214 protein-coding genes, 2 tRNA genes, 1 other RNA gene and 3 pseudogenes (2 of these 220 cut by a window edge) are annotated in these 230686 nt (G+C 69.4%); 93 read left to right on the top strand and 127 right to left on the bottom strand.

Annotation, left to right across the window (positions count from 1 at the left end; translation table 11 throughout):
• The 4 genes from rpsA to ACN27E_RS02920 form a co-directional block, all read right to left on the bottom strand.
• Positions 1-1176, bottom strand: partial view of a 30S ribosomal protein S1 gene (rpsA, locus tag ACN27E_RS02935; protein ID WP_422746520.1) — the 5' portion only. Its footprint begins 279 nt before the window's first position; 1176 of the gene's 1455 nt are visible here — the first part of the coding sequence; it begins with the start codon at positions 1174-1176; its stop codon lies off the left edge, out of view.
• Positions 1177-1287: 111 nt separating this feature from the next.
• Positions 1288-1899 (bottom strand): TetR/AcrR family transcriptional regulator, encoded by a 612-nt coding sequence (locus tag ACN27E_RS02930; protein WP_422746519.1) that lies wholly within the window; start codon positions 1897-1899, stop codon positions 1288-1290.
• Complete coding sequence (locus ACN27E_RS02925; protein WP_422746518.1) at positions 1896-2738, bottom strand: ergot alkaloid biosynthesis protein; 843 nt, start codon at positions 2736-2738, stop codon at positions 1896-1898. Before ACN27E_RS02925 ends, ACN27E_RS02930 begins: the two co-directional genes overlap by 4 nt.
• Positions 2735-3190, bottom strand: coding sequence for a nuclear transport factor 2 family protein (locus ACN27E_RS02920; protein WP_422746517.1), 456 nt, complete (start codon positions 3188-3190; stop codon positions 2735-2737). Before ACN27E_RS02920 ends, ACN27E_RS02925 begins: the two co-directional genes overlap by 4 nt.
• Positions 3191-3278: 88 nt before the next feature.
• Here ACN27E_RS02920 and ACN27E_RS02915 point away from each other — a divergent pair, with 88 nt between their 5' ends.
• Positions 3279-4445 (top strand): PrsW family intramembrane metalloprotease, encoded by a 1167-nt coding sequence (locus ACN27E_RS02915; RefSeq protein WP_422746516.1) that lies wholly within the window; start codon positions 3279-3281, stop codon positions 4443-4445.
• On the opposite strand, the gene polA is transcribed toward ACN27E_RS02915, so the two are convergent.
• A complete protein-coding gene (gene polA / locus ACN27E_RS02910) occupies positions 4442-7210 on the bottom strand; it encodes a DNA polymerase I (protein WP_422746515.1) in 2769 nt (922 codons plus the stop codon). The two genes, ACN27E_RS02915 and polA, sit on opposite strands and share 4 nt — an antisense overlap.
• A gap of 21 nt (positions 7211-7231) precedes the next feature.
• Positions 7232-8185, bottom strand: coding sequence for a diguanylate cyclase domain-containing protein (locus tag ACN27E_RS02905; protein WP_422746514.1), 954 nt, complete (start codon positions 8183-8185; stop codon positions 7232-7234).
• A 141-nt stretch (positions 8186-8326) separates the two neighbouring features.
• On the opposite strand from ACN27E_RS02905, the gene ACN27E_RS02900 reads away from it, so the two are divergent.
• From ACN27E_RS02900 to ACN27E_RS02890, 3 genes are all read left to right on the top strand, one after another.
• Positions 8327-8764, top strand: a complete 438-nt coding sequence (locus tag ACN27E_RS02900) for a Zn-ribbon domain-containing OB-fold protein (protein WP_422746513.1) — start codon at positions 8327-8329, stop codon at positions 8762-8764.
• Positions 8761-9969, top strand: coding sequence for a lipid-transfer protein (locus tag ACN27E_RS02895; RefSeq protein WP_422746512.1), 1209 nt, complete (start codon positions 8761-8763; stop codon positions 9967-9969). The genes ACN27E_RS02900 and ACN27E_RS02895 overlap by 4 nt, the downstream gene beginning before the upstream one ends.
• A gap of 96 nt (positions 9970-10065) precedes the next feature.
• A complete protein-coding gene (locus ACN27E_RS02890; RefSeq protein ID WP_422746511.1) occupies positions 10066-11586 on the top strand; it encodes an MFS transporter in 1521 nt (506 codons plus the stop codon).
• A 2-nt stretch (positions 11587-11588) separates the two neighbouring features.
• Here ACN27E_RS02890 and ACN27E_RS02885 read toward each other — a convergent pair whose 3' ends face one another.
• From ACN27E_RS02885 to ACN27E_RS02860, 6 genes are all read right to left on the bottom strand, one after another.
• Positions 11589-12335 carry an ABC transporter ATP-binding protein gene (locus ACN27E_RS02885; RefSeq protein WP_422746510.1) on the bottom strand — a complete coding sequence of 249 codons (747 nt, stop codon included), beginning with the start codon at positions 12333-12335 and terminating at the stop codon, positions 11589-11591.
• Positions 12319-13131 carry an ABC transporter ATP-binding protein gene (locus ACN27E_RS02880; protein ID WP_422749562.1) on the bottom strand — a complete coding sequence of 271 codons (813 nt, stop codon included), beginning with the start codon at positions 13129-13131 and terminating at the stop codon, positions 12319-12321. The genes ACN27E_RS02885 and ACN27E_RS02880 overlap by 17 nt, the downstream gene beginning before the upstream one ends.
• 35 nt (positions 13132-13166) lie before the next feature.
• Positions 13167-14312, bottom strand: coding sequence for a branched-chain amino acid ABC transporter permease (locus ACN27E_RS02875; protein WP_422746509.1), 1146 nt, complete (start codon positions 14310-14312; stop codon positions 13167-13169).
• The gene (locus ACN27E_RS02870) at positions 14309-15319 is read right to left on the bottom strand and encodes a branched-chain amino acid ABC transporter permease (protein ID WP_422746508.1); all 1011 of its coding nucleotides are present in this window, start codon (positions 15317-15319) and stop codon (positions 14309-14311) included. The genes ACN27E_RS02875 and ACN27E_RS02870 overlap by 4 nt, the downstream gene beginning before the upstream one ends.
• Before the next feature lie 97 nt (positions 15320-15416).
• Positions 15417-16628 (bottom strand): branched-chain amino acid ABC transporter substrate-binding protein, encoded by a 1212-nt coding sequence (locus tag ACN27E_RS02865; RefSeq protein ID WP_422746507.1) that lies wholly within the window; start codon positions 16626-16628, stop codon positions 15417-15419.
• Positions 16629-16823: 195 nt separating this feature from the next.
• The gene (locus ACN27E_RS02860) at positions 16824-17450 is read right to left on the bottom strand and encodes an ANTAR domain-containing response regulator (RefSeq protein WP_422746506.1); all 627 of its coding nucleotides are present in this window, start codon (positions 17448-17450) and stop codon (positions 16824-16826) included.
• Between the two features lie 70 nt (positions 17451-17520).
• Between ACN27E_RS02860 and ACN27E_RS02855 the strand changes: the two genes are divergently transcribed.
• Positions 17521-17597 (top strand) — tRNA-Leu (locus ACN27E_RS02855).
• A 443-nt stretch (positions 17598-18040) separates the two neighbouring features.
• On the opposite strand, the gene ACN27E_RS02850 is transcribed toward ACN27E_RS02855, so the two are convergent.
• The 5 genes from ACN27E_RS02850 to speB form a co-directional block, all read right to left on the bottom strand.
• The gene (locus ACN27E_RS02850) at positions 18041-18241 is read right to left on the bottom strand and encodes a hypothetical protein (protein WP_422746505.1); all 201 of its coding nucleotides are present in this window, start codon (positions 18239-18241) and stop codon (positions 18041-18043) included.
• A 14-nt stretch (positions 18242-18255) separates the two neighbouring features.
• On the bottom strand, positions 18256-19572 hold the full coding sequence (locus ACN27E_RS02845) for a PGRS repeat-containing protein (protein WP_422746504.1): 1317 nt from the start codon (positions 19570-19572) through the stop codon (positions 18256-18258).
• Between the two features lie 84 nt (positions 19573-19656).
• Positions 19657-21093, bottom strand: a complete 1437-nt coding sequence (locus tag ACN27E_RS02840; protein ID WP_422746503.1) for a sodium:solute symporter — start codon at positions 21091-21093, stop codon at positions 19657-19659.
• A 9-nt stretch (positions 21094-21102) separates the two neighbouring features.
• On the bottom strand, positions 21103-22692 hold the full coding sequence (locus ACN27E_RS02835) for a thiamine pyrophosphate-dependent enzyme (protein WP_422746502.1): 1590 nt from the start codon (positions 22690-22692) through the stop codon (positions 21103-21105).
• On the bottom strand, positions 22689-23630 hold the full coding sequence (gene speB, locus ACN27E_RS02830; protein WP_422746501.1) for an agmatinase: 942 nt from the start codon (positions 23628-23630) through the stop codon (positions 22689-22691). Before speB ends, ACN27E_RS02835 begins: the two co-directional genes overlap by 4 nt.
• Before the next feature lie 82 nt (positions 23631-23712).
• Here speB and ACN27E_RS02825 point away from each other — a divergent pair, with 82 nt between their 5' ends.
• Together ACN27E_RS02825 and ACN27E_RS02820 are read left to right on the top strand one after the other, a co-directional pair.
• The gene (locus tag ACN27E_RS02825) at positions 23713-25221 is read left to right on the top strand and encodes a PucR family transcriptional regulator ligand-binding domain-containing protein (protein WP_422746500.1); all 1509 of its coding nucleotides are present in this window, start codon (positions 23713-23715) and stop codon (positions 25219-25221) included.
• A gap of 26 nt (positions 25222-25247) precedes the next feature.
• Positions 25248-26567, top strand: coding sequence for an adenylate/guanylate cyclase domain-containing protein (locus ACN27E_RS02820; protein WP_422746499.1), 1320 nt, complete (start codon positions 25248-25250; stop codon positions 26565-26567).
• On the opposite strand, the gene ACN27E_RS02815 is transcribed toward ACN27E_RS02820, so the two are convergent.
• From ACN27E_RS02815 to ACN27E_RS02775, 9 genes and pseudogenes are all read right to left on the bottom strand, one after another.
• On the bottom strand, positions 26533-28125 hold the full coding sequence (locus ACN27E_RS02815) for a phytoene desaturase family protein (protein ID WP_422746498.1): 1593 nt from the start codon (positions 28123-28125) through the stop codon (positions 26533-26535). The two genes, ACN27E_RS02820 and ACN27E_RS02815, sit on opposite strands and share 35 nt — an antisense overlap.
• Positions 28112-28558, bottom strand: a complete 447-nt coding sequence (locus ACN27E_RS02810; protein WP_422746497.1) for an SRPBCC family protein — start codon at positions 28556-28558, stop codon at positions 28112-28114. Before ACN27E_RS02810 ends, ACN27E_RS02815 begins: the two co-directional genes overlap by 14 nt.
• A gap of 28 nt (positions 28559-28586) precedes the next feature.
• Positions 28587-29077: pseudogene (locus tag ACN27E_RS02805) on the bottom strand (Dps family protein).
• 86 nt (positions 29078-29163) lie between these two features.
• Positions 29164-30978 (bottom strand): DUF2339 domain-containing protein, encoded by a 1815-nt coding sequence (locus ACN27E_RS02800; RefSeq protein WP_422746496.1) that lies wholly within the window; start codon positions 30976-30978, stop codon positions 29164-29166.
• Between the two features lie 43 nt (positions 30979-31021).
• Entirely contained in the window at positions 31022-31654 is a 633-nt protein-coding gene (locus tag ACN27E_RS02795; RefSeq protein WP_422749560.1) for a LuxR C-terminal-related transcriptional regulator, read from the bottom strand.
• A gap of 13 nt (positions 31655-31667) precedes the next feature.
• On the bottom strand, positions 31668-32816 hold the full coding sequence (gene macS / locus ACN27E_RS02790) for a MacS family sensor histidine kinase (protein WP_422746495.1): 1149 nt from the start codon (positions 32814-32816) through the stop codon (positions 31668-31670).
• Positions 32817-33569, bottom strand: a complete 753-nt coding sequence (locus ACN27E_RS02785) for an amino acid ABC transporter ATP-binding protein (RefSeq protein WP_422746494.1) — start codon at positions 33567-33569, stop codon at positions 32817-32819.
• A gap of 5 nt (positions 33570-33574) precedes the next feature.
• Positions 33575-34504, bottom strand: a complete 930-nt coding sequence (locus ACN27E_RS02780) for an amino acid ABC transporter permease (RefSeq protein ID WP_422746493.1) — start codon at positions 34502-34504, stop codon at positions 33575-33577.
• A 4-nt stretch (positions 34505-34508) separates the two neighbouring features.
• Positions 34509-35396, bottom strand: coding sequence for an ABC transporter substrate-binding protein (locus ACN27E_RS02775; protein ID WP_422746492.1), 888 nt, complete (start codon positions 35394-35396; stop codon positions 34509-34511).
• A 233-nt stretch (positions 35397-35629) separates the two neighbouring features.
• Between ACN27E_RS02775 and ACN27E_RS02770 the strand changes: the two genes are divergently transcribed.
• The 7 genes from ACN27E_RS02770 (at position 35630) to ACN27E_RS02740 (ending at position 43164) form a co-directional block, all read left to right on the top strand.
• Positions 35630-36196, top strand: coding sequence for an HdeD family acid-resistance protein (locus ACN27E_RS02770; RefSeq protein ID WP_422746491.1), 567 nt, complete (start codon positions 35630-35632; stop codon positions 36194-36196).
• Between the two features lie 97 nt (positions 36197-36293).
• The gene (locus ACN27E_RS02765; RefSeq protein WP_422746490.1) at positions 36294-37748 is read left to right on the top strand and encodes a cytochrome ubiquinol oxidase subunit I; all 1455 of its coding nucleotides are present in this window, start codon (positions 36294-36296) and stop codon (positions 37746-37748) included.
• Positions 37749-37778: 30 nt separating this feature from the next.
• Positions 37779-38828, top strand: a complete 1050-nt coding sequence (gene cydB, locus ACN27E_RS02760) for a cytochrome d ubiquinol oxidase subunit II (protein WP_422746489.1) — start codon at positions 37779-37781, stop codon at positions 38826-38828.
• A 23-nt stretch (positions 38829-38851) separates the two neighbouring features.
• Positions 38852-40417: a thiol reductant ABC exporter subunit CydD gene (cydD, locus tag ACN27E_RS02755; protein ID WP_422749558.1), complete on the top strand. Its 1566-nt coding sequence runs from the start codon at positions 38852-38854 to the stop codon at positions 40415-40417.
• 58 nt (positions 40418-40475) lie between these two features.
• Positions 40476-41912, top strand: coding sequence for an ATP-binding cassette domain-containing protein (locus ACN27E_RS02750; RefSeq protein WP_422749555.1), 1437 nt, complete (start codon positions 40476-40478; stop codon positions 41910-41912).
• An 18-nt stretch (positions 41913-41930) separates the two neighbouring features.
• Positions 41931-42563, top strand: a complete 633-nt coding sequence (locus ACN27E_RS02745; protein WP_422746488.1) for a DUF4190 domain-containing protein — start codon at positions 41931-41933, stop codon at positions 42561-42563.
• Between the two features lie 13 nt (positions 42564-42576).
• Positions 42577-43164: a dihydrofolate reductase family protein gene (locus ACN27E_RS02740; RefSeq protein WP_422746487.1), complete on the top strand. Its 588-nt coding sequence runs from the start codon at positions 42577-42579 to the stop codon at positions 43162-43164.
• Here ACN27E_RS02740 and ACN27E_RS02735 read toward each other — a convergent pair.
• From ACN27E_RS02735 to ACN27E_RS02710, 6 genes are all read right to left on the bottom strand, one after another.
• Positions 43128-43991 (bottom strand): acyl-CoA thioesterase II, encoded by an 864-nt coding sequence (locus ACN27E_RS02735; RefSeq protein WP_422746486.1) that lies wholly within the window; start codon positions 43989-43991, stop codon positions 43128-43130. The two genes, ACN27E_RS02740 and ACN27E_RS02735, sit on opposite strands and share 37 nt — an antisense overlap.
• A gap of 17 nt (positions 43992-44008) precedes the next feature.
• Complete coding sequence (gene pyk, locus ACN27E_RS02730; protein WP_422746485.1) at positions 44009-45427, bottom strand: pyruvate kinase; 1419 nt, start codon at positions 45425-45427, stop codon at positions 44009-44011.
• A gap of 58 nt (positions 45428-45485) precedes the next feature.
• A complete protein-coding gene (locus ACN27E_RS02725) occupies positions 45486-46994 on the bottom strand; it encodes a glutamate synthase subunit beta (protein WP_422746484.1) in 1509 nt (502 codons plus the stop codon).
• Positions 46987-51543 carry a glutamate synthase large subunit gene (gene gltB / locus ACN27E_RS02720; RefSeq protein WP_422746483.1) on the bottom strand — a complete coding sequence of 1519 codons (4557 nt, stop codon included), beginning with the start codon at positions 51541-51543 and terminating at the stop codon, positions 46987-46989. Before gltB ends, ACN27E_RS02725 begins: the two co-directional genes overlap by 8 nt.
• Before the next feature lie 84 nt (positions 51544-51627).
• Complete coding sequence (locus ACN27E_RS02715) at positions 51628-52041, bottom strand: DUF2752 domain-containing protein (RefSeq protein WP_422746482.1); 414 nt, start codon at positions 52039-52041, stop codon at positions 51628-51630.
• Complete coding sequence (locus ACN27E_RS02710; RefSeq protein ID WP_422746481.1) at positions 52031-52486, bottom strand: NINE protein; 456 nt, start codon at positions 52484-52486, stop codon at positions 52031-52033. The genes ACN27E_RS02715 and ACN27E_RS02710 overlap by 11 nt, the downstream gene beginning before the upstream one ends.
• Positions 52487-52556: 70 nt before the next feature.
• On the opposite strand from ACN27E_RS02710, the gene ACN27E_RS02705 reads away from it, so the two are divergent.
• From ACN27E_RS02705 to ACN27E_RS02680, 6 genes are all read left to right on the top strand, one after another.
• Positions 52557-53120 carry a TetR family transcriptional regulator gene (locus tag ACN27E_RS02705; RefSeq protein WP_422746480.1) on the top strand — a complete coding sequence of 188 codons (564 nt, stop codon included), beginning with the start codon at positions 52557-52559 and terminating at the stop codon, positions 53118-53120.
• 124 nt (positions 53121-53244) lie between these two features.
• Entirely contained in the window at positions 53245-55425 is a 2181-nt protein-coding gene (locus ACN27E_RS02700; RefSeq protein ID WP_422746479.1) for an MMPL family transporter, read from the top strand.
• Entirely contained in the window at positions 55422-56474 is a 1053-nt protein-coding gene (locus ACN27E_RS02695) for a type III polyketide synthase (RefSeq protein WP_422746478.1), read from the top strand. Before ACN27E_RS02700 ends, ACN27E_RS02695 begins: the two co-directional genes overlap by 4 nt.
• A gap of 3 nt (positions 56475-56477) precedes the next feature.
• Positions 56478-56987, top strand: coding sequence for an isoprenylcysteine carboxyl methyltransferase family protein (locus tag ACN27E_RS02690; protein WP_422746477.1), 510 nt, complete (start codon positions 56478-56480; stop codon positions 56985-56987).
• On the top strand, positions 56984-58000 hold the full coding sequence (locus ACN27E_RS02685; protein ID WP_422746476.1) for an NAD(P)/FAD-dependent oxidoreductase: 1017 nt from the start codon (positions 56984-56986) through the stop codon (positions 57998-58000). Before ACN27E_RS02690 ends, ACN27E_RS02685 begins: the two co-directional genes overlap by 4 nt.
• Positions 58001-58029: 29 nt before the next feature.
• Positions 58030-59043, top strand: coding sequence for a hypothetical protein (locus tag ACN27E_RS02680; protein WP_422746475.1), 1014 nt, complete (start codon positions 58030-58032; stop codon positions 59041-59043).
• A gap of 60 nt (positions 59044-59103) precedes the next feature.
• Here the strand turns inward: ACN27E_RS02680 and ACN27E_RS02675 are convergent, their stop codons facing one another.
• A complete protein-coding gene (locus tag ACN27E_RS02675) occupies positions 59104-60648 on the bottom strand; it encodes a phospholipase D family protein (RefSeq protein ID WP_422746474.1) in 1545 nt (514 codons plus the stop codon).
• 77 nt (positions 60649-60725) lie between these two features.
• On the opposite strand from ACN27E_RS02675, the gene ACN27E_RS02670 reads away from it, so the two are divergent.
• Positions 60726-61457, top strand: coding sequence for a type 1 glutamine amidotransferase (locus ACN27E_RS02670; RefSeq protein ID WP_422749553.1), 732 nt, complete (start codon positions 60726-60728; stop codon positions 61455-61457).
• On the opposite strand, the gene ACN27E_RS02665 is transcribed toward ACN27E_RS02670, so the two are convergent.
• On the bottom strand, positions 61427-62785 hold the full coding sequence (locus ACN27E_RS02665) for a TIGR01777 family oxidoreductase (RefSeq protein WP_422746473.1): 1359 nt from the start codon (positions 62783-62785) through the stop codon (positions 61427-61429). The two genes, ACN27E_RS02670 and ACN27E_RS02665, sit on opposite strands and share 31 nt — an antisense overlap.
• Before the next feature lie 50 nt (positions 62786-62835).
• On the opposite strand from ACN27E_RS02665, the gene ACN27E_RS02660 reads away from it, so the two are divergent.
• Complete coding sequence (locus ACN27E_RS02660) at positions 62836-63495, top strand: phosphoribosyltransferase (protein ID WP_422746472.1); 660 nt, start codon at positions 62836-62838, stop codon at positions 63493-63495.
• On the opposite strand, the gene ACN27E_RS02655 is transcribed toward ACN27E_RS02660, so the two are convergent.
• Entirely contained in the window at positions 63492-63761 is a 270-nt protein-coding gene (locus ACN27E_RS02655) for a helix-turn-helix domain-containing protein (RefSeq protein WP_422746471.1), read from the bottom strand. The genes ACN27E_RS02660 and ACN27E_RS02655 overlap by 4 nt on opposite strands.
• Before the next feature lie 75 nt (positions 63762-63836).
• On the opposite strand from ACN27E_RS02655, the gene map reads away from it, so the two are divergent.
• On the top strand, positions 63837-64598 hold the full coding sequence (map, locus tag ACN27E_RS02650) for a type I methionyl aminopeptidase (protein ID WP_422746470.1): 762 nt from the start codon (positions 63837-63839) through the stop codon (positions 64596-64598).
• On the opposite strand, the gene ACN27E_RS02645 is transcribed toward map, so the two are convergent.
• The 20 genes from ACN27E_RS02645 to ACN27E_RS02550 all read right to left on the bottom strand — a co-directional run bounded on the left by ACN27E_RS02645 (position 64595) and on the right by ACN27E_RS02550 (position 85961).
• Complete coding sequence (locus ACN27E_RS02645; protein ID WP_422746469.1) at positions 64595-64987, bottom strand: hypothetical protein; 393 nt, start codon at positions 64985-64987, stop codon at positions 64595-64597. The genes map and ACN27E_RS02645 overlap by 4 nt on opposite strands.
• Before the next feature lie 17 nt (positions 64988-65004).
• Positions 65005-65826, bottom strand: coding sequence for a DivIVA domain-containing protein (locus ACN27E_RS02640; protein WP_422746468.1), 822 nt, complete (start codon positions 65824-65826; stop codon positions 65005-65007).
• Between the two features lie 161 nt (positions 65827-65987).
• Positions 65988-66278, bottom strand: a complete 291-nt coding sequence (locus ACN27E_RS02635) for a YggT family protein (protein ID WP_059087277.1) — start codon at positions 66276-66278, stop codon at positions 65988-65990.
• Positions 66279-66376: 98 nt separating this feature from the next.
• A complete protein-coding gene (locus ACN27E_RS02630) occupies positions 66377-67027 on the bottom strand; it encodes a cell division protein SepF (protein ID WP_422746467.1) in 651 nt (216 codons plus the stop codon).
• A 63-nt stretch (positions 67028-67090) separates the two neighbouring features.
• On the bottom strand, positions 67091-67849 hold the full coding sequence (locus tag ACN27E_RS02625; RefSeq protein ID WP_422746466.1) for a YggS family pyridoxal phosphate-dependent enzyme: 759 nt from the start codon (positions 67847-67849) through the stop codon (positions 67091-67093).
• The gene (pgeF, locus tag ACN27E_RS02620; protein ID WP_422746465.1) at positions 67846-68568 is read right to left on the bottom strand and encodes a peptidoglycan editing factor PgeF; all 723 of its coding nucleotides are present in this window, start codon (positions 68566-68568) and stop codon (positions 67846-67848) included. Before pgeF ends, ACN27E_RS02625 begins: the two co-directional genes overlap by 4 nt.
• Before the next feature lie 32 nt (positions 68569-68600).
• Positions 68601-69776: a cell division protein FtsZ gene (gene ftsZ / locus ACN27E_RS02615; RefSeq protein WP_422746464.1), complete on the bottom strand. Its 1176-nt coding sequence runs from the start codon at positions 69774-69776 to the stop codon at positions 68601-68603.
• Positions 69777-69972: 196 nt separating this feature from the next.
• Positions 69973-70923 carry an FtsQ-type POTRA domain-containing protein gene (locus ACN27E_RS02610; protein WP_422746463.1) on the bottom strand — a complete coding sequence of 317 codons (951 nt, stop codon included), beginning with the start codon at positions 70921-70923 and terminating at the stop codon, positions 69973-69975.
• Positions 70920-72329, bottom strand: coding sequence for a UDP-N-acetylmuramate--L-alanine ligase (gene murC / locus ACN27E_RS02605; RefSeq protein ID WP_422749551.1), 1410 nt, complete (start codon positions 72327-72329; stop codon positions 70920-70922). Before murC ends, ACN27E_RS02610 begins: the two co-directional genes overlap by 4 nt.
• Before the next feature lie 38 nt (positions 72330-72367).
• Positions 72368-73519: an undecaprenyldiphospho-muramoylpentapeptide beta-N-acetylglucosaminyltransferase gene (gene murG, locus ACN27E_RS02600; protein ID WP_422746462.1), complete on the bottom strand. Its 1152-nt coding sequence runs from the start codon at positions 73517-73519 to the stop codon at positions 72368-72370.
• Positions 73516-75048, bottom strand: coding sequence for a putative lipid II flippase FtsW (ftsW, locus tag ACN27E_RS02595; RefSeq protein WP_422746461.1), 1533 nt, complete (start codon positions 75046-75048; stop codon positions 73516-73518). Before ftsW ends, murG begins: the two co-directional genes overlap by 4 nt.
• A gap of 6 nt (positions 75049-75054) precedes the next feature.
• Positions 75055-76533: a UDP-N-acetylmuramoyl-L-alanine--D-glutamate ligase gene (murD, locus tag ACN27E_RS02590; RefSeq protein WP_422746460.1), complete on the bottom strand. Its 1479-nt coding sequence runs from the start codon at positions 76531-76533 to the stop codon at positions 75055-75057.
• Between the two features lies 1 nt (position 76534).
• Entirely contained in the window at positions 76535-77614 is a 1080-nt protein-coding gene (gene mraY / locus ACN27E_RS02585; protein ID WP_422746459.1) for a phospho-N-acetylmuramoyl-pentapeptide-transferase, read from the bottom strand.
• Complete coding sequence (locus ACN27E_RS02580) at positions 77614-79119, bottom strand: UDP-N-acetylmuramoyl-tripeptide--D-alanyl-D-alanine ligase (protein ID WP_422746458.1); 1506 nt, start codon at positions 79117-79119, stop codon at positions 77614-77616. The genes mraY and ACN27E_RS02580 overlap by 1 nt, the downstream gene beginning before the upstream one ends.
• Positions 79116-80666 (bottom strand): UDP-N-acetylmuramoyl-L-alanyl-D-glutamate--2,6-diaminopimelate ligase, encoded by a 1551-nt coding sequence (locus ACN27E_RS02575; RefSeq protein WP_422746457.1) that lies wholly within the window; start codon positions 80664-80666, stop codon positions 79116-79118. Before ACN27E_RS02575 ends, ACN27E_RS02580 begins: the two co-directional genes overlap by 4 nt.
• 55 nt (positions 80667-80721) lie before the next feature.
• Entirely contained in the window at positions 80722-82563 is a 1842-nt protein-coding gene (locus ACN27E_RS02570) for a peptidoglycan D,D-transpeptidase FtsI family protein (RefSeq protein ID WP_422749550.1), read from the bottom strand.
• Between the two features lie 98 nt (positions 82564-82661).
• Positions 82662-83732 carry a hypothetical protein gene (locus tag ACN27E_RS02565; RefSeq protein ID WP_422746456.1) on the bottom strand — a complete coding sequence of 357 codons (1071 nt, stop codon included), beginning with the start codon at positions 83730-83732 and terminating at the stop codon, positions 82662-82664.
• Positions 83729-84880 carry a 16S rRNA (cytosine(1402)-N(4))-methyltransferase RsmH gene (gene rsmH, locus ACN27E_RS02560; protein WP_422746455.1) on the bottom strand — a complete coding sequence of 384 codons (1152 nt, stop codon included), beginning with the start codon at positions 84878-84880 and terminating at the stop codon, positions 83729-83731. The genes ACN27E_RS02565 and rsmH overlap by 4 nt, the downstream gene beginning before the upstream one ends.
• A complete protein-coding gene (gene mraZ, locus ACN27E_RS02555; protein WP_207361594.1) occupies positions 84855-85286 on the bottom strand; it encodes a division/cell wall cluster transcriptional repressor MraZ in 432 nt (143 codons plus the stop codon). Before mraZ ends, rsmH begins: the two co-directional genes overlap by 26 nt.
• 267 nt (positions 85287-85553) lie before the next feature.
• On the bottom strand, positions 85554-85961 hold the full coding sequence (locus ACN27E_RS02550) for a DUF3040 domain-containing protein (protein ID WP_422749548.1): 408 nt from the start codon (positions 85959-85961) through the stop codon (positions 85554-85556).
• A gap of 225 nt (positions 85962-86186) precedes the next feature.
• Here ACN27E_RS02550 and ACN27E_RS02545 point away from each other — a divergent pair, with 225 nt between their 5' ends.
• From ACN27E_RS02545 to ACN27E_RS02530, 4 genes are all read left to right on the top strand, one after another.
• Positions 86187-86783 carry a GNAT family N-acetyltransferase gene (locus tag ACN27E_RS02545; RefSeq protein WP_422746454.1) on the top strand — a complete coding sequence of 199 codons (597 nt, stop codon included), beginning with the start codon at positions 86187-86189 and terminating at the stop codon, positions 86781-86783.
• Between the two features lie 103 nt (positions 86784-86886).
• A complete protein-coding gene (locus ACN27E_RS02540) occupies positions 86887-87516 on the top strand; it encodes an LppM family (lipo)protein (RefSeq protein ID WP_422749546.1) in 630 nt (209 codons plus the stop codon).
• An 83-nt stretch (positions 87517-87599) separates the two neighbouring features.
• Complete coding sequence (idsA2, locus tag ACN27E_RS02535) at positions 87600-88682, top strand: bifunctional (2E,6E)-farnesyl/geranyl diphosphate synthase (RefSeq protein WP_422746453.1); 1083 nt, start codon at positions 87600-87602, stop codon at positions 88680-88682.
• A gap of 15 nt (positions 88683-88697) precedes the next feature.
• Positions 88698-90311, top strand: a complete 1614-nt coding sequence (locus ACN27E_RS02530; RefSeq protein WP_422746452.1) for an alpha-(1->6)-mannopyranosyltransferase A — start codon at positions 88698-88700, stop codon at positions 90309-90311.
• Here ACN27E_RS02530 and ACN27E_RS02525 read toward each other — a convergent pair.
• The gene (locus tag ACN27E_RS02525; RefSeq protein ID WP_422746451.1) at positions 90202-90603 is read right to left on the bottom strand and encodes an Rv2175c family DNA-binding protein; all 402 of its coding nucleotides are present in this window, start codon (positions 90601-90603) and stop codon (positions 90202-90204) included. The genes ACN27E_RS02530 and ACN27E_RS02525 overlap by 110 nt on opposite strands.
• A gap of 35 nt (positions 90604-90638) precedes the next feature.
• Here ACN27E_RS02525 and ACN27E_RS02520 point away from each other — a divergent pair, with 35 nt between their 5' ends.
• Positions 90639-91844 (top strand): protein kinase domain-containing protein, encoded by a 1206-nt coding sequence (locus ACN27E_RS02520; RefSeq protein ID WP_422746450.1) that lies wholly within the window; start codon positions 90639-90641, stop codon positions 91842-91844.
• Here the strand turns inward: ACN27E_RS02520 and ACN27E_RS02515 are convergent, their stop codons facing one another.
• From ACN27E_RS02515 to ACN27E_RS02505, 3 genes are read right to left on the bottom strand one after another with little or no spacing between them, the layout of a single operon-like run.
• The gene (locus tag ACN27E_RS02515) at positions 91845-93242 is read right to left on the bottom strand and encodes a class II 3-deoxy-7-phosphoheptulonate synthase (RefSeq protein WP_422746449.1); all 1398 of its coding nucleotides are present in this window, start codon (positions 93240-93242) and stop codon (positions 91845-91847) included.
• A gap of 14 nt (positions 93243-93256) precedes the next feature.
• Positions 93257-93763, bottom strand: a complete 507-nt coding sequence (locus tag ACN27E_RS02510) for a polyadenylate-specific 3'-exoribonuclease AS (protein WP_422746448.1) — start codon at positions 93761-93763, stop codon at positions 93257-93259.
• Positions 93763-94644, bottom strand: a complete 882-nt coding sequence (locus ACN27E_RS02505) for a hypothetical protein (protein ID WP_422746447.1) — start codon at positions 94642-94644, stop codon at positions 93763-93765. Before ACN27E_RS02505 ends, ACN27E_RS02510 begins: the two co-directional genes overlap by 1 nt.
• Before the next feature lie 83 nt (positions 94645-94727).
• Between ACN27E_RS02505 and ACN27E_RS02500 the strand changes: the two genes are divergently transcribed.
• On the top strand, positions 94728-95999 hold the full coding sequence (locus ACN27E_RS02500; RefSeq protein WP_422746446.1) for a glycosyltransferase 87 family protein: 1272 nt from the start codon (positions 94728-94730) through the stop codon (positions 95997-95999).
• Here the strand turns inward: ACN27E_RS02500 and ACN27E_RS02495 are convergent.
• From ACN27E_RS02495 to ACN27E_RS02475, 5 genes are all read right to left on the bottom strand, one after another.
• A complete protein-coding gene (locus ACN27E_RS02495) occupies positions 95996-96721 on the bottom strand; it encodes a lysophospholipid acyltransferase family protein (protein ID WP_422746445.1) in 726 nt (241 codons plus the stop codon). The genes ACN27E_RS02500 and ACN27E_RS02495 overlap by 4 nt on opposite strands.
• 83 nt (positions 96722-96804) lie before the next feature.
• Positions 96805-97212: a hypothetical protein gene (locus ACN27E_RS02490; RefSeq protein ID WP_422746444.1), complete on the bottom strand. Its 408-nt coding sequence runs from the start codon at positions 97210-97212 to the stop codon at positions 96805-96807.
• Positions 97209-98474, bottom strand: coding sequence for an ArsA family ATPase (locus ACN27E_RS02485; RefSeq protein ID WP_422746443.1), 1266 nt, complete (start codon positions 98472-98474; stop codon positions 97209-97211). Before ACN27E_RS02485 ends, ACN27E_RS02490 begins: the two co-directional genes overlap by 4 nt.
• Positions 98471-98908 carry an SRPBCC family protein gene (locus ACN27E_RS02480; RefSeq protein WP_422746442.1) on the bottom strand — a complete coding sequence of 146 codons (438 nt, stop codon included), beginning with the start codon at positions 98906-98908 and terminating at the stop codon, positions 98471-98473. The genes ACN27E_RS02485 and ACN27E_RS02480 overlap by 4 nt, the downstream gene beginning before the upstream one ends.
• Before the next feature lie 56 nt (positions 98909-98964).
• Positions 98965-99354 (bottom strand): polyketide cyclase / dehydrase and lipid transport, encoded by a 390-nt coding sequence (locus ACN27E_RS02475; protein ID WP_422746441.1) that lies wholly within the window; start codon positions 99352-99354, stop codon positions 98965-98967.
• A gap of 94 nt (positions 99355-99448) precedes the next feature.
• Between ACN27E_RS02475 and ACN27E_RS02470 the strand changes: the two genes are divergently transcribed.
• Entirely contained in the window at positions 99449-101248 is a 1800-nt protein-coding gene (locus tag ACN27E_RS02470) for an AMP-dependent synthetase/ligase (protein ID WP_422746440.1), read from the top strand.
• On the opposite strand, the gene ACN27E_RS02465 is transcribed toward ACN27E_RS02470, so the two are convergent.
• The 4 genes from ACN27E_RS02465 to ACN27E_RS02450 all read right to left on the bottom strand — a co-directional run bounded on the left by ACN27E_RS02465 (position 101245) and on the right by ACN27E_RS02450 (position 104751).
• Positions 101245-102372 carry a glycosyltransferase family 4 protein gene (locus ACN27E_RS02465; protein WP_422746439.1) on the bottom strand — a complete coding sequence of 376 codons (1128 nt, stop codon included), beginning with the start codon at positions 102370-102372 and terminating at the stop codon, positions 101245-101247. The genes ACN27E_RS02470 and ACN27E_RS02465 overlap by 4 nt on opposite strands.
• Before the next feature lie 9 nt (positions 102373-102381).
• Positions 102382-103200, bottom strand: a complete 819-nt coding sequence (locus ACN27E_RS02460) for a peptidase (protein WP_422749544.1) — start codon at positions 103198-103200, stop codon at positions 102382-102384.
• Positions 103196-104341 carry a peptidoglycan hydrolase RipC gene (ripC, locus tag ACN27E_RS02455; protein WP_422746438.1) on the bottom strand — a complete coding sequence of 382 codons (1146 nt, stop codon included), beginning with the start codon at positions 104339-104341 and terminating at the stop codon, positions 103196-103198. The genes ACN27E_RS02460 and ripC overlap by 5 nt, the downstream gene beginning before the upstream one ends.
• Before the next feature lie 152 nt (positions 104342-104493).
• Entirely contained in the window at positions 104494-104751 is a 258-nt protein-coding gene (locus ACN27E_RS02450) for a hypothetical protein (protein WP_422746437.1), read from the bottom strand.
• Positions 104752-104865: 114 nt separating this feature from the next.
• On the opposite strand from ACN27E_RS02450, the pseudogene ACN27E_RS02445 reads away from it, so the two are divergent.
• Positions 104866-106665: pseudogene (locus tag ACN27E_RS02445) on the top strand (DEDD exonuclease domain-containing protein); the annotation flags it as partial.
• Here ACN27E_RS02445 and trpD read toward each other — a convergent pair.
• Complete coding sequence (trpD, locus tag ACN27E_RS02440; protein WP_422746436.1) at positions 106603-107697, bottom strand: anthranilate phosphoribosyltransferase; 1095 nt, start codon at positions 107695-107697, stop codon at positions 106603-106605. The pseudogene ACN27E_RS02445 and the gene trpD overlap by 63 nt on opposite strands.
• Positions 107698-107764: 67 nt before the next feature.
• Here trpD and ACN27E_RS02435 point away from each other — a divergent pair, with 67 nt between their 5' ends.
• From ACN27E_RS02435 to ACN27E_RS02420, 4 genes are read left to right on the top strand one after another with little or no spacing between them, the layout of a single operon-like run.
• On the top strand, positions 107765-108376 hold the full coding sequence (locus ACN27E_RS02435; protein ID WP_422746435.1) for a cytochrome c oxidase subunit 3: 612 nt from the start codon (positions 107765-107767) through the stop codon (positions 108374-108376).
• Positions 108373-109200, top strand: a complete 828-nt coding sequence (locus ACN27E_RS02430) for a c-type cytochrome (RefSeq protein WP_422746434.1) — start codon at positions 108373-108375, stop codon at positions 109198-109200. The genes ACN27E_RS02435 and ACN27E_RS02430 overlap by 4 nt, the downstream gene beginning before the upstream one ends.
• On the top strand, positions 109197-110462 hold the full coding sequence (locus ACN27E_RS02425) for a ubiquinol-cytochrome c reductase iron-sulfur subunit (RefSeq protein WP_422746433.1): 1266 nt from the start codon (positions 109197-109199) through the stop codon (positions 110460-110462). Before ACN27E_RS02430 ends, ACN27E_RS02425 begins: the two co-directional genes overlap by 4 nt.
• Positions 110459-112159: a cytochrome b gene (locus ACN27E_RS02420; RefSeq protein ID WP_422746432.1), complete on the top strand. Its 1701-nt coding sequence runs from the start codon at positions 110459-110461 to the stop codon at positions 112157-112159. The genes ACN27E_RS02425 and ACN27E_RS02420 overlap by 4 nt, the downstream gene beginning before the upstream one ends.
• A 161-nt stretch (positions 112160-112320) precedes the next feature.
• Here the strand turns inward: ACN27E_RS02420 and ACN27E_RS02415 are convergent, their stop codons facing one another.
• The 4 genes from ACN27E_RS02415 to ACN27E_RS02400 all read right to left on the bottom strand — a co-directional run bounded on the left by ACN27E_RS02415 (position 112321) and on the right by ACN27E_RS02400 (position 115535).
• Entirely contained in the window at positions 112321-112947 is a 627-nt protein-coding gene (locus ACN27E_RS02415) for a DUF2561 family protein (protein ID WP_422746431.1), read from the bottom strand.
• Entirely contained in the window at positions 112947-113873 is a 927-nt protein-coding gene (locus tag ACN27E_RS02410) for an MmpS family transport accessory protein (protein ID WP_422746430.1), read from the bottom strand. Before ACN27E_RS02410 ends, ACN27E_RS02415 begins: the two co-directional genes overlap by 1 nt.
• A 168-nt stretch (positions 113874-114041) precedes the next feature.
• Entirely contained in the window at positions 114042-114461 is a 420-nt protein-coding gene (locus ACN27E_RS02405) for a cytochrome c oxidase subunit 4 (protein WP_422746429.1), read from the bottom strand.
• Positions 114462-114470: 9 nt separating this feature from the next.
• Positions 114471-115535, bottom strand: a complete 1065-nt coding sequence (locus tag ACN27E_RS02400; RefSeq protein WP_422746428.1) for a cytochrome c oxidase subunit II — start codon at positions 115533-115535, stop codon at positions 114471-114473.
• Between the two features lie 137 nt (positions 115536-115672).
• Between ACN27E_RS02400 and asnB the strand changes: the two genes are divergently transcribed.
• Positions 115673-117622: an asparagine synthase (glutamine-hydrolyzing) gene (asnB, locus tag ACN27E_RS02395; protein ID WP_422746427.1), complete on the top strand. Its 1950-nt coding sequence runs from the start codon at positions 115673-115675 to the stop codon at positions 117620-117622.
• Here the strand turns inward: asnB and ACN27E_RS02390 are convergent.
• Together ACN27E_RS02390 and ACN27E_RS02385 are read right to left on the bottom strand one after the other, a co-directional pair.
• A complete protein-coding gene (locus tag ACN27E_RS02390) occupies positions 117619-118338 on the bottom strand; it encodes a DUF4333 domain-containing protein (RefSeq protein WP_422746426.1) in 720 nt (239 codons plus the stop codon). The two genes, asnB and ACN27E_RS02390, sit on opposite strands and share 4 nt — an antisense overlap.
• A gap of 98 nt (positions 118339-118436) precedes the next feature.
• Positions 118437-119411 carry a carbohydrate kinase family protein gene (locus ACN27E_RS02385; protein WP_422746425.1) on the bottom strand — a complete coding sequence of 325 codons (975 nt, stop codon included), beginning with the start codon at positions 119409-119411 and terminating at the stop codon, positions 118437-118439.
• A gap of 158 nt (positions 119412-119569) precedes the next feature.
• Here ACN27E_RS02385 and ACN27E_RS02380 point away from each other — a divergent pair, with 158 nt between their 5' ends.
• On the top strand, positions 119570-120199 hold the full coding sequence (locus tag ACN27E_RS02380) for a hypothetical protein (RefSeq protein ID WP_422746424.1): 630 nt from the start codon (positions 119570-119572) through the stop codon (positions 120197-120199).
• 23 nt (positions 120200-120222) lie between these two features.
• On the opposite strand, the gene ACN27E_RS02375 is transcribed toward ACN27E_RS02380, so the two are convergent.
• Positions 120223-120585 (bottom strand): HesB/IscA family protein, encoded by a 363-nt coding sequence (locus ACN27E_RS02375; protein ID WP_422746423.1) that lies wholly within the window; start codon positions 120583-120585, stop codon positions 120223-120225.
• 149 nt (positions 120586-120734) lie between these two features.
• Between ACN27E_RS02375 and ACN27E_RS02370 the strand changes: the two genes are divergently transcribed.
• From ACN27E_RS02370 to ACN27E_RS02355, 4 genes are read left to right on the top strand one after another with little or no spacing between them, the layout of a single operon-like run.
• Complete coding sequence (locus ACN27E_RS02370; RefSeq protein ID WP_422746422.1) at positions 120735-121439, top strand: DUF3043 domain-containing protein; 705 nt, start codon at positions 120735-120737, stop codon at positions 121437-121439.
• 10 nt (positions 121440-121449) lie between these two features.
• Positions 121450-121977 carry a bifunctional adenosylcobinamide kinase/adenosylcobinamide-phosphate guanylyltransferase gene (locus ACN27E_RS02365; RefSeq protein WP_422749542.1) on the top strand — a complete coding sequence of 176 codons (528 nt, stop codon included), beginning with the start codon at positions 121450-121452 and terminating at the stop codon, positions 121975-121977.
• A complete protein-coding gene (gene cobT, locus ACN27E_RS02360) occupies positions 121974-123020 on the top strand; it encodes a nicotinate-nucleotide--dimethylbenzimidazole phosphoribosyltransferase (RefSeq protein ID WP_422746421.1) in 1047 nt (348 codons plus the stop codon). The genes ACN27E_RS02365 and cobT overlap by 4 nt, the downstream gene beginning before the upstream one ends.
• Positions 123017-123763, top strand: coding sequence for an adenosylcobinamide-GDP ribazoletransferase (locus tag ACN27E_RS02355; RefSeq protein WP_422746420.1), 747 nt, complete (start codon positions 123017-123019; stop codon positions 123761-123763). The genes cobT and ACN27E_RS02355 overlap by 4 nt, the downstream gene beginning before the upstream one ends.
• On the opposite strand, the gene ACN27E_RS02350 is transcribed toward ACN27E_RS02355, so the two are convergent.
• Complete coding sequence (locus tag ACN27E_RS02350) at positions 123760-124866, bottom strand: branched-chain amino acid aminotransferase (protein WP_422746419.1); 1107 nt, start codon at positions 124864-124866, stop codon at positions 123760-123762. The genes ACN27E_RS02355 and ACN27E_RS02350 overlap by 4 nt on opposite strands.
• Before the next feature lie 22 nt (positions 124867-124888).
• Positions 124889-125983, bottom strand: a complete 1095-nt coding sequence (gene gcvT, locus ACN27E_RS02345) for a glycine cleavage system aminomethyltransferase GcvT (RefSeq protein ID WP_422746418.1) — start codon at positions 125981-125983, stop codon at positions 124889-124891.
• A 25-nt stretch (positions 125984-126008) separates the two neighbouring features.
• Here gcvT and ACN27E_RS02340 point away from each other — a divergent pair, with 25 nt between their 5' ends.
• The gene (locus ACN27E_RS02340) at positions 126009-127523 is read left to right on the top strand and encodes a leucyl aminopeptidase (RefSeq protein ID WP_422746417.1); all 1515 of its coding nucleotides are present in this window, start codon (positions 126009-126011) and stop codon (positions 127521-127523) included.
• 53 nt (positions 127524-127576) lie between these two features.
• Here the strand turns inward: ACN27E_RS02340 and ACN27E_RS02335 are convergent, their stop codons facing one another.
• Together ACN27E_RS02335 and ACN27E_RS02330 are read right to left on the bottom strand one after the other, a co-directional pair.
• Positions 127577-129298: an SDR family oxidoreductase gene (locus ACN27E_RS02335; RefSeq protein WP_422746416.1), complete on the bottom strand. Its 1722-nt coding sequence runs from the start codon at positions 129296-129298 to the stop codon at positions 127577-127579.
• On the bottom strand, positions 129295-129645 hold the full coding sequence (locus ACN27E_RS02330; protein ID WP_422746415.1) for an oxidoreductase: 351 nt from the start codon (positions 129643-129645) through the stop codon (positions 129295-129297). The genes ACN27E_RS02335 and ACN27E_RS02330 overlap by 4 nt, the downstream gene beginning before the upstream one ends.
• Positions 129646-129796: 151 nt before the next feature.
• Between ACN27E_RS02330 and sucB the strand changes: the two genes are divergently transcribed.
• The 7 genes from sucB to ACN27E_RS02295 all read left to right on the top strand — a co-directional run bounded on the left by sucB (position 129797) and on the right by ACN27E_RS02295 (position 137794).
• Positions 129797-131608, top strand: a complete 1812-nt coding sequence (sucB, locus tag ACN27E_RS02325) for a 2-oxoglutarate dehydrogenase, E2 component, dihydrolipoamide succinyltransferase (RefSeq protein ID WP_422746414.1) — start codon at positions 129797-129799, stop codon at positions 131606-131608.
• 5 nt (positions 131609-131613) lie between these two features.
• Positions 131614-132531 (top strand): TIGR01777 family oxidoreductase, encoded by a 918-nt coding sequence (locus ACN27E_RS02320; protein ID WP_422746413.1) that lies wholly within the window; start codon positions 131614-131616, stop codon positions 132529-132531.
• A gap of 17 nt (positions 132532-132548) precedes the next feature.
• On the top strand, positions 132549-133232 hold the full coding sequence (gene lipB / locus ACN27E_RS02315; RefSeq protein ID WP_422746412.1) for a lipoyl(octanoyl) transferase LipB: 684 nt from the start codon (positions 132549-132551) through the stop codon (positions 133230-133232).
• Complete coding sequence (lipA, locus tag ACN27E_RS02310) at positions 133229-134206, top strand: lipoyl synthase (RefSeq protein ID WP_422746411.1); 978 nt, start codon at positions 133229-133231, stop codon at positions 134204-134206. Before lipB ends, lipA begins: the two co-directional genes overlap by 4 nt.
• Before the next feature lie 4 nt (positions 134207-134210).
• Entirely contained in the window at positions 134211-134963 is a 753-nt protein-coding gene (locus ACN27E_RS02305; protein ID WP_422746410.1) for a DUF4191 domain-containing protein, read from the top strand.
• Between the two features lie 48 nt (positions 134964-135011).
• On the top strand, positions 135012-136832 hold the full coding sequence (locus ACN27E_RS02300; RefSeq protein ID WP_422746409.1) for an amidohydrolase: 1821 nt from the start codon (positions 135012-135014) through the stop codon (positions 136830-136832).
• A 110-nt stretch (positions 136833-136942) separates the two neighbouring features.
• On the top strand, positions 136943-137794 hold the full coding sequence (locus ACN27E_RS02295) for an endonuclease domain-containing protein (RefSeq protein WP_422746408.1): 852 nt from the start codon (positions 136943-136945) through the stop codon (positions 137792-137794).
• A 39-nt stretch (positions 137795-137833) separates the two neighbouring features.
• Here ACN27E_RS02295 and ACN27E_RS02290 read toward each other — a convergent pair whose 3' ends face one another.
• A complete protein-coding gene (locus ACN27E_RS02290) occupies positions 137834-138316 on the bottom strand; it encodes an RDD family protein (RefSeq protein WP_422746407.1) in 483 nt (160 codons plus the stop codon).
• A gap of 145 nt (positions 138317-138461) precedes the next feature.
• Between ACN27E_RS02290 and glnA (ACN27E_RS02285) the strand changes: the two genes are divergently transcribed.
• The 3 genes from glnA (ACN27E_RS02285) (at position 138462) to ACN27E_RS02275 (ending at position 140985) form a co-directional block, all read left to right on the top strand.
• A complete protein-coding gene (gene glnA / locus ACN27E_RS02285; protein ID WP_422746406.1) occupies positions 138462-139898 on the top strand; it encodes a type I glutamate--ammonia ligase in 1437 nt (478 codons plus the stop codon).
• Positions 139899-139960: 62 nt separating this feature from the next.
• Entirely contained in the window at positions 139961-140392 is a 432-nt protein-coding gene (dtd, locus tag ACN27E_RS02280; RefSeq protein WP_422746405.1) for a D-aminoacyl-tRNA deacylase, read from the top strand.
• Between the two features lie 32 nt (positions 140393-140424).
• Positions 140425-140985 (top strand): DoxX family protein, encoded by a 561-nt coding sequence (locus tag ACN27E_RS02275; RefSeq protein WP_422746404.1) that lies wholly within the window; start codon positions 140425-140427, stop codon positions 140983-140985.
• On the opposite strand, the gene ACN27E_RS02270 is transcribed toward ACN27E_RS02275, so the two are convergent.
• The 9 genes from ACN27E_RS02270 to ACN27E_RS02230 form a co-directional block, all read right to left on the bottom strand.
• Entirely contained in the window at positions 140982-141449 is a 468-nt protein-coding gene (locus tag ACN27E_RS02270; protein WP_422746403.1) for a DUF1348 family protein, read from the bottom strand. The two genes, ACN27E_RS02275 and ACN27E_RS02270, sit on opposite strands and share 4 nt — an antisense overlap.
• A gap of 1 nt (position 141450) precedes the next feature.
• Positions 141451-142311, bottom strand: coding sequence for a TIGR03619 family F420-dependent LLM class oxidoreductase (locus ACN27E_RS02265; RefSeq protein WP_422746402.1), 861 nt, complete (start codon positions 142309-142311; stop codon positions 141451-141453).
• Between the two features lie 7 nt (positions 142312-142318).
• Complete coding sequence (locus tag ACN27E_RS02260) at positions 142319-142948, bottom strand: PaaI family thioesterase (protein WP_422746401.1); 630 nt, start codon at positions 142946-142948, stop codon at positions 142319-142321.
• Between the two features lie 10 nt (positions 142949-142958).
• Complete coding sequence (locus ACN27E_RS02255) at positions 142959-145922, bottom strand: bifunctional [glutamine synthetase] adenylyltransferase/[glutamine synthetase]-adenylyl-L-tyrosine phosphorylase (protein WP_422746400.1); 2964 nt, start codon at positions 145920-145922, stop codon at positions 142959-142961.
• A gap of 43 nt (positions 145923-145965) precedes the next feature.
• Positions 145966-147306, bottom strand: coding sequence for a type I glutamate--ammonia ligase (gene glnA, locus ACN27E_RS02250; protein WP_422746399.1), 1341 nt, complete (start codon positions 147304-147306; stop codon positions 145966-145968).
• 58 nt (positions 147307-147364) lie between these two features.
• Positions 147365-148894 (bottom strand): alpha/beta hydrolase, encoded by a 1530-nt coding sequence (locus ACN27E_RS02245; RefSeq protein WP_422746398.1) that lies wholly within the window; start codon positions 148892-148894, stop codon positions 147365-147367.
• A 59-nt stretch (positions 148895-148953) separates the two neighbouring features.
• On the bottom strand, positions 148954-149406 hold the full coding sequence (locus tag ACN27E_RS02240; protein WP_422746397.1) for a GNAT family N-acetyltransferase: 453 nt from the start codon (positions 149404-149406) through the stop codon (positions 148954-148956).
• Positions 149394-150938 carry an alpha/beta hydrolase gene (locus ACN27E_RS02235; RefSeq protein ID WP_422746396.1) on the bottom strand — a complete coding sequence of 515 codons (1545 nt, stop codon included), beginning with the start codon at positions 150936-150938 and terminating at the stop codon, positions 149394-149396. The genes ACN27E_RS02240 and ACN27E_RS02235 overlap by 13 nt, the downstream gene beginning before the upstream one ends.
• Before the next feature lie 70 nt (positions 150939-151008).
• Positions 151009-152400, bottom strand: a complete 1392-nt coding sequence (locus ACN27E_RS02230; RefSeq protein ID WP_422746395.1) for a WS/DGAT/MGAT family O-acyltransferase — start codon at positions 152398-152400, stop codon at positions 151009-151011.
• A 158-nt stretch (positions 152401-152558) separates the two neighbouring features.
• Between ACN27E_RS02230 and panB the strand changes: the two genes are divergently transcribed.
• Positions 152559-153407 carry a 3-methyl-2-oxobutanoate hydroxymethyltransferase gene (gene panB, locus ACN27E_RS02225; RefSeq protein ID WP_422746394.1) on the top strand — a complete coding sequence of 283 codons (849 nt, stop codon included), beginning with the start codon at positions 152559-152561 and terminating at the stop codon, positions 153405-153407.
• Positions 153408-153418: 11 nt separating this feature from the next.
• Here panB and ACN27E_RS02220 read toward each other — a convergent pair whose 3' ends face one another.
• Positions 153419-154198, bottom strand: a complete 780-nt coding sequence (locus ACN27E_RS02220) for an enoyl-CoA hydratase/isomerase family protein (RefSeq protein WP_422746393.1) — start codon at positions 154196-154198, stop codon at positions 153419-153421.
• A gap of 62 nt (positions 154199-154260) precedes the next feature.
• Between ACN27E_RS02220 and ACN27E_RS02215 the strand changes: the two genes are divergently transcribed.
• Complete coding sequence (locus tag ACN27E_RS02215; RefSeq protein ID WP_422746392.1) at positions 154261-155754, top strand: CYTH and CHAD domain-containing protein; 1494 nt, start codon at positions 154261-154263, stop codon at positions 155752-155754.
• A gap of 4 nt (positions 155755-155758) precedes the next feature.
• On the opposite strand, the gene rnpB is transcribed toward ACN27E_RS02215, so the two are convergent.
• The 4 genes from rnpB to ACN27E_RS02195 form a co-directional block, all read right to left on the bottom strand.
• An RNA gene (gene rnpB / locus ACN27E_RS02210) (RNase P RNA component class A) lies at positions 155759-156145 on the bottom strand.
• 30 nt (positions 156146-156175) lie between these two features.
• Entirely contained in the window at positions 156176-157462 is a 1287-nt protein-coding gene (locus tag ACN27E_RS02205) for an HNH endonuclease (RefSeq protein ID WP_422746391.1), read from the bottom strand.
• Between the two features lie 188 nt (positions 157463-157650).
• A complete protein-coding gene (locus tag ACN27E_RS02200; protein ID WP_422746390.1) occupies positions 157651-158232 on the bottom strand; it encodes a class I SAM-dependent methyltransferase in 582 nt (193 codons plus the stop codon).
• On the bottom strand, positions 158229-159149 hold the full coding sequence (locus tag ACN27E_RS02195) for an NAD(P)/FAD-dependent oxidoreductase (RefSeq protein ID WP_422746389.1): 921 nt from the start codon (positions 159147-159149) through the stop codon (positions 158229-158231). Before ACN27E_RS02195 ends, ACN27E_RS02200 begins: the two co-directional genes overlap by 4 nt.
• Positions 159150-159196: 47 nt before the next feature.
• On the opposite strand from ACN27E_RS02195, the gene ACN27E_RS02190 reads away from it, so the two are divergent.
• Positions 159197-159775 (top strand): helix-turn-helix domain-containing protein, encoded by a 579-nt coding sequence (locus ACN27E_RS02190; RefSeq protein WP_422746388.1) that lies wholly within the window; start codon positions 159197-159199, stop codon positions 159773-159775.
• On the opposite strand, the gene ACN27E_RS02185 is transcribed toward ACN27E_RS02190, so the two are convergent.
• From ACN27E_RS02185 to ACN27E_RS02175, 3 genes are read right to left on the bottom strand one after another with little or no spacing between them, the layout of a single operon-like run.
• Positions 159772-160854, bottom strand: a complete 1083-nt coding sequence (locus ACN27E_RS02185; RefSeq protein ID WP_422746387.1) for a bifunctional RNase H/acid phosphatase — start codon at positions 160852-160854, stop codon at positions 159772-159774. The genes ACN27E_RS02190 and ACN27E_RS02185 overlap by 4 nt on opposite strands.
• Positions 160851-161588, bottom strand: coding sequence for a zinc ribbon domain-containing protein (locus ACN27E_RS02180; protein WP_422746386.1), 738 nt, complete (start codon positions 161586-161588; stop codon positions 160851-160853). Before ACN27E_RS02180 ends, ACN27E_RS02185 begins: the two co-directional genes overlap by 4 nt.
• The gene (locus ACN27E_RS02175; RefSeq protein WP_422746385.1) at positions 161578-162717 is read right to left on the bottom strand and encodes a Nif3-like dinuclear metal center hexameric protein; all 1140 of its coding nucleotides are present in this window, start codon (positions 162715-162717) and stop codon (positions 161578-161580) included. The genes ACN27E_RS02180 and ACN27E_RS02175 overlap by 11 nt, the downstream gene beginning before the upstream one ends.
• Before the next feature lie 17 nt (positions 162718-162734).
• Between ACN27E_RS02175 and ACN27E_RS02170 the strand changes: the two genes are divergently transcribed.
• Genes ACN27E_RS02170 through ACN27E_RS02160 form a run of 3 tightly spaced genes read left to right on the top strand, consistent with a single transcriptional unit; the run spans position 162735 to position 164723 of the window.
• On the top strand, positions 162735-163421 hold the full coding sequence (locus ACN27E_RS02170) for an HAD-IA family hydrolase (RefSeq protein WP_422746384.1): 687 nt from the start codon (positions 162735-162737) through the stop codon (positions 163419-163421).
• Positions 163414-163908: a low molecular weight protein-tyrosine-phosphatase gene (locus tag ACN27E_RS02165; protein WP_422746383.1), complete on the top strand. Its 495-nt coding sequence runs from the start codon at positions 163414-163416 to the stop codon at positions 163906-163908. Before ACN27E_RS02170 ends, ACN27E_RS02165 begins: the two co-directional genes overlap by 8 nt.
• A complete protein-coding gene (locus tag ACN27E_RS02160; protein ID WP_422746382.1) occupies positions 163908-164723 on the top strand; it encodes an SURF1 family protein in 816 nt (271 codons plus the stop codon). Before ACN27E_RS02165 ends, ACN27E_RS02160 begins: the two co-directional genes overlap by 1 nt.
• Here ACN27E_RS02160 and ACN27E_RS02155 read toward each other — a convergent pair.
• Together ACN27E_RS02155 and ACN27E_RS02150 are read right to left on the bottom strand one after the other, a co-directional pair.
• Positions 164608-165654, bottom strand: a complete 1047-nt coding sequence (locus ACN27E_RS02155) for a cobalamin biosynthesis protein (RefSeq protein ID WP_422746381.1) — start codon at positions 165652-165654, stop codon at positions 164608-164610. The two genes, ACN27E_RS02160 and ACN27E_RS02155, sit on opposite strands and share 116 nt — an antisense overlap.
• 38 nt (positions 165655-165692) lie before the next feature.
• Positions 165693-166202, bottom strand: a complete 510-nt coding sequence (locus tag ACN27E_RS02150; RefSeq protein ID WP_422746380.1) for a MarR family winged helix-turn-helix transcriptional regulator — start codon at positions 166200-166202, stop codon at positions 165693-165695.
• A gap of 176 nt (positions 166203-166378) precedes the next feature.
• Here ACN27E_RS02150 and ACN27E_RS02145 point away from each other — a divergent pair, with 176 nt between their 5' ends.
• Both ACN27E_RS02145 and ACN27E_RS02140 read left to right on the top strand, forming a co-directional pair.
• Positions 166379-167395, top strand: coding sequence for an AurF N-oxygenase family protein (locus tag ACN27E_RS02145; protein WP_422746379.1), 1017 nt, complete (start codon positions 166379-166381; stop codon positions 167393-167395).
• A gap of 11 nt (positions 167396-167406) precedes the next feature.
• The gene (locus tag ACN27E_RS02140; protein ID WP_422746378.1) at positions 167407-169095 is read left to right on the top strand and encodes an FAD-dependent oxidoreductase; all 1689 of its coding nucleotides are present in this window, start codon (positions 167407-167409) and stop codon (positions 169093-169095) included.
• Here ACN27E_RS02140 and ACN27E_RS02135 read toward each other — a convergent pair.
• Genes ACN27E_RS02135 through ACN27E_RS02120 form a run of 4 tightly spaced genes read right to left on the bottom strand, consistent with a single transcriptional unit; the run spans position 169092 to position 172862 of the window.
• A complete protein-coding gene (locus ACN27E_RS02135; protein WP_422746377.1) occupies positions 169092-169562 on the bottom strand; it encodes a hypothetical protein in 471 nt (156 codons plus the stop codon). The two genes, ACN27E_RS02140 and ACN27E_RS02135, sit on opposite strands and share 4 nt — an antisense overlap.
• On the bottom strand, positions 169559-171355 hold the full coding sequence (locus ACN27E_RS02130; RefSeq protein ID WP_422746376.1) for a glycoside hydrolase family 15 protein: 1797 nt from the start codon (positions 171353-171355) through the stop codon (positions 169559-169561). The genes ACN27E_RS02135 and ACN27E_RS02130 overlap by 4 nt, the downstream gene beginning before the upstream one ends.
• Positions 171352-171882, bottom strand: coding sequence for a hypothetical protein (locus tag ACN27E_RS02125; protein WP_422746375.1), 531 nt, complete (start codon positions 171880-171882; stop codon positions 171352-171354). Before ACN27E_RS02125 ends, ACN27E_RS02130 begins: the two co-directional genes overlap by 4 nt.
• Positions 171879-172862, bottom strand: a complete 984-nt coding sequence (locus tag ACN27E_RS02120) for an SDR family oxidoreductase (protein WP_422750191.1) — start codon at positions 172860-172862, stop codon at positions 171879-171881. Before ACN27E_RS02120 ends, ACN27E_RS02125 begins: the two co-directional genes overlap by 4 nt.
• A 319-nt stretch (positions 172863-173181) precedes the next feature.
• Between ACN27E_RS02120 and ACN27E_RS02115 the strand changes: the two genes are divergently transcribed.
• Positions 173182-173979, top strand: coding sequence for a SigB/SigF/SigG family RNA polymerase sigma factor (locus ACN27E_RS02115; protein WP_422746374.1), 798 nt, complete (start codon positions 173182-173184; stop codon positions 173977-173979).
• Here ACN27E_RS02115 and ACN27E_RS02110 read toward each other — a convergent pair.
• Entirely contained in the window at positions 173971-176889 is a 2919-nt protein-coding gene (locus ACN27E_RS02110) for an FAD-binding and (Fe-S)-binding domain-containing protein (protein ID WP_422746373.1), read from the bottom strand. The two genes, ACN27E_RS02115 and ACN27E_RS02110, sit on opposite strands and share 9 nt — an antisense overlap.
• 28 nt (positions 176890-176917) lie before the next feature.
• Complete coding sequence (locus tag ACN27E_RS02105; RefSeq protein WP_422746372.1) at positions 176918-178036, bottom strand: enolase C-terminal domain-like protein; 1119 nt, start codon at positions 178034-178036, stop codon at positions 176918-176920.
• Positions 178037-178184: 148 nt separating this feature from the next.
• Here ACN27E_RS02105 and ACN27E_RS02100 point away from each other — a divergent pair, with 148 nt between their 5' ends.
• The 5 genes from ACN27E_RS02100 (at position 178185) to ACN27E_RS02080 (ending at position 183822) form a co-directional block, all read left to right on the top strand.
• The gene (locus ACN27E_RS02100; protein ID WP_422746371.1) at positions 178185-179672 is read left to right on the top strand and encodes a phytoene desaturase family protein; all 1488 of its coding nucleotides are present in this window, start codon (positions 178185-178187) and stop codon (positions 179670-179672) included.
• Positions 179673-179724: 52 nt separating this feature from the next.
• Complete coding sequence (locus ACN27E_RS02095; protein ID WP_422746370.1) at positions 179725-180606, top strand: DUF4396 domain-containing protein; 882 nt, start codon at positions 179725-179727, stop codon at positions 180604-180606.
• A gap of 19 nt (positions 180607-180625) precedes the next feature.
• The gene (locus tag ACN27E_RS02090) at positions 180626-181858 is read left to right on the top strand and encodes a cation:proton antiporter (RefSeq protein ID WP_422746369.1); all 1233 of its coding nucleotides are present in this window, start codon (positions 180626-180628) and stop codon (positions 181856-181858) included.
• 1 nt (position 181859) lies between these two features.
• Positions 181860-182375, top strand: a complete 516-nt coding sequence (locus ACN27E_RS02085; RefSeq protein ID WP_422746368.1) for a DUF421 domain-containing protein — start codon at positions 181860-181862, stop codon at positions 182373-182375.
• Positions 182376-182451: 76 nt separating this feature from the next.
• A complete protein-coding gene (locus tag ACN27E_RS02080; RefSeq protein ID WP_422750189.1) occupies positions 182452-183822 on the top strand; it encodes a DUF2254 domain-containing protein in 1371 nt (456 codons plus the stop codon).
• Here ACN27E_RS02080 and ACN27E_RS02075 read toward each other — a convergent pair.
• Together ACN27E_RS02075 and ACN27E_RS02070 are read right to left on the bottom strand one after the other, a co-directional pair.
• Positions 183766-184218 carry a lipoprotein LpqH gene (locus ACN27E_RS02075; RefSeq protein ID WP_422746367.1) on the bottom strand — a complete coding sequence of 151 codons (453 nt, stop codon included), beginning with the start codon at positions 184216-184218 and terminating at the stop codon, positions 183766-183768. The genes ACN27E_RS02080 and ACN27E_RS02075 overlap by 57 nt on opposite strands.
• The gene (locus ACN27E_RS02070) at positions 184218-184661 is read right to left on the bottom strand and encodes a lipoprotein LpqH (RefSeq protein ID WP_422746366.1); all 444 of its coding nucleotides are present in this window, start codon (positions 184659-184661) and stop codon (positions 184218-184220) included. Before ACN27E_RS02070 ends, ACN27E_RS02075 begins: the two co-directional genes overlap by 1 nt.
• A gap of 123 nt (positions 184662-184784) precedes the next feature.
• Here ACN27E_RS02070 and ACN27E_RS02065 point away from each other — a divergent pair, with 123 nt between their 5' ends.
• On the top strand, positions 184785-185141 hold the full coding sequence (locus ACN27E_RS02065; RefSeq protein WP_422746365.1) for a hypothetical protein: 357 nt from the start codon (positions 184785-184787) through the stop codon (positions 185139-185141).
• A gap of 69 nt (positions 185142-185210) precedes the next feature.
• On the opposite strand, the gene ACN27E_RS02060 is transcribed toward ACN27E_RS02065, so the two are convergent.
• Both ACN27E_RS02060 and ACN27E_RS02055 read right to left on the bottom strand, forming a co-directional pair.
• Positions 185211-185717: a DUF421 domain-containing protein gene (locus tag ACN27E_RS02060; RefSeq protein WP_422750188.1), complete on the bottom strand. Its 507-nt coding sequence runs from the start codon at positions 185715-185717 to the stop codon at positions 185211-185213.
• A 200-nt stretch (positions 185718-185917) separates the two neighbouring features.
• A complete protein-coding gene (locus ACN27E_RS02055) occupies positions 185918-187066 on the bottom strand; it encodes a SigB/SigF/SigG family RNA polymerase sigma factor (protein WP_422746364.1) in 1149 nt (382 codons plus the stop codon).
• 39 nt (positions 187067-187105) lie between these two features.
• On the opposite strand from ACN27E_RS02055, the gene ACN27E_RS02050 reads away from it, so the two are divergent.
• Positions 187106-187618, top strand: a complete 513-nt coding sequence (locus tag ACN27E_RS02050; protein ID WP_422746363.1) for a hypothetical protein — start codon at positions 187106-187108, stop codon at positions 187616-187618.
• 17 nt (positions 187619-187635) lie between these two features.
• Here ACN27E_RS02050 and ACN27E_RS02045 read toward each other — a convergent pair.
• The 4 genes from ACN27E_RS02045 to ACN27E_RS02030 form a co-directional block, all read right to left on the bottom strand.
• Positions 187636-187707, bottom strand: a tRNA-Val gene (locus tag ACN27E_RS02045).
• 45 nt (positions 187708-187752) lie between these two features.
• Positions 187753-188217 carry a peroxiredoxin gene (locus tag ACN27E_RS02040; protein WP_422746362.1) on the bottom strand — a complete coding sequence of 155 codons (465 nt, stop codon included), beginning with the start codon at positions 188215-188217 and terminating at the stop codon, positions 187753-187755.
• On the bottom strand, positions 188217-188642 hold the full coding sequence (locus ACN27E_RS02035) for a DUF3052 domain-containing protein (RefSeq protein WP_422746361.1): 426 nt from the start codon (positions 188640-188642) through the stop codon (positions 188217-188219). The genes ACN27E_RS02040 and ACN27E_RS02035 overlap by 1 nt, the downstream gene beginning before the upstream one ends.
• 85 nt (positions 188643-188727) lie before the next feature.
• Positions 188728-189300, bottom strand: coding sequence for a hypothetical protein (locus ACN27E_RS02030; protein ID WP_422750186.1), 573 nt, complete (start codon positions 189298-189300; stop codon positions 188728-188730).
• Positions 189301-189452: 152 nt separating this feature from the next.
• Between ACN27E_RS02030 and aceE the strand changes: the two genes are divergently transcribed.
• The 8 genes from aceE (at position 189453) to ACN27E_RS01990 (ending at position 199925) form a co-directional block, all read left to right on the top strand.
• Complete coding sequence (gene aceE / locus ACN27E_RS02025) at positions 189453-192242, top strand: pyruvate dehydrogenase (acetyl-transferring), homodimeric type (protein WP_422746360.1); 2790 nt, start codon at positions 189453-189455, stop codon at positions 192240-192242.
• 71 nt (positions 192243-192313) lie between these two features.
• Complete coding sequence (locus tag ACN27E_RS02020; protein WP_422746359.1) at positions 192314-193591, top strand: PucR family transcriptional regulator; 1278 nt, start codon at positions 192314-192316, stop codon at positions 193589-193591.
• Positions 193592-193748: 157 nt separating this feature from the next.
• On the top strand, positions 193749-194660 hold the full coding sequence (locus tag ACN27E_RS02015) for an ACP S-malonyltransferase (protein WP_422750184.1): 912 nt from the start codon (positions 193749-193751) through the stop codon (positions 194658-194660).
• Between the two features lie 80 nt (positions 194661-194740).
• Entirely contained in the window at positions 194741-195034 is a 294-nt protein-coding gene (acpM, locus tag ACN27E_RS02010; protein ID WP_207359407.1) for a meromycolate extension acyl carrier protein AcpM, read from the top strand.
• The gene (gene kasA / locus ACN27E_RS02005; protein WP_422746358.1) at positions 195031-196281 is read left to right on the top strand and encodes a 3-oxoacyl-ACP synthase KasA; all 1251 of its coding nucleotides are present in this window, start codon (positions 195031-195033) and stop codon (positions 196279-196281) included. The genes acpM and kasA overlap by 4 nt, the downstream gene beginning before the upstream one ends.
• Positions 196282-196321: 40 nt before the next feature.
• Positions 196322-197584 carry a 3-oxoacyl-ACP synthase KasB gene (gene kasB / locus ACN27E_RS02000; protein ID WP_422746357.1) on the top strand — a complete coding sequence of 421 codons (1263 nt, stop codon included), beginning with the start codon at positions 196322-196324 and terminating at the stop codon, positions 197582-197584.
• A 19-nt stretch (positions 197585-197603) separates the two neighbouring features.
• Positions 197604-199028, top strand: coding sequence for an acyl-CoA carboxylase subunit beta (locus ACN27E_RS01995; RefSeq protein ID WP_422750182.1), 1425 nt, complete (start codon positions 197604-197606; stop codon positions 199026-199028).
• A 42-nt stretch (positions 199029-199070) separates the two neighbouring features.
• Positions 199071-199925, top strand: coding sequence for an EamA family transporter (locus tag ACN27E_RS01990; RefSeq protein ID WP_422750180.1), 855 nt, complete (start codon positions 199071-199073; stop codon positions 199923-199925).
• Here the strand turns inward: ACN27E_RS01990 and ACN27E_RS01985 are convergent.
• From ACN27E_RS01985 to ACN27E_RS01975, 3 genes and pseudogenes are all read right to left on the bottom strand, one after another.
• Positions 199915-201255 (bottom strand): annotated as a pseudogene (locus tag ACN27E_RS01985) (amino acid permease); the annotation flags it as partial. The gene ACN27E_RS01990 and the pseudogene ACN27E_RS01985 sit on opposite strands and share 11 nt — an antisense overlap.
• A gap of 29 nt (positions 201256-201284) precedes the next feature.
• The gene (locus ACN27E_RS01980) at positions 201285-202802 is read right to left on the bottom strand and encodes a glycerol-3-phosphate dehydrogenase/oxidase (RefSeq protein WP_422746356.1); all 1518 of its coding nucleotides are present in this window, start codon (positions 202800-202802) and stop codon (positions 201285-201287) included.
• Positions 202799-203380: a TetR/AcrR family transcriptional regulator gene (locus tag ACN27E_RS01975; protein ID WP_422746355.1), complete on the bottom strand. Its 582-nt coding sequence runs from the start codon at positions 203378-203380 to the stop codon at positions 202799-202801. The genes ACN27E_RS01980 and ACN27E_RS01975 overlap by 4 nt, the downstream gene beginning before the upstream one ends.
• Positions 203381-203409: 29 nt before the next feature.
• On the opposite strand from ACN27E_RS01975, the gene ACN27E_RS01970 reads away from it, so the two are divergent.
• Positions 203410-204978 (top strand): FAD-binding oxidoreductase, encoded by a 1569-nt coding sequence (locus ACN27E_RS01970; RefSeq protein WP_422750179.1) that lies wholly within the window; start codon positions 203410-203412, stop codon positions 204976-204978.
• The gene (locus ACN27E_RS01965) at positions 204975-205895 is read left to right on the top strand and encodes a diacylglycerol kinase (protein WP_422746354.1); all 921 of its coding nucleotides are present in this window, start codon (positions 204975-204977) and stop codon (positions 205893-205895) included. Before ACN27E_RS01970 ends, ACN27E_RS01965 begins: the two co-directional genes overlap by 4 nt.
• Before the next feature lie 10 nt (positions 205896-205905).
• Here the strand turns inward: ACN27E_RS01965 and ACN27E_RS01960 are convergent, their stop codons facing one another.
• The 3 genes from ACN27E_RS01960 to ACN27E_RS01950 all read right to left on the bottom strand — a co-directional run bounded on the left by ACN27E_RS01960 (position 205906) and on the right by ACN27E_RS01950 (position 208422).
• Positions 205906-206418 (bottom strand): DUF3145 domain-containing protein, encoded by a 513-nt coding sequence (locus tag ACN27E_RS01960; RefSeq protein WP_422746353.1) that lies wholly within the window; start codon positions 206416-206418, stop codon positions 205906-205908.
• A 106-nt stretch (positions 206419-206524) separates the two neighbouring features.
• Positions 206525-207349, bottom strand: coding sequence for a serine hydrolase domain-containing protein (locus tag ACN27E_RS01955; protein ID WP_422746352.1), 825 nt, complete (start codon positions 207347-207349; stop codon positions 206525-206527).
• A gap of 11 nt (positions 207350-207360) precedes the next feature.
• Positions 207361-208422, bottom strand: coding sequence for a class I SAM-dependent methyltransferase (locus ACN27E_RS01950; RefSeq protein WP_422746351.1), 1062 nt, complete (start codon positions 208420-208422; stop codon positions 207361-207363).
• Between the two features lie 63 nt (positions 208423-208485).
• Here ACN27E_RS01950 and ACN27E_RS01945 point away from each other — a divergent pair, with 63 nt between their 5' ends.
• The 3 genes from ACN27E_RS01945 to ACN27E_RS01935 all read left to right on the top strand — a co-directional run bounded on the left by ACN27E_RS01945 (position 208486) and on the right by ACN27E_RS01935 (position 211377).
• On the top strand, positions 208486-209574 hold the full coding sequence (locus tag ACN27E_RS01945; RefSeq protein ID WP_422746350.1) for an S-(hydroxymethyl)mycothiol dehydrogenase: 1089 nt from the start codon (positions 208486-208488) through the stop codon (positions 209572-209574).
• Between the two features lie 17 nt (positions 209575-209591).
• Positions 209592-210206: an MBL fold metallo-hydrolase gene (locus tag ACN27E_RS01940; RefSeq protein WP_422750177.1), complete on the top strand. Its 615-nt coding sequence runs from the start codon at positions 209592-209594 to the stop codon at positions 210204-210206.
• Between the two features lie 91 nt (positions 210207-210297).
• Complete coding sequence (locus ACN27E_RS01935; RefSeq protein WP_422746349.1) at positions 210298-211377, top strand: SAM-dependent methyltransferase; 1080 nt, start codon at positions 210298-210300, stop codon at positions 211375-211377.
• A 6-nt stretch (positions 211378-211383) separates the two neighbouring features.
• Here the strand turns inward: ACN27E_RS01935 and ACN27E_RS01930 are convergent, their stop codons facing one another.
• Both ACN27E_RS01930 and ACN27E_RS01925 read right to left on the bottom strand, forming a co-directional pair.
• Positions 211384-212346 (bottom strand): GlxA family transcriptional regulator, encoded by a 963-nt coding sequence (locus ACN27E_RS01930; protein WP_422746348.1) that lies wholly within the window; start codon positions 212344-212346, stop codon positions 211384-211386.
• A gap of 53 nt (positions 212347-212399) precedes the next feature.
• Positions 212400-213473 (bottom strand): dihydrodipicolinate reductase, encoded by a 1074-nt coding sequence (locus ACN27E_RS01925; RefSeq protein ID WP_422746347.1) that lies wholly within the window; start codon positions 213471-213473, stop codon positions 212400-212402.
• Positions 213474-213501: 28 nt separating this feature from the next.
• Between ACN27E_RS01925 and ACN27E_RS01920 the strand changes: the two genes are divergently transcribed.
• Entirely contained in the window at positions 213502-214257 is a 756-nt protein-coding gene (locus ACN27E_RS01920; RefSeq protein WP_422746346.1) for a 3-oxoacyl-ACP reductase family protein, read from the top strand.
• A gap of 11 nt (positions 214258-214268) precedes the next feature.
• Here ACN27E_RS01920 and ACN27E_RS01915 read toward each other — a convergent pair whose 3' ends face one another.
• Complete coding sequence (locus ACN27E_RS01915) at positions 214269-214805, bottom strand: hypothetical protein (RefSeq protein WP_422746345.1); 537 nt, start codon at positions 214803-214805, stop codon at positions 214269-214271.
• A gap of 118 nt (positions 214806-214923) precedes the next feature.
• Here ACN27E_RS01915 and ACN27E_RS01910 point away from each other — a divergent pair, with 118 nt between their 5' ends.
• From ACN27E_RS01910 to ACN27E_RS01895, 4 genes are read left to right on the top strand one after another with little or no spacing between them, the layout of a single operon-like run.
• Complete coding sequence (locus tag ACN27E_RS01910; RefSeq protein WP_422750175.1) at positions 214924-216420, top strand: ABC transporter substrate-binding protein; 1497 nt, start codon at positions 214924-214926, stop codon at positions 216418-216420.
• Positions 216417-217385, top strand: a complete 969-nt coding sequence (locus ACN27E_RS01905; RefSeq protein ID WP_422746344.1) for an ABC transporter permease — start codon at positions 216417-216419, stop codon at positions 217383-217385. Before ACN27E_RS01910 ends, ACN27E_RS01905 begins: the two co-directional genes overlap by 4 nt.
• Complete coding sequence (locus ACN27E_RS01900; RefSeq protein WP_422746343.1) at positions 217382-218269, top strand: ABC transporter permease; 888 nt, start codon at positions 217382-217384, stop codon at positions 218267-218269. Before ACN27E_RS01905 ends, ACN27E_RS01900 begins: the two co-directional genes overlap by 4 nt.
• Complete coding sequence (locus tag ACN27E_RS01895; RefSeq protein WP_422746342.1) at positions 218266-219879, top strand: ABC transporter ATP-binding protein; 1614 nt, start codon at positions 218266-218268, stop codon at positions 219877-219879. Before ACN27E_RS01900 ends, ACN27E_RS01895 begins: the two co-directional genes overlap by 4 nt.
• Here ACN27E_RS01895 and ACN27E_RS01890 read toward each other — a convergent pair.
• Complete coding sequence (locus tag ACN27E_RS01890) at positions 219876-220616, bottom strand: SDR family oxidoreductase (protein ID WP_422746341.1); 741 nt, start codon at positions 220614-220616, stop codon at positions 219876-219878. The two genes, ACN27E_RS01895 and ACN27E_RS01890, sit on opposite strands and share 4 nt — an antisense overlap.
• A gap of 94 nt (positions 220617-220710) precedes the next feature.
• Here ACN27E_RS01890 and ACN27E_RS01885 point away from each other — a divergent pair, with 94 nt between their 5' ends.
• Both ACN27E_RS01885 and ACN27E_RS01880 read left to right on the top strand, forming a co-directional pair.
• A complete protein-coding gene (locus tag ACN27E_RS01885; RefSeq protein ID WP_422746340.1) occupies positions 220711-221265 on the top strand; it encodes a TetR/AcrR family transcriptional regulator in 555 nt (184 codons plus the stop codon).
• A gap of 13 nt (positions 221266-221278) precedes the next feature.
• Positions 221279-222019, top strand: a complete 741-nt coding sequence (locus tag ACN27E_RS01880) for an SDR family NAD(P)-dependent oxidoreductase (RefSeq protein WP_422746339.1) — start codon at positions 221279-221281, stop codon at positions 222017-222019.
• 19 nt (positions 222020-222038) lie between these two features.
• Here ACN27E_RS01880 and ACN27E_RS01875 read toward each other — a convergent pair whose 3' ends face one another.
• Positions 222039-222311 (bottom strand): hypothetical protein, encoded by a 273-nt coding sequence (locus ACN27E_RS01875; protein ID WP_422746338.1) that lies wholly within the window; start codon positions 222309-222311, stop codon positions 222039-222041.
• A gap of 136 nt (positions 222312-222447) precedes the next feature.
• Here ACN27E_RS01875 and ACN27E_RS01870 point away from each other — a divergent pair, with 136 nt between their 5' ends.
• Positions 222448-223014: a CsbD family protein gene (locus tag ACN27E_RS01870; protein WP_422746337.1), complete on the top strand. Its 567-nt coding sequence runs from the start codon at positions 222448-222450 to the stop codon at positions 223012-223014.
• A 14-nt stretch (positions 223015-223028) separates the two neighbouring features.
• On the top strand, positions 223029-223718 hold the full coding sequence (locus ACN27E_RS01865) for an IF2 family translation initiation factor (protein ID WP_422746336.1): 690 nt from the start codon (positions 223029-223031) through the stop codon (positions 223716-223718).
• A gap of 4 nt (positions 223719-223722) precedes the next feature.
• On the opposite strand, the gene ACN27E_RS01860 is transcribed toward ACN27E_RS01865, so the two are convergent.
• A complete protein-coding gene (locus tag ACN27E_RS01860) occupies positions 223723-225312 on the bottom strand; it encodes a serine/threonine-protein kinase (protein ID WP_422746335.1) in 1590 nt (529 codons plus the stop codon).
• 85 nt (positions 225313-225397) lie between these two features.
• Between ACN27E_RS01860 and ACN27E_RS01855 the strand changes: the two genes are divergently transcribed.
• Entirely contained in the window at positions 225398-228295 is a 2898-nt protein-coding gene (locus tag ACN27E_RS01855) for an RND family transporter (protein ID WP_422750174.1), read from the top strand.
• Between the two features lie 86 nt (positions 228296-228381).
• Positions 228382-228660 carry a DUF732 domain-containing protein gene (locus ACN27E_RS01850; protein WP_422746334.1) on the top strand — a complete coding sequence of 93 codons (279 nt, stop codon included), beginning with the start codon at positions 228382-228384 and terminating at the stop codon, positions 228658-228660.
• Between the two features lie 12 nt (positions 228661-228672).
• On the opposite strand, the gene ACN27E_RS01845 is transcribed toward ACN27E_RS01850, so the two are convergent.
• Positions 228673-229338 carry a hypothetical protein gene (locus ACN27E_RS01845; RefSeq protein WP_422746333.1) on the bottom strand — a complete coding sequence of 222 codons (666 nt, stop codon included), beginning with the start codon at positions 229336-229338 and terminating at the stop codon, positions 228673-228675.
• A gap of 197 nt (positions 229339-229535) precedes the next feature.
• On the opposite strand from ACN27E_RS01845, the gene ACN27E_RS01840 reads away from it, so the two are divergent.
• On the top strand, positions 229536-230686 hold the 5' portion of the coding sequence (locus tag ACN27E_RS01840; protein ID WP_422746332.1) for an alkaline phosphatase family protein. Its footprint extends 559 nt past the window's final position; the window shows 1151 of its 1710 coding nt (coding positions 1-1151); the start codon lies at positions 229536-229538; its stop codon lies off the right edge, out of view.

Here is a 230686-nt window from a genome sequence, read left to right as displayed (position 1 = left end):
GAAGATGTAGTTGCCCGCGTCGTCGTAGCTGTCGGCCATGCCGTACTTCGACGGGTCGAACTCGTCGGTGTAGTCCTCGTTGGCCTGCTTGAGGCTCAGCGAGATCCGGCGACGCTCCAGGTCGATGTCGATGACCTTGACCATCGCGTCGTCGCCGACCTGAACCACCTGGTCGGGCACCTCGACGTGGCGCTCGGAGAGCTCCGAGATGTGCACCAGACCCTCGATGCCCTCTTCGACCCGGACGAACGCGCCGAACGGCACCAGCTTGGTGACCTTGCCCGGGACGATCTGGCCGATCGCGTGGGTACGGGCGAAGTGGCGCCACGGATCTTCCTGCGTCGCCTTGAGCGACAGCGAAACCCGCTCGCGGTCCATGTCGACGTCGAGCACCTCGACGGTGACCTCGTCGCCGACGGTGACGACCTCGGACGGGTGGTCGATGTGCTTCCAGGACAGCTCGGAGACGTGCACCAGACCGTCGACGCCGCCCAGATCGACGAACGCGCCGAAGTTGACGATCGACGACACGACACCCTTGCGGATGGCGCCCTTCTGCAACTGGTTGAGGAACTCGCTGCGGACCTCGGACTGCGTCTGCTCCAGCCAGGCGCGCCGTGAGAGCACCACGTTGTTGCGGTTCTTGTCGAGCTCGATGATCTTGGCCTCGATCTCCTTGCCGATGTACGGCTGCAGATCGCGGACTCGCCGCATCTCGACCAGGGACGCGGGCAGGAAGCCGCGCAGGCCGATGTCGAGGATCAGGCCGCCCTTGACGACCTCGATGACGGTGCCCTTGACGGCCTCGTCCTTCTCCTTGAGTTCTTCGATGGTGCCCCAGGCCCGCTCGTACTGAGCGCGCTTCTTGGACAGGATCAGCCGGCCTTCTTTGTCCTCTTTGGTGAGGACCAGGGCTTCGACCTCATCGCCGACGGACACAACCTCATTGGGGTCGACGTCGTGCTTGATGGAAAGTTCGCGGGAAGGGATGACACCTTCGGTCTTGTAGCCGATGTCGAGCAAGACTTCGTCACGGTCGACCTTGACGATGGTCCCTTCGACGATGTCGCCATCGTTGAAGTATTTGATGGTCTTGTCGATGGCGGCGAGAAAATCCTCGGCCGAGCCGATGTCGTTGACGGCTACTTGCGGCGAGGTGGCGACGGGACTTGGCATATGGTGGGTTGCTCCGGACAGGTGTGGTCGTAGGTGCTGTTGGTTGGTTTGTCGATCGAACCCAGGCACGGTGATCATGTACACGATCGCGCACACAGGTACATGTCCAGGCTACTCGACTCGGTCCACGCAGGACAAACCCGGTTCCCCGGCGCCGCGCGCCATCGCACAGATCGCGGCGGTGACCCGATCCAGATGCCGCGCCGTCACCGGTTGCCCCAGCGCGATCAGCCGCCAGAACACCAGCGCGCCCATGGCGTCCACGATGACTTCCTGATCAGCGTCGACGGCGAGCTCCCCGCGCACCGCGGCGCGGTCGAACACCGCGTCGGCGCGCGCCCGCCGCGGCCGCCCGACGAAGGTCATCAGCGCAGCCCCGAGCGCCGGCGTGCGCTGAGCCTCGGCGAGCAGGTCCGGGTACACGCGGCGCACCCGCTCGTCGGTCAACCAGGCGACGACGTCCTCGAGCAGGGCCCGGACGTCACCGGCCAACGACCCGGTGTCCGGCCCGGGATCGGTGGAGACGCTCAGGGTGCGCATCAGATCAGCCGTCATCTCGATCTTCGACGGCCACCGCCGGTACAGCGCGCTCTTGCCGACCCCGGCGCGGCGGGCGACGGCTTCCATCGTCAGCCCGCCGAAGCCCTTGTCGGCGAGTTCGTCGAGCGCCGCGGCGAAGATCGCCTCGGTGACCCGCTCGTCTCTGGGGCGCCCGGCGTTCACGCGCGGACCGCTGCGGTCAGGTAGTCGGCGAAGCTGCGCGGCGGCGTTCCGGTGATCCGCTCGACGGTATCGCTGACGACGGATTGGGCGCCGTCGCGGACGAGGATGTCCAGCGCGGCCAAGACATCGGCGAAGGCCTCGTCGTACCCGGCGCCGACGAGGGCGTCGACGAAGCGGTCACGAGCCACGGCGCGGTGCCGGACCGCGCGGCCGGTCATCGCCGACACGATCGCGGCCGCCTCGTCGTAGGTGAGCGCCTCCGGCCCGGTCAACAGGTGCTCGGCGCAGCGCGCGCGGGACGCGGTCAGCAGATGGGCGGCGACCCGGCCGATATCGCGGGCGTCGATGAACGGCAGCCGTCCGATGCCTGTGGCGGTGACGAATTCTCCTGTGCCGCGGATACTCTCGGCGACGGGGTGGGACCCGGTGAAGTTCTGCATGTACCAGCTCGGTCGCAGGATCTCCCACTCACCGAATGTGTCCCGCACCGCGGCGGCGATCTCACCCAGGCCCGGGTCTCCCGTCGCGACGGCCGACGAGCCGAGCGTCACCACCCGCTCGATGCCCGCCTCGGCGGCCTGCTCGAGGAACGGGCCGACCGTGGTCATCGGATCCGGATCGCCGACCGGTGCGACCAGATACATCCGCTCCATGCCCTCGACGGCGGCGGCCCAGGTCGCCGGAGCTGCCCAGTCGAACCGGCGGTGCTCATGCCGGGTGGGTGCGGTGTGCCGGCGGGTCGCCGTGCGGAGGGCGATGTCGGGGAACCGCTCGGGTGCGTCCACGACCGCGCTGCCGGTGTTACCCGTCGCCCCCAGGACGAGGATCGCGCGGCTCACGGTCGGCCTTGTGCATCGAACGCCGCGAACATCTCGGCTACACCGCCGAGTGCCGAAGCGGCCGCAAGCGGGTTCCAGTAGTCGCGGTAGGCGACGATGCCGTGGGCGCCGACGGTGATGAACGCGACGTAGGCGATGTCGTAGGGCTTGCCGGTCTTGACCGCGGTGCCGGTGACCGCCCATTCGAGGACGACGGTGTCGGGGTCGGTGGTGTCGTGACGCGTCATCCGGGTGATCGATTGGATGTCCACGTTCTCCGTGTAGTCCGCGAGGTAACTGCGCACCGACTCACGGCCGCTGAGTTCGGGCCAGCCCGGCGGCGCAAACGGAAACGTCATGGTGCCGTCGGGGGCCCACTGGTCGGCGAAGGTCGACATGTCGTGCGCCAGGAGTGCCTGTTGCAGCCGGTCGATGGTCCGGTGGGCGCGGAGGCGCCGCTCGTCGTCGTTCATGGGATTCCCTTTCCGATTACGGGACGATACCGTCTCGTAATGCGGTCAACCGGCCGGGTTGTCGCTCTATTCCGGCTACCCTGCTCAGGTGTACCGCCCCGGCACCGCGCCTACGCCTCATCCGTATCTGCCGGCCGCTTCGCTAGGCCTGAAGATGCGCCGCGCCGGGGCCCCGCTCGGGCTGGTCATCGCGCTGGCGTCGGTCGTCGGCCTCATCGTCATCCTGCTCACTGCGATCAACCCCGTCGGTACGGCTGTCGGCTTCGTGCTCTCGAGCATCGCGATGACCGTCGTGGTGCTGGCCTATGTCTGGCTGGACCGTTGGGAACCCGAACCGCCCCGATTACTGGTGTTCGCCTTCCTATGGGGCGCATCGGTCGCGATCATCCTGGCGTTCGTGCTGGGCCTGGTGTTCGACGCCGTCGTCAACCCAGCCGGAGAGGAGACCAACCCGGCCTCGGTGGTGCTCGGCGCACCACTGATCGAGGAGGCGGCGAAAGGCCTCTTCCTCCTGCTGATGATGACCGGTGCGCGGCGCAAAGAGCTCAATTCGCTGACCGATTGCCTGGTCTATGCCGGCCTGGTCGGGGCGGGCTTCGCCTGGCTGGAGGACATCCTCTACATCTCCGGCGCCGAATCGCTGGGCGACTCTCTGATCACCGCCGCCTTACGCCTGGTGATGGCGCCGTTCGGGCATTCCCTGTTCACCACGATGTTCGCCGTCGGCGTGTACTTCGCCCTGCAGCGCCGCGACACCGCGACCAAGATCGGCTTCCTGCTGTGCGGCTATCTGGCGGCGGTGCTGATGCATGCCCTATGGAACGGGTCGTCGCTGCTCGGTGGCGGAACCTACCTGCTGGTGTACGTGCTGTGGATGGTGCCCATCTTCGGACTGACCATCGTGCTGGCCATCACCAGCCGACGTCGCGAACAACGGCTGGTGGCAGGCAAACTGCCGGGGATGGCCGCCGCCGGGGTCATCACCCCCAACGAGCTGACCTGGTTGGGATCGATCGCCGGCCGCAAACGAGCCGTCGCTGAGGCCACCCGCCTCGGGGGCCGCCAGGCCGGCCGATCGGTCCGGGCCTTCTCCGCACAGATCGTCGCGCTGGCATTCGTCCGCGATCGGATCGACCGAGGGTTCGGCGACGAGCGGGTGTTCGCCATGCAGGCCGAGGAAACCTACCGGGTCTACGCGTTGCGGGCCGCCACACCGGCGCTGCACTGGTTGGACGGCTACCGCTCGACCGTCTAGTGCGCCGCCGCGTCCCAGCTTCGGCCGTATCCGACGCTGACCTCCAGCGGTACGTCGAGTGGATACGCGGTGCCCATCTGCTCTCGGACCAGCCGCTCGAGGGTCTCGCGCTCGCCGTCGGCGACCTCGAACAGCAATTCGTCGTGCACCTGTAGCAGCATCCGCGACGCCAGCCCGGCGTCTTTGATCGCCCGGTCGACGTTGATCATCGCAACCTTGATGATGTCGGCCGCGCTGCCTTGGATCGGCGCGTTGAGCGCGGCGCGTTCGGCGGCCTCACGGACGTTGCGGTTGCTGCTGTCCAATTCGGGCAGGTAACGCCTGCGGCCGAACACCGTCGAGGTGTAGCCGTCTTTACGGGCCTGATCGACGACGTCACGCAGATAGTCGCGGATGCCGCCGAAGCGGGCGAAATACTGGTCCATCTGGACCTTCGCCTCTTCGGTGGAGATCTTGAGCTGGGCGGCCAGGCCGTAGGCGCTCAGCCCGTACGCCAGGCCGTAGGACATCGCCTTGACCCGGCGCCGCAGATCGGCGGTGACCTCGTCGATGGGTACGTCGAACGCCCGTGAGGCGACGAAGGAGTGCAGGTCCTCCCCGGTGTTGAACGCCTCGATCAGGCCGGCATCCTGGGACAGGTGCGCCATGATGCGCATCTCGATCTGGCTGTAATCGGCGGTCATGAGTTCGGCATAACCATCGCCGACCACGAACGCGTCCCGGATGCGCCGCCCCGCCTCGGTGCGGATCGGGATGTTCTGCAGGTTCGGTTCGGTGGAGGAAAGCCGGCCCGTCGCCGCGATCGTCTGGTTGAACGTGGTGTGAATGCGCCCGTCGGAGGCGATGGAGTTGAGCAGACCGTCGACGGTGACCTTGAGCCGGGTGGCGTCGCGGTGGGTCAGCAGGTGCTGCAGGAACGGGTGCCCGGTCTTGTCGAACAGGCTCTGCAGCGCGTCGGCGTCGGTGGTGTAGCCGGTCTTGGTGCGCTTGGTCTTGGGCATCTCGAGCTCGTCGAACAGCACGGTCTGCAGCTGTTTGGGCGAGCCGAGGTTGATCTGTTTACCGATCACCCCGTAGGCGGCTTCGGCGGCGTCACGGATCTGGTCGGCGAATTCGCTCTGGAGCTGCTCGAGCTGGCCGGTGTCGACCGCGATGCCGACATGTTCGAGCTCGGCGAGCACCCGCTGCACCGGTAGCTCCATCTGGCCGAGCAGCGAGGACGAGTCGATGCGGGCCAACTCCTCGTCGAGCGCGTCGGCGAGATCGAGCACTGCGACGGCGCGCAGGATCAGCGTCTGGACGGCCTGATCGTCGGTGCCGTCACTGTCGTCGAGCAGCGAGAGTTGTTGCTGCTCCGGGTCCTCCGCGCGCAACTCGCGGCGCAGATACCGCAGCGACAGATCGTCGAGGCTGAAACTGCGCTGACCGGGACGCACCAGGTAGGCGGCCAGCGCGGTGTCGGAGGTGACGCCGTTGAGCTGCCAGCCCCGGCCCAGCAGATCGTGCATGGCGAGCTTCGCCTCGTGCAGCGCCTTGGGTGGGCCGGGATCGGCCAGCCAGGAGGCCAACGCGGCCTCGTCCTCCGGATCGAGTTTCGCGGTGTCGATGTAGCGACCCTCCCCGTCGGCCGAGACGATGGCCAGCGCGGTCGCGTCGGCGTCGTAGGCCAGATGGGTGCCCACCACCGCCACCCCGAAGCGGTTACCGAGGCTGTGCTCGGCCAACCAGGCGGGCAGCTCGCCGGGTTCGAGCGCCTGACCGCGCACGTCGAAACCGTGCTCGACCTCCGGCTCGACCGCCACCAGCGTCTCGAACAGCCGGTCGCGCAGAACCCGGAACTCCAGGTCGTCGAACAGCCGGTGGATCTGGTCTCGGTTCCACGGCTGCATCCGCAGGGTGTCCGGCGTCTGCGGCAGCGGGACGTCCTTGACCAGGTCGGTGAGTTCGCGGTTGAGGATCACCGACGAGAGGTTGGCCCGCAGCGCGTCCCCCACCTTGCCCTTGACCTGGTCGACGTTGTCGACCAGAGACTGCAGGGACCCGTATTCGGCGATCCACTTGGTGGCCGTCTTCTCCCCCACGCCGGGGATGCCGGGCAGATTGTCGCTCGGGTCTCCGCGCAGCGCGGCGAAGTCCGGGTACTGGGCCGGGGTCAGCCCGTATTTCTCGACGACGGCCTCCGGGGTGAATCGGGTGAGTTCGCTGACACCCTTACGCGGGTACAGCACGGTCACCGAGTCACTCACCAGCTGCAGGGCGTCGCGGTCGCCGGTGACGACGAGCACCCGGAACGCCTCCTCCTGGGCCTGGGTGGCCAGCGTCGCGATCAGGTCGTCGGCCTCGAAGCCGGGTTCGGCGAGCACCGTGACACCCAGAGCGACGAGCACCTCCTTGGTGATGTCGATCTGGCCGCGGAACTCGTCGGGTGTCGACGAGCGGCCGGCCTTGTACTCGGGGTATTTGTCGACCCGGAACGTCTTGCGCGACACGTCGAAGGCCGCGGCAATGTGGGTGGGCTGCTCGTCCCGCAGCAGGTTGATCAGCATGGCGGTGAACCCGTACACCGCGTTGGTGGTCAGCCCGCTCTGGGTCTTGAAGTTCTCCGCGGGAAGGGCGTAGAAGGCGCGGTAGGCCAGCGAATTGCCGTCCAACAGCATCAGCGTGGGTGTGTCGTCCTTGGTGCCAGGCTTGCCAGGCGCAGACTTCTTGGCGGTGGTGGAACTGGCGGGGCTCACGGACCTCACTCTATGCACCCACACCGACACCCCGGGCGGTGCGGAGCCCCTTCAGTCGGCGCGCAGTCCCCGCGAGCGTTTGGCGGCGTACATGCGCTCGTCCGCGATCCGGATCAGATCCTGCTCGCCGGTGGCGATGCCGGCGCTGAAACCCACCGCGACGCCGCTGCGCGACCAGCGCTCCCGCACCCGGTCGACGATGCGCTCGGCCGCGGACTGGTCGGCGCCCACCAGCAACAACAGGAACTCGTCACCGCCGAGACGGAACACCATGCCGTCGTCGCCGACCGACCCGCGCAGCGTGTCGGCGAACGCGACGAGCAGATCGTCGCCGGCATCGTGGCCGTACTGGTCGTTGTACTGCTTGAAGCTGTCGAGATCGAGCAGCACCACCGCCGATCCGGCCGCGTGCGCCGAGAGCCGGTGCGCGAGCGTGGTCCGGTCCAGCAGCTTGGTCAGCGCGTCGGTCTGCGCGACCTCCCGCAGCAACTCGCTCTGCTTGACCAGCCGATCGATCAGCGAGGCCGGCACCTCGGCCACCAGCACCCACATCACCGCCGTGACGAGCACCGTGGGCAGCGCGCCGGGCAGCTCCTTCATCCCGCCCACCACGAACGCGACCACACCGAGGGGAACCAGAGCCAGTGATCGCCACCGTCCACAGGTCAGCCCGAGGTAGACGAACGCGATGGTGATGGTGCCGGGCAGCAGGCGGGTGGCATCCGGTTCCACCGCGCCGGTCAGGATCGTCGCGACGAGCGCCGCCACCGGCCAGGCGATCAGCAGGGCGCGCCGTCGCTGGTACCCGCGCAGGGCGCCGGCCGCCGCACCGAGGATGCCGAGCACCGCTGCCGCACCCAGCACCGCATAGAGCCGCGGGTCGACCCCGGCGCCGGCGGTATGCCGCCCGGCGGCGGCATACAGGGCGAGCATGCCCAGGTATGCCGCTAGTCCCACGCCGTGCCAACGGGGCGCCGGCGGCCGGGGGTCGACGCGCGTGGGCACGCGCTCAGAATAGGGACACCACAGGCGCGATCCCAGGCGTCGGCGGATCGCACGAACGCGTGCGGATCATGCCGGCGGTCCCCCTCAGCCCCAACTGGAACACGTTTCAGTTCTGTGGCGCGACTGGGTACGCTGACCGACGTGTCAGCTTCCATACAGCCGGCGGTCGAGGGCTGGTTCGCCACCGACGGGACCGGCGGCGCCTACCTGATCGGCGGCAAGTGCCACCAGTGCGGCACGTACGTGTTCCCGCCCCGCGCCAACAACTGCCCCAACCCCGGATGCGACGGTGACGACCTGGCCCAGGTGCCGATGTCACGCCGCGGGAAGCTGTGGAGTTACACCGAGAACCGGTACGCGCCGCCCCCGCCGTACCCGTCCCCCGACCCCTTCGAACCGTTCGCCGTCGCGGCGGTCGAACTGGCCGACGAGGGGCTCATCGTGCTCGGCAAGGTCGTCGAGGGCACGCTCGCGGCCGACCTGAAGGTCGGCATGGAGATGGAGCTGACGACCATGCCGCTGTTCACCGACGACGACGGTGTCGAGCGCATCGTCCACGCCTGGAGGATCTCGGAATGAGCGCTAACACACCAGAACCGGTGTACATCCTGGGTGCCGGTATGCACCCGTGGGGCAAGTGGGGTCGCGACTTCACCGAGTACGGGGTCGTCGCCGCACGCGCCGCACTCGCCGAGGCCGGTCTGGACTGGCGCCAGATCCAGCTCGTCGCCGGCGCCGACACCATCCGCAACGGCTACCCCGGCTTCGTCGCCGGCGCGACGTTCGCCCAGAAGCTGGGCTGGAACGGGGTTCCCGTCACCTCGAGCTACGCGGCGTGCGCAAGTGGTTCGCAGGCCCTGCAGAGCGCCCGCGCCCAGATCCTGGCCGGATTGTGCGACGTCGCCTTGGTGATCGGTGCGGACACCACGCCCAAGGGCTTCTTCGCCCCCGTCGGCGGCGAGCGCAAGAACGATCCCGATTGGCAGCGCTTCCATCTGATCGGCGCGACGAACACCGTCTACTTCGCCCTGCTCGCCCGCCGCCGGATGGATCTCTACGGCGCGACGCTCGAGGATTTCGCCGCGGTGAAGGTCAAGAACGCCAAGCACGGCCTGGACAATCCGAATGCGCGCTATCGCAAGGAAGCCACCGTCGACGACGTGCTGGCCAGCCCGGTCGTATCGGATCCGCTTCGGCTGCTCGACATCTGTGCCACCTCCGACGGCGCGGCTGCGCTGATCGTGGCCAGCAAGTCGTTCGCCGAGAAGCACCTGGGATCGGTCGAGGGGGTGCCCTCGGTCCGGGCCGTGAGTCTGCAGTCGCCGAAGTACCCTCAGCATCTGCCCGAATTGCCGGACATCGCCACCGATTCCACGGCCGTGGTGCCCGCACCGGAGCGGGTGTTCAAGGATCAGATCCTCGACGCCGCCTATGCCGAAGCGGGCATCGGACCCGAGGACCTGAGCCTGGCCGAGGTCTACGACCTGTCCACCGCGCTGGAACTGGACTGGTACGAGCACCTGGGCCTGTGCCCGAAAGGCGAAGCAGAGCAACTCCTGCGCAGCGGCGCCACCACCATCGGCGGCCGGATCCCGGTCAATGCGTCCGGTGGGCTGGCCAGTTTCGGCGAGGCGATCCCGGCGCAGGCCATCGCCCAGGTGTGCGAGTTGAGCTGGCAGCTCAAGGGTCAGGCCACCGGCCGACAGGTCGAGGGCGCCACCGTCGGCGTGACGGCCAACCAGGGGCTGTTCGGACACGGTTCGTCGGTGATCGTCGCGCGTTGACGCCACACCCGTAATCGCGGTGAACGCTCGGAAAACGTTCAGCCGCACCGGCCTCCGACCCGCTCCGGCATCGCGGAAACCAGGCATCATCAGGCCGTGACCGAGGTTGAGCACAAACCCGCGATTCCGCGAACCGTTCAGGAGTACATCGACGAGCGTCCGGTGTGGGCGGATGGCACCAAGACCTCGTCGACGCCGATGACGGTCATGCAGTGGCGCATCTGGTCGCTGGCCTCGGCGGGCAAGTTCTTCGAGGGCATGATCGTGTTCATGACCGGGGTGGCACTGCCACTGATCAGCCGCGAATTCGGTTTGAACGCCTTCGAGAAGGGCATGGTCACCGCCGCATCACTGGCGGGCATCCTGGTCGGCGCGACGGTCCTCGGCGGTCTGGCCGACACGTTCGGGCGCAAGCGCATGTTCATCGTCGAGATGATCCTGTTCGTCGTGTTTCTGGTGGCGCTGACCTTCGCGCCGAATTTCATCCTGCTGGTCGTCTTTCTCGTCGGGTCCGGTCTAGCGTTGGGGTGCGACTACCCCACCGCGCACATGGTGATCTCCGAGAGCATCCCCACCACCAAGCGCGGGCGTCTGGTGCTCAGCGCGTTCGCCTTTCAAGCCGTCGGCGCGCTCACCGGCGCGCTGGTGGGTGTCGTCATCCTCTACGAGAACGACGATGTGGGCGACTGGCGTTGGATGTACGCCACCGCGATCCTGCCCGCGATCCTGGTGATCGTGGGCCGCTTCTTCATCACCGACAGTCCCCACTGGCTCGTCTCGAAAGGCCGCACCGAAGAGGCCGAACGTGAGACGGCTCGGCTGTTGCACCGTGAGCCGCGGTACCCGTCGTCGGTGACGCTGTCGAGGCTGCCCGAGCGTCCCGACCACCGGGCGAGCGGCGGATATTTGACGCTGTTCGCCAAGCGCAACCGCCGGGCGACGATCCTCGCCTCGGTCCCGTGGTTTCTGCAGGATCTGTCGACCTACGGCATCGGCATCTTCACTCCGACCATCATCGTCGCGGTGCTGGGCGCTGACACCGATTCGCACACGCTGTCCGGTGTCATCCACAACGACATGCTGGCCGCGGAAGGCTCCGCATTGATGAGCGTGCTGTTCGTGACCGGGGTGTTGGCGGCGATACTCCTGGTGGACACCGTCGGACGCATCAAACTGCAGACCATCGGATTCCTCGGATGCGCCGCCGGCCTGGCACTGGCGGCCCTGTCCATCCGCTCGGACGGCGGCAACAACATGATCTTGCTGTTCGCCGGGTTCATGCTGTTCTACTTCGCGACCAATCTGGGGCCGAACGCGATGACCTATCTGCTGGCCGGTGAGGTGTTCCCGACGCCGATCCGCGGTAGAGGGGCGGGTTTCGCGGCGTCCTTCGCCAAGGTGGGAGCCGTGCTGACGGCGTTCCTGTTCCCGGTGTTGCTTTCCGAGCTCGGGACCACGGTGTTGCTCTATGGTCTGGTCGCGGCGTCGGTTCTGGGTGCGGGGGTCACGGCGCTGTTCGCCATCGAGACCAGGGGGCTCAGCCTCGAGAAGATCGGCGATCCTCTGCGCGAAGAGCATCTGCGCTTTCAACGGCGCGCCGACGCCGACATCGCCTGAACTCAGGCGACGCCGAGGTAGGCCGCGCGAATGCTGTCGTCGGCCAACAACTCTCGCGCATCACCACTGCGCGTGACCTCGCCGGTCTCCAGGATGTAGGCCCGGTCCGAGCGGCTCAGCGCCTGCTGGGCGTTCTGCTCGACCAGCAGCACGGTGGTGCCGGTGGCGTTGATCTCGGCGATGATCTTGAAGATCTGGGAGATCACCATGGGCGCCAGGCCCATCGACGGCTCGTCGAGCAGCAGCACCTTCGGCCGCGCCATCAGTGCCCGTCCGATTGCGAGCATCTGCTGTTCCCCACCGGAGAGGGTGCCGCCGACCTGGCTACGCCGTTCGGCGAGCCGGGGGAAGGTCTGCAGCACCCAGTCGAGCCGCTCGTCGTGTTCGGACTTGGAAGCGAATTTACGCCCGTAGCAGCCCATTTCGAGGTTCTCGATGATGGTCATGCCGGGGAAGACACCGCGGCCCTCCGGCGCCTGGATCAGGCCGTCGGTCACCCGGTTGTGCGCCTTGACCCGGCTGATGTCACTGCCGTCGAACCACACCGACCCGGAGGTCAACGGGAGCAGACCCGAGATCGCGCGCATGATGGTCGTCTTACCCGCGCCGTTGGAGCCCAACAGCGTGACCAGCTCCCCTTCATGGACGGTCAGCGACACCGAGTGCAGCGCCTTGATGCGCCCGTAGTGGACGACGAGGTCGCGGACCTCCAGCAGCACCGGACGGGACGGGTCAGGCGAGTTCGTCATCAGGCACCCCCAGGTAAGCGGCGATGACCTTCGGGTCCTCGCGGATCTCGGCGGGCAGGCCGTCGGCGATCTTGCGGCCGAATTCGAGCACCACGATGCGGTCGGTCACGCCCATCACCAAGCGCATGTCGTGTTCGATGAGCAGCACGGTGTACCCGTCGTCGCGGATCTTGCGGATCAACTCGATGAGTGCCGACTTCTCGCTGGGGTTGAACCCGGCGGCGGGCTCGTCCAGACACAGCAGCTTCGGTTCGGTGGCCAGTGCGCGGGCGATCTCCAGCCGTCGCTGATCACCATAGGACAGGTTCTTGGCTTTTTCCTCGCCCCGATGCGCGATCCCGACGAAGTGCAGCAGCGCCGCCGATCTCTCGATCGCCGCCTTCTCCTCCCGCCGGTGTCGAGGCGAGCGGATCAGCGCCCCCGGCACCGAGGTGTGATGCCGGGCGTCGGTGCCCACCATGACGTTCTCCAACGCGGTCATCTCGCCGAACAGTCGGATGTTCTGGAAGGTGCGCGCAATGCCCAGCCGGGTGATCTGGTGACGCTTGATCCGGCCGATCGGTGAGCCGTCGAAGGTGACCGAACCCGCGCTGGGCCGGTACACCCCGGTGATGGCGTTGAAGCACGTCGTCTTGCCCGCACCGTTGGGGCCGATCAGGCCCAGAATTTCTCCGCGACGGATGTTGAAGCTGACCGCGTCGAGCGCCGTCAGGCCACCGAATTTGACCGTCAGATCAGTGGTCTGCAGCAGCACCTCGCCGGCGCCGGCCTCGATGGTGCGGTGCACGCCGGCCATCTCGGCGACCGAGGTCTCGAACTCCTCCGGGGCGCTCACTTGGCCGGCTCCGTGTCCGTCGGCTGCGCGCGCAGCAGCCTACGGGCCGCCGTGGCGTACGTCAGCAGATGTTGACGCGCCGGGAACAGGCCCTGCGGGCGGAAGATCATCAACACCACCAGCGCCAGGCCGAAGAACAGATACTTCAGGTTGCCCATGTCGATGCCGAGGAAATGCACACCGAGCAGGCGGTTGGGCAGGTAGACGATGATGAAGGCGCCCAGGATCACACCGAGCTTGTTGCCCTGCCCCCCGAGGACCACGGCGCAGAGGAACAGCATCGAGTTGATGATGTTGAACGTCGGTGGCGCGACATACTGCACCTGTCCGGCATACAGCGCGCCGGAGAGTCCGCCGATGGCCGCGCCGATGGTGAACGCCCACAACTTGAACTTGAACGTGTTGACGCCCATGACTTCTGCGGCGTCCTCGTCCTCACGCACCGCGATCCAGGCGCGCCCGACGCGGCTGCGTTCGAGATTCCCGACGAGCAGCAGGATCACGATGATGAGGATCAGACCGAGCCAGAACCACCACGTGCCGTAGTTGGCGTCGCCGCTGGAGTTCGACACGGAGAACACGCCTCCGGGATGCTGATCGTTCTGCAGGAAGCGCGGGAAGGCGACTTCGTTCAAACCGCGGGGGCCGTTGGTTATGTCGGAGAGGTTGTCGGCCAGCAGTCGGATGATCTCACCGAAGCCCAGGGTGACGATCGCCAGATAGTCGCCGCGCAGGCGAAGCGTCGGGGTGCCGAGGATCAGGCCACTGAGCGCGGTCACCGCCATCGCGAGCGGCACACAGGACAGCCACGCCCACGGTGTGCTGAAGAACCCGTTGGGCCCCAACCTGTTCCAGGGGCTCTCCGGACTGGTGAGCAGGGCGACGGTGTAGGCGCCGACGGCGTAGAACCCGACGTAGCCCAGGTCCAGCAGACCGGCCTGACCGACCACCACGTTCAGCCCGATCGCGATGATCGCGATCATGGCGAACTGGGCCATGGTGCCGCCGAAGCTGATTCCCGGTGTGTCGATGAACCCGGGCTTGAACAACGGGGACAGCGCGACCCCGGCGAACAGGATGATCCCGAACACCCACTTCTGGGCCCGCGTCAGCCCATCCCACCACTGCATCACCCGTGTCATACGCGTGCCTTCCCCAGGCTCTCCCCGAGTATCCCGGTGGGACGTATCAGCAGCACCAACACCAGCAGCACGAAGGCGACCACGTCGCGCCACTGCGTGCCGAACACCGCCTGGCCGTAGTTCTCCATCACCCCGAGCAGCAGACCGCCCAACAGTGCTCCGCGCAGATTGCCGATCCCGCCGAGTACCGCCGCCGAGAACGCCTTGATGCCCAACAGAAATCCGCCGGAGTAGATGATGCCCTGCGGCACCTTCAGGGTGTACAGCAGCGCGGCAGCACCGGCCAGCAGACCGCCGATCAGGAACGTCGTCATGATGATCCGCTCCCGCGAGACCCCCATCAGGGTGGCCGTCGTCGGATCCTGGGCGACGGCGCGGATACCGCGACCGAACTTCGTGCGGTTGATCGCCACATCGGTGAGCACGGCGAGCACCAGCGCCGAGACGATGATCACCAGGGTGATGTTGGAGATCGCCACCCCGAAGATCTCGAACTGGGTCTTGGGCTGCACCAGCACGATCGGTTGTTGGGCGTTCGGTCCGCCGTAGCCGGGGATGATCTTGGGCAGGATGAACAGGACGAACTGCTGGAGCACGAACGACATGCCGATCGCGGTGATCAAGAAGGTGAGCGACCGGGCATGGCGTTTGCGCAGCGGGCGGTAGGCGATGAATTCCAAACCGACGGCGGCGCTGCCGGAGATCACCATCGCGAACAGCATGGCCACCCCCAGATAGAGGACGGTCAGCGCGGCACCTTTGTCGTAGGCGTTACCGCTCGGGGTGAACCCGAGGATGATGTCGAGGGCGAAATACGCCCCGAACATGCCGAGCATGAAGATCTCGGAGTGCGCGAAGTTGATCAGTCGCAGCACGCCGAACACCAGCGTGTAGCCGACCGCGACCAGGGCGTAGATCGCTCCCCAGGACAGACCGTCGATCGTCAACTGCCAGAAGCTGTCGACCAGCGACCCGACGTTGAAGTTGATGTTTGCGGCCGAGTTCATCCGGTGGCGCGCTCCTCAGCGGACGTGTCTGGCGAAGACGGGTCTGAGCGAAAACGCGTCCGAGCCAAATGCTCTCGGACGCGTTTCGCTTCAGCTGTCACTGGACGTCGTAGATCCAGATCAGGTTGGTGGTGAGCTCACCCACCGGGGTCCACTGGTATTCGCGGGCGACGCCCTGACCCTTGTAGTTGCGGACGAAGTCCAACAGCGCCGGGCGGGTGATCGCACCGGAGTCGATGCCTTTGAGCAGGATGGTGCCCAGGTCGTAGCCCTCGGCGCTGTAGGTGCCTGCCGCCTGGCCGAACTTCTGCTCGTACTCCTCGGCGAACGAGCCGGTGGCCGGGCCGCACGGGCAGGCCAGGACGGCGCCCTTGGAGGATTCGCCGGCCTGCTTGACGAATTCCGGGTCCTTGGTGCCGTCGGCGCTGGCGAAGGTGCCCTCGAAGCCACCGTCGCGCAGCTGCTGCACCAGCGGTGCCGCCTCGGCGTAGTAACCGCCGAAGAACACCGAATCCGGGGCGGCGCCCTTGATCTGGGTCACCGCGGCGGAGAAGTCCTTGTCGCCTTTCTTGACCGAGATGTTGCAGGCCGGATCCGCCACCGGACCGAGGGTGTCGCGGACGGCCTGAGCCAGGCCCAGTCCGTAGTCGGTGCTGTCGTCCACGACGCAGACCTTCTTGTGGCCCAACGTGTTCTTCAGATAGTTGGCGGCCGAGGGGCCCTGGACGCCGTCGTTGGCCAGCCCGCGGAAGAAGGTCTTCCAGCCGTTCTCCGACAGCGTCACGTTGGTGGCGGACGCGGTGGTGGCGACCAGGCCGGCCTGATCGAAGACGCCGCCGGTGGCCTTGGTCTCACCGGAGAAAGCCGGGCCCACCAGCCCGATGGTGTACTGATCGTCGACGATCTGCGGGGCGATGGCACTGGCCTTCTGCGGGTCGCCCTCGGTGTCGAACGGCTTGAGCTGCACCTGGCAACCGGGGTTGGCGGCGTTGTGCTTGTCGATGGCGAGCTGCACACCGTTCTTGATGTTGATACCCAGGGCGGCGTCCGGACCGTTGAGCGCGCCGGCCATCGCGATGGACACCGGCGGGCAGGTGGCGTTGCCGTCGCCGGCGGGGTCCGCGGGCGCGGCGCCCGTGCTGGCGGCCACTTCGGCGCCGTTCTCGTCGATCTGCACCTTCTCGACGATCTTCAGGTTCGTCTGCGCCGCGTCCTGCTCGGGCGTCGACTGACTGCAACCGGCAATCCCGAGCACCAACAGCCCCGCGCCGCTGAGAGCAACTGCATTTCGTGTCACGCGACCGCGCACGTTCACCTCCGGGTTCGATTTTGATCGGCCTCGACCGCCACGACCGTCACGGCCAGGGCGCTGATGCTTCCGGTAGAACATAGCCAACCAGTGGCGCCGGTGCGTGATGTTGACGAAGCGGTGCGCCGTGGTGGCGGGTGAAAGCCGACGAACCGGCACCGCTGAAACGCAGTGTTTACGCGCGGGCAGCGCAGCTCACTGTTGGGCGGGCGCCTCGTCGGTCGGCGTGTCGAGGGTTTCCAGCACCACTTCGGCCACCCGCTTCATCGTCGTGCGCCGGTCCATGGCGGCGCGCTGGATCCACTTGAAGGCCTCCGGCTCGCTCATGCCCTGCTTGGCCTGCAGCAGGCCCTTCGCCCGTTCGACGAGTTTGCGGGTCTCCAGGCGGTCGGACAGCGTCGCGACCTCCTGTTCGAGTGCGGCGAGCTCGCCGAAGCGGCTGACCGCCACCTCGATCGCCGGGATGAGGTCCTGGACGTTGAACGGTTTGACCAGGTAGGCCATGGCGCCGGCGTCGCGGGCCCGTTCGACGAGTTCGCGCTGGCTGAACGCGGTGAGGATGACGATCGGCGCGATCCGCTTGGCGGCGATCTCCGAAGCGGCGTCGATGCCGTCGCGTCGCGGCATCTTGACGTCCATGATCACCAGGTCGGGCCGCAGGCTCTCGGCGAGTTCGACGGCTTCCTGGCCGTCGCCGGCCTCGCCGACGATCTCGTAGCCCTCGTCGCGCAGCATCTCGGCCAGGTCGAGCCGGATGAGTGCCTCGTCTTCGGCGATGAGGACGCGGTGCGGCGTGACGCCGTCGGTGGATGACCCGGTCATGGGTGTCATTGTGGCGGTAACCCACGCGATCAGCGACCTCGGGGCCATCCTCTATGGTGGGAACCCGCACGCCCTCGTATCCCAATTGGCAGAGGAAACGGATTCAAAACCCGTGCAGTGTGAGTTCGAGTCTCACCGAGGGCACCAGAAACGACTAGTCGGGAACCGGGTCGAACACCGGCCCCCTGGGTCCGGGTGTCACGAGCGTTCCGCAGAAGACTCTGATCAGGCACCCGGTGCCGTCGCCGAACCCGGGGCGAGGTCCGCCGGGCCGCGGACCCGCGCCCACCAGCACCGGAGTCAGCGTCCCTCCCCAGCCGGGGAGCAACGGCCGTTATGCCGGGGTCGCAGGATCCGGAACCGGATCGAAGATCCCGGATCTGGCCGGTGCCCGGTCGGGTGTGTCGGGGGACGGATCGAAGACGCCCGAACGTGGCCCGGCCGTCGCGTCATCCGGCGACGGGTCGACGACGCCCGAAGTCGGTGCGGCCGCCGCGGCACCGGCACCCGCCATCATCCCGGCGGCCAGTGACACCGCCAAAATCAGTGCGCGGCAGGTGTTCCGCAAAGCTCTCGCGATCGCTGTCTGGTCAGCGGGCGTGGCCACCGTGACCGCCGTCCGCACCGTCCTTGCCGTCGGCGCCGCGCACGCCGTCGACGCCCGGCGCGCCACCCTTGCCGCCCGCTCCGCCGGCGCCGCCGTGGCCGCCGTGGCCGAACAGCCGGCTGAACAAGCCGCCCCGGCCACCGCGTCCGCCGTCGCCCCCATTGCCACCGTCAGTACCGCTCATGCCGATTCCCCCTCCTAGGCCGTGACGCCGTCGGCGCCGTTGGATCCCGCAGCACCATTGTCTCCCTTCGTGCTGCCGGTACCGCCCGAACCGCCGTTCCCACCTTTGCCGCCGGAACCGGGCGCCCCCGCCACCCCGTTGCTACCGTCGACTCCGGTTCCGGCGGGGTTCGCGCCGGACAGACCGCCCGCGCCGCCGGTGCCGCCGTTTCCGCCGTTTCCGCCCCGCCCGCCGGCACCGCCGGCGCCGCGACCGGTCACGAACGGCAGAACTCCGCCGGCGCCCCCCGAACCGCCGGCGCCGCCGCTTCCCCCGTTGCCGCCGTTTCCGCCGGCACCGCCATTGCCGCCATTGCCCGCGGTACTGAGATCACCGGGCTGCAGGTCACCGCCGTTGCCGCCGATACCTCCACTGCCCCCGTTCGCGCCGTGTCCGCCGGCGCCGCCCGCGCCGCCGCGGCCACCGACACCGAGCAGCAGGCCGCTGTTTCCGCCGTTGCCACCCGGTGCGCCGTCCATACCGTCGGCTCCGCGCCCGCCGACGCCTCCGGCGCCGCCGTTTCCGGTGTTGTTGTCGAAGGCGACATTGCCGCCGCCGTTGCCGCCGCGGCCCCCGTCACCGCCGAGGCCGCCGGCACCGCCGTCTCCCCCGTTGGTCGGGTAGCCGAAGGTGGTCACGAAATCGCCGCCGACTCCGCCGTCGCCGCCGTCGCCGCCGTTGCCGCCGAGGACACCGCCGTTGCCACCGCGGCCGCCGGGAAAGTTGCCGTTCGGCCCATTGCTGCCCTGCGGCCCTTCGGTTCCGGTGCCCGGGTAGGAGTTGGCGCCACGGCCGCCGTTCTGCAGACCGACCCCGTCGGCCCCGCCACCCGGCGGGGCGTCGAACATCGCCGGAGGCAGACCCGCGGCCGCAGTGTCGGTGGTGACGAGGGTGAGGCCGTCCAGTCCAGGCGCGCCCGCACCGCCGGCACCGCCGTCGCCGAAGAACAGACCGGCGTTGCCCCCGTTGCCGCCCCGGCCGCGGCCGGGCTCGGTCTGACTGAAGCCGTCACCGCCGTTGCCGGCGAACAGACCCGCGTTGCCACCGTCGACGCTCTCCGCGGTGCCGTCGGCCCCGTTGCCGATGAAGACGTTCAGAATCGGGATGAACCGCGCGATCTCGAAGATCGGGTCGAGGAACGCCGCGCTCAGTCCTCCGTCACCGAACAGCGATACCGATTCGGCGTGCGCGGTGGGCGCCAGCAGTAGCGCCGGTGCCGGCGCCGCCACGATGAGTCCGGCGCCGCCGATCGCCGCCACGGTGGCCACCAAGGGCCGCTTCCCCGATGTCATCCGAACTCCCCTGCCGCGTTGCCGGCGCGCGCCTCTCGCGCGCCGCACAGATCGTCGCAGGAATTTTCGCGCGCGTCAGTCGATTCAGGCGACCGGCACCTCGGCGTCGCCCCGGCTGCGCCGGTCCCATTCAGCCAGCACCTCGGCGTCGGTGGGCCTGGTGAACAGGCTGCCCACCACGAACACCAGCAGGCCGGACGCCAATCCGACATAGATCGGTTCGTTGGCGTAGATATCCCCGAGGACGACCATCGTGGTCAACGTGCCGACGGTGCCGACCGCCATCGCCGCCACCGCGCCGACGTTGGTGCCGCGCCGCCAGACCAGCCCGCCGATGATCGGCACCAGCAGGCCCCCGACCAGGATGTCGTAGGCGACGGTCAACGCGGCGACCACATCCTGCAGCACGCACGCGATCGCCACCATCACCAGACCGAACCCGGCGACATAGAGCCGGTTGCTGCGGATGTGGTCGGGTTCGGAGCCCGCAGCGGGATCCCGGTGACGCACCCGCGCCACGATGTCCTGGCTGAACACGGTGGCTGTGGCGATCAGCGCACCGCTCGACGTCGACATCACTGCCGCCAGGGCCGCGGCCAACACCAGCCCGGCCAAGACCGGGGGCAGCTGCATCTCGACGAACTGCGCGAATGCGTCGTCACGGGATTCCAATTGCGGCAGAACCACTCTGGCGGCCATTCCGATCACCGCACCGGCGATCGCGTAGAGCAGGCAGTACACCCCCGCACCGGCACCCGCCCACCGGGCGACCCCCGGACTGCGGGCGGTGAACACCCGCTGCCAGATGTCCTGGCCGATCAGCAGACCGAAGGTGTAGATGACGAAGTAGGTCAGGATGGTGTCGCCGCCGATCGCGGTCAACGAGGTGGCATCGGCGGGCAGCTTGTCGGCCAGCCCACTCCACCCGCCGGTCCTGGCGAGCGCCACGGGCAGCAGGATGAAGAAGATGCCGATGGTCTTGATGACGAACTGCACGAAGTCGGTCAGCGTGATCGACCACATGCCCCCCAGCGTCGAGTAGACGATCACGACGCTGCCGCCGAGCAGGATCGCCGGCACCTTGCCGATGTCGAACAGGGCGCCGAAGATCGTCGAATAGGCAATGGTCGACGTCACCGACAGCATCAGTGTGTATCCCCACATCACCACCCCCGAGAGCACCGAAGATCCCGGCCCGTAACGCAATTCGAGCATCTGGCTGACGGTGTACACCCGCAGCCGCTGGATCCGTCCGGCGAACAACAGGCTCAGCGCCAGGATGCCCACCCCGATCGCGGTCACCAGCCACATGCCGGAGATGCCGTATTCGTACCCCAGGCCCACGCCGCCGATGGTGGACGCGCCACCCAGCACGATGGCCGCCATCGTGCCCGAGTACAGCAGTGGGCCGAGTCGGCGACCGGCCACCAGGAAGTCCGATTGAGTGGTTGCCCGCCGCTTGCCCCAGAAGCCGAAGCCGATCATTCCGATCAGGTAGATGATGACGATCGCGACGTCCATGGGTGGCTCCTAGCGGATATCGAGGTGGATGACGGTCGGCCGGTCGGCGTCGAGTGCCGCACCGACCAGATCGGTGAGGTCGGCGGTCGAGGTGGTGCGCACCCCGTACGCGCCCATGGCCACCGCCAGCGCCGCGAAATCAGGTGTCCTGAGCCGCACCCCGAGCGGCGCGATGCCCCGGGTCCGCTCCTGGTCCTCGATCTCCCGGTAGCCGCCGTTGTCCACGACCACCACCGGCACCGGCAACCCGAGTTCGATCAGCGTCATCAGTTCCTGCACCGAGAACATGACCGCCCCGTCACCGAGGACCGTGGCCACCGGTTCACCGGGCCGGGCCACCGACGCACCGATCGCGGCGGGTAACCCGTAGCCGAGGGTGGCGAAACCGGGTGAATAGCAGAACCGTCGCGGCGCGGGCATGTCGAAGAAGTGCACCGATCCGAAATAGGTGACCTGCGAACTGTCGCCGGTCAGGACGCCGCGGGCGGGCAGCGCGGCGCGAACGGCGGTGTTGATCGATTCGTGGATGCCCGCGTCGCGGGCCGCCTCCTGCCGACAGGCCGCCCGCAGCGCCGCTGCCCGCTCTTCGCCGTCACCAGCGCGACGTTCGCGGACCGCCTCGAGCAGGGCGGCCACCGTGGCGGCCGCGTCGCCCAGCAACGGGTGATCGGCGGGGCAGTTCTTGTCGAGCTGACCGACCTCGATGTCACAGCGGATCACGGTGCGGCCGCGGATCTCACCATCCCACAGATCGGAGTCGCCCAACTCGCTTCCGATGACCAGCAGTGCATCGCTGTCGGCGGCCGCCCTCTGCAATGCCCGCAGCCGCACCGATGCCCCAACGGACAACCGATGGGCTTCTGCGACAACACCTTTACCGTTGACGGTGGTCGCCACCGGTGCGCCGAGCGCCTCGGCCAGCGCGGTGACCTCGGCGTGCGCGTCGACGGCCCCGCCGCCGGCGATGATCAACGGCCGCTGCGCCGCGGCCAGCACCTCCCCCGCCCGCAGCACCGCCCGCGGATCGGCGATCGGTGCGGCGGGGGCGGACGAGGTCCGCACCTGTCCCGACCAGGGCTGGGTGAGCACGTCGATCGGGATCTCGATGTGGACAGGCCGTGGACGCCGCCCGGCGAACCCGGCGAAGGCGTCGGACACCGCATCGGCGGCCTCGTCGGGGCTGCGCACCCGTCGGCTCCACGCCACCAGTGCGTTCATCGCGGCGCTGGTGTTCTTCGCCTCGTGCAATTGCCCGAGGTCGCGCCCTTCGGTTCCGGTCGGCATCCCCGGCGACAGCACCAGCATGGGCTGCGATTCTGCGTAGGCGGTGGCGGCCGCGGTGATCGCGTTCGTCAGCCCGGGTCCGCTGGTCGTCAGCACCACGCCCGGCCGTCCGCTGACGCGGGCATAGGCCTCCGCGGCGTATCCGGCGCCCTGTTCGTGGCGCGGCGTGATCACCCGGACCACCCCGGCGCGAAGGCCGGTCTCCAGGTGGCGGTAGATCTCGAGGTTGTGGGTGCCCGGGATCCCGAACACCGCGTCGACGCCGTGGGCCAGCAGTGCGTCGACCACGGCCGCCCCGCCGTTGCGGTGGGTCACCGGTTGGCTCCGAGCACCGAGATCAACTCGTAGGCGACATGCGCGGCCGCCAGGCCGGTGATCTCGGCGTGGTCGTAGGCGGGCGCCACCTCGACGATGTCGGCGCCGACGATGTTGGCCCCGACCAGGCTGCGCAGACAGTGCAACAGCTCGCGGCTGGTCATTCCGCCGGCCTCGGGGGTGCCGGTGCCCGGCGCATGTGCGGGGTCAAGCACGTCGATGTCGACCGAGACGTACACCGGCGCCTCCCCGATGCGGGCGCGCATCCGCTCGATCACCGCGGCGAGCCCGTCGAGCTGGACGTCGTCCGATCCGATCACCTGGAATCCGAGAACCCGATCGTCGGACAGGTCGGTGGGTGCGTAGAGCGGTCCGCGGATCCCGACGTGCAGACAGTGCGACGGGTCGAGCAGGCCTTCTTCGCCGGCCCGGCGGAACGGGGTGCCGTGGGTGAACGGGGCGCCGAAGTAGGTGTCCCAGGTGTCGAGGTGGGCGTCGAAGTGCAGTACGGCGATCGGCCCGTGGTCGCGGTGCAGGGAGCGCAGCAGCGGCAGTGCGATGGTGTGATCGCCGCCGAGGGTGACCAGTTTCGTTCCCCCGTCGCGCAGTTCGTCGGAGTTGCGCTCGATGGTCGTGATCGCCTCGGCGATGTCGAACGGGTTGACCGCCATATCGCCCGCATCGGCGACCTGTTGGGTGGCGAACGGTTCCACGTCGAGCCGGGGATGGTAGGTCCGCAGCAACTTCGAGGCGGCACGAATGTGGCCGGGCCCGAATCGTGCGCCCGGGCGATAGGACACCCCGGAGTCGAAGGGCACCCCGACCACCGCGACGTCGGTGCGGGTGACCTCGTCGAGCCTCGGGAGACGGGCGAACGTCGCAGGTCCCGCATAGCGGGGCACCTTCGTGGCGTCGACGGGACCGATCGGTGTATCCATCCACCCAGCCTGACTGAGATGCCGATCACACCGGAAGCGCCGATCTGTCGAATCTCCGGATGCCGTGATCGACAATCTGTCCATGACCACCGTGCGCGAGCTGATCGCCCACCCCGAGCTCGGTCTCACCCTCGTGGCCGGGGCTCGGCACGCCGACCGGGAGATCGACGCGGCCGCCGTCTCGGAGCTCCGCCATCCCGGATCCTGGTTGCAGGGCGGCGAACTGCTGCTCACGATCGGGCTGTTGCTTCCGGACTCGGAGAGCGGCTGCCTCTCGTATCTGGCCGAACTCGACGCCGCGGGAATCCGGGCGGTCGGGCTCGGGCTCGGCGCGGAGCTGCCCCATCAGGCCGCACCATCCGCTCTGATCGGCGCCGCCGAGGAGATCGGGATGCCGCTGCTGACGGTGCCGGATCCGGTGCCCTTCATCGCCGTCACCAAGGCGGTCTTCGCCGCCCGGGCCCGCGCCGAGCGCCAGGAGCTGGAATGGGCGCTGCACACGCAGCGGGCGCTCACCGCGGCCGCGGTTTCCCCGGGCGGGCTGTCGGGCATTCTCGACGCTCACCGTGAAGCGACCGGGCGCAGCGGGGCGGTGATCGACCTGCTGGGCCGACTGCTCGCCGGCACCGCAGCCGACGGTGAGCGCCTGCGGCGCCGCTCCGAGGAGCTGCTGGCGTCGGTGCGCCACCACGGGCTGGCCGCCGCAGCCGGTGACATCCGCGACGGCAACCGGCTGGAGCTGCACGCCCTCGGCGCCCACCGGCTGCGGGGCTGGCTCGTCACCGAGGGGCCGCTCCGGCACTCCGAAAGCGCTGCCGTACAACAGGTTCGCGGAGATCTCGTCTCGTTGCTGTCGCTGGAACTGGAGCGGCGGTTGGGGGCCACCACGGCTCAGCGACGGGGGCGCGCACACATCTTCGATCGGCTGGCCCGCGGCACCGTCGACGACGTGGTCGCCGCCCGCTGGCTCGGTTCGGTGGACCTCGTCGACACCGACCTGCGATGCGCCGTCATCGACGCGCCCGCCGACGCCGACGACCTGGCCGCAGACCTGCTGGGCACCCTTCCAGACGCGCTGGCGCGGGTGGCCGGTGACGTCGTCGAGGTCGCCGTACCGGTGCACACCGATCTGGCCGACGCCCTGGCCGCCCTGGCCGACGGACGGGCCGCGGGGATCGGCATCGCAGTGCGTCCGGGGGCGTTGGCGGTGTCGCTGCGTCAAGCCCGCTCGGCGCTGCCCACCGCGCGCACCATGGCCCGCCATGTCCACGCCGACGATGTCGCCAGCAGCCGGGTGCTGCTGAGCAGCGTGGGCGGGCCGGCCCTGCAGGCCTACGCCGACGCGGTGCTCGCGCCGATCGACGCCGCGGACCGGGCGATGGACCTGATGCCGGCGCTGGTGGCGTTCCTCGACCACAACGGTCAGTGGGCGGGTGCGGCCGCCGGCTTGCGCCTCCATCGCCACACCGTGCGCCAGCGGATCGACACGGTCGAGCGGCTCACCGGCCGCCGGCTCGACGATGCGTCCGACCGCTTCGAGCTGTGGCTGGCCCTGCACGCCAGGGAGGCCGCGCGAATGTCGGCCGAGTAGTCGGCCGGCGGCGATACGCTGCGACGATGGCTGTGAGTGGAAGCCGTCGAACGGTCTGTATGCCCGAGGTCGCGCTGCAGAGCCGCATGCCCGCCCGCACCCGGCATTACGCCGAGGCGGTCGTGCGCCGGCTGCGGGTGCTCACCATCGCGACCTGGATCGCCGCGGTGGTCTCCGCCGCCTTCGGCATCTTCCAGCTGGTGCTGGGCGGCTCGGCCTGGTGGATCGGCCTGCTGAACCTGGCGTTCGGCGTGCTGTTCATCGCCGTCCCGCTGGTCTACCGCTTCGGCGAGCTGATCGCACCGCTGACGTTCTTCGTCCTGGCCTACATATCGGTGACGTTCATCTGCTTTCAGGTGGGCACCGATTCGGGCTTGCAGTTCTACTACCTGGTGTCGGCATCGCTGGTGGTGCTGGTGCTGGGTATCGAGCGCATCGTGCTGTCCGCGACGATCGTGGCTCTCGGCGTCGTGGCCTCGATCGTGATCGAGTTGATCGTGCCCGACGACCGCCAGGTCGGCCCGCCGTGGATGTTGACCGTCGGCTTCATCCTGTCGGCGGTGTCGTCGACCCTGATGGTGTTCGCCACGGTGTGGTACGCCCTGCGCGAGACCGACCGCGCCGAACGCGCCATGGAGGCCGAGTACCAGCGGTCGGAGAAGCTGCTGGCCAACATCCTGCCCACCAGCGTGGCCGCCCGCCTCAAGGATCCGACGCATTCGATCATCGCCGACCGCTACGACGATGCGTCGGTTCTGTTCGCCGACATCGCCGGATACACCGAACGCGCCAGCGATACGTCGCCGACCGAACTGGTGCGGTTCCTCGACCAGCTCTACACCGACCTCGACGCGCTGGTCGACCGCCACGGTCTGGAGAAGGTGAAAACCAGCGGGGACAGCTACATGGTGGTCAGCGGGGTCCCGCGGCCACGGCCCGATCACGTCGAGGCGCTGGCCTGTCTCGCCCTGGACATGGCCGACGCCGTGGCCGATCTCACCGACCACCGGGGCCGAGCGGTACCGCTGCGGATCGGCCTGGCGGCCGGGCCGGTGGTGGCCGGTGTGGTCGGTGCGCGCAAATTCTTCTACGACGTGTGGGGCGACGCGGTCAACGTCGCGGCCCGGATGGAGACGACCGACGTGGTGGGTCGAATCCAGGTGCCGCACAACATCTACGAACGCATCCGGCACAGCTTCGACTTCGAGGAGCGCGGCGATGTCGACATCAAGGGCAAGGGCGTGATCCACACCTGGTACCTGGTCGGCCGCCGCGACGACGGGGCGGTCCGGGCGGCCGTCGAACTGCCCACTAACGCACGAACAGTGACATCACCAGCTGGTTGACCCGCCGTCGCGGCCATCCGGTCACACCGTCGCCGGCCAGCGCGGCGCGCGCCGCGTTTCGGCCGCACACCCCGTGCACGCCCCCGCCCGGATGGGCGCCCGCGCTGCCGAGGTAGAGCCCCTCGATCGGCGTCTCGGAACGGCCGAATCCGGGCGTGGGACGGAAGATCAGCTGCTGCTGCAGTTGTGCGGTGCCGCCGTTGACGGCGCCGCCGACCAGGTTGGCGTCCGAGGCGGTCAGCTCCGACGGGCGCTGGATGAACTTGCCGACGACGGCGTCGGCGAAGCCGGGGGCATGCTCCTCGAGCACCCGGTCGACCGATTCGGACAACCGGTCGGCCGCGGCGTCGTCGGTGACGTCCCGCGGCAGATGCGTGTAGGCCCACGCGCTCTCGGTGCCGGCCGGGGAGCGGGTGGGGTCGGCGGTGGTCATCTGCCCGAACAGCATGAACGGGTGATCGGGCACCGTACGGGTGTTGAGGTCGGCCATCCAGCGGACCAGTCCGTCGGCGTCGGCGCCCAGATGTACCGTGCCCACCTCGTTGAGGTTCTTCGACCGCCACGGGATCGGCGCGTCGAGCGCATAGTTGATCTTCAATACCGGGGTGTCCCAGGTGAAGTGCTCGAGGTCCGCCAGCACGCGCGGCGGCACGACGTCGACGGGCAGCAGGGTGCGGTAGAGCGCGGGCGCCGACACGTCGGCCACCACCGCCCGGCGCGCCGAGACCGACCGGCCGTCGGCGGTGCGGACGCCGACGGCCCGGCCGCCACGCACGTCGATGCCGGTGACCGGCTGATCGCATTCGATCCGGACGCCGGCCGATTCCGCGCGGCGCACCAGGGCGGCGGTCAGCTGTCCGGCACCTCCGACGGGCACCGGCCATCCGCCGTCCTGCGCCATCATGATCAACATCAGCCCCATGACGCCGCTGCCGGGCGCGTCGAGGGGGACGTCGGCATGCAGGGCATTGCCGAGCAGCAGAAGGCGAGCGGCGTCGCCGGCAAACAACTGCCGGGCCATCTCACCGGCGGGCAACACCAACCGGTGCACCAGCCGCAGGGCTTCGGCGGTGCCGAGGCGGCGCAGCAGTCCAGCCGCTCCGCGCACCGGCGGGAACGGCGTGAACAGGCTCGTCAGCAGCGGATCCTTGATCTGCTGCCACAAGTCGAACAGCCGCAGCCAGTTGTCGCCGTCGTCGGGGTGGTGCCGGGCGAGTTCGGCCGCGGTGCGACCCGGATCGCGGTGGATGACGGGCGCGTCCTCGTCGTCGGCGCCGCGGGGATGCCCGACCACCGCGGGCGCGTGGGTCCAGCGCAGGCCGTGGTCTTCGAGATGCAGTCCGGTGAGCACCGGCGATGCCAGCGACAGCGGGTAGAACGCGCTGTACAGATCGCTGATGTACCCGGGGATCCGCTCGGCGCTGCGCACCGCCCCACCCGGTTCGGGCTGAGCCTCCAGGACGACGACATCCCAGCCGGCGTCGGCCATGAGCGCGGCGGCCACCAGCCCGTTGTGCCCGGCGCCGATGACGACCGCGTCGGCGCTAGTCGACGTCACCGTCGTTGCGACGCTCAGCCAGGAATGCCAGTCGGCGCAGTGTCTCGTTGTTACGCGGCCACACCGCGGCGTCGGAGATCTGCCCGGGCAGCAACTTGCCCAGGCCGCTGAGCGGATACTCCTCCATCTGCGCGCGGCACCCGTCGCCCTCGTCGTGCAGCGTCAGCACGATCCGCGCGCCGCCGAACGGCCGCCCCTTGGCGTGCAACACCAGTCGCTCCGGCGGCGTGCACTCCTCCACGAGCGTCTCGTCGTTCAGCAGCACCGGCCAGACGCCGATGGAGTGGTGGATGGTGGAGCCGGGCGCCGGCCAATCGGGGGCGACAGCGCGCATCCGGCTGTTACCCACCACCCACTGCGAATACGTCCACCCGTCGGCGATCACGTCCCATACTTGCTGACGTGTCGCGGCAATGTTGCGTGTCACCGTCACCGGTGGCGGATACCCGCCGCGCGGTGGTTTAGACCTTCCGGTTCTCCGACTTGATCATCCACGCGAGCTTCTCCAGTCCGTCGATCAGCTGATGGAGGATGTCGGCGGTGCTGGGGTCGGCCGCGTCGACGGCGTCGTGCACGGCGCGCATGGTGTCCACCGCGGCGTACACGCGACCGGTGATCAGGTCGACCACCTCGGCGGTGCTGCGTTCGAAGGCCGGGAACTCCGGCAGCGAGGTGGTGGCGGCGACGGTGTCGCTGCGCCCGTCGGGGACCGCGTCGAGCGCGCGCGCATCCGCTCGGCGACGGTGTCACTGGCTTCACGCGCGAAGTCCACGAGTTCATCGAGCTGCAGGTGCAGATCCCGGAAGTTCGTGCCGACGACGTTCCAGTGCGCCTGCTTGCCCTGCAAGTGCAACTCGATGAGGTCGACCAGCACCCGTTGCAGGTTTGCGGCGAATTCGGGGCCGGCGGTGAAGGCTTGGATTTCGGCTTCGGTGCGTCGTGTTGTCGTCATGCCAGTATCAACACCGCAGGTCGAGGATCCTTTCCTGATTGCCGGAGTGATCGGCGTCACGCGGGGAGCGCGCGTTGCCGAGCCACCTATTCCCCCTGGGCGCCGGTCATGGACCCGTTCTGCTCGTCCTGCGCCGCGAGCAGCCGGGCGTAGCCGGCGCCCATGCCGAGCAGGACCAACCCCACGACGATGAACACCGCGACGCGGAAGATGCCGTCGAGCGTGCCGAGGTCGAACAGGAACAGCTTGGCCACCGCCGCGGCCACGAGCGCCATTCCCGCGCCGATCGGCACCGAGCGGTCTTCCCTGGGGCGCCGCGCGGCGTAACCGAGAAGACCTGCGGCAGCACCGATCCAGCAGATCGTCGCGGCCATGTGCCCGGCGAAGAAGCCACCGTCCGGACCCCCGATCAGCACCCCGGCCGTGACCAGAAGCATGGTCGCGGCGTACAGGCCGACCGCCCCGGTTCCCAGCCACAGCACGCGCGCGGCCTCGACGTTGGCGGCGCCGGCGTGGCTCCAGGCGATGGCCGCGGCGGCTGCGGCCAGGAGGACGCTGGCGATCAGGACCGACACCGCGTCCGGTGTGCTCGACTGCGTGGCCTCGATCAGCACGGCCGGCGGGGCGTACGCGAGATAGAGCAGCCCGCCGATCACGGCGAAACCGACCGCGGCCCATCGCGCGACGTCGTCGCGCCGGCCGGCGACCGCGACCACCGTGGCCATCGCCAGCAGAAGCGGTGCGGCCACCTCACCGTCGAAGGCGACGTTGACGGCAACCAGTGCGCTGATCGCCGACAGCGCCGACCAGATCTGCCGGACGACACCCGACACCGCGGGCAGCCAGGCGCCGCCCAGGACGACGGCGAGCAATGCCGCGGCCAGCGCCGCGATCATCAGGGCCGCCACCGTCCGGTCGGCGGTTGCCGACACGCACAGCACGGGGAGCACGCCCGCCGCGGTGAGCAGGGCCAGCGCTGCGCCGTTCGTGGTGCGCGGCAACACGATCAGCCCGCCGGCGAGGGCCAGCAGAGCGGCGATTCCGCATGCCGCGGCGAGCAGCAGATCCGCGCGCTCCCCGATCGCGGCCCCGGCGAGCGCCACCAGCAGCGGCACGGTGACCGCGGCGGTGCGCGCGGCGTGCAGCCAGATCCAGTTCCTGCCCAGTTGCACCGGCAGCGACGTCGCCGACAGCGCGAGCATGAAGCCGAGCAGCGTCAACGTGACGCCGCCGGTGACGACGGGAGCCAGTACCAGCAGCGGGATCAACACCAGCAGACCGAGATGTTCGGAGTTCCAGCGGCGCGCCAGCATCAGACCCGCCCCGCCGATCAAGGCGGCCACGACGAGCCCGACGGGTGCGGAGATCCATTCGTAGACGGTGGTGACGGCGATGACGTCGATGTACGCCGCGGCCACCCCGGTGGCGGCCAGGGCGATGGCGCCGACCCGGCCACCGGGTCGGCGGTCGACTCGGCACCCGGCCGCGACCAGCGCACCCGCGAGGACGGCCCCCGCGGTGACCCGCACCTCGGGGCGCAGAATGCCCGCCTGGGCGGCCAGCACGAGCAGCAGGACGACGCCGATCAGGGTGACGGCGACGCCGGCGACCGCGAGGGCCTTGCCGATCCATCCCTCCGAGCGTTCGCGCGGCGGCGGGGGTGGAGCGGGCAGCGCGACCGGGCGCACGGCGGCTGGTGGTGGGGGCACCGGGACGGGTGGCGGGGCGTAGGGCGGCCATACCGGGACCGGCGGCGGCACCGCGGCGGGCCGCGCCGCCGGAGCCTGCGCGAGCAGGCGGTCCAACTCGACGAGGTCGGCCGAGACGCGACCCAGCTGCTGGGACAGGGCGGCGAAATCCGCCGACAACCGGGCGATCACGGCACGATGCGGTTCGGTCATGAACCGATCGTGGCAATCGAGCGGCGCCTGCGGATGAGTAGGACTACCCCTGTTCGCCCTCGTCGTCGAGTCCGTGCTCGATCGCGTAGCGCGCCAATTCAACCCGGTTGGCGACCTGCAGTTTCCGGAACGTCGCCTGCACATGGTTCTCGACGGTGCGGTGACTCAGCGAGAGCCGCGCCGCGATCTGTTTGGCGGTGAGCCCCTTGGCGACGTGGCGCAGCACCTCGAGTTCGCGGTCGGTGAGGGTGGGCCCGGCCGGCTCTTGCGCGATGCGCCGGTACTCCCCCAGCACCAGCCCGGCCAGCCCCGGAGTGAACACCGCGCGGCCCTGCGCGGTCGCCCGCACCGCAGCGCTCAGTTCGGCTTTCGATGCGCTCTTGACCAGATAGCCGGTGGCGCCGGCCTTGACCGCTTCCAGCACGTCGTCGCGTTCATCGGAGGCAGACAGCACCAGAACGCGGGACTGCGGCGACACGGCCAGCACCTCGGCGGTGGCCCGGCCGCCGTCGCCGTCGGCCAGCCGCATGTCCATGACCACCACCGCGGGTTGGACGGCCAGGGCCCGTCGGCGCGCCGACGCCACACCGTCGGCCGTCGCCACCACCGCGAATCCCTCGTCGGCCAGATCCCGCGCGACGGCGTCACGCCAGATCGGATGGTCGTCGACCACCATCACCGTCGTCTGATCACCGGTCACCGGCGCCCTCCTTCCCCGCCCGCGGCACGGTCAGCTCCCATTCGGTGCCGGTGTCCGGCCCGGTGTGCAGCCGGGCTGATCCACCGAGCGCATTCATTCTCCCCACAATGGATTTCGCGACACCCATCCGCCCGTCGGCGGCCGCCTCGGCCAGCCGTCCGGCCCGGATGCCCGGACCGTCGTCGCGAACGCTGACCGTGACTGCGTCACCGAGATCCTCCACCAGCACGTAGGCGTGCGCATCGGGGCCGGCGTGGGCGGTGACGTTGTCCAGGGCGTTGACCGCCGCCGCGCACAGCTCCTCGGCCACCGCGGGGTCCAGGAGCACGGGGTCGGCGGGCAGGCTCACCGAGACGCGGTCGCAGGCCCGCCGGCGCAGCAGCGCCGACACGTCGGTGCGGGCGTCGGCCGGCACGGGTCCGGCGGCATCGCTGAGCATCCGGCGCAGCGCGCGTTCCTGCTCACCGGCCAGTTCGGCGAGTTCGGCGGTGGGGCCGCCGATCTCGCGTCCCCGACGGGCCACCAGGGCGAGGACCTGCATGGCGCCGTCGTGCACCTGCCGGGACAACCGCTCCCGTTCCTCCAGCGCCGCCGCCAACCGGGCGGCCTGTTCGAGTTCGGCGTGTGCGCGCCGCGCGGTCTGCGCGGCCATCCCCACCGCCAGGCCCACGGCCAGTTCGATGACGATGGTGGCGTTGCGTCCGAGATCGATGTTCACCTGGCCCTTCACCGCCGCCGACGTCGCCATCACCACCACCCCGGCCAGCATCCCGGCGACCGGGCCGCGCAGGATCGCCGCAGAGATGGTCGCGTTGGTCGCCCACAGGGTGGTCGGCCAGGACTGGTTGTCGGCCACCCAGCGGTCCCCGGCCACCAGATCGGTGGACAGCATCAGCGCCACCACGACGACGATCTCGGCCGTCACCCACGCCGGCCGTCGCCCGAAGCCCGACAGGTAGGCCACCGCGCACGCCGCACTCCAGCCGATCAGCACCGCGAACAGCGTCCACGCCACCGCGGGCCGGTCCAGATCGCCGTTGACCGCGATCTGAAATCCCAACGCGTACAGACAACTCAGCAACCGGAACACCTGGGCCGCCCGCCACAGCGGGGTGGCCGGGTCGACCGTCGCCGGCACCTACATCACCTTGGACAGGAAGGCTTTCGTGCGATCGTGCTGGGGGTTGCTCATCATCTCGCGCGGATCGCCGCTCTCGACGATCACCCCACCGTCCATGAAGACCAGCTTGTCCGCGACCTCGCGGGCGAACCCCATCTCGTGGGTGACCACGACCATGGTCATCCCCTCCGCGGCCAGCTTTTTCATGACCCCCAGCACCTCGCCGACCAGTTCGGGATCGAGTGCCGAGGTGGGTTCGTCGAACAGCATGAGCTTCGGGCTCATCGCCAGCGCGCGGGCGATGGCCACCCGCTGCTGCTGTCCGCCGGAGAGCTGCGCGGGGTAGGCGGTCGCTTTGTCCGCCAGCCCGACCTGGTCGAGCAGATCCCTGCCACGGGCAGTCGCCTCGTCTTTTCTGACGCGCTTCACCTGGATCGGCGCCTCGATGACGTTGCCGAGCGCGGTGCGGTGCGGAAACAGGTTGAAGTGCTGGAACACCATGCCGATGTCGCGACGCTGTCGCGCGGCGTCGCGAGGCGACATCTCGTGCAGCTTGCCGCCGCGCTGCCGGTAGCCGACGAGTTCGCCGTCGACGTAGAGCCGCCCGGCGCTGACGTGTTCGAGGTGGTTGATGCAGCGCAGGAACGTCGACTTGCCCGACCCCGACGGCCCCACGACGCACAGCACCTCACCCTTGCCGATCTCGAGGGTGACCCCTTTGAGCACCTGCAGGGCGCCGAAACTCTTGCAGACCTGTTCCGCCTTGACCATTGGGGTCACTGCTGTTCTCCCAACTGCGCCTTGGCCAGCGCATCGAGCTGTCGCGTCGTCAGCTTGCGCGAGGCGCCCCTGGAGAAGTACCGCTCGAGGTAGTACTGCCCGACCATCAGCACGCTGGTGATGACCAGATACCACGTGGCGGCCACCATCAGCAGCGGCACCGGTTCGAAGATGCGCGAGGCGATTTCGCGGGAGGTGATGCCGTAGAGGTCCAGCGCGAACGGCACGCCGGTGACCAGCGAGGTGGTCTTGAGCATGCTGATCACCTCGTTGCCGGTCGGCGGGATGATCACCCGCATCGCCTGCGGCAGCACGGTGCGCCGCATCGCCAGACCCCAGGACATACCCAGTGCGGTGGATGCTTCGAGCTGCCCCTCGGGCACCGAGCTGATGCCGGCCCGGATGATCTCGGCCATGTAGGCGGATTCGTTGAGGGCCAGGCCCAGGATCGCCAGGATGAAGGGCATCGAGAAGGCCTGCATGTTGAATTCCAGCAGCGCGGGCCCGAACGGCACCCCCAGCCGGATGTTCTGGTAGATGGTCGGCAGCAGACCCCAGAACACCAGCTGCACATACACCGGGGTGCCGCGGAAGATCCACAGATACGCCCACGACACCGCCTTGAAGACCGGGTTGGGCGACAGTCGCATCACGGCCAGCAGCACTCCGAGCACGAGCGCGAGCACCATCGAGTAGATGGTCAGCTGCAGGGTGTTCACCACACCGACCGTGATCACCCGTTCGTTGAACAGGTACTCCCAGTAGGTCGGCCAGCGGTAGGCCTCGTTGGTGGCCGCACCGTAGAGAAACAGTCCGGCCAGGACGAGGATGACGACCGCCGCCACCCACCGCCACGGATGGCGAAGTGGTACGGCATCGATAGCGGCCGGGGTGCCGGACGATGACGACGGGTCGGCATCACTCATCGTGTCAGCTGATCGCTCCGTTGATGACGGGCTTGTCGATCATGCCCGCCTCGACACCCCAGTTCTTGGCGATCTCCTCGTACGTACCGTCTTCGATGAGATGCTCGAGGGCCTGCTGCAGCGACTGTGCCAGCGGCGAACCCTTGGCCACCGGCCAGCCGTACGGCGCGGCATCGAAGATCTCACCGGCCGTCTCGAGCTTGCCGTTGCTCTGCTTGACCGCGTAGGCGGTCACCGGCGAGTCCGCCGACATCGCGTCGACCTGTCCGAGCACGACGGCGTTGGTGGCCGCATCCTGGCCGTCGAACGGCGTGATCGCGATCGCCGGCTTGCCCGCGTCCGTGCACGCCTTGCTCTTGGCCGGCAGCTCGTCGGTCTCCTGATAGGTGGTGGCCTGCACCGCGACCTTCTTGCCACAGGCATTGTTCGGGTCGACCGGATTGTCCGGACGCTGCGCCCACTGGGTGCCGGCCGAGAAGTAGGTGACGAAGTCGACCGACTGCTCGCGCTCCTTGGTGTCGGTGAACGACGACATGCCCACGTTGAAGGTGCCGCCCTGCACCGACGGGATGATCTTGGCGAAGTCGGCCTCACGGTATTCCGGGGTCAGGCCCAGCGTGGCCGCCATGGCGTTCATCAGGTCGACGTCGAACCCGACGATCTTGCCGCTGGCGTCCTTGAACTCGTTGGGCGCGTAGGGAATGTTGACCCCGACGATCAACTTGCCGCTGGACTTGATCTCCTCGGGCACGGTATTGGCGATCTCGTCGACCTTGGCGCCGCTGGCGGCGGTGGACTCGCCGCCGCCGGACCCGCCGGAATCACCGCCACTCGCGCACCCGGACAACGCTATTGCACCGCTGGCGGCGAACAGCACGGCGAAGCGCCACATTCTGCGCGTACGGTCGGAACGTCCTGCTGACACGGTTGCCTCATCTCTCTGACTCAGGTGCGTCCCGGGACGCCGATGACGTCATCAGTCGCGACGACGTTAACGGCCGGGAATCCAGTGCGCACTTCCGGTAACGGAACAGTAGTGGAGTCGCCAGCAAGTGGCAGGCGAACGACAGCGCACAAAGCGCTGAAACCCGGGCCGCGGCGCCGCTGCTGTGCCACACTGCGCGCATGTCGACCCCCACCGCGCCCAGCATGTTGCGTCACCTGTGGATCTACACCGTGGTCTCGGGACTGCTCGCCGTGCTGCTCGGCGTGCTGGTCTTCGTCCGTCCCGGCGCCGCAATCCTCGTCACCGCCATCTTCTTCGGGGCCTATCTACTGATCACCGGCATCACCCAGGTGGTGCTCGCATTCAGCGTGCGGTCGTCGTTGGGCGGTCGGGCTCTGTTGTTCATCAGTGGGGCGGCCGCGCTGGTGTTGGCGGTGCTGTGCTTCATCAACCTGTCCAATTCGATCGACCTGCTCGCCATCTGGATCGGCATCGGCTTCATCTTCCGCGGGGTCGCCACGGCGATGTCGGCGTTCTCCGACGCGTCCCTACCCGGACGGATCTGGGAGATCGTCCTCGGCGTCATCAGCGTCATCGCCGGCCTGATCATGTTCGTCGCGCCATTGGAGGGACTGGTGGCCCTGACCCAGGTGACGGGTGTGATCCTGGTGGTGATCGGCCTGTTCGAGGTGATCGCCGGAATCCGGATCCGCACCGAGTCGCGCGGGCAGCGCGCCGTGACGTAAGACACCGCCGGTAGGGCCGAAAGACCCTGGTCGCGGCCGTCCCGCCGCTACTACACTGCGTCGTAGATACCTGTGTGTAGTGGTGAAAGTGGGTCACATGGACGCGTTGGACGTCTCGCGTTGGCAGTTCGGAATCACCACCGTCTATCACTTCATCTTCGTCCCGCTGACGATCGGCCTCGCGCCGCTCATCGCGGTGATGCAGACGGCCTGGGTGGCCACCGGAAACCCCACCTGGTACCGGCTCACCCGCTTCTTCGGCAAGCTCTTCCTGATCAACTTCGCGATCGGTGTCGCCACCGGAATCGTGCAGGAGTTCCAGTTCGGCATGAACTGGAGCGAATACTCACGCTTCGTCGGTGACGTGTTCGGCGCGCCGCTGGCCATGGAGGGTCTGGCGGCGTTCTTCTTCGAATCCACCTTCATCGGACTGTGGATTTTCGGCTGGAGCCGGTTGCCGAAGCTGGTGCACCTGGCCTGCATCTGGATCGTCGCGATCGCGGTGAACATGTCGGCGTTCTTCATCATCGCGGCGAACTCGTTCATGCAGCATCCCGTCGGCGCGACGGTCAACCCGGTCACCGGTCGTGCGGAACTGACCAGCATCGTGGCGCTGTTCACCAACAACACCGCGATCGCCGCCTTCGCCCACGCGGTGGCCGGATCGTTGCTGACCGCCGGCACGTTCGTGGCCTGCGTCTGCGCCTGGTGGATGGTGCGTGCACACCGGCAGGACGGTCCGGACTCGGCGGCGTTGTTCCGGCCCGCCATGCTGATGGGCTGTCTGGTCACGCTCGTGGCCGCGGGCGGTCTCTTCTACACCGGCGACGTGCAGGGCAAGCTCATGTTCGAGCAGCAGCCGATGAAGATGGCCTCGGCGGAATCGCTGTGCCACAGCGAGACCGACCCGGACTTCTCGGTGCTGACCGTCGGCACCCACAACAACTGTGACAGCGTCGTGCACCTCATCGAGGTGCCCTACGTGCTGCCCTTCCTCGCCGAAGGGCGCCTGAGCGGCGTGCACCTCGAGGGCGTTCAGGATCTGCAGCAACGCTACGAGCAGCAGTTCGGGCCGGGCGACTACCGGCCCAACCTCTTCGTGACCTACTGGTCGTTCCGCGCGATGATCGGATTTCTCGCCGTGCCTGCGCTGTTCGCGCTGACAGCCCTGTGGCTCACCCGGGGGGGACGCACCCCGGACCAACGCTGGTTCTCCCGCTTCGCCCTGCTGACCATTGCGACACCGTTCCTGGCCAACAGCGCGGGCTGGGTGTTCACCGAGATGGGCCGCCAACCGTGGGTGGTGGTGCCCAACCCGACCGGCGATCCGTCGCTGCGCCTCAACGTCGCCGACGGGGTGTCCGGACACTCGGTGGGCATGGTGCTCACCTCGCTGATCACCTTCACCGCGGTGTACGCGGTGCTCGCGGTCATCTGGTTCTGGCTGCTGCGGCGGTACGTGACCGCAGGCCCACAGGAGCACGATTCCGAGCCGGCCCCTCCCACCCCTCCCGGTGACGACGACGTCGCCCCCCTGTCATTCGCCTACTGAGTCGTTCGCATACTGAAAGAGACTGCAGCGATGGGACTTCCGGAACTCTGGTTCATCCTCCTGGGCTTCCTCTTCCTCGGGTTCTTCGTGCTGGAGGGGTTCGACTTCGGCGTCGGCATGCTGATGGCCTTCTTCGGCCGAGCCGCCGGCTCGGACCCCGACGCCGCCGAACAGCACCGCCGGGCCGCGCTGAACACGATCGGACCGGTGTGGGACGGCAACGAGGTGTGGCTCATCACCGCGGGCGGTGCGATGTTCGCGGCGTTCCCCGACATGTACGCCACCATGTTCTCCGGCCTCTTCCTGCCCCTGCTGGCCATCCTGCTGTCGATGATCGTGCGGGTCGTGGCCATCGAGTGGCGCGGCAAGATCGACGACCTCCGGTGGCGGCGGTGGGCCGATCTCGGGATCGCGGCGGGTTCCTGGGTGCCCGCGGTGCTGTGGGGTGTGGCCTTCGCCGCGCTGGTGCGCGGACTGCCCGTGGACGCCGACAAGCAGATCCGGCTCGGATTCTCCGATCTGCTCAACGCCTACACCCTGCTGGGCGGGTTGGCGACCGCGACGCTGTTCGCCCTGCACGGCGCGGTGTTCGTGGCGCTCAAATCGGCCGGTTCGGTGCGGGCACACGCCCTGCGTTTCGCCGGTGTCCTCGCCATACCGGTGGTGGTGCTGGTCGGCGGCTTCGGCCTGTGGACGCAGCTCGCGCACGGCAAGGACTGGACATGGCCGGTGCTTGCGGTGGCGGTCGTCGCGCTGCTGGCCGCGGTGCAGCGGATCTGGTCGGGCACCGGCGAAGGCTGGGCGTTCACCTACACCGCCACCGTCGTCGCCGCCGTGGTCGTCCTGCTCTTCGGGTGCCTGTTCCCCGACCTGATCCCCTCGACGCTGAACCCGGCGTGGAGTGTGACCATCCACAACGGTTCGTCGAGCCCTTACACGCTGACCATCATGTCGTGGGCGGCACTGATCTTCGCCCCGTTGGTGATCGGATACCAGGGCTGGACGTACTGGGTGTTCCGCCAGCGGATCTCCGCCGAGCGGATCCCGGCTCCGACCGGATTGTCATGGTGCTCGAACTGACGCTGTGGCGCATGTCGACGCCCATCCGGCGCCACCTGATCGCGTCGGTGGCGTGCGGTGTGGTGCTCAGCGCGGCGACCATCGGCTCGGCGATCCTCACCGCCCACATCGTCGCCGGGGTGATCACCGAATCCGGCGCGCGGGCAACGGCGCAGTGGCTCCCCGCTCTGGGGTTGCTCGCAGCGCTGTGGGCCCTGCGGGCGGCCGCCCAGGCCGTGCAGGGCCGGCTGTCACAGCGGGGCGCGAGCGGGGTGATCGCCGACCTGTCGGACCAGGTGCTGCGGACCGTCACCGCGCTGCCGCCGCGCCGGTTGGCGACGGTGCGTGATGACGCGGTGGTGGTGGTGACCCGCGGCCTCGACGGGTTGCGGCCGTACTTCACCGGCTATCTTCCGGCCGTGTTCCTGGCGGGGATCCTCACTCCCGCAGCAGTTCTGGCGATCGCTGTGACCGATTGGCGATCGGCGGTCATCGTGGTCATCGCACTTCCGTTGATCCCGGTGTTCATGGCGCTGATCGGGCTGGTCACCCGCGACCGTTCGGCCGCGGCACTGGCGGCGATGACGACACTGCAGTCCCGGCTCCTCGATCTGGTCGCCGGGATCCCCACCCTGGGTGCCCTGGGCCGGGCCACCGGCGCGGCGGATCGGGTGGCCGAACTATCGGCCGCACACCGCCGCTCGGCCATGGCCACCCTGCGGATCGCGTTCCTGTCCGCACTGGTCCTCGAACTGCTGGCCACCCTCGGCGTCGCCCTGGTGGCCGTCGGCGTCGGGCTGCGCCTGGTGTTCGGCGACGTCACCCTCGTCGCCGCGCTCACGGCGCTGCTGCTGGCGCCCGAGGTGTTCTGGCCGTTGCGCCGGGTCGGCGTGGAATTCCATGCCGCACAGGACGGCAAGACGGCGGCCGAGCGGGCGCTCCGGCTGCTCGACACCGCCACGCAGACCCCGGCCGGGGACCGGATCATTCCCGATGCAGAGGCGGTGATCCGCCTCGAGGACCTCTCAGCCGACCTCGAGCCGGGTCGCGTCACGGTGCTGACCGGGCCGAACGGCTGCGGTAAGAGCACCACGCTGACGGCGATCCTGGGACTCAACCCGCCGCTGCACGGCCGGATCACGGTGGCCGGCATCGACGTCGCCGACCTCGAACCGCGGGCCTGGTGGCGTCAGGTCGCCTGGCTGGCGCACCGTCCCGTGCTGGTGCCCGGCACCGTAGCCGAGAACCTCGAGCTGTTCGGTCCGCTGACCGACCTCCGAACCGCATGCCGCGATTCAGGTTTCGACGAGGTGCTGGCCGAACTGCCCGACGGTCTGGACACCGTGCTGGGGCGTGACGGCACCGGCCTGTCTCTCGGTCAGCGGCAACGGCTCGGCCTGGCCCGTGCGCTGGGCTCGGGCGCGGCGGTACTGCTCCTCGACGAGCCCACCGCGCACCTCGACGCCCGGATGGAACGCCGCGTGCTGCGGGCGATCTCGGCGCGCGCCCGCGCCGGGGCCACCGTGGTCGTGGTCGGCCACCGAGAGTGCGTGCTGGACATCGCCGATGCGGTCGTGACGATCGGCGGTGACGTCCGTGTCGCCCGATGAGCTGCGCTTCACCCTGGATCTGCTGCGGCCGCGGCTGCCCCGGCTGCTCGGCGCGGTGATGCTGGGAGTGCTGTCCCTGGGCAGCGCACTGGCGCTGGCCGGGATCGCCGCGTGGCTGATCACCCGGGCCTGGCAGATGCCGCCGGTGCTCGACCTGTCCGTCGCGGCGGTCGCCGTGCGGGCGCTGGGCATCTCGCGCGGTGTGCTGGGCTACTGCCAGCGCCTCGCCGTCCACGACACCGCGCTGCGCGCGGCAGGCGAGGCCCGGACCGGTCTGTACCGCCGGCTCGCCGCCGCCCCACCGGATGTCGCGATGCGGCTGAACAGCGGGGAGCTGGTCAGCCGGATCGGGTCCTCGGTCGACGAACTGGCCGAGGTCATCGTGCGGGCGGTGCTGCCGATGGCGGTGGCGGCGGTACTCGGTGTCGCGGCCGTCGCGGTGCTGGCGGTGATCTCGCCACCGGCGGCCGTCGTGCTGGCGCTGTGTCTGCTGGCGGCCGGGGTGGTGGCCCCGGTGGTGTCCGGGCGGGCTGTCGCCGCCGCCGAGGCGGCCGGGGTCGCCGCGCATGCGCAGCGCGACGCGGCCGTGGTACTCGCCCTGGACCACGCCGCCGAACTGCGCGTCAGCGGTCGGCTCGAGTCGGTGATCGCCGAGGCCGCGCAGCGCAGACACGCCTGGGGCGCCGCGGCCGACCGCTCCGCTGCCCGGTCCGCACGTGCCGGCGCCGTCCCGACCGCGGCCACCGGCGTCGCCGTCATCGGCGGCGCGTGTGCTGCGATCGCCCTGGCGGGCGGCGTTGCACCGACCACCTCGGCGATCCTCATGCTGCTGCCCCTGTCGGCCTTCGAGGCGACCGCGGCGTTACCCGCCGCCGCGGTCGCGCTGAGCCGGTCCAGGATCGCCGCGCGCCGGCTCGCCGACCTCGTCGAACCGGACGCCGCCGGACGCCGCCGCCCCGCGCTCACACCGGTGCCGCTGCGCCGTGGCGACCGGGTGCTCGTGACGGGTCCGAGCGGATCCGGTAAGACCACCCTGTTGATGGCGATGGCCGAACAGCCCGACGGCGCGGCCGGCGCCCGCGCGTTCTTCGCCGAGGATGCGCACCTGTTCTCCACCACCCTGCGGGACAACCTGCTCGTCGCCCGGGGCGACGCGTCGGACGCCGAACTGCGGGATGCGCTGCGCCGCGTCGGACTCCTGCCGTGGCTCGAGCAGCTGCCCGAAGGGTTGTCCACGGTGCTCACCGGCGGCGCCGCCGCGGTGTCGGCCGGCCAGCGCCGCCGGCTGCTCCTGGCCCGAGCGCTGGTGTCCGCGTTCCCGGTGGTGCTGCTCGACGAACCGACCGAACATCTCGACGCCGACGACGCCACGCAGATCCTGACCGATCTGCTCACGCCCGCAGCGCTGTTCCCGGCCGAACGGACGGTGGTGGTGGCCACCCATCAGAGACCCCCCGATCTGGACGGCTATCAGCAGGTCCGAACAGCGGATTAGCGGGTAACGTCACGGTCCATGACCGAGCCGGACAAGCCCGAACAGACCCCGTCGGTGCCGCCCCCTCCGCCCCCGCCGGACCCCGCACAGCAACAGCCCTATCCGCCGCAACAGCAGCCCTACGGCTACGGTGCGGCGCCGGGCGGATACCCCCCACCCCCGCAGGGCGGATACGGGGCGGGTGCGCCGGGTGGCTATGGCTATCCGGGCTATGGCGGCCCGGGCAGCCCCGGTGGGTACGGCGGCTACGGCGGGTACGGCGGTGCGCCCGCACCGCAGGCCCCGAAGAACGGGATGGGCATCGCCTCGCTGGTCGTCGCGATCATAGCGCTGCTGTCGGTCTACGGCGGTGTGCTGCTCGGCATCGTCGCGGTCATCCTCGGCGTCGTCGGCCGGGGCCGCGCCAAACGCGGTGAGGCGACCAACGGCGGTGTCGCGCTGGCGGGCATCGTGCTCGGCCTGCTGTCGATCATCGTGGCGATCGTCGCGATCGTGCTCACGGTGCAGTTCGTCAAGGAGGTCGGCGGGACGGATCTCTACGACTGCCTGCAGCAGGCCGGTAACGACTCCGCCGCCCAGCAGCAGTGTCAGGACGAGTTCCAGCAGAACATCGAGGACCAGTTCAACATCTCGCTGACCCCGTCCCCGTAGCGCCGTGCGGCGGGTGACGTATTCGCTGACGGTCTCCCTCGACGGCTACACCACCGACCCGGACGGCGGGCTGGGCTGGGGCGCGCCGGACGACGAGGTGTTCGCGTTGGCCACCGACGAGGTGCGCGGTCTCGGCGTGCATCTGCTGGGCCGGCGGCTCTACGAGACGATGCGGTACTGGGAGGACGCGGAGCGCAACCCGGCGCTCGACGAGGCCGAACGCGACTTCGCCGCGCTGTGGAACGCGCTGCCGAAGGTGGTGTTCTCCCGCACGCTGACGACGGTGCACGGCAACGCCCGCCTGGCCACCGGCACACTGGCCGAGGAGATCGCCCGATGGCGCGCCGAGCCCGGGACCGGGAACATCGGCATCGGGGGTGCGACGCTGGCCGCCGAGGCGGCCGCCGCGGATCTCATCGACGAATACCGGGTCAGGGTTTGTCCGGTCCTGCTCGGCGGCGGCCTACCGTATTTCGCGCGGCAGGAACAGCGCGTGGACCTCGAGCTGCTCGAGACCCGGACCTTCGACTCGGGTGTGGTGTTCCTGCACCACCGCGTGGTGCGTCAGCCGCCCGGGAAGTACTTGACGATGCCTTCCTGAACAACCGTGGCCAGCAGTGCGCCGGACCGATCGAAGAAGTGGCCCCGGCCCAGACCCCGGGATTCCGCGGCCACCGGCGACTCGGTGGAGTAGAGCACCCACTCGTCGAACCGCACCGGACGGTGGAACCACACCGAGTGGTTCATCGTCACCGCGAAGATCCGGTCGAACCCCCACGACAGGCCGTGTGTGGTGATGATCGAGTCGAGCACGGTGGTGTCCGAGGAATACACCAGCGCCGCGGCGTGCAGCACCGGGTCCTCGGGCATCGCGCCCACCGTCTTGAGCCAGACCCGGTTGTGCTCCAGGCGTCCGCCTCGGTCGCGCATCACCCACGCCGGATCGTTGGTGTATCGCCATTCGATGGGCCGCAGCGCACTGACGAAATGCGGCACGGTCTGCTCGTAACCGCGTAGCAGCTCGTCGATGCCGGGCAGCTCTTCCGGTGCGGCGACCTCGGGGGGCGCGACGCTGTGTTCGAGTCCGCGGCCGCCGTTCATGTAGGACACCAGCGCGGTGGTCAGCACCTCGTCGTCCTGACAGACGTCCACCCGCCGGTTGGCGAACCGGCGTTCGTCCCGCAGCCGCGTCACCCGGAACTGCAGGTCGCGGTCCGGATCTCCACCGGCGATGAAGTGCACCGACAGTGCGCTGGGCGCGATGCGGTGGGCCAGCGTGCGACCGGCCGCCACGAACGCCTGGGCCATCATCTGGCCCCCGAAGGTACGGACCGGGTTACGGCTGGGATGACCGCCGACGAACGTGGTGTCGTCGACGCGCCGGAGATCGAGCACGGCCAGCAGCTCGTCGAAGTCCGCTGCCGACACCCGATGACCTCCCTGGGTCAGACGTCGTCCTCGCCGATGCGGTGGACGTGGATCAGATTCGTGGAGCCTACTGTGCCCGGCGGGATACCCGCGATGACCACCACGAGGTCGCCCCGCTTGTAGCGGCCCAACTCCAGCAGCGATTTGTCGACCTGGCGGATCATGCCGTCGGTGGTCTGGATGTGCGGGACGATGAACGTCTCGGTACCCCAGCTCAGCGCCAGCTGACTGCGGACCTCCGGCAGTGAGGTGAACGCCAGCAGCGGCAGCGTCGTGTGCAGCCGCGCCAGCCGGCGCACGGTATCCCCCGACTGGGTGTAGGCGACCAGCGCCTTGGCGTCCAGCCGCTCACCGATGTCGCGGGCGGCATAGGAGATGACGCCGCGTTTGGTGCGGGGCACATGGGTCAGCGGCGGGACGACGACGGAGTTCTCCTCGACCGCGACGATGATGCGCGCCATGGTCTTCACGGCCTCGAGGGGGAACTTCCCCACCGAGGTCTCCCCCGACAGCATCACCGCATCGGCGCCGTCGAGGACGGCGTTGGCGACGTCGGAGGCCTCCGCGCGGGTGGGCCGTGAGTTCTCGATCATCGACTCGAGCATCTGGGTGGCGACGATGACGGGTTTGGCGTTCTCCCGGGCCATCTGGATGGCCCGTTTCTGGACCAGCGGCACCTCCTCGAGGGCCAACTCGACACCGAGGTCACCGCGGGCGACCATGATCGCGTCGAAGGCCAGCACGATGGCCTCGAGATTGTCGACGGCCTCGGGCTTCTCCAGCTTCGCGATGACCGGCACCCGGCGCCCGACGCGGTCCATCACCTCGTGGACGAGTTCGATGTCGGCCGGTGAGCGCACGAACGACAGCGCGATCAGGTCGACGCCGAGCCGCAGGGCGAACTCCAGGTCGTCGATGTCCTTCTCCGACAGGGCCGGGGCCGAGACGTTCATCCCGGGCAACGACATGCCCTTGTTGTTGCTGACGCGGCCACCCTCGGTGACCTTGCAGATGACGTCGTTGCCCTCGATGGACTCGACGACCAGTGCGACATTGCCGTCGTCGACCAGGACCCGGTCACCGGCCTGGGCATCCTCGGCGAGGCGCTTGTAGGTGGTCGAGACCCGGTCGTGGCTGCCCTCGCAGTCCTCGACGGTGATCCGCACGGTTTCGCCGGTCTCCCACACCGTCGGTCCGTCGGCGAACCGGCCGAGCCGGATCTTGGGCCCCTGTAGGTCGGCCAGGATGCCGACGGCGTGTCCGGTGCGGTCCGAGGCGGCACGCACCCGCTTGTAGTTGGCCTCGTGGTCGGTGTGCTCGCCGTGGCTGAAGTTGAGCCTGGCCACGTCCATACCGGCCTCGACCAGCGCTCTCACTGCGTCTTCGGTGCCGGTCGCCGGGCCGAGGGTGCAGACGATTTTCCCGCGTCTATTCACTCGTCTCATCGTAGTCGTTGATCGATTCAGAGGAGGGCTGAGGTTCACGCCGGCCGACTCACACGACGGCGAGCGGGATCGCCCCCGGCCGGACCGGTGCGGGGAGGTCCGACTCCCCCATCAGGTAGGCGTCGACCGCGTGCGCGGCGCTGCGGCCCTCGGCGATCGCCCAGACGATCAGCGACGCCCCGCGGTGGGCGTCGCCGCAGACGAACACCCCGGGCGCGTCGGTCTGCCAGTCCGACCCGCAGGGCAGCGCCCCGCGGCGGCTGAGGCTCAGTCCGAGCCCCTCGAGCAGCGGCATGCGTTCGACCCCGTCGAATCCGATGGCCAGCAGCGCCATATCGCAGGGAATCTCGATCCCCTCGCCGACCGGGGTGATGCGGCGGGCGCCGTGGTCGTCGCGCTCCACCTTCACCTCGGCGATCTCGACGGCGCGCACCCGGCCGTGTTCGTCGCCCAGGAAGCGCTGAACGGCCACCTGATAGCGGCGGAGGCCGCCCTCGGCATGCGCCGGCGACAACCGGGTGCTCAGCACCAGCGGCCAGGTGGGCCACGGGGTGCGGGTGTCGTCGCGGATCTGCGGCGGTTCGGGGTTGTAGTCGAGCTGGGTGACCGACGTCGCGCCCTGACGGTGCGCGGTACCCAGACAGTCGGCACCGGTGTCGCCGCCGCCGATGATCACGACGTGTTTGCCCGTCGCCGAGATCGGCGATGGGCCGTCGCCCTCGCACTCCCGGTTCGCCGGCACGAGGTGCTCCATCGCCAGGTGCACACCCTCGAGGTCACGGCCCGGCACCTCGGTGTCGCGGGCGCGCAGCGCTCCGACCGCGAGCACGACGGCGTCGTACTGGGCGCGCAGCTGCTCTACCGGCACGTCGACGCCGACCTCGGTCTCGGTGACGAAACGGGTTCCCTCCGCGCGCATCTGCGCCAGCCGCTGGTCGAGCACCGACTTCTCGAGCTTGTACTCGGGGATGCCGTAGCGCATGAGTCCGCCGATGCGGTCGTCGCGTTCGAAGACGGTGACGTCGTGTCCCGCGCGGGTGAGCTGCTGGGCGGCGGCCAGACCGGCGGGCCCCGAACCGACGACGGCGACCCGTTTACCGGTGCGGATCGAGGCCGGCTGCGGCTCCACGAAACCCTGGGCCCACGCCTGTTCGGCGATGGTGTTCTCGATGCGTTTGATTGTGACGCTGCCGCCGGTGTGCTCCTCGCTGATCGACAGCACGCAGGCCGCCTCGCACGGGGCCGGACACAGCCGCCCGGTGAACTCCGGGAAGTTGTTGGTGGCGTGCAGGCGTTCACTGGCGGCGTCCCAGCGGCCCCGGCGCACCAGATCGTTCCATTCCGGAATCAGGTTGCCCAGCGGGCAGCCCGCAGAACCGGAGTGGCAGAACGGTATTCCGCAGTCCATGCAGCGGCGGGCCTGCTGGGATACCTCGCCGGCGCGCTGCTGCGGATCCTGGCGTTCGTAGACCTCCCGCCAGTCGCCGACCCGTTCGTCGACCGGCCGCTTGGCGGCCTCGACCTTGGGCACCCGAAGAAATCCGGTGGGATCAGCCACGGCTGGCCTCCATGATCGCGGTGTCGACGTCACGCCCTTCGGCCTCGGCCATCCGGGTCGCCTGCAGGACGCGCTGATAGTCGGTCGGCATGACCTTGGTGAACTGGGCGCTGCGGCGCGGCCAGTCGGACAGCACCGAGGTGGCGACGGTGCTGCCGGTGTGGTGGGCGTGGCGGGCCACCACGTCGTGCAGCCAGGCCAGATCCTCCGGTTCCAGCCGCTGCAGTTCGACCATCGCCGGGTTGACCTTCGCCGGATTCAGGCCCAGCACGTAGGCGATACCGCCCGACATGCCCGCGGCCATGTTGCGTCCCACCGGACCCAGCACCACCACACGGCCGCCGGTCATGTACTCGCAGGCGTGGTCGCCGACTCCTTCGACGACGGCCAGTGCGCCGGAGTTGCGGGCACAGAACCGTTCCCCGGCCCGGCCGCGCAGGAACACCTCACCGGAGGTGGCGCCGTAGAGCAGCGTATTGCCGGCGATGACGTTGTCCTCCGGCAGGAACAGCACGTCCTCGGGTGGCCGGACGATGACCCGACCGCCCGAAAGGCCCTTACCGACATAATCGTTGGCGTCACCGACCAGAGTGATCGTGATGCCGGGCGGCAGAAAGGCGCCGATGGACTGGCCGGCGGATCCGGTGAGCGTGATGTGGATGGTGTCGTCCGGCAGGCCCGCGGCGCCGTAACGGCGGGTCACCTCGGCACCGAGCATCGTTGCGACCGTGCGGTTGACGTTGCGGATCGGTAGTTCGAGCCGGACCGGGTGCGCGTCTTCGAGCGCACCCTCGGCCAGCGCGATGATCGTCTGGTCGAGCGCTCGATCGAGCGCGTGGTACTGCTCTTTGACCTTGCGCCGCTGGGTCGGCCCGCCGTGGTGGTCGGCGGGCGTGGCGAAGATCGGGGTCAGATCCAGCCCGTGGCTCTTCCAATGGTCGACGCCTTCGGCGGTGTCGAGCAGTTCGGCGTGGCCGACGGCTTCGTCGATGCTGCGGAATCCGAGTTCGGCCAGATAGCGGCGGATGTCCTCGGCGACGAAGCGGAAGTAGTTCTCCACGAACTCGGGCTTGCCGTTGAATCGGGCCCGCAGTTCGGGGTTCTGGGTGGCGACCCCCACCGGGCAGGTGTCGAGGTGGCAGACCCGCATCATGATGCAGCCCGACACCACCAGCGGCGCGGTGGCGAACCCGAACTCCTCGGCGCCCAGCAGTGCCGCCACGATGACATCGCGCGCGGTCCGCATCCCGCCGTCGCACTGCACGGTGATGCGATCGCGTAAACCGTTGAGCACCAGGGTCTGCTGGGCATCGGCCAAGCCGATCTCCCACGGCGCGCCCGCGTGTTTGAGGCTGGTCAACGGGGCCGCCCCGGTGCCGCCGTCGTTGCCGGAGATCAGCACCACATCCGCATGTGCCTTCGACACGCCCGCCGCGACGGTGCCCACCCCGACGCTGGAGACCAGCTTGACGTGGATACGCGCGCGGTCGTTGGCGTTCTTGAGGTCGTGGATCAGCTGTGCGAGGTCCTCGATCGAGTAGATGTCGTGGTGTGGCGGTGGCGAGATCAGTCCGACGCCCGGTGTGGAGTGTCGCGTCTTGGCGATGTTCGGGTACACCTTGTATCCCGGAAGCTGGCCACCTTCACCGGGTTTCGCACCCTGAGCCATCTTGATCTGGATGTCGGTGGCGTTGACCAGATAGTCGCTGGTGACGCCGAACCGCCCGCTGGCGACCTGCTTGACGGCGCTGCGGCGGCGCGGATCGTAGAGCCGGTCCACATCTTCGCCGCCTTCGCCACTGTTCGACCGCCCGCCGAGATTGTTCATCGCGACGGCCATGGTCTCGTGCGCCTCGGCGCTGATCGACCCGTAGCTCATGGCGCCGGTGTTGAAGCGGGTGACGATGGCCTCGACGGGTTCCACCTCGTCGAGCGCGACGGCCGGGCGCAGGCCCTTGCGGAACTCGAAGAGCCCGCGCAGCGTGCCGCCCTCGCGGGACAGCCGATCCACCTCCTCGGAGTACTGCCGGAACACGTCGTAGCGCCCGGTGCGGGTCGAATGCTGGAGCAGGAACACCACTTCGGGGGTGAACAGATGCAGCTCGCCTTCCCGCCGGAACGCGTACTCGCCCCCCACCTCGAGGCGACGGTGCACCCGCTCGGTGGGGTTCTCCGGATAGGCGCGCCGGTGCCGGAGCTTGACCTCCTCGGCGATCACGTCGAGACCGATGCCGCCCAGCTGGGTCGGGGTTCCGGTGAAATACTCGTCGACGACGTCGCGGTCGATGCCGACCGCCTCGAACGCCTGCGCGGCGGTGTACGAGGCGACGGTGGAGATCCCCATCTTGCTCATCACCTTCATCACCCCCTTGCCGAGGGCCTTGAGGTAGTTGCGCACGGCGGCGGGTGATTCGATGCCGGTGAGCTCACCCTCGCGGACCAGATCCTCGATCGATTCGAACGCCAGATACGGGTTGACGGCGGCGGCGCCGAAACCGATCAGCATCGCCACGTGGTGGACTTCACGGGCGTCGCCGGTCTCCACCACGAGCGCGACGGTGGTGCGTTGTTTGGTACGCACCAGATGGTGGTGCACCGCCGACACGGCCAGCAGCGACGGGATCGGTGCGCGGGTGTGGTCGGAGTCGCGGTCGGAGATCACCAGGGTGTGGGCGCCGTCGGCGATGGCATCACAGGCGCGGTGGCGCAGTTCGTCGAGGGCCTCGGCGAGCCCCTCACCCCCACGCTCGACGTCGTAGAGCGCCTTGAGCACCGCGCTGCGCAGGCCGGGGTGGTCACCGTCGTCATTGATGTGCACGATCTTGCTCAGCTCGTCGTTGTCGAGCACGGGCCATTCGAGCAGGATCTGACGGCACGACGCGGCGGTGGGCGCCAGCAGGTTCTGTTCGGGCCCCATGATGCGCGCCATGCTGGTGACGACCTCTTCGCGGATCGCGTCGAGCGGTGGATTGGTCACCTGGGCGAACAATTCGACGAAATAGTCGTAGAGCGAGCGTGAGCGCTGCGAGAGGACGGCTGGCGGGGTGTCGGTGCCCATCGACCCCAGTGGTTCGGCACCGGAGGCCGCCATCGGGGTGAGCAGGATGCGCAATTCCTCCTCGGTGTAGCCGAACGCGATCTGGCGGCGCACGACCGAGTCGTGATTGGGCTGTACCCGCGCCCGCTCGGGCAGCGTCGACAGCTCGAGGAGGCCGGCGTGCAGCCATTCGCCGTAGGCTTCGGCCGTCGACAGTTCGCTCTTGATCTCGTCGTCGGACACGATGCGCCCGGCGGCGGTGTCGATCAGCAGCATCTTGCCCGGCTGCAGCCGGCCCTTGGCCACGATGTGGGCCGGCTCGACGTCGAGCACCCCGCTCTCACTGGCCAGGATGATCCGGTCGTCGATGGTGCGCCACCACCGGCCGGGCCGTAACCCGTTGCGGTCCAACACCGCTCCGACCAGGGTCCCGTCGGTGAAGGTGACGCATGCGGGGCCGTCCCACGGCTCCATCAGTGATGCGTGGAACTGCCAGAATGCCCGCTCGACGGCCGGCATGGCGGCGTTGTTCTCCCACGCCTCGGGGATCATCATCAGCACCGCATGGGGGAGGCTGCGGCCGCCGAGGTGCAGCAGTTCGAGGACCTCGTCGAACGATGCGGAATCCGACGCGTCCGGGGTGCAGATCGGCGAGAGCCGGGTGACGTCGCCGGGAATGTTCGCGGTGGCGAGCATGGCCTCCCGGGCGTGCATCCGGTTGCGGTTACCGCGCACTGTGTTGATCTCGCCGTTGTGGGCCACGAACCGGAACGGGTGGGCCAGCGGCCAGGACGGAAACGTGTTGGTGGAGAAGCGGCTGTGCACGATCGCGATCGCGCTGGTGCAGCGTTCGTCGCGCAGATCGGGGAAGAACAGCGGGATCTGGACCGTGGTCAGCATGCCCTTGTAGGCGATGGTGCGGCTCGACAGCGACGGGAAGTAGACCCCGGCGACCCGCTCGGCGCGCTTGCGCAACGGATAGACCCGCCGATCGAGGTCGATGCCACCGGGCCGCGCACCTGCCGGCTGCGGTGCCGACACGAACAATTGGGCCATGAACGGCATACAGCCCAGCGCGGTGGCACCCACGTCGGCGCCCGTCGGATCGACGGGCAGCCGCCGCCAGCCGAGCACCTCGAGCCCTTCGTCGGCGGCGATGGCCTCTACCTGCCGGATCGCTTCGGCCCGGTCGGCCGGATCTGTTGGCAGGAAGCAGTTTCCGGCCGCATAGGTGTTACAGCCGTCGGCGGTGGGCGCCGGCAGCTCGAAATCGACGACGGCGGCGAACAGTTCGACGGGCAGCTGCAGCAAGATACCGGCGCCGTCACCGCTGTTGGTCTCCGCCCCGGCGGCGCCACGGTGGTCGAGGTGCTCGAGTGCGACCAGCGCATCGGCGACGATCGAATGCGACCGGCGACCCCGGATGTCGGTGATCATGGCGACGCCACACGAGTCTTTCTCGTGTTCGGGGTCGTACAGACCCTGGGCGCCGGGCAAAGCCGAGAAGAGCATGGCGAACGCCTCCGCAGTCGTGATCCTGGGGTGGTGGGACTGCGGCGGCCCGAGGAACCGAGTGTATCAGCGCAGCTGGCGGAACTACCCGGTGAGAAGTGTCGGCACCAGCGGAAATCCCGGCAGATTACGCACGACAGTCCAGGCGACGACCGCAGCGACGACCACCACGACGGCCGGCGCCGGCAGCACCGTCTCGCCTCGCCGGCGCCGGAGCAGAGCCCACAGCGCCAGCAGCGGGAGGCCGACGAGCAGGAAGACGTTGTCGGTGGCGGCGGCCGCGAGATCGCCGTGCAGCAGGTCGTGGGTCATCCGTAGTCCGCCGCAGCCCGGGCAGAACCAGCCCGTCAGATGAAGGAATGGGCAGGGCGGCGCGATGAAACCGGGCCGGTGCGGGTCGGCGAGGGCGACGTAGCCCAGCGCCCCGGCGAACAGGACGCCGGGGCCCACCGCCATGACGCGCGACGTCGTGGTGCGTCGCGCAGGCTCAGGAGCCATCGCGCAGCGGGAGCCCCTGGGAGTCGCGGACCTTGTCGGTGAAGATGAGGATCGCGTCGACGATGCCCCAGATCACGGCGCCCAGGCCGCAGGTGACCAGCCCCACGACCAACTGGGCGATACCCAGACCGGTCTGTCCGAGGTAGATGCGGCCGATGCCGACCAGACCCAGCAGACCCAGCAGCTGCAGCAGACCGGCGATCAGTTTGGACTTCTCCGAGAGGGGTTCGCCGGTGATCGGGTGGCGGCCGTAGGGCGCCGAGGGGTCGTAGTACGGCGGCGGATAGGCCCCCGGCGGATAACCACCCTGCGGATAACCACTTTGCTGATAGCCACTTTGCTGCGGATACGGCGGCGGATAGCCCTGGCCGGGTGGCACCGATGCTGCGGGAGGGGGCGGGGTGCCTTCGGGATTGCTGCTACCGAACTGCGAAGGGTCGGTCATGCTGCCCAGCATGCCAGACCCCCACCCCGGTGATAAGGAGGAAAACCGGAAAGCACCTATCCTTGCCCAGGTGGGAACCGCCCGATCGCGCAATGCGCCGCAGACGCGCGCCGACATCCTCGCCGCGGCCAGACGCCGGTTCGGCTCCGACGGATACCAGGGCACCACGATGCGCGCGGTCGCCGCGGACGTCGGCGTGGACCCGGCACTGATCATCCGGTACTTCGGCAGCAAGCAGGAGCTGTTCGCCGAGGCCGCCGAGTTCACCATCGACCTGCCCGACCTCGGCGCGCTGGACCCCGCCGACGTCGCCGACGCACTGCTGTCGCGGTTCTTCGCGGTGTGGGAACAGGACACCACGTTCGTGGCGCTGCTGCGGGCGGCGATGACCAGCGAGACCGCCGCGGACACGCTGCGGCGAGTCTTCGCCACGCAGGTGGCGCCCGCACTGGCCGCCGTCACCCCGGACCATCCCGCGCAACGGGCCGGGCTGATGGGTGCTTTCGTCATCGGCTTGGCCACCACGCGCTATGTGCTGGCCAATCCGGCGGTGGCCGATCTCGGCCACGACGAGCTGATCTTCTGGAGCCGCCCGGTGATCCACCAGCTGCTGCTGGGCCCGTACGAGCAATAGCCGCACCACGACCCCGCCGGCAACCCCGCCCGACCTAAAAGTCACCAACTGTTGACATCGCCATGCCCTCGGCATAACGTGCTAAGTCATCAGTCGTTGACATCTGGTCGCGAAGGGGATCCCGATGACGAAGCCAGTCCGGAACCGTTCAGTTCTGCATCGGGTCGCCGATCTCGCGCTCACCGCGCCCCGACGGGTGATCATCATGGCCGCGGTGATCGCCGCGGCCGCCGCGCTGTTCGGCGTCCCGGTCGCGAAGTCCCTGTGCGCGTGTGGATTCGACGACCCTTCGGCCGAGTCGGCCCGGGCCACCGCGCTGCTCACCGAGGGCTTCGGCCAGGGTTCGACACAACTGCTGATCTCGGTGTCCAGCCCGGCCGGCCACCGCAGCGACAACGCCCGCCGCGTCGCCGAGGAGATCATCGGTGAACTCGACCGGTCCCCCGATGTGGTGACCGTCGACTCCGCGTGGACCGCACCCGCCGCCGCAGGACTGGTCAGCGAGGACGGCCGCACCGGGCTGATCGTGGCCGGGATCGCCGGAGACCAGACCCAGGCGCAGCATGCCGCCGCAACGCTGGCCGATCGGGTGGCCCGCGACCGCGACGGCATCACCGTGCGCGCCGGCGGACCCGCGATGGTCGACGTCCAGATCACCGAGCAATCGCAACGAGATCTGCTGCTGATGGAGTCGCTGGCCATTCCACTGAGCTTCCTGGTCCTGGTGTGGGTGTTCGGCGGACTGCTCGTCGCGGCGGTGCCGGTGGCGGTCGGTGCGATCGCGATCCTGGGTGCGCTCGCGGTGCTGCGCGCGGTGACCCTGTTCACCGACGTGTCGATCTTCGCCCTGAACCTCAGTGCCGCACTGGGTCTCGCGCTGGCAATCGATTACACACTGCTGCTGGTGAGCAGATATCGCGACGAGATCGGCGATGGCGCCGGCCCCGCGGACGCCGTGGTCACCACGATGGTCACCGCCGGCCGCACCGTGCTGTTCTCGGCCACCATCGTGGCGCTGTCGATGGCCGCGATGGTGGTCTTCCCGATGCACTTCCTCAAATCGTTCGCCTATGCGGGCGTGGCGACGGTCGCCTTTGCCGCCCTGGCCGCGTTGCTGATCACGCCGGCGGCCATCGTGCTGCTCGGCCACCGGCTGGCCCCCCGCACCACGACCGGCACCCGGCCGGTGCACCGGCAGTTCCTCTACCGCTGGACGGGGACGATCATCCGGCGCGCCGTGCCGAGCGCACTGGCCGTCGTCGCGCTCCTACTGCTGCTCGGCGCCCCGTTCGCCGGGGTCCGGTGGGGATTCCCGGACGACCGGGTGCTGCCCGCCGGCACCTCGGCACACCAGGTGGGCGATCAACTACGCGACGAGTTCGCCCATGACGCAGCGACCACGGTCACCGTCGTGCTCCCCGACGTCGCGGGTCTGAGCGGTGCGGATCTCGCGGCCTACCGCGACGAACTGGCCCGCGTCGCCGAGGTGTCGGCGGTCTCGCCGGCCACCCGGCGACACGACGGGGCGTTCCTGACGGTGTCGAGCACTGCCCCGCTGTTCTCCGACCGCTCGCAAGCGCAACTCGACGCCCTGCACGCGGTGGCCGTCCCCGGCGGACGCGAGGCGCTGTTCACCGGGACCGCCCAGACCAACCGCGACAGTGTCGACGCCATCACCTCCCGGTTGCCGCTGGTGCTCGGACTGATCGGCGCGGTCATGGTCGTGCTGCTGTTCCTGCTGACCGGCAGTGTGGTGATCCCAGTGAAAGCCCTTGTGCTGAATCTTCTTTCACTGTCAGCGGCGTTCGGTGCCATGGTCTGGATCTTCCAGGACGGCCACCTGGGCGGACTCGGGACGACACCGACCGGAACGCTGGTGGCCAACATCCCGGTGCTGTTGTTCTGCATCGCCTTCGGCCTGTCGATGGACTACGAGGTGTTCCTGGTCTCGCGGATCCGCGAATTCCGGTTGGCCGGGGCCGACAACGACACCAGCGTCGCGCTCGGCATCGCCCGCACCGGTCGTGTCGTCACCGCCGCGGCGGTGATCATGTCGATCTCCTTCGCGGCGCTCATCGCCGCCGAGGTGTCCTTCATGCGCATGTTCGGCCTGGGCCTGACCCTCGCCGTCATCGTCGACGCCACGGTGGTCCGGATGGCGCTGATGCCGGCCTTCATGCACCTGCTCGGCCGCTGGAACTGGTGGGCACCCGCATGGTCGACGCGGCTGCACGACCGGTTCGGTCTACGCGAAAGCCCACCTGCCATCGAACAACAACCCCTCGAAAAGGAGAGCATGTCATGAGTGTGATCAGCGCGGTGCGTGGCGAGGTCCCGCAGTACCGCTACACCCAGTCCGAGGTGACCGAAGCGCTGATCGCGCTACCGGGTTACGGTCCCTACGCCGAGGCGATCCGGACGCTGCACCGCAGCGCGCGGGTCGACTCACGCCACATGATCCTGCCGCTGGAGCAGTACGCCGCCGTCACCGATTTCGGCGCCGCCAACGACCTGTTCCTCGAGCACGCCGTCGATCTGGGCGTCGCCGCGCTGACCGGCGCCCTCGACGACGCCGGCATCAGCGCCGAGCAGGTCGACGTCATCTACACCACCACCGTCACCGGCATCGCGGTGCCCTCGCTGGATGCCCGCATTGCCGCACGCGTCGGTCTTCGCCCCGACGTGCGCCGGGTGCCGATGTTCGGGCTGGGCTGCGTGGCCGGCGCCGCCGGCATCGCCCGCCTGCACGACCACCTCGCCGGGCACCCCGACCATGTCGCCGTCCTGGTCGCCGTCGAACTGTGCTCCCTGGTGGCCAAGACCGACCCCACGATGGCCACGGTGGTGGGCAGCGGCCTGTTCGGTGACGGCGCGGCGGCCGTCGTCGCATTGGGTGACCGGCGCGCCGAGCACGCCGAGGGCCCCGAGATCGTCGACTCCCGTAGCCACCTCTACCCCGACTCGCTGCGCACCATGGGCTGGGATGTCGACACCAGCGGGCTGCGTCTGGTGCTCTCCCCCGACGTCCCCGCGGTGGTGCGGCGCCACCTCGGTCAGGACGTCACCGGATTCCTGCGCACCCACGACATGACGGTCGGCGACATCGGCACCTGGGTCAGCCACCCCGGCGGACCCAAGGTCATCGAGGCCATCACCGCGACCCTCGGTCTGCCCGATGATGCTCTGGAACTGACCTGGCGCTCGCTGGCCGAGGTCGGCAACCTGTCCTCGGCTTCGGTGCTGCATGTCCTGCGCGACACCATCGCCAAACACCCGCCCGCCGACACACCCGGACTCATGATGGCCATGGGCCCCGGCTTCTGCTCCGAACTCGTCCTGCTGCGGTGGCGCTGACCCATGGTCTGGTATTCGCTCCTGGTCGGCGCGATCGGCGTCGAACGCGTCGTGGAACTCGTTGTCGCCGAACGCAACCGACGGTGGAGCCGGGATCGCGGTGGCACCGAGTACGGCCGGGCGCACTATCCGACGATGGTGGTGCTGCACGCCGGACTGCTGGCCGGATGCCTGCTCGAGGTCGGGTTGCTACACCGGCCGTTCGTCCCCGCGCTGGGGTGGCCGATGCTGGCGCTGGTGGTGGCCGCCCAGGCGCTGCGCTGGTGGTGCATCACCACGCTCGGGCGTCAGTGGAACACCCGGGTCATCGTCGTGCCCGGCGCCGCGCGGGTCGACGCAGGCCCGTACCGCCTCATCCCGCACCCCAACTATGTCGCCGTCGCGGTCGAAGGCGTCGCGCTGCCACTGATGCACGGCGCATGGCTCACCGCACTGGTGTTCACCGCGCTCAACGCGGCACTGCTGCTCGTCCGGATACGGGTGGAGAACGACGCGCTGGCGGTGCTGCGATGATCGACCTGCTGGTCGCCGGTGGCGGCCCGGCCGGATTGGCGACGGCGATCCACGCGGCCAGGGCCGGACTGGACGTCCTGGTCGTCGAACGCCGCGCCGGGACGCTGGACAAAGCGTGCGGCGAGGGGATGATGCCCCACACCATCGCGCATCTGCGCCGTTTGGGGGTGGCTCCCCCCGGGGTGGCGCTGCACGGAATCGCCTATCTGGACGGCGCGCGGCGGGTCGACGCGACGTTCCGCTCCGGCGCGGGGCTCGGGGTGCGCCGGACGGTTCTGCACGCCGCGCTGCGGGAGGCGGCCACCGCGGCCGGGGTGCGGATCGTGCGCGGTGACATCGGCGCGGTGTCCCAGGACGCCACATCGGTACGGGCCGGTGATCTGCGGGCGCGCTATCTGGCAGCCGCCGACGGGTTGCACTCACCGATCCGGCGGTCACTGGGCCTGTCGGTGCCGTGCCGCGCTGCGCGCCGGTGGGGTATCCGCCGCCACGTTCAGATGGCCCCGTGGACCGATCGGGTCGAGGTGCACTGGGCACCCGGCGGTGAGGCCTATGTGACGCCGGTGGCCGCCGACTGCGTGGGCGTCGCCATCCTCAGTTCCGGCCGCGGCGGCTTCGACGCTCACCTGGCCGCATTCCCCGCCCTGCTCGAGCGGGTGCACGACCGCCCCCGCGGCGCCGATCGCGCCGCCGGACCGCTGCGGCAGAACGCCCGCAGCCGCGCCGCCGGACGGGTGCTGCTGGTGGGCGATGCCGCCGGCTACATCGACGCGCTCACCGGGGAGGGGCTCGGGATGGCGTTCGGCGCCGCCGAACTACTCGTGCAATGCGTTGTCGCACAGCGCCCCGACGCCTACGACGCCCAATGGCGGGCCTTCACCCGCCGCCACCGGCTGCTGACCGCGGGGCTGGTGCGGGCCGGCTCTGTGCCGCTGCTGCGCTCACACATCGTGCCGGCCGCGCGGGTCCTGCCCGCGGTGTTCGCCGGTGTGGTCAACCAACTCGCGGCCTGATCCGTCCGCGTACCTCGAAAGGACCCGATATGGAACTGTCCCCTCGTTCGTTTCTCACCGCGGGTATCTCGCTGACCGCGGCCACCGCCGTGGCATTCACCCCGCTGGTACTCCCGCCGCCCGCACCCGGGGTGAGCGTCCCCGAGGTGTCGGTGTCGGAGGTCCGCCTGGCGGTGACCTCGGCGCAGATCGGCGCGCTGGCCGGTGTTCCCGGCCGGGCGCTGATCGGGGTGGTCGGCACCATCGTGCGCACACTCGACGGCAGCTTCACCGCCCTGATCGACGCCACGAACGATCCGACGGGCACCGCCGCGCTGAGCATCCTCAAGACGTTCTCGGTCGACGCGTTCGCCAAGCTCGAGGAGAATCTCACCCTCGGCAATGCGGTGATCACCTCCACCGCAACCGAAGTCGGCGATCTGGTGGCGAGCGCGGTGAGCGGGTCACTGCGCCACCTCGCCGACGGCGACCTCCCCGCCGCCGGCCTGCTGCTGGCCGGCCATGGTCTGGCGATCGTGCAGGCGCTCGGTGATGCCGCGTTCGAACTGGTGCGCATCGCGGTCGGTGAGGTGACCTTTCAGTTCAACAACGCGGTCACCCGGCTCGGCGAACTGGCGAACACACTGGCCGGCGCCTCCGGCAGCCCGCTCGCCGAGACCGCCGTCGCCGCCGTGCAGACCGTCGCGCCGGCTCCGGCGCGCACCGTGTTCGACGGGGGTTCACCCGTGGCGGTCACCACCGTCGACGTCGCGCACACCGGCTTCGACACCGTCGTGGGAGGACGGCGCCGGACGGTGCAACCCGTCGACCGATCAGACACCACCGCACCGCAATCATCGGGTCCGACAACCGGATTCGTCGATATCGAGCGACCGGCGGTGGACCGGGCCGTCAGGGACGTGCCCGCCGGGAAGGAACCCGTGCGGCGGGGTGCCGAGGTGGCGACCCGGCGCACCGGCGTCGAGGCGGGGACCCGGCCGGCGACGGCGGCGAATGTGACGACCGGCACCGACCCGGGTGCGGGAGTCGGCGTCGGACGCTGAGGCTCCGGCTCACGTCCTCCCCCTTGACGGCCGTGCGAGCGGACGACCCCGACCCCCGTATCACCACCGCCCGCGCAGCCGGTCGCGGTAGGAGCGGCCGTCGGGATCGTAGAACAGCCGATAGGCCGGCTCGGCCCACAGCCGGGTCACCCGGCCGAGTTCCTCGGTGCGGTGCGCTCGCAGCCGACCCGGTGGTCGCGGGCCGCGGCGGCCGCCGTCGTACCAGGCGTCCAGTGCCGCTGCGGCTTCGCTGATCTCACGCACCGCACCGGCCGGATCGCTCAACTCGCCGTCCGAACTGCCGTCCGGGGCCCGGTCCAGATGCTCACGCAGCAATCGCAGGCGCAGATCCCGGGCGAACACCCCGGTGTCATCGAGCACCGCACACGACAGCTCGCTGTCGTGTGTCCACGACCGGCGGTTGAAGTTGTCACTGCCGACACAGGCCCATTCGTCATCGACCACACACACTTTCGCGTGCACGTACACCGGTGTGCCCTGGTGGTTCTCCGGGTCGAAGAGATGCACCCGGTCCGGGGCGGCCGACCGGCACGCCTCGATGGCCAGGCGCCGCCCGATCTGATTCGGGGGAAGCGCCCAGCGGCCGTCGACGTCGGGATACCGCGGGATCACCGCGATCAGGTGCAGATCGGGATTGTCGATCAACGCCGTGGCGAACAGCGCGGCCACCTCTTCGGACCACAGATACTGGTCCTCCAGATAGATCAGGCGGCGGGCCCGCCGCACCGCCTTGGTGTAGCCGCGGGCCACGCTGCGCTCGCCGTGCGGGGCGAAATCGTAGGCGAAATGCGCGTCCGGATAGGTGCGCAGCACCTGCACCGCGTGCGGTCCGCACGGCGGCGGGTCGGGTGGCTGCTCGGGCAGCGGGTCGGGATCGAGGTCAGCGCCGCGAAACTTGTCGCGCAGCCAGGCGAACGGGTTGAGCATGTCCAGCGACGCCGGGTCGTTCCAGCGCTCGCGGAAGGTGACGTCCAGCGCACCGACGGCCGGTCCTTGAATCCGCAGCTGCACGTCGTGCCACGGCGGGTGATCGCCGTAGCGCTGCGACATCTGCACCGCCTGCCGGTCACCCTGGTGCGACGCGTCGTCGCGCCGGGAATGGCACAGGTCGATGCCGCCGGCGAAGGCGACGTCACGCTCCGGCTGACCGGGACGGCGGATGACGACCAGTTTCTGGTGGTGGGAGCCACCGATGCGGACCCGTTGGTCGAGCAGCACCTCTCCGCCGGCACGTTCGATGGCCGCGCCGAGGTGCTCGTTCTCCTTCTGGCTGTAGGAGAACTTGTCGGTGTGCGAGCGCCAGACCAGGCCCTTGACCACGACGCCGCGGGCAGCTGCGGCGGAGAACAGCTCGTCGATGGTCGGCCCGCGGTCGCGCATCAGCTGGTCGGGGTCACCGCGCCAGTCGGTGAAGAACACCTGATCGCCGGGTCCGAGCGATTCGACCTCGGTGGCCAGGGCGTCGAAGTAGGTGGCGCCGTGGATCAGCGGTTCGACCAAATTGCCCTCGCAGTACGCGGGCAGCCGAGCCGCGGGATTGCCGCGCTCCTCTGCGGTGAGGAACCATTCGGACCGGTCGGCCATACCACCCCCTGGGTTCAGGGCATCGTAGTACCTCGTTGCGCCACCTCGATCGGCACGGCGCGGCCGCCGGCGCCATAATGGCGCGGGTGGCACCCACGGTTCTCTTCCTGCACAACGAACACCTCGCGACCGAAGCGCTGCTCGGCGAGGCGTTCGCCGATTTCGGCTTCGACGTCGCGACATTCACGGTGGTCCCCGCCGAACGCGTCGACGCCCCCGCCCACGACGTCACCTTCCCCGACCCGGCCGATTACGACGTGATCGTGCCGCTCGGGGCGCGCTGGCCGGTCTACGACGATGCCCTGCTGGCCACCTGGGTGAGCGCGGAGATGCAGATGATGCGCGATGCCGCCGACGCCGGCGTGGCGTTGCTCGGGGTGTGCTTCGGGGGGCAGCTGCTGGCGCAGGCGTTCGGCGGGACCGTCAGCCGGTCGGCCGATCCCGAGATCGGCTGGTACGACATCACCACCGACCGGCCCGACCTGGTGCCGCCGGGCCCCTGGTTCCAATGGCATTTCGACCGTTTCACGGTGCCTCCCGGTGCCGTCGAGATCGCCCGCACACCGCATGCCACTCAGGCCTTCGTGCTCGGGCGGACGCTGGGTCTGCAGTTCCATCCCGAACTCGACCACCGCCTGCTGACCGGTTGGCTGGGCGACGACCGCGACGGTGAGGTACTCGGATTCGGTCTGCGCCACGACGAATTGCTTTCCCGCACAGCACAGTTGGAGGACGACGCCCGGCGCCGGATCCACGCGCTGGTCGGTGGCTTCCTGAACTACGTGTCGGCTGCGGCGTGCCCGAGCTGATGGGCCAACGCCGCCTGCACCTCGCGATGACGGAACCGGTGTCCCAGGGCGCTCAGCCGGGCCGGTAGTACCCGCTGGTCGGCCTCGGCGAGTTCGCGGGCGCCCTGCGCCCCGAGCAACACCCGGGGGCCCAGCGACGGGACCGGTAGCCGCGCCGGACGGTGCAGCACCCGCGCCAACGCCGCCGTGTATTGCGCGTTGCGGACCGGGTCGGGGGCGACGGCGTTGACCGGGCCGCTCATCCGCTCGTCCCACAGCGCGCGGTAGTACACGTCGAGCAGGTCGTCGAGTCCGATCCACGACAACCACTGGCGGCCGCTACCCAGCCGGCCGCCCAGCCCTGCGGCGAACAGCGGCCGGAACAGCCGCAGCGTCCCGCCCGCCGAGGACTGCACGATCCCGGTGCGCACCGTCACCACGCGCAGCCCACCGTCGGCGGCCGCAGTGGTCGCCGCCTCCCAGTCGGCGACCACGTCGGCCAGGAAGCCGTCGCCGCGTGCGCTGTCCTCGGTGAGGATCTCGTCGGCGCGGTCATAGCCGTAGTAGCCGATCGCCGACGCGCTGACGAAGATGCGGGGGCCCCCGGCGGCGGCCAGTTCGGCGAGCCGGCGGGTCGGTCCGATCCGGCTGTCCCGGATGGCTTTTCGGTGCGCGTCGGTGAAGCGGCCGGCGATCGACGCGCCGGCCAGGTGCACGACCGCGTCGGTGCCGGCCAGCAGCTCCGGGTCGGGGTCGTCGGGATTCCACCGGCGCTGATCGGGGCCCTGCGGGTGGCCGCGCACCAACCGGATCACCCGGTGCCCACCGCTGGTCAGCAGGGCGGTCAACGCCGACCCGACCAGGCCGGAGGCGCCGGTCACCGCCACCACCAGCGGTCCGCAGCCGGCCTGCGCAGCATCGCGGTGCGCGGCGAGGTCGTCGGCGAGCTGTCGGTGCCGGTAGACGAACGTCGGGCGCAGCGCCGCCCCGGGCACGGTGGTGTCCACCCGGTCGTGCACGCGGGTACGGCCCGACCCGGCGTCGTCGAAATCGTGGGTGTGGCGCCAGTAGCCGATGAGGCGTGGCGGCCAGGAGCGCAGGCCGTCGGCCGACAGTGCGTCCACGAACCGGCGCGGCGGATCGTAGGCGCTCGGGTCGTGCTGGGCGATCCAGCGCAGGCCGCCCGGCAGGCCCAACACCGCACGGCCGTCGGCCAGCGACGCGGTCTCGGCCACCACGGTCATCGGCTGCCACGGCGGGACCAGCCGCCGCATCGCCCCGGGGCGGGTGTGCCAGGCGAACACCTCGTCGAGCGGGTGGTCGACGATGCTCTCGTATTCGATGCCCATGAGTCTCCTGTCAGCGCGTGCACCACTGGATTCGCGGGTACCCGCACAGCATGTCCCTGGGCCGGGCCGTCCGGCGCACGTTCGAAAATCGTCACGAGGCCGGACGGGTCCTCGCGCAGCAGTTGGCGCCCCACCGCGGCCCCGGCACGCTGGTTCTCGGCCTGGCCCGCGGCGGCGTCCCGGTGGCCTGGGAGGTCGCCCGGGAGTTGGGCGCGCCGCTGGACGCGTTCCTGGTGCGCAAGCTGGGTGCGCCGCAGTGGCCCGAGTTGGCCATGGGGGCGATCGCCTCCGGCGGTGGCGTGGTGCTCAACGAGCGGTTGATCACGAACCTGCAGATCAGCCAGGTGCAGGTGCGGCGGGTGATCGAACGGGAAACCGTCGAGTTGCGACGTCGGGAGGCCGCCTACCGCGGTGAGCGGCCGCCGCCACCGATCGAGGCGCGCACCGTCGTCCTCGTCGACGACGGCATCGCGACCGGTGCCAGCATGCTGGTGGCGGTGCGGGCGGTGCGGGCGCGGCACCCGGCCGCGGTGGTGGTCGGGGTTCCGGTCGGCCCGAAATCGGCGTGCCGCGAGCTCGGCGGGGAGGCCGATGCCGTGGTGTGTGCGCTCACGCCCACCGCCTTCGAGGCGGTCGGACAGGTGTTCGCCGATTTCCACCAGGTCAGCGACGAGGAGGTCGCCGAGCTGCTGGCCACCCCGACGTGCTAACCGGCCGCCTGGTGCAGGTGCAGGTCGGTCAGACAGATGTGGGCGAGGTCGGCCAGCGGGATGTCCAGCACCGCGGCCAGCGCGGCCACGGTCGTGAACGCGGGGGTGACCAGCCGGCCCGTCTCGATCTTGCGCAGGGTCTCCGGCGAGATCGACGCGGCGTCGGCCACCTCGGCGAGGGTGCGCTCCCCGCGCGCCTGCCGCAGCCGGGCGCCGAGACGCTTACCCGCGGCCAGTTGCTGCCGGGTCAATGGGGATCGCACCATGGCGTCGAGGATACGTCACCGCCCGGCCGGTCTGGTATTTATATACCGGTAGCGATGAAAGGGCGGACGACGCACATGCTGGAATTGAAGACCCCGCGGGAGATCGCGGCGATGCGCACCACCGGTGCCTTCATCGCCGGCCTGCTCGACGACCTGCGGGCCCGAGCGCAGGTCGGGGTCAACCTGCTCCATCTGGAAGGCCGTGCCCGCCAACTGATCTCGCAGCGGGGCGCGGTGTCGTGCTACTGGGACTATTCGCCGTCCTTCGGGCGCGGGCCGTTCCGCAACGTCATCTGCCTGTCGGTCAACGATGCGGTGCTGCACGGACTTCCGCACGACTACACCCTGCGCGACGGAGACGTGCTGAGTATGGACATCGCGGTGTCCATCGACGGTTGGGTGGCCGATTCGGCCCGCACCGTCATCGTCGGCACGCCGCGGCCGGAGGATCAGCGACTCGTCGAGGCCACCGAACGTGCCTTGGACGCGGGGATCGCCGCCGCCCGTCCGGGCGGGCATCTCGGTGACATCTCCGCCGCGATCGGCGCTGTGGCAAGCGAATACGGCTATCCGGTCAACACCGAGTTCGGTGGGCACGGCATCGGTCGCACCATGCACGAGGACCCCCATGTGGCCAACCGTGGGCAAGCGGGGCGGGGGCTGAGATTGCGGCCCGGGCTCACCCTGGCGCTCGAACCGTGGTTCGCCCGGGGTACCGACAGAATCGTCTACGATCCCGACGGCTGGACCATCCGATCGGCCGACGGTTCGCGGACCGCCCACAGCGAGCACACCATCGCCGTCACCGAGGGTGCGGCATTGGTGCTGACCAGCTAGGAGGGGTTGCGGTCCTCGTGACGTTCGTCGAAGGGCACCGCACGTGTGTCGTCCTCGGCGTCGACACCGCGATCGGCGTCGGCCACCGACCCTGAATCGACTGTCGCCGAATCGGTTTCGGATTCAGTCTCGGTTTCGGACACCGGCTCGGGTTCGGCGTCCTCGGGGTAATCGGCGTCGAACTGCTCGGGGTCGGCGGGGTCACCGCCGGGGGTGGATTCGGCGCCGTCCCGGCCGGAGCGCTCGCGGACCGCGTCGACGATCAGCAGAACCACCCCGACGAGGCTGGCACCGATACACACCCACGCGATCAGCTCGTTGCTGGTGACCACGGCGGTCACCAGCGCCGCCAGGCCGATGACGGCCAGGACGAGCGCGATGATCAGCATCGATCAGTGCTGCCGCGTCAGTTGTTGCCCCGGCTGAACTGGTTGAAGCCGCCGCCGTCGTTGTTGGCGCTGGAATCCACCGGTGCTGCCGAGCCGCGCTGTCCGAGCTCTTCGAGCTGAGACTCCAGGTACGTCTTGAGCCGGGTGCGGTATTCGCGCTCGAAGGTACGCAGCTGCTCGAGGCGACCCTCGAGCACCGTGCGCTGCTGATTGATGGTGCCCATGATCTCGGAGTGCTTGCGCTCCGCATCCGCCTGTAGCGCGTCGGCCTTCTCCTGGGCCTGGCGCAGCTGGGTTTCCGAGCGGTTCTGCGCGTCGGCCAGCAGCGCGTCGGCACGCTGGCGGGCTTCGGTGACGGTGGTCTCGGCGGTCTGCCGGGCCTCGTTGACCATGGCGTCGGCCTGGGCGCGGGCGTCGGCGAGCAGCTTGTCCGACTCGGCCTGCGCCGTGCTGGTCAGCCGGTCGGCCGTCTCCTGGGCCAGGCTCAGCACCTTCGCGGCCCGCAACGCGGAGTCCTCGTTCTGCTGCGCCGTGGGCGCGGGGGCGGGAGCGGGAGGCGGAGCCTCGTACACCGGCGCGGGTGCGGGCGTCGGCTCCGGCTCGTACTGCGGAGCGGACTGCGTGGCCTGCGAGCCGGCGCCACCCGAACGGTCCGAGCTCAGCTCCTGGTCCAGCTCGGCGACCCGCTGGCGCAGGTCGGCGTTCTCCTCGATGAGACGCGACAGCTCGTTCTCGACCAGATCGAGGAAGGCGTCGACCTCGTCCTCGTTATAGCCCCGCTTGCCGATGGGCGGCTTGCTGAACGCGACGTTGTGCACGTCGGCTGGAGTGAGCGGCATTGTCTGCCCCCTTGGAGTCTGGACCGTCGACCGATCTCAAAGTGTAAAGCCTGCTCGGAACGCAACTGGCGCCCATCCTGTCACACCAGACCCTGAGGTCGCAGTCGAGGGTCAAAGTTAAGGATGAATTTCAATCATCCTGTGACCTGGCGGTGAGTTGATCAGGCCGCCGCGCCGAAGGCCAGCTGCATGCCGATGAAGGCCACCAGCAGCAGCACCATGATGGACAGATCGAAACGCACGGCACCGATGGTGAGCTGCGGAATCAGCCTGCGCAGCAGCTTCACCGGCGGGTCGGTGAGGGTCATGATGACCTCGAGGACCACCACGGTGAAACCGCGCGGATGCCAGTCGCGGCTGAACGAGCGGATGAACTCCACGACCACCCGCGCGATCAGCAGCAACCAGAAGACGAACAGCGCGAAACCAAGGATTTCGAAGAACAGCGCCAACTGAAGCTCGACCTCACTACCGGCAGATGTATGACATGCGACGCCGGCGGAGCCCGGCGGCTGTCAGCCTACCTGGACGGCCGGACGGGGCGGGGCGGTCACTGGTAGGTGTAGAAGCCGGCCTCGGCGATCCGGCGACGCTCCTCGGCGGTGACGTCGACATCGGCCGGCGAGAGCAGGAACACCTTGGTGGCCACCTTGTCGAAGGAGCCCCGCAGCGCGAAGGCCAATCCTGCGGCGAAGTCCACCAGCCGCTTGGCGTCGGCGTTGTCCATCGACACCAGATCCATGATCACCGGGGTGCCGTCGCGGAACCGCTCGCCGATGGTGCGGGCCTCGCTGTAGTCCTTGGGTCGCAGCGTGGTGATCTTCGACATCGGGCTGCCCTCTTCGAACAACATCGCCATCCGGCGCGGGTCCATCGCCAGCGCGCCGCGGGTCGAGCCGCGCAGGGCACCCAGCCGCGGTGCGGGCCGGTCGAACTCGCGCGGGCCGCGCATCCGAGGCTCGAAGCGGGGTTCGTCGTAGCCGCCCCGGAACGCCGGCGCCTCATCGTATTTGGGGTCGTACTCCCGGGCCGAGGGCCGATCGTAGTCGCGGCCGTAACCCTCGTCGTCGAAGCGCTCCTCGCGCGGGCGGCGGGCATAGCCGCGGGCGGCGCCGCGGTCGTCGTCCTCGTAGTACTCGTCGTCGTAGTCATCCATCGGCGCCATACCGAAGTACGCCTTGACCTTATGCAGTGTGCTCATCGGGCGACCCTTCTCGATGTCCAGCTGTGGTGTCTGTGATGAAGATGTGACTGGAGTGACTACTCAGGGTGACGCTAGAGGACGTTGACCCATAAGCGCGGTTCCGACACGCACACACGTCGAGCCGTGTTGCACCGCCGCCTCGAGGTCACCGGACATCCCGGCGGACAGCTCGAGCCGCTGCGTGTAACAGGGCTGTACCCGATCACGTTCGTCCCGCAAACGCGCGAACGCCGCAGCCGGCTCCGCACCCAGCGGCGGGATCGCCATGAAGCCGACGAAGTCCAGGGCCGGCGCTGCCTCGACGGCGCCACACAGGTCGTCGAGCAGGCCGGATGCATCGACGTCGACGCCGCCGCGCTCGGTGTCCCCGTCCAGGCTGAGCTGCAGATAGATCCGCAGCGGCGCCGTACGGACGCCGTCCTCCAGGGCAGCGGACGCCCCGCGGTCCAGCGCGGCGATCACCTTGGCGCTGTCCACCGAGTGAGCGGCGTACGCCCACCGGCTGACCGCCTTGGCCTTGTTGCGCTGGATGCGCCCGATCATGTGCCAGCGAATCGGCTCCGCCGTCGGCCCGGAGACCGCCGCGCCGACGTCGGCGATCTTGGCCGACGCCTCCTGTTCCCGCGATTCGCCGAAGTCGCGGCACCCGAGCTCATAGAGCGCCACCACATCGGTGGCCGGGAAGAACTTCGTGACCGGGAGCAGGGTGATCTCGGCCGGATCCCGGCCGGCCGCGGTCGCGGCCCGATCGAGGCGGGCCCGCACCTCGGTCAGCGCAGCGGCGAGTTCGGCGCGGCGGGCCGCCGGGTCGGCGCTCATTCCATCCACACCAGTGACGCCAGGCGGCCGGTGCGGGTACCGGCCCGCTGGGCTTCCCGGTGGCTGAACAGGGTGCGATCGGCCACCGTGCAGCGTGGATCGATGTCGACGGCGGTGATACCGATACCTGTGAGCTGACGGGCGATCCCGGCGCGCAGATCCAGGCCTGCGGTCCCGCGCGCGGTGCTGGTCCGGCTGCCGGGCAGCGCGGCCTCCACCTCGGCGGCCATCTCCTCGGGCACCTCGTAGTTCCGCCCGGACACCGCGGGACCCAGCAGCACCGAGATGTCCTCGGTGCGCGCCCCCGCCACCCGCATCGCCTCGACGGCGCGCATCACGATGCCGTGCTGCGCACCCACCCGTCCGGCGTGCACCGCGCCGACCACCCCGGCGCGCGCATCGGCCAGCAGCACCGGGACGCAGTCGGCGGTGACCACCGCGAGCCCGAGACCGCGAGCGGTGGTCACCAACCCGTCGGCGGCGTCGACCGGACCCCCGCGGGCCTGGTCCTCGCCGACGGTGACCACCCGGTCGCTGTGGATCTGGTTCATCCACACCAGCCGGTCACCGAGGCCGGTGGCCTGGCCGAGCCGTCGGCGGTTGGCGGCCACCGCCTTCGGGTCGTCGCCGACGTGGTCGCCGAGATTGAAGGTGTCGAACGGCGGCTTGGAGACACCGCCGGCGCGAGTCGTGGTCACGCGCCGGATGCGAACGGTCACGGTGCCAGTATCTCCCCCGCCGTTGGCGGCGTTCAGTGGCGCATGAAGGGCGGCACGTCGACGTCGTCATCGGAGATGCCGCCGTCGTCGCCGCCGAAGTTCACCGTCGAACCGTTGGTGTGCACCGGGACGCTGACGGCCTCCTGCGGCTCGAACAGCGACGACGACACCTTGCCGGCCCGGGCCGGGGCGATGGGCTGGCCGGCGGCCGGCGCGGTGGCGCTCGGCGTCGCGGCGCCGACCACCGGCTGGCGACTCGGGCCCGCGGAGTCGAAGCCGGCGGCGATGACGGTGACGCGCACCTCGTCGCCGAGTGAATCGTCGATGACGGTGCCGAAGATGATGTTGGCGTCCGGATGGGCCGAGTCCTGCACCAGCGAGGCCGCCTCGTTGATCTCGAACAGGCCCAGATCACTGCCGCCGGCCACCGACAGCAGCACCCCCTGGGCGCCTTCCATCGAGGCCTCCAGCAGCGGTGAGTTGATGGCGATCTCGGCCGCCTTGAGGGCGCGACCGTCCCCGCGGGCCGATCCGATGCCCATCAGGGCGGTGCCCGCACCGCTCATCACACCCTTGACGTCGGCGAAGTCGACGTTGATCAGGCCCGGGGTGGTGATCAGGTCGGTGATGCCCTGCACGCCGTTGAGCAGCACCTCGTCCGCGCTGCGGAACGCGTCCATCAGCGACACCGCGGCATCGCCCATCTGCAGCAGGCGGTCGTTGGGGATGACGATGAGGGTGTCGCAACTCTCGCGCAGCGACTGGATGCCGTTCTCGGCCTGGTTGCTGCGGCGTTTGCCCTCGAAGGAGAACGGCCGGGTCACCACGCCGACGGTCAGGGCGCCGAGCTTGCGGGCGATCGAGGCCACCACCGGCGCACCGCCGGTGCCGGTGCCGCCGCCCTCACCGGCGGTGACGAACACCATGTCGGCGCCGCGCAGCAGCTCCTCGATGTCGTCCTTGGCATCCTCGGCGGCCTTGCGGCCCACCTCCGGATCGGCGCCGGCGCCGAGGCCCCGGGTGGAGTCGCGGCCGACGTCGAGCTTGACGTCGGCATCGCTCATCAACAGCGCCTGGGCGTCGGTGTTGATGGCGATGAACTCCACGCCCTTGAGGCCCTGCTCGATCATGCGGTTGACGGCATTGACGCCGCCGCCGCCGATGCCGACCACCTTGATGACTGCGAGGTAGTTGTGCGGGGGGGTCATCCGGTCGCCCTTCCTGAGTTACTTGTTCTTGAGCGCTACCCGCTTCGGCAAACTCTCAACCTCAACCTGAGGCTTAGTGTTATGTCAAGTTGATCCGCGCAACCAGAACCGTAGGACGACGACCCGGAGGAACCACGAAGGCGCGCCGACGCGCCGACCGATTTCTGCGCGTTCTGCGGGTTCTCAATGGCCCGGGCTACTTCACCGTGGGCAGATCCGGGCTCGACACGTCGTAGGTCCGGCCCGGCTGGGTCAGCAGCGCCGCCAGCTTGAGTGCCTTCTCCTCGGTGCGGTCGTTGGTCCCCCAGACCACCGTGCGCCCGTCGATCAGGGTGAGTGTGATGGAGGCCACCGACGGTGCCGCGATCCGCGCCACCTGACCGGCGACGTCCGGCGGCAGCGCGAGCATGACCTCCAGCGCCGCCTGCGTCGCCGGATCGCTCGGTGAGGGGTTCGCGGTCTCGAGATACGGCAGCACGCCCGGCGGCGGCCCGGTCGCGAAATCCACTCCGTCGCGGTCGAACAGATGCGGTCCGTCGGGATAGTCCTTGACCACCACCGGCACCCGCTCGACGATGGTGATCCGCAACGTCGAGGGATATTCACGCTGCACCCGCGCACTGGCCACCCGCCGGATCGTCGCGACCCGCTCGGCAACCGAGTCGGTGTCGATCTGCAACAGCGGGGTGCCCGGTGCGACGGCCGCCGCGTCGAGCACCTCCTCTCGGGTCACCGCGCCGATACCCACCACGACGATGTCCCGCGCGGACATGATCGGCGTGAAGTAGAGCAGCAGCCCCAGCGCCACCGCGAGCACCGAGAGCAACGCCGACCACAGCAGCGCCTTGAGACCGCCCACCGCGGTGCGGCCCAACCGTTTCGGCTCCGCGAGCGGCACCGCGTCCACGCGCCGCTTGGCCTCCTGCCGGCTGTGCTCGATGGCCCGGGCGCGATTCTCGGCGCCCTGGCGGGCGGCGCGGCGCGCCTCACGCTCGCGGCGGGCCCGCCGCCGCGGACCCTCGAAGTCCTCTTCGGCGGCCGGCGACACCGCGGCTTCGTCGGGCGGCGGTTCGGATGCCGGCTCCGGGACGGGGTCCGGGTCCGGGGCCGCCTCCGGGCGCTGCTGCTCGGGGGTCGGCTCGCTCATCGGCCGCCGGCCCCCGGCCCACCGCGGTTGGCGCGGATCTGCAGCGCGGTGACGATCTCCGGACCGAGCATCGTGACGTCCCCGGCGCCCATCGTGACGATCACGTCACCGGGTCGGACCGCGTCGGCCACGCGGCCCGGGACCGCCGAGAAGTCCGGCAGATAGGTCACCGATGCCTCGACGTGCTCGGCGATACTCGCCCCGCTGACCCCGGCGATCGGCTGCTCGCGGGCGGCGTAGACGTCCAAGACGAACACCACGTCCGCGGCGGACAGCGCGACACCGAACTCCCGGGCGAACGTCTCGGTGCGCGAATAGAGGTGGGGCTGGAAGACCACGACGGCCCGACCGTCGCCACCCTGTTCGGCCACCGCGCGCAGGGCCGACAGCGTCGCCGCCACCTCGGTCGGATGGTGGGCGTAATCGTCGAAGACCCGCACCCCGGCGGCCGTCCCCACCAGCTCGAAGCGCCGACGCACCCCGTCGAAACCGGCCAGCCCGTCGAGCACGGTCTCGGTGTCCGCACCGGCCAGCCGGGCGGCCAGCAGGGCGCCGAGCGCGTTGAGCGCCATGTGCCGGCCCGGCACCGACAGCCGCATGACCCGTGACGCGGACTCACCGGCGAGCCGGATCTCGGCAACCGCGCCGGTGCCGACCTGCTCCCACCCGATCAGGGCGCCCGCCAGATCGTCACCGCGGCTGCCGTAGCGCAGCACCCGCACGCCCAGGGCCTCGCTGCGGTCGGCCAGCGCGGCCGCTCCCGGATCGTCGGTGCACACCACCAGTGCACCGCCGGGCGCCAGCCGCTCGACGAATGCGTCGAAGACCGCCACGTAGGCGTCCTCGCTGCCGAAGAAATCCAGATGGTCGGCCTCGATGTTGGTCACCACCGCGATATCGGGGGTGTATTCCAGCAGCGAGCCGTCGCTCTCGTCCGCCTCGGCCACGAAGCATCCGCCGCTGCCGTGGTGGGCGTTGGTGCCCGCCTCCCCCAGCTCACCGCCGACCGCGAACGACGGGTCGAAACCGGCGTGCTGCAGCGCGACGATCACCATCGAGGTGGTGGTGGTCTTGCCGTGGGTGCCGGTCACCATCACCGTGGTGTGCCCGGCCATCAGCTTGGCCAGCACCACCGGCCGCAGGATCACCGGGACACCCCGCCGGCGGGCTTCGACCAGTTCGGGGTTGGTCTTCGGGATGGCCGCATGGGTGGTCACCACCGCCGTCGGGCCGCCGGGCAGCAGATCCAGCGCGGACTCGTCGTGTCCGATGCGCACCGCTGCGCCCCGGGCCCGCAGCGCCACCACCGTCCGCGATTCCTTGGCATCCGACCCGGATACCGACGCACCGCGGTCGAGCAGGATCCGGGCGATGCCGGACATACCCGCTCCCCCGATGCCGACCATGTGCACCCGGTGCAGTTCCTCCGGCAGCGACGGCGGTTTCACCGGGCCCGCTTCCGGTCCGCGCCAGCCTCGCGCGCCACCTGCAGGGCGACGTGTGCGACCTGCAGCGCGGCGTCACGGTGTCCGGACAATGCGGCGCTCGCGGTCATCGTCTGCAGCCGGCCCACGTCGGTGATCAGCGGCACCACCGTCTCGGCCACCAATCGGGGGGTGAGGTCGCCGTCATCGACCAGCAGTCCGCCACCGGCCTCGACCACCGGCAGGGCGTTGAGCCGCTGCTCGCCGTTGCCGATCGGCAGCGGCACATACACCGCCGGCAGTCCGACGGCGGTGACCTCGGCCACCGTCATCGCCCCGGACCGGCAGATGGCCAGATCGGCTGCGGAATACGCCAGATCCATCCGGTCGAGATAGGGCACCGCCACGTAGGGCGGATCGGCCGGCCGCGGCTCCGGCAGGTCCAGGGTGTTCTTCGCGCCGTAGGCGTGCAGCACCGACACCCCCGCGGCGGCGATGTCCGCCGCCGCGCCCGACACCGCACGGTTGAGTGACTGGGCGCCCTGGGAGCCGCCGAAGACCAACAGCACCAGCGCGTCGTCGCTGAACCCGAAGTGCGCCCGGGCCTGCGAACGCAGCGCGGCCCGGTCCAGATCGGTGATCGCGGCGCGCACCGGTGTGCCGACCACCTCCACCGCACCCAGCCCGGGATCGGCCACCGCGGCGAGCACCCGGCGCGCCGACCGGGCGCCGACCTTGTTGGCCAACCCGGCGCTGGCGTTGGCTTCGTGCACGACCACCGGGACGCGGTGGCGCCGCGCGGCCAGGTAGGCCGGGAGCGCCACATAGCCCCCGAATCCGACGACGACGTCGGCGTGCACGGCGTCGAGGATGCCGCGGGTCTCGCCGATGGCCCGGCGTACCCGCAGCGGCAGGCGCAGCAGATCGCCCGAGGGTTTGCGCGGCAGCGGCACCGGGGTGATCAGCTCGAGGTCATACCCGCGCGCGGGAACCAGCCGGGTCTCCAGCCCGCGCTGGGTGCCCAGCGCGGTGATGCGCACACCGGGCTGCAGGAACCGCAGCGCGTCGGCCACCGCCATCGCCGGTTCGACGTGCCCCGCGGTGCCCCCGCCGGCGAGCACGACCGACAGCTCCCCGTCGTTGGGCTGCTGCCCCGACACGCTTGCGTTCACCCGTAACGCTGACCTTCCGTGGTGCGAGGCCGCCGGCCCTGCTGGCGTTGACCGGTCCGCCTGCCGGTGTGGGCAGCCGCGGACCGCTGAACGCCTACATGATGCCTTGCGCCGCGCGCCCGGCGATCAGCCGCGGGGGGTTTGCGTCGGGACTCCTGCCGCGCCGGCTTACGGGGTTTGGGCGCCGGCTTGCCCGGACGCGAACGCAGCCGGTCCCGCGCCCGCTCGAGGGGCGTGGGGACGTACGGTTCGGGCAGCGGCAGTCGCAACAGCCGGGTCACCCGGTCGTCGCGTCCGGCGCGTAGAGCCGCGACCGCGTCGGGTTCGTGGCGCGCGGCGTTGGTGATGATGCCCAGCATCAGCATCGTCGTCGCCGTCGACGTGCCGCCGGCCGAGATCAGCGGCAGCTGCAGACCGGTCACCGGCAGCAGACCCACCACGTACCCCACGTTGATGAACACCTGGCCGAGCACCCAGGTGGTGGCGGTCGCCGTCAGCAGCCGCAGGAACGGATCGGCCGAGCGGCGGGCGATGCGCATCCCGGTGTAGGCGAACAACCCGAACAGGCCGAGCAGGCCGGCGGCACCGACGAAGCCGAGTTCCTCGCCGATGATCGCGAAGATGAAGTCGTTGTGGGCGTTGGGCAGATAGCTCCATTTCGCGGTGCCCTGGCCCAGGCCGTCGCCGAAGATGCCGCCGTTGGCCAGCGCGAACTTCGCCTGCCTGGCCTGGTATCCGGAGCCCTGGGCGTCGGCGCTGGGGTCCAGCCAGGACTGCACGCGCGCCGACCGGTAGCCCTCGGCCATGGCCAGCACGGCCGCCGACACCATGACCGCGAGCAGCGAACTGAGGAACACCCGCAGCGGCAGACCCGCGTACCAGAGCAGCGCCAGCAGGATGATGCCGAGCGAGACGGTCTGCCCCAGGTCGGGTTGGGCCACGATCAAGGCCAGCGCGATGACGGCCGCGGGCACCAGCGGAATGAGCATCTCCCGCAGGGAGGCGCGCTCCATCCGGCGTGCGGCGAGCAGATGGGCGCCCCAAACGGCGAAGGCGATCTTGGCCAGCTCCGAGGGCTGCATCGAGAACCCGGCGACGACGAACCAGCCCCGCGACCCGTTGGCCACCTTGCCGATGCCGGGGATCAACACCAGGATCAACAGCACGATCGTGAAGGCGAACCCAGGGAAGGCCAGCCGGCGCATGAGCGCGACAGGCATCCGCAGGGCGACGTAGAAGGCGATCAGACCGACGGCGGTCCACAGCACCTGTTTGGCGAACACCGCCCAGGGCGAGCCGTCGGAGTCGTAGGAGTAGACCCCGGAGGCGGACAGCACCATCGTCAGGCCGAGGGTGATCAGCAGCGCCGCCACCGCGATGATCAGGTGGAACGACGTCATCGGCCGGCCGAGCCAGGTCCCGAATCGGGATGCCGGGGCGACCGGGGATGCCGCGCCGCCCTCCGCGCCCTGACCCGCCTCGCTGTCCTCGGGTTTCTGCCGCCGCAGCCGCGACAGGATGGTCGCCACGGCCGGCTATCGGGTGCCGGCGCGCACGGCGGCGGCGAACGCGTCCCCGCGGGCCCCGTATCCGCTGAACTGGTCGAACGACGCACCCGCCGGCGCCAGCAATACCGTGTCACCGGGCCCGGCCAGACCGCGGGCGGCCTCGACCACCGCGGCCATGACGGCGCCGGGCACCGATTCCCCCGTCGTACCCGTCACGCGAGTCACACGTGTCACATCCGACCCATTTGCCCCATGCACCCCAGAATCCTCCCCCGTCACGACCTCGACGACGGGGACATCCGGGGCGTGTCGCGATAACGCCTGCGCCACCACGGCGCGGTCGCGGCCGATCAGCACCACTCCGGCCAGCCGGTCGGCCACCGCGGCCAGCAGGCCGTCGACCGAGGCCCCCTTGAGCATCCCGCCGGCGATCCACACCACCCGCGGATACGCCGCGATCGAGGCCTGGGCGGCGTGCGGATTGGTGGCCTTGGAGTCGTCGACATAGGTGACGCCGTCGATGACCTCCACCACCTGGGCGCGGTGCGGGCCCACCCGGAACGAGCGCAACGCCGCGGAGACCGCCTCGGGCGGCACCCCGTCGGCGCGGGCCAGCGCCGCGGCGGCCAGTGCGTCGAGCACCCCGACCGGACCTGCCACCGGGATGTCGGCGGTCTGGGCCAGCTCCACCCCCGCACCCGTGCGGGTACCCGAGAACGCCCGGTCGACGAGCCTGCCATCACGCACGCCGAGCTCCCCGGGTCCGGGTTCGCCCAGCCGGAAGCCGGCATGGAGCTGGGCGGCGGCACCCTCGAGCAGGCCCGCCGCGATCGGATCGTCCAGGCCGACCACGGCCACCCGGCCGTCGAGGACCCTGGCCTTGTCGGCCGCGTAGGCCGCCATCGAGCCGTGCCAGTCGAGGTGATCCTCGGCGACGTTGAGCACCACGCCGGCGTCGGGCCGCACCGACGGAGCCCAGTGCAGCTGAAAACTCGACAGTTCGACGGCGAGCACGTCGGCCGGCTCGCCGAGCATGTCGAGGACCGGATTGCCGATATTGCCGCACAGCACCGCGCGCCGGCCGGCGGCCAAGAGCATCGCGTGCAGCATCGAGGTGGTGGTGGTCTTGCCGTTGGTTCCGGTCACCACCAGCCAGCGTCGCGGCGGGCCGAACCAGCCGGCGCGGTCCAGCCGCCAGGCCAGTTCGACGTCACCCCACACCGCAACCCCGGCCTCGGCGGCCGCGGCCAGGACCGGTGCGGTCGGCGGAAAGCCCGGGCTGGTGACCACCAGCGCGTAATCGGCGATGGCCGCGACGGCCTCGGCGGTGCCGACCACCCGCGCCGGGGTGACCAGGCGCTGCAGCGCCAGCGGATCGTCGTCGCAGATCGTCATCCGCACGCCGGTCGGCTCCAGGACCGCGCTGACCGAGCGGCCGGTGAGGCCGGCGCCGGTGATCAGCACACGGGCGCCGGGTGTGAGCGGATCGACCACCGCGCGGTCCACCTCAGCCCCCGACGGCGGTGAGCCACTCGCTGTAGAACAGCGCCACCCCCAGCCCGCAGGCGATCGCGGTGAGCAACCAGAACCGGATGATCACCGTGGTCTCGGCCCAGCCGACGAGCTCGAAGTGGTGATGGAACGGCGCCATCCGGAACACCCGCCGGCCGGTGGTCCGGAACGCCAGGATCTGCACCACCACCGAGGTCACCTCCGCCACGAACAGCGCACCCAGCACCACGGCCAGGATCTCGGTCCGGCTGGTGACCGACAGGCCGGCGATCACGCCGCCCAGCCCCAGCGAGCCGGTGTCGCCCATGAAGATCTTCGCCGGCGCGGCATTCCACCAGAGAAATCCGATACACGCACCCGCCGCGGCCGCCGCGACCAGCGCCAGGTCCAGCGGATCGCGCACGTTGTAACAGCCCAGGCCCGGACTGGTGGCGCAGGCGTTGCGGTACTGCCAGAACGTGATCAGCACGTAGGCGGCGCACACCATCGCCATCGCACCCGCGGCCAGCCCGTCGAGGCCGTCGGTGATGTTGACCGCGTTGGACCAGGCGCTGACGACGACGACACAGAACAGCACGAAGATCAGCGGCGCCATGGTGACGGTGGCGATCTCGCGGACGTAGGACAGTTCGGGACTGCCCGGCGTCAGCCCGTCGGCGTTGCGGAACTGCAGCACCAGCAGACCGAACAACACCGCGGCGACCAGGATGCCGACCGTCTTGCCGGTCTTGTTGAGCCCGAGGTTGCGGGCGCGCCGGATCTTGATCAGGTCGTCGGCGAAGCCGACCACGCCGAGCGCGGTGGCCAGGAACAGCACCAGCAGACCCGACGCCGAGGGTCCCTCGCCGCCGAGCGCGACGCCGACCAGATGGGTGCCGAGATAGCCGGCCCAGATGCCGGCGAAGATCGCGACCCCGCCCATCGACGGGGTGCCGCGCTTCTTGTGATGGCTCGGCGGGCCGTCCTCACGGATCTCGTGGCCGAAGCCCTGCCGGGTGAACAACCGGATGAGGACCGGGGTCAGCAGGATCGACACCGCCAGCGCGATGCCGACGGCGATGAGGATCTGCCGCATCAGGCCTCCCGACCGGGTGGGCCGTCGGCGGCCAGCGCGTCGGCCAGCCGACCGAGGCCGGCGGAGTTGGACGCCTTGACCAGCACGACGTCGCCGGGCCCGAGTTCCGCGCGCAGCAGGGCCAGCGCGGCGTCGGCGTCGGGGACCTGCGTCGCCTCCGACCCCCAGGAACCCTCCATGACCGCCCCATGATGCATGGCGCCCGCTGACCTCCCGGATCCGACGACGATGAGTCGAGACACATCTAAGCGCACCGCCAGTCGCCCGATCGCGTCGTGCTCGGATATCGAGTCCGCGCCGAGTTCGGCCATCTCGCCCAGGACCGCCCAACTGCGCCGGCGTTCTCCGCCGGAACGCGCCATCCAGGCCAGCGCCTTGAGCCCCGCCCGCATCGAATCCGGATTCGCGTTGTAGGCGTCGTTGACCACGGTCACACCGTCGGCACGGGTGGACACCTGCATACGGTGCTGCGAGACCGGCCCGGCGCCGGCCAGCGCCTGCGCCACCTGATCGAGGGTGGCGCCGCACTCCAGCGCGACGGCGGCGGCGCTCAGCGCATTGGACACCTGATGATCGCCGTGCACGCCGAGCGCGACGGGTACCGCGCCCTCGGCGGTGTGCAGGGTGAACCGCGGCCGGGCCAACTCGTCCAGGACGACGTCGTCGGCCCAGATGTCCGCACCCGCTTCACGCGACACCCGTACCACCCGGGCCTCGGTGACCTGCGCCATCGCCGCGACCGCCGGATCGTCGGCGTTGAGGATCACCACGCCGGACGACGGCACCGCTTGCGGCAGCTCAGATTTCGTCGCCGCGATGGCTTCGCGCGAACCGAACTCGCCCAGGTGGGCGGTGCCGACGTTGAGCACCACCGCGACCGAGGGCGCGGCGATGGCGGCAAGCGCAGCGATGTTGCCGGGATGGCGGGCCGACATCTCGAGCACCAGGAAATCGGTCGTCGGGCCGGCGCGCAGCACCGTCCACGGGTGCCCGAGTTCGTTGTTGAACGAGCCGGGTGGCGCGACCACCTCACCCAGCGGGGCCAGCACGGCGGCGATCAGATCCTTGGTCGAGGTCTTACCCGAAGACCCGGTGATACCGATGATCCGCAGTCCGCCGGCGACCAGTTCGGCGGCGACGGCGGCGGCCAGCCGACCCAGCGCGGCCAGCACCGCTGCCCCGGCACCGTCGGTGTCGTGTTCGAGGACGCCCGCACCGGCGTCGGGCGCGAGCGCGGCGGGACTGGGCTCGACGACGACCGCGGGGACCCCGACCGGACGGGCCGCCAGCACCGCCGCCGCACCGGCGGCGACCGCACCGGCGGCGAAATCGTGTCCGTCGGCCCGCGCGCCGGGCAACGCGAGGAAGAGTCCGCCCTCGGTCACCGCACGCGAGTCGAATTCGACGGTGCCGGTGATGCGCGTGGCCGCAGCGGCTTCCTCGGTGATGTCGGCAAGGCGACCGCCGACGATCTCGGCGATTCGGGCAAGGGAGAGTTCGATCATCGCTTCTCCAGCAGGTCGGCCAGCTCGGCGCGGTCGTCGAAGGGTCGGGTCTGCCCGCCTACGGTCTGTCCGGTCTCGTGGCCCTTCCCGGCGACGAGCACGACGTCACCGGGACGGGCCCAGGCCACCGCGTGGGCGATCGCCAGCCGGCGGTCTGCGATCTCGACGACGTCGGCGCGGCCGCCGACGGCGCGCGCACCCGCCATGATCGCGGCCCGGACGGCGGCGGGGTCCTCGCTGCGCGGGTTGTCATCGGTGACGACGACCAGATCGGCCAGCTCGGCGGCCGCGGCGCCCATCGGCCCCCGCTTGCCGGGATCGCGGTCGCCACCGGCCCCGAAGACCACGGCGAGCCGTCCGACCGATCCATTCCCCGAGTCGCTTCGCTCCTGCCCGCCGAGCTGCGCGCGCAGGGTCTCGAGCACCGCGCGCAGGGCGCCGGGCTTGTGCGCGTAGTCCACCAGGGCGAGAAAGCCCTGGCCGCGGTCGACCGCTTCGAGCCGGCCCGGCACCGTGGCCGAGCGCAGCCCGGGCGCAGCCTGCTCGGGCGAGACCCCGACGGAGTCGAGCAGCGCGACCGCCAACAGCGCGTTGGCGATGTTGTAGGCGCCGGGCAGATTCAATCGCAGGCCGTGGTGCACACCGGCCGGGTCGACGGCGGTGAACTCCTGGGCGCCCCCGTCGACCGACCGGACGTCCTCGGCGCGCCAGTCGGCGGGCCGGCCGGTGGCACTGACCGTCACGGCGCCGTCGGCCCGCACGGCCATCGCCCGGCCGTATTCGTCGTCCACACACACCACCGGCACCGCCGCGCGGGTGGCCGACCGCGGATCGAACAGCCGGGCCTTGGCGTCGAAGTAGTCCGCCATGGTCGGGTGGAAGTCCAGATGATCGCGCGACAGGTTGGTGAAGCCGCCCGCCGCGAACTGCACGCCGTCGACCCGGCCGAGCGTCAGCGCGTGGCTGGAGACCTCCATGACCACCGTGTCGACGCCCTGCTCGACCATCACGGCCAGCAGCGCCTGCAGATCCGGCGCCTCGGGGGTGGTCAACGCGCTGGGCTGGTCGCGGCCGTCGATCCGGACCCCGACCGTGCCGATCAGCCCCGCCACCCGGTCCGCGGCGCGCAGCCCGGCCTCGATCAGATAGGTCGTGGTGGTCTTGCCGGAGGTTCCGGTGACGCCGATGACCCGCAGTTGCCGGGACGGGTGACCGTAGACCGTCGCGGCGACTTCGCCGAGCACCGCGCGGGGTTCGGGATGGACCAGCACCGGAACCATCGGATCCGGCGCCAGCATGCCCGCGCCTGCCACGTCGGTCAGTACGGCGACCGCACCTGCGGCGACCGCCTCGGCGGCGAAAGCGGCCCCGTGCGCCCGGGCACCCGGCAACGCGGCGAACACGTCGCCGGGCAGCGCATCCTGCCCACGCAGGGTGACGCCGGTGACCCGGATGTCGGGTACCGGCGCGACGGTGGGAACGGCTCGCACCTGTTCGGCGAGGGCGGGCAGCCCGTATCCGACGGGGTGGCTGGGGCGCAGCTTCATGGCCTGAACACAGTACCGATCTGCCGACGCGGCGGAACCGACCGACCGAAGCGGATCAGGTGGCCTGCAGGGTCAGCGGAGGCCCCGGGTCGGCCGACAGCGGCACGTTCTCCCGCTGCAACAGCCATGAGGCGATGTTGTGGAACAGCGGCGCCGCCGACGAACCGGGCGAACCGTCGGCCGCGCGGTGCGGCGCGTCCATCATGATCCCGATGACGTAGCGGGGATCGTCGACGGTGGCCATACCGGCGAAGGTGATCCAGTAGACGTCGCTGTAGTAGCAACCGCAGGCCGGGTTGATCTGCTGGGCGGTCCCGGTCTTGCCGGCGATCTGATAACCCTCGACGGCCGCCGCCGGCCCGGTGCCCTGCTGCACCCCCATCGGATCGCGCTGCACCACCGCGCGGAACATGTTGCGCACGGTGCGGGCGGTCTGCGCGGACACCACCGGGATGCCTTCGGGCCGCGGCTCCTCGGTGCGGGTGCCGTCGGGTGCGATCGTGGCCTTGAGGATGCGCGGCGGGATCCGGACGCCGTCGTTGGCGATGGCCTGGTACATCCCGGCCATCTGCAGCAGGGTCATCGAAAGGCCCTGCCCGATCGGCAGATTGGAGAACGAACTGCCCGACCACTGGTGAATCGGCGGAACCAGACCAGCGCTCTCACCGGGTAGGCCGACGCCGGTGCGCTGACCGAGACCGAATTTGCGCAGCATCTCCGCATAGCGTTCGGGCCCGATGCGCTCGGCGAGCATGAGCGTGCCGACGTTCGACGACTTACCGAACACCCCGGTCGTGGTGTACGGCATGACGCCGTGGTTCCAGGCGTCGTTGACGGTGACGCCGCCCATATGGATGGAGCCCGGGACCTGCAGGACCTCGTCGGGGTTGGTCAGCCCGTATTCGACCGCGGCCGCGGCGGTGACGATCTTGTTCACCGACCCCGGTTCGAACGGTGACGAGACCGGGAGATTGCCGATCTGACGCGTGTCCTGACGGCCGATGTCCTGACTGGGGTCGAACGTGTTGTCGTTCGACATCGCCAGCACCTCAGAGGTTTTCGCGTCGAGAACCACCGCCGAGACGTTCTTGGCCCCCGATGCGTCCTTGGCCAGCTGAACCTGCTGCTGGACGTAGAACTGGATGTCGTCGTCGAGGGTGAGCTGCACGGTGGACCCGTCGACGGCGTCGTGCCGGTTGCGATAGCTGCCGGGGATGACCACACCGTCGGAGCCGCGGTCGTAGGTGACCGAGCCATCGGTACCGGCGAGCACCGCATCCATCGAATCCTCGAGCCCGAGCAGACCGTGGCCGTCCCAGTCGATTCCGCCGATCACGTTGGCCGCCAGAGATCCGCCCGGATACTGGCGGATGTCCTGGCGCTCGGATCCCACCTCGGGGAACTCGCTGGTGATCGCATCGGAGATCACCGGATCGACGGCGCGGGCAAGGTACACGAACGTCTCGTTGCTCTTCAGCTTCTTGAGCACGGTCTTGGCGTCGGGTTTGTTGCCCAGCCGGGCGGCGACGGCGTCGGCGATCGCGGCGAGCCGGCGGCCGGGTTCCGGCGCCTCATCGGATTTCGCGCGCGCCTCCTCGAGCATCTTGCGCACCTTGACCGGTTGGAACGTCAGCGCGCGGGCCTCGATGGTGAAGGCGAGTTTGTCGTCGTTGCGGTCGATGATGCTGCCGCGCACCGCCTTCTGCACATCGGTCACCTTGAGCTGACCGGCGGCCTCGGCGCGCAGCCCCTCGGCCCGCGGCACCTGCAGGTTGAACAGCTGACCACCGGCGATGAGCAGGAGTACGAAGATCACCGCGTTGCCGGCGCGGTGCCGGAACACGAACGACGAACTCCGCAAACCGGATTCGCTTCCGGTCGCGGCGGCCTTGCGGATTCGCCTGGACTTCGCCGAGTGACCCGGTTCCTGAACCGGCGCACCGGCCTTCGCGCCCTTGCCCCGCGGCGTGGCCCCGCGCGCCGCGCCGCGGCGGCTCACGCGCCGGCTCCCGGTACCGGGCTGAACTGCTCGCCGGCGGGAGCGGGGCCCGGCTGCGGGGATGCGGCGTCGGCCGCCAGGTGATCGGGACCGATCGCGGCCGGCGGTGCGACGGGTGCCGGTGCGGCAGGTGCCGGTGCGACGGGTGCCGGTCCGGCAGGTGCCGGTGCGGCAGGTGCCGGTGCGGGCAGCGCCACCGCGGGGGCGGCAGGCAGCGGCGCAGGCACCGGACCCGGCAGCGGCGCGGTCGGGGCCGTACCGGGGATCGGCGCCCCGGGAACCAGGTGCGGCGCCCCGGGCAGTGCTGCACCCGGCGTCAGGGGGTTCTGGGTCACGCGCACGGGCACCTCCCGAGTATCGACGACGCGCGGGGAATTCCGTGCAGGCGGCGGAGGCGGCGTGTCCTCGGGCAGCGGCGTGTTCAGCGGCGGCGGCGGAACCCCCTCGGCCGGCTTGGGTTTCCCGACGACGACCCAGTTGCCTGCCGGGTCCTGCACCAGATGCGCGGTGTCGCGCGACGGGATCATGCCGAGCTTGCGGGCGGCCTCGGCCAGCGCCGGTGCGGCCTGCGCTTCCAGCACGTCGCGTTCGAGCGCCTCCTTCTGTTGCAGCAGCCCTTGATTCGTCTCCCGCAGTGCACCCAGCTGATAGGACCGCTCGGCCGCACCCGTGGACAGCCACAGCGTGATCGCCAGCCCCAGGCCCAGTGCGCCGATGACCAGCACGACGAAGGGGACCCGCGCGACCAGCTCGCGCGGATTCAGCTCGATGGACGCCAGTTTGACGATCAGCCGCTCGCGCAGCGGCGGCCGAACCACCTTCGGCGCTTTGGCTTTCCGGGCTTTGGCTCGAGCCTTGGCCTGGGTGGCGTTCTTCGGTCGCGCAGGCGGTCCGGCCGGCCGGCCGGTCGGACGCGGAATCGGACTGGTCGCCGGCGCCGACCGCGGATCCCGAGTGGGCCGGGCGCGGCGCGGCGCCGCCTCGGCACCGCGCCGGGTGGCGCGCACCTGCTGACCTGGTTTGCCTCGCTGGTCCCCGCGCACCGGAGCGGATCGCTTGGGCTTCATGACATCTTCCCTCTCCGCAGCTTTCCGGCGTCCTTCTCGGTGTCCTTCTCCAGCGCGCGTAGCCGTACCGGAGCGCTACGCGGATTGCGCTCGATCTCCTCGGCCGAGGCGCGTTCGGCGCCCCGGGTCAGTGCGGTGAATTCGGGTTCGTGGCCGGGGAGTTCCATGGGCAGGCCCTCGGGGGTGCGGGACGCGGTGGCCGCGGTGAACGCCGACTTGACGATGCGGTCCTCCAGCGACTGGTAGGACATCACCGCGATCCGGCCACCACGGTCCAGGGCGGCCAGGGCGGCGGGAATGGCCGCACGCAGCGAATCCAGTTCGGCGTTCACCGCGATCCGCAGCGCCTGGAACGTCCGCTTGGCCGGGTGACCGCCGGTGCGGCGCGCCGGGGCGGGGATGGCGTCATAGAGCAGTTCGACCAGTTCCCCGGTGTGGGTGAAGGGCATGCGGCCGCGGCGGCGCACGATGTGCGCGGCGATCCGGCCGGCGAAGCGCTCCTCGCCGTACTCCCGCAGGATCCGGCTCAGCGCCCGTTCGTCATAGGTGTTGAGGATCTCGGCGGCCGTCAGCGGCACATCCGGGTCCATCCGCATGTCCAGCGGAGCGTCGGCGCGGTACGAGAAGCCCCGCTCGACCCGGTCGAGTTGCATCGACGAGACACCGAGGTCGAACAGGAAACCCGACACGTCCGGGGCCCACGATCCGGATCGGGCCAGCGCGTCGTCGATACCGTCGTAGCGGGTGCGCACCAGCAGCACCCGCTCGCCGAACGGGGCCAGCCGGTCGCCGGCGATCTGCAGGGCGTCGGGGTCGCGGTCGAGTCCGATCAGGCGCAGTGCGGGCAGTTCGGTGAGGAAGCGGTGCGCGTGGCCACCGGCGCCCAGCGTGGCGTCGACCAGCACCGCACCGCGGCCGTCGGCGTGGTGCCGGGTCAGCGCGGGGGCGAGCAGTTCGAGGCAACGGTCCGCCAGGACCGGAATGTGCTGCTCCATCGCCACCCCCCGGGTGCGGGCCCCTGCACCGAGGTCCCCGTCCGAGTCCGCGGTCCTGGCGTCGGGGAAGTACGCCAGGGCCGGCTCGGACAGAGGCCACGATGCACGGGCCGGATCGAAGGCCGGTTCAGATGATGTCGCGCAGAGTTTCATCAGTCGCCGCGGAGAAGTTCTCTTCGTGGGTCTGCTGGTACTCCTGCCAGGCCGCCGCGTCCCAGATCTCGAGGTAGTCGACCGAGCCGATCACCACGCAGTCCTTGGACAGGTTCGCGTAGCGGCGGTGGTCGGACGACAGCGTGATCCGGCCCTGGGCGTCTGGATGTTGTTCGTCGGTGGCCGCGGCCAGGTTCCGCAGGAAGGCGCGAGCGTCCGGGTTGCTGCGCGATGCCTGCGAGGCCCGACGGGCCAGTTTCTCGAATTCCGCCCGCGGATAGACGGCGAGGCTGTGGTCCTGACTCTTGGTGACCATCAACCCCCCTGCCAGTGCGTCGCGGAACTTGGCGGGCAGTGTGAGCCGCCCTTTGTCGTCGAGTTTCGGCGTGTAGGTGCCCAGAAACATCCTGGCCACCTCCTGCCACTCGGAGCCCCGGTCGCTCCGATGCACGCCACTTTACCCCACAATCCCCCACTTTGCGCCATTGATCGGGCCTGGAATGTCGCTACACCCCCACTTCACGCCCCAGCCGGGGCGTTCCGCCGGGTGGAGCTGCGACGCGAGAGACGAAAGCCCAGGTCAGAGTCGGTGGGGCACGGTGGGGGATGCGACGGCGGACCCGGACACGAAAAAGGGGCAGCCCTGGCGGGCTGCCCCTGAGATCGGGTACGGCTATTCGTCGAAGCGGCGGCGGAAGCGATCTTCCATACGACTGGTGAACGAGCCACCCTGCGAACCCCGCTGCCGCTTCTGACGCGAGGCGCCCGACTCCGGCGCCGAGCGATCTCGGCCGCCGGCCACTCGCGGGCCGGTGATCGCGAAGATCACGCCACCGAACATGACGATGAAGCCGAGTACGGACAGAATCGGGAAGCTTCCGATCATGGTGGCCTTGAAGGCCACGCCCGACACCAGCATCGCCAGGCCGACGACGAAGAGCGCAACTCCCTGGAGCCGACGCCGCGCCGACGGCGCACGAAGATTCCCGCCGCGCACACTCGACGCGAATTTGGGATCCTCGGCATAGAGCGCGCTCTCGATCTGATCGAGCATGCGCTGCTCATGATCGGAGAGTGGCATTCGTCCCTCCTCGCCGCCTGCGGCCATTCGTTCAAACGTGGGAGTGCCCGCGTTCACGCGCACTAACAAAATGATACGAGGTCGATCTGGCCTGTACCACCTACTTCGCCCGACGATTGTATGACCTGCACCGCCCGTGGGAGTTCCACACCCGGTCCGCCTGATAATGGACACCGAGCGGACACGCGGCTCACCGAGATCTCCGACAGACGAAGGACACGGCCAGTGGCGACCTTTCTGATCGACCTGTCGCCGGCCGACATGCAGGACCGTCTGACCGACGCGCTGAGCATCTACGTCGACGCCATGCGCTACCCGCGTGGCACCGAGGAGCAGCGCGCGTCGATGTGGCTGGAACACACCCGCCGCACGGGCTGGAAGGCGGTCGCCGCCGTGTCCGTCCCGGACGGCCCCCACGCGCCGGACCCCGCCACGTTGGCCGGCGCACCGATGCTCGGCGTCGCCTACGGCTACTGCGGGGCACCGGATCAGTGGTGGCAACAACAGGTGGTGTCGGGGCTGCAGCGCGTCGGCGCGGCCAACAACCACATCACCGAGTTGATGAGCGACTACTTCGAGCTGACCGAGCTCCACATCGCCCCACCCGCCCAGGGGCAGGGCCTCGGCGAGGCCCTGATGCGCAGGCTGCTGGCCGGCCGAGCCGAAGGGCATGTGCTGCTGTCGACTCCGGAGATCAACGGGGAGGCGAACCGCGCCTGGCGGCTCTACCGCCGGCTCGGGTTCAGCGACGTCATCCGCGACTACCACTTCGCCGGCGATCCGCGGCCCTTCGCGATCCTGGGCCGGGCCCTTCCCCTTTAGCCCTGCCCTTCGAGCCACCCCCCTGCCGGGCATCTGGCACGATGACCCCGTGCGCGCCCGCCGACACCGAACCCGCCTGGTGGCGTGGGTGCTGTTGCTGACGATGCTGCCGATGGTCGTCGGCTGCGTGCGCATCCGCACCTCCATCACGGTCTCCCCCGACGACCGGGTGTCCGGTCAGATCGTCGCCGCGGTCAAACCGCGCTCGGACGACGACAAGGGCCCGCAGCTGCTCAACAACCTGCCGTTCGCCAACAAGGTGGCGGTCTCGGACTACAAGCGCGACGACTACGTCGGTTCGCAGGCGGTGTTCTCCGACCTGACCTTCGCCGAACTGCCCCAGCTGGCCAACATGAACCGCGACGCGGCGGGGGTGGACATCTCGCTGCGCCGGGCCGGTGACCTGGTGATCCTCGAAGGTCGCGTCGACCTCACGTCGCTCAACGACCCCGAGGCCGACGTCACGATCTCGGTCTCCTTCCCGGGCGAGGTGACCTCCACCAACGGCGACCAGGTCAGCGCCGAGATCGTCGAGTGGAAGCTCAACCCCGGGGTGGTCAGCACGTTGAACGCCCAGGCCCGCTACACCGACCCCAGTGCCCGGTCGTTCACCATCGCGGCGATCTGGCTGACCATCGCGTCGGTCGTCGTCGCCGCGGTGATCGGTGGATTGGCCTGGCACAACCGGGATCGCTCCCCCAAGGTGGGCGACCCGGCACCCACCGACGCCTGACGTTCGGCCCGTCCGGCCGGCACAGGCACTACTGTCTACTCCTTGGGGGGCCGAGGAACGCCAGAAAGGGGCGCCTGCTGAGCGTGGACGCAGCGGCACCATCAGCCGTGGAGCTGATTCGGGCCGTCACCGATCAGTTGCGGGAGTATCTGTCGATCCGCCGGCGTGACGCCGCCTACATCGGCACCGACTACGCGGAGCTGACCGCGGCTCTCGAGGAGTTCGTGCTGCGCGGCGGCAAACGGCTGCGCCCGGCGTTCGCCTACTGGGGCTGGCGCGCGGTGACCGACCGGCAGACCGCCGATCCGTCGACCCTGCGGTTGTTCGGCGCACTGGAACTGCTGCACGCCTGCGCACTGATCCACGACGACGTGATCGACGCATCGGCCACCCGACGGGGCCTGCCGACGGTGCACCGCATCTTCACCGACCGCCACCGTGAGCGGAACTGGCACGGTTCGGCCGAACAATTCGGGCTCTCGGCGGCAATCCTGGCCGGGGATCTGTCCCTGGTCTGGGCCGACGACATCGTCGCCACCGCCGATCTGCCGGTCGACGCCCATCGGCGGGTGCAGCGGGTGTGGGCCGACATCCGCACCGAGGTGCTCGGCGGTCAGTTCCTCGACATCGTCGCCGAATCCAGCGGCGCGGACTCGGTGGCGTCGGCGATGACCGTCAACACCTTCAAAACCGCGTCCTATACGGTGTCGCGTCCCCTGCAGCTGGGCGCCGCCGCGGCCGCCGACCGCCCGGACGTCCAGCAGATCTTCCACGAGCTGGGCACCGACCTCGGCGTCGCGTTCCAGCTGCGCGACGACGTGCTCGGCGTATTCGGCGATCCGGCGGTGACCGGTAAACCCTCGGGCGACGACCTGCGTTCGGGTAAGCGCACCGTCCTGCTCTACGAGGCCGTCGAACTGGCCGACAAGACCGATCCGCACGCCGCCGAACTGCTGCGCACCTCAATCGGCACGAATCTGTCCGATGCGCAGGTGCGCGAGGTGTGCTCGGCGATCGAATCGGTCGGCGCGCTGGCCGCGGTCGAGGGCCGCATCGAGCTGCTGTTCCGGCGCTCGCTGGACCTGCTGGACTCCGCCCCGATCACCGCACAGGCGAAGGCAGGGCTGTCCGAGCTCGCTGGATTGGCCGCCAACCGGTCGGCGTAGATCGGCGAACGAGACATGGCGACGCTTGCCCCGAACCCGCCCGGCCACCTCCCGCGGCTGATCGCCTTCGTCAAGTCGGCCGAGGCCAAACCCGCACTGCTCGGGTGCCTCGGCGCGGTGCTGATCGCGGTCGGGGCGCTCGGCGCGGGCAGCACCCGGTTGCACGACCCGCTGCTGGAGTCACTGCACCTGTCGTGGTTGCGCTTCGGCCACGGCCTGGTGCTGTCGTCGGTGCTGTTGTGGGGCGGCGTCGCGCTGATGCTGATCGCCTGGCTGTGGCTGGGCCGGCGGGTCGTCGCCGACGATCCGGCCGAGCGGCCGGACGAATACACGATGGTCGCCACCACCGGGATCTGGCTGCTGCCGCTGCTGCTGTCGGCGCCGGTGTTCAGCCGGGACACCTACTCCTATCTCGCCCAGGGCGCGCTGCTGCGCGACGGGTTCGACCCCTACATCGTCGGCCCGATCGAGAACCCGAATTCCCTGTTGGACAACGTCAGTCCGATCTGGACCACCACCACGGCCCCCTACGGCCCGGCGTTCATCCTGGTCGCGAAGTTCGTCACCATGCTGGTCGGCAACGACGTGGTGGCCGGCACGATGCTGCTGCGGCTGTGCATGCTGCCGGGGCTGGTGCTGCTGATCTGGGCGGCGCCGCGGGTGGCCCGCCACGTCGGCGCCAGCGGGGCGGCCGCCCTGTGGATCTGTGTGCTCAACCCGCTGGTGATCATCCACCTGATGGGCGGCGTGCACAACGAGATGCTGATGGTCGGGCTGATGATGGCCGCGCTGGCTCTGACCCTGGCCCGGCACCCGGTGGCCGGGGTGGGTGTGATCGCGGTGGCCGTCGCGGTCAAGGCCACCGCGGGGTTGGCGCTGCCGTTCATGGTGTGGATGTGGATGCGCCAGTTGCGGGATCGGCGCGGTCACCGGCCACCGTTGGCGTTCGCGATCGCCACCGCCGCGTCATTGTTGATCTTCGTCGCGGTGTTCGCGGTGCTGTCCTGGCTGGCCGGCGTGGGGCTGGGCTGGCTGACGGCGCTGGCGGGGTCGGTGAAGATCATCAACTGGCTGACCCTGCCCACCGCGGCGGCCAACCTGACCAATGCCGTCGTCGGGCTGTTCCTCCCGGTGAACTTCTACGCCGTGCTCGAGGCGACCCGCATCGCCGGCGTCGCGATCATCGCGATCGCCCTGCCGCTGCTGTGGTGGCGCTTCCGCCACGACGACCGCGAGGCACTCGTCGGGATCGCCGCGGTGATGGGCGTGGTCGTGCTGTTCGTACCGGCCGCGTTGCCGTGGTACTACACCTGGCCGCTGGCCGTGGTGTCGGCGCTGGCCCGGTCCCGGCGCGACATCGCACTGATCGCCGGATTCTCCACGTGGATCATGGTGATCTTCAAACCCGACGGGGCCCACGGGATGTACTCCTGGCTGCACGTCGGGCTGGCCACCGCGTGTGCGGTGGCGGCGTGGTACTCGCTCAGGAGGCCGGTCAGTAAGCCGGTCAGTAAGCCGGTCAGTAAGCCAGAGCCTGGGCCCGGCGCACCACCTCACGAGCCTGATGGGAGTGCAGCGCGTCGACCGGCCTGGCGTTGGTCTGCCGTTCGGTCGAACCGTCGCGGCTGATCGTCAGCGACTCATCCGGGGTGAACAACCAGCGGATGATCTCGGTGTCGCCGTAGCCGCCGTCACGCAGGACGACGAGCAGCCCCGGCAGTGCCTTGGCGACGTGTCCACGGTCGTCGAAGAAGATCTTGGGCACCACCAGCTTTCCGTCGCGCCGCACCGCCATCAGGTGGCCTTCACGCAGCTCGTGGTGCACGCGGGTGACCACCATGCCGAGCAGATCGGCGACAGTGGGCAGATCGTAGACGGGCTCGTCGGGGTCGAGGACATCGTCGGCGGCGGGAATGCTCACGCATCGAGTCTAGGGTCCCCGGTCCGGCTCGTAACATGTGTTCGATGCAGCCCAATCCGCCGACGGATCCGCTCCTCGGTGCCGTGCTGGACGGGCGCTACCGCGTCGACGCCCCGATCGCCACGGGCGGCATGTCGACGGTCTACCGCGGACTGGACGTCCGGCTGGACCGGCCGGTCGCCCTGAAGGTGATGGACTCAAGGTATTCGGGCGACCAGCAGTTCCTCACCCGGTTCCAACGCGAGGCCAAAGCCGTGGCCCGGCTCAAGGATCCGGGCCTGGTCGCGGTGTACGACCAGGGCCTGGGGAGCCCCGGCGGGCCGCCGGCCTATCTGGTCATGGAGCTGGTCGAAGGCGGCACGCTACGGGAGCTGCTGCGCGAACGCGGCCCGATGCCCCCGCACGCGGCCGCGGCGGTGCTGGGCCCGGTGCTGTCCGGGCTGGCCGTCGCGCACCGCGGCGGCCTGGTGCATCGCGACATCAAACCCGAGAACGTACTGATCTCCGACGACGGCGAGGTCAAGATCGCCGACTTCGGCCTGGTACGCGCCGTCGCCGAAGCCCAGATCACCTCCACCAGCGTCATCCTCGGCACCGCGGCGTACCTGTCCCCCGAACAGGTGGGCACCGGCAGCGCCGGACCCCGCAGCGACGTCTACTCCGTCGGCATCCTGGCCTACGAAATCCTCACCGGCACCACCCCGTTCACCGGGGACAGCGCACTCGCGGTGGCGTATCAGCGGATGGATCACGATGTGGCACCGCCCAGCCGGATGATCGCGGGGGTGCCCCCGCAGTTCGACGAAATGGTGCTGCGCGCGACCGCCAGAGACCCCGCCGACCGTTTCGCCGACGCCCTCGAGATGGGCGCCGCGCTCGACGATCTGGTCGACGAGCTGAACCTGCCGCCGTTCCGGGTGCCCGCCCCGCGCGACTCCGCCGAACATGCCTCGGCTGCGCTGCTACACAGCCGGCCGCCCGACGACCACGTCCGCACCGACGATTTCCGCCCGGGCCCACCGCAGCAGGCACCGGAACCGCCGCGACAACACACCCGCGTCATGGACGCCGTGCCCGGTCCGAAGACCCGCTTCGCCGGTATCGACATCGCCGACCTGCAATGGGCGCGTCAACGCGCCAAACGGACCCTGCTGCTGTGGGTGATCGCCGTGCTCACCCTCACCGGGCTGGTGGCCGCCGGCGCCTGGACGCTGGGCAGCAATCTGCCCAACCTGCTGTAGTCAGTCCCGCAACATCTCCGCCACGAGGAACGCCAGCTCGAGGCTCTGCTGGGTGTTCATCCGCGGATCGCACGCCGTCTCGTAGCGGCCGGCCAGATCGGTGTCGGAGATGTCCTGGGCACCGCCCAGGCATTCGGTGACGTTCTCGCCGGTGATCTCGACGTGGATACCGCCCGGGTGGGTGCCCAGCGCGCGGTGCACCTCGAAGAAGCCCTGTACCTCGTCGACGATGCGGTCGAAGTGCCGGGTCTTGTAGCCGGTCGACGATTCGTGGGTGTTGCCGTGCATCGGGTCGCACTGCCAGATCACCTGGTGGCCGGCGGCCTGGACCTTCTCGATGATCGGCGGCAGCAGATCGCGGACCTTGTGGTTGCCCATCCTGGTCACCAGGGTCAGGCGGCCCGGCTCGTTGCGCGGATCGAGCCGTTCGACGTACTCGACCGCCGCCTCCGGGGTGGTGGTCGGTCCGAGCTTCACGCCGATCGGGTTGGCGATGGTCTCGACGAACGCGATGTGTGCCCCGTCGAGCTGGCGGGTGCGCTCGCCGATCCATACGTAATGGGCCGACAGATCGTAGAGGCGCGGTTCGGGATGCTCGGTCGGGAAGTCGTTGGACAGGCGCAGCATGGCCCGCTCGTAATCCAGTACCAGCGCCTCGTGGCTGGCGAAGATCTCGGCGGTCTTCAGATTCGGGTCGTTGACCCCGCAGGCGTTCATGAAGCGCAGTCCGCGGTCGATCTCACCGGCCAGCGCCTCGTAGCGGGCCCCCGCCGGCGAGGTGCGGACGAATTCGCGGTTCCAGTCGTGCACAAGATCCAGTGAGGCCAGTCCGCCGGAGGTCAGTGCGCGCACCAGGTTCATCGCCGCGCTGGCGTTCGCATAGGCCCGCACCAGCCGCGACGGATCGTGTTCGCGCAGGGCGGCGTCCGGGGCGAAGCCGTTGATCATGTCGCCGCGGTAGGACCGCAGACCGAGCGCGTCGATATCGGCCGAGCGCGGTTTGGCGTACTGCCCGGCGATGCGGGCCACCTTGATCACCGGCATGCTCGCGCCGTAGGTGAGGACGACGGCCATCTGCAGCAGGGTGCGGATGTTGGCGCGGATGTGCGGCTCGGTGTTGTCGGCGAAGGTCTCGGCGCAGTCCCCGCCCTGCAGCAGGAACGCCTCGCCGCGCGCCACGTCGGCCAGCAGCGACTTCAGCCGCTCGATCTCCGAGGCGACGGTGATCGGCGGCACGCTCTCGAGCACCGTACGCATCGCCGACGCCATCTCGGGGTCCCAGCTGGGCTGCTGCACAGCCGGCTTGGCGAGCGCGGCATCGAGCCGTTGCCGCAGGTCATCGGGCAGCGGCGGCAGGTCTGGCAGCTGTTCGATGGGAACGTCGACGGTCCAGTTCACCCGTCAATGGTAAGTCAGGCCCGCGACGGGCCCTCCAGGCCGACCACGCCGGTCATGATCCGGTAGCGCAGCAGATTGTGCTTGGCGTCGACCAGTGCGTCATGGGCGTCGCGCGGACGCGGCGGCATCCGCGGTGAGCCGCGCTCCTCCCAGAACTGCCGCAGTTCCCGGGTGAACCGCGGCATCTCGGGCGGCAGGTTGGTCATCGGACCCCACAGCTGGCAGAGCACCACATGGTCGTAGGCGCCGACCCAGGCCCACAGCTCGATCGGCTCGGGGCCGTCGATGCCGAAGAAATCCTCCAGCTCCTCGCGGATCTGCCGGCGGGACCGCCAGAGCTTCGAGGCCGGCGACGGCAGTTTGGGCAGCACGTGCTTGCGCACCCAGCTGCCGGCTCGCTCCGGGTCGAACTCGGTGGACACGGCGTAGTACTCCCGGCCATCCTCGGCGGCCACGCCGATCGAGATCAGCTCGATGGTGCGGCCGTTGTCGATGAACTCGGTGTCGTAGAAGTAGCGCATCAGCCTCCGGCCGCCTCACCCGCGGGGACCGGCTGCGGGGCGGGTGCGGCATGGATCTCGCGGTCGAGCTGCTCGTTGACCGTGGCGTCGTCGGGGAAGTGCGGCTCCCCGGCCACCACGTGCTGCACCCACAGCTTGGCCTGGACCACCGGCCTGCGCAGCCGGCGCTCCCGCTCCAGCGCACGGTGCATCTTGCGGGGCCGGGTGGTGTAGCGCCACCGGGCCCACGGCGCGTGCGGGCGGGACAGCCGGATCGCCCCGACGACGAGCAGCGGCATGAAGAACATTCCGACCAGGCCTGTCCACACCTTGCCCTTGAGCAGCACGATCACGGCCACCGCCAGGGTCAGGATCGCCAGCACGATCACACTGGTCCGGGCGGCGATGCTGTGATCGTCCCGCCAGAACCCGACGTCGAAGAACGACAGCGGGTTGAGGCCGAGGATCAGCAGGCCGGCGACGGCCACCGCGGCGAACACCGCATCCACCGAGGTGCGGCCGTCCTCGGACCAGTACACGTCGGACAGGTGCAGGATGAGGGCGAACTCGTCGAGCACCAGGGCCGCACCGATGCCGAAGAAGGTGGCGGCCGCGGTCATCTCCGGCACCCCCCCGTTGATGGCCAGTGTCACCATCGTCAGGCCCGACAGCAGCACCAGCACCACGCCGAAGACGACGTGGTGGATGTGGGTGCCGCCGGCGGCGGAGATGTTGCGGGGCTGCCACCACCGCCGCGGGGCGTCGCTGTCGGCGTGGCTGCGGATGTAGCGCACGATCGTGCGGGTCACCAGGAACGTCAACAGGAACGCGATCAGGCAGAACAGCAGCGGCAGGCGATCGGAGGTCACGAAATCCAACCGCTGTTCAATGGCGTCGTGCACGGTCGAGAACTTACGCCGCGCCCGCCGGATCGCGACCGCGATACCACTCGACTCGCCGGGCCACCGATAGTCTGTTCGGCGACATGAGTACTCGGCGGTCGCCTGCCTGGGCGCCAACCCTCGCGTGGCGGCTGTTCTGCCTTCTGACAGTCGCCGCAGTCGGCTACGTCGGTTGGCGCCTGCTCGGTCACGTCCCCTATCGCATCGACATCGACGTCTACCGGATGGGTGGACAGGCGTGGGTGGACGGCAGACCGCTCTACGCCGACGATGCGACCTTCCCCACCAAGATCGACCTCGATCTGCCGTTCACCTATCCCCCGTTGGCCGCGATCGTGTTCGCCCCGTTCACCTGGATCTCGCTGGAGGCCGCCAGCATCGCGATCACCGGCATCACGCTGGCGCTGCTGATCGTGGCGGTCACGATCGTGCTGACCCGCCTCGACGTCGCGCCGCCGGACCGGGTGACCTCGGAGCCGATGTGGCTGCGCCGCGGCTGGCTGGCCGCCGCCATCGTCACGTTCGCGGCGGTCTTCTGCGAGCCGATCGAGGCGAATTTCGACTTCGGGCAGATCAACGTCGTGCTGATGACCTTGGTGATCGCCGACTGCGTACCGCGGCGCACGCCCTGGCCGCGGGGTCTGCTGCTCGGGCTGGCCATCGCGCTGAAGCTGACGCCGGCGGTGTTCCTGCTGTACTTCCTGTTGCGCCGCGACTTCCGGACGGTGCTGAGGACCGTCGCCGCGGTGGTGGTGCTGACGCTGCTCGGATTCGCGTTCGCCTGGCAGGATTCCTGGGAGTACTGGACGCACACGCTGCGCGACACCGACCGGATCGGCGCGGCGACGCTGAACACCAACCAGAACATCGCCGGAGCGCTGGCCAGGGTGGGGTTGGGCGTGGACGTGCGCTTCGCCGTGTGGGTGGCGGCCTGTTTCGTCGTGCTGGGTCTGACGATCTGGGCGGCGCGGCGGGCGCTGCGCGCCGGGGAGCCGCTGCTGGCGCTGATCTGCGTGGCCATGTTCGGGCTGGTGGTCTCGCCGGTCTCGTGGTCGCATCACTGGGTGTGGTCGCTGCCGACGGTGCTCGTCACCGCGGTGGTGGCCTACCGGCACCGCCACGTGGTGCTCGGGCTGGTCAGCGCGGCCGGTCTGGCCCTGATGCTCTGGTCGCCGATCACGCTGATGCCGAAACACCGGGAGACCACCGCGCCGCTGTGGCGTCAGCTGGCCGGCGGCTCCTATGTGTGGTGGGCGCTCCTGGTGATCGTCGCGGCGGGCACGCTCGCCGCGATCACCTCGCGGCGCGGCGACGGAGAGGCCGTCGACACGCCCCGAGTCGCCGCGACGCGCTAACCCGCCAGGCGGGGCGCCGGCTTGTCGGTGACCTTGCCGTCCTCGCCGGACTGCCCGTCTTTGACGTCGGCGGCGTAGAGGTCGACGTACTCCTGACCGGACAGGCGCATCAGCTCGTACATCACCTCGTCGATGACGGCGCGCTCGATGAACCGGTTACCGGCCAGCCCCTCGAATCGGCTGAAGTCCATCGGCTTGCCGAATCTGACCTCGACCTTGCCGAACCGCCACATCTTGCTGCCCGGCGGGTTCACCACATGGGTGTTGACCATCGCGACCGGAATCACCGGCATACCGGTCTCCAGCGCCAGCCGGGCCAGCCCGGTCTTGCCCTTGTAGAGCCGGCCGTCGGGTGAGCGGGTGCCCTCGGGGTACATGCCGAGCAGCTTGCCCTCGCCGAGAATGCGCTGCGCGGTGGTCAACGCGCTACGCGCGGAATCGGCATCGGTGCGGTCGATCGGCACCTGGCCGGCGACGGTGTAGAACCACCGGGTGAACCAGCCCTTGAGGCCGGTGCCGGTGAAGTACTCCGCCTTCGCCAGGAAGGTGATCCGCCGGCTGACCACCAGCGGCAGGTAGAAGCTGTCCGCGACGGCCAGGTGGTTACTGGCCAGGATGGCGGCCCCTGAGCGCGGGATGTGTTCTGCGCCATGCACTTTGGGGCGTCCGAACAGTTGCAGCAGCGGTCCCATGAAGATGTACTTGAACAGCCAATACCACATGGGCCCCTCCGAATCGGCTGCACCGGACGGTGCTCTGGGACAACCTTACCCAGGCCGTGTGGAGACGACCACAGCGGAAGAGATCACTCCTCGACGGTCACCGGGATGTTCTGGTAGCGGCCCGGCCCACCGGATGGCGGCGGGTCGGCCGGCGGCGGCGGCGGGGGCGGCTCCGGCCCGTCACCGGGTCCTGCGCCGGGGGCGGCCGGTCCGGGCGCGGCAGCGTCCTGGTCCAGGTTCTCGAGGACGGCGCGCACCACGGTGAGCAGCGCAACGCTGTGCTCGGCGACCACGGACAGCAGCGGGTGGTCTTCACCGCGCACGCACGCGGCCAGCGCGCAGACCGGGCACCACACCTGCTGGCAGGCCCCGGGCCGGTCGGCCGCGGCGGCACGGGCCGCGGCGAACCGGACCGCCGGGTCGACGCGGTCGAGAATGGACCGCGCCAGAGCTCGCAGCTCGGCACCGATCTCGGGGTGAGCCCCAGTCACGCCGGCCATACCTCCGGATTGGGTCGGAAACGTACCGTCAGTTCGCTGCCCCGCAGCGCGGCGTCGGTCACGATGCATCTACGCAGGACGGAGGCCAGCCGGACGCGGCGGCGCATACCCCCCGCGCCGATGATCAGGTCGTCGTCCACCCGCCCCAACGTCAGCTCGCAGGCGTCGACCTGTGGCAACTGTAACCGCATCCGGTAGACGGCCTCCAGGCCCGTACCCGACTCGCGGTCCACCACCGGGCGCAGCGGCGCCGGGAGCGCCGAACCGTCCCGCCGCCGGGCCGCCTCGAGCAGTTCGGCCAGCGCCTTGGGTCCGATCGGCTCGCCCGCCACGTGGGGCACCAGCACCAGCGCCACGTCACCGATCACCGAGTCGAGATGGTCGAGGACCGATCGCTGTTCGGCGATCCGCTCGGCGTACCAGTCGAAGGCGGGATGCTCGGGCAGATTGCGATACTCGAATGAGTCGTCCTGCAGCAGCACCTGGTTGACGATGAGCTCCTCGACCCGCACCCCCATCAGCGCCAGTGAGCCCAGGGTCCGGGCGGCTTCGGCGGCCACCACCCGTTCGGCGGTGAGCACGAGGTGGGCAGCCACGCGCTCGGCGTCGGTCAGCAGTTCGCCCAGCCGCCCGGTCGCCGCGTCCACCCGCTCGATCAACGCGACCATCGCCGCGGCGGCGGCGTCGTCGAAGGCCCCGGACAGCCTGCGGTGGCGCGGCCACGCCCGCTCGAGGTACAGCCCGAACGTCGCGGGCAGGGTCAGCATCCGCAGCGCGTCGGCCGTCGACGCGCAGTCGACCACGACGTGATCCCAGCGGCCGGCGGCGGCGAGCTCGCCCACCTCGTGCAGACCCAGCACCTCCTGGATGCCGGGCAGGGCCGAGAGTTCCTCGGGGGCAATGTCTCCCACATCGGACTCCGGGAACCGCTCGGCGATCGGACCGGCGATCTCGCGCCAGCGTTCGGCGAGCACGGCCAGGGTGTCCAGCGCCAGCGCGTCCAGGGAGCCGCCGGCGGGCGGGGCGCCGGTCGGCAGATCGGTGAGGATCCGGGTCGGTTCACGGCGGCCGGTCGGGGTGACGGGCACACCCAGGACGTCGCCGGTGGAATGCGCTTGGTCGGTCGAGACGATGAGCACCCGCTGCCCGGCGGCGGCGTCGCGCACGGCGGTGGCGGTCGCCAGAGTGGACTTCCCTACCCCACCCTTGCCGACGAACAGGCTGATCCGGGCCGCGACGTCACTGGGATTCACTCAGCCTCGACCCGTTTCTTCAGGTCTTTCAGCGCGGTCTCGATGAGCCGCCGCTCCGCCTTGCGTTTGAGCAGACCGATCATCGGGATCATCAGATCGACCGCCAGTTCATAGGTCACGTCGGTACCCGAACCCTTGGGCGCCAATCGGTACGCCCCGGCCAGGGATTTCAGCAGCGAACTCGACACCAGCGTCCAGGTCACCGAGCCGCGGTCGGCGGGCCACTCGTAGGCCAGCACCATGGTGTCCTTGAGCACGGCGGCGTCGAGCACCAGGCGCGCCGTCTTCGGGTTGCCGGCGGCGTCGGTCTCGAGCACCTCGGTCTCCCGGTACTCCTTGACCCAGTCCGGGTAGGACCCGATGTCGGCGATGACGTCCATCACCGTCGCAGGATCGGCATCCATGTAGATGGTCTGCGCCGTCTTGTCCGCCACGTGCCCCGCCTCCTTACGCAGAAATCTACCCTGACGTGCCGACCGCCCGGCCCGGCTCAGGCCAGCCGGGACACCCCCACCGGACGTCCGGCCTCCAGCACGGCCTTCAGTTCGAACGCCATCCGCTTACCGGCGACCCGGCGCTCGTGGTTGAGCTTGGCCAGGTTCATCCTGGCCAGCTCCCACGCGGCCGCGCCGGCCGGTTCGGCATGCAAAAAGTAGTGCAGGACGACGCCGTCGAGGGCGGGCTCCAGCCATACCTCCATGGATCCGGTCAACGCACCCGTCACCGTCCAGCGCTGACCGACCGGTCCGCGGTCCTGAACGACCGTCAGCCGCAGATCCGGCCACCACCGCCGCCAGTTGGCCTGGTCGGCGACCAGCCGGCCGACATCGGCGGGGTCGGCGGCGACGAAGGTGTCGTCGGCGATCTGGACGCTGTTCATCGCCGTCAAGCTTCACATACGCGGCGCTGTCGCGGCGCCGGGGCCGACTAGGCTTTCGAAAGTACAGTCCCGTACCGCCTTCGGAGGGTCCATCGTGCGTGAGTTCAGTGTTCCCGCGACGTTCACGGTCGGCGAGCACGACACCGTCGTCAGCTCGGTCTTCGAACATGAACGCGACGACCCGGCTCATGTCATCTTCCACCGGCTGGTCGACGGCCGCTGGACCGATGTCACCTGCGCCGAACTCGCCGCCGAGGTGCGCGCCACCGCGCTCGGTCTGATCGCCTCCGGGGTGCAGCCCGGCGACCGGGTCGCGCTGCTGTCGGCGACCCGCTACGAGTGGCCGATCATCGACCTGGCCATCCTGGCGGTCGGCGCGCTGACCGTCCCGATCTACGAGACCAGCTCGGCCGAGCAGGTGCGCTGGGTGCTGTCGGACTCCGGCGCCGTCCTCGCCGTGGCCGAGACCGACGAACACGCCGAACGGATCGAACGCCTGCGCGACGATCTGCCGGAATTGCGGACCGTGCTGCGCATCGCCGGATCGGGCGCCCCCGCGCTCGGCGCGCTGGCCGAGGCCGGGCGGTCGGTCGAACCCGCCGAACTCGACGCCCGGCTGGCCGGCATCCGGTCGGCCGCCCCGGCCACGATGATCTACACCTCCGGCACCACCGGGCGTCCCAAAGGGTGTCAACTGACGCACGCGAACCTGGTCTACGAGGTGCGCGGCGCGAAGAGCTGCTTTCCCACCCAGCTGCACAAGGGCGAGCGGATGCTGGTGTTCCTGCCGCTGGCGCACGTGCTGGCCCGCGCCATCACCCTCGCTGCGCTGGCCAACAAGGTCACCCTCGGGTTCACCGCCGACATCAAGAACCTGATCCCCTTGTTCGGGGAGTTCCGGCCGACGCTGGTGGTGTCGGTCCCGCGGGTGTTCGAGAAGGTCTACAACACCGCCGAGCAGAACGCCCGTAACGACGGCAAGGGCCGGATCTTCGACCTCGCCGCGGCGACCGCGATCGACTACAGCCGAGCGCAGGACTCCGGCGGACCGGGGCTGCCGCTGCGCGCCAAGCACGCCGTGTTCGACCGGCTGGTGTACGGCAAGTTGCGGGCCGCCCTCGGCGGGAACTGCCACGCCGCGATCTCGGGCGGCGCACCGCTGGGCGCACGGCTGGGCCACTTCTACCGCGGCGTCGGACTGACCATCTACGAGGGCTACGGGCTCACCGAGACCAGCGCCGCCATCACGGTCAACCGGGTGGGTGATCTGAAGATCGGCTCGGTCGGAAAGCTGGTGCCCGGCAACAGCATGCGGCTGGCCGATGACGACGAGCTGCTGGTCTCCGGCGGCGTGGTGTTCGGCGGCTACTGGCGCAACCAGTCCGAGACGGACAAGGTGTTCTCCGACGGCTGGTTCCACACCGGCGACCTCGGTGCGATCGACGAGCAGGGCTTCCTGACGATCATCGGCCGCAAGAAGGAGATCATCGTGACCGCCGGCGGCAAGAACGTCGCACCGGCGGTCATGGAGGATCAGCTGCGGGCCCATCCACTGATCAGCCAGGCGATGGCCGTCGGCGATGCCCGCCCGTTCATCGCCGCGCTGATCACCATCGACCCCGAGGCGTTCGAGGGCTGGAAACAGCGCAACGGCAAGGACGCCGCGGCCACCGTGGGTGACCTGGCCACGGATCCGGATCTGCTCGGCGAGATCGACACCGCAGTCGAACAGGCCAACCAGCTGGTGTCCAAGGCCGAGGCGATCCGCAAGTTCCGGATCCTGCCCGTCGATTTCACCGAGGACACCGGCGAACTGACCCCGACGATGAAGGTCAAGCGCAAAGTGGTCGCCGAGAAGTTCGCCGCCGACATCGAAGCGCTCTACAGCACCTAGAGCAGCTCACCGAGCCGGGCGGCGCGGGTGGGCCACTGCCAGTGGTCGACGGCCCAGCGTCGGCCCTCGGCGCCCATCGCCGACGCGCGGTCGAGATCGGCCAGCAGCCCGGCGACCTGGCTGGCGACGGCCTTGACGTCGGTGCCGTCGACGACCACGCCGGTCTCGCCGTCCCGCACCGTCTCGGGGGCGCCCCCCGATCGGCCCGCCACCACGGGCACGCCGGTGGCCGACGCCTCCAGATAGACGATGCCGAGTCCCTCGACGTCGAGGCCGGCGCCACGAGTCCGGCACGGCATGGCGAACACGTCGGCCAGGGCGTGGTGGGCGGGCAGTTCGTCGGCGGGGACGCCGCCGGTGAACCGCACGTGCTCGACGACGTCATGGCGCTCGGCGAGCTTGTGCAGCGTCGCGCGGTAGGGCCCGCCGCCCACGATGACCAGCGTGGCGCCCGGCACCCGGCGCCGGATCGCGGGCAGCGCCCGGATCAGCGTGTCCTGCCCCTTGCGCGGCACCAGCCGCGACACGCACACCACGACGGGCCGGTCCCCCAGCCCGTAGCGCCGGCGCAGCTCGTCACGGGCGCCGGCGTCCGGGGCGAACCGGTCGGTGTCCACGCCCGGGGGCAGGTGTTCCAGGGCGGCGCGCGGCCCGAACGCCCCCGCGAACCGGCCCCGGGTGTAGCGGCTGACGAACGTCACGACGTCGGTCTGGTCGCCGATCCGCCGCAGCGCCGTGCGGGCGAGCGGCAGCATCGACCAGCCCACCTCGTGGCCGTGCGTGCTGGCCAGAATCCGCCGGGCCCCGGCTTGCCGGGCCAGCGGAGACAGCAGCGCCAGGGGTGCCGCAGCGCCGAACCAGACCGTCTCGATATCGCGCTCGGCGATGAGCCTGCGCATGCGCGCGGCCACCGACGGCTCGGGCAGCATGAGCGTGGTGGGGTGGCGGATCACCTGGTAGGGGGCCGCGTCGTCGTAGTCCTCGGCGCCCTTCCATGCCGGGGCATAGACGGTGATCGGATGGCCGCCCGAGGTGACCAGGTGGTCGACGAACGACTCGAGGTAGGACTGGATACCGCCGCTGCGCGGCGGAAAGTCGTTGGTCACCAGCAGGACGCGGGACATCGGTGCAGGCTAGCCCTGCCGGCGGGCCCAACCGCCCACCACGTCGTCCAGGTCGGCGCCGAGTACCTCGCGCACGGCCGTCGGGATGCCGGGATGGCCGGGGCCGCAGGCCCGCCGGTAGAGCGCACGCAGGGTCTGCGGGCTGTACCGCTCGGCGACGTAGGTGGCGAACCGCCAGGCCCGGTCGTATGCCGAGGAGCGGATGGCGCCCGGGGTGTCGAGGTCCACGTCGGTCGGCAGGGTCGTCGGCTGGTCCGACGCCGACGCCGGACTACGCGGCCGGGCCACGTAGTCGGCGACTCCCTCGGTCAGCCAGCGAGGCGCGTCGGCAGCGGTCGCCTCTCGGGCCGCGAAGTGGAACAGCTCATGGCGCAGCACGATCCGCAGATCCTCGGCGTTCATCGCCGCGGCGCCCGGGGCGAACAGGATGCGATCGACGGTGGTGGCGGCCGCGATGTCGCCGCCGCCGCCGGCCAGGGCGGCGAACTGGGGATCCGATCCGGTCGCCACGACGGTGATGTCCCGGCGCCACTGGGGTCCCCAGAAGCCGGTGACGACGGCGGTGGCGGCGCCGAGTTCGGAGGCGATGCGGCGCAGCAGGGCTTCACTTTCGGCGCCGCCGAGCGAGACCAGTTTTGCGGTGCGGCCGTCGGGCAGGGTGATCGTCGTGCTGCCGGCGGCGGCCGCGGGCACCGGGACGACGGCCGGAGCCGCCGGCACCGGTGTGGACGTGGGCGCGGGTCGCCCGACCAACAGCACGGCCGAGACGAACTCGGCCAGCAGCAGGGTCAGCAGCAGGCGCCGGGAGGAAATGCCGGGGGACCTAATACCGGCGGACGTTGTAGATCGGGGCGTTGTTCACCGGGGCCACCCGGACCGGGGTGCCGTACGTCGACGCATGCACCATCATCCCGTCGCCGATGTAGATCCCCACATGGGAGGCGTCCGAGTAGTAGGTGACGAGGTCACCGGGCTGCATCTGGTCCATCGACACGGGCTGCCCGCCCGCGGCGAGCGCCTGGCTGGAATGCGGCAGCGACAGGCCGGCCTGCTGGAAGGACCACATGACCAGGCCGGAGCAGTCGAACTGGCCGGGGCCGGAACCGCCCCACGAGTACGGCGACCCGATACGACTCAACGCGGCCTGCACCGCGATCGCGCCCTGGCCGCCGACGGGCGGGGCGGGCGGGGCGATGTCACCGGGCGGGATGGCGCCGGGCAGCCCGGGAGCGGGCGGCGCGGCCAGCACACCGGGATCGGCAGCGGGGGGAGCGGCCGCGGGCGGCGGCGGGGGCGCGGCGGGTGCCGGCGGGAGCGCGGCGAGCGTTTCCCGCTGCGCCGGGGTGAGCGCCTCGTACTGCGCCTTGACGATCGCGATCTGGGTCTGCAGCTGGCTCTGCTTGTTCTGCAGGTTCGCCCGCACCTGCGCAGCCTGCTCGGCGGCGGTCTTGGCGTCGGCGGCGGATTGGGCCGAGGCGCGTTCGGCGACGGCGGCGCGCTCGCTGACGGCCCGGAAACCGTTCATCCGGTCGGTCACCTGTGCGGCCATCACGCGCTGGATGGACAGCTGATCGATGAACTGCTGCGGGGAGTCGGCGGTCAGGATCGCGCTCATCCCGTCGGTGCGCCCGCCCATGTACTGGGCGGCGGCGACGTGGTTCACCGCGACCTGAAAGGTTGCCAGTTCGTTCTTGGCGGCGTCCGCGGCGGCCAGGTCGGCGCCGTGCTTGGCTTCGGCGGCCTGCTGCGCAGCCAGCTTGCCGTTGAGATCGAGCTGGGCCGAATGCATCGCCTCGGTGGTTTGCTCGGCTTCACGCGACAGCGAGTTCAACTTTGCCAGCGCATCGTCTGCCGGGTCAGCCTGCACACCCGAGGCCAACACCCCGGAGAGCACGGCCATACCCGCTATCGCAGCGAATGCGGGTCGTTTGAGAACACGGATTCCCCACTGCTTGCGATCGAGCCTCAAGATTTCGCGTCCTTCAACTGGCGTAACGAGCCGGATCGAACTGCCCTCAGGTCTCAAGTAGGTTACGAAACGGCAACGGCGTTGTCCAACAGAAGAGCCAAATTTAACAGCCGCCCAGGGTGGTTTTCTTCCCGACGGTGTCGGCGATCCGCTCAGGCAACGCCCGGACGGGTTTGCCGGTGAACCGGAACGAGCCGCAGCCGCGGGGCCAACCCGGCCTCAGCCAGCACTTCCAGCGCGCGACGCTCGTCGTCCAGCAACGTCTCGGGCACCCCGAGCAGCACACTGACGACACAGTCCTGACAGCCGGGTCCCCGGACCGCGCAGTCGTCGCAGTCGATGACCACGGTGCCCTCCGGATGCGGGGCCGTGCCGTCTGATGCGCCGTCTGCCATCACGCCGTCTGCCATCACGGCTCTCCTCTCACTCGATGTTGGCGCCGACGCTAACCGGCCCCTCCGACAAGTCCGCCCGGCCCGCGTGGCGGGGCGGGAACTGTCGGTCCGGTTCCCTACCTTTCTCGCATGGGTCCGCGCGCAGGCGTCACGATGGAAGATGCCGAGCAGTTGGCGTTCGACATGGAGGCCCTCTCGCTGCGGGATACGACGTTCGTGGTGGTCGACCTCGAGACCACCGGCGGCCGGGCCAACGGCGACCACGCCGACGCGATCACCGAGATCGGCGCGGTCAAGGTGCGGGGCGGGGCGGTGCTCGGGGAGCTGGGCACACTGGTGGACCCGGGACGGGCCATCCCGCCGCAGATCGTCGCGTTGACCGGCATCACCACGGCCATGGTGTGCGCCGCCCCGCGCATCGAGGCGGTGCTGCCGGCGTTCCTCGAATTCGCCAGGGGCGCAGTTCTGGTCGCGCACAACGCCGGCTTCGACATCGGCTTCCTGCGCGCCGCGGCGCAACGGTGCGACATCGCCTGGCCCCGCCCGCCGGTGCTGTGCACCGTCAAACTCGCCCGCCGGGTGCTGACCCGCGACGAGGCGCCCAGCGTGCGGTTGTCCGCCCTGGCCCAGCTCTTCCACGCCGGCACCACACCCAACCACCGCGCCCTCGACGACGCACGGGCCACCGTCGACGTGCTGCACGGGCTCATCGAACGCGTCGGGAACCAGGGCATCCACACCTACACCGACCTGCGCGCCTATCTGCCGGACGTGACTCCGGCCCAGCGCCGCAACCGCAGACTCGCCGAGGGGGTGCCGCACCGGCCGGGGGTGTATCTGTTCCGGGGGCCGTCGGGTGAGGTGCTCTACGTCGGGACCGCCGTCGATCTGCGCCGCCGGGTGAACCAGTACTTCAACGGGGCGGATCCGCGCACCCGCATGAAGGAGATGGCGTCGCTGGCCACCGCGGTCGATCACGTGGAGTGCGCCCACGAGCTCGAGGCCGGGGTGCGGGAACTGCGGCTGCTGGCCGCGCACGCGCCCCCCTACAACCGCCGTTCGAAATTCCCGCACAAATGGTGGTGGATCGTGCTGACCGACGAGCCGTTCCCCCGCTTCTCGGTGGTGCGGGCGCCGCGTGGGGCGTCGGCGGTCGGCCCGTTCCGCGCCCGTGCCGACGCGGTGGAGACCGCCGCGCTGCTGGCCCGCTTCACCGGGGTGCGCACCTGCACCGCACGGCTGGGCCGGTCCGCCCGCCACGGCGCGGCCTGTCCGGAACGTGAGCTGTCGCCGTGCCCGGCGCCGCGCGATGTCGACGCCGCCGCCTACGCCGCGGCGCCCGCCCGCGCGGCGGAGCTGATCGACGGACGCGACCACGGCACGCTGTCAGCGGTGGTCGGGCACATCGGCGAGCTGGCCGCAGCCGGCCGCTACGAGACCGCGGCGCGGCTGCGCGATCACGCCGCCGCCGCCATCGACGTGCTCTGGCGGGGACAGCGGCTGGCGGCGCTGGCCGCCCAACCCGAGCTGGTGGCCGCGCGACCGGACGGCGCGGGGGGCTGGCAGCTGGCCATCGTGCGGTGCGGTCGGCTCGCGGCCGCGGGCTGCGCCCCGCGCGGAGTGCCGCCGATGCCGGTCGTGGCGGCACTGACCGCCGGGGCGCAGACTGTGCTGCCCGAGGCCGCCCCGCTGGGCGGCGCCCTGGTGGAGGAGACCGCGCTCATCGCCCGCTGGTTGGCCACCCCCGGTGTGCGCATCGTGCGGTGCGAGCAGGGTTACGCCTCGCCGGCGGGCGCGGCCGGCCGCTGGCGGGAGTGGGCGGCCACGGCACGGTCGGCACGGGTGGCCGCCGAACAGGCCGAGCGCTCAGAACTGCTGGGTGACCCGCACCCATCGCGCGAGCAGCTTCTCGGCCGCTCCGGAGTCGATCGCCTCGGCGGCGCGGGCCAACCCCGCCTCCCAGGCCGGCACCCATTTGGCGTCGCCGGCTAGCCCGGCGTGGGCGACCATCGCGCCTGCGGCGTTGAGGACGACCGCGTCGCGCACCGCCCCCGGGGCGCCGCCGAACACCGCCCGCACCGACGCCGCGTTCGCTTCGGCGTCACCACCGACCAGTTCGGACAGCTCGGCGCGTTTGAAGCCGAATGCGGCCGGGTCGAACGTGAGCCGTTCGACCGTGCCGGCCTGCACCCGCCAGATCGTGCTGGTGGTGGTCGTGGTGAGCTCGTCGAGCCCGTCGTCGCCGTGCACGACCAGCACGCTGGAGCGACGGGAGGCGAACACACCGGCCATCACCTCGGCGAGGTCACCCCATGCACAGCCGATCAGCCCGGCGCGCGGTGTCGCCGGATTGGTCAGCGGACCCAGCAGGTTGAACACCGTCGGTACGCCGAGTTCGCGGCGTACCACCGACGCATGCCGGTAGGACGGGTGGTAGTGCGGCGCGAAGGCGAAACCGATACCCACCTCGGACACGCTGCGCACCACCTGGTCGGCGTTCAGGTCGATCCGTACCCCGAGCGCCTCCAACGTGTCGGCACCGCCGGACAACGAGGACGCCGCCCGGTTGCCGTGTTTGACCACGGGCACCCCGCAGGCCGCCACCACGATCGCGGCCATGGTGGACAGGTTGACGGTGTTCGAACCGTCGCCGCCGGTGCCGACGATGTCCACGGTCTCGGTGCCGATCACCTCGGTCGGTACCCGGCGGGCGTGCCGCAGCATCATGTCGGCCAGTTCGGTCACTTCGGCCGACGTCGGCCGCTTCAGCTTCATGGCCACGGCGAAACCGGCGATCTGCGCGGGTGTCGCTGCGCCGGACATGATCTGGTCCATCGCCCACCCCGCCTGGCCGGCCAACAGGGACTGTCCGGTGGTGAGCCGCCCCAGGATCTGCGGCCAGGTCGGCGTCCCGGTCGAGGAGTGGTCGGGGTGCGGTACCGGGGCGTGGGAAGACGTCACCGGAAGATTATGACGAAATGGACGACCCGGGTGGAGTTCAACAACTACAAAGCGTCATACTTCTCTTGTGACGAGTGCTGTTGGTACCTCGGGAACCGCGATCACTTCGCGCGTGCATTCGCTGAACCGGCCGAACATGGTCAGTGTCGGCACCATCGTATGGCTTTCCAGCGAGTTGATGTTCTTTGCTGGGCTGTTTGCGATGTACTTCACCGCGCGCGCCCAGGCGGGCGGCGACTGGCCGCCGGAGCCGACGGAGCTGAACCTGGCGCTGGCGGTGCCGGTCACCGTCGTGCTGATCGCGTCGTCCTTCACCTGCCAGATGGGTGTCTTCGCCGCCGAGCGTGGTGACGTGTTCGGCCTGCGCCGCTGGTACGTGCTGACGTTCTTGATGGGCCTGTTCTTCGTGCTCGGCCAGGGCTACGAATACCTGCACCTCGTCGAGCACGGCACCACTATCCCGGGTAGCGCCTACGGCTCGGTGTTCTATCTGGCCACCGGATTCCACGGCCTGCACGTGATCGGCGGTCTGGTCGCCTTCCTGTTCCTGCTCGCCCGGACCAGGATGAGCAAGTTCACCCCGGCCCAGGCCACCGCGGCGATCGTCGTCTCGTACTACTGGCACTTCGTCGACATCGTGTGGATCGCGCTGTTCGCCGTCATTTACTTCGTCCGATGAGTCCGATGAGAAGGGGTTCGATGACCAGCAAGCCCCGCCGACGGTTGCGCCGGCGCCTGTCAGCAGCGGTGCTGCTGCTGATCGGACTCGGCGTCGCGGGCGGCGTTGCCGCCACGCTGACCCCGGCACCGCAGGTCGCGGTCGCCGACGAGTCCCAGTCGGCTCTGCTGCGCACCGGCAAGCAACTGTTCGACACGTCCTGCGTGACGTGCCACGGCGTCAACCTGCAGGGTGTGGCCGACCGCGGCCCCAGCCTGATCGGCGTGGGCGAGGCGGCGGTCTACTTCCAGGTGTCCACCGGCCGGATGCCGGCGATGCGCGGCGAGGCCCAGGCCCCGGACAAACCGTCCCACTTCGACGAAGCCCAGATCGATGCGCTCGGCGCGTATGTCCAGGCCAACGGCGGCGGACCCGTCGTCCCACGCGACGAGAACGGTCAGGTCGCCAACGAGTCGCTGATCGGGGACAACGTCGCCCGCGGCGGGGACCTGTTCCGGCTGAACTGCGCGTCCTGCCACAACTTCACCGGTCGCGGCGGCGCGCTGTCGTCGGGTAAATACGCGCCGGAGCTCAACGCGACACCAGCGCAGGTCTACACCGCGATGCTGACCGGTCCGCAGAACATGCCCAAGTTCTCCGACCGGCAGCTCTCGCCGGAGGAGAAGCGCGACATCGTCGCCTACGTCGAGGAATCGCGGGAGACGCCGCCGCCCGGCGGCTACGGACTCGGCGGCTTCGGCCCCGCGCCCGAAGGTATGGCGGCATGGATCATCGGCATGGTGGCCGTCATCGGCGCGGCACTCTGGATCGGGGCACGGGCATGAGCGAGCGCGACGCTGACAACGACCGCGACGTCACCAGCGACGCCGGCAGCGACAAGGTGGACGGCTCCCCCAAGGGGACCGACGCCCCCGGCCACGGTGGCGTGCCCGGTCAGCCGACCGATGCCGAACTGGCCGCGATGAGCCGCGAAGAACTGGTCGAACTGGGCGGCAAGCTCGACGGTGTCGAGATCGTCTACAAGGAGCCGCGCTGGCCGGTGCCGGGCACCCGCGCCGAGAAGCGGGCCGAACGCGGCGTCGCCACCTGGCTGATGCTCGGTGGCCTGGCCGGTCTGCTGCTGCTGGTGGTCTTCCTGTTCTGGCCGTGGGAGTACAAGCCCTACGGTTCCGAGGGTGAGTTCATCTACTCGCTGACCACCCCGCTCTACGGTCTGCTGTTCGGCGGGTCGATCCTGGCGATCGGCATCGGCGCGGTGCTCTACCAGAAGCGGTTCATCCCCGAGGAGATCTCGATCCAGGACCGCCATGACGGCTCCTCCCCCGAGATCCAGCGCAAGACCGTCGCCGCCAACCTGACCGACGCGCTCGAGGGCTCGACGATCAAGCGCCGCAAGATGATCGGCGTCTCACTGGGCGTCGGTCTGGGCGCCTTCGGCCTCGGAACGGCCATCGCCTTCATCGGCGGCCTGATCAAGAACCCGTGGAAGCCGGTCGTCCCGACGGCCGACGGGCTCAAGGCCGTGCTGTGGACCTCGGGCTGGACGCCACGGTTCACCGGCGAGACGATCTACCTGGCCCGCGCCACCGGCAACACCGGCCACGGATCGGCATTCGCCAAGATGCGCCCGGAGGATCTCGACGCCGGCGGTATGGAGACCGTCTACCCCTGGCGGGAGTCCGACGGCGACGGCACCACCGTCGAGTCGCACCACAAGATCAACGAGATCCTGATGGGTGTCCGCAATCCCGTGATGCTGATCAGGTTTCGTCCCAACGACATGGCCAAGGTGGTCAAGCGCAAGGGGCAGGAGAGCTTCAACTTCGGCGAGTTCTTCGCCTTCACGAAGATCTGTTCACACCTCGGTTGCCCGTCGTCGCTGTACGAACAGCAGACGCACCGCATCCTGTGCCCGTGCCACCAGTCGCAGTTCGATGCGCTGCATTTCGCGAAACCCATATTCGGTCCCGCTGCGCGAGCTCTCGCGCAGTTGCCCATCACCATTGACCAGGACGGGTACCTGGTCGCCAACGGCGACTTCATCGAACCCGTCGGGCCGGCCTTCTGGGAACGGAAAACAACATGAGTCCACAAGCGGAATCGAAGCTCGGCGCGCGGTTGGCGGCCCAGGGTGACGCGATCGACTCGCGCTACCACCCGTCGGCCGCGGTACGGCGACAGCTGAACAAGGTCTTCCCGACGCACTGGTCGTTCCTGCTCGGTGAGATCGCCCTGTACAGCTTCATCGTGCTGCTGCTCACCGGCGTCTGGCTGACCCTGTTCTTCGACCCGTCGATGGCAGAGGTCACCTACGACGGCGTGTATCAGCCGCTGCGCGGTGTCGAGATGTCCAAGGCCTACGAATCGGCGCTACACATCAGCTTCGAGGTGCGCGGCGGGTTGTTCGTCCGTCAGGTCCACCACTGGGCCGCGCTGCTGTTCGCGGCGTCGATCATGGTGCACCTGGCCCGCATCTTCTTCACCGGCGCCTTCCGGCGGCCGCGCGAGGCGAACTGGGTGATCGGTTCGCTGCTGCTGATCCTGGCGATGTTCGAGGGCTTCTTCGGCTACTCGCTGCCCGACGACCTGCTCTCGGGTACCGGCCTGCGCGCCGCCCTGTCGGGTATCACGATGGGCATCCCCGTCGTCGGCACCTGGATGCACTGGGCGCTGTTCGGCGGCGACTTCCCGGGCACGATCATCATTCCGCGGCTCTATGCGCTGCACATCCTGCTCATCCCCGGCATCATGCTGGCCCTGATCGCGGCGCACCTGGCGCTGGTGTGGTTCCAGAAGCACACCCAGTTCCCCGGACCGGGCCGCACCGAGAAGAACGTCGTCGGCGTGCGCGTCATGCCGGTGTTCGCGGTGAAGTCCGGTGCGTTCTTCGCCATGACGGTCGGCATCCTCGGTCTGATGGGCGGTCTGCTGCAGATCAACCCGATATGGAACCTGGGCCCGTACAAGCCTTCCCAGGTGTCGGCGGGTAGCCAGCCGGACTTCTACATGATGTGGACCGACGGCCTGATCCGCCTGTGGCCGGCGTGGGAGTTCTACATCGGCAGTTACACGATTCCCCAACCGGTGTGGATCGCGGTGCTGATGGGCCTGATCCTGGGGCTGCTGACGGTGTATCCGTTCCTGGAGAAGAAGTTCTCCGGCGACACCGCCCACCACAACCTGTTGCAGCGTCCCCGCGACGCCCCGGTGCGGACGGCGATCGGCGCGATGGCCATCTCGTTCTACATCCTGCTGACCTTCGCCTGCATGAACGACATCATCGCGCTGAAGTTCGACATCTCGCTGAACGCGACGACCTGGATCGGGCGTATCGGCATGGTGGTGCTGCCGGCGATCGTCTACTTCGTCACCTACCGGTGGGCGGTGGCCCTGCAGCGCAGCGACCGGGAGGTCCTGGAGCACGGCATCGAGACCGGCATCCTCAAGCGGCTGCCGCAGGGTGCCTACATCGAGCTGCACCAGCCGCTGGGACCGGTCGACGAGCACGGTCACCCGCTGCCGCTGGAGTACCAGGGCGCTGCCCTGCCGAAGCGGATGAACAAGCTGGGTTCCGGTGGCGCACCGGGCACCGGCAGCTTCCTGCGGGCCGATCCAGCGGTCGAGCACGAGGCCATCACCGAGGCCGCCCACGCGGCGCACCGCCGGTCGCTGACCGCCCTGCGCGAGCGCCAGGGCACGAACGGCCACGGGAACGGCAACGGCAACGGCAACGGGAATGGGAACGGTCACGGCGACGGTAACGGAGCCAACGGCCACCACTAGATAGATCCGCGCGACGGCCGCCGCGGTCCTCCTCCGGGAGGGCCGCGGCGGCCGTTTCCGTATGCGCGGGACCACATCACGTGTGCGCGGAGCGGCGCGGGCAGGCCCCGACAACTCCCCCACCCCGCGCAGCGGGAACCGCGCGTAGCGAAGGAGAGCCGTCAGGCAGCCGGCTCGAGCAGCTCGCGCAGTCGGCGCAGATACCACCACGGCGCGATCGGCATGGCGAGGGTGACCACTGCGGCCAGCCCGTACAGGACCCAGGCGACGGTGTCGTTGTCGACGGCCATCGAATACGTGGCAGCACCGATGGCGATCAGGGCGACCCCCATCGCCGTCGCGATCAGCAGGACGCTGCGCAGCCACAGCCGGTCGACCGCTTCAGCCGGGTAGCCGGCCGGCAGACTCGCCGGAACCGACGTGGTCGGGAGGACCTGGCGCATCCGCTCGGTGGGCGGCTCCGCGACGGCGACGGGCTGCTGCCGGTCCCGTGTCAACGATGCGGGTGCCGGATCGGCTTGCGCGCTGCGACGCGCCCGCAACAGCAGCGGGACCGCGGCGATGATGACCACCGCGGATACGCCGATGACCGTGTACAGCAGCCACGGTGTCCCGGATTCACTCGGCACCCGCGGTGCCGTCCGACCCAGGTCGGTCAGGGCGACGGTCGCGGCCACAGCGGTGCCCAGGGCCGCCAGCCAGGCCGCCGCGCACACCCCCATCAGGATGCGGTCGAGGTTCTCGCCGCCGGGCTGCGCCGCCCCGGTGGTGTCATCGGTGTCGGCCATCAGCAGCTGGTCTGGGGGGTGTTGGCGGTGTTGGAGGACAGCACCGTTCCGTCGCTGGTTGTGATGGAGCAGTTGAGCCGGCTGACCAGGAACAGACTGGACGCCTGGACCGAACCGACCTCCGACTGGGAGATCGGGGTGACCGTCAGCGACCACGGGATGTAGACGTTGCGCTGGGTCCGCCTACGTCCGGAGGCGTCGACGTAGGTGACGGTGATGATGTCACCGGGCGCCTTGGTGCCGGTCACCGTGTAGGTCACCTGTCGCGGACCGGCCGGGGTGGTCGACGTCGGCGGTGGCGGCGGTGGCGGCGATGTGGTTTCCGGCGCCGGCGCGGGCGGTGGCGGTGGCGGTTCGACGGGCACCGGGGCCGGGGGCGGCGGCTCGGTCACCGTCACCGTCTCCGGTGGTGGCGGCGGAGGCGGCGGCTCGGTGGTCGGCGGGGGCGGTGGGGGCGGGGGCGGTGTGGTCGTGGTGATCTCGTCCTGCACGGGCGGCGCGGACGACGTGGTGGTCTCCGGATTGGCCAGCTGATCGGTGTCGGTGCTGGTGACCAGCAAGGCGACGGAAACCACCAAGGCGATCGCCGCGATGATCGCGGTGACGCCCACCACCCACGGCCATCGCGGCGGCGCCGACTCGTCGACCGCCACCGGGGCGGCCTCGTAGCTGTCGTAGTCGTAGAGCGCCGAATCCGCGGGCACGTACGGCCCGCTGGTGAAGTGTTCGGACTCCGGGGCCGAATACGCCTGGGAGTGCAGATCGGTCGAACCGGTCGACGGCGCGTCGGGACCGCCGGTACCGGCGTCGGAACCGGAACCGACCTGTTCGGTCGGCTGCTCCTCAGGTGCCGAGTGCCTTCCGCCCTCCCGTTCGGGCTGGTCCGGTCCCGGCGAGTCGGCCCCTGGGGGATTCGGCCCGCTCATCTCACGCCTATCCTTCTCGCACTGCGAAACCCGGCGCCCGGCTACGTCAGCCGCAGCCGCTCAACGCGCCTCGGCCACCCTACCCAACGACTCGGGATTGCCGGACCAGACAGCGCGCTCGGCCGGCCAAGTGGTGATCGTTTCGTGATCTTCGCCCAGCAGAACGCGTCAGTGTTTCTCGGGGCCCCAGTAGTACTCGAAGACCAGGCCGCCTGCGGAAGTCAGGACGAACACGATGCCGGCGACGATCAGCCACGGCAACCACAGGGCGGCGCCGACGGCCGCGGTCGAGAACGACAGCGCGATCAGGATCGGCCACCAGCTGTGCGGGGCGAAGAAGCCCAGTTCGCCGGCGCCGTCACTGATCTCGGCGTCCTCGTAGTCCTCCGGCCGGGTGTCGAGCCGGCGCGCGACGAAGCGGAAGAACGTGCCGGTGATCAGGGTCAGACCGGTGGTGAGGACGAGTGCCGTCGTGCCGGCCCATTCGACGCCGCCCTCCGCGAACACCGCCGTCAGGACGGCGTAGACCACGGCGGCGAGCGCGAAGAACGCCGTCAGGAATTCGAACAACCTGGCTTCGATATGCATGGAGAGGTCCTACCTGCTCGCCTGGGGGGCCATCTCGCCGCGGCGGGACTCGAACGGGCGGGTGGTGGTGGCCGTGGGTGACTGGTTGATCGCCTGCAGCGCCTCGGCGTTGGTCTTACCGGCGATGCGCTGATCGAGATACGCCTTGAAGTCGTTCGGCTCGACCACCCGGACCTCGAAGTTCATCATCGCGTGGTAGGTGCCGCACATCTCGGTGCAACGGCCGACGAACGCCCCGGTCTCGTAGATCTCCGCGACCTGGAAGATGTTGTCGGAGTTGTTGGCCTGCGGGTTCGGGATCACGTCCCGCTTGAACAGGAATTCCGGCACCCAGAAGCCGTGGATCACGTCGGCCGAGGCGATGCGGAACTCGATGCGCTTCCCGCTCGGCAGGACCAGGATCGGGATCTCCTCGCTGGTTCCGAGCGTCTCGATCTTGTCGAAGGCCAGGTAGCTGCGGTCCTCGGGATTCTTGCCGGCGATGGCCCCGAACTCGGAGTGCTCGCCCTCGGCGGTGGCGGTCTCGCCGCCGGCCTCTTCTCCCAGGCCCGGCTGCGACGCGACGGCCGCGGACCGCTCGGGATCGGTGCCGTCGTAGTTGATGGTGCCGTCGGCGAACCGCACCGAGTTGTAGCCGAACTTCCAGTTCCACTGGAAGGCCGTCACGTCGATGGTGACCTCGGGGTTGTCCTCTTTGGCGAGCATCTGCTCCTGGACGACCACCGTGAAGTAGAACAGCACCGAGATGATGAGGAACGGGATGACCGTCAGCGTCAGCTCGAGCGGCATGTTGTAGCCGAACTGGCGCGGCAGTTCGGTATCGGTCGCCTTCTTGCGGTGGAACAGGCTGGTCCAGAAGATCAGCACGTACACGATGCCGCCGACGACCAGCGCGGCGATGACCGAGCCGATCCACAGCTCCCGGTTGACATGCGCTTCGGGAGTGATGCCGGTGGGCCAGCCCAGGCCGAGCACCTCCGACCAGCTGCAGCCACTGAGCAGCACTGCGGTGGCCCCCAGGACCAGTGCCAATGCCGCTGTGCGTGCCTTCGCCTTCCGACCACGAGGGGTCACGTTGGCGCCTCCTAAGAACTCCGTGAAGCCAGCCGAATACTACGCAGCGTAGACCACCCGTGGGCGGTGGTCTCGACACACCCGGCCTTTGCGTGCCGTCGCACCCCGTCGCCGGTGCATTGGGCATACTTGGCGCCGTGTGCGGACTGCTGGCGTTCCTGAAAAACCCGTCCGCGCAGCCCTCCTCCGCGCTGGTCGAGGCGGTTTCAGGGGCTGCTGACCTGATGCGGCACCGGGGGCCCGACGAGCCGGGGACGTGGACCGACGATCCGGCCGCGCCGTCGATCGTGCTCGGCTTCAACCGGCTGTCGATCATCGACATCGCCCACAGCCACCAGCCGCTGCGCTGGGGCCCGCCCGAGTCGCCCGAGCGCTACGTCCTGGTCTTCAACGGGGAGATCTACAACTACCTCGAGTTGCGGGAGGCGCTGCGCGCCGAATTCGGTGCGGTGTTCGTCACCGACGGGGACGGCGAAGCGATCATCGCGGCCTATCACCACTGGGGTACCGCGGCGCTGACGCGGTTGCGCGGCATGTTCGCGTTCGCCCTGTGGGACACCGTGGACGGGGAGCTGTTTTGCGCCCGTGACCCGTTCGGCATCAAGCCGCTCTATCTGGCGGCCGGCCCCGGCGGCACCGCGGTGGGCAGCGAGAAGAAGTGTCTGCTGGCGGTCGCCGATCAGCTCGGTATCGACCTGAGCCTGGACCAGCGGGCGGTGCAGCACTACACCGTGCTGCAGTACGTGCCCGAACCCGAGACCCTGCACCGCGGGATCCGCCGGCTGGAGTCGGGCAGTTATGCGCGTATCCGTCCCGGTGCCGAGCCGGTCGTCTCGCGATATTTCGCGCCGCGCTTCGACGCGCGTCCGTTCCGCACCGGTTCCGGCGACGATCAGGCCCGTTACGACGAGATCACCGCCGTTCTCGAGGATTCGGTGGCCAAGCACATGCGCGCCGACGTCACCGTCGGCTCCTTCCTGTCCGGCGGGATCGACTCGACGGCGATCGCCGCGCTGGCGATGCGGCACAACCCCCGGCTGATCACGTTCACCACCGGATTCGAACGCGAGGGGTTCTCCGAGGTCGACGTCGCGGTGGCGTCCGCCGAAGCGATCGGCGCCCGCCACGTGACCAAGGTGGTCAGCCAGGCGGAGTTCGTCGAGGCGCTGCCCGCGATCGTCTGGTACCTCGACGAGCCGGTCGCCGACCCGGCGCTGGTTCCGCTGTACTTCATCGCCAAGGAGGCCCGCAAACACGTCAAGGTGGTGCTGTCCGGGGAGGGCGCCGACGAGTTGTTCGGCGGGTACACCATCTACCGCGAACCGCTGTCGCTGCGGGCCTTCGACTATCTGCCGCGGCCGGTACGCCGGTCGCTGGGCCGGGCGTCGGGTCCGTTGCCGGAGGGTCTGCGTGGCAAGAGCCTGCTGCACCGCGGGTCGTTGACGCTCGAGGAGCGCTACTACGGCAATGCCCGCAGCTTCTCCGACGCCCAGCTGCGCTCGGTGCTGCGCCGCTTCTCCCCCGACTGGACCCACACCGATGTCACCGCACCGGTCTACGACCAGTCGCAGGGCTGGGATCCCGTCGCGCGGATGCAACATCTGGATCTGTTCACCTGGTTGCGGGGCGACATCCTGGTCAAAGCCGACAAGATGACCATGGCCAATTCGCTGGAACTTCGGGTGCCGTTCCTGGACCCGGAGGTGTTCGCGGTGGCCGCGCGGCTGCCGTTGGAGCAGAAGATCACCCGGGCGACCACGAAGTACGCGCTGCGCCGCGCGCTGGAACCGGTGATCCCGCCGCATGTCCTGCATCGACCCAAACTGGGCTTCCCGGTGCCGATCCGGCACTGGTTGCGGGCGGGCGAACTGCTCGAGTGGGCCTATGAGACCGTCGCGGCGTCACAGACCGGTGAGCTGATCGACCTGCAGGCCGTGCGCCGGATGCTCGACGAACACCGCAACGGCGAGAGCGATCACAGCCGGCGGCTGTGGACGGTGCTGATCTTCATGCTCTGGCATGCGATCTTCGTCGACGGCAGCGTGACCCCGCAGATCAGCGAGCCGCACTATCCGGTGCAGCTCTAGGTCTTGGGCGCGAAGCCGTAGTTCACGTTGGTGCCCTCGACCGTGTTCACGGTCAGCACGAAATCCTGCGTGTCGGCACCGAGGGTCACGGTGCATTCCGTGGTCGCACCGGGTTTGCCCTGCAACTCGCTCGCGCAGTCGACCGTCTCGGGCCGCGCACCGAGCTGCTGCTCGAGCTGATCGGTCAACGAGGCCACCACCTCGTCGACACTGAGCACCGGCAGCACGCTGTAGTCCACCAGCAGACCCTGGACCCGATCGACGGTCACCTCGCGCTGCACCGGGACATCCTCGGCGGTGACCGTGCAGAACGTGCCGGTGCCGACGGTCGGTTCCAGACCCGCGTCGCAGGCCACCGAATCCACCGGCGCGGACTGGGACAGCAGGGCTGACACCGACGCCTCGAGTTGCTCCTGGGTCACCGAGGGTGTGGCGTCGTAGTCGATCGTCGAACCGTCGACGCCGGTGACGGTGATCAACGCCTCGATGCTGTCGGTCGGGCCCAGGTCGAGTGCACAGCGGCTGGTCTTGCCCACTTCGCCGATCAGATCCTGCTCGCAGGTGACCGAGTTCGGTGTCGTGCCGGCCTCGGTCAGCTTCGTGGTGAGGTTTTTCTGCAGCTCGTCCTTGGTCACCTTCGGCGTGGAATCCGCGCCGATGCTGAAGCTGCAGCCCGCCAGGGCTGCCGCGCCGATCGCCGCGATGCCAACGGTCACCGGCACAGTCCGCACAACGTCTCCTCGCACCTCGCTCGATGAGCGGGGCGGTCGCCGCGCGTCGGGCGAATGCTAACAGCGCATCCGACGCCGGACGGCTAGTTCAACGCCTCGGCGATCTCGCGACCGGCGTCCTCGCCGTAGGCGTCGGTCAGCCGCCGCACCGCCTCGTCGCGGTCCCAGGTCCACTCCTGCGGGCCGGGCGCCTCGAACACCAGCACCGCAACCAGCGATGCCAGCTGCGCCGAGCGTTCCAGGCTCAGCCCGGCCGCGCGGCCGGTCAGGAAGCCGGCGCGGAACGCGTCGCCGATGCCGGTCGGATCGGCCTGGTGTTTCTCGGGGACCACGTCGACGTGGATGAACGTGCCGTCGGAGCTGACCAGGTCGACACCCTTGGGACCCAGGGTGGTGACGCGCAGCCCGATCTGGTTCATCACCTCGGCTTCGGACAGACCCGACTTCTGCAGCAGCAGATCCCATTCGTAGTCGTTGGTGAACAGGTAGGCGGCGCCGTCGATCAGGGCGCGGATCTGCGCCCCGTCCAATCGGGCCAGCTGCTGGCTCGGGTCCGCGGCGAACGCCAGGCCCAGGTCACGGCATTCCTCGGTGTGGCGGAACATGGCGTCGGGGTCGTTGGCGCCGACGATGACCAGCTCGGGGGTGCCGACCCGCTTGACCACGTCGGCCAGCGAGATGTTTCGGGCCTCCGACATGGCGCCCGGGTAGAACGACGCGATCTGGGCCATGGCCTCGTCGGTGGTGCACACGAACCGGGCGGTGTAGGCCGACTCGGACACCAGCACGCTCTTGGTGTCGACGCCGGCGGACTCCAGCCAGTTGCGGTAGTCGTCGAAGTCCTGGCCGACGGCGCCGACCAGGGCGACGTCCCCGCCGAGCACTCCGATCGCAAAGGCCATGTTCCCGGCGACGCCGCCGCGGTGCATCACCAGGTCGTCGACCAGGAAGCTCAACGACACCTTCTGCAGGTGATCGGGCAGCAACTGTTCGGAGAATTTCCCGGGGAAGCGCATGAGATGGTCGGTGGCAATGGAGCCGGTCACCGCGATGGTCACGAACCGTCACCCTTCATTTCGTTACCTTGTCTATCTGACTGTAGCCCCCAGCGGCTCACCCGACGGTCCGGCGGTCGTGCGCTAACCTGCCTACGAATGCCCGCGCGGTCACTGTAGACCGGTGATCCGACCGCACGACCCGGGGAGCGAATTACTCGATGGCCGGCCCGTATCCGTATCCGGAGCCCTACCCGGCGCAGCCGGGTGGACCGCCCGCGCCACCGTATCCCGCCCAGGGCGCACCGATGTATCCGGGCACGTTGCCGCCGCCGGTGCCGTATCGCAAGCGCGGACGCGGACCGCTGATCGCGGGGGTGGTCGCCGTACTGGTGATCGCCGCAGCGGTGGTGGCGGTCGCGGTCGGCACCCGCGACAGCGGCGGCCGGCCGGCCGTCGGTCCGCTCAGCGACGAGACGGCGCGCACGGCGATCCAGAACTATCTGAACGCGCTGTCCGACGGCGACGACGAGACGATCGCCCGCAACACGCTGTGCGGGCTGTTCGACGCGGTCAAGGAGAAGCGCTCGGACATGGCGCTGGCCGGCCTGGCCGGCGACGCGTTCCGCAAGCAGTTCAGCAAGGCCGAGGTCAGCTCGATCGACACGATCGTGCCGTGGTCGAGCAATCAGGCCCAGGTGTTGTTCACGATGCGGGTGGCGCCGGCGGCGAGTTCATCGCGCGGTAAGCAGCCTCCCGCGGAGGAGGTGCAGGCCGTCGCCCAGCTGCTCATCCAGCCCAGCGACGTCCTGGTGTGCTCGTATCTGCTGCGCAGCGGCGGCCAGTACTAGCCGCCGCTGCGATCAGCCGGCGCTCAGTTGAACGAATCGCCGCAGGCGCAGGAGCCGGTGGCATTCGGGTTGTCGATCGTGAAGCCCTGCTTCTCGATGGTGTCCACGAAGTCGATGGTGGCGCCCTGCACATAGGGCGCGCTCATCCGGTCGACGGTGAGGTTGACCCCACCGAATTCGACCGTCAGATCGCCGTCGAGGGCGCGGTCGTCGAAGAACAGGTTGTACCGCAGACCGGCGCACCCGCCCGGCTGCACCGCGATCCGCAGAGCCAGGTCATCGCGGCCCTCCTGATCGAGCAGAGCCTTGGCCTTGGCCGCCGCGGCGTCCGTGAGGAGCACACCGTGGGTTGCGGTGGCGGTCGCCGACTCGTCCTGAACAGTCATTGCTCTCCCTTTGCATCCCTGCTGTGGTTCATGGCCAGATCACTGACCACGACACTGGCCAGACATCTCAACGGTACCTTGCTTTCGACCTATTCCCGAGGTGGCTCCCGGCCGGTCTGCGGTCCGCCACGGGCAAGTAACCTGGGGGTGTGAAATTGCTGGGCCGCAGAAACGACGATGAGCACCCCAGGGACACCGCTGGCGACGGCGCCGTGGTTGCCTCGCCGGCGGATTCGGCGGCCGACGAGGATTCGCGGGAGCGCAGCACGGCGCCCAAGGGCCGACCGACCCCCAAACGGGACGCCGCCAAACGCCGCGGTCCGGTCGCCCCGGCCCCGCTGACCGCCGCTGAGGCCCGCAAGCGCCGCAAGGAGCTGCGCGGTCCCAAGCTCAGCCGCGAGGAACGCAAGGCCGAACGGCTGGAACGCCGGTCGGGCATGGCCGAACGCCGCGAGCGGATGATGGCCGGTGACGACGCCTATCTGCTGCCTCGCGACAAGGGTCCAGTGCGCCGCTACGTTCGCGACGTGGTCGACTCGCGCCGCAACGTGTTGGGTCTGTTCATGCCGGCCGCGCTGGCGCTGATCTTCATCATGCTGGCGGTGCCGTCGGTCGAGGTGCAGCGGCTGCTGTCCCCCGCCATGCTCGTTCTGGTGCTGATCATGATCATCGACGGTTTCCTCATCGGGCGCCGGGTGAACCGCCTGGTCGACGAGAAGTTCCCGGGCAACACCGAAAGCGGCTGGAAGCTCGGCTTCTATGCGGCCAGCCGGGCGTCGCAGCTGCGCCGGATGCGGGCGCCGCGCCCGCAGGTCGAGCGCGGCGCCAAGGTTGCCGGCGCCAAGGTTGCCTGAGCCCCCTGCGGTGCGCACCCTGGTGCTCGGGGGGATCCGGTCGGGCAAGTCGCGCTGGGCCGAGACCGCCATCACCGTGTCGGCCGGGACCGATCCGGTCCGCTATCTGGCCACCGGCATGCCGGCCGGCCAGGACGCCGAATGGGCGCGCCGGGTGGCCGCACACCGCGAACGCCGACCCTCGCACTGGGTCACCGAAGAGACCACCGACGTCACCGCCCGCCTGCGCGCGGACCGGACCGCGGCGCTGGTCGACGACATCGGCGGCTGGCTGACCGCCGAGATGGACCGTTGTGGAGCGTGGACCGGCGCGTCGGTGGCGGCGGCCACCGGCGCCCTGGTGGACACCGTGCGCGACTTCGCGGCGCCGCTCATGCTGGTCAGTCCCGAGGTCGGGCTGACCGTGGTTCCCGCGACCTCATCGGGACGGCGCTTCGCCGACGAGCTGGGTCTGCTCAATCAGCGTCTCGCCGAGTGCTGTGACCGCGTCGTCCTCGTCGTCGCGGGCCAGCCGATCACCGTGAAGGAGCCAGCGTGACCGAACCCGCGTTCACCGCGGTGGTGCCGCCCGACGCCGCGGCGGTGGCAGCGGCGCGCGCCCGCCAGGACTGGTTGACCAAACCCCGCGGCGCCCTGGGCCGGCTGGAGGAGTTGTCGGTGTGGGTGGCCGGATGCCAGGGCGTATGCCCGCCCCGACCGTTCACCCGTGCGCGGGTGGTGGTCTTCGCCGGCGATCACGGCGTCGCCTCGGCGGGGGTGTCCGCCTATCCCGCGGAGGTGACGGCACAGATGGTGGCGAACATCGCCACCGGCGGCGCCGCGATCAACGCGCTGGCCGAGACGGCCGGCGCCGGGGTGCGGGTGGTCGACGTCGCCGTCGACGCCGACGAACCGCACTCCGCCGCGATCGGCGCGGTGAAGGTGCGCCGGGGCAGCGGGAACATCGCGGTGGAGGATGCGCTGGGCGACGAGCAGACCGTCGCGGCGATCGCGGCCGGCCGCCGGATCGCCGACGAGGAGGTCGATTCGGGGGCGGATCTGCTGATCGCCGGTGACATGGGCATCGGCAACACCACCGCCGCGACGACGTTGATCTGTCTGCTGACCGGCTCGGAGCCGGTCGCCGTGGTGGGTCGAGGCACCGGGATCGACGACGCCGGTTGGGCCCGCAAGACCGCGGCGGTCCGCGACGCGCGCTACCGGGCCAAGAAGGTGGCCACCGATCCGGTGGCGCTGCTACGGGTGTGCGGTGGCGCCGATCTCGCGGCGATGGCCGGCTTCTGCGCCCAGGCCGCGGTGCGGCGCACCCCGCTGCTGCTCGACGGGTTGGTCGTCACCGCGGCCGCGCTGGTCGCCGACCGGCTCGCGCCGGGGGCGCGGCAGTGGTGGCAGGCCGGGCACCGCTCCCCCGAACCCGGCCACACCCTTGCGCTGGAGCGCCTGGAGCTGACACCGATCGTCGATCTGGGGATGCGGCTCGGCGAGGGCACCGGTGCGGCGGTCGCGTTGCCCGTCGTGCGGGCGGCGGTGGCGGCGCTGTCGGGGATGGCGACGTTCGACGAGGCCGGCGTCTCGTCGTGATCGGTGCGCTGGCCGGGGCTTTCGCGTTCGGCACGGTGCTGCCGGTGCCCGCGGGCCGGGGCGGCGCCCTGGGCCGGGATGCGATGTCGGCGCTGCCCCTGGTGGGGGTGGCGCTGGGCGCCGTGGCCGCCGGAGTGGTGTTCGCCGGAACGTGGGCGTTCGGCGTGCACAGTGCATTGGCCGGACTGCTCGCGGTCGCCACGCTGCTGCTGCTCACTCGAGGTATGCACATCGACGGTCTGTCCGACACCGTCGACGGGCTGGGCTGCTACGGACCGCCCGCGCGCGCACTGCAGGTGATGCGCGACGGGTCGGCCGGCGCGTTCGGCGCCGCCGCGGTGGTGGTGGCGGTGGGAGCTCAGGGTCTGGCGTTCGCGCAGCAGCCGGGCGGCTGGCAGGGGGCGGCCGCGGTCGTCGTGGCCGTCACCGCGGGCCGCGTCGCGGCGGTGGCGGCCTGCCGGCGCGGCGTCCCGGCCGCCGAGGGCAGCACGTTGGGCGGGGCGGTCGCCGGCACTCAGCCGGCCGTGGTGGCGGCGGCGTGGCTGGTCGCGCTGGCCGCGGCGGCGACGGTGGCGACACCGCGGCCCTGGCAGGGTCCGCTGGTCATCGTGGTCGCCGTCGGGTGCGCCGCGCTACTGGTGCGGCACTGCGTGCGCCGATTCGGCGGCATCACCGGCGATGTGCTGGGCGCCTCGATCGAGGTGACGACGACCCTGGCCGCGGTCGGTCTGGCGATCGGCTAGCTGAGCTTGGCCATCCAGCCGTGGGTGTCGGCGAAGGTGCCGCGCTGAATGCCGGTCAGGGTGTCGCGCAGCGCCATCGTGACCTCACCCGGCTGACCGTCGGCGATGGTGAATTCCCCGTCGGTGTGTTTGACGTGGCTGACCGGGGTGATGACCGCGGCGGTCCCGCAGGCGAACACCTCGGTGATCTCCCCGGCGGCGGCCTTCTTCTGCCACTCGTCGACGTCGATCTTGCGCTCTTCGATGGCGAAGCCGGCGTCGGTGGCCAACTGCAGCAACGAATCCCGGGTGATGCCCGGCAGCAGTGACCCGCTGAGCTCGGGGGTGACCAGACGGGCCGAACCGCCGCTGCCGAAGACGAAGAAAAGGTTCATCCCGCCCATCTCCTCGACGTAGCGGCGTTCGATGGCGTCCAGCCAGACCACCTGGTCGCAGCCGTGATGGGCGGCCTCGGCCTGGGCCAGCAGTGAGGCGGCGTAGTTGCCGCCGAACTTCGCCGCACCGGTGCCGCCGGGGCTGGCCCGCACGTATTCGTGGGACAGCCACACGCTCACCGGCTTGATCCCGCGCGGGAAGTACGCTCCGGCCGGAGAGCCGATGACCAGGTAGCGGTACTCGTTGGCCGGCCGCACCCCGAGTCCGGGTTCGGTGGCGATGACGAAGGGCCGCAGATACAGCGACTCCTCGCCGCCGGCCGGCGGCACCCACAGCTCGTCGACAGAGATCAGCTCTCGCAGCGACGCGAGGAACAGCTCCTCGGGCAACTCCGGGATCGCCAGCCGCCGCGCCGACGCGCGCAGCCGCGCGGCGTTGGCCTCGGGCCGGAAGGAGACCACCGACCCGTCGGCCCACCGGTAGGCCTTGAGTCCTTCGAAGATCTCCTGCGCGTAATGCAGCACGATCGCCGACGGATCCAGTTCGATCGGGCCGTAGGGCAGCACCTGCGCGTTGTGCCAGCCGCCGTCGGACGTCCAGTCGATCGAGACCATGTGGTCGGTGTGGTACCGCCCGAAGCCGGGGTTGGCCAGGATGCCGGCCCGCACCTCGTCGGTCGCCGGCTCGGCGTTGCGCGCCACGGTGAACTCGAGAGGGCCGTCAGTCATGGGGGAATTGTATCGGGCTGCGCTAGCGGGTTTTCGCCGTCAGGAACGGCGGCTTGACCACGTCGCACTCCACCCGCCGTCCGCGGACGTCGACCTCCACCCGGCTGCCGTCGGCGACCTCGTGGGCGGTGTCCAGCAGGGCCAGCGCGATGCCGACCTTGAGGCTCGGTGAGAAGGTGCCCGACGTCGTCACCCCGATCGCGGTGTCCCCGTCGTAGACGGTCAGATCGGGTCGCAGCACACCGCGGCCGACGGCGCGCAGCCCGCGCAGCAGGCGCTCCGGTCCGGCCGCCTTTTCGGCCAGCAGCGCATCGCGGCCCCAGAACGCGTCCTTACGCCACCCGATCGCCCAGCCGACCCGTGCCTGCAGCGGGGAGATCTCCGGGGACAGTTCGTGACCGTGCAGCGCGTAACCCATCTCGGTGCGCAGGGTGTCGCGGGCGCCGAGGCCCGCCGGTTCACCGCCGGCCGCGCGCACGGCCTCCAGCAGCGCGTCGAACACCGGCCCCGCGTCGTCCCACGGCGGCAGCAGCTCGTAGCCCTGTTCCCCGGTGTATCCGGTGCGGCAGACCCGCACGGGCACGCCGGCCAGGTCGGCGTCGGCGTACCCCATGTAGTCCATGTCCGTCGGCAGACCCAGGGCGGTGAGCACCTCGGTGGCCTTGGGGCCCTGCACCGCCAGCACCGCGTAGGAGCGGTGTTCGTCGGTGACGGTCACCCCGTCGGGCGCCCCCGCGGCCAGGGCGGCCACCACGGCCGCGGTGTTGGCCGCATTCGGCACCAGGAAGATCTCGTCGTCGGCGACGTAGTAGGCGATCAGATCGTCGATCACACCGCCGGACTCGTTGCAGCACAGCGTGTATTGCGCCTTACCCGGTCCGATGCGGCCCAGGTCGTTGGTGAGCGCGGAGTTGACGTAAGCCGCGGCCCCCGGACCGCGCACCAGCGCCTTACCCAGGTGGCTGACGTCGAACAGTCCGACGGCGTTGCGGGTGGCGGTGTGCTCGCTGACGGTGCCGGCGTAGGAGACCGGCATCAGCCAGCCGCCGAATTCGGCGAAGGTGGCGCCCAGCGCGCGGTGACGGTCTTCGAGTGGGCCGTGCAGAGGTTCGCTCACCCCAAAGAGCTTAGGGTGGATTCCCGTGAGCAACGATCCCGGCTATCAGGCCCCCGCCGTCACCGTCAGTTCCTCCCTGCCGCGCCGCGGCATCGGCGAGGCCGTGCTGGTGGTCCCGGTGGTGAGCGCCGACGACACGGCCGCCGTACTGGCGGGTGACCCGTTCCTCGACCGGGCCCAGATCGCCGACATCGAATCGGCACTCGCGGCGGTCGGCGGCACCGGTAAGGAAGGTCAGATCCACCGGCTGGTGGTCGGCTCGCTGCCGGTGGCCAGCGTGCTGACCATCGGGCTGGGCAAAACCCGCGACGAGTGGCCGTCCGACACCGTCCGCCGCGCCGCGGGCACCGCCGCCCGCTCGCTGGACAAGGTCTCCGCCGTCCTGACCACCCTGTCCGCCGTGGATCTGAGCGCGACGATCGAAGGGCTGATCCTCGGCAGCTACCGGTTCACCGAGTTCCGCAGCGCCAAGACCGCACCCAAGGACGAGGGACTGCGATCGATCACCGCGCTGTCGGAGGAGCCGAAGAGTCGCACCCGCGACATCGTCCAGCGCGCCATCGACATCGCCAGCGCCGTCGCGACGGCTCGGGATTTCGTCAACACCCCGCCGAGTCACCTCTACCCCGACGAATTCGCCAAGCGCGCAAAGGCTCTGGGCGAAGCCACCGGCCTGGACGTCGAGATCCTCGACGACAAGGCGTTGGCCAAGGGCGGATACGGCGGCATCGTCGGGGTCGGCAAGGGCTCCTCGCGCCTGCCGCGCCTGGTGCGGCTGAGCCACAAGGGCGCCAAACGCAAGGGCAAGCGGGTGGCGCTGGTCGGCAAGGGCATCACCTTCGACACCGGCGGCATCTCGATCAAACCGGCCGCCAACATGCACCACATGACCTCGGACATGGGCGGTGCCGCCGCGGTCATCGCGACCGTCGTGCTCGCGGCCAGGCAGAAGTTGCCGATCGACGTGATCGCCACCGTACCGATGGCCGAGAACATGCCGTCGGCGACCGCGCAGCGCCCCGGCGACGTCCTCACCCAGTACGGCGGCACCACCGTGGAGGTGCTCAACACCGACGCCGAGGGCCGACTGATCCTGGCCGACGCGATCGTGCGCGCCTGCGAGGACGATCCGGATTACCTGATCGAGACCTCGACGCTGACCGGCGCCCAGATCGTGGCATTGGGTTCGCGCACCCCGGGCGTCATGGGCAGCGACGATTTCCGGGACCGGGTGGCCTCGCGGTCGCGTGAGGTCGGCGAGAACGGCTGGGCGATGCCGCTGCCGGAGGAACTCCGGGAGGACCTCAAGTCGACGGTCGCCGATCTGGCGAACGTCAGCGGCTCGCGATATGCCGGCATGCTGGTCGCGGGCACCTATCTGCGTGAATTCGTCGCCGAGGGTGTCGAATGGGCGCACATCGACGTCGCGGCGCCGGCCTACAACTCCGGCCTGCCCTGGGGTTACACCGTCAAGGGCGGCACCGGCGTGCCGACGCGCACCATGTTCGCCGTCCTGGAGGACATCGCCCGCAACGGCTGAATCCCGGCCTCCGCCGGCGGGGCTGAATCCCGGCCTCCGCCGGCGGGAGCTGTTCAGAGCACGCGGCCCCGCGCGGTGCTGCGCAGCACCTGCGGCGCCACCCGGGACACCCCGTAGACCAGGTAGGCCTCGGGCATGACGGGGCGAATCGCCTTGTCGGCCTTGACCGCTGAGACGATCGCCTGGGCTGCCTTGTCCGGCCCGAACCGGCGCATCGCGAACATCCGCTGCAGCTGACCGCGCCGGCCGGCCACGTCGGCGGTGCGGCCCGCCGGCGCCGAGAAGCGGGTGTCCCGCACGATGTTGGTGTTCACGGTGCTCGGGCAGACGGTGGTCAGCCCGATGCCCGCGGAATCGAGTTCGGCTCGTAGACAGTCGGAGAACATGTACACCGCGGCCTTGGACGTGCAGTAGGCGTTGAGCGATTGCAGCGGCGCGTAGGACGCCATCGACGCGACGTTGACGATGTGTCCGCCGGCTCCGCGTTCGACGAGCCGGCGCGCGAACGCGCGGCAGCCGTTGACCACCCCACCGAGGTTGACGTCCAGGACGCGGTCCCACAGCTCGGGCGGGGTGTCCAGGAAGCTGCCCGCCTGGCCGATGCCCGCATTGTTGACGACGATGTCGGGCACCCCGTGTGCGGCGCACACCTCGTCGGCGAAGCGTTCGACCGCCTCGGCGTCGGAGACGTCGAGCCGGTAGGCGTGGGCGGTGCCGCCGCCCGTGGTGACGGTCGCCGCGGTCTCCCGCGCCGCGGCCTCGTCGATGTCGCTGACGATCACCTCGGCGCCTTCGGCGGCGAAGGCCAGCGCGGTCTCCCGCCCGATTCCGCTACCGGCGCCGGTCACCGAGACCAGTGTGTCGGTGAAGTGGTCGCGGACCCGGCCGACCTCGGCGCGGCGCAGCTCGCGGCAGGCCGGGGCACCGTCGATGTGGTCGGCGAATTGGGCGGCGGCGCGGGCGATCACCTCAGGATGCGAGATGGGTGACCAGTGGCCGGCCTTCAGTTCACGCCGCCACAGCCGCGGCGCCCACTGACCGATGGCGTCGAAGGCATGGGGCCGGATGAACGGGTCGGCGGTGTTGACGATCAACTGCACCGGGGCCTCGACGTGGTGGTCGGCTTTCGGATGCAGCAGCGAGGGCAGTGCGTTGGCCCGGTACACCTTGATGCTGGCGGCTGCGTCGGCCGCGGTGGACGAGGCGATGAACGGTCCGCCGAAGGCCCGCACCGCCAGTCCGGGCAGCACCGGCACCGAGAACAGCACCATGTAGGCCAGCCGGGCGAGCTGGGACACCCCGCGGGCGAAGCGGATCGGCCGCCACGGGCGGGCCAGCGCGCCGCGGACGTAGCGCATCGCATGGTGGGCGCTCGGACCGGAGATCGAGGTGAACGACGCGACACGGGCGGTGGCCTCGGGACGGCCCAGGTACTCCCAGGTGCCGATCGATCCCCAGTCGTGAGCCACCACATGGGCCGACCGGCCGGGACTCACCGCGTCCAGAACCGCGGCGAGGTCGTCGGCGTACCGCTCCAGCGCATAGGCCGACGCCGGTTTCGGTGTCGAGGTCGCTCCGACCCCGCGGTTGTCGTAGCGCACGATGCGGAAGCGGTCGGCCAGCAGCGGCACCACCTGATCCCACAGCGCGTGCGAATCCGGCCAGCCGTGCACCATGACGAGTACGGGGCCGTCCGGGTCGCCTTCCTCGTACACCGCGATGCGGACGTCGTCGGTGCTGTCCACGAAGCGCGGGCCGGTCCGGGTGGGCGTCATCCGTCCAGTTCCTGACGGGCCGCACGTTTGCGCTCGATGCGCTTGCGCGCGTCGTAGTCACGCATCCGTTGCGGATATCCGACCTTCTGCACGTCGTAGACCGGGATCTTCAGCCGGTCGGAGAGTTTGTGCGCCCCGGCGTCTCCCCCGGCGCGGCGCCGGGTCCATTCGCCGTCGGCGGCGACGAGCACCACCGTGACCTCGGTGACCGCGGTCTGCGGTTCGATGAACGCCTCCACGCCCTGGTGGTCGGCGACCCACTGCCGCAGATAGCGCAGATCGGCGGCGGGGTCACGGCCGTCGGCGCGACCCGAGCGTCGGCCCCGGAATTTGCTGAAGATCCCCACCTGCGCACGGCTCCCTTCTCGTTCCCTCTCTGTCGATAGTGCCAGAGCAGGCACTACCCGAGTCTGCGGCGAACAGCGAGACCAGACGTGGAAGGATGGGAGCCGACATTTCGACCCGGTACCACCGAGCCGTTCGAGGGAGTCAACACACATGGCCGTCTCTGTTCAGATGCCCGCTCTCGGTGAGAGCGTCACCGAAGGCACCGTCACGCGGTGGCTGAAGCAGGAGGGCGACACCGTCGAACAGGACGAGCCACTGCTCGAGGTCTCGACCGACAAGGTCGACACCGAGATCCCGTCACCCGCTGCGGGTGTGCTGCAGAAGATCGTGGCTCAGGAGGACGACACGGTCGAGGTCGGTGGCGAGCTGGCCGTGATCGGCGAGGGCGGTGAGGAATCCGGGGACTCGAAGGATTCCGGCGACGAGGGTTCCGGCGACGAAGAGTCGGGTGACGAGGACTCCGGCGAGGAGCAGGAGAAGCCCGCCGAGGAGGCGTCCGAAGACACCCAGGACACCGAGGACGAGCCCGAACCCGAGCCGGAATCCAAGCCCAAGTCCGACTCCAAGCCCAAGAAGTCGGGCTCCGGCACGTCGGTGACCATGCCCGAACTCGGCGAATCGGTCACCGAGGGAACCGTCACCCGCTGGCTGAAGAAGGTCGGCGACACCGTCGAGGTGGACGAGCCGCTGCTCGAGGTGTCGACCGACAAGGTCGACACGGAGATCCCCTCGCCTGTGGCCGGGACGCTGATCTCGATCACCGCCGAGGAGGACGACACTGTCGAGGTGGGCGGTGAGCTCGCCAAGATTGGTGACGCGGACGACGCGGACGACGCGGACGACTCCGACTCCGACGACGAGCCGGAACCCGAGCCCGAACCGGAACCCGAGCCCGAGCCGGAACCCGAGCCCGAGCCCGAGCCCGAGCCCGAACCGGAGAAGAAGCCGGAGCCCAAGCAGGAGAAGAAGCCCGAGCCCAAGCAGGAGGACTCCGGCGATTCCGGCCCCTACGTCACCCCGCTGGTTCGCAAGCTGGCCGCCGAGCACGATGTCGACCTGGCCACCCTGAAGGGCACCGGTGTCGGTGGACGCATCCGCAAGCAGGATGTGCTGGCGGCGGCTGAGGAGAAGAAGGCGCCGAAGTCCGACACCGAGCAGGCCGCGGAGGCACCGTCGAAGTCCCCGGCGGCCGCGATGGCTCCCGCCGATGCGAATGCGGCGAACGCACCGCTGGCCCACCTGCGCGGCACCACCCAGAAGGCCAACCGCATCCGGCAGCTCACCGCCAAGAAGACGCGTGAATCCCTGCAGGCCACTGCGCAGCTGACGCAGACCCACGAGGTCGACATGACCAAGATCGTGGCGCTGCGGGCCCGGGCGAAGAACGACTTCGCCGAACGCGAGGGCGTCAACCTGACCTATCTGCCGTTCATCGCGCGCGCCGTGATCGACGCACTCAAGGCGCACCCGAACGTCAACGCCAGCTACAACGAGGACTCCAAGGAGATCACCTATTACGACGCCGAACACCTCGGCTTCGCGGTGGACACCGAGCAGGGTCTGCTGTCTCCGGTGATCAAGAACGCCGGCGATCTGTCCCTGGCTGGGCTGGCCCGGGCGATCTCCGACATCGCGGCCCGGGCGCGCTCGGGTGACCTCAAGCCCGACGAGCTGTCCGGCGGCACGTTCACGATCACCAACATCGGTAGCCAGGGCGCGCTGTTCGACACCCCGATCCTGGTGCCGCCGCAGGCGGCGATGCTGGGTACCGGGGCGATCGTCAAACGGCCTCGGGTGATCGTCGACGAGTTCGGCAACGAGCTGATCGGTGTGCGGTCGGTGGCGTACTTCCCGCTGACCTACGATCACCGGCTCATCGACGGCGCCGACGCGGGCCGGTTCCTGACCACCGTCAAACGCCGCCTCGAAGAGGGTGCGTTCGAGGCGGACCTGGGGCTGTAACCGTCGTGGCCAGGCCATCGGGTTCGGTCATCGCGATAGCGGGTTCGTCGGGCCTCATCGGCTCGGCACTGGTGTCGGCGCTCCGCGCGGCGAACCACCGGGTGGTGCGGATCGTGCGCCGCGCGCCGTCCAACGCCGACGAGCTGTTCTGGAACCCCGACTCCGGCGAGTTCGACGCCGGCGCGCTGCAGGGGATGGACGCCGTGGTCAATCTGTGCGGCGTGAATGTCGGTCAGCGGCGCTGGTCGGGCGCGTTCAAGCAGAGCCTGCGGGACAGCCGGATCGCGCCCACCGAGGTGCTGTCGGCCGCGGTCGCCGACGCCGGGGTGCCGGTGCTCGTCAACGCCAGCGCCGTCGGCTACTACGGCGACACCCGCACCCGGATCACCGACGAATCGGCGCCCGCGGGTTCGGGTTTCCTGGCCCGACTGTGCGTGGATTGGGAAGCCGCGACCCGCATGGCGGCCGCGGCCGGCTCGCGGGTGGTGCTGCTGCGGTCGGGTCTGGTGCTGGCTCCCGCCGGCGGGCTGCTGGCCAGGATCAAGCCGCTGTTCTCCCTCGGCGCGGGCGCCCGGCTCGGCAACGGCCGCCAGTACATGCCGTGGATCAGCCTCGAAGACGAGGTGCGCGCGATTCTGTTCGCGATCGACGACGACGAGGTGTCGGGCCCGGTGAACCTGACCGGACCCGCTCCGGTGACCAACGCCGAGTTCACCGCGGCGCTCGGCCGGGCGGTGCGGCGGCCCACGCCGCTGATGGTGCCGGGTTTCGCGTTGCGCGCCGTGCTGGGCGAGTTCGCCGACGAGGGACTGCTCGGCGGGCAGCGCGCGATCCCCGCCGCGCTGGAACGGGCCGGTTTCACGTTCCACCACAGCACCGTCGGTGAGGCCCTGGCGTATGCCACCGGCCCGAAAGACGCCTGACGAGTAGCGTTTCTGACATGGCGGTTTCCATCCGGTCCTCGGCCGCTCCGGTCGAGGTGCGTCGGCTCGGCACGATCGACTACCTCGATGCCTGGCAGCGGCAATGCGAGGTCGCCGACGCCCGGGTCGGCGGCGGTCCGGACACCCTGCTGCTGCTCGAGCATCCGCCGGTGTACACGGCGGGCAAACGGACCGAGGCGCATGAGCGGCCGCTGGACGGGACGCCCGTGGTGGACACCGACCGCGGCGGCAAGATCACCTGGCACGGCCCCGGTCAGCTCGTCGGTTATCCGATCATCGGGCTGGCCGAACCGCTCGACGTGGTCAACTTCGTGCGCCGCATCGAAGAGGCGCTGATCGCGGTCTGCGCGCAGTTCGGCCTCGCTGCCGGCCGGGTCGACGGACGGTCCGGGGTGTGGTTGCCGGCCGACTCCCGGCGTCCGGAGCGCAAGATCGGCGCCATCGGCATCCGGGTGTCGCGCGGAACCACCCTGCACGGGTTCGCGCTGAACTGCGACTGCGATCTGTCCGCCTTCTCCGCGATCGTGCCGTGCGGGATCACCGACGCCGGGGTGACGTCGCTGACCGCCGAGCTCGGGATGCGGGTCACCGTCGAGGACGTGGTCGCGGCGGTGGCCGAGCGGGTGTGCGATGCGCTCGACGGGCGGCTCGCCCTGTCGGGCGTACCATCGACCCAGTGACGGTCACACCTTCTGAGCCCAATGTCGCCGGCTCCGCAGCTCCGGAAGGCCGCAAACTCCTGCGTCTGGAAGTTCGCAACGCCCAGACGCCCATCGAGCGCAAGCCGCCGTGGATCAAGACCAGGGCCAAGATGGGCCCGGAGTACAAAGAGCTCAAATCGCTGGTCAAACGCGAGGGTCTGCACACGGTCTGTGAAGAGGCCGGCTGCCCCAACATCTTCGAATGCTGGGAGGATCGCGAGGCCACGTTCCTCATCGGCGGCGAACAGTGCACCCGGCGGTGCGACTTCTGCCAGATCGACACCGGTAGGCCCGCCGAACTCGACCGGGATGAGCCGCGCCGCGTCGCCGAGAGTGTGCAGGCGATGGGGCTGCGGTATTCGACGGTGACCGGCGTCGCGCGTGACGATCTGCCCGACGGCGGCGCATGGCTGTACGCCGAGACGGTGCGTGAGATCAAGCGCCTCAATCCGAACACGGGCGTCGAGTTGCTCATCCCGGATTTCAACGGGGATCCCGTGCAGCTGCAGACGGTGTTCGAGTCCCGTCCCGAGGTGCTGGCGCACAACGTCGAGACGGTGCCGCGCATCTTCAAGCGGATCCGCCCCGCGTTCCGCTACGAGCGCAGCCTGGGGGTGCTGACCGCGGCCCGCGAGGACGGGTTGGTGACCAAGAGCAATCTGATCCTCGGCATGGGCGAGACCCCGGACGAGGTCCGCACCGCGCTGGTGGACCTGCATGAAGCGGGCTGCGACATCATCACCATCACGCAATATCTGCGCCCCTCCCCTCGCCACCACCCGGTGGAACGCTGGGTCAAGCCCGAGGAGTTCGTGGAGTTCGCCGAGTTCGCCGAAGGGCTCGGCTTCGCCGGCGTGCTGGCCGGTCCCCTGGTGCGTTCGTCCTACCGGGCCGGGCGGCTGTACGCGCAGGCCGCGCGGCTGAAACCGGCCGCCACACCACCCGTATCCTGAGCACATGGCGAAATCCCGCACCCCTGCTGCGAGCAAGGAAGCCAAAGCCCAGGCGAAGGCGGCCCGCAAGGCGGCCAGCAAGCAGCGGCGCAGCCAGCTGTGGCAGGCGTTCCAGATCCAGCGCAAAGAGGACAAGCGGCTGCTGCCGTACATGATCGGCGCGTTCGTGCTGATCGTGGGCATCTCGGTGGCGGTCGGCGTGCTGGTCGGCGGGTTCACGATGTACACGCTGATCCCGCTCGGCGTGATCCTGGGATTGCTGGTCGCGTTCATCGTGTTCGGTCGCCGCGCGCAGAAGTCGGTGTACCGCAAGGCCGAAGGTCAGACCGGCGCCGCGGCCTGGGCGCTGGAGAACTTGCGTGGCAAATGGCGTGTGACGCCCGGCGTCGCCGCCACCGGTCACTTCGACGCGGTGCACCGGGTGATCGGCCGCCCCGGGGTCATCTTCGTCGGCGAGGGCTCCCCCGCCCGCGTGAAACCCCTTCTCGCGCAGGAGAAGAAGCGCACCGCCCGGCTCATCGGTGACACTCCGATCTACGACATCGTGGTCGGCAACGGTGAGGGTGAGGTGCCACTGTCCAAGCTGGAACGGCACCTGACCAAACTGCCCGCCAACATCACCGTCAAGCAGATGGATGCCCTCGAATCGCGGCTCGCGGCCCTGGGCACCAAGGTCGGCCCGGCGGCCATGCCGAAGGGACCGCTGCCGACGCAGGCCAAGATGCGCGGCGTGCAGCGCACCGTCCGCCGGCGGTAGCGGCGCGCCGCACCGCACCGCGCCTGGGCATCGGCCATACTTCGGCGAATGTGCACAGCATGTGAGTGGGCGCCGCATTTCGCCCGGTTCGGCCGGACGACGCGCCGGACAGCGCTGCGCGGCGCGGTGGTCGTCGCCGCGGCCACCGCACTGGCCGCCTGTTCGTCCCCCGGCGAATCCTCGTCGGCACCGCAGGGACAGGGCGGCGATGACGGCGGCTCCGACCAGGCCGATGTCGTCTTCCGCAACGGCAAGGTCTACACCGTCACCGGTCCCGAGCGGTGGGCGCAGGCGGTGGCGGTCAAAGGCAACTCGATCGCCTACGTCGGTGACGATGCGGGCGCCATGGCGCTGGCCGGCTCAGCGACCCGGGTGATCGATCTCGGTGGCAAACTGCTGATGCCCGGGTTCGTGGAGGGGCACACACATCCGTTCCTGGGGTCGTTCCTCACCTCCGGGGTCGACCTGCAGGTGCCGACCAGAGAAGACGCCCTGGCCGCCATCGCCCAATACGCGAAGGACAACCCGAACGGTCCGATACGCGGATTCGGTTGGCGGGTGGACATGTTCGGGCCGGAGGGCCCGACGCGGCAGGATCTGGACCGGGTGCTGCCCGACCGGCCGGGGTTCTTCTTCGCCATCGACGGACACAGCCTGTGGGCCAACAGCAAGGCGTTGGAACTGGCCGGCGTCAACCGCGACACCCCCGACCCGATCCCCGAGTTCAGCTACTACGCCCGCGATGTGAACGGCGAGCCCACCGGTTACGTCCTGGAGGTCAACGCGGTGCTGAGCCTGGTCGACGCGGTGGAGCCGATCTCGCCGGAGACCATGGGCACGCTGGTGGAGGGCTGGCTTCCGAAGGCGTCCGCGGCGGGGATCACCTCGGTCTTCGACGCCGGTGTCCCGCCGATCGGCGACGATCAGGCCGCGATCCTGCGGCTCTACACCGACGTCGAGCGGCGCGGCCTACTGCCGTTCCGCGTCGTCGCGTCGTACTCCGTACGCACCACGCCGATCGAGGGGACCGTCGAGAAGTTCCGCGCGGTGCGTGACGAGGTCTCCAGTGAGTTGGTGTCGGTGAACGTCGTCAAGATCATCGGCGACGGCACGCAGGGCGGATACACCGCCTGGTTGATCGAGCCCTACGCCGACAAACCCGATTCCACGGGCGCCTCCCCGTTCAGCGAGGAGCAGTGGCACCGGCTGGTCGGCGACGTCGACGCCGCCGGCTTCGACGTCCACATCCATGCCTGCGGTGAGCGCACCGCCCGGGTGGGGCTCGACGCGATCGAACGCGCCATCGCCGCCAATCCGGCGCGCGACCGGCGGCACGCGGTCGCCCACCTGGTGTACCTCGAGGACAGCGACGCCCCGCGGTTCGCCGAACTCGATGTGACGGCACAGTTCTCGGCGAACTGGATGTCCGCCGATCCGGACACCATCCAGAACATGGGCGCCCGCTACGGGTCGCCGCGCAAGGAACTGCTGTACCGGGTGCAGGACGTCCTCCGGTCGGGCGGGCGGGTGTCGCTGGGCACCGACTGGCCTGCGGCTGGCTATTTCTCGACCTACAAACCGCTGGACTCGATCCAGATCGGCGTGACCCGGCGGCTGATCGGCGACCCGGCCGCCGCGGTGCTGGCACCGGCCGATCAGAAGCTGTCGGTCGAGGAGGCGGTGCACGCCAACACCCTCGGCGCCGCCCATCAGATTCGGCTGGACGACAAGGTCGGCTCGCTCGAGGTCGGCAAATTGGCCGACCTGATCGTGCTCGACCGCAACATCTTCGAGATCGACCCGCAGGAGATCCACGCCACCAACATCTCGCTGACCATGATGAACGGCCAGGTCCGGCACGAGTCCTGACGTGTGGGCCTCGAACGTGAGCTTGCGGTCGAAATCCGGGCCGAACATGGGGCGCGAGTTCACGTTCGGCGGCGTCGGAACCGTCCGGGCGTCGCCTCCGTCCTACCTGAGTGCAGCGACCCTTTCTCGGCAGTGAAGCCCTGGCGGCCGGGGTCGTCAACAGGTATCAGCTTTCGACGCGGTACGACACGGTGTTCCGCAACGTCTACGTTCCCCGCGGTCAGATTCTGACCTGCGTCGACAGGGCGGTGGCGGCGTGGCTCTGGTCGGGCCGACGGGCCACCGTCGCAGGTGTTTCCGCCGCGGCGCTGCTCGGCACGAGGTGGATCGACGCGAAGCTGCCTGCCGAACTCAACCAGCCGAGCCGTCACAGGACCACCGGCATCCTGCTGCACAGCGACGTTCTCGCCGAGGACGAGAGGTGCGAGATCGGCGGCGTCCCCATTACGACTCCGGCCCGAACCGCATTCGACCTGGGCCGTCGGAAAGGGCTGACGACGGCCGTGGTGCGACTGGATGCGCTCAGACAGGCCACGCGTTTGGATCCGGATGCCGTGGAAGCGCTCGCCTCACGCCATCACGGTGTGCGCGGTCTCGTGCAGCTGCGGAGGGTGCTGGCGCTGTCGGAGGCCGGGGCGGAGTCGCCGCAGGAGACCCGTACGCGGCTGGTCCTCACCGCGGCCGGTCTGCGCCCGACGCACACGCAGATCGAGGTCTTCGACCGCGACGGCTTCGTCGCGCGCATCGACATGGGCTACCCACGCTGGAAGGTCGGCGTCGAATACGACGGCGCACAGCACTGGACGGATCCGGCCGTCCGCGATCGCGACCTGGAACGGCGGGCCCGCCTCACGGCGCTGGGCTGGCGGATCGTGCACGTCAATGCCGAGCTGCTGCACCGTCGTCCGGCGGTCCTCGTCGCAAGAACCGAAGCCGCGCTTCGCGAAGCCGGTCGAACGTGAGCTCGCGCCCGAAACTCGGGCCGAATCTGGGACTTCAGCTCACGTTCGGCGCACCACCGCCGTCTTCGTCGCCAGGTCGTGCAGGCCGCGCAGGTCGGCATCGGTGAACAGCGGCGGGATGACCAGGGCGATCAGCAGGCCCCGCGCGGCGGCCCGCCCCAGCCCGACGTGCATGCGCTCGTCCATCGACGCCACCGACAGCCCGAGCGCGAGCTGACCCGGGGTGAACCCGAACAACCGCACCGACGCGACACCGATGACGAACCAGATCGCCAGGATCGCGGTGGACATCGCGCCGACCGAGATCCAGCCGAACGCCATGGCCAGCGCGGCGAGACCATATCCGATGAACCAGTCGACGAGCATGGCGGCCACCCGCCGGCCGAACCGGGCGATCGACCCGGGGCCGTCAGCCGGCAGTCCGAGCCGCTGCCCCGGATATTCGTTGGGTGGTTGGCCCGGGCCGCCGGGTCCGCGATGGGATTCGGGACCGGACAGCCAGGAGCCGAGCGCGCGGGCCATACTGTCAGCTTAGGCGGCGCCTCCGCGGACGTGAGCCGACGGTTGTCGGTAGCTCCGTAACGTCCACGCAACATGCGGTTGACGACCGTGCAACATCGTGTCCATAGCGTCAACGCGCGGGTTCACCAGTAAAGGAGACAACTCAGTGGCAGAAAAGACGGCCGACGACATCATCAAGCAGATCAAGGACGAGAACGTCGAATACGTCGACATTCGCTTCTGCGATCTGCCCGGTGTCGTCCAGCACTTCTCGATCCCGGCGTCGGCGTTCGACGAGAGCGTCTTCGAGGACGGGCTCGCGTTCGACGGCTCGTCGGTGCGCGGCTTCCAGTCCATCCACGAGTCGGACATGATGCTGCTGCCCGATCCCGAGACCGCGCGCATCGACCCGTTCCGGCACGCGAAGACGCTGAACCTGAACTTCTTCGTGCACGATCCGTTCACCCGCGAGGCCTACTCCCGCGATCCGCGCAACGTGGCCCGCAAAGCGGAGAACTACCTCACCAGCACCGGCATCGCCGATACCTGCTTCTTCGGAGCCGAGGCCGAGTTCTACATCTTCGACTCGGTCACCTTCGATTCGAAGATGAACGGCACCTTCTACGAGGTCGATTCCGAATCCGGCTGGTGGAACAGCGGTGAGCCCTTCGAGGCCGACGGCAGCCCCAACCGCGGTTACAAGGTGCGCCCCAAGGGCGGCTACTTCCCGGTCGCGCCGTACGACCACTATGTCGACCTGCGCGACAAGATGGCCACCAACCTGATCAACGCCGGCTTCGTGCTCGAGCGCGGCCACCACGAGGTGGGCACCGCCGGCCAGGCCGAGATCAACTACAAGTTCAACACGCTGCTGCATGCGGCCGACGATGTGTTGTTGTTCAAGTACATCATCAAGAACACCGCGTGGCAGGAGGGCAAGACCGTCACGTTCATGCCCAAGCCGCTGTTCGGTGACAATGGCTCGGGTATGCACGCCCACCAGTCGCTGTGGAAGGACGGCCAGCCGCTGTTCCACGACGAGTCGGGCTACGCGGGGCTGTCCGATGTCGCCCGCCACTACATCGGCGGCATCCTGCACCACGCACCCTCGCTGCTGGCATTCACCAACCCGACGGTGAACTCCTACAAGCGCCTGGTGCCGGGCTACGAGGCCCCGATCAACCTGGTGTACAGCCAGCGCAACCGCTCCGCCTGCGTGCGCATCCCGATCACCGGCAACAACCCGAAGGCCAAGCGCCTCGAGTTCCGCTGCCCGGACAGCTCGGGTAACCCGTACCTGGCGTTCGCGGCGATGCTGATGGCCGGCATCGACGGCATCAAGAAGAAGATCGAGCCCCAGGCGCCGGTGGACAAGGATCTCTACGAGTTGCCGCCGGACGAGGCCGCCAACATCCCGCAGGCGCCCACCTCGCTGTCGGCCGTGATCGACCGGCTCGAGGACGACCACGAGTACCTCACCGAGGGCGGCGTCTTCACCGAGGATCTGATCCAGACCTGGATCTCCTACAAGCGGGAGAACGAGATCCTGCCGATCCAGATCCGGCCTCACCCCTATGAGGTCGCGCTGTACTTCGACGTGTAACCGACAGCATCGAGCAGGGGCCGGGTGGAGCACTCCACCCGGCCCTTGGCTTTGATGGACCCATGCGAGTTCTCGTGCAGCGGGTGACCCGCGCGAAGGTCGTCGTCGACGGCGCGGTGGTCGGCGCGATCGAACCCGAGCGGCAGGGATTGCTGGCCCTGATCGGTGTCACGCATACCGACGACGCGGACACGGCCGCCAGAATGGCCGAAAAGCTGTGGCGGCTGCGGATTCTCGACCAGGAGCGGTCGGCCGCCGACGTGGCGGCGCCGGTGCTGGTGGTCAGCCAGTTCACTCTCTACGCCAACACCGAGAAGGGACGCAGGCCGTCCTGGAACGCCGCGGCCCCGGGTGCGGTGGCCGAGCCGCTGGTCGCTGCGTTCTGCGCGGCACTGCGAGGGTTCGGCGCCGAGGTGCAGACCGGAGTTTTCGGTGCGGACATGAATGTGGAACTGGTCAACGACGGTCCGGTAACGGTGCTGCTCGAGCTGTGAACATCCTGGACCGAACCGCGTAGCGTGACCCCATGGCGACCACATTCGACGCACGGCTCGCGCAGTACTCGTCCCCCGTTCTGAGCATCTTCCGCATCGTCTTCGGACTGGCGTATCTGATCCACGGTTCCCAGAAGCTCTTCGGCTGGCCGGTGGCGGCCCCCGGTCCGATCGCGGTCGGCGACTGGCCCATGTGGTGGGCCGGTCTGCTCGAGTTCGTCCTCGGACTGCTGATCACCATCGGGTTGTTCACCCGCATCGCGGCGTTCATCGCCTCGGGTGAGATGGCGGTGGCGTACTTCTGGATGCACTGGCCGCCGCTGGAGGGCCCGAAGGGCAGCTTCTGGCCGCTGGCCAACAACGGTGAGCCGGCGCTGCTCTACTGCTTCGGATTCCTGCTGCTGGCCACGCTCGGGGCGGGCGCGTTGTCGGTCGACGCGCGCCGCCGCGGCCGCACCCTGGCCGGCAATGTTGGCGCCAACCGGGTGGTGACCGGCACCGCCGCGCCGGCCGGTTACGCGACCGGACAACCGGTTCGGCAACCGGTTCGGCGAGGTGGGCTGCTCAGCCGGTTCCGTCGCCCGCGCTACTAGAGACCGAGTTCGCCCAGCGACGCATGGTCGTCGGGCCGCCGGCCCAGCGGCCAGCGGTACAGACGTTCGGATTCGGCGATCGGCAGGTCGTTGATCGAGGCGTGCCGCGCGAGCATGAGTCCGTCGTCGTCGAACTCCCAGTTCTCGTTGCCGTAGGACCGGAACCATCGGCCCGACGCATCGTGGCTCTCGTAGGCGAATCGCACGGCGATGCGGTGACCGTCGAACGCCCACAGTTCTTTGATCAGCCGGTAGTCCAGTTCCCGCTCCCACTTGCGGGTGAGGAAGGCGACGATCTCCTCGCGACCGGTGACGAACTCCGACCGGTTCCGCCATCGGCTGTCCACGGTGTAGGCCTGCGCCACCCGCTGCGGATCGCGGGTGTTCCATGCGTCTTCGGCGAGCCGGACCTTCTCGATCGCGCTCTGGCGGGTGAACGGTGGTAGCGGTGGGCGTGGTGACATGTCAGATGTCCAGTCCGAGGTCTTTGCGGAACCGCTTCATGCCGTCGATCTTCTCGGCCGTACTCGCGTCGGCACCGGTGTAGAACATCCACGGCATGGTCAGGATGTGGGTGATGCCCGCCGCCTCGGCGCGGTCGTAGTCGGCGCGGACGACGGCATCGGTGAGCGGGGTCAGGATCGTGAAGTCGTCGAGCGGAAGACCCGCCGCGGCGCGCATCTCGCGCACCCGGGTGGCCGACTCGATCGCCCGGTCGGTGGAGATGAGGTCGCCGATCCAGCCGTCGTTGCGCGCGGCGCGACGCAGCGCGACGTCCGACAGGCCGCCGACGTAGATCGGGATGTGCGGCGGTGAGGGCTCCATCTCCAGGCGCGGCGCCGAATAGAACCCGCCGTCGAATTCCGTCCAGCCCGGCTGCCAGAGCGCCCGGAAGAGCTCCAGCATCTCGTCGGTGCGCTTGCCCCGCCGGTCGAACCGCTGGCCCATCAGCGCGAATTCCTCTGCGCACCAACCGACGCCGATACCGAGTTCGACGCGGCCCCCGGTCAGATAGGCGGCGGTACCGATCGCCTTGGCCGCCCCGTAGGGGTCCCGCATGGCGGGGATGTAGACGGTGTTGACGAACCGCAGCCGCGTGGTCACCTGCGCGAGGGCGCCGATGAGCACCCAGGGATCGGGCCAATGGGTGAACGGTTGCCAACGCCGTTGGCCGTCGCGGGTGTACGGGTACGGCGTCGCCAATTTCTCGAGGTTCACCACGTGATCGGGAATGCCGACCCCGTCGAAGCCCAGTTCGTCCGCGGCGCGGGCGATCTCGATGACCTCGCTGGTGTCCAGAAAAGCCAGGCTGATGTAGAACTTCATGACTGCTTCATCCGGCGTCGCGCGCCCAGGCCGGCATGATGAAGACCCCGTCGGCCTCGGCGGTCACGCCGTCGGCGTCGCGCACCTCGCCTCGGGCGAAGGTCTTGATGCCCTCGACCCGGTCGATCCACGCCTCGGCGCGCACCGGCCCGAGCGGCGTGCCGCGCAGATAACGCACCGTGATGGTGCCGGTGAACAGCGGACGGGTCAGCCCCTCGCTGGCGGCCTCGCCGAGGAGGTGGTCGAGCACCAGAGCGCAGATACCGCCGTGCACCAGTCCGGGCGGTCCCTCGTAGGCGGCGCCGAGGGTGAATTCGCTGACCCACCGCCCGTCGGCGGCCCGTTCGATCGGCATCGGCGGCGCGATCGCGTTGAACAGTCCGACAGCGGGATTCGTCCAGGTCAGCGGACGGCCGGTGGTGGCGTGCCGGACAGGGACGGTGCGGTCGCGCTGGGCGCGGCGCAGCGTCTCAGTGACCGCCTCGATCGCCGCCTGCGCCTCGCGCGCTGTCACATCGTCGACATCGGTGTGGATGCCGGCCTCGACGAGTTCGCGGATCGCCCGGGTCAGCGGTTCGTGCACCGCCCGCAGCCGCTCGTACTCCTCGTCGTCCATGTCCCGGAATGGAACGGTCATGCGTTTCCAGTCACTCACCGAACACCTTTCGCACCACCGTCTTCGCCCGCCGCGTCACGCGCAGATAGTTGTCGAGGAATTCGCCGCCGTCGTCGTCGTCCCATCCGGCCGCCACCGCCACCGCGTTGAGCTGACGGCCCGGGCCGGGCAGCTGGTCGGTCGGCTTGCCGCGCACCAGCACGAGCGCATTGCGGGCGCGCGTCGCGGTCAGCCACGCCTGGCGCAGCAGGTCCACGTCGCCTTCGGCGATCAGTTCGGCCGCACCGATCGCGTTCAGCGCATCGAGTGTCGACGTCGTATGCAACGCGGGCACCTTGTCGGCGTAGCGCAGCTGCATCAGTTGAACCGTCCACTCGATGTCGGTGAGACCGCCGCGCCCGAGTTTGGTGTGGGTGTTCGGATCGGCGCCGCGGGGCAGCCGCTCGGCATCCACCCGCGCCTTGATCCGCCGGATCTCGCGCACCGCGTCGGCCGACACCCCGCCCTTGGGATACCGCGTTTTGTCCACCATGAGCAGGAACCGTTCGCCCAGGTCGAGGTCGCCGGCCACCCGGTGGGCCCGCAGCAGCGCTTGTACCTCCCAGGGCTGCGCCCACTGGGTGTAGTACGCCTCGTAGGACGCCAGGGTTCGCACCAGCGGACCGTTGCGGCCTTCGGGTCGCAGGCCGATGTCGACCTCGAGCGGCGGGTCGGAGCTGGGCGTGCCGAGCAGGGTGCGGACCCGTTCGGCGACGCTGACCGCCCACTTCACCGCGACGGATTCGTCGGCTCCGCTGCAGGGTTCGCAGACGAACATGACGTCGGCGTCTGAGCCGTAGCCCAGCTCGTGCCCACCGAGGCGGCCCATACCGATCACCGCGATCCGCGCGGGCGGACCGCCCTCGTGCGCGTTGGCGCGCATGACGGCGTCGAGCGCGGCCTGCAGCACTGCCACCCACAGCGCGGTCAGCGCCCGGCAGACCTCCGTCACGTCGAGCATGTTGAGCAGGTCGGCCGAGGCGATCCGGGCCAGCTCGCGGCGGCGTAGCGTGCGCGCGGCGGCGATGGCGCGCACCGGGTCGGCGTGTCTGCCGGCCGAAGCCACCAGTCCCCTGGCCATCGCGTCCGGCTCGGTCTCGAGCAGTTTGGGTCCCTTGGGCCCGTCGGCGTAGAGCTGGATGACTTCGGGGGCACGCAGCAGCAGATCGGGGACGAACGCCGAGGTGCCGAGGACGCGCATCAGCCGCTTGGCCACCGCGCCCTCGTCGCGCAGGGTCGCCAGGAACCAGCGCTGGTCGATCAGCGATTCGCTGATCCGCCGGTAGGCCAGCAGACCCGCGTCCGGATCGGGGGTGTCGGACAGCCAGTCCAGCAGGGTGGGCAGCAGCACCTGTTGCACCCGCCCACGGCGGTCACCCCTGCCGGTCAGGGCTGCGAGGTGGGTCAGCGCACTCTGCGGGCCTTCGTAGCCCAGCGCGGCGAGCTGACGCTCGGCGGCGGCGGTGCTCATCCCGGGTTCGATGCCCAGCGCCGGCTGGCCCACCGATTCCAGCAGCGGTTGATAGAACAGCTTGGCGTGCAGCCGCGACACCCGCAGGCTCTGGCGTCGAAGCTCCTCGCGCAGCACGCCCAACGCGTCGTGCTGCCCGTCGGGGCGGACGTGGGCGGCGCGGGCCAGCCACCGCATCGCCTCGTCGTCGTCGGCCTCGGGCAGCATGTGGGTGCGTTTGAGCCGCTGCAGTTGCAGCCGATGCTCGAGCAGACGCAGGAATTCATACGACGCGGTCATGTTCGCCGCGTCGTCGCGCCCGATGTAGCCACCGGTGCCGAGGGCGGCCAGCGCGTCGACGGTCGACGCGACATGCAGGGATTCGTCGTTGCGGCCGTGTACCAGCTGCAGCAACTGCACCGCGAATTCGACGTCGCGCAGCCCGCCGGTGCCGAGTTTGAGCTCACGGGTGCGCACCCCCGCCGGCACCGTCTCCTCGACCCGCCGGCGCATCGCCTGGACTTCGGGTACGAAATCCTCACGCTCGCAGGCGGTCCACACCATGGGCATGAGCGCCTCGACGTACTGGCGGCCGAGGTCGGCGTCGCCCGCGGCCGGCCGGGCCTTCATCAGGGCCTGGAACTCCCACGTCTTGGCCCACCGCTGGTAGTAGGCGACGTGCGATTCCAGGGTGCGGACCAGCTGGCCGTGCTTACCTTCCGGCCGCAGCGCCGCGTCGACTTCGAAGAAGGCGTCCGCGGCGAACCGCATCATCTCCCCCGCGACCCGGGTGGCGATCGCGTCGGCCGGGTCGGATACGAAGATGACGTCGACGTCGCTGACGTAGTTCAGTTCCCGCGCACCGCATTTGCCCATCGCGATCACCGCGATGCGCGGGCGGTCGCCATCGCCGCACACCGACCGCATCGCCACCTCCAGGGCGGCTCCCAAGGCGGCGTCGGCCAGATCCGAGAGGTGTTCACCGACGGTCGGGAACGGCAGTACCGGCTCGTTCTCCACCGTCGGCGCGACGTCGAGCGCCGCCAGGACCAGCAGTCGGTCCCGGTAGTGGTCGCGCAGCGGCGCCATCGCCGCCGCGCCGTCCGCGGCGTCGGTGGCCAGTTCGGCGAACGCCGTGCGCAGTGCCTGCGCCGACGGGAGCTCCACCTTGCCGGCGAGCAGCCGCCAGCGGTCGGAATGGGCGACCAGGTGATCACCCAGTGCCAGTGACGATCCGAGGACGGCGAACAGCCGTCCGCGCAGACATTTGTCGACGAGCAGCGCATCGTCGAGTTCGCGCCAACCGTCGCCGAGCGCCTCGGCCAGTCGGACCATGGTGTACAGCGCGCTGTCCGCATCCGGCGCACGCGAGAGCGACCACAGCAGTTCGACGTACCGGTCGGTGTTCCAGCCCAGCTGCGCCAGGTGGCCGGCGGCCTGCTCCCCGACCAGTCCCAGCCGACCGACGCTGGGCAACTTCGCGCGTTCGGTGGAGGGTCGGGTCACACCGCAAAGGTAGCGCGCAGGACCTGTTACCCGGACACCCCGGTCACAAACTCAGGTAGGTCTTGAGCTCGTAGGGGGTGACGTGGCTGCGGTAGGTCTCCCACTCCGAACGCTTGTTGCGCAGGAAGTAGTCGAACACGTGCTCGCCCAGGGCCTCGGCGACCAGTTCGGAATTCTCCATATCGGCCAGCGCGACGCCCAGGCTGCCGGGCAGTTCCTTGTAGCCCATGGCTCGCCTTTCCTCGGCGGTCAGGCTCCACACGTTGTCCTCGGCCTGCGGGCCCAACACGTAGCCCTTCTCGACGCCGCGCAGCCCGGCGGCGAGCAGTACGGCGAAGGTCAGGTAGGGATTGCACGCCGAGTCGGGGCTGCGCACCTCGATGCGACGCGACGACGCCTTGCGCGGGGTGTACATCGGCACCCGCACCAGCGCCGAGCGGTTGGCCGCGCCCCACGACGCGGCCGTCGGGGCCTCGCCGCCGTGCACCAGCCGCTTGTAGGAGTTCACCCACTGGTTGGTGACGGCACTGATCTCGTTGGCGTGTTCGAGGATGCCGGCGATGAACGATTTGGCGACATCGGAGAGTTGCAGCGGGTCGTCGGGGCTGTGGAAGGCGTTGGTCTCACCCTCGAACAGACTCATGTGGGTGTGCATCGCCGAGCCCGGGTGTTCGGCGAACGGTTTGGGCATGAACGACGCCCGCACTCCGTCACCGAGCGCGACCTCCTTGACGACGTAGCGGAACGTCATCACGTTATCGGCCATCGAGAGGGCGTCGGCGTAGCGCAGATCGATCTCCTGCTGGCCGGGCGCACCCTCGTGGTGGCTGAACTCCACCGAGATACCCATCTGTTCGAGGGCGTCGATGGCGTGTCTGCGGAAGTTGGGCGCCGAATCGTGGACGGCCTGATCGAAGTAGCCACCGTTGTCGGCCGGAGTCGGCGGGGTGCCGTCGTAGGCGCCGGGTTGGAGCAGGAAGAACTCGATCTCCGGGTGCACGTAGCAGGAGAATCCGAGATCGGAGGCCTTGGCCAGCTGGCGGCGCAGCACGTGGCGCGAGTCCGCCCATGACGGGGATCCGTCGGGCATCGTGATGTCGCAGAACATGCGGGCCGAATGGTGCTTCTTGGAGCTGTCGGCCCACGGCAGAACCTGGAAGGTCGACGGATCGGGCCGGGCCACCATGTCGGCCTCGGAGACGCGTGCGAAGCCCTCGATCGCCGAACCGTCGAAGCCGATGCCCTCCTCGAAGGCGCCTTCGAGCTCGGCCGGGGCGATCGCCACCGACTTGAGATAACCGAGGACGTCGGTGAACCACAGCCGGACGAAGCGGATGTCGCGTTCTTCCAGCGTGCGGAGCACGAATTCCTTCTGGCGATCCATGAGCGCAGCGTAGGTTCCAGCTGTTAATTCTGTGTTACGGCGCTGCTAGCTCGGCGATTTAGGTGTGACAAACGAGCCCGTTGGGCGGGACCACGGCATCGACCAGGAAGCGCACCACGGCGGTGTCGACGCAGGCGTCGCCGTTGAACACCACGGTGTGCTGGGTGCCCTGGAAGGTGATCAGCGAGGCGTTGAGCTGTTTGGCCAGCGCCACGCCCGCGGCGTACGGCGTCGCCGGGTCTCCGGTGGTCGAGACCACCACCACCTTGCCCGGGCCGGGGCTGGTCGCCGGGGCGGGCGCCGAGGTCGGCGGCACCGGCCACAGGGCGCACACGTCGCGGGGGGCGTATCCGGTGAATTGACCGTAGGCGAAGAACGGCGCCACCTCACGCGAGCGGCGGTCGGCCGCCGCGTAGACCGCCAGGTCGGTCGGATACGTCGCGTCGACGCAGCGGATGGCGGTGAAGGCGTCCTGGGCGTTGGAGTACTGCCCGGCGGTGTTGCGGCCCTGGTAGTCGTCGGCCAGGGTCAGCAGGTCACCCGGGTCGGTACCGCGCTGCAGGCCGAGCAGCCCGCTGGTGAGGTAGGGCCAGTAGCGCGCGCTGTAGAGGGCGTTGCCGGTGCCGGTGATGGCGTCCTGGTAGCTCAGGCCGCGCGGATCCGGCGTGGCCGCGGGTCGGGCCACCAGCGGATCGACGAGTTGGTGGAACCGGTCGTTGAAGCCGGCCGGGTCGGTGCCCAGCGGGCAGCCGGCGGATTCGGCGCAGTCCGCGGCGTAGGCGTCGAACGCCTTCTGGAATCCGGCCTGCTGCTGCAGATTCTTGGCGATCGGGTCCTGGCTGGGGTCGACGGCACCGTCGAGCACCATCGCGCGCACCCGCTGCGGGTATTGCCCGGCGTAGGCGGCGCCGAGCTGGGTGCCGTAGGAGAATCCGAGATAGCTGATCTGGTTCTCCCCCAGCGCGCCGCGCACGACGTCCATGTCGCGGGCCGCCGATGCGGTCCCGATACCGGCCAGGAAGTCCAGCCCCATCCGGTCGGCGCACTGCTGGGCGAACTGCCGATAGAGCTCTTCGATGTGCGCGACACCGGCCGGGCTGTAGTCGGCCAGCGGTTCGCGACGGTAGGCGTCGAATTCGGCATCGGTGCGGCAGCGCAGCTGCGGCGTGGAGTGTCCGACCCCGCGCGGATCGAAGCCGACGAGGTCGAAGCGGCGGGTGATCTCGGTGTCGGCCAAGCCGACGCCCATACCGGCCACCGTGTCGACCGCCGACGCGCCCGGCCCGCCCGGGTTGACCATGAGGACGCCGATCCGGTCACCCGACGCGGGCACCCGGATGACGGCCAGCTGCGCCTGCGGGCCGTCTGGGCGGGCGTAGTCCACCGGAACCGACACGGTGCCGCATTGCGCGGTGGGGACGGTGTCGACGATTCGCGTACACGGCCCCCACACCGGCGGCTGGCCGTAGGACCCGACCGCGCCACCTTCGGGGCTGGCCGCCGCGGGCGCGGCGACCAGACCCGCCAGCACGGCCGTCGCCACCGCAGCCGCCAGCGACCGCCGGCCTCCCCACCACATGGCGATCATGGTCGCACGGCTGACGCCGGTGGGACCGTCCTCGGGGTCAAACGGTGACCTGGCTGTGATCAGGCGTCGAGTTCGTAGCTCAGCCAGGACGACTTCTCGGCGCCCAGCGAGTCGTAAAGCCGCTGTGCGGCAACGTTGTCCGGCGCGGTCTCCCATACCAGCTTCGGGACGCCACGGTCCCGGCACAGCTGCAGGCAGCGCTCGATGAGGGCACGTCCGATGCCGCCGCCCCGGGTTCCCGGCACCACGTAGAGGTCGTTGAGCACGCCGACCCGGCCGGCGTGCAGTGTCTGCCACGTCCAGTAGATCGTGGCGAACCCCACCGGTGTTTCCGCGCCGTCGCGGGCGATCAGCTGGACGCCCTCGTCGGGGTCGTCCAGCAGCGCCAGCGACAGCGTCCGCAGCGCCTCGTCGGTCGGGTCGACGCGGTAGAAGTCGCAGTAGCCCCGCAGCAGCGGCCTCAGATCGTCGAGGTCGGCCGCGGTCACCGCGCTGATCGTCAGCTGGTGCACCGGGTGTCCGGCGGCGGCACGGTCACATCGATGAGGTACTTGGCGGCGATCTCGTCGACGCAGGAATTGCCCTGGAACGCGACGGTGTGCTGGGTGCCCTCGAAGGTGAGCAGCGTGCCGCCGAGCTGACGGGCGAGGTCCACACCGGCCTGGTACGGCGTGGCCGGATCGTTGGTCGTGGAGATCACCAGCAGCGGCGGCAGCCCCTGTACCGCGATCTCGTGCGGTTCGCTGCTGGGCTTGATCGGCCAGAACGCGCAGGTGCTCATGGGGGCGTGGCCGGTGAACTCGCCGTAGCTCATGAAGGGGGCGACCTCGCGCAGCTTGCGGTCCTGCTCGACGACCTTCGCGGGATCGGTGATGCGCGGCCGGTCCATACAGTTGACCGCCACCCGCACGTCGGTGGAGTTGTTGTAGTGCCCCTGGGCGTCGCGGCGCATGTACAGATCGGCCAGCGACAGCAGGGCGTCACCGCGCCCGGCCCGCAGCTGGGTGAGGCCCTGGGTCAGATAGCGCCACAGGTTCGGCGAATAGAGCGTCTGGATGGTGCCGACGATCGCGTCGCTGTAGCTCAGCCCGCGCGGGTCGTCGGTCGCCGCCGGCTTCTGCACCAGCGGATCGACCAGGCTCTTGTAGACCTCGACGGCCTTGGCCGGATCGGTGCCCAGCGGACAGCTGGGGTCTTTGGCGCAGTCGGCGGCGTAGTCGTTGAACGCGGTCTGGAATGCGGTGGCTTGGCGGATGTCGGCCTCGAGCGGATCGGCGTTCGGGTCGACCGCGCCGTCGAGGATCATCGCGCGCACCTTGTCCGGGAACTGCTCGGCGTAGATGGCCCCGATGCGGGTGCCGTACGAGTAGCCCAGGTAGGTCAGCTTCTCGTCGCCGACCGCCTCGCGGATCGCATCGAGGTCCTTCGCGACGTTCTCGGTGCCCACGTTGGCGAGGAACTCCTCGCCGGACTTGTCGAAGCAGCGTTGCACGAACGCCTTGAGCTCACCTTCGATGTGCGCGACACCCTCGGGTGAGTAGTCGACCATCGGATCGGCCCGCTGGCGGTCGTTGTCGGCGTCGGAATTGCACCACACCGCCGGGCTGGACGATGCGACACCGCGCGGGTCGAAACCGACCAGGTCGAAGCGCTCGCGGACCGAGGACGGAATGTTCGGGAGCATGGACACCGCGGCCTGCACACCGGACTCCCCCGGGCCGCCGGGGTTGATCATCAGGGAGCCGATCTTGTCGCCGGTCGCTTTGAACCGGATCAGCGCGAGCCGCGCCACCTCGCCGTCCGGCTTGTTGTAGTCGACCGGCACCGAGAGCAGTCCGCACTCGGCGTCGCCGGGGATGCGCACCGCGTCCGACGGGGCAGCCGCTTCGCAGGGACCCCACGCGACGGGTGAGCCGGGCCGGGGCACCCCGACCGTCGCCTCGCCGTCGGTGGACTTGCTGCAGCCCGAGGCGAGCAGCAGCCCGATCGCGGCCGCCACTACGACCTTGCGACCGCCCTTGCGACTGCCGTTCCCAAGCCTCATGGCAACACATGCTGCCATGAACTCCGATCGTCCCCGGTGAGGGCGCTCGCCGGGGCCCGGCGGCCGGGCGCTACCCGGTGGCTGCGAGCAACTCTGCGAGCGCGGGACCGAAGTCGTCGGCCAGAGTCCACAGGTCCGGCAGCAACTCCGGACACGACACGATGCCGACGTCGAGCTTGCCGTTGAGCGACATGACGGTGATGTTGAGTCCGGCGCCGTGGAAGACCGGCCCGATCGGGTACATCGCCGTCACCTCGGCGCCCATGTAGTACAGCGGGATCTGCGGACCCGGCACGTTCGAGATCACCAGGTTGAGCACCGGCCGGGCGCCGGAGAGCCGGCTGGCCGCGTAGACGCGCATGGCGGTGCCGAACACCGCGGGTGCGGCGAATTGGGTCCAATCCTGCAGCAGCGTGGCGCCGATCGCCGAACTGTGTTGTTTGGCAACCGAATTGGCGTCGGCGATGGACTTGATGCGTTCGACCGGATCCTCGATGTGGGTTTCGAGGCGGGAGAACATGCCCGAGACCTGGTTGCGACCGGGGCGGTCGGACTTGTCGTGCACGGACACCGGCACCATGCCGATGAGGGAGCTGGCCGGCAGCTCACCGCGATCGAGCAGAAATTTGCGGAGCACGCCGGAGACCAGTGCCATGACCACATCGTTGACCTTGACCCCGAAGTGGTTCTTCACCGTCTTGATGTCTTCGAGGTCCAGCTGCGCCCAGGCGATGTTGCGGTGTCCGGTCACGTTGGCGTTCCACGCGGTCTTCGGCGCGGCGAACGGTGCGGCCATGGACGCACCCGCGCGCACCCGTTTGACGGTGTCGACGACGGTGTTGAGCGTGCTCGGCACCGCGTTGACGAACTTCAGTGGCCGGGTGGCGTATTTGACCGCTCCGGTGACCGCGATCTCCACCGAATTGCCGCCGCCGACTCCGGCGACCGGCTCCGGCGCCGGCGCGTCGGGTTCGGTGCTGCACAGCTTCGACATCAGGCTGGCGCCGGTCACGCCGTCGACGGCGGCATGGTGCACCTTGGTCAGCACCCCGACCCGGCCGCCTTCGCGGGGGTCGACGCCGTCGATGCCCTCGATGATCCATTTCTCCCACAGCGGCCGGCTGCGGTCGAGCGGCTGAGAGGCGATGTGGCCGTAGATCTCCGAGAGTTCCTCGCGGCCGCCGGGCACCGGGACGGCGATTCGGTGGACGTGCCGCTCGATGTCGAAGTTGTCGTCCTCCACCCATACCGGGTGGTCGAGATTGAAGCGGGAGTCGGCGAGCTTCTCGCGGAATTCGGGCATCGCGGCAATGCGTTCCTCGAGCGCGTCGCGCAGCTTGGCGAAGGTGTAGCCGCCGGGCATGGTGGTGGTGTCCAACTCGAGGATCGAGCAGACGTGCAGCAGCTGCTGGGGGGTTTCGAGGTAGAGGAAGCTGGCGTCGAGTCCGCTGAGCCGTTGCATGCGCCCAGCGTAAAGCGCCTGCGGGCCGGTGTGAGGAAATCCACTTAACGCGCCGTTCACCTCCAGGTGACGAAGTGGCAGACTGGCGATGTCAGACGAACCCGGGGACCCGGTATGTGGCCTCGAGGATCGACCCGACCTTTCGACGAAGGACAACGATGTCTGAACAAGCCGTCTACGGTGCTGCCGACAATCCGTCCGCCGACAAGCCCCGCACCAAGGTGCGCGTCACCCATCTGCAGAAGTGGAAGTCCGAAGGCCACAAGTGGGCGATGCTCACGGCCTACGACTTCTCCACCGCCCGCGTCTTCGACGACGCCGGTATCCCGGTGTTGCTGGTCGGCGATTCCGCCGCCAACGTGGTGTACGGCTACGACACGACGGTGCCGGTGACCGTCGACGAGCTGATCCCGCTGGTGCGCGGGGTGGTCCGAGGCGCACCGCACGCACTGGTCGTCGCCGACCTCCCGTTCGGCAGCTACGAGGAGAGTCCCCGCCAGGCACTCGCGACGGCCACCCGGTTCCTCAAGGAGACCGGCGCCCACGCGGTCAAACTCGAAGGCGGTGAGCGGGTCGCCGAGCAGATCGCGACGCTGTCTGCAGCCGGCATCCCGGTGATGGCGCACATCGGCTTCACCCCGCAGAGCGTCAACGGTCTTGGCGGCTTCAAGGTGCAGGGCCGTGGGGATGCGGCCGATCAGACGATCGCCGACGCCATCGCGGTCCAGGAGGCCGGGGCGTTCTCGGTGGTGATGGAGATGGTGCCCGCGGAGTTGGCCACCCAGATCACCGGCAAGCTCACCATCCCGACCATCGGCATCGGCGCGGGTCCCAACTGTGACGGCCAGGTGCTGGTGTGGCAGGACATGGCGGGGATGACCGCCGGCCGCACCGCCCGGTTCGTCAAGCGCTTCGGCACGGTCGGCGACGAATTGCGCCGGGCGGCAACGCACTACGCCGACGAGGTGGCGGCCGGGACGTTCCCGGCCGAGGAGCACTCCTTCTAGTCCGGTTCGGCTCAGGAGTATTCGGCGCGGCGTTTGGCCAGGAATGCGTCCACGCCCTCGTGGCCGTCGGCCGAGTCGGCCTGCCGGGCGATCGTGCGGCCTTCCAGCTCCATCTGTTCTTCCAGGCCGTTCTTCAGCGACGCCAGCAGCAGCGTCTTCACCGCCCCGTGTGAATCCCTCGAGCCGCCCGCCAGCTGCTCGGCCAGCTGCGCGGCCCGGCCGGCGAGCGCGTCGTCGGGAACCACCTCGGTGATCAGACCCCAGTCGAGGGCTTCGGCCGCCGAGAGCGTGCGGTTGGTGAGCATCAACTCCTGTGCGCGGCGCAGACCGACCAGCCTCGGCAGATAGTAGGAGGAACTGCCGTCGGGGGTCAGGCCCACCCTGGTGTACGCCATGGTGAACGACGCCGACTCCGACGCGAGCACCAGATCGCCGGTGATGGCCAGGCTGAAGCCGGCGCCGGCGGCGGTGCCGTTGACGGCGGTGATCAGCACGGCGTCCATCCGGGCGAACGTCGAGATGGCGCGGTGCAGATCGTCGGCCACCCCCTTGATGAAGCGGCCGCGGCCGGGTGCGGCGGCGAAGGCCTTGAGATCGCCTCCGGCGCAGAAGAATCGCCCCGACCCGGTCAGCACGACGGCTTTGACCGCGCGGGTGTCGCAGCGGGTGGCGGCGTCGGCGAGTTCGGCGGTCATGGTGTCGTTCATGCCGTTCGCGGCGTCCGGACGGTTCAGCGTGATCCGGGCGACTGCTCCGGTCTGCTCGAAGGCGATGGTCTGGTATTCGGTCACACCGGGACTGTAGCGAGTCACCGGAGCGGGCCCGTTCACCTTCGTATGGCACCCTTGGGCGCATGGCGGCGAAGAAGTCGAAGACCTCCCGGTATACCGAGGTCGAGCGCAAGTTCGAGGTGGTCGACACCACCGGATCGCCGTCCTTCGAAGGACTCTCGGCAGTGACCCGGGTGGAGCGGCTGCCGGTCGAGCAGCTCGACGCCGTGTACTTCGACACACCGGGCCGGGATCTGGCCGCCCGCCGGATCACGCTGCGGCGGCGGACCGGGGGCACCGACGCCGGCTGGCATCTCAAGCTGCCGGCCGGGCCGGACTCCCGTACCGAGGTGCGGGCGCCGCTCGAGGGCAACGATGACGTCCCCGCCGAACTGCGCGACGTGGTGCTGGCGATCGTGCGGGACCGGCCGCTGTCACCGGTGGCGACGATCAGCACACAGCGCACCATCGACCTGCTGTACGGAGCCGACGATGACCCGGTGGCCGAATTCTGTGATGACCGGGTCACCGCGTCAGCCGAGGACGGTGACGAAAAACGCTGGCGGGAGTGGGAACTCGAGCTCACCGAGCACGCCTCGGACACCCCCGAGCTGCTGGACCGCCTCGCCAACCGGCTGATCGACGCCGGCGCGGGGCCCGCCGGGCACGGCTCGAAACTGGCCCGCGTGCTCGATACCGGCGAGGAGGTCACCGAGGTCGCCACGCGCAAAACGGATCCGGTGCATCAAGCCGTCGCCGAACAGGTCGACGAACTGGTGGCCTGGGACCGTGCGGTGCGCGAGGACGTGTGGGATTCCGTGCACCAGATGCGGGTGACGACGCGCAAGATCCGCAGTCTGCTGCAGTCCTCCGAGGGGGCCTTCGGCATCTCCGACGACGCCTGGGTGCTCGAGGAGCTGCGCCAGTTGGCGGCGGTTCTGGGCGTGGCGCGGGATGCCGAGGTTCTGGCCGAGAAGTACGAGAAGGCGCTCGAGTCGTTGGCGCCGGAGCTGGTGCGGGGGCCGGTGCGCGAGCGGCTGGTCGAGGGCGCGAAGCGCCGCTACGACGCCGGTCTGCGCCGGTCGCTGATCGCCATGCGCTCGCAGCGATATTTCCGGCTGCTCGATGCGCTGGACGGTCTGGTCGCCGCCGACCCGTCGGCCGGCGGATCCGGCGCGGCGCCCGAACCGGTGACGATCGACCATTCCTACAAGCGCATCCGCAAGGCGGCCGCCAAGGCCGACGAAGCGACCGGGCACGAACACGACGAAGCGCTGCACAAGATCCGCAAGCGCGCCAAACAGCTGCGCTATACCGCCGCGGCCACCGGTGCGGCGAAGGTGTCCGACAAGGCCAAGGCCATCCAGTCGCTGCTCGGCGACCATCAGGACAGCGTGGTGAGCCGGACCCACCTGCAGGAGCAGGCCACCGCGGCGCACGCCGCCGGCGAGGACACCTTCACCTACGGAGTGCTCTACCGGATCGAGGACGAGGTCGCCCAGAGCGCGGCCGAACAGCTCGACGATGCCCTGGACGATCTCCACAAGTCGGTGCGTAAGGCGAAGAAGGGCAAGTAGAGGGCGGACGAGCTGGCCTGTAAGCCGGATTCTGTCCCGCACCGCACAGGCGGCGCGGCGGCGACCATCCATCTGGACACTCCGTTGCCGGGTGCCTCGAGCGGCCTACCCGCAGGCTCGGGCGAGCAACCCTCGAGCGCCTGCGCGACCGCACTCGCGTGCGGCCTTCTTGGCCTTGCTTCGGGTGGGGTTTACCAAGCCACTCCGGTCACCCGGAATGCTGGTGCGCTCTTACCGCACCGTTTCACCCTTACCACCGCAAGCGGTGGCGGTCTGTTTTCTGTGGCACTTTCCCGCGAGTCACCTCGGATTGCCGTTAGCAATCACCCTGCTCTGCGAAGTCCGGACTTTCCTCGAACCGTGTCGGGTCCGCGGCCGCCCGGCCAACTCGTCCGCCCCCATACGGTAGCGGTCAGGACGCTCACGCGGCGCGCAGGCCGGCGAAATATGCCGCGATGCCGATCTCTATTCGGCTCATCGCCACGGGAGTCGTCCCGGGAGCCGGTGGCGCGGACGAGCGGTAGGCGGCGCCGGTCGGTGTGACGAAGGTGGCGCGGTGGCCGTCCGTGCGGTCGTCGGTCGTCACCGTCCATCCGGGCACCTCCTTGACGTAGTTGCAGTGCGCGCACATCCCCAGCCCGTTCCTCGAGCTGGTCGGTCCGCCCCGCCGGTGTGGATCGGCATGGTCGATGTGGCGGACCGGTGCATCGCAGAAGGGGGTACGACAGGTGCGGTCCCGCAGCTTCACGAAGGCGGCCAGCCCCGCCGGGAACCGCCGCGACCGCGACTCCATCGCGAGCAGCGCACCGCCGACCGGCCGACGGTAGAGGCGGCGAAGCGTCGCCTTCGACCGCGCATCGCCGGCCGCATCGTCGACGAGCCGGCGGGCCACCGCCGCCGGAATCGGTCCGTACCCCTGCATTTCGGCGGGTGTCGACGTACCACCGAGCAGGGCTTCGTCGGTCATCACGAGGTTCACCTCGACGGGAACCGGTACCTCGGCGGGTCTGCCCGTGACCCGCTGCACCAGGGTGTCGGCCATGATCTGGCTGCGCGACCGGTCGTCGAAGGTGGTGTCGGCGGCGCGCCGCAACGCCGCATAGACGCTGACGCCCTGCGCGACGGGTAGCAGCGCGGTCAGGTAGACCATCGCATCGGGCGCCGGGCGACACGTGATCTTTCGTTCAGCAGGCGCTTTGGCCATCCTGTCGACCACCGCCTGGGCGTCCAGCCGGTAGGCGATCTTCTTCGCCTCGGCCTCGATGCGGGCATCGCCCCAACCGTCCAGCGCGGCGACGTCGCCGCACAGTTCGGCGTCCAGCATGCGCCGGTGCGCCACCGACAGGCACGCCGATTCGCGCACGATCACCGTCGCTCGCCACTCCGACAGCGCGCCACACTCCAGCGCGGCCAAGGTGTTGGGCATCTCTAGCACCAGCGCCTTGGCCAGACCCAGGTGCCGGCCGCCCCGATTGGGAGAATCCCGACGCGCCAGGGCGATCTCGCCGGCCACTCCCCGTCCCCGTTTGGCCGCCGGCACGCCCTCGGCGCGCTCGCGGGCCCGCCGCGCCGCGTCCAGGGTCGCCGCGGCACGAGCCTGACCGGCCGCCGCGGCCGCCTTGACCCGCTCCAGCTCGGCGATCCTGGCGATCAATGCGTCTTCCTCGGCGAGCGGATCCACCGCCGCCAGCTCCGCTGATTCGAACATACGTTCACACTAGACGGGGCCACCGACATTATCGTGTTCAACCGGGGTTGGGGTGAGGATGGTCTTGCTCGTTCGCCGCTGGCGATAACTCAGGCGCAGGTGCGGCCGGGTGGATCACCGACGTGATGCACGATTCCGGCGACGCGTCCTACGCCGGGGGCTTCCGCAGGCAACTCGCCCGTAGGCAGCTAGCGAGCCTCGTCGGATCGTCGTAAGAGGATCACGCTGTCCCGTTCGACCGCTTCCACCCGCACCCGTTCCCAGCACGCCGGGTCGAGCGCCAGCTTTTCGACGACCTCGTGTGCGGACGGGAAGTCGTGGTGATGGTCATCGGCCATTCCGGGTGGCGCCGAGGCGTGATCGACCACCAGCAGTCGTCCGCCGGCCGCCACCGACTCCGCCAGCCGGCGCAGGATGGCCTCCCGGTCCCACTCGTAGGGGGCGTGGAAAAACTGTGCGGACACCAGATCGAAACGGCCGGCCGGGATGTCCGCCGTCAGGTCGTGGCGCTGAAACGAGATCCGTTCGGCGACACCAGCGGCGGCGGCATCCTCGGCGGCCCGGCGCAGCGCGGTGGGCGAGACATCGACGCCGACCACCCGCCAGCCCCGCTGGGCGAGCCAGATCGCATCGGCACCTTCCCCGCAACCGACGTCCAACGCTGTTCCCGGCGTGAGGTTCTCGGCGATCTCCGCCAGACGGGCGTTGACCCGTCCGCTCCACACCCGCTCGGCGGCTCCGTAATGCCCCTCCCAGAATTCGACGGTCATGCCGGCACCGGCAATCCGTACTCGTCGGCAAGTAGGCTCTGCACCACTGCCGCCGCGGTTTTCGACCCGGCCGCGATCGCCGCGGCGACCTGCGGCAGCTGGACCGTCACGTCGCCGGCGGCGAAGACACCGCGCAGTGAGGTGCGACCGAATGCGTCCACCCACACCGCATCCGCCGACATCGGATTCGCCGCGTCGAGGCGCACGCCGAGCCGCTGCGCCAGCGGTGACCGTTGCCGCAGCACCGGGGCGGCCATCAGGCCGCGGCGCGGGAGCACCGTGCCGTCATCGAACTCGATCTCCACGCCGCCCCGTGCAGCGCGCACCTGCGACGGCCGCCGGGGATCGACGACGATCCCGGCTGCCTGCACCAGGGCGGCTTCGTCACCGTCGAGCGAGTCGGTCAGCAGGACGATGTCGTCGGTCCAACCCCGCAGCATCAGCGCCGCGTGCACCGCCCGGGCGCCGTCGGCCAGCACAGCCAGCGGCGCCTCCCGCATCTCCCACCCATGACAGAACGGGCAGTGGAACACCGCATCGCCCCACAGGTCGGCCAGCCCCGGCAGGTCGGGCAGCCGGTAGTCCATTCCGGTGGCCAGCAGCAGGCGGCGCGCGGCCACCGCACTACCGTCACCGAGCCGCACGTCGAACAGCTCGCCATCACGCGCGTCGACCACCTCGCCCGTGCGCACCTCGACGTTCGGATACCGCGTGAGTTCGCTCCGGCCGTCGGCGTACAGGTCGGCGGGCGGTCGGCCGTCATGGCCCAGCAGACCGCCGATGCCGTGCGACACGGCGTTGCTCGGCGCACCCGTATCCACCACCAGCGTGCGGCGCCGCGCACGGCCGAGCACCAGCGCGGCGCTCAATCCGGCGGCACCACCACCGGCGATCACACAATCCCAGGTCTCATTCATGCCTCGAGGTTGCCCCCGGTTCCACATCAGTGCCAAGCTGGTTTGCCATGCAGGCAAATGGCGCGGAAGACAGTGTCGATCAGCGGGTGCGTAAGCGGCTCCGGGAGCTGCGTACCCAGCGTGGGCTCACCCTCGAGGAGGTGGCGAGCGCGTCGGCGATCGACGTGTCCACGCTCAGCCGTCTGGAATCGGGCAAGCGGCGATTGGCGCTCGACCATCTGCCCAGACTCGCCGCCGCACTGGCGGTCAGCACCGACGAGCTGTTGCGCGCACCCGAGGCCGAGGACCCGCGGGTACGCAGCGATTCTCACACCCGCCACGGTGTGACGTACTGGCCACTCACCCGGCAGGGGCCGGCGAGCGGTCTGCACGCGTTCAAGATCAGGGTGAGCGCCCGGCGCCGCAAGCCGCCGGCCGAGTTACCGGTGCACGAGGGGCAGGATTGGATGTACGTACTGTCGGGCCGGCTGCGACTGCTTCTCGGCGAGCGCGACTTCATCCTCAAACCCGGTGAAGCAGTGGAGTTCTCGACATGGACACCACACTGGTTCGGCGTCGTCGACGGGCCGGCGGAGGCGTTGGCCATCTTCGGTCCGCACGGCGAACGCCTGCACCTGCGCTCCTAGAGGTGGGAGGTCTGGTTCACCAGCCGCACCGACGATCCGCCGTCGGGATAGAACTCGGCGATACTCAGCGACGCCAGGTCCAGGTGCAACCGGTACAGGATCCCCGGCCCGGCGTCGAGTGCCATGCGCAGCATGGTCTTGATCGGGGTGACGTGCGAGACGACGAGCACCGTCGCCGCCCCGTGGTCGGCGATGATCCGGTTGCGGGCTCGCCGCACCCGCTGGGCGACGGCGTCGAAACTCTCGCCGCCGGGCGGATCGACGCTGGTGTCGCGCAACCACCGTCCGTGCAGATCCGGATCGCGCCGGTTGGCTTCGCCGAAGGTCAGTCCCTCCCAGTCGCCGAAGTCGGTCTCGGTGAGATCCTCGTCCACGGTCACATCCAGGCCCAGGAGCTTGGCCGCGGCCGACGCCGTGTCATGCGCGCGCTGCAGCGGGGAACTGATGACCGCGTCGATGTCGCCGCGTCGGGCCAGATGTGCCGCAGCCGCGTCGGCCTGTCTGCGCCCCAGATCCGTCAGCGCGGGATTGCCCCGGCCCGAATACCGCCGCTCGACCGACAGTTCGGTCTGACCGTGGCGCAGCAGCAGCAGCCTGGTCGGTTCACCCCGGGCGCCGGTCCAGCCCGCCGGCGAGGTGCGCTCCTGCGCCGAGGCCGGTTGGCTCGGTGGGTCGATCCCGGCCGCGGCATCCATCGCCTCGTTGGCCAGTCGGTCGGCATATGCATTGCGGGCGCGCGGGATCCACGTGTAGGTGACCTGCTCGAATCGGTCCGCCAGGGCGCGGGCTTCCTGATGCAGGGCGATCAGATCCGGATGCTTGACCTTCCAGCGGCCCGACATCTGCTCGACCACCAGCTTCGAGTCCATGGACACCGCGACCTCGGAGGCGCCGAGTCCGGCCGCGTCGGCCAGTCCGGCGATGAGACCGCGGTATTCGGCCACATTGTTGGTGGCCACCCCGATCGCCTGCTTGCTCTCGGACAGCACATCGCCATCCGCTGAGAGCACCACCGCCCCGTATCCGGCGGGGCCGGGGTTGCCGCGGGATCCACCGTCGGCTTCGACGAGGACCTTCACGTGGCGAATCCCGTCAGCCGGATCAGGATGGCGCCACATTCGGGGCAGCGCAGTACCTCGTCGTCGGCGGCGGCCGTGATGCGCGCCATCTCGCCGCGGTCGATCTCCAACCGGCAGGCACCGCACCGGCGCCCCTGCAGCTGACCGGCGCCCGGCCCACCGTTGGAGCGCTGGCGCTCGTAGGCGGCGAGCAGGTCCTCGTTCAGTCCAGCCGCGAGCTCGTGGCGCCGGGACGAACTCTGCTCCCGGGCGCGGTCGAGTTCAGCCACGGCCTCGGTGAGCGCATGGCGACCGGTCGCCACGGATTCCTGCAGCTCGGCCAACCGCGCCTGGGCGGTGGCACGTTGCCCGGCGAGCTCCTCACGACGTTCCATCACCTCGATCAGCGAATCCTCGAGGCTGGCCTGGCGCCGCTGCAGCGTCTCGAGTTCGTGCTGAAGATCGCCGACCTGTTTGGCGTTGACCGAACCACCGCCGATCAGCGCCCGATCGCGGTCCTCGCGCTGGCGCACCGCGTCGATCTCGGATTCGAACTTGCTCACCTGCGCGTCGAGGTCCTCGATCGCCAGACTCAGCGCCGCCGCGCTGTCCTCGGCTGCGCGCTGCTGGGCCTGCGCCTCCTCGAGCTGCTGCTGTTCGGGCAGCTTCTTGACCCGGTGGGCGATACGCGCCAGCTCGGCGTCGACACCCGCCAACTCCAGCAGCGAATGTTGCTGCCACACATCAGCTTTCATGTGAACCCCCACAGTCTCCCAGATTCCACGGATCGGTTCGGACATCGCACACCTGCACGGCGAGCTGGTCGCCGAAGTGGTCGCGCAAGAGGCCGGCCGCCTGTGCACACCAGGGGAACTCACTGGCCCAGTGCGCGACATCCACCAGCGCCACCGGCGAAGAGCGCCGGTGTTCGTCGGCGGGGTGATGGCGCAGATCGGCGGTGACGTAGACGTCGACGCCGGCGCGGGTGACCGTGTCGAGCAGGGAATCGCCCGCTCCCCCGCACACCGCGACCCGGGCGACCGCCAGATCGGGATCACCTGAGGCGCGCACCCCCCACGCGGTGGCGGGCAGCGCACGCCCCACGCGGGAGACGAACGCCGACAACGGTTCCGGCGCCCCGAGCGTGCAGATCCGACCGAGTCCGACGTCACCGGGGATCGACGCGATGCTGAAGACGTCGAACGCCGGCTCCTCGTAGGGATGGGCAGTCCGGACAGCGCGCAGTACCTCCCGGCGCAGGCGGGCCGGGGCGATGACCTCCACCCGTTCCTCGGCCACGTGCTCCATCGAGCCGACGCGCCCGATCGCCGGCGCGGCCCCGTCGTGCGGCAGGAACTGGCCGGTCCCGGCGACGCTCCAACTGCAGTGCGAATAGTCGCCGATCTGCCCGGCGCCGGCGGCGAAGACGGCCGCACGCAGGCGGTCGGCATCTCCGTCCGGGACGTAGACCACCCATTTGTCGAGCTCGGTATCCGCGGCCACCGGCGACAGCACCGACGCGACGGTCAGTCCGAGCGCCGCCGCGAGTGCGTCCGACACCCCGGGCGCGGCCGAATCGGCATTGGTGTGGGCGGTGAACAACGACCGGCCGCTGCGGATCAGGGAGTGGATGAGCGCACCCTTGGCGGTGTCCGCGGCGACGGTGTCCACCCCGCGCAGCAGCAGCGGATGGTGGGCCAGGAGCAAGCCGCGTTCGGGCACCTGATCGACGACGGCCCGGGTGGCGTCGACGGCGACGGTCACCGACTCGACGGGCTCGCCGGGGTCCCCGCAGACCAAACCGACCGAGTCCCACGACTCGGCGAGCCGGGGCGGATACGCCGCGTCCAGCACCGCGATGACGTCGGCCAGCCGCACACTCACAGGACGACAGTAGGACAATGGTGTGCGTGACCGACACGCTGGACCGTTCGACGCTGACCCGCCCGCAGCTGGTGCTGTTCGATCTCGACGGCACGCTGACCGATTCGGCACAGGGCATCGTGGCGAGTTTCCGGCATGCCCTCGGCGAGGTCGGCGCCCCCGTGCCGGACGGCGACCTGGCGGCCAGGATCGTGGGTCCACCCATGCACCACACCCTCGGCGCCATGGGTCTGGGCGAGCGCGCCGACGCGGCGATCGCCGCGTACCGGGCCGACTACACGTCACGGGGCTGGGCGATGAACCGCACCTTCGACGGCATCCCGGCGCTGCTCGACGATCTGCGGACGGCCGGTGTACGGCTGGCCGTGGCGACCTCGAAGGCCGAGCCGACCGCCCGCCGGATCCTGGCCCACTTCGGATTGGACGGCTATTTCGAGGTCATTGCCGGCGCCAGTGTCGACGGTGCCCGCGCGGCCAAGGCCGATGTCGTCGGGCACGCCCTGGCCCAGCTGCAGCCGTTGCCCGAGCGGGTGCTGATGGTCGGTGACCGGTGGCACGACGTCGAGGGCGCAGCGCGCCACGGCATCGACACCGTCGTCGTCGGCTGGGGCTACGGAGCCGCCGACTTCACCGGACCCACTCCGGTTCCCGCCCTGGCGCACGTGGACACCGTGGCTGATCTGCGCGGGGTGCTCGGTGTCTGAGCCGCTGCACGTGACCTTCGTCTGTTCGGGCAACATCTGTCGTTCCCCGATGGCCGAGAAGATGTTCGCTCACCAGCTCGACGAACGCGGCCTGGCCGCCTCGGTGCGGGTGACCAGCGCCGGCACCGGCGGTTGGCACGCCGGCGATCCGGCGGACCGCCGGGCCGTCCACGTCCTGCGGGAACACGGTTATCCCAGCGCGCACGAGGCCGCCCAGCTCGACGACGACCACCTGGGCGCCGATCTCGTGGTGGCGCTCGGCCGCAACCATGCCCGCATGCTGGTCGATCTCGGGGTGCCGACCGATCGGGTGCGGATGCTGCGATCCTTCGACCCCCGCTCCGGAGCGCACGCGCAGGACGTCGAGGATCCGTACTACGGCACCCAGGACGACTTCGAGGACGTGTTCGCCGTCATCGAGTCGGCGCTGCCGGGTCTGCACCGATGGGTGGACGAGGCACTCGCCACCCGGGAAGCCGCCGGCTGATGCGGCGCTGGGCGTTCCTGCTGCGGCCGGCGTGGTTGGCGCTGTTCGTCGTGGTGCTCGCGTTCGCCTACCTCTGCTTCACCGTGCTGGCCCCCTGGCAGCTCGGCAAGAACACCAAGACTTCCCGGGAGAACGCCCAGATCTCGCGGTCGCTGACCGCCGATCCGGTGCCGCTGACCGACGTGCTGCCACAGCAGGATTCGGCAGCCCCGGACGAGCAGTGGCAACAGGTGACGGCCACCGGGCGTTATCTGCCCGATGCGCAGGTCCTTGCCCGGCTGCGGGTCATCGACGGCGACCCGGCCTACGAGGTACTGGTGCCGTTCGCCGTCGACGGCGGGCCGACCGTCCTGGTGGATCGCGGCTACGTCAAACCGGTGGCCGGCACCGCGGTGCCGCCGATCGAGCCGGCGCCGCGGGAGACCGTGACGATCACCGCGCGTCTGCGTGATCCGGAGCCGGTGGCCACCGGCAAGGAGCCGCTGCGCGAGGACGGCGTCCAGGTGTACTCGATCAACACCGGGCAGATCTCGGCGCTGACGGGGGTGCCGCTGGCCGGGTCCTATCTGCAGCTCGTCGAAGACCAGCCGGGCGGGCTCGGGGTGATCCCCTTGCCCCACCTCGACGCCGGGCCGTTCCTGTCCTACGGCATCCAGTGGATCGCGTTCGGGATCATCGCGCCGATCTTGCTGGGCTATTTCATCTACGCCGAGATCCGCCAGCGCCGCCGCGACCGCGCCGCCGCCGCAGCCGGGCCCGAGGTGCCGCAGACCCCGGAGGACAGGCTCGCCGACCGGTACGGCCGGCGGCGCTGACCGCGACGACCGCGAGCGCCCCGGCCGTGAGCTGCACCGACCGACTCAGCCGAACCGCCCGACGCAGGTCAGGCACCCCCGGAGCGGGCCCGTCTCCCAGCGTCGGCCGGATCTCGAGCGCATGGGCGTACTGCGTCGGACCGCCCAGCCGCACCCCCAGCGCCCCGGCGAACGACGCCTCGGCGACCCCGGCGTTGGGGCTCGGGTGCCGGGCCGCGTCACGGCGCCACGCGGTCAGCGCAGCGCCGGGGGCACCGCCCACCAACGGTGCGCACAAGGCGGTCAGCACGCCGGTGACCCGCGCCGGCAGCAGGTTGAGCCCGTCGTCGAACCGCGCCGCCGCCCACCCGAAGCGGCCGTAGCGCGGCGACCGGTTGCCGATCATCGCGTCGAGGGTGTTGGCGCCGCGGTACACCAGCATCCCGGGCACCCCGGCCGCGGCGGCCCACAGAAGGGGTGCGACGTGGGCGTCGGAGGTGTTCTCGGCGATCGACTCGGCGGCCGCCCTGGCCAGCCCTTCGGCATCGAGCGCGCTCGGATCACGGCCGCACAGTGCGGGAAGCAGCCGGCGCGCATCGTCGACGTCACCGGACTCCAGCAGGCCCGACATCCGGGAGCCGACGCGGCCGAGCGAGGTGCCGCCGAGAGTGAAGAAGGTGACCAGGCCGGTCACCGCCGCCGTGGCGAGCGGGCCCCGGCGCGCGGCGGCACGCTCGGCGGCGACCCCCCCGACAGCCAGCGCCGTCACCAGTAGACCGGTGTGGACAACCCCCGCGACCCGGGAGTTCGCGTAGGTACACCCTTCGAGACGCGCCGCGATCGAGCCGAATCCGGCGACGGGATGGCCGCGGCGCGGGTCGCCGAGGATCGCGTCGGCCAGGATCCCCACGACGACACCCAGGGCGCGCCCGGTGCTGTTCGGGGAAGACACCACCGGAGCGTCTCACACGGTGATGAGTAGCCGTGTCGTCACTTGGCCGGCGGCCAGAGCAGGCTGACCGCGCCGGCCCCGATGTCGGGTTCGCCGGCCGCGTCGGCGAAGCCGGCCATCGCTTCGGCCAGCACCGCGCGTTCGGCGGGCTTCATCTTGCGCAGCACGCGCTCGAGTGACTTACGGCGGTGGTCGGTCACCCGCTCCACCAGCTGCCGGCCGTCTTGGGTGAGGGTCAGCGTGACATTGCGCCGGTCGACCTCTGATTCGCGGCGGTCCAGCAACCCTGCTTTGAGCAGCCGGTCGCAGGTGCGGCTGGCATTGGACGGATTGACGTCGAGCGCAGCGGCCACCGCCGCGAGATTGAGCGGTCCCCGGGTGTAGACGAGAACCAGCACCCGCCACTGCGGCGGCGTGACGATGTCGTCGACCTCGGTGAGCGACTCCGCTGCGATCCCCACCAACGCCCGCGACGCCCGCAAAACCGCGTCGACGTGCGTGGAAAGCCGATCGGCACGGGGGGCGGATCGGACGCGGCCAGAAGTCATTCCACGATAGTGCTTTCCCCCGTCACCCGAAGCAAGCCACGACCGCGCGACACGCCGCGAATTCAGGTTTCGGTTAGTTGCGGTCGGGCAACAGTGCCTTCATACAAACCGTTCCCGCGGGTGCCGGTGTGACGGCACTGCGGGGACGGTCGGGACCGAGAGAACGGAGCGACGCGATGGCATTGACCAAGACCGTTCGACGCTGGCGGGACAACATGGAAGTCCGCGATGACACCGATTACGTCGAGACGCTGGCGACGCTCTCGGCAGGCTCGGTCCGCCGGAATTTCAACCCCTACACCGACATCACGTGGGATGCGCCCGAGTTCGCGGTCGTCGACGGCGACGAACGCTGGGTGCTGCCGCAGACCGATCCGATCGGCCGGCATCCGTGGTACCTGGCGCAACCCCGCGACAAGCAGATCAAGATCGGCAAGTGGCGGCAGGCGAATGTGGCCAAGGTGGGCCTGCAGTTCGAGATCATCCTGATCCGCGGGCTGACCAACTATGCGTTCTTCGTGCCCAACGGATCCCCCGAGTACCGCTACTGCCTGCACGAATCGGTCGAAGAGTGCAACCACACCATGATGTTCCAGGAGATGGTCAACCACATCGGCACCGACGTGCCCGGTATGCCGCGGGTGCTGAAATGGCTGGCGCCGTTCATCTCGCTGGTGGCCGGCCCACTGCCGATTCCGTTCTTCTTCGGCATCCTGGCCGGCGAAGAACCCATCGACCACACTCAGAAAGACATCCTGCGCGAAGGTAAGACACTGCATCCGATCATGGAGCGGGTGATGGCCATCCATGTCGCCGAGGAGGCGCGGCACATCTCTTTCGCCCACGAGTATCTCCGCAAACGGGTTCCCGAGATGGGGCGGCGGCAACGATTTGTGCTGTCGCTGTACGTACCTGTGGTGATGAAGGTGCTGTGTAAGGCGATCGTCGTGCCGCCCAAGGCATTCTGGCAGGAGTTCGACATCCCGCGGGCGGTCAAGAAGGAGCTGTTCTTCGGATCGGCCGAGTCCCGACAGTGGTTGCGCGACATGTTTGGCGACGTCCGGATGCTGTGCTATGACACCGGTTTGATGAATCCGGTCGCCAAACTGATGTGGCGATTGTGCAAGATGGACGGACGCCCCAGCCGCTTCCGCAGCGAACCGCACCGCCGGCACGTCGTGGCCGCGGCCTGAGGGATCCGGTCATGCCGCACGTGATCACCCAATCCTGTTGCAGCGACGGATCGTGCGTCTACGCCTGCCCGGTCAACTGCATCCATCCCACACCCGACGAGCCCGGCTTCGCGACCGCAGAGATGCTATTCATCGATCCGGCGGCCTGTGTCGACTGCGGTGCCTGTGTGAGCGCGTGTCCGGTCGGTGCGATCGCGGCCGATACCCGGCTCGACCCGCGCCAGCTCCCGTTCGTCGAGCTCAACGCCGCGTTCTACCCCGAGCGGGAACCCGGCGAAAAGGTGCCGCCCACGTCGAAGTTGGCGAAGGTGCTCGAGGCGCCGGTGATCGGCCGGCACGACGGCGCCCCACTGACGGTGGCGATCGTGGGCTCCGGCCCCGCGGCCATGTATGCAGCCGATGAACTGTTGACCCAACAGGGCGTCCGGGTCAACGTCTTCGAGCGGCTACCGACCCCGTACGGGTTGGTGCGGGCCGGAGTCGCACCCGATCATCAGCACACCAAGGAGGTCACCCGGCTCTTCGACCGGATCAGCGCCGCGCGCGGATTCGGGTTCTATCTGAATGTCGATGTCGGGAGCCACCTCGACCACGCCGACCTGCTGGACCATCATCACGCCGTGATCTACGCCGTGGGCGCGCCGAACGACCGTCGCCTCGACATCGAGGGCATGGATCTGCCCGGCACCGCTACCGCCACCGAAGTGGTGGCCTGGTACAACGGCCACCCCGAGTTCGCCGACCTGGACGTCGACCTGCGGGGCGATCGCGTCGTCATCGTCGGCAACGGCAACGTCGCCCTCGACGTGGCGCGGGTGCTCACCGCGGCGCCGGACGAACTCGCCGACACCGACATCGCCGACCACGCCCTGGCCACGCTGCGATCCTCCGGTGTCCGGGAGGTGGTCATCGCCGCGCGGCGTGGCCCCGCACAGTCGGCGTTCACACTGCCTGAACTCATCGGGCTCACCGCGACTCGCGAGGTGGTGCTCGACGACGCCGACCACCAACTGGTCGAGCAAGACCTCGAGCAGACGACCGACCCCCTGACCTGCCGCAAGCTCCAGATCCTGCGCGGCTTGGGGCGCGCCGCCGACGCCGCGCACGGGCCGAGGATCCGGTTCGCCTACCGGCTGACACCGAGTCGCATCACCGGCGCCCCGCACGTCGACGGTATCGAATTCACCGTGACCGGTAGCGACGACCGCCATCGCATCGACACCGGGCTCGTGCTGACCTCCATCGGGTACCGCGGCAGGCCGATCGACGGGCTGCCGTTCGACGAGAAGCCCGCGGTGGTGCCGAATGAGGCTGGGCGCGTGGTCGATCCGCACACCGGCGAAACCATGCGCGGGACCTACGTTGTCGGCTGGATCAAACGCGGCCCCACCGGCTTCATCGGCACCAACAAGTCGTGCGCGCGCGAAACGGTGCACAACCTGGTCGACGACTTCAACAACGGACTGCTTCCCGACCCGGCGTCATCTCAACGGCATCTCGCCGAACTGGTGCGCCGGCGGCAGCCCGATGTGGTCGACGGGGCGGCGTGGCGGGCGATCGATCGGTCGGAACGCGCGCGCGGCGGGTCCACGCGGCCGCGCAGCAAGTACACAAGTGTCGCCGACATGTTGGCCGCCGCCGAATCGGAGCCCACGAGTATCGGCCTGCTGGGTAGGGTGCGCGACGTGCTGACCCGCTAGTCCACCGGGTTGCGATGCCGACGAGTCGGAGTCGCATGCAAGACCACTCGACCGCCGGGGACGTGTCGCAGCACGGCCCGGGCCAGTCGGTCCCGCACCCGCTGGTGCTGCACCCGGGCGGCTGAAGTCCCGATCAGGTCATGCCATCCGGCGCCACCCCAGACTGTCGCGAAGGCAGCGTCGGCGAGGCCCAGACGTGCCCGCCGGCGATCCGCCAGGGCCAACAGCAGAGCGGTCAGCGCGTGTACTCCGTCGACCCACACTCCGGCCGCCAGTACCTCCGGGCTGGGGCGGCGGCCCGACAGCAGCGCCTGCAGCAGGTGGCGCGCTCCGAGAATCCGCGCGACGTTGATCGCCCAGCGGTCGGGCTGATCGTCGCCGGCGACGGTATGCAGGACGGCGACCGGCGCTGTCACCAGGGCCGCGCCCCATCCCGCGCGGACCACTTCGAGGTAACGCGTGCTCATCGGGTCACCTTCTCGTCGACGACGCGTGTCCGAAGTCGGTCGAAAACCTCTGGCGGCCTGGCCAATACCAGCGATGACTCGATCAGCAGAGCATGCACGAAGGCTTGCGGCAGGTTGCCCCGCATCTGCCGCTGCACGACGTCGTACTCCTCGGACAGCAGCCCCGGAGGCCCGCATGCGGTCCGGTTTCGCTCGAAATACCGGAACGCCGAAACGGGGTCACCCTGCTGATGGGTGGCCAGCGCCATCAGGAATCCGCACAGGGCGAAGGCGCCCTCTGCCTCGTGCAAAGGCCGCCCGTCATGGCGGAACCGGTAGACGTAGAAATCCCGAGACAGCTCGTCGGCGACCGCGGCCACCGTCGATCGGCTGCGCGGATCGTCGGCCGGCACTGCACCGCGCAGCGCCGCCAGCAGGAGCGCCGCATCGACGCGCTGATCGCCGGGAGCGCGTTGCCACCGTCCGTCCGGGTGCGAGCAGTCGGCGGTGTCGGCGATGATCGCATCGGCGAGCGAACTCCACTGCGCGGCGTCGGAGCGCGAAGCCTGGGCGGCCGCGGCGCGCAGACCGCCCACGCACGCCAACCGCGACTGCGCCCAACGCCTCGGGTCGAGTTCCCAGATTCCGGCATCGGGCCGGTGCCACTGGTCGGCGATGGCCCCGGCAGCTGTTTGCATCGCGCGGTATCCGGTGCTGTCGAGGTGGTCCAGCCGGGCGGCCGCGGCGAACAGCTGAAGTGCCTCTCCGAACGCGTCGAGCTGGAATTGCGTGCCGGCCTGATTGCCGACCACATCGTTGCCGCCCGGATAACCCGGCAGATCCAGCGATCGCTCGGCGGGGACGGCGTCACCGTCCACGGTGTAGGCGGGGCGCAGGTCCGCCCCGTCGGCGAGTAGGCGTTCACCGACGAACGCGACAGCGTCGTCGAGAAGCGGCAGCGGCTCTTCCACCGCGACCGACAGGCCGGCGTAACACTGGTCCCGGATCCAGACGTATCGATAGTCGTAGTTGCGCCCCGCCTTGGCGCGCTCGGGCAGGCCCAGGGTGGCGGCGGCGACCATGCCGCCGCCGGGCGACGTCAAACCTCTCAGCACGGCATAGGACTGACGCGCATCGTCAACAGCGACGCTGGCGTCCAGCCGGGGAACGGCCCGGCCCCAACTCATCTCGGTCGATCGCCACGACAGTTCGGCCTCCGGCGGCCGCTCCGGTAACGCCTGGTCGGACATCTCCAGGATGATGTCGTGGCGGTCGCCCTCGGCGAGTGTCAGTTCAGCCGTCAGCGCGGGCGCCGCCGCCGTGTAGTCGGGTCGTGCCGCCGGCAACCCGCTGACGCGCATCCTCAGGGTGTCGATCTCCGCGCGCCACGAACCGTCGTCGTCCTGCTGCAGCCGGCGCATCCGGTCACGTCCGAAGTGCGCGACCGGCTGCACCTCGATGCCGACCCGCGTCGGCCCGCGGACTGCCAGTACCCGGCGAAGGAGAACCAGGCGATGGGGATCGCCGGGGTAGGCGAGCGCCTCCCGGCACTCGGTGATGCCGTCGTCGGTGACCCAGCGCGAACGCCAGATCAGACCGCCGCGCTCGTAGTGACCGCCCCACACGAAGCGCGACAGCGGGCGGATGACGAAAGACCCGGCACCGCCGATCAACGCGGAGAACACCGCGTCGTCATGCCACCGGGGAGCACACATCCACGACACGTCACCCCGGGGGCCGACGAGCGCGCCGCGGTGCCCGTCGGCGAGCAGCGCATAGTCGCGCAGGACGTGGGGGCTCTCGGACACGGTCATCGCCGCCGGCCGACGTCGGTGCCGGTTCGGCGTTTCACCCACGCCGGGCCTTCGATCTCGTCGGCGTTCAACCAGTACAGCAGGGCGAGATTGGCCGCGCCCAGCACGCCGTAGAGCAGTATGTCGCGCCGGTCGAAGCCCATCGCGCCCGGTTCGGAATTGGCCGAGGCCACCGCAGCGACGATCAGCAGACACAGCGCTACGGTGCTCGCCGCTGCGGTGAACCACACCGCCGACCGGCGGGACAGCGCCGACAGTGCCGCCGCCATGCCCCAGATCACGAGTACTGCACCCTGGGCCAGGGTGATCCTCAGCCCGAGCACCGGCACATCGCCTGAGGCGGCGCCGGTGAGCGCGAACCCGACCCATGCCCAGGCGCCGAGCGCGACCAGCACGACCGCTTCGCCGACCAGGAGCCGGCGCCCGGAGCGATAATGCGCCGGATCGATCGGCACGCAACGCATCTCGGTGTCCATCTCGGGGTCCGGGTCCCGAGCCACCTTCGTGGTGGACTGGTCGGTAGTCACCGGCCCGAGGTCCCGGCGGCCACGGCGGCGGAGACTGCGGCCAGTCCGGCGGCGACCGCTCGCGGGTGGCTGCGTATCCACCAGGCCGGGCTGCGCCCGATGGCGCGCCCGTCGAAGACGCCGTGCGCACCGTAATCCTGACCCGCTTGCTCATCCATGGCGGTGAAGAGATTGCCGCCGTCGCGCTCGACCCGTTCGTCGGTCTGCTGGGAGCTCACTCCGGTCTTGGCCAGGTACCGGTCCAACAGCGGTGGGCACACTCGCTGGCCGATCAGGGTCGCGACGGTGCTGCCACCGACCCAGTATTGCTTGTGTCCGGGATGGTCGGCGGCGTAGGCGATCGCCCGCGCGGACACCTCGGGCTGATACACCGGGGCGACCGGCTGCGGATGACGGGGCAGCCGGGACCGCACCCAGGAGAACTGTGGGGTGTTCACCCCGGGCATCTGCACGACGGTGACCCGAACGTCGCTGCCGTCATACATCAACTCGGTGCGCAGCGATTCGGTGAATCCGTTGATGGCATGTTTGGCGCCGCAGTACGCCGACTGCAGCGGCACCGACCGCTGCCCCAGCGCCGAACCCACCTGAACGATGGTGCCGCGGTTGCGTGGCTTCATCCGTCGAAGCGCCACCATCGTGCCGTGGACGAAACCCAGGTAGCTCACTTCGGTGGCGCGCCGGAATTCTTCGGGTTCGATCTGCTCGAACGGTGCGAAAATCGTGGCGAACGCCGCGTTGACCCAGACGTCGATCGGCCCGAGCCGTTGTTCGATCTCGTCGGCCGCCCGGTCCAGCGCGTCGCAATCGGCCACGTCGGCCGCGACGACGAGCGGGGTGCCCCCGGCGTGGGTGACGTCGGCTGCCGCCGATTCCAGCCCGCCGCGCCCCCGGGCGACGAGCGCCACCCGCCAGCCTCGACGCCCGAATTCGCGTGCGGCCGCGCGGCCGATTCCGGCGCTCGCGCCGGTCACCACCACCGTCTTGACCGGCGTGACACGGTCGGCCCCGGACGCACCGAATTGCGCCGACGCCCGTCGCAGATTGTTCGACATCTGACCTCCTCATCCTCGAACCGAGGTGACGTGCCTCACTGTTCGCCCCAGGCGGAACACGCAACTGTCCGTTGCGATTCGATTGCCACCCCGCCGCACGAGGCAAACGCCTCATACCAAAGCCACAGCAATCGTTGCGCTTTCGTGATGCTTGCACGGCCGCATATATTGCGGGTAGTACGGATGTGTACGGGAAGATGAGAGCAGCCCGCCCCAGAGTCGATGGACGTCGATAGGTGCCGACATGACTGTCACACTTGGTACACAACAGCCCACCGAACACAGGTCCGCTTCAGACGAATACGGCGATGTCGCGCCGATGATCAGCGCGCTGCGCGAGTTGCCCCCCGACTCCGAGGACTTCTGGTCTCAGCGCGAACGCATCGTCGAGCGCTGCCTACCCTTGGCCGATCACATCGCATACCGCTATTCCCACCGAGGCCAGGACGTCGACGATCTCATGCAGGTGGCGCGGCTGGGCCTGCTCAACGCCATCGCCCGTTTCGATCCTGCGCTCGGCTCGTCGTTCGCCGCCTATGCCATCCCCACCATCATGGGTGAGGTGCGCCGCCACTTCCGGGACCAGACCTGGGCGATGTCGGTGCCCCGGCGGATGAAGGATCACCACGTCGAGATCACCAGGGCGATCCCAGAGCTGGCGCAAGCGCTGGGACGGGCGCCGACGGCCACCGAACTCGGCACCTGGCTCGGTCTGAGTCGGGAGGAGGTACTGGAAGGGCTGGTGGCCGGAGATGTGCGCAAGGTGAGTTCGTTGGACCATGCGGTGCGCCCGGAGGACAACGCGCTGACGCTCGCGGACACCCTCGGCACCGAAGACGACCGCCTGCAGGCGGTCACCGATCGTGAATCGCTGCGCCCCCTGCTGGCCGCGCTCCCCCAGCGCGAACGGGACATTCTGTGCCTGCGGTTCTTCGAATCGCAGACGCAATCCCAGATCGCGCAGCGGGTGGGGCTGTCACAGATGCATGTGTCGCGGCTGTTGCAAGCCACCTTGGAGAAGCTGCGCAACCAACTAGGCTGATCCTCGTTGGCGCAGAGCCGCTGCCATCAGTTCGGCCGTGTGCACCGGGCGGCGGCCGCCGAGTAGCTCGTCGACCTGCGTGCGGCAACTGAAGCCGTCGGCGATGACGACAGTGCCCGGATCAGCCGCCCGGATGGCCGGCAGCAGCTTGTCCTCCGCGACCGCGACCGACACGTCGTAATGCCCGCGTTCGAAGCCGAAATTCCCGGCCAGACCGCAGCATCCGGCGTCGAGCACATCGACCTGGACGCCGGCCGCTTCCAGCAGGCCCTGCTCCTCGGTGTAATGCAACACGGCGTGCTGGTGGCAGTGCGGCTGCACCATTGCTCTGGCGGGGTGTTCGGGAATCGCCCAATCGGGTGCGTGGCGGCTCAGCACTTCGCCGATCGTGTACGTCTGCGCCGCGAGCCGGTGCGCATCCTCATCACCGTCGAGCAGATTCTCCAGGTCGGATCGGAAGACCGCGGCGCAGCTGGGTTCCAGCACCACCACCGGGGTGCCCGCCCGCAGGGCCGGGGCCAGGATTCGCAGTGTGCGGCGCAGGATGTGGGTCGCTACGCTCAGCTGGCCGGTCGAGATCCACGTGAGTCCGCAGCACACCGTCTTGTCGGGCACCTCGACTTCGAAGCCCGCGGCCTCCAGCACGGTGACGGCAGCACGGGCGATGCCGGCGTCGAAGTTGTTGGTGAAGGTGTCCGGCCACAACAGGACCTTTCCCCGCGGGGCGGGACGGCCCGGCGGTGGGCGGTGGGCGAACCAGCGATCGAAGCGCTCTGCGGCGAATCGGGGTACCCCGCGATGTTCGTCGATGCCACCGAGCTTCTTCAATGCCGTGGTGATGCCCCTGGTGTGGGCGACGGCGTTGACGATTCCGGGCATCGTCGAGGCAACACGTGCCAGCAGCGGGATCCATCCCATGGAGTAGTGCGCCATCGGCCGGAGCCGCCGCTTGTAGTGGTGATGGAGGAATTCGGCCTTGTACGTGGCCATGTCGACGTTGACCGGGCAGTCCGACAGGCAGCCTTTGCAGGCCAGGCACAGGTCGAGCGCGTCACGCACGTCCGTCGACCGCCAGCCGTCGGTGATGACGTCGCCCTGCAGCATTTCGAACAGCAGACGCGAGCGACCGCGGGTGGAGTGTTCCTCCTCCCCGGTGGCCCGGTAGCTCGGGCACATGACGCCGCTGTCCTCGCCCCGGCACTTGCCCACTCCGACGCAGCGGTTGGCGGCCTGGCTGAACCGGTGGCCGTCCTCGGCGTAGGAGAACGCGGTCGTGGGTTCGATCGGCAGGTATCCGACTCCCAGGCGCAGGTTCTCGGTCATCCGGTAGGGCTTGACCACCTTGCCCGGGTTCATCCGGTCCTGCGCGTCGAACAACTCCTTGACCTGTTCGAACGCCTGAATGATGTGGTCTCCGAACATGATCGGCAGAAGCTCGCCGCGGGACTGGCCGTCACCGTGCTCGCCGGACAGCGACCCGCCGTAGCCGACGACCAGGCGTGCGGCGTCCGTGACGAAGGCGCGATAGTGCTCGATGCCCGCTGCCGTGCGCAGATCGAAGGGGATGCGGGTGTGCACACAGCCCTGGCCGAAGTGCCCGTACACGGCGGCGTCGCCATAGTCGTAGCGATCCAGTAGCCCGCGGAAGTCACGCAGATAGTCACCCAGCCGGTCGGGTGGCACCGCCGCGTCTTCCCAGCCGGCGTGGGTAGGTGGACCCTGGGGCGGAAAGGCGGTTGCGCCCAGACCGGCTTCCCGCGCGGCCCAGATCGCCTGCTTGCGCGCCGGATCGTCGATCACCGCCGCGTCGGTGGCGGCGGCGTTGCGCACATCGTCGACCATGATCTTCGACTTGCGGTCCGAATCATCCTGGTCGTCCCCGTCGATCTGCACCATCAGCCATGCCTGCCCATCGGGCAGCTCGTCGAGTGCCTGCTGGGCAAGGCGTTGGCTGTGTTCCAGCGAGACCAACCGGTGATCGATCCCCTCCAGTGCGGCCGGATGATGCGGCAGGACCGCCGGGACCGCGTCGGCCGCGGCGGCGACATCGGGAAACCCCAGGATCGTCAGCGTGCTCGCGGCGGGAACCGGAACCAGGTCGATTTCGGCGCGCAACACCGTGACCAAGGTGCTTTCGCTGCCGACGAGCGCCTTGGCGAGATGAAAGCCGCCTTCGGGCAGCAACGAATCCAGGTTGTATCCGGACACCCGGCGCGGTATATCGGGGTAGCGGTCGCGGATTTCCTCGGCGTGCCGGTCGACGATGTCCTTCAGTCCGCGATAGATCTCCCCGCGGCGCCCGCCCTCGCCGATGATGCGCTCGAGTTCGGCATCATCGGTTTCGCCGACCCACATGCGCAGGCCGTCGTAAGTCAGAATCTCCAACCGGCGCACCGAGTCGACCATCTTCCCGTAGGCCTGCGCGGTGGAGCCGCAGGAGTTGTTGCCGATCATCCCGCCGATCGTGCAGTTGTAGTGGGTGGACGGTTTGGGACCCACCATCAGGCCATGCGGCCGAAGCTCCTTGTTGAGGGCGTCGAGTTTGATACCGGGCTCGACGATCGCCGTGCGGTTCGACGGGTCGACCGCATGCACGCGCGTGCAGTACTTGCTCCAGTCGATCACGACACCGGCGTTGCAGCACTGACCCGCCAGGCTGGTGCCGCCGCCGCGGGACAGCAACGGCACGTCATGGTCACGGCAGACCGCGACGGTGGACACGGCGGCTTCCACGGTGCGGGGCACGACGACCCCGATGGGTATCTGCCGATAGTTCGACGAGTCGGTGGAATAGGCCGCCCGCGAACCGGGGTCGAAGCGGACCTCCCCGTCGACGCGGTCACGCAGATCCGCAGCCAGGGAGTCGTAGGCGAACGTGCTGCGGCCGGGCCGCTGGTCGGTGCTGGTCATCGATGAACTCCTGTGGCTCCTGCTCGTTTCAGCGGATTCTGAATTTCTCGAGATCGGTGGTTCTCGGCGCCAATCCGTTGCCGGCCACGGCGGGATCCAACCAGAGCACACCGCCGATCGGTTGATCTGCACCCTCGAAGGCCATCTGCTCGATGCGGACGTGGTCGTGAAACCATTCGAGGTGGCGGAAATTCGGGGTCGCCGCCGCCGCATGCAGATGCAGATACGGCGCGCAGTGCCCGGAGATGTCGAGATTGTGCGCGGCGGCCACCGCCGCGGCGCGCAGCCATTCTGTGATGCCGCCGCACCGGGAGGCGTCCACCTGTAGGCAGTCCACCGCCCGCGCCGCGCACAGTCGCCGGAAATCGTAGAGATCGTAACCGTATTCGCCGGCTGCGACGTCAGCGCCGACGGAGTCGCGCACCGCGCGTAGTCCATCCACGTCGTCGGAGGACACCGGCTCCTCGTACCACCGCACATCCAGATCGGCCACTGCCTGCCACACCCGCACCGCCTGCTTTCGCCCATAGGCGCCGTTGGCGTCGACGAACAACTCGATCGAGTCGCCGATCACCTCGCGCGCCTGGCGCATCCGGGCGACATCGCGATCCGTTCGCCGCCCCCACGATTCACCGATCTTGATCTTCACCCGCGGAATCGCCAATTCAGCTGTCCAGTAGGTCAACTGGTCGTTGAGTCGGTGGTCGTCGTAGGTGGTGAACCCGCCGCTGCCGTAGACGGCAACGCTGTCGCGGACCGCGCCGAGCAGACGGTAGAGCGGAAGGCCCATGAGTCGCGCCTTGAGATCCCACAGGGCCGCGTCGACCGCTGAGATCGCTTGGCCGCCCGTGCCGGACCTCCCGATGTTGCGGATCGCGCACACCATCGTCTCGAACGTGCCGGGCACGTCCATCGCGTTCGACCCCGTCACCAGGGGCGCCAGGGTGTCGCGCACCAGGTCGGCGACCGCCGCCGCGCCGTAGGTCCATCCCACGCCGGTGCAGCGGCCGGCGTGCACCGAAACCATGACCATGGTGGTGGAATCCCAGCTCAGCGTGCCGTCGCCTTCTGCAGCGTCCGTGGGAAAGGTGTACGCCGATACGTCGACCTGGGCGACTGTGGTGTCGTCGCTGAGAATCACGGCCATCGAGAGCCTTTCGTCGGGGGTCGATGATCACAGCTCTACCCGCAATCTTTGCGTTGGAACAACTATCTGGCTGTCAATTCCCTCCGTGTTTGAGCGGTCGTTGTCGTGGAATGACTGTGCGTGCGGGTGGGGCGATGAAAGGACAGCAATGAACAGCGCCGATGTGGTCGTCGTCGGCACCGGACCCAACGGACTCGCGGCGGCCGTCATCCTCGCCGCGGCGGGGCTGTCGGTCTCGGTCTACGAAGCTCAACCGGTGCCCGGCGGTGGAGCCCGTACCGAAGAGCTCGATCTCGGTGTACCGCTGCGGCACGATCTGTGCTCTGCCGTGCACCCGATGGCCGCGGCCTCCCCGTTCTTCCAGCGTTTCGGGTTGACCCGGCGCGTCGAATTCGGTTTTCCGGAGATCTCCTACGCCCACCCGCTAGACGACGGACCGGCCGCGGTGGCCTACCGCGACCTCGACCGGACGATCTCGGAGTTGCGCGCCGTCGATCGCGATGACGGTCGCCGGTACGCCAAGGTCATGCGGGGCCTGGTCAACGCGGCGGGCATCGTGCGCGACGTCGGCCTGTCCGATCTGCGCCACCCTCCGCAGTCACTCTGGTCGGGCACGGGGCTGGCCGGAGCCGCCACACTGGGCGCGCGGGCTCTGGAACTGGGCACCCGCGCCTGGGGGGTATGCACCGCGGCCGAACGGTGCGGCGCCATGCTCACCGGGGTGGGCGCCCACGCCAACACCCCGATCCCCTCGCTCGCCGGCGCCGCGACCGCGCTGTTGCTCGGCTCGCTCGCCCACGCCCCGGGCTGGCCCCTGCCGATCGGCGGCAGTCAGGCGATCAGCGACGCGCTGGTCGCCGATCTGCGCGACCGCGGCGTCACCATCACCACCGACCGGCCGGTGGTCGACGCGCAATCGCTGCCGCCCGCCACCGCCTATGTCTTCGACACCGCACCGTGGACGCTGGACACCGTCTTCGGGGATCGCCTGCCGGCCGGGTACCGCCGCGCACTTCGCCGGTTCACCCCGGGAAACGGTGTGGCCAAGGTGGACTTCGCGCTGCGAGAGCCGGTGCCGTGGAGCGACACCCGGCTCCGGGGCGCCGGGACGGTCCACCTCGGCGGCACGCGGGCGCAAATGGCGCGCGCCGAAGCCGACACCGCCTCGGGGCACCACAGCCCCACCCCGATGATGCTGCTGAGCCAGCCGACCGTGGTCGACTCCACCAGGCTGGGCCCCGCCGGCGAGCAGCCACTGTGGACCTATGCGCACGTCCCGAACGGGTCGCCGCGCGACATGACCGCCACCGCCACGGCGCAGATCGAGCGCTTCGCGCCCGGGTTCCGCGACGTCGTGATCGGGTCCCGGTGCATCCCGGCCGCCGACATGGCCAAGCACAATGCCAACTATCGCGGCGGCGACATCGCGGTCGGGCAGGTGTCCATGTATCGGATGCTGGCTCGCCCGGTCCTGAAATGGGATCCCTATCGGACGCCATTGCACAACGTGTACCTGTGTTCTGCCGCGACACCACCTGGCCCCGGGGTCCACGGCATGTCCGGAATGCACGCGGCAGCGCGGGTGCTCGGCCAACAGTTCGGTGTGAAGACGCTTCCCGAGTTCGGCCCGCGCTGAATGTGCCCAGCGCACGTTTACCACCCGATCGCGCGGGTAGCTCCTTCGCGGCGTGGGGCGGCCCGAGCGAGTCCACCTCGAGGCCACCTCGACGTCACCGCCATCCGTCACCTCGATCCGCTCGCCGCCCACCTCCACGGCCCCGGATTCCGATACCCGAGGAGATCATGCGTCCGCAGCCCAGTCACCACTGTCGCCGGCTCTGGCACCGCTGCGGGCCGGCCCCGAGCACGACGCGCTGATGCCACCGACCTGGCTGATCGTCATCGCGTGGATCGCGCTGGCCGTCGCATTCGTCTGCGCCGCGGTCATATTGGCCGACATCTACGGCCGGGGGTACCGGCAGAAGATGACCGTCATGGAGATCGTCTGGCCGGTCACCGCCTTGTATTTCGGCCCGGTGGCGGTCTGGATGTATCTGCGGTACGGCCGCCCCCAGAGCACTCGCTGGCTCGCCGAGCATGATCGCGACAACCCGCCCGAAAAGCCCCGCTGGGCGATCACGGCGGTCGGGGTCAGTCACTGCGGCGCCGGATGCACGCTCGGCGACATCCTCGCCGCGACGCTGATCTTCGTCGTGGGCATCGAAATGTTCGGTCGCGCCTTCTGGCCGGAGCTCATCGGCGACTACACCGCGGCACTGGCGCTGGGAATCCTGTTCCAATACTTCGCGATTGCGCCGATGCGCGGTCTGGGCGTGCGGGACGGGCTCACCGCGGCCGCCAAGGCCGATGTGCTGTCGCTGACCGCGTTCGAAGTCGGCCTGTTCGGGTGGATGGCGGTGATGGCGTTCGTTCTGTTCCCCGCGTCGCCGCTGCAGCCCGACAGTCCGGTCTACTGGTTCCTGATGCAGATCGGCATGATCATCGGCTTCTTCACGGCCTGGCCGGCGAACGTCTGGCTGATTCGCCGCGGCATCAAGGAGGCCATGTGACCTCGATCGGAGCGCCGCCATGGCGTTAGTCCTCGCATTCGGCCTCGTGCTGCTGATCAGCGTGTCACTGTCCGGCCTGGCCGCCCGCAGCATCCTGTCGACCGCACTGCTGTTCCTGGTGGCCGGTGCGGCCATCGGCCCCGGCGGTCTCGGTATCTCGTCGATCGGGCCCTCCGACACGATCGTGTCCCTGTTGGCCGACATCGCGCTGTTCACCGTGCTCTTCACCGACGGGCAACGGGCCTGTCTGCCCGCCCTGCGGGAGAACTGGCGACTCTCCGGCCGGGCGCTGGGACTCGGGATGCCACTGACCATGGTGGGTATCGCCGTTCCGGCGCATCTCCTGGCCGGGCTGGACTGGCCGACAGCATTTCTGGTCGGGGCCATCCTGTCGCCCACCGATCCCGTCTTCGCCGCCGCCCTGGTCGGCCGATCCGATGTCCCGTTGCGGTTGCGCCGGCTGCTCAACGTCGAATCCGGCCTCAACGACGGCCTGGCACTTCCCTTCGTGCTGATCTTCCTCGCGACGGCGCAGCACACCGATTCACATCTGACCGAGGTCTTCGTCGAACTCATCGGCGGCTTGGTGATCGGTGGTGCGGTCGCTGCCGCGGTGGCGCTCGCGTGGCGGCTGAAGTGGCTGACGGCAGAGCCGCGGTTGCAGCCGCTGGGACCGGTCGCGGTCGCGGTCATCGTCTACGGGGGCTGCCACCTCACCCACGCCAACCCGTATCTGGCGGCGTTCGCGGCCGGATCCACCCTGGCCACGCTCGACGGCATGGCCACCGATGCGTATCAGCCGTTCGGCGAACTGCTTTCGGAATTGACGAAGTTCGCGGCCCTGCTGGTGTTCGGAGCGTTGATCACCCTCGATCGACTGGGTCACCTCACCTGGCGTCAATGGCTCGTGCCGATCATCGCCATCGTCCTGGTACGGCCTGCTGCGCTGATGCTTTCCCTGCTGTGGACGAAGCTCCCCGCGCGCGAACGGTTGTCGGCGGCCTGGTTCGGCCCCAAGGGCTTCGCCTCGGTCGTCTACGGGCTGCTGGCTTTGCAGTCGGGCATCGACCATCGTGGCGAGGTCTTCGATCTGGTCGCGGCCACCATCGCGCTGTCGATCCTGTTGCACTCCACCACCGACGTCCCGGTCGCCAAGGTGCTGCGCGTCGACCCGCCGGGCGATCTTCCGGCCGGTTCCTCGCCCCCAGAGCGACGCTCCGAGCCGTCCGCTGCAGCGACCGGGAGCGGATGACGTGAGCGGGCTCTGGCACGCCCTGCTCGGCGGCTGGCCGCAACCGGTCTATGCCGTCGTCAAAGCACTCGCACTGTTCCTCACCGCCGCCGCGGCCTTCCGCTTCGGCCAGCGTCGAACGCTCGCGGAGTTCACCCCGTTCGACTGGGTGACCGCGGTGGCGGTCGGCGCCATCGTCGGGCGTACCGCCACTGCGGCCGACACCTCGTGGGCAACCGGCGCCGCGGCGCTGTCGACGCTCGTCGGCGCGCATGCCCTGGTGGCGCGGCTGCGGTTCAGCGACCGCATCCGCGCGGTGATCGATCCGCCCGTGCGGGTGCTGATCCGCGACGGCGAACTGGATCAGGCGAATATGCGGCGGGCCGGGTTGACCCGTGCCGACATCGACGAGGTGCTGCGCCAGCACGGAGTTCGCAGCGCAACGGAGGTGGAGTTGGCCCTTTACGAAGCCAAGGGTTCGGTCTCGGTGTTCACCACATCTCGACCATCTGGGCACGCAGAGCCGCCCAGCGCGTAATGATTGCCTACGCACTGGTTGAATAGCCCGCTGCCGCAGTTCGACTGGACGCCGATCGACGAGGAGGTCATGGGTGATGATGCCGAGCCGCGCCGGTATCGCCGACGCGGTGCACTCGCGACTGTGGCCGATCCCGATGCTCGCGCTGCTGAGCGCTCTGGTCCTGGGCATTGCGATGCCCTCGGTCGATGAGGCGCTCGACACGTGGCTGCCGACGTCGGTGGCAGGCTTCCTATTCGGCGGTGGCGCGGACGCCGCCCGGGAAGTGCTCAGCGCGATAGCGTCATCGCTGATCACCGTCACCTCGCTGACGTTCTCGCTCACCCTGGTGACCCTGCAGTTGGCCAGCAGCCAGTACAGCCCTCGACTGCTGCGAACCTTCGCCGCTGACCGCGTTGTCCATCGCACCCTGGGACTGTTCCTCGGAACCTTCATGTACGCGCTGACCGTTTTGCGCACCATCCGCAGCAATGACGAGACCGGCGATTTCGTGCCGCGCCTGGCGGTGACGGTTGCCTACCTGCTGACCGTGCTCAGCGTGGTGATGCTGGTGGCTTTCCTGGCCCACCTGGTCAAACAGATTCGCATCGAAGCGATCCTGGACCAGGTGCGTACCGATACCGTCTCGACCGCCTCGCGGGTATTCGAGCGCAACGACGATGACGACGCACACGAGCCCGTCGCCGCCGCCGTTGTTCCGACCGGTCGCGCCGAGGTGATCGAGTCGAAGTCCTCGGGGTTCCTCGTCGAGATCGACGCCCAGACGCTACGTGACGTGGCGGTGGACGCCGATGTCGTGGTGTGGGTGGACAAACCGGTGGGCAGCGCGGTAACCGCAGGCACCCCGATCGCCCGGTGCTGGCCGAAAGGCGGAGCGCCGCTCGACGATGAGACGGTGCGCCACCTCCAGCAGCAGGTGACCGACGCGCTGCGCACCGGGCGGGAGAGGACGAGCGCCCACGACGCCGAATTCGGCCTGCGCCAATTGGTCGACGTGGTCATTCGCGCGCTGTCCCCCGGGATCAACGACCCCACAACGGCGGTGCACGGATTGCACTCCTGCACTCTCGTGTTGTCCGACCTGCTCACCCGGCGACTGGGCAGGTGCACGCTCGTGGACGACGACGGCCGCGTTCGGGTCGTCGTCGACCGCCCCACCTTTCGGGACCTGCTCGAGCTGGTGTGCCGGCAACCACGCGTCTACGGTGCGGGTGATCCCGCAGTGCTCGAGGCGTTGATGTCGCTGCTGCGCGACCTGGCCTGGCAGGCGAGATCAGAAGAGCACCGCAGCGCCATCGTCGAACAGCTCGATGTGCTGCGCGAGCCCAGCCCGGGCCAGACCTTCGCGCTCAGCGCCGACCGGATGGCGTCGCTCAGAGGAGAGGTGCTGTCAGCATTTCGCCTCGATGCGGAACGGCGCGCTGACGCCGAGGGCGGCCGGACGTGATTCGTACACACCGTAGGCAGAACCGGTGACGACATAGTCGTCCGCCCGCCTGACCACCTCCGCGCTGCCAACCCCGCCCTGCCAGACGTCGCCGGTGAAACCTGCCACGTCGCGGATCTTCGTCCACTTCGCGACGGGAGAGGCACCGCTGACGTCCAACACGGTCGTCCACCGGCTCGGACCCCGATCGACACCCACGGTGAGATAGCTCTGCGCCCGGCTACATCGCAACGCGTCGTAGTGCACGGCAACATCGTTGACCGTCACGGTGGCGTGGCTGTCGGGGGCGGTTTCGACACTGGCGGCGCATCCGGTCAAGCCCGTTGCCATCATTGCCGCGAGGGCGAACCGCCACCGGGGATGTGCCATGGCGATCGCGCGGGCTGGGCGAATCATCAGCAGTCCGTGCGGATCTCGAAGTTGGCGGTCGAGCGGTCGGTCGGCGACTGCTCGTAGTACCCCTCGGCCACTCCCGTCACGATGAACGTGCCGTCGTCGACGGCCGCCTCGGCGCTTCCTACCGTGACGTCCCAGAAGCTACCGGTGAAGCCGCCCAAGCCCTCGATCTGCACCGCCCTGGGCTCGATGCTGTCGCCGGTCCGGATCTGCGCGGTGAAGCCCGGCGAATCCTGCACCGTCCGGATGTGCCAGACCCACTGGATCTGGTCGCAGCTCACCCGGGGCTGCTCGCCGATATCGCGGCCGTTGATCGACACCTGCGCGGTGTGGGTGCCCAAGGCCCGAAAATCCCTGCCGCAGCCGGTGATCGCCAGAATGGCCACGGCGATGACACCGAATGTCCGCACCAGTGACCCGCGCCCGCAGGGGCGCTTGCTCATCGGACGGGTCTGCCGCGCGCTCATGACGACAGGTACCCTCGGCAGCCCGGCCGATACGTGCGAATGCACAACGATTTCCACAGGTCATGTATCAACGTCGCGGCGCCGGGGTACGACCTGTCCATGGTGATAGGAAAAGTGATCGCCGCTGTCGGAGCCATCGCCGTCCTGACGGGAATCGTCGGCCTCTTGTCGCCGGTTTCGGTCGACCCCCACCTGGCGGTCGTCGAATGCGGCAGCGTGGTGAATCCTGACCTGTCGGCGGCCCGTGCCCACGACGACGGCGTCCCGGTAAACGCTCCGGTGGGCGGCGAAGTGGTGGTCGACGCCGACTACACCGAGCTGTGCAGCATGGAGCTCGAGGACCGGGCACTGTGGACGCTCACGCTGGTCGTGGCGGGCGGCCTCGCCGTCGCCGGCTCCATTGCATACGGTCTGGTCACTCGACGCCGGCACCGGTCGAGCGCCGCGCTGTCCTGATGTTTCGCTGTCCTGGCGCCTCGGTGTCCTGATGCCGCGGCGTCAGCGGCGCCCCGTCGGTGGCGGGTCTCACCGGTCGACGCCCGACAACGCCGAACCGTCGCCGAGTGCGTCGGCGGTGATGACGCTGAGCGACCCGTCCGATTCCACCACCACCGCCGCGATGCCGGCGAGACTGCCCGAACCGCTCGCCCGGACAGCCTGACGAATCTCGTCGACACTGATTCGCTGCCGACGCGCAGCGTCATCCAGGATGCGGCCGTCGCGTAACACCGCCGTCGGTCGCGCCGTGATGACCGCGCGGCCCCACGGCACCCGCGATGAAATCAGTGCGACGATGTACTGCAACACGGCCAGGAGCACCAGCGCTGTCGCTCCCTCGACGAAGGACACGTCGGAGCTCAGCAGAATCGTGGCAAGCGTTGAACCCAGCGCGACGGTGACCACGAGGTCGAAGGCATTCAGCTTGGCCAGCGTGCGTTTACCCGACACCCGGAGCACCACCACGACGGTGACGTACGCGGCGGTGCCGACCAGCAGCACCCTGGCGATGTCGTCGACGCTGTCGAACCACACTGCGCTCATCGGATCCGCCTACCCCGGTCGGGTCACCGGGAAACGGCCGGGAGTCGGCATCGCACATGGTTGCCCGTATACGTCGCTACGCGCTGGGTACCACCGTCATACCTGGCGATTCCGACCCCGAGGAGGCGATATGAACGATGCGCGTTGAGCCGATGCCCACTCGCGCCGTCGCCGGTTGACCGCGGCGCGCGTCACCACAGCAGGGTGGTGACCGGGCCGAGGAAACACAGCATCGCCGGCACGTCGCTGTTCATGCGGTCGCGCACGCGGGTGAGGGTTCCGTTCAGGAGTCGGCAGACCTGCACCTGTGAGATGCCAAGCCGTCTGGCGATCTCACCCTGGGTCAGGCAGTCGAAGAATCGCATTCCCAGGATCGCGCGTCGGCGCGGATCCAACTCGGCAATGGCTTCGCGCAACACAATCAGATCCTCGGTCAACGTGTAATGCGGATCGTCGACGCCGTAGCGCGAACCGATGGTCTCGGCGGCGCTGTCGCCGGTGCCCATCGGGGCGTCCAGCGAGACCGGGCTGTATGCCGAACTCGCCGAGGCCGATTCGGCGACGACGGCGTCGTCGATGTCGAGTTCTTCGGCAAGTTCGGTGGTGGTCGGCGTCCGGTTCAGACGTTGCGCCAGGACGTCGAACGCCTCTCGGCTCTTCAAGTGGGTTTCCTGCACCTTGCGGGGGACGCGGATGGACCACGTGGCGTCGCGGAAATACCTTCGCACCTCGCCGGCGATGGTCGGCACCGCGAAGGCGAGAAAGCGGCCCTTCTGCTCGTCGTATCGGTCGATCGCTTTGATGAGCCCGACGCGGGCAACCTGGATGAGATCGTCGAGGGGCTGACCACGTCCGACGAACCGACAGGCGATGTGGTCGGCGATGGGCAGGCAGGCGGTGATCGCGCGGCGTCGGCAGTGTCGACGCTGCGCCGGACTCGTGCAGCGGCTGAGTTCGGCGAGGATCGACTCGATTTCCGCGACGTCGACTGAGTCCGCCTGGGAGTCTCGATTCGGTGGTGGTGGTGAAGCCGTTGTCGGAGAAGGTTCGTCGATCCGGTCGGGCGCAATGGTCACGGTGATCTCCTCGGCCGACAGAGCGAGTCCGGAAACCCCTCCGTGCGCTTTCAGTTCTATGTCCTGCCTACCCGGGCTTCGCGCCGGTTTTTGACGTCGATGCAATCGTTGCCAAATCGCAATATTTCTTGTGTCGTCAGAGTCTGCTGTGACGTCTGTGGCTTCGCCGCCGGTGCTCGGCCGGATCAGTTCGCGTGCGGCGCACCGGACGAGGCGATGTATGAACCCGTTGTTCCGGGGAACCCGAGGGGCACCGATGTCCACCGGAGAACGAGAAGACAAACGAGATGACAAGGAGTGGTGATGTCGATCGCCCTGCCCGTCCGGATGACCATCACAGGTGTCACGCTCGCCGCGCTCACCTCGGCCTGCGGTGGCGAGGACGTGGTCCTCGACTCGTCCAACCGCGGCTCGGGCTCGCACACCGATGAGGTCACGGTGGAGAACGCCTACATCGTGCCGGCATTCCTGCCCGGTCGATGCGCCATCCAGGTGGAGGCCGGAGCCGCGATGCGGTTCACCGTCACCAACAACGATCCCGTCGAGACCGCGCGACTCGTGGGCGTGACGACCGCCGCGGCGGAGACGGCGCGCATCGTCGCGCCGGTCGAGATACCGCCGCAATCCACCGTCGCCTACGGCGAACCCAATCCGGAGATCGCCGACTCCGGAGGACGCGTGGCGCCGGTGCGACTCGAAGACCTGGCACCCGGACTGGTACCGGCCACCACGACGGACGTGACCTTCCGCTTCGAGCGTGCGGGGGATATCACGATGCCCGTCCCGGTCGAGGCATGTCCCAGCCAGGTGCCCTGATCCGGCCGGTGAACGAGTGGGCGCGGAGGGTTTCGAACCCCCGACCGCTGGTGTGTAAAACCAGAGCTCTACCACTGAGCTACACGCCCCGTGCCGGGCAGGCTACACGGCCGCGAGCAGCGACCGGAAATCCGTCAGCCGGCGCGTAACGCTGCCAGCGCGTCGGTCCACAGCGCCTGATCGCGGGCCTCGCCCGGACCCTTCATCTCGGCGAACCGGATGATCCCGGAGCGGTCGATGACGAAGGTGCCGCGGTTGGCGATGCCGGCGTCGTCGAAGAACACCCCGTAGGCCTGTGCGACGGCGCCATGCGGCCAGAAGTCCGACAGGATCGGGAAGGTGAACCCGCTCTGGGTGGCCCACACCTTGTGGGTGGGGGGCGGGCCGACCGAGACCGCGAGGGTGACGACGTCGTCGTTCTCGTATTCGGGCAGGCGGTCGCGGATCTCGTCGAGCTCCCCCTGACAGATGCCGGTGAAGGCCAGCGGGAAGAACACCAGCAGCACGGTCTTCGCGCCGCGGAAGTCGCTCAGGCTGACCGGTTGCCCGTTCTGGTCTTTGAGCGTGAAGTCCGGCGCTTCGGCCCCTACCTCGAGCACTAGTGCTTCCCCGCGGCCTTGGACTTCGGCTGCACCAGCCGGCTGGCGATCCAGCCGCCGAGATTGGCCGACGACGTCTGCATCAGTCCCGCCGTGGGCGCCGATTCGGCGATCTCCGCGGGCTGGACGTGTCCGGGCTGGCCCGTCTTCGGGGTCACCACCCAGATGACACCGTCGTCGGCGAGCGGGGTGATGGCGTCCATCAACCGATCGACCAAGTCTCCGTCATCGTCGCGCCACCACAGCAGCACCACATCGACGACATCGTCGGCGTCCTCGTCGAGGAGCTCACCGCCGCACGCGTCCTCGATGTCGGCTCGGATGTCGTCATCGACGTCCTCGTCCCAGCCCAGCTCCTGAACAATCTGGTCATTTTCGATGCCCAGTCGCTGGGCGTAGTTCGGGGCGTCTTCCGCCGCCACCACCGTGTCCTCCTTCTGCCCTGCCCGTGAATGAAGCCCTATCGTTGCACGCATCGCGTCGATGCGGGCGGTGGCTACCCGGGATCGGTCAATATGACGCGTCGCACAGTTCCAGCGCGATCTCTTTGGAATCGTTGAGCCGGTTGATCGCCTCGTTGAATTCGACGGGGCCGGCATTGCGCTGGATCGTCCCCGCAACGTCGCGCGCCGCCCCCACCCATCCGTCGAGCGCGGCGCGCAAGGCCGGGGACAACACCTCGGTGTTGCCGCTGCTCACCAGGTCCGCGCTGATGTTCAGGGCATCGATGGCCGGCCGGGCGCGGGCGCCGACGTCGGCGGCGTTCTCGTTGAACGCATCGACGTACGCGTTGACCGCGTTGATCGCGTCCACGCTGGAACTGCTCAGATCCTCACACGAGGTGTGAATCGCCGCGGTGGTCAGCGACGCCTGACGCTCGGACTCCCTGGCGCTGGACTGGGCGATCGACTCCTCGACCGACGCCGACACCGAGGCCCGGTACTCCGGCGCGGCCGCCCGATCCACCTCGGCGGTTCCCCGCGTCACCGAGGTGCAGCCGACGACGATCATGGCGCCGACGGCGATACAGCCGAGTACCGCGGCGACCAACCGCAGTCGTCTCCCCGCGCACCGCCCACCCATCAGCACGGCTGCAGACGTTACCGGTTGCATGCCGTCATCGCGGGATCATTCCCCCACCGGTGCGCATCGGGTACGAAGAAGGAAGGATGGAAAGCGCATCAAGGTGCCCTGCCGATCGTGGAGCACCGCAACCGCCTGACAAGGAGCGGAAGTTGACCACCGAGTTCGTGCGCCAGGATCTGGCCCAAAACTCCTCCACCGCAGCCGAACACGACCGTGTCCGGGTGATCCGTGAAGGTGTCGCATCGTATCTGCCCGACATCGACCCCGAGGAGACCTCGGAGTGGCTCGAATCCTTCGACGCGTTGCTCGAGCGGTCCGGCCCGGCCCGCGCGCGCTATCTACTGCTACGGCTGCTGGAACGCTCCGGTGAGCAACGCGTCGCGATTCCGGCCCTGACGTCGACCGACTACGTGAACACCATCCCCACCGAGCTGGAGCCCTGGTTCCCCGGGGACGAGGACGTCGAGCGCCGCTACCGCGCCTGGATCCGCTGGAACGCGGCGATCATGGTGCACCGTGCACAGCGCCCGGGGGTCGGCGTCGGCGGACACATCTCCACCTACGCATCCTCGGCAGCGCTCTACGAAGTGGGCTTCAACCACTTCTTCCGCGGCAAGTCCCACCCCGGCGGCGGCGATCAGGTCTTCATCCAGGGTCACGCGTCGCCGGGTATCTACGCCCGCGCCTACCTCGAGGGCCGGCTGACCGCCGATCAACTCGACGGGTTCCGCCAGGAGCACAGTCACCCCGGCGGCGGCCTGCCCTCCTATCCGCACCCGCGGTTGATGCCGGATTTCTGGGAGTTCCCGACGGTCTCCATGGGTCTGGGCCCGATGAACGCCATCTACCAGGCCCGGTTCAACCACTATCTGCATGACCGGGGCCTCAAGGACACCTCCGATCAGCACGTGTGGGCCTTTCTCGGTGACGGCGAAATGGACGAGCCCGAGAGCCGGGGCCTGGCGCACGTCGCCGCTCTGGAGGCACTGGACAACCTGACCTTCGTCATCAACTGCAACCTGCAGCGCCTCGACGGCCCGGTCCGCGGCAACGGCAAGATCATCCAGGAGTTGGAGTCGTTCTTCCGCGGCGCCGGCTGGAACGTCATCAAGGTGGTGTGGGGCCGCGAGTGGGACGCCCTGCTGCATGCCGACCGCGACGGAGCGCTGGTCAACCTGATGAACACCACGCCCGACGGGGACTACCAGACCTACAAGGCCAACGACGGCGGATACGTGCGCGACCACTTCTTCGGCCGCGACCCGCGGACCAAGCAACTGGTGGAGAACCTGTCCGACGCCGACATCTGGAACCTCAAACGCGGCGGCCACGACTACCGCAAGGTCTACGCCGCCTACCGCGCCGCGATGGAGCACAAGGGTCAGCCGACGGTCATCCTGGCCAAGACCATCAAGGGTTACACCCTGGGTAAGCACTTCGAGGGACGCAATGCGACCCACCAGATGAAAAAGCTTGCGCTCCAGGACCTCAAAGACTTCCGCGACGCCCAGCGCATCCCGATCAGCGACACGCAGATCGAGGAGAACCCCTATCTGCCGCCGTACTACCATCCCGGTCCGGAAGCACCGGAGATCCGGTATCTGCTCGACCGCCGGCGCGCACTGGGCGGCTTCGTGCCCGAGCGTCGCACCAAGAGCAAGGTGTTGCCGCTGCCGAGCAGCGACGCGTTCAAGGCGCTGAAGAAGGGATCGGGTAAGCAGGAGGTCGCCACCACGATGGCGACCGTGCGCACCTTCAAGGAGATCCTGCGCGACAAGCAGATCGGTCACCGGATCGTCCCGATCATCCCCGACGAGGCCCGCACCTTCGGGATGGATTCGTGGTTCCCGAATCTGAAGATCTACAACCGCAACGGGCAGCTCTACACCTCCGTCGATGCCGAGCTGATGCTGGCGTACAAGGAGAGCGAAGCCGGGCAGATCCTGCACGAGGGCATCAACGAGGCGGGCTCGATGGGCACGTTCATCGCCGCGGGCACGTCGTACTCGACGCAGAACGAGCCGATGATCCCGATCTACATCTTCTATTCGATGTTCGGCTTTCAGCGCACCGGCGACAGTTTCTGGGCCGCGGCCGACCAGATGGCCCGCGGCTTCGTGCTCGGCGCGACCGCCGGGCGCACGACGCTGGTCGGTGAGGGTCTGCAGCATGCCGACGGGCATTCGCTGCTGCTGGCGTCCACCAACCCCGCGGTGGTGGCTTACGACCCGGCGTTCGCCTACGAGATCGCGCACATCATCGAAAGCGGTCTGCACCGGATGTACGGCGAGAACCCGGAGAACGTCTACTTCTATCTGACGATCTACAACGAGCCGTACACGCAGCCCGCCGAGCCGGAAGACCTCGACGTCGAGGGTCTGCTGCGCGGCATGTACCGCTACCAGACCGTGTCGGACAAGAAGGCGAACACCGCGCAGATCCTGGTGTCCGGGGTGGCGATGCCCTCGGCGCTGCGGGCGGCCGAGCTACTGGCCGAAGACTGGGATGTCGCGGCCGACGTCTGGTCGGTGACCAGCTGGAACGAGCTCAACCGCGACGGGGTCGAGGTGGAGAAGCAACGACTGCGCCATCCCGACCAGGAGGCGCCCACGCCGTACGTGACGAAGGCGCTGGCCGATGCGGCCGGGCCGGTGGTGGCGGTGTCGGACTGGATGCGGGCGGTGCCCGAGCAGATCCGGCCGTGGGTGCCGGGTACCTACATCACGCTGGGCACCGACGGGTTCGGTTTCTCCGACACCCGGCCCGCGGCGCGCCGGTACTTCAACACCGACGGCGAATCCATCGCCGTGGCCGTCCTCGAAGGGCTGGCCCGGGACGGCAACATCGATGCGTCGGTCGCCGTCGAGGCGGCCAAGCGCTACGAGATCGACGATGTGCTGGCGGCACCGGAACAGACGTCGGATCCCGGAGTCGCGTAGCGACGACATTCAGCTGAGGGCATTCGCCTGAGTTGGAGGTTCCCACCAGAAGGTCGGCGTAGATTTTAGGGATGACCGACAACGGGCAGGATCCGCCGTCGCTGGAGCTGCTGGATTCGGTGCCGGAGTCGCTGCTGCGCAGGGTCAAGCAGTACTCCGGCCGACTGGCGACCGAGGCCGTTCACGTGATGGGCGACCGGCTGCCGTTCTTCGCCGAATTGGAGGCATCGCAGCGGGCCAGCGTCCAGCTCGTCGTACAGACCGCGCTGGTGAACTTCGCGGAGTGGATGCGCGATCCGCGCGGGGACGTCGGATACACCGCCGAGGCGTTCGCGTTGGTGCCGCAGGAGTTGACCCGCCGCATCGCTCTGCGCCAGACGGTCGACATGGTGCGGGTGACCATGGAGCACTTCGAGGATGTGGTGCCCCAGCTCGCCCGCAATCAGGCCCAGCGCACCGCGCTGACAGTCGGGATCCTGCGGTACAGCCGCAATCTGGCCTTCGCCGCAGCGTCCGGATATGCCGACGCGGCCGAAGCGCGCGGCGCATGGGACGTCCGGATGGAGGCCAACGTCGTCGACGCCGTGGTCCGCGGCGACATCGGACCCGAGCTGCAGTCCCAGGCCGCGACGCTGAACTGGGACGCGACCGCGCCGGCCACGGTGATCGTCGGACTCCCCCAGGCCGACCGCAAGGAGGTCGCCAGCGACGACGTCCGGGAGGTGGTCGGCCGCCATGACCGGGCCGTGCTCTCCGACGTGCACGGCACCTGGCTGGTGGCCATCGTCTCCGGACCGCTGTCGCCCACCGACCGCTTCCTGCGGGATCTGACGCAGGTGTTCGCCGAGGGCCCGGTCGTCGTCGGCCCCACCGCACCCACGCTGTCGGCGGCCCACCGCAGCGCGACCGAGGCGATCTCCGGGATGAACGCGGTCGCCGGCTGGAGCGGTGCACCGCGGCCGGTCGCGGCCCGGGAACTACTGCCCGAGCGCGCCCTGCTCGGGGACGCCACGGCGATCGCAGCACTGGAAACCGAGGTGATGCGGCCCCTCGGCGACGCCGGACCGGCCCTGACCGAGACCCTGGATGCCTACCTGGATTTGGGCGGCGCCATCGAGGCATGCGCGCGTCAATTGTTCGTTCATCCAAATACCGTGCGCTACCGGCTCAAACGCATCGCTGACTTCACCGGACGCGACCCCACCGTGCCGCGCGACGCCTACGTCCTGCGGGTGGCGGCGACCGTCGGGCGGCTCGGCCGGCAGGCACAGCAGGCGAGCCCGCCGAACGGGGTGTCGGTGCAGGTCCCGGCGGTGCGGCCGGCCAGTGCGGCCTTGATCCGACCCTGACCCGACCTGGTTGACAGATAGCGGACCGGTCTCGATGGAGTCGCATCACATGCCGTTTTGTGGGACCTCTACAAAATCCTAAGACGAGGTTCATAATCTCTTACACGGCGCGAAACCGTCTTCACAGTGTTCTCTTAAAGATGTGCCAAACGGACCCATTGCGCTGCTCGCTCCCGGACAGGGGTCGCAGACCCCCGGAATGCTCGAGCCGTGGCTGGAACTCCCGGGTGCGCGCGAACGCCTCACCACCTGGTCGCAGATCAGCGGACTCGATCTGGCCCGTCTCGGCACCACCGCGACGGCGGAGGAGATCACCGACACCGCGGTGACGCAGCCGCTGGTCGTGGCCGCGACGCTGCTGACCCACGAGGAGTCGGTCCGGCGCGACCTGTTCGGCACCGAGACCATCGTCGCGGGCCACTCCGTCGGGGAGATCGCCGCCTACGCCATCGCCGGCATCATCTCCGCCGACGACGCGGTCAAGCTGGCCGCCACCCGCGGCGCCGAGATGGCCAAGGCCTGCGCGCTCGAGCCCACCGGTATGGCCGCCGTACTGGGCGGCGACGAAGCCGAGGTGCTGGCCCGGTTGGAGGCGCTCGACCTGGTGCCGGCCAACCGCAACGCCGCAGGGCAGATCGTGGCCGCCGGAGCGGTCTCCGCGCTGGACAAGCTGGCCGAGGATCCGCCGGCCAAGGCCCGGGTGCGGGTGCTCGCCACCGCGGGCGCGTTCCACACCCACTACATGGCCTCGGCGCTGGACGGCTACGCGGCCGCCGCGCAGGAGGTGGCCACCGCCGAGCAGCTGGCGCCGAACGTCACCCTGCTGTCGAACTCCGACGGCGCGCCGGTGACCTCGCCCGCCGATGCGATGGACAAACTCGTCGCCCAGCTGACCCGGCCCGTGCGCTGGGATCTGTGCACCGCCACGATCCGGGAGCGCCAGCCCGCCGCGATCGTCGAATTCCCCCCCGCCGGCACGCTGGTCGGGATCGCCAAACGTGAACTGCGGGGCACACCGACACATGCGGTGAAAGCCCCCGCCGACCTGGACGGGCTCGCCGAGCTCTGACCGCCATGTCCCGGCCATCGCTGTCCGGGGCGGACAACCGAACGTCCATCAAGTAACACCAACGAATAGAAGGAGCCCCTGTGGCCGCCAGTCAGGAAGAAATCATCGCCGGTCTCGCCGAGATCATCGAAGAGGTCACCGGTATCGAGCCCTCGGAGGTCACCCCCGAGAAGTCGTTCGTCGACGACCTGGACATCGACTCGCTGTCGATGGTCGAGATCGCCGTGCAGACCGAGGACAAGTACGGCGTGAAGATCCCCGACGAGGACCTGGCCGGTCTGCGCACCGTCGGTGACGTCGTCGCCTACATCCAGAAGCTCGAGGAAGAGAACCCCGAGGCTGCCGCTGCGCTGCGCGAGAAGTTCACCCAGTGACCAGGCCTTCCACGGCTAACGGAGGGTTCCCCAGCGTAGTCGTGACTGCCGTCGAGGCCACCACGTCGCTCGCCGCGGACGTCGAGAGCACGTGGAAGGGCCTGCTGGCCGGCGAAAGCGGCATCCGCGTTCTCGAGGACGAGTTCGTCACCAAGTGGGACCTGCCCGTACGGATCGGTGGCCACCTGGTCGACAACGTCGACGACCACATGACCCGGATCGACATGCGCCGCATGTCCTACGTGCAGCGCATGTCGAAGCTGCTCGCGGGTCGCCTGTGGGAGAACGCCGGAAAGCCCGAGGTCGACCCGGACCGGTTCGCCGTGATCATCGGCACCGGTCTGGGTGGCGGCGAGAAGATCGTCGAGACCTATGACGCGATGAACGAGGGCGGGCCCCGCAAGGTGTCCCCGCTCGCCGTTCAGATGATCATGCCCAACGGTGCGGCCGCCGTCGCCGGCCTGGAACTGGGCGCCCGCGCCGGGGTCATCACCCCGGTGTCGGCGTGCTCGTCCGGGTCGGAGGCGATCGCGCACGGGTGGCGTCAAATCGTCATGGGTGACGCCGACTTCGCCGTCGTCGGTGGCGTGGAAGGTGGCATCGAGGCGCTGCCCATCGCGGCGTTCTCGATGATGCGCGCCATGTCGACCCGCAACGAGGATCCCGAGGGCGCCTCGCGACCGTTCGACAAGAACCGGGACGGTTTCGTCTTCGGTGAGGCCGGCGCGATGATGATCATCGAGACCGAGGAGCACGCCAAGGCTCGTGGCGCCAAGCCGCTGGCCCGGTTGATGGGTGCGGGCATCACCTCCGATGCCTTCCACATGGTGGCTCCCGCTGCGGACGGATTGCGCGCCGGCGCGGCGATGAAGCGGGCGTTGGAGACCGCGGGGCTGTCCGCCAAGGACATCAACCACGTCAACGCACACGCCACCGCCACGCCCATCGGTGACACGGCCGAGGCCAACGCCATCCGGGTCGCCGGGGTGGAGCACGCCGCGGTGTATGCGCCGAAGTCGGCGCTGGGCCACTCCATCGGTGCGGTCGGCTCGCTGGAGTCGATCCTCACCGTGCTCGCCCTGCGGGACGGCGTCATCCCGCCGACGCTCAACTACGAGACCCCCGATCCGGAGATCGATCTCGATGTCGTTGCAGGCGAGCCACGGTACGGCGACTACCAGTACGCCATCAACAACTCGTTCGGATTCGGTGGCCACAATGTGGCCCTGGCGTTCGGTCGGTACTGAGTAACCGCCGGGCGTAGAACATCTCACTGGAGTAGTGGTAATGGCACGGTCAAAGGGTCTGTCGACGGGGAACGGCTTCCCCAACGTCGTCGTCACCGGCATCGCCATGACGACGGCCCTGGCCACCGACGCGGAGACCACCTGGCAACGTCTTCTGGACGGGGCCAGCGGTATCCGCAAGCTCGAGGACCCGTTCGTCGAGCAGTACGACCTGCCGGTGCGCATCGGTGGGCATCTGCTGGAGAACTTCGATGGTGACGCGACTCCGCCCGAACTGAGCAAGTTGTCGTACCTGCAGAAGATGTCCACCGTGCTCAGCCGGCGGGTGTGGGAGCGGGCCGGATCGCCGAACGTCGATCCCCGTCGGCTGATGGTGTCCATCGGCACCGGCATGGGTTCGACGGAAGAACTCCTCTACGCCTACGACGGCATGCGGCGCGAAGGCCTCGAGGCCGTGTCACCGCTGGCCGTGCAGATGTACATGCCCAACGCCGCTGCGGCGGCGGTCGGACTGGAGCGCAAGGCCCGCGCCGGGGTGGTCACCCCGGTGTCGGCCTGCGCCTCCGGTTCCGAGGGCATCGCCCAGGCGTGGCGCAACATCGTCCTGGGCGAAGCCGACGTCGCGATCTGCGGTGGCGTGGAGACCAGGATCGAGGCGGTGCCGATCGCGGGATTCGCGCAGATGCGGATCGTGCTGTCCACCACCAACGACGACCCGGCGGGGGCCTGCCGGCCGTTCGACCGGGACCGCAACGGGTTCGTGTTCGGCGAGGCCGGCGCGCTGATGGTGATCGAGACCGAGGAGCACGCCAAGGCCCGCGGCGCCGACATCCTGGCCCGCATCATGGGCGCGAGCATCACCTCCGACGGCTACCACATCGTGGCGCCCGACCCCAACGGCGAGCAGGCGGGCTGGGCGATGACCCGGGCCATCCAGCTGGCGGGTCTGCAGCCGTCGGACATCGACCACGTCAACGCGCATGCCACCGGCACCAGCGTCGGCGACGTGGCCGAGAGCAAAGCCATCAACAACGCGATGGGCGGACACCGGCCGGCGGTCTACGCCCCCAAGGGTGCCCTCGGGCACTCGGTGGGAGCCGTCGGAGCGGTCGAGTCCATCCTCACCGTGCTGGCGTTGCGCAACGGGGTCATTCCCCCGACGCTCAACCTGAAGAACCTGGACCCAGAGATCGACCTCGACGTGGTCGCGGGATCGCCGCGTCCGGGCAACTACCAGTACGCGATCAACAATTCGTTCGGATTCGGCGGGCACAACGTAGCGGTCGCTTTCGGGAAGTACTAGGAGGAGATAGATGACGACCATGCAGAGTCGGCCCGCCACCGAGAACACCGGCGAGCCGGTCGACCCGCGTGATCCGCTGCTGCGCCTGAGCACTTTCTTCGACGACGACAGCGTCGAACTGCTGCACGAGCGGGACCGCTCCGGTGTCCTGGCCGCGGCCGGCACCGTCAACGGCGTGCGCACCATCGCCTTCTGCACCGACGGCACCGTCATGGGTGGCGCCATGGGCGTCGAGGGCTGCAGCCACATCGTCAACGCCTACGACACCGCCATCGAGGAACAGAGCCCGATCGTCGGGATCTGGCATTCCGGCGGGGCCCGGCTCGCCGAGGGCGTCAAAGCCCTGCACGCAGTCGGTCTGGTCTTCGAGGCCATGATCCGCGCGTCCGGTTACATCCCCCAGATCTCGGTGGTCGTCGGCTTCGCCGCCGGCGGCGCCGCCTACGGCCCGGCGCTGACCGACGTCGTCATCATGGCGCCGGAGGGCCGGGTGTTCGTCACCGGACCCGATGTGGTGCGCAGCGTGACCGGCGAGGACGTGGACATGGCGTCGCTGGGCGGTCCGGAGACCCACCACAAGAAGTCCGGCGTATGCCACATCGTCGCCGACGACGCCGACGACGCCTATGAGCGCGGCCGTCGCCTGGTCGGCCTGTTCTGCCAGCAAGGGCATTTCGACCGGAGCAAGGCCGAGGCCCAGGACTCCGATCTGGCCGCACTGCTGCCCGAGTCGGCCCGCCGCGCGTACGACGTCCATCCGCTGGTGACCGCGCTGCTCGACGACGGTGCACCGTTCGAGGAATTCCAGGCCAAGTGGGCGCCGTCGATGGTCGTCGGTCTCGGCCGGCTGGCCGGTCGCAGCGTCGGTGTGCTCGCCAACAATCCGCTGCGCCTCGGCGGCTGCCTGAACTCCGAATCCGCCGAGAAGGCAGCCCGATTCGTGCGCCTGTGCGATGCGTTCGGCATCCCGATCGTGGTCATCGTCGACGTGCCCGGCTATCTGCCCGGGGTGGATCAGGAGTGGGGCGGGGTGGTCCGTCGCGGCGCCAAGCTGCTGCACGCCTTCGGTGAGGCCACCGTTCCGCGCGTCACGCTGGTCACCCGCAAGATCTACGGCGGTGCGTACATCGCGATGAACTCCCGCTCGCTCGGCGCGACCAAGGTCTTCGCCTGGCCGGACGCCGAGGTCGCGGTGATGGGCGCCAAGGCCGCGGTCGGCATCCTGCACAAGAAGAAGCTGGCCGCCGCCGCGCCCGAGGAGCGCGAGGCGCTGCACGAGCAGCTGGCCGTGGAACACGAGCGCATCGCCGGTGGGGTGGATTCGGCGATCGAGATCGGCGTCGTGGACGAGAAGATCGACCCGGCCCATACCCGTAGCAGGCTGACCCAGGCGCTGGCCGAGGCGCCCGCGCGCCGGGGACGCCACAAGAACATCCCGCTGTAGGGGTTCTTGCGCGTCCCGTCGGCGGCGGCCGCGCCGCTGTTGATGGTGCTCAGCGGCACGTCGATGTACGTCGGCGCGTCGGTCGGTGTCCTGCTGTTCGACGCCATTGCACCGGCCGGGGTGGCCTGGCTGCGGGTGGCGGCCAGCGCCCTGGTGCTGGTGGTGTTGGTCCGTCCCCCGGCGCCCGCGTGGCGAGGCCGACCACTCGCGCTGGCCGCCGTCTTCGGGGTGGTCACCGCGCTGATGAATGTCTGCTTCTACGAGGCGGTGGCCCGGCTGCCGCTCGGCACCGCGGTGGCCATCGAGTTTCTCGGGCCGATCGCTGTGGTGGCCGCCGAATCACGTTCCGCGCGAGGACTTTCGGCGCTGGCCGCCGCAATCGCCGGGGTGGCGTTGATCGCCGACGTGCAGTTCGCCGCCGAACCCCTGGGCATCGCGTTCGCCCTGCTGGCGGCCGCCCTGTGGGCCGGTTACGTGCTGCTGGGCAAGGCGGTCAGCGATGCCGCGGGCGCCGATCGCCGAGCGTCGCTGCATTCGCTGGCGGTCGGCTGGACCGCCGCGGCGGTGCTCACCTCACCGCTGGCGATCTCGCTGTCGCGCGCCGACCCCCATGTCGGGCTGCACCGGGTCGCCGGCATGGTGGCGGCGCTGGCCGTGCTGTCCAGCGTCGTACCGTATCTGCTCGATCAGCAGGTGCTGCGCCTGGTCGGGCGCGGGCACTTCGCACTGCTGCTCGCCGTGCTGCCCGCGTCCGCGGTGCTGGCCGGTCTGCTCATGCTCGGGCAGATCCCGACCCGCCCGGAGCTGATCGGCATCGCCCTGGTGGTCGTCGCGCTGGTGGTCAGCGACCACCGGCGCTCGAGACCGCATCCTCGCGCCGCGCGTCGCGCCGCCTGAGGACATACCGGCTGGCCGCGTAGAGGCCCAGCGCGACCGCCCAGGACAACAGGCTCAGAACCAGTTGCGAGCGCAGCGAGTCGTCGAAGAACATCTGCAGCAGAATCGCCACGATCCCGACCGCCGTCAGGATCGACAGCACCGGGAAGAGCCACATCTTGACCTTCAGCTCGGAATCCGGTGTGCGGCGACGCAACACGATCTGCGAAACGGCGATCAGCAGATAGACGAACAGGATGATCGCGCCGCTGGAGTTCAGCAGGAAGGCGAAGATGGTGTCCTCGGCGAACGCCGCGGCGATGACACAGAGGAAGCCCACCACCGACGAGGCCAGGATCGCGTTGGCCGGTACGCCGCGTGGGGTCAGGCGAACCAGCAGGCGGGGCGCCTCGCGGCGGTCGGCGAGTACGAACAGCATCCGCGATGCGGTGTACATCCCGGAGTTCAGGCAGCTCAGGACCGCCGTGAGTACCACGGCGTTCATCACGTGATCGGCGTACGGGATGCCCATCGCGGTGAAGGCCGCGACGAACGGAGACTCCTCGAGGCCGTCGTCGGACCAGGGCAGGATCGTCACCAGCAGCAGCACCGCGCCGACGTAGAACACCAGGATGCGCACGATCACCGAGTTGGCGGCCTTGGTCACCGCGCGTTCCGGATCCGACGACTCGGCGGCCGCGATGGTGGCGATCTCCGGTCCGACCATCGAGAAGATCACCGTCACGATGCCGACGGTGATCGCGCCGAATCCGAACGGCATGAACCCGCCGTTGCTCCACAGGTTGGAGACATCGGCAGACCGCCCGGGCCAGAGCCCCAGGACGAAGCAGGCGCCGACGACGATGAACACGATGATCGCGGCGACCTTGATACCGGCGAACCAGAATTCGAACTCTCCGTAGGACTTCACCGAGAACAGGTTGGTCGCGGTCATCAGCACCATGAACACCAGCGCGGTCAACCACAGCGGTACGTCGAGCCAGTACTGCACGATCCGCGCGCCGGCGATCGCCTCGAACCCGACGACGATCACCCAGAAGTACCAGTACAGCCAGCCGACGGAGAATCCCGCCCAATCGCCGAGCGCGTGGCGGGAGTAGTCGGCGAAGGACCCCGTCGAGGGATTGGCCACCGCCATCTCGGCGAGCATCCGCATCACCATGATGATGAGGACACCGCTCATGGCGTAGGTGAGGAAGACGCCGGGTCCGGTGTCGGAGATGACCACCCCGGACCCGACGAACAGGCCGGCGCCGATCACGCCGCCGATCGCGATCATCCGCAATTGGCGCTGGCTGAGCGCCTTTTTCAACCCAGGTGTCTCGGTCATCCGGACGGGTTACCCACTTGTGAGCTGAGTCACTCCGCGGCGGCGGCGAACTCCTGCGCCACCGTCAATACCCGCCTGCGGTCGGCGTCCACCAGGCCGATGCGGGTCCGGCGATCGACGATGTCCTCGGCGCTCAGCGCTCCTTCATGGGTCACGGCGTACTCGAACTCCGCCCGGGTCACGTCGATCCCGTCGGCGACCGGATCCGCCGGACGCGGGCAGGTGGCGCGGGCCAGTACGTCGGGCGCCTCGGCGCCGAACCGGGCCACCAGCGACCGGGGCAGATCCCCCGTGGCGGGCAGGCCCGGCGCCCCGACCAGTGGCAGATCGCGGGTGCGGCACGCACCGGCGCTCAGGCCGCGCACCGCGATCGCGCGATCCAGCACGTCTTGGGCCATGTAGCGGTATTCGGTCAGCTTGCCGCCGATGATGCTGAGCACCCCGGATGCCGATTCCGTCACGGCATGTTCGCGGGAGATGTCGGCGGTGTCGCCGCCGCCGGTGTCGATCAGTGGACGCAGGCCGGCGTAGGCACCGATGACGTCACCGCGGGTCAGGCCGGTGGCCAGCGCGGTGTTGACGGTGTCGAGCAGGAACGCGATCTCCCCCGCTGTCGGCTCGGGGACATCCGGGACCGGTCCCGGGGCGTCCTCGTCGGTCAATCCGAGATACACGCGGCCGAGCTGTTCGGGCATCGCGAACACGAACCGATTGAGCGCCCCGGGGATCGGGATGGTCAGCGCCGCAGTCGGATTGCCGAACGCCGCGGCGTCGAACACCAGATGCGTCCCGCGTGAGGGTCGCAGTCTCAGCGACGTGTCCACGTCGCCGGCCCAGACACCGGCGGCGTTGATCACCGCACGGGCCGACACGTCGAAGGATTCGCCGGTGCGCCGGTCCGTCAACCGGGCCGAGGTCGCGGTGGCGCCGGACGCGGTGACCCGGGTCAGGATGCGGGCGCCGTGCGCTGCGGCGGTGCGGGCGACGGCGGTGACCAGGCGGGCGTCGTCGATCAGCTGCCCGTCGTAGGCCAGCAGGCCGCCGGCCAGACCGGTACGGCGCACCGCCGGCACCAACGCGGTCGCCCGCGCCGCGTCGACGCGCCGGGAACGCGGCAGGACCGAGGGCGCGGTCCCGGCCAGCCGGCGCAGCACGTCGCCGGCCAGGAACCCGGTCCGCACCAGGGCGCGGGCGGGACGAGCCATCTCGGGCAGCAGCGGAACGAGCTGAGGCATGGCCGTGACCAGGTGCGGAGCGGTGCGCGTCATCAGGATTCCGCGTTCGACCGCACTGCGCCGCGCGATGCCTACGTTGCCGGTGGCCAGATAGCGCAGGCCCCCGTGGACCAGTTTCGAACTCCATCTGCTGGTGCCGAAGGCGAGGTCGTGCTTCTCGACCAGCGCCACCGACAGACCGCGGCTCGCGGCGTCGAGCGCGATGCCCGCGCCGGTGATGCCGCCGCCGATGACGAGCACGTCCACGGTGGCGCCGTCGGCGAGGGCGGACAGTTCCGCGGTGCGCCGCGACGCGTTGAGGGAAGTGTTCACGGCTTCAGGTATCCGTTCAGGGCCCGGGCGAGTTCGACCGACAGCGTGGGCGCGTCGATCAGCGGGGCCACCATCTGCGCCGATTGGATCGTCGACTGGGTGATCAGCAGACACATGGCCGCCAGCTGACGCGGCTCGCCGGCACGGACACTGCCGTCGTCCTGGCCGAGTTTGAGGTCACCGGCCAGTGCGTCGATGAGGATCTGCTGGCTGGTGCCCAGACGCTCGGCGATGTAGACCATCGCGAACTCCGGCGTGCTGTGGAACACCGACATCACGACCTCGTCGGTGCGCAGCCGATCGCCCACCCGGACGATCCGCTCCACGAGGGCTTCCCGTGCGACCCCGCGGCTGGGCACCGAATCGAGCACGGCGGCGATTCGCATACTCAGCAGCGCGGCGAGGATGGCTTCGGTGTCGGGCCAGCGGCGGTAGACCGTGGGCCGGCTGACCCCGGCGCGGCGGGCGATCTCGGCCAGCGTCACCCGGTGCACACCGTAGGTCTGCACGCAGTGGGCCGCAGCGTCGAGGATGCGTTCCTCCACGGTTCGCGGCAATTCTTTACGGATTGACGTCATGTGTAATACTGTAACGCATGCTGCCTCCGATGAAGTGGGACGCCTGGGGTGACCCGGCCGCTGCGAAAGAACTCTCGGCGGGGATCCGCTCCCTGCTCGACCAGGCGCTCGGTGTCGGTGAGGGGACGACACCGCCCCTGGCCCTCGAGGACGTCACCGTCCGTCCGTCGGAGCTGGCCGCCGACGATCGCGAGCGGTTCGCCGCCATCGTCGGCGACCAGTTCTGCCGGAGCGACGATCTCGGCCGCCTGCTCCACGCCGGCGGCAAGTCCACGCTCGACCTGCTGCGCCGCCGCGATCCAGGCGTGCAGGATGTCCCGGACGCGGTGCTGCTGCCCGCCGACGAGGACCAGATCGCGGCGGTGCTGGCGCATTGCAGCACCCGGCGCATCGCGGTGGTGCCGTTCGGCGGTGGGACCAGCGTGGTGGGCGGCCTCGACCCGATCCGCGGCGAGTTCGGCGCCGTCGTATCGCTGGACCTGCGCCGGCTCGACGCGCTGCACTGGCTCGACGAGGAGTCCGGCGAAGCCGAGCTCGGCGCCGGGGTCACCGGGCCGGAGGCCGAACGCCTGCTCGCAGAGCGGGGTTTCTCACTCGGGCATTTTCCGCAGAGCTTCTGCTTTGCGACCATCGGCGGCTTCGCAGCGACCCGGTCGTCGGGCCAGGACTCGGCGGGCTACGGCCGCTTCGACGATATGGTGCGCGGATTGCGCGCGGTGACACCCGCCGGTGTGCTCGACGTCGGCCGCGCCCCGGCCTCGGCGGCGGGCCCCGATCTGCGCCAGCTGTTGGTCGGATCGGAAGGCGTGTTCGGCGTGATCACCCGGGTGCGGGTGCGGGTGCATCCGGTGCCGGCGACCACCCGCTACGAGGCGTGGTCGTTCCCGGATTTCGCGACCGGTGCTGCCGCACTGCGTGCGGTGACCCAGACCGGGACCGGACCCACGGTGATCCGGCTGTCCGACGAGGCGGAGACGGGGGTGAATCTGGCGACCACCGAGAACATCGGCGAGCAGCAGATCACCGGCGGCTGCCTGGCCGTCACGACCTTCGAAGGCAGCGCCGAGCACACCGCCAGCCGGCATGCCGAGACGCGAGCCCTGCTCGAGGCCTATGGCGGCACCTCACTCGGTGAGCAACCGGCGAAGGCGTGGGAGCACGGCCGGTTCAACGCGCCCTACCTGCGGGATTCGTTGCTCTCGGCCGGCGCCCTGTGCGAGACCCTCGAGACGGCCACCACCTGGTCGAATCTGCCGACGCTCAAGACCGCGGTCACCGAGGCGCTGACCGCCGCGCTCGCGCCTGCGCTGGTCATGTGCCACATCAGCCACATCTATCCGACCGGGGCGTCGCTGTACTTCACCGTCGTCGCCGCCCAGCGCGGTAACCCGATCGAGCAGTGGCGGGCGGCCAAAGCCGCGGCCTGCGAGGCGATCGTGCGTACCGGCGGCACCATCACCCATCACCATGCGGTCGGCGCGGACCACCGGCCGTGGATGCGCGCCGAGGTCGGGGACCTGGGCGTCGAGATCCTGCGGGCGGTCAAGGCCACCCTCGATCCGGCGGGCATCCTGAACCCGGGCAAGCTGATCCCATGAACCCGCGGGCCGTCGGAAGGGTCACGGTGCTGACCAATCCGCAGTCGGGGCACGGCAACGCCCCGCACGCCGCCGAACGCGCGATCGCCCGGTTCCAGCAGCGCGGCGTCGACGTGACCGCAATCGTCGGCTCCGATCCCGACCACGCCCGCCGTCTGGTCGACGACGCACTGGCCGCGGGCACCGACGCGTTGGTGGTGGTCGGTGGGGACGGGGTGATCTCGTTGGCGCTGCAATCTCTCGCGCTCGGGGACGTGCCGCTGGGTATCGTCCCCGCGGGCACCGGTAACGACCATGCCCGTGAATTCGGTCTGCCGACCGGCGATCCGGCCGCGGCGGCGGACGTCATCGTCGACGGACATCGGGAGTCGGTGGATCTCGGCCGCATCGTCGACGCGGCCGGTCAGCACCGGTGGTTCGGCACCGTGCTGGCCACCGGTTTCGACTCGCTGGTCAGCGACCGGACGAACCGGATGCGGTGGCCGCACGGCCGGATGCGCTACAACGTCGCGATGGTGGCCGAGCTGTCGAAGTTACGACTGCTGCCGTTCCGGCTGCGCTTCGACGGCGGCAACGAGAAACGCGTCGACCTCACCCTGGCGGCGTTCGGCAACACCCGTAGCTACGGGGGCGGTATGCGGATCTGCCCGGACGCCGACCACAGCGACGGACTGCTGGACGTCACGATGGTGCATTCGGCGTCGCGCCGCCGGCTCATCCGGCTGTTCCCGACGGTGTTCAAGGGCACCCATGTCCACCTCGACGAGGTGAGTACGGCGCGCGCGCAGACCGTCGAGGTGGATTGTCCCGGCATCAATGCCTACGCCGACGGCGACTTCGCCTGTCCGCTGCCGGTCACGGTGTCGGCCGTGCCCCGTGCGTTGCAGATCCTGGTGCCTACCCCACGCGCCAGCTGAATGTCGTCGGCTACCCGACTCCGCGCGACAGCCAGCTGACCTCGGCGCCGGCCCCACCGTCCCGGTAGGGCTCCAGCGCTTCGTCCCAGGCGGTGCCGAGCACGGTGTCGAGTTCGGCGGCGAGCACATCGGCGCCGGCGTTCATCAGGGCGCGCAGCCGCATCTCGCCGACCATCGTGTCGCCGTTGGCGCCCATCGCCCCGCTCCACAGACCCAGCTGGGGTGTGTGACACCAGCGGTGCCCGTCGACGCCGGCACTCGGATCCTCGGTTACCTCGAAACGCAGCACCGACCATGAGCGCAGGGCATTGGCCAACTGCGCTCCGGTGCCCACCGGGCCCACCCAGTTGGTGACCGCACGGAGCTGCCCCGGCATCGCCGGCTGCGGGGTCCACTTCAGGTTGGCGCGCGCCGACAGGGTCGACGACAACGCCCACTCGACATGTGGGCACACCGCGGCCGGTGAGGCGTGTACGTACACCACGCCCGTCGCCGACTCGGCGAACTGATTCGACGCACGCATAGCTGCTCCTTCGGCTCCACGAGGGACGTCTTCCCCAAGCGGCCTTGCGGACCCGAATACAGCTGTGTCGTGCGTGTCTATTGTGCCTTGTGGGACGGGTGTTGCGCTAGTGTGGCCCGAATTCTCTCAGAACTCCATCAGAGAGCGCCGGCCACCGCTCGTACGCCCATTCCCCGAAGTCCCGGTCGGCCAGCGCGACGAGCGCCAGCCCGGCCTCCGGATCGACCCATAGAAACGTGCCGGACTGGCCGAAATGCCCGAAGGTGGCCGCCGAGTTCGCGGTCCCCGTCCAGTGCGGCGACTTGCCGTCGCGGATCTCGAAACCGAGCCCCCAGTCGTTGGGCCGCTGCACCCCGAACCCCGGCAGCACCCCGTCGACATCCGGGAACTGCACCTCGATCGCCGCCGCGTGCATCTGCTCGGAGACCAGCCGCGGCACCAGCAGATCCCCGGCAAACGCCACGAGGTCGGCCACGGTCGAGAACGCACCGTATCCCGCCGCCTCGGCTCCGCCGTCGAGCCGGCTGTCGGACATGCCGAGGGGTTCGAACACCGCCTCGCCCAGATACCGGCCGAACTCGATGCCGGCCTCCCGCTCGATCGTCTGGGCCAGCACCCCGAAGCCGTAGTTGGAGTAGACCCGCCGCGCGCCGGGCTCGCACATGATGTCGTCGGAGTGCATCGACAACCCCGAGGTGTGGGCCAGCAGGTGGCGCACGGTCGACCCGGGCGGACCCGCCTCGGTGTCGAGTTCGACCACGCCCTCTTCGACGGCGATCTGCGCGGCGCGGGCGACGAGCGGTTTGGTCACCGAGGCCAGCCGGAAGGAGTGGCGCTGGTCGCCGAAGGAGCCGAGCACTCCGTCGGGTCCGACCACGGCCGCGGCGGCGGTGTCGACCGGCCAGTCCGCGATTGCCTCCAGCGCGCCCACGGGTCGCGATGCTACTTGCGGCAGATGTAGTAGAGGTTCAACGGGTCGCCGTCGATCTCGTGCACGTCGACGTCGGTGAAGCCGGCGTCGGCCAGCATCGATGTCGCCAACTGCCGTCCCCACATGGTGCCCAGCCCGGCGCCGTCGAGTCCGAGCGACACGGTCATGCAGTGCATCGTCGAGACCGTGTAGAGGTAGGTCGCCAGCGGGACGCCGATGTTGTCCTCCACGCGGCTGGACGCCTTGATGTCGACCATCAGCAGCACCCCGCCCGGGCGCAGTGCCTGGTGGATGTTGGCCAGCACCTGCGCCGGCTGGGCCTGGTCGTGGATCGCGTCGAAGACCGTCACGACATCGAAGGCCTCGGTGAGGCCCAGCGCCGTGACGTCCTGGGCCACGAATTGGGCGTTGTCCAGCCCGAGTCGTGCGGCCTCCGCCCGGCCGGCCGCCAGCCCCTCGTCGGAGAAATCGATGCCGGTGACACGACTGGCCGGGAACGCCCGGGCCAGCACGTTGACCGCATGGCCGCTGCCGCAGCCGATGTCGGCCACCTCCGCACCGGCGGTCAGCCGCTCGGGCAGGCCGTCTACCAGGGGCAGCACCACGTCGACGAGTGCGGCGTCGAACACCTCACCGCTCTGCTCGGCCATGATCTCGTGGAACCGTGGATACGCGCTGTAGGGCAGCCCGCCGCCGCGGCGGAAGCACTCGATGATCTTCTGTTCCACCTCGCCGAGCAGCGGGATGAACTGCGCGACCCTGGCCAGGTTGTCGGTTCCGGCCGCGCGGGTGAGCACCGCCGCACGCTCGGCGGGCAGCGTGTAGGTCCCCTCGGCCGCGTCGAATTCGACCACCCGCGCGGCGGTCAATCCGCCGAGCCATTCGCGGACGTAGCGTTCGTCGAGGCCGGCTGCCTCGGCGATCTGCCCGCTGCTCGACGGCCGGAGATGCGCCATGGTGTCGAACAGTGCCGTCTGGTGACCGATCGACAGCAGCAATGCGACGCTGGCGCTGTCGATCGCACCGACGACGCGGTCGGCGAATTCCTCGGTGGTCTCACCCGCGGTGGTCATGAGCGCAAATCTATGACCACCGGCCGCCCCGCTCGAGGAGTTCGCACGCATTAGGTTGTAGTCATGAGTCAGACAGTGCGCGGGGTGATCTCCCGGTCCAAGAAGCAGCCGGTCGAAGTCGTCGACATCGTCATCCCGGATCCGGGTCCGGGTGAGGTGGTGGTCGACATCATCGCCTGCGGGGTCTGCCACACCGATCTGACCTACCGCGAAGGCGGTATCAATGACGAGTATCCGTTCCTACTCGGTCACGAGGCCGCCGGCACCGTCGAGTCCATCGGCGAGGGTGTCACCAACGTGGTTCCCGGCGACTTCGTGATCCTCAACTGGCGCGCGGTGTGCGGCCAGTGCCGAGCCTGTAAACGGGGCCGTCCGCACCTGTGCTTCGACACCCACAACGCCGCGCAGAAGATGACCCTGACCGACGGCACCGAACTGTCCCCCGCGCTGGGCATCGGCGCGTTCGCCGACAAGACCCTCGTCCACGAGGGCCAGTGCACCAAGGTCGATTCCGCCGCGGATCCGGCGGTGGCCGGGCTGCTGGGCTGCGGCGTGATGGCCGGTATCGGCGCGGCGATCAACACCGGCGCGGTCACCCGCGACGACACCGTGGCGGTGATCGGCTGCGGTGGCGTGGGCGATGCGGCCATCGCCGGTGCCGCTCTGGTCGGCGCGAAGAAGATCATCGCCGTCGACACCGATGACAAGAAACTCGAGTGGGCCCGCCAGTTCGGGGCCACCGACACCATCAACGCCCGCAACGTCGAGGACGTGGTCGAGGCCATCGCCGACCTCACCGACGGTTTCGGCACGGACGTGGTGATCGACGCGGTCGGACGTCCCGAGACCTGGAAGAACGCCTTCTACGCCCGGGATCTGGCCGGAACCGTGGTGCTGGTCGGCGTCCCGACGCCCGATATGCGTCTGGAGATGCCGCTGGTCGACTTCTTCTCCCGCGGCGGGTCGCTGAAGTCCTCCTGGTACGGCGACTGTCTGCCCGAACGCGACTTCCCCACTCTGATCAGTCTGTATCTGCAGGGTCGCCTGCCGCTGGAGAAGTTCGTCTCCGAGCGCATCGGCCTCGACGACATCGAGGAGGCGTTCCACAAGATGCATTCCGGTGAGGTGCTGCGCTCGGTGGTGGTCCTGTGAGTTCTGCGGAGCGCAACATCGAGCGCATCGTCACCCACGGCACCTTCGAACTCGACGGCGGCAGTTGGGAGGTCGACAACAACATCTGGATCGTCGGCGACGATTCCGACGTCGTGGTCTTCGATGCCGCCCACGACGCGGCCCCGATCGTGATGGCCGTGGGCGGCCGCAACGTCGTGGCGGTGGTCTGCACGCACGGCCACAACGATCACGTGACCGTCGCACCCGAGCTCGGTCAGGCGCTCGACGCCCCGGTGCTGCTGCATCCGGCCGATGAGATGCTGTGGCGAATGACCCACCCGGACAAGGCCTTCCGTTCGGTCGAACACGGCGCCACCCTGCGCGCGGGCGGGATCGAACTGCGGGCGCTGCACACCCCGGGCCACTCCCCCGGTTCGGTGTGCTGGTACGCCCCCGAATTGGGTGCGGTGTTCAGCGGCGACACCCTGTTCCAGGGCGGGCCGGGCGCCACCGGCCGGTCGTTCTCCGACTTCCCGACCATTCTCGAATCCATCTCGGGCAAACTCGGGGCGCTGCCCGGCGAGACGGTCGTCTACACCGGCCACGGCGACACCACCACCGTCGGCGACGAGATCGTCAACTACGACGAGTGGGTGGCCCGGGGCCACTGACGGAGCGGGACATCACCGCATAGGTCGTCGCCGCCCGGGCTTTGCGACTACCGTCGAAGTGGTCGTCAGCCCCGGCGGGAGGTTGCCTCAGGTGCCCGAATCCAGCATCGTCGTGCGCCCGCAGTCCAAGGACAGCAGCGGATACTCCGCCGCTTCACGGCTGCGCGCCGCAGGACTGGGGCAGGCGATCGCGCTGTTCGAGGACGCCGCGCGGCTGGTGCCGCTGCCGCGGCCGCCGCAACCGATCGTCATCGCCGATTACGGTGCGGCGACGGGCCACAACTCGCTGCTGCCGATCTGTGCGGCGATCGCGGAGCTGCGCAAGCGCACCCGGCCCGAACACTCCATCCTGGTGGCCCACACCGATGTCCCGGACAACGACTTCACCGCCCTGTTCCGCACCCTGTCCGACGACCCGGACTCCTACCTGACCAAGGACGCCGCCGCCTTCGCCTCGGCCGTCGGCCGGTCGTTCTACAGCCAGATCATGCCGTCCAACAGTGTGAACCTGGGCTGGAGTTCGTGGGCGATCCAGTGGCTGAGCCGCGTACCGGCCCCGGTTCCCGACCACCTGCACATCACGCACTGCACGGAGGAGGCGCTGCGCGCCGCGTACGCGAGGCAGGCGGCGCACGACTGGCACGAGTTCATCGCGTTCCGCGGCCGCGAACTCTGCCCCGGCGGCCGTCTGGTGGTGATGACGATGGGTGTCGGCGAGGACGGCGAATTCGGCTTCGGACCGCTGCTGGCCGCGATGGCCGACACGCTCGCTGAACTGGTCGGCGCCGGGGAACTGAACGTCGAGGAACAGCAGCGGATGACCGTGCCCACCGTGGCCCGCAGCGCTGCGGAGCTGCGGGCGCCGTTCGCACCGTCGGGCCGGTTCGAACGTCTCGAGATCGAGCGGTTGGAGATCTTCGACGCCGAGGACCGCTATTTCGACCAGTACCGCAAAGACAAGGACGACAAGGCTTTCGGCGCCCAGTGGGCGGCGTTCGCCCGGGCGGCGGTGTTCCCGGCGCTGACCGGGGCGCTGAACACCGCCGACGAGGGACGGATCCGGCGCTTCGCCGACCGTCTCGACGCCGGGATCGCGGCGCGGCTGGCCGCCGCCCCGGAGCCGACCCGGATACCGCAGGCGCATGTGGTGTTGCACAAGCGGCCGAAGTGAGCGCCCTCAGCCGGCGGCGCGGCCGCGGAACGTGTTGCGGTAGCTCTGGGGTGCCACCCCGGTCAGCCGCCGGAACTGCTCGCGAAAGTTGGCCGGTGAGCTGAAACCGACCTCGCGACCGACCCGCTCCACACCGTAGGACGTCGTCTCCAGCAGTTGCTGAGCGTGCCGGACGCGGACGCCGGCCACCCACTGCATCGGCGTCTGCCCCAGCTCGGCCTGAAAGCGACGATTGAGGGTGCGCACACTCATCGCCGCGTATCCGGCGACGTCGGCCAGGCTCAGGTCGCGGTGGGCCTCCTGCTCGATCCACGCCAGCACCGCGTCGAGTTCGGTCCGTTCGGCGATGTGCCGCACCCGGGCGCCGCGGCGCAGGATGAACTGCGCCTGACCGCCGCTGCGGTGCAGTGGGGCGACCGCCAGCCGAGCGGCGTCGGCAGCCACCGCGGCGCCGTGGTCGCGGGCCACGATGTGCAGGCAGAGATCCAGGCCGGCCGAGGCACCGGCCGACGTCAGCACCTGGCCTTCGTCGACGTAGAGCACCTCCGGATCCAACTCGACCGCGGGATATGCGGCACGGAACGCATCCGCGGCCACCCAGTGCGTGGTGGCGCGCCGCCCGTCGAGTAGGCCCGCTGCGGCCAAGGTGAACGCACCCGAACAGATCGACGCGAGCCGGCTGCCCGCCGCGTACGCCTCCCGCAGGGCGTCGAGGACACGCGGGGGCGGCGGCACCGCGACGTCGTTGCGGCCGGGCACCACGACGGTGTCCGCGTCCGCGAGTGCCTCGATCCCGTGGTCGGTGGCGATCCGCACCGGTCCGGCGGCCACCACCGGGTCGCTGCCGCAGACCAGCAGGCGGTAACCCGGGGCACCGTCGGGCAACCGAACCCGGGTGAACACCTCGATGGGTGTGCTCAGATCGAAGGCGACGGTGTCCGGTAGCGCCAGTACCGCGACCGTGTGCATGAGCCGCAGCCTACTGCCCGCCGAGACCGGATGGCCGTCGCCGGGACGGGAGTTCAGCGAATCGAGCCCGCCCCCGCGATAAGCGGCAGGTCCAGCGCGGTCACCCAGCCAGGACGCAGGTCGTTCACCGCAGGTACCGCGTTGAGCGCCCGCATACCGGTGGCCAGACACCCCGCGGCTGCCGCGTCGCGACCCGATCCGTCGGTGAAGCGGAACGCCGTCTCCTGCCAGATGCTCGGCGTGCCCTCGATGTCGACCCGGTACACGTCGCTGTCGTTGCCCGACGGCCAATCCGGGGCCGCGTCGTGCCCGATGCGGTTGACGTGTTCGAGTTGGATTCGGACGTCGCCGCGATAGACGCCGTTGATGGTGAACCGCACCGCGGCGACGTTGCCGGCCTCGATGACCCCCTTGGCGCTGGTGCGCTCAGTGGGCGTGACCCACTTCTCGTAGGTGGTGGTGATCTCGTCGAGCATGATTCCGGCTGCGTGCGCAATCATCGGAACGGTTGCGCCCCAGGCGAATACCAGGATGTCCGAGGTTTCGAGCAGCGCCCGGTGCCCGGGCGGCCGGCCGATGCCCATCTCGTCCTCGTAGTCACCGGTGTAGTTGGTGTAGTCGAGTAGTTCCGAGGCGCGCACCCGCTTGACCTCCGAGCAGACCCCCATCAGCGTCATCGGCAGTAGGTCGTTGGCGAATCCGGGATCGATCCCCGTGGTGAAGCAGGAGGACTCCCCCAGCTCGCAGGCCTCGGTGATCGGCTGGATCCAGGCGGGTGGGTTCAGATGCATGGTCGGCCACACCCACGGCGTCATCGCAGTGGAGCACACGTCGATCCCGGCCCGCAGGAATCGGGTGATCAGGTCGATGTTGGCGTCGGCGTGCGCGGCGGTCGGGCCGTAGTGCACCAGCGCATCGGGTGCCAGTGCGATGAGCGCGTCCACGTCGTCGGTGGCGATCACCCCGACATCGCGGCCCAACCCGCAGATGTCACCTACATCGCGCCCGACCTTGTCCGGGTCGCTGACCCCTACCCCGACGAGTTCGAACAGCGGGTGCCGGTCGATCTCGGCGATCACCATCTTCCCGACAAACCCGGTGCCCCACACCACGATCCGCTTCGACATACGCTTCCTTTCGCTAGGTTGGTCTCTCATGACGACTGTGAACGGCGCTCCGCTGGCCGACAGACGCGCCCTGGTCACCGGCGGCTCGCGCGGGATCGGCGCGCAGATCGTGCGCCGACTGGCCGCCGACGGGGCCGCCGTGTCCTTCACCTACGGTTCGTCGGTCACCGACGCCGACCAGGTGGTCGTCGATGTGACGCGGGCCGGCGGGCGCGTGCTGCCGATCCGGGCCGACAGCGGTGACGCCGGTCAGATCGCGTCGGCAGTCGACGAGACGGTCACCCGCCTCGGCGGGCTGGACATCCTGGTCAACAACGCCGGTGTGGCGTATCTGGCTGCGGCCGAACAGTTTCCGCTCGACCAGTTCGACCGGCTGGTTGCGGTCAACGTGCGCGGGGTGTTCGTCGCCATCCAGTGCGCGCTGCCCCATCTGGGCGCCGGCGGACGCATCATCAACATCGGCAGTATCAACGCCGACCGGGTACCGGGGCCGGGGCTGTCGGTCTACGCGATGACCAAGGCGGCCGTCGCCGGCCTGACCCGCGGTCTGGCGCGGGAACTGGGCCCACGAGGTATCACGGTCAACAACGTCCAGCCCGGGCCGATCGCCACCGACATGAATCCGGAGGAGGGCGAGTTCGCCGACGCGGCCAGGCAGACCATCGCGGTCGGGCACTACGGCCGCACCACCGACGTGGCGAATGCGGTCAGCTATCTGGCCGGTCCGGACTCCGGATACATCACCGGTGCCAATCTCGACGTCGACGGCGGGTTCCACGCCTGAGCGGCGCTGCCCTAGAAGCAGCGTCGCAGCCCGCCGGGCTCGCAGATCAGGGGGTAGTTGTCCACCGGCAGCGGGGTGTTCCCGATGCGGGCGATCGTGAACGGCGTCTTGATCATGGCGGCGGGGACGGTGTCGTTGCAGGCGGGAGGGTGCAGCGTGGTCCGGGTGCCGCTCATCGTGTCGGTGCTGAATTCGACGGTCTCCCGGATCGGCTCGGTGCTGCCGTCGGGGCACGTCAACCCCTCCAGGTTGGACACCTGATAGGTCCACAGACCGTTGGTCAATCGGGCGGCGCCGCCGGTGATCCCCGGCGAATTGCTCTCGACATGCAGAACGCACCCGACGGGGAGGTACAGCGGCTCGCGCAGATCGCCGACCACCGGCACACAGGTCGGATAGATGGTCCAGTCCGCGGTCAGGCCGTCGGGTTGGGTGTAGGTGAAGACGCCGTCGATCACCTGCGACTCGGCCTGCGCTGGGCCGGAGCTTGCGAGCGCAGCTCCCGCGGTGACGGCGACAGCGGCGAGCACACGCGCGATGATCCTCATTCGAGTGAGTATGGCAGCACCGGCTCGCACCTGTGAACGGTTCCAGAGGTGGGGCGTTTGCGCAGTCGAGGCCACGGGGTACGACCCCACGGTGATCCGTGCCGCCGTCATCCTGACCATGACGATGGTGCTCGCCCTGACCGGTTGCTCGACCGGTGACCGCGTCGACCTCGGCGAGGCCTCGTCGGGCAACCTCATCGCCGCCATCGCCGGCGAACCCGACCAGCTCGATCCGCACAAGACGTCGGCGTATTTCTCGTTCGAGGTGCTGGAGAACATCTTCGACACGCTCGTCGAGCCCGATGCCGATCTCCAGATGCGGCCGGCGCTCGCCGAATCATGGGAGGTCAGCCCCGATCAGCGGGTGTGGACCTTCCACCTGCGCCGCGGCGTCACCTTCCACGACGGCAGCCCGTTCAGCGCTGACGACGTCGTGTTCTCCTACCGCCGCATCATCGACGAGCAGCTGACCAACGTCGACAAGTTCAGTTCGGTCACCGAGGTGCGCGCCGTCGACCCGGTCACGGTGCGCATCACCGTCTCGCAGCCCACCCCGAATCTGCTCACCAATCTCGGCGGTTTTAAGGGTATGGCCATCGTCTCGCGCAAGAACGTCGAAAGCGGGGAGATCGCCACCCGCCCGATCGGCACCGGACCGTTCGCATTCGCGGGCGCGACCAGCGGCGACTCGATCACCCTGCGTGCCAACCCGGCGTACTGGGGCGGTGAGCCGCGCATCTCCGGTGTGACGTTCCGCTTCATCTCCGAACCGTCCACCGCGCTGTCCGCTCTCCAGGCCGGCGAGGTGGACTGGACCGATTCGATACCACCGCAGCGGGTTTCGCAGCTGCGTGACGATGAATCCCTGCACCTGGCGGTGACCCCGAGCAACGACTACTGGTATCTGGCGCTCAACAACGCCAAGCCGCCGTGGAACGACGTCCGGGTGCGCCAGGCGATCGCGTACGGCATCGATCGGGAGGCGATCGTGCAGGCCACCAGTTACGGCACCGCCGCCGAGAACCAGCTCGCCATCCCCGAAGGCAACCCGTGGTTCACCCCCTACGACACCTACTCCTACGACATCGACAAGGCGAAAAGCCTGCTGGCCGAAGCGAATGCGCGGCCGCAGCGCCTCGACATGCTGGTCACCAGTGAGTATCCGGAGACGGTGACGGCCGCCCAGATCATCGCCGACAATCTCGCACCGCTGGGCATCACCGTGGACATTCGCACGGTCGACTTCGCGACCTGGCTCGACGAACAGAACAACGGCAACTTCGACATGCTGATGATGGGCTGGCTGGGCAACATCGACCCGGACGACTTCTACTACGCCCAGCACCACACCGACGGCACCAGCAATGCGCAGAAATTCTCCGACCCGCAGGTCGACCGGCTGCTCGACGCCGGCCGGGTGGAGACCGACCGAGACCGCCGTTACGACGACTACGCGCAGGCGGCCACCCGGATCGCCGACGAGGTCAGCTACATCTACCTGTACAACCCGTCGATCCTGCAGGCCTGGACGCCCGCGCTGTCGGGATACGAGGCCCGTCGCGACGGCGCGATCCGGTTCCGCAACGTCACCCTCGGTGAGGACACGTCATCGTGACCGCCCCGGCGACCCATCCGGTCGTGCGCTTCCTCGCCCGCCGAGTGCTGTACTCCCTGGTGGTGCTGGTCGGTGTGTTGATCGTGGTGTTCGCGCTGATGCAGCTGGTGCCGGGTGACCCGGTCCGCATCGCGCTGGGCACCCGCTACACACCGGAGGCCTACGAGGCGCTGCGCTCCGCGAGCGGATTGGACCGGCCACTGATCGCCCAATTCTTCAGTTATCTGGGCCATGCGCTGACCGGAGACCTCGGAGTCAGCTTCCGCAACGGCAATCCGGTCACCGCCACGCTGCTGGACCGTCTGCCCGCCACGGTGTCGCTGGGACTCGTCGGCATCGTGATCGCGCTGCTGATCGCGGTGCCGGCCGGCATTTACTCGGCGCTGCACGAGGGCCGGGCAAGCGACGCCGTGGTCCGCATCGGCAGTCAGTTCGGCGTCTCGGTCCCCGACTTCTGGATGGGCATCCTGTTCATCGCGCTGTTCGCCTCCACGCTGGGTTGGCTGCCGACGTCGGGATACCGCCCGTTGTTCGACGATCCCGCCGGCTGGCTGCGCCACATCGTCCTGCCGGGACTGACCGTCGGACTGGTCGCGGCGGCCATCATGACCCGCTACATCCGCGCGGCGGTGCTGGAGGTGGCGTCGATGGGGTATGTGCGCACGGCGCGTTCCAAAGGTTTGTCTCCCCGGGTGGTCACGCTGCGTCACACCGTGCGCAACGCCCTGATCCCGATACTCACCATCACCGGCATCCAGCTCGCGACGATCCTCGGCGGGGTCATCGTGGTCGAGGTGGTGTTCGCCTGGCCGGGGTTGGGCCGGCTGGTGTACAACGCCGTGGCGGCCCGCGACTATCCGGTGATCCAGGGCGCGGTGCTGTTGATGGCCGCGCTGTTCCTGCTCATCAACCTCGTCGTGGACGTGCTCTACGCCGTGGTCGACCCGAGGATCAGGCTGTCATGACCGCACCCGAGGATTCGACGCGCGTCTCGTCGTGGCGTCTGCTGTTGGGCAATCCCGTCACGGTGTCCAGTGCCGCCGTGCTCCTGGCCGTCGTGGTGATCACCCTCTTCGCTCAGCTGCTGGTGCCGTACGGCGTCAACGACATCGACGTACCCGACGCGCTGAACGGTCCCAGCGGGTCGCACTGGTTCGGCACCGACGAGCTCGGGCGCGATGTGCTCTCCCGGGTGCTGGTCGCCATCCAGGCGTCGATGCGGATCGCGGTCGTCAGTGTGGCTTTCGCGGTCGTGGTCGGTGTGACGGTCGGCGTGCTGGCCGGATATCGCGGCGGGTGGCTCGACACGGTGTTCATGCGCATCGTCGACGTGATGTTCGCCTTCCCGGTGCTGTTGCTCGCGCTGGCGGTGGTGGCGATCCTCGGACCGGGGGTGACGACGACGATCCTGGCGATCGGCATCGTCTACACACCGATCTTCGCGCGGGTGGCGCGGGCCAGCACGCTGTCGGTGCGCGTGGAACCCTATGTGGCGGTGAGCCGGACGATGGGAACCGGTGATCTGTACATCCTGACCCGGCATGTGCTGCCCAACATCGCGGGACCACTGATCGTGCAGACCTCGCTGTCACTGGCGTTCGCGATCCTGTCCGAGGCGGCGCTGTCCTTCCTCGGCCTGGGCATCCAGCCACCGCAGCCGTCGCTGGGCCGGATGATCTTCGACTCGCAGGGCTTCGTGACGCTGGCCTGGTGGATGGCCGTCTTCCCCGGTGCGGCGATCTTCCTCATCGTCCTCGCCTTCAACCTCTTCGGCGACGGATTGCGCGATGTGCTCGACCCCAAGCAGCGGACGCTGGCCGAGGCGCGGCGCGCGGGGGGTACGCCGTGAGCGCGCCGGTGCTCGAGGTCGCCGATCTGGGGGTGCGGATCGGCCGCCGCGACATCGTGCGCGGGCTGTCGTTCTCGGTCGAGCGTGAGCAGACTCTGGGCATCGTCGGCGAATCCGGCTCCGGCAAGACGCTGACGGTGTTGGCTGCGACCGGTCTGCTCGACGCCCCCGGCGCATCGGTGCGCGGTTCGAGTCTGCTTGCCGGAAAGGCGGATCCGGTGCAGCTGGTCGGTGCGCCGGCTCGGACGCTGCGGCGGGTGCACGGCGGCCGCATCGGCTTCGTCTTCCAGGATCCCGGGACCTCGCTCAATCCGCTGCTGACCCTGGAGCGCCAGATCACCGAATCGCTCGAGGCGCACCGGAACATGACGCGCAGGCAGGCGCGCGAGCGCGCGCTGGAGTTGCTCACCGCGGTCGGGTTGCCGGACCCGGCGCGTCGGTTGGATTCCTATCCGCATCAGCTGTCCGGTGGCCAGCGTCAGCGGGTGATGATCGCGATTGCGCTCGCGTGCGATCCGGAATTGCTGATCGCCGACGAGCCGACCACTGCACTGGATGTGACGACCCAGGCCCAGATCGTCGAGCTGGTGCGGGATCTGCAGCGCGACTTCGGGGCGGCGGTGGTGTGGATCAGCCATGACCTGGGGGTGATCGGTCAGGTGGCCGACGACGTCACGGTCCTGCAGCGCGGCACCGCGGTGGAGCAGGCGCCGGTGGTCGAGGTGTTCGACCGTCCGCAGCACCCCTACACCCGCGAACTGCTGGCCGCGCGGCCGGTGATCGGCGGGGCCGGCCCGGCGCCCGCCGATCCCGACGCGCCGGTCCTGCTCGACGTGCGTGGTCTCGACGTGCGCTTCGGTGTGCCCGGCGCGACCGGACGTTCGACGGTGCACGCGGTACGCGATCTGTCGTTCACCATCCGGCGGGGCAGCACGCTGGGGCTGGTCGGCGAATCCGGGTCGGGTAAATCGACGGTGGCGGCGGCGCTGACTGGTCTGGTCGATCCGGATGCGGGGACGGCGACCATGGGCGAGGCCGACGTGTTCGGCGTGCGTGGCGCGGCGGTGAAACACCTGCGCCGCCGGATCAGCCTGGTGTTCCAGGATCCGTTCTCGTCGTTGAATTCTCGTAACCGAGTCGGTACCGCGATCGCCGAACCGCTGGTTGTGCACAAGCTGGCGGACGGCCGGGCCGCCCGGCGGGACCGGGTGGCCGAACTGCTGGAGCTGGTCGACCTCCCCGCCTCCTTCGCCACGCGCTACCCCCACGAACTCTCGGGCGGTCAGCGCCAGCGGGTCAGCATTGCGCGGGCGCTGGCGGTGGAGCCGGAGCTGCTCATCCTCGACGAATCGACGGCGTCGTTGGACGTCTCGGTCCAGGCCAAGGTGCTCGATCTGCTGGCGCAGCTACAGCGCGATCTCGGGCTGACCTATCTGTTCATCGGACACGATCTGGCGGTGATCCACCGCATGAGCCATGACGTATTGGTGATGCGCGACGGCGCCGCGGTCGAGCACCGTCCGGCCGCGGAACTGTTCGCCGCACCCGAGCAGGACTACACCCGCGCCCTGCTGGCCGCGGTGCCGCCGGCACAGCCCCGCAGCCGCTAGTTCTGCACGGTGGGGCGGATGGTGATGTCGCCGATCTCCACATCCGGCGGCTGGGTGATGGCGAATTCGACCGCCCGGGCGACCGCCCGCGGGTCCAGTCCGTATTCGGCCATGTGGCCGCGGATGTGGTCGCGCAGGGCGGCGTCCTCGATGGAGTCGGCCAGGTCGGTGGCGACCATCCCCGGGGAGATGGCGGTGGTGCGCACCACCCCGTCGGTGTTCTCTTGGCGCATCGCCTCCAGCAGGGTGCGCACGGCGTTCTTGGTCGCGGCGTAGACACCCTGGCTGGGGACGATCTTGAGCCCGGACGTCGACAGCGTCGTCACGAAGTGCCCCGCACCCTGGCGACGGAACACGGGCATGGCCACGGCCAGACCGTGCAGCACCCCGCGCAGATTCACATCGATCATCGCCGACCAGCCCGCCACGTCACCGTCGGCCAGTGGGCCGAGCCGGCTGATGCCGGCGTTGCCGACGAGTACGTCGAGGCGGCCGAACTCGTCGACCGCGGTGTCGACGAACCCGGCGACATCCTCGAACTGGGTGACGTCGGTGGCCCGGGTGCACACCTGTCCCCCCTCGGCGCGGATGCGTCCGGCCACCTCGTCCAGACGTTCGGTACGCCGCGCGCCCAGCACGACGCGGTGGCCTTGGCGGGCGAGGTGTTCGGCCGTCGCGGCGCCGATTCCGGTGCCGGCGCCGGTGATGGCGACGACCAGCGATGTATCTGCGGACATGACCCTCCTCGAGCTAAAGTGGACATTTGTCCGGTTATCCCACGACGGTAGCGGACACGTGTCCGTTCAGCTACCGGGGTCGTGAAGGAGAACTGTGAGCGCCGACCGACGACGTGCGGACGCCATCGAGAACCGCGACCGCATCCTGGCCGCGGCGCGCCAGGCTCTCGTCGGCGCGGGCGAATTGCGACTCAACGCGGTCGCCCGCGCCGCGGGCGTCGGCCAGGGCACGCTCTACCGACACTTCCCCACCCGGGAGCATCTGCTGGCCGAGGTGTACCGCCACGACGTCGACGATCTCGTGGCGACCGCGTCCACCCTGCTCGACGAATACACACCGATCGACGCCCTGGCCCGATGGTTCGAGCGCGTCGCCGAATACGCGCGAGTCAAACGCGGCGTGTTCGCCGCCCTCGAAACGTCGGTCTGGCAGTCCCTTTCGGCGCACAGCCTGGGACCGATCGGCGCGGCCGTGACCCTGCTGCTGGATGCCGGGAAATCCTCCGGAGCAGTCCGGCCGGACGTGGATGCGCGCGACGTCATCCTGCTGATCGGATACCTGACCCGCCTGGAGGAGCAGGAGTGGGAGTCGCGGGCCGGCCATCTCCTCGAGATCGTGCTCGACGGTCTGCGTCGGCGCGACGTATGAGAAGGTCACATCCATGACTGACCTCACGGGCAAGGTGGCCCTGGTGACCGGCGCTTCGTCGGGACTCGGTGCGGCGACGGCGAAGCTGTTCGCGCAACGGGGCGCAACGGTCTTCGGGATCGCGCGGGACGCGGATCGGATGGCGGACGTGTTCGCCGAGGTGCCGGGAGGAGCGTTCGCCTCGGTGGACATCGGCTCACCCCAGGCGTGCCGGCAGGCTGTCGCGGACTGCGTCGAGAGATTCGGACGCCTCGACGTGCTGGCCAATGTGGCCGGTTTCCACCGGATGCGCAACACCCCGACCATGACCGACGAGGACTGGGAACAGGACCTGGCGGTCAATCTCAGCGGACCCTTCTACCTCTGCCGGGCGGCGCTGCCGCATCTGCTCGAGACGGCGGGCAACATCGTCAACGTCGCCTCGATCGCCGGTATCGAGGGCGAGGTCTATTCGGCGGGCTACTGCTCCGCCAAGCACGGCCTGGTCGGACTCACCCGCGCGCTGGCCATCGAGTTCACCGCGGATCGCCTGCGGGTCAACGTCATCTGTCCCGGCGGCATGGTCACCCCGCAGACCACCGAGTTCGCCGCGCCCGAGGATGCGGACTGGAATCTGATCATGCGCATCGCGGCACCCCGCGGGATGATGGACGTCGCCGACGTCGCGAAGACGATCGCGTTCCTCGCCTCCGATGACGCCGCGGTTGTGCACGGTGCGGTGTACATCGTGGACAACGGCAAGACAGCAGGCTGACGCGGTTCCCCACCTGAGGTCAGGCGGCGGCGATGTGCCCGGCCTGCACCACCGGATGCGTCTGATCCAGTTGCCGTTCGAAGGCGCGACGCGCATCGAGGACCACCGCTTGTAGCCGTGTGGTCTTAGCGCTGACGGCGTCGGCGACCGCGTCGATCGCCTCCCAGGTCTGCGGCGTCAGCAGGGTCAACGGCTGGAGATGCCCCGCGCGCACACCGGTGCGCACCGCTTCGTGAAGCCAATGTTCGAAATTGATCCGAACGGTCTCTTCGGGAACTTCACTGGTTTCCACGTCACACCTCCCAGCCGGGTGCAGCCCGATTACCCCCGGCGGTCAGCCGCCAAACCCCTGTGGTGCGGGCCACACGAAGGTGTCGGCGCGAGCTGAGGGGGAATGTCTGCCCTCGACCACCAACCGAGGGGACTACATGACTGAGCACAACCAGGCTGACCAAGCCCGTAAGGGTCTCATCGACTCGGTCAAGGGCAAGGCGAAGGAAGTCGTCGGCGCCGTGACCAGGAACGACTCGCTGGCCAAGGAGGGCCAGCTCGAGCAGACCCAGGCCAAGGAGCGCAAGGAGGCCAATGCCGCCAACGCGGTGGCCGAGGCGCAGGCCGAGGAGGCTCGCCGCGAGGTGGCCGAGGCGCACCGGGATGGCGCACAGGAGCGGGTCGCGGTGAACGCCGAGACGGCGGCCGAAGAAAACGCGGTGCGCGCCGACCAGGCCGCGGCCAAGCGTCAGGCCGAGCAGGCGGCCGCCCAGCGCGAGGCGCGCGACAAGGCCCAGGCCGAATCGGAGGCGCAGCGTAAGGCAGAGCAGGCCAAGGCCGAAGAGCGTGCCGAACTCGACGCGGTGACCGAAGACGTCTCGGCGGCCGTCGAAGAGCACAACCAGACCGCCCAGGTGGCGGCGGGCGCCAAGGCCGAGGCCGAACGCATCCGCCAGCAGGCCGACGCCCTGAGCTCGGACGCCGACGTTCCCGACCAGCGATAACCCGAGGAGTGACCATGAAGATCACCGACCTTCCGTTTGCGGTACTGCGGATGCAGTACCAGCTCGCCCGCTTCCCGCTGCAGGTCATCGAAGACCGCGTGGTGGGACGGCTCGACGCCGAAGCCCCGGCCCGGCTCTTCTACGAGCGCTCGCTGGGCATGCTCGACCTCGCCGTCGGCAATGCGCTCAGCGCCCCCGAGGTCGAGCAGCGCGGCGCTGCGTTGGTCGAACGCAGTGAGGCGTTGCGCCGCGCGGCCGCGCTGGACACCGCGGCCGAGCAGGCACGCGACCAGGCCGACGCCGAGCTGCAAGAGACCGCTGAGCAAGCCAAGCGGGAGCGCCAGCAGACCCGTGAGGAGAAGCAACGCGAGGTCGCCGAAGCCCGCGAAACCGCGCAAAAGCGCAAGCAGGACGCCGCGCAGTCGGCGCAGAAGCGCACCGCCGCGGCCAAAAAGCAGGCGGATCAGGTCGCCGCTGCGCGAATCAAGTCGGCAGAGGAACTGCGTAAGCAGGAGGAAGCCGAGATCCGTGCGGCGGAGAAGAGTGTCGAGGCGGTCGCGGAGGCGAAACTCGACGACGCTGGTGACAAGAAGGCCGAGGCGGCGGAACGGCGCGCCACGGCCGAGCGCGTCGAGGATCTCGCCGACGCGGAAAAGGAGAATCGGCAGGCGCAGAACGCCTCGACGAACGGTTCCCCGAGCTGATGTCTCAGTTCGAGTAGTACTCGAGCACCCGCTCTGACGAGTCGACCCGGCCGTTGCTCACGATGGTGAGCCGGTCGGGTCGAACTTCGTATCGGGCCCCGCCGGACGGATCGACGACGTCGAACCCGCCGCCGGAGCGCGTCGCGTCGTCCAGTTGAATCGTCGCGCCGTCGCGCAGCCGCTGCCCCCGGTAGTAGTAGTTGTCGTCGCCTTGCCGGCAGACGACCGCCAACGACTGGGCCGTGCGCACCATCGCCGCGGCCGTGCTGCCCGATTCGCAGCGGGCGTACTGGCCGACGAAGCCGGCGCCGTCGGCGCCGGTCATCCCGGGCGGTGCCGAGGTCGAGGGTGTGGTCGACGTTGTCGAGGTGCTCGGCGTCGTCGTGGTGGTCGGCGAGGTCGTGGTGGGCGAAGTCGTGGTGGGCGAGGTCGTGGTGGGCGAGGTCGTGGTGCTGGTGGGGCCGCTCTCGTCGTAGTAGCTGGTCGACGGCGGGGCCAGCGGGGTGGCCGTCGGGGTGTCGTCCTGTGAACTGAACGCCAGGATCACCGCGAGGACGGCGGCGAGCCCGAACAGCACGATGATCGCGGCGATCAGCGTGGTCTGGCCCCTTCCGGAGCGGGCCTTGGCGGGCGTCGGCTTCGGCGCGGCAGGCGGCGGCAACGGCGGATACGGCGTCATCCCCGTCGCGACCGGGTTCGGGTACACCGCCGAGAACTGTTTGGTGCTCGGCGGCGCCACCGCCGGCTGGGCCGGTTGGCCGGCCGCCGCGGCGGTGGCCGCCCTGGCCAGCTCCCCGGCCGAGGGATGACGGTCGCCCGGATCCTTGGCCATCCCCCGGGCGACGACATCGTCGAAAGCCCGGCTCACGCCGCGGCGCATGATGCTGGGGCGCGGCGGCGGGGCGAACATGTGGGCGCTCATCAGGGCGCGCAGATCGGTGGTCTCGAACGGCGGCCGGCCGGTCAGGCACTCGTAGAGCAGGCAGGACAGTGAATAGACGTCGGCGGGCGGCCCCACCGGCACACCATTGAACCGCTCGGGTGCCATGTAGGCCGACGAGCCGACGATCATGCCCGTGGAGGTGACACCTGGGTCACCGCCGGTGTGGGCGATGCCGAAGTCGACGAGGTAGGCGAAGTCGTCGGCGTTGAGCAGCACGTTCTCGGGTTTGATGTCGCGATGCACCAGACCATCGGCATGGGCGGCGTCCAGCGCCGAGGCCACCTGCGCGATGATCGAGGCCGCGCGGGTGGGCGGTAACGGCCCGTTCGCGCGCAGCTCGTCCTTGAGGCTCACGCCCTCCACCAGCCGCATGTCGATGTAGAGGACGCCGTTGATGTCACCGAAGTCGTGCACGGGGATGACGTGCGGTTCCTGCAGGCGGGCAGCGACGCGCGACTCCCGCCGAAAACGTTCCTGGAAGCTCGGGTCGGCTGCCATCTCGGTGCGCAACAGCTTGAGCGCGACCATCCGGCCCTTCACCGTGTCGTAGGCCCGGTACACCTCCCCCATTCCGCCGACACCGATGACCGAACGCAGCTCATAGGGGCCGAACCGGGTACCGAGACGCGAGCCGCCGTACGGGGTGGCCATGAAAAACAGTTCCTTTCGGTCCGCCCCGACCGTACCGGGCGACCCTGGCGGAGCCCACTGCGCGCCGTGGGGATCTGGTATGACTATGCCCACACGGCGGCCGGTGGCGCCGTCCGGGGAAGGTTCGACGGTGAGCACTCCGACTCTCGAGCCGGTTCCTGCCGCCCATCACACCCGCGGTCGGCTGGCGACCTGGATTCGCCGCCTCGCCGTACCGATCGTCATCGCCTGGGTCGCGCTGGTCGCTCTGATGAACGTCTCGGTACCTCAGCTCGAAGTGGTCGGCCAGATGCGGTCGGTGTCGATGAGTCCCGACGACGCGCCGTCGGTGATCGCCATGACACGCATCGGCGAGGTGTTCGACGAATTCGACTCCGACAGCTCGGCGATGATCGTGCTGGAGGGCGAGGCACCGCTCGGTGCGGCAGCTCACCGCTTCTACGACGGTCTGGTGACCCGGCTGGAGGCCGACACCCGCCATGTCGAACACGTCCAGGACTTCTGGGGTGACCCGCTCACCGAAGCAGGTGCGCAGAGCAACGACGGCAAGGCCGCCTACGTGCAGGTCTACCTCGCCGGGAACATGGGCGAGGCGCTGGCCAACGAGTCGGTCGAGGCGGTGTCGACGATCGTCGAGGGGATGACTCCCCCGCCGGGGGTCACGGTGTACGTGACCGGAACCTCGGCGTTGGCCGCCGATCAGCAGATCGCCGGGGACCGCAGTGTGCGGATCATCGAATTGGTCACCTTCGCCGTCATCATCACGATGCTGCTGATCGTGTACCGCTCGATCGTGACGGTGCTGCTGGTGCTGGTGATGGTGGTCCTGGGTCTGGCGGCGTCGCGGGGTGTGGTGGCGTTCTTGGGCTATCACGAGCTGATCGGCCTCTCGACGTTCGCCACCAACCTCATCGTCACACTGGCCATCGCCGCGGCGACCGACTACGCGATCTTCCTGATCGGGCGCTATCAGGAAGCCCGGTCGGTCGGCGAGGACCGCGAATCGGCGTACTTCACGATGTTCGGCGGCACCGCGCACGTGGTGCTGGGCTCAGGGATGACGATCGCGGGCGCCACGTTCTGCCTGTCGTTCACCCGGCTGCCGTATTTCCGCTCGCTGGGGATCCCGCTGGCAGTCGGTATGTCGGTTGCGGTCCTGGTAGCGCTGACCCTGGGCCCGGCGATCATCACCATCGCGAGCCGGTTCGGGCTGCTCGAACCGAAGCGCGCGATGCGCATCCGCGGGTGGCGCCGGTTCGGTGCGGCCATCGTGCGGTGGCCGGGCCCCATCCTGCTGGCGACCGTCGCACTGTCGCTGGTCGGTCTGTTGACGCTGCCCGGCTACCGGACCAACTACAACGACCGCAACTATTTGCCGCCCGACCTGCCCGCCAACGAGGGTTTCGCCGCGGCCGAGCGGCACTTCTCGGCGTCCAAGCTCAACCCCGAGATCCTGCTCGTCGAGAGCGACCACGATCTGCGCAACCCGGCGGATTTCCTGGTGATCAACAAGATCGCCAAGGCGATCTTCAAGGTCGAGGGCATCGGCAGCGTCCAGGCCATCACCCGCCCCCAGGGAAAGCCGCTTGAATACAGCACGATTCCCGCGCAGATGAGCGTCGGCGGCACGATGCAGGAACTGACCCGCCCCTACATCGAAGGCCTGACCGACAACATGGCGGCGCAGGCCGACGAGATGCAGAACTCGATCGACACCATGGGCCGGATGATGGCGCTGATGGCCCAGATGAGCGCGACAACGTCGATCATGGTCGACCAGACCCACCGGATGGCGGCCGACATCACCGAACTCCGGGACCACATCGCCGATTTCGACGACTTCTTCCGGCCGATCCGCAATTACTTCTACTGGGAGCCGCACTGCTACAACATCCCGGTCTGCTGGTCGATGCGGTCGATCTTCGATGCCATCGACGGTACGAACATGCTGACCGACGAGATCTGGAACCTGCTTCCCCATCTCGACCGGCTCGACGCGCTGCTACCGGAATTGCTCGCCCTGATGCCCCAGCAGATCGAGACCATGCGCTCGGCGCAGACGATGATGCGCAGTATGCAGTCCACCCAGGCCGGGATCCAGGAGTGGACCGCGGCCCAACAGGCGAATTCGAGCGCCATGGGCGAGGCGTTCAACGACGCGATGAACGACGACACCTTCTATCTGCCGCCGGAGATCTTCGACAACGAGGATTTCCAGCGCGGAATGGAGAGCTTCCTGTCGCCCGACGGCCACGCCGTGCGGTTCATCATCTCCCACGAGGGCGATCCGCTGTCGGTGGAGGGGATCGAGCGCGTCGACGCGATCAAGACCGCCGCCAAGGAGGCGATCAAGGGCACGCCTCTGGAGGGGTCGCGGATCTACATCGCGGGAACCGCATCGGCGTTCAAGGACATGCAGGAGGGTAACGACTACGACCTGCTGATCGCCGGAATCGCCGCCCTGTCATTGATTTTCATCATCATGCTGCTGATCACCCGCGCCTTCGTCGCGTCCGCGGTGATCGTCGGGACGGTGGCGGTCTCGCTCGGCGCGTCGTTCGGCCTGTCGGTGCTGCTGTGGCAACACATCCTCGGTATCGAACTGCACTTCATGGTGATGGCCATGGCGGTGATCATCCTGCTGGCGGTCGGTGCCGACTACAACCTGCTGCTGGTGGCACGCCTCAAGGAGGAGTTGCCGGCGGGGATCAACACCGCGATCATCCGCGCGATGGGCGGCACCGGGTCGGTCGTGACGGCGGCCGGGCTGGTGTTCGCCTTCACGATGATGTCTATGGCGGTCAGTGAGCTGACCGTGGTGGCGCAGGTGGGTTCCACGATCGGGCTGGGCCTGCTGTTCGACACCCTGGTGGTGCGCGCGTTCATGACGCCGTCGATCGCGGCGCTGATGGGACCGTGGTTCTGGTGGCCGCAGCGGGTGCGGCGGCGGCCCGCCACCTCGGGCGCACTGGTGCGGCGATGAAACCCATCGGCCGGTATGGCCGCGTATCGGGGTCCCGGCGGGCGACAATGCACCCACGCCCTGTCCGCACGTTGGAGGTAGTCGTCATGATCCGCACTCTGTCGTCAGCACTTCTGTTCGGCGTCGCCGGGGCACTGGCGACGGCGGCACCGGCAGCTGCCGACGAGGCCGGCTACCTCGAATTGCGGGAGAAGTACGTGTACTTCAGCGAGGATCAGCTGCTGTCCGCGGGGTACCAGGTCTGCCAGGCGACCCGCAGCGGCATGGTGTCCCCCGACATCGTCAACATGGTCAAGCACAACTTCGACGCCGGAACCGCGCCCGCCACCGACATCGTGGCGGGCGCGATCGTCGAACTCTGCTGATCCCGTCCCGGGTCAGGGTGCCGGCGGGGGAGCGTTGGGCAGATTCTCCTGGATGGCGGCGAGCTGCTTGTTGCCGATCTGTTCGATGAAGTCCGGGGGCGGGGCACTCGTGTCGCCGGGCGCACTGTCGAACGAGATGGTCGTGAAGGTGTTCTGCTCGGTGAACAACAGCGCACTCGAGCCGCGGCTCCCGTCGGGGATCGTCCCGTTGACGACGGTGCCGTCGGACCCGATCGCTATCGGCTCCGGGGTGCCGGTGATCACGGTGCCGATGCCCTCCAGGGTCTTGGCCTTGAGCGCCGTCGCCTGTTCGGCGTTGTCCATGACGAAGACGTTGATGGTGATTGTCGCCGCCTTGTCGGCGGTGGCGAACACCTGCTCGGCGCCCTGTGTGCCGTCCGGATTGAGCTTGGCCGGCTCGGCGATGAACTCCACCGGCGCCTCGATGTCCTCGGCCGTGATGAGCAACGAGGTGTAGTCCGCCTGCTCTTCGGCCTCGGAGGTGGTGGCCTCCGCCGGGCTCGCTGCCGCGGAGGTGGACTCGGCGGACGCCGACGACGAGGTCTCCGACGAACTGTCCGACGACTCGTCGCCGCCGCCTCCGCAGCCGGCCAGCGCGAGCGCGACCGCGAATCCTGCGGCTGTCAGCCGGATCCCGGGCGAGAGAGATGCGTTCATTCAGTGGCGTCCTTCCACGAGGGGTCGCTGCCATCCGAATGGCGGCAGATGCGGGATCGACGGTAGTCGGCACACATGTCGCGAACGTCAAAATTCGGCGAAACGTCGAATCGCCGTCTGGGACGATATTCGTCCCCGATCGCAGCTCGGCTTGTAGCGTCTGCCCTTCGGTCAGAAGTACTCGAATGGAGGTCGTCGTGACGACGGTCAAACAGGTGTGTCTGGGTGTTGCGGTGGCCGGTGTGGTCGCCGGTGCGGGCGCCGTCGCCGGCGCTGCGGCCGCCTCCGCTGATTCGACCGGGTCCGATTCGCACAGCGGCGTCGACGCGGGACCCTCACGAGCCTCGACGGCTTCGACGACTTCGGCGACGAGGGACTCCGGAGTCTCCTCGACCTCGTCGAGTCGCGATCAGTCGCGAGCGACGCGCCGCGGGCTCAGCTCCCCCGCCGACAGCGTCGACAGCGTCGATCGGAGCGCCGTGGAGCGCACGGCTACGCGGCGCGAAACCCTCTCCCGGGCAACGTCTTTGACGTCCGGGTCGGCCGGTCCCGCCCGGGAGCGGACGGCCACCCGCCAGGCAGCCAACGCGGTGCCCGACGTCGTGGCCCGCGCCCTCGAGGCGCCGGCGCCCAACCGGGTCCCGCTGCCCGCGCCGTTCGTCCCGGCGGCGGCAGCCGCGGCCAGTGCGTCGACGACCGGGACGAGGCAGGCGGCCACCGGCACCCGCAACACGCCCGCGGGGGTGACCGGGGCCCGGATCGTCGATCCGACCCGCGAGCACGTGCTGGTCATCGGCGTCGACGGCACCAATCTCAGCCGCATCCTGTCCAACCCGCAGAACCAGAACTTCCTGCGGCTGATGGAGACCAGCACCACCGCGGCGTCGAGCATCGTCGGACACACGACCATTTCGAATCCGTCGTGGACGGCGATCCTCACCGGCGCATGGGACAACAAGAGCGCGGTGATCAACAATGTCTTCACCCCGCAGACCTACGACCGCTGGCCCACGGTGTACACCCAGCTCGAGGGCTACAACCCGGCGATCCGCACCAAAGCCATCGCCGATTGGGACGTCATCACCGACATCGCCGGTGCGGGCGCGATCCCGGCCGACGACATCGTGTTCATCCCGCAGGTCGAGGGCGACACCGACTGGGGCCAGACCGATGCCGCCGTCACCGAGGAGGCGGTGAAGTCGATTCTCGGCACCGAGCCCGGCTACGAGGACGTCCCCAACTTCCTGTTCACCTACCTGGTTCAGGTCGACGAGAACGGCCACATGTACGGCGGCGCGTCACCGCAGTACGCGGCGTCGATCGGACGCACCGACGCCAATCTCGGGCG

Origin of the sequence: Mycobacterium sp. WMMD1722 (assembly GCF_049315205.1) — a bacterium.
In the GTDB taxonomy this organism is placed as follows: domain Bacteria; phylum Actinomycetota; class Actinomycetes; order Mycobacteriales; family Mycobacteriaceae; genus Mycobacterium.
This window is presented reverse-complemented; position numbering and strand designations above follow the sequence as displayed.

Coding starts and splice junctions, on each gene's coding strand:
- ACN27E_RS02920 (WP_422746517.1), bottom strand. CDS start 3,190: ATGAACGACGACGAGCGGCGCCTCCGCGCCCACCGGACCATCGACCGG.
- ACN27E_RS02895 (WP_422746512.1), top strand. CDS start 8,761: ATGAGCGCTAACACACCAGAACCGGTGTACATCCTGGGTGCCGGTATG.
- ACN27E_RS02885 (WP_422746510.1), bottom strand. CDS start 12,335: ATGACGAACTCGCCTGACCCGTCCCGTCCGGTGCTGCTGGAGGTCCGC.
- ACN27E_RS02880 (WP_422749562.1), bottom strand. CDS start 13,131: ATGGCCGGCGTGCACCGCACCATCGAGGCCGGCGCCGGCGAGGTGCTG.
- ACN27E_RS02875 (WP_422746509.1), bottom strand. CDS start 14,312: ATGACACGGGTGATGCAGTGGTGGGATGGGCTGACGCGGGCCCAGAAG.
- ACN27E_RS02870 (WP_422746508.1), bottom strand. CDS start 15,319: ATGAACTCGGCCGCAAACATCAACTTCAACGTCGGGTCGCTGGTCGAC.
- ACN27E_RS02860 (WP_422746506.1), bottom strand. CDS start 17,450: ATGACCGGGTCATCCACCGACGGCGTCACGCCGCACCGCGTCCTCATC.
- ACN27E_RS02850 (WP_422746505.1), bottom strand. CDS start 18,241: ATGAGCGGTACTGACGGTGGCAATGGGGGCGACGGCGGACGCGGTGGC.
- ACN27E_RS02845 (WP_422746504.1), bottom strand. CDS start 19,572: ATGACATCGGGGAAGCGGCCCTTGGTGGCCACCGTGGCGGCGATCGGC.
- ACN27E_RS02840 (WP_422746503.1), bottom strand. CDS start 21,093: ATGGACGTCGCGATCGTCATCATCTACCTGATCGGAATGATCGGCTTC.
- speB (WP_422746501.1), bottom strand. CDS start 23,630: ATGGATACACCGATCGGTCCCGTCGACGCCACGAAGGTGCCCCGCTAT.
- ACN27E_RS02825 (WP_422746500.1), top strand. CDS start 23,713: ATGACCACCGTGCGCGAGCTGATCGCCCACCCCGAGCTCGGTCTCACC.
- ACN27E_RS02820 (WP_422746499.1), top strand. CDS start 25,248: ATGGCTGTGAGTGGAAGCCGTCGAACGGTCTGTATGCCCGAGGTCGCG.
- ACN27E_RS02800 (WP_422746496.1), bottom strand. CDS start 30,978: ATGACCGAACCGCATCGTGCCGTGATCGCCCGGTTGTCGGCGGATTTC.
- ACN27E_RS02795 (WP_422749560.1), bottom strand. CDS start 31,654: ATGGTGGTCGACGACCATCCGATCTGGCGTGACGCCGTCGCGCGGGAT.
- ACN27E_RS02785 (WP_422746494.1), bottom strand. CDS start 33,569: ATGGTCAAGGCGGAACAGGTCTGCAAGAGTTTCGGCGCCCTGCAGGTG.
- ACN27E_RS02780 (WP_422746493.1), bottom strand. CDS start 34,504: ATGAGTGATGCCGACCCGTCGTCATCGTCCGGCACCCCGGCCGCTATC.
- ACN27E_RS02775 (WP_422746492.1), bottom strand. CDS start 35,396: ATGTGGCGCTTCGCCGTGCTGTTCGCCGCCAGCGGTGCAATAGCGTTG.
- ACN27E_RS02770 (WP_422746491.1), top strand. CDS start 35,630: ATGTCGACCCCCACCGCGCCCAGCATGTTGCGTCACCTGTGGATCTAC.
- ACN27E_RS02765 (WP_422746490.1), top strand. CDS start 36,294: ATGGACGCGTTGGACGTCTCGCGTTGGCAGTTCGGAATCACCACCGTC.
- cydB (WP_422746489.1), top strand. CDS start 37,779: ATGGGACTTCCGGAACTCTGGTTCATCCTCCTGGGCTTCCTCTTCCTC.
- ACN27E_RS02750 (WP_422749555.1), top strand. CDS start 40,476: ATGCTGGGAGTGCTGTCCCTGGGCAGCGCACTGGCGCTGGCCGGGATC.
- ACN27E_RS02745 (WP_422746488.1), top strand. CDS start 41,931: ATGACCGAGCCGGACAAGCCCGAACAGACCCCGTCGGTGCCGCCCCCT.
- gltB (WP_422746483.1), bottom strand. CDS start 51,543: ATGCTCTTCTCGGCTTTGCCCGGCGCCCAGGGTCTGTACGACCCCGAA.
- ACN27E_RS02715 (WP_422746482.1), bottom strand. CDS start 52,041: ATGGCTCCTGAGCCTGCGCGACGCACCACGACGTCGCGCGTCATGGCG.
- ACN27E_RS02710 (WP_422746481.1), bottom strand. CDS start 52,486: ATGACCGACCCTTCGCAGTTCGGTAGCAGCAATCCCGAAGGCACCCCG.
- ACN27E_RS02700 (WP_422746479.1), top strand. CDS start 53,245: ATGACGAAGCCAGTCCGGAACCGTTCAGTTCTGCATCGGGTCGCCGAT.
- ACN27E_RS02695 (WP_422746478.1), top strand. CDS start 55,422: ATGAGTGTGATCAGCGCGGTGCGTGGCGAGGTCCCGCAGTACCGCTAC.
- ACN27E_RS02690 (WP_422746477.1), top strand. CDS start 56,478: ATGGTCTGGTATTCGCTCCTGGTCGGCGCGATCGGCGTCGAACGCGTC.
- ACN27E_RS02685 (WP_422746476.1), top strand. CDS start 56,984: ATGATCGACCTGCTGGTCGCCGGTGGCGGCCCGGCCGGATTGGCGACG.
- ACN27E_RS02680 (WP_422746475.1), top strand. CDS start 58,030: ATGGAACTGTCCCCTCGTTCGTTTCTCACCGCGGGTATCTCGCTGACC.
- ACN27E_RS02675 (WP_422746474.1), bottom strand. CDS start 60,648: ATGGCCGACCGGTCCGAATGGTTCCTCACCGCAGAGGAGCGCGGCAAT.
- ACN27E_RS02670 (WP_422749553.1), top strand. CDS start 60,726: ATGGCGCGGGTGGCACCCACGGTTCTCTTCCTGCACAACGAACACCTC.
- ACN27E_RS02665 (WP_422746473.1), bottom strand. CDS start 62,785: ATGGGCATCGAATACGAGAGCATCGTCGACCACCCGCTCGACGAGGTG.
- ACN27E_RS02660 (WP_422746472.1), top strand. CDS start 62,836: ATGTCCCTGGGCCGGGCCGTCCGGCGCACGTTCGAAAATCGTCACGAG.
- ACN27E_RS02655 (WP_422746471.1), bottom strand. CDS start 63,761: ATGGTGCGATCCCCATTGACCCGGCAGCAACTGGCCGCGGGTAAGCGT.
- map (WP_422746470.1), top strand. CDS start 63,837: ATGCTGGAATTGAAGACCCCGCGGGAGATCGCGGCGATGCGCACCACC.
- ACN27E_RS02645 (WP_422746469.1), bottom strand. CDS start 64,987: ATGCTGATCATCGCGCTCGTCCTGGCCGTCATCGGCCTGGCGGCGCTG.
- ACN27E_RS02640 (WP_422746468.1), bottom strand. CDS start 65,826: ATGCCGCTCACTCCAGCCGACGTGCACAACGTCGCGTTCAGCAAGCCG.
- ACN27E_RS02630 (WP_422746467.1), bottom strand. CDS start 67,027: ATGAGCACACTGCATAAGGTCAAGGCGTACTTCGGTATGGCGCCGATG.
- ACN27E_RS02625 (WP_422746466.1), bottom strand. CDS start 67,849: ATGAGCGCCGACCCGGCGGCCCGCCGCGCCGAACTCGCCGCTGCGCTG.
- ftsZ (WP_422746464.1), bottom strand. CDS start 69,776: ATGACCCCCCCGCACAACTACCTCGCAGTCATCAAGGTGGTCGGCATC.
- ACN27E_RS02610 (WP_422746463.1), bottom strand. CDS start 70,923: ATGAGCGAGCCGACCCCCGAGCAGCAGCGCCCGGAGGCGGCCCCGGAC.
- murC (WP_422749551.1), bottom strand. CDS start 72,329: ATGGTCGGCATCGGGGGAGCGGGTATGTCCGGCATCGCCCGGATCCTG.
- mraY (WP_422746459.1), bottom strand. CDS start 77,614: ATGCGGCAGATCCTCATCGCCGTCGGCATCGCGCTGGCGGTGTCGATC.
- ACN27E_RS02580 (WP_422746458.1), bottom strand. CDS start 79,119: ATGATCGAACTCTCCCTTGCCCGAATCGCCGAGATCGTCGGCGGTCGC.
- ACN27E_RS02575 (WP_422746457.1), bottom strand. CDS start 80,666: ATGAAGCTGCGCCCCAGCCACCCCGTCGGATACGGGCTGCCCGCCCTC.
- ACN27E_RS02565 (WP_422746456.1), bottom strand. CDS start 83,732: ATGAAGCCCAAGCGATCCGCTCCGGTGCGCGGGGACCAGCGAGGCAAA.
- rsmH (WP_422746455.1), bottom strand. CDS start 84,880: ATGAAACTCTGCGCGACATCATCTGAACCGGCCTTCGATCCGGCCCGT.
- mraZ (WP_207361594.1), bottom strand. CDS start 85,286: ATGTTTCTGGGCACCTACACGCCGAAACTCGACGACAAAGGGCGGCTC.
- ACN27E_RS02550 (WP_422749548.1), bottom strand. CDS start 85,961: ATGCCACTCTCCGATCATGAGCAGCGCATGCTCGATCAGATCGAGAGC.
- ACN27E_RS02540 (WP_422749546.1), top strand. CDS start 86,887: ATGCTGCCGATGGTCGTCGGCTGCGTGCGCATCCGCACCTCCATCACG.
- ACN27E_RS02530 (WP_422746452.1), top strand. CDS start 88,698: ATGGCGACGCTTGCCCCGAACCCGCCCGGCCACCTCCCGCGGCTGATC.
- ACN27E_RS02520 (WP_422746450.1), top strand. CDS start 90,639: ATGTGTTCGATGCAGCCCAATCCGCCGACGGATCCGCTCCTCGGTGCC.
- ACN27E_RS02510 (WP_422746448.1), bottom strand. CDS start 93,763: ATGCGCTACTTCTACGACACCGAGTTCATCGACAACGGCCGCACCATC.
- ACN27E_RS02500 (WP_422746446.1), top strand. CDS start 94,728: ATGAGTACTCGGCGGTCGCCTGCCTGGGCGCCAACCCTCGCGTGGCGG.
- ACN27E_RS02495 (WP_422746445.1), bottom strand. CDS start 96,721: ATGTGGTATTGGCTGTTCAAGTACATCTTCATGGGACCGCTGCTGCAA.
- ACN27E_RS02475 (WP_422746441.1), bottom strand. CDS start 99,354: ATGAACAGCGTCCAGATCGCCGACGACACCTTCGTCGCCGCCGACCCC.
- ACN27E_RS02465 (WP_422746439.1), bottom strand. CDS start 102,372: ATGTCCCGCGTCCTGCTGGTGACCAACGACTTTCCGCCGCGCAGCGGC.
- ACN27E_RS02450 (WP_422746437.1), bottom strand. CDS start 104,751: ATGGCAGACGGCGTGATGGCAGACGGCGCATCAGACGGCACGGCCCCG.
- ACN27E_RS02430 (WP_422746434.1), top strand. CDS start 108,373: ATGAGTCCGATGAGAAGGGGTTCGATGACCAGCAAGCCCCGCCGACGG.
- ACN27E_RS02425 (WP_422746433.1), top strand. CDS start 109,197: ATGAGCGAGCGCGACGCTGACAACGACCGCGACGTCACCAGCGACGCC.
- ACN27E_RS02420 (WP_422746432.1), top strand. CDS start 110,459: ATGAGTCCACAAGCGGAATCGAAGCTCGGCGCGCGGTTGGCGGCCCAG.
- ACN27E_RS02415 (WP_422746431.1), bottom strand. CDS start 112,947: ATGGCCGACACCGATGACACCACCGGGGCGGCGCAGCCCGGCGGCGAG.
- ACN27E_RS02410 (WP_422746430.1), bottom strand. CDS start 113,873: ATGAGCGGGCCGAATCCCCCAGGGGCCGACTCGCCGGGACCGGACCAG.
- ACN27E_RS02405 (WP_422746429.1), bottom strand. CDS start 114,461: ATGCATATCGAAGCCAGGTTGTTCGAATTCCTGACGGCGTTCTTCGCG.
- ACN27E_RS02380 (WP_422746424.1), top strand. CDS start 119,570: ATGGCCGGCCCGTATCCGTATCCGGAGCCCTACCCGGCGCAGCCGGGT.
- ACN27E_RS02375 (WP_422746423.1), bottom strand. CDS start 120,585: ATGACTGTTCAGGACGAGTCGGCGACCGCCACCGCAACCCACGGTGTG.
- ACN27E_RS02350 (WP_422746419.1), bottom strand. CDS start 124,866: ATGACTGACGGCCCTCTCGAGTTCACCGTGGCGCGCAACGCCGAGCCG.
- ACN27E_RS02335 (WP_422746416.1), bottom strand. CDS start 129,298: ATGACGCCCACCCGGACCGGCCCGCGCTTCGTGGACAGCACCGACGAC.
- sucB (WP_422746414.1), top strand. CDS start 129,797: ATGGCCGTCTCTGTTCAGATGCCCGCTCTCGGTGAGAGCGTCACCGAA.
- lipB (WP_422746412.1), top strand. CDS start 132,549: ATGGCGGTTTCCATCCGGTCCTCGGCCGCTCCGGTCGAGGTGCGTCGG.
- ACN27E_RS02305 (WP_422746410.1), top strand. CDS start 134,211: ATGGCGAAATCCCGCACCCCTGCTGCGAGCAAGGAAGCCAAAGCCCAG.
- ACN27E_RS02300 (WP_422746409.1), top strand. CDS start 135,012: ATGTGCACAGCATGTGAGTGGGCGCCGCATTTCGCCCGGTTCGGCCGG.
- ACN27E_RS02290 (WP_422746407.1), bottom strand. CDS start 138,316: ATGGCCCGCGCGCTCGGCTCCTGGCTGTCCGGTCCCGAATCCCATCGC.
- dtd (WP_422746405.1), top strand. CDS start 139,961: ATGCGAGTTCTCGTGCAGCGGGTGACCCGCGCGAAGGTCGTCGTCGAC.
- ACN27E_RS02275 (WP_422746404.1), top strand. CDS start 140,425: ATGGCGACCACATTCGACGCACGGCTCGCGCAGTACTCGTCCCCCGTT.
- ACN27E_RS02270 (WP_422746403.1), bottom strand. CDS start 141,449: ATGTCACCACGCCCACCGCTACCACCGTTCACCCGCCAGAGCGCGATC.
- ACN27E_RS02265 (WP_422746402.1), bottom strand. CDS start 142,311: ATGAAGTTCTACATCAGCCTGGCTTTTCTGGACACCAGCGAGGTCATC.
- ACN27E_RS02260 (WP_422746401.1), bottom strand. CDS start 142,948: ATGACCGTTCCATTCCGGGACATGGACGACGAGGAGTACGAGCGGCTG.
- glnA (WP_422746399.1), bottom strand. CDS start 147,306: ATGGATCGCCAGAAGGAATTCGTGCTCCGCACGCTGGAAGAACGCGAC.
- ACN27E_RS02245 (WP_422746398.1), bottom strand. CDS start 148,894: ATGATCGCCATGTGGTGGGGAGGCCGGCGGTCGCTGGCGGCTGCGGTG.
- ACN27E_RS02235 (WP_422746396.1), bottom strand. CDS start 150,938: ATGAGGCTTGGGAACGGCAGTCGCAAGGGCGGTCGCAAGGTCGTAGTG.
- ACN27E_RS02230 (WP_422746395.1), bottom strand. CDS start 152,400: ATGCAACGGCTCAGCGGACTCGACGCCAGCTTCCTCTACCTCGAAACC.
- panB (WP_422746394.1), top strand. CDS start 152,559: ATGTCTGAACAAGCCGTCTACGGTGCTGCCGACAATCCGTCCGCCGAC.
- ACN27E_RS02215 (WP_422746392.1), top strand. CDS start 154,261: ATGGCGGCGAAGAAGTCGAAGACCTCCCGGTATACCGAGGTCGAGCGC.
- ACN27E_RS02205 (WP_422746391.1), bottom strand. CDS start 157,462: ATGTTCGAATCAGCGGAGCTGGCGGCGGTGGATCCGCTCGCCGAGGAA.
- ACN27E_RS02200 (WP_422746390.1), bottom strand. CDS start 158,232: ATGACCGTCGAATTCTGGGAGGGGCATTACGGAGCCGCCGAGCGGGTG.
- ACN27E_RS02195 (WP_422746389.1), bottom strand. CDS start 159,149: ATGAATGAGACCTGGGATTGTGTGATCGCCGGTGGTGGTGCCGCCGGA.
- ACN27E_RS02190 (WP_422746388.1), top strand. CDS start 159,197: ATGCAGGCAAATGGCGCGGAAGACAGTGTCGATCAGCGGGTGCGTAAG.
- ACN27E_RS02180 (WP_422746386.1), bottom strand. CDS start 161,588: ATGAAAGCTGATGTGTGGCAGCAACATTCGCTGCTGGAGTTGGCGGGT.
- ACN27E_RS02170 (WP_422746384.1), top strand. CDS start 162,735: ATGGTGTGCGTGACCGACACGCTGGACCGTTCGACGCTGACCCGCCCG.
- ACN27E_RS02160 (WP_422746382.1), top strand. CDS start 163,908: ATGCGGCGCTGGGCGTTCCTGCTGCGGCCGGCGTGGTTGGCGCTGTTC.
- ACN27E_RS02150 (WP_422746380.1), bottom strand. CDS start 166,202: ATGACTTCTGGCCGCGTCCGATCCGCCCCCCGTGCCGATCGGCTTTCC.
- ACN27E_RS02145 (WP_422746379.1), top strand. CDS start 166,379: ATGGCATTGACCAAGACCGTTCGACGCTGGCGGGACAACATGGAAGTC.
- ACN27E_RS02140 (WP_422746378.1), top strand. CDS start 167,407: ATGCCGCACGTGATCACCCAATCCTGTTGCAGCGACGGATCGTGCGTC.
- ACN27E_RS02135 (WP_422746377.1), bottom strand. CDS start 169,562: ATGAGCACGCGTTACCTCGAAGTGGTCCGCGCGGGATGGGGCGCGGCC.
- ACN27E_RS02130 (WP_422746376.1), bottom strand. CDS start 171,355: ATGACCGTGTCCGAGAGCCCCCACGTCCTGCGCGACTATGCGCTGCTC.
- ACN27E_RS02115 (WP_422746374.1), top strand. CDS start 173,182: ATGACTGTCACACTTGGTACACAACAGCCCACCGAACACAGGTCCGCT.
- ACN27E_RS02110 (WP_422746373.1), bottom strand. CDS start 176,889: ATGACCAGCACCGACCAGCGGCCCGGCCGCAGCACGTTCGCCTACGAC.
- ACN27E_RS02105 (WP_422746372.1), bottom strand. CDS start 178,036: ATGGCCGTGATTCTCAGCGACGACACCACAGTCGCCCAGGTCGACGTA.
- ACN27E_RS02100 (WP_422746371.1), top strand. CDS start 178,185: ATGAACAGCGCCGATGTGGTCGTCGTCGGCACCGGACCCAACGGACTC.
- ACN27E_RS02090 (WP_422746369.1), top strand. CDS start 180,626: ATGGCGTTAGTCCTCGCATTCGGCCTCGTGCTGCTGATCAGCGTGTCA.
- ACN27E_RS02080 (WP_422750189.1), top strand. CDS start 182,452: ATGATGCCGAGCCGCGCCGGTATCGCCGACGCGGTGCACTCGCGACTG.
- ACN27E_RS02075 (WP_422746367.1), bottom strand. CDS start 184,218: ATGATTCGCCCAGCCCGCGCGATCGCCATGGCACATCCCCGGTGGCGG.
- ACN27E_RS02070 (WP_422746366.1), bottom strand. CDS start 184,661: ATGAGCAAGCGCCCCTGCGGGCGCGGGTCACTGGTGCGGACATTCGGT.
- ACN27E_RS02065 (WP_422746365.1), top strand. CDS start 184,785: ATGGTGATAGGAAAAGTGATCGCCGCTGTCGGAGCCATCGCCGTCCTG.
- ACN27E_RS02050 (WP_422746363.1), top strand. CDS start 187,106: ATGTCGATCGCCCTGCCCGTCCGGATGACCATCACAGGTGTCACGCTC.
- ACN27E_RS02030 (WP_422750186.1), bottom strand. CDS start 189,300: ATGGGTGGGCGGTGCGCGGGGAGACGACTGCGGTTGGTCGCCGCGGTA.
- ACN27E_RS02020 (WP_422746359.1), top strand. CDS start 192,314: ATGACCGACAACGGGCAGGATCCGCCGTCGCTGGAGCTGCTGGATTCG.
- kasB (WP_422746357.1), top strand. CDS start 196,322: ATGGCACGGTCAAAGGGTCTGTCGACGGGGAACGGCTTCCCCAACGTC.
- ACN27E_RS01995 (WP_422750182.1), top strand. CDS start 197,604: ATGCAGAGTCGGCCCGCCACCGAGAACACCGGCGAGCCGGTCGACCCG.
- ACN27E_RS01990 (WP_422750180.1), top strand. CDS start 199,071: ATGGTGCTCAGCGGCACGTCGATGTACGTCGGCGCGTCGGTCGGTGTC.
- ACN27E_RS01975 (WP_422746355.1), bottom strand. CDS start 203,380: ATGACGTCAATCCGTAAAGAATTGCCGCGAACCGTGGAGGAACGCATC.
- ACN27E_RS01970 (WP_422750179.1), top strand. CDS start 203,410: ATGAAGTGGGACGCCTGGGGTGACCCGGCCGCTGCGAAAGAACTCTCG.
- ACN27E_RS01965 (WP_422746354.1), top strand. CDS start 204,975: ATGAACCCGCGGGCCGTCGGAAGGGTCACGGTGCTGACCAATCCGCAG.
- ACN27E_RS01960 (WP_422746353.1), bottom strand. CDS start 206,418: ATGCGTGCGTCGAATCAGTTCGCCGAGTCGGCGACGGGCGTGGTGTAC.
- ACN27E_RS01950 (WP_422746351.1), bottom strand. CDS start 208,422: ATGACCACCGCGGGTGAGACCACCGAGGAATTCGCCGACCGCGTCGTC.
- ACN27E_RS01945 (WP_422746350.1), top strand. CDS start 208,486: ATGAGTCAGACAGTGCGCGGGGTGATCTCCCGGTCCAAGAAGCAGCCG.
- ACN27E_RS01930 (WP_422746348.1), bottom strand. CDS start 212,346: ATGCACACGGTCGCGGTACTGGCGCTACCGGACACCGTCGCCTTCGAT.
- ACN27E_RS01925 (WP_422746347.1), bottom strand. CDS start 213,473: ATGTCGAAGCGGATCGTGGTGTGGGGCACCGGGTTTGTCGGGAAGATG.
- ACN27E_RS01920 (WP_422746346.1), top strand. CDS start 213,502: ATGACGACTGTGAACGGCGCTCCGCTGGCCGACAGACGCGCCCTGGTC.
- ACN27E_RS01915 (WP_422746345.1), bottom strand. CDS start 214,805: ATGAGGATCATCGCGCGTGTGCTCGCCGCTGTCGCCGTCACCGCGGGA.
- ACN27E_RS01910 (WP_422750175.1), top strand. CDS start 214,924: ATGACGATGGTGCTCGCCCTGACCGGTTGCTCGACCGGTGACCGCGTC.
- ACN27E_RS01900 (WP_422746343.1), top strand. CDS start 217,382: ATGACCGCACCCGAGGATTCGACGCGCGTCTCGTCGTGGCGTCTGCTG.
- ACN27E_RS01890 (WP_422746341.1), bottom strand. CDS start 220,616: ATGTCCGCAGATACATCGCTGGTCGTCGCCATCACCGGCGCCGGCACC.
- ACN27E_RS01880 (WP_422746339.1), top strand. CDS start 221,279: ATGACTGACCTCACGGGCAAGGTGGCCCTGGTGACCGGCGCTTCGTCG.
- ACN27E_RS01870 (WP_422746337.1), top strand. CDS start 222,448: ATGACTGAGCACAACCAGGCTGACCAAGCCCGTAAGGGTCTCATCGAC.
- ACN27E_RS01865 (WP_422746336.1), top strand. CDS start 223,029: ATGAAGATCACCGACCTTCCGTTTGCGGTACTGCGGATGCAGTACCAG.
- ACN27E_RS01860 (WP_422746335.1), bottom strand. CDS start 225,312: ATGGCCACCCCGTACGGCGGCTCGCGTCTCGGTACCCGGTTCGGCCCC.
- ACN27E_RS01855 (WP_422750174.1), top strand. CDS start 225,398: ATGCCCACACGGCGGCCGGTGGCGCCGTCCGGGGAAGGTTCGACGGTG.
- ACN27E_RS01850 (WP_422746334.1), top strand. CDS start 228,382: ATGATCCGCACTCTGTCGTCAGCACTTCTGTTCGGCGTCGCCGGGGCA.
- ACN27E_RS01845 (WP_422746333.1), bottom strand. CDS start 229,338: ATGAACGCATCTCTCTCGCCCGGGATCCGGCTGACAGCCGCAGGATTC.